212 protein-coding genes, 4 tRNA genes, 3 pseudogenes and 3 riboswitches (1 of these 222 only partly in view) are annotated in these 228,447 nt (G+C 68.2%); of the genes and pseudogenes, 108 read left to right on the top strand and 111 right to left on the bottom strand.

Going from position 1 to position 228,447, the window contains the following annotated elements; translation table 11 throughout:
• The first annotated feature begins 56 nt into the window (after positions 1 to 56).
• Entirely contained in the window at positions 57 to 1,166 is a 1,110-nt protein-coding gene (locus QM806_RS18460; protein WP_043790586.1) for an NAD(P)-binding domain-containing protein, read from the top strand.
• On the opposite strand, the gene QM806_RS18455 is transcribed toward QM806_RS18460, so the two are convergent.
• Positions 1,159 to 2,259 carry a lipase family protein gene (locus tag QM806_RS18455; protein ID WP_120659646.1) on the bottom strand — a complete coding sequence of 367 codons (1,101 nt, stop codon included), beginning with the start codon at positions 2,257 to 2,259 and terminating at the stop codon, positions 1,159 to 1,161. The genes QM806_RS18460 and QM806_RS18455 overlap by 8 nt on opposite strands.
• Before the next feature lie 115 nt (positions 2,260 to 2,374).
• On the opposite strand from QM806_RS18455, the gene QM806_RS18450 reads away from it, so the two are divergent.
• Positions 2,375 to 3,865, top strand: a complete 1,491-nt coding sequence (locus QM806_RS18450) for a phospholipase D-like domain-containing protein (protein WP_005568489.1) — start codon at positions 2,375 to 2,377, stop codon at positions 3,863 to 3,865.
• Here QM806_RS18450 and QM806_RS18445 read toward each other — a convergent pair.
• Complete coding sequence (locus tag QM806_RS18445) at positions 3,838 to 4,512, bottom strand: hemerythrin domain-containing protein (protein WP_283292320.1); 675 nt, start codon at positions 4,510 to 4,512, stop codon at positions 3,838 to 3,840. The genes QM806_RS18450 and QM806_RS18445 overlap by 28 nt on opposite strands.
• A gap of 67 nt (positions 4,513 to 4,579) precedes the next feature.
• Here QM806_RS18445 and QM806_RS18440 point away from each other — a divergent pair, with 67 nt between their 5' ends.
• Both QM806_RS18440 and QM806_RS18435 read left to right on the top strand, forming a co-directional pair.
• Positions 4,580 to 7,864, top strand: coding sequence for an ATP-binding protein (locus tag QM806_RS18440; protein ID WP_283292318.1), 3,285 nt, complete (start codon positions 4,580 to 4,582; stop codon positions 7,862 to 7,864).
• Between the two features lie 62 nt (positions 7,865 to 7,926).
• Positions 7,927 to 10,032 carry an MMPL family transporter gene (locus tag QM806_RS18435; RefSeq protein ID WP_283292316.1) on the top strand — a complete coding sequence of 702 codons (2,106 nt, stop codon included), beginning with the start codon at positions 7,927 to 7,929 and terminating at the stop codon, positions 10,030 to 10,032.
• Here the strand turns inward: QM806_RS18435 and QM806_RS18430 are convergent.
• Positions 9,992 to 10,363 carry a hypothetical protein gene (locus tag QM806_RS18430; RefSeq protein ID WP_005260537.1) on the bottom strand — a complete coding sequence of 124 codons (372 nt, stop codon included), beginning with the start codon at positions 10,361 to 10,363 and terminating at the stop codon, positions 9,992 to 9,994. The genes QM806_RS18435 and QM806_RS18430 overlap by 41 nt on opposite strands.
• Before the next feature lie 4 nt (positions 10,364 to 10,367).
• On the bottom strand, positions 10,368 to 10,496 hold the full coding sequence (locus QM806_RS18425; RefSeq protein WP_009478066.1) for a hypothetical protein: 129 nt from the start codon (positions 10,494 to 10,496) through the stop codon (positions 10,368 to 10,370).
• A gap of 152 nt (positions 10,497 to 10,648) precedes the next feature.
• Between QM806_RS18425 and QM806_RS18420 the strand changes: the two genes are divergently transcribed.
• Positions 10,649 to 11,089 (top strand): cupin domain-containing protein, encoded by a 441-nt coding sequence (locus tag QM806_RS18420; protein WP_283292314.1) that lies wholly within the window; start codon positions 10,649 to 10,651, stop codon positions 11,087 to 11,089.
• Positions 11,090 to 11,157: 68 nt separating this feature from the next.
• Here QM806_RS18420 and QM806_RS18415 read toward each other — a convergent pair whose 3' ends face one another.
• Positions 11,158 to 12,006 carry an aldo/keto reductase gene (locus tag QM806_RS18415; protein ID WP_005260539.1) on the bottom strand — a complete coding sequence of 283 codons (849 nt, stop codon included), beginning with the start codon at positions 12,004 to 12,006 and terminating at the stop codon, positions 11,158 to 11,160.
• 137 nt (positions 12,007 to 12,143) lie between these two features.
• On the opposite strand from QM806_RS18415, the gene QM806_RS18410 reads away from it, so the two are divergent.
• Both QM806_RS18410 and QM806_RS18405 read left to right on the top strand, forming a co-directional pair.
• Positions 12,144 to 12,737 (top strand): class I SAM-dependent methyltransferase, encoded by a 594-nt coding sequence (locus tag QM806_RS18410; RefSeq protein ID WP_005260540.1) that lies wholly within the window; start codon positions 12,144 to 12,146, stop codon positions 12,735 to 12,737.
• Positions 12,738 to 12,752: 15 nt separating this feature from the next.
• Positions 12,753 to 14,393, top strand: a complete 1,641-nt coding sequence (locus QM806_RS18405; protein WP_005568337.1) for an ABC-F family ATP-binding cassette domain-containing protein — start codon at positions 12,753 to 12,755, stop codon at positions 14,391 to 14,393.
• Here QM806_RS18405 and fdxA read toward each other — a convergent pair whose 3' ends face one another.
• Positions 14,394 to 14,720 (bottom strand): ferredoxin, encoded by a 327-nt coding sequence (gene fdxA / locus QM806_RS18400; protein WP_005244047.1) that lies wholly within the window; start codon positions 14,718 to 14,720, stop codon positions 14,394 to 14,396.
• A 144-nt stretch (positions 14,721 to 14,864) separates the two neighbouring features.
• On the opposite strand from fdxA, the gene QM806_RS18395 reads away from it, so the two are divergent.
• From QM806_RS18395 to QM806_RS18375, 5 genes are all read left to right on the top strand, one after another.
• A complete protein-coding gene (locus tag QM806_RS18395; protein WP_037205025.1) occupies positions 14,865 to 15,170 on the top strand; it encodes a helix-turn-helix transcriptional regulator in 306 nt (101 codons plus the stop codon).
• Positions 15,163 to 15,702 (top strand): hypothetical protein, encoded by a 540-nt coding sequence (locus QM806_RS18390; RefSeq protein WP_005260543.1) that lies wholly within the window; start codon positions 15,163 to 15,165, stop codon positions 15,700 to 15,702. Before QM806_RS18395 ends, QM806_RS18390 begins: the two co-directional genes overlap by 8 nt.
• 31 nt (positions 15,703 to 15,733) lie before the next feature.
• The gene (locus QM806_RS18385; RefSeq protein ID WP_005260544.1) at positions 15,734 to 16,630 is read left to right on the top strand and encodes an ABC transporter ATP-binding protein; all 897 of its coding nucleotides are present in this window, start codon (positions 15,734 to 15,736) and stop codon (positions 16,628 to 16,630) included.
• Positions 16,627 to 17,820: an ABC transporter permease gene (locus tag QM806_RS18380; protein ID WP_005568341.1), complete on the top strand. Its 1,194-nt coding sequence runs from the start codon at positions 16,627 to 16,629 to the stop codon at positions 17,818 to 17,820. The genes QM806_RS18385 and QM806_RS18380 overlap by 4 nt, the downstream gene beginning before the upstream one ends.
• A 90-nt stretch (positions 17,821 to 17,910) precedes the next feature.
• Positions 17,911 to 21,090 (top strand): multicopper oxidase family protein, encoded by a 3,180-nt coding sequence (locus tag QM806_RS18375; RefSeq protein ID WP_283292309.1) that lies wholly within the window; start codon positions 17,911 to 17,913, stop codon positions 21,088 to 21,090.
• Positions 21,091 to 21,100: 10 nt separating this feature from the next.
• Here the strand turns inward: QM806_RS18375 and QM806_RS18370 are convergent, their stop codons facing one another.
• From QM806_RS18370 to QM806_RS18355, 4 genes are read right to left on the bottom strand one after another with little or no spacing between them, the layout of a single operon-like run.
• Positions 21,101 to 21,568: an SRPBCC family protein gene (locus QM806_RS18370; protein ID WP_005568345.1), complete on the bottom strand. Its 468-nt coding sequence runs from the start codon at positions 21,566 to 21,568 to the stop codon at positions 21,101 to 21,103.
• A gap of 21 nt (positions 21,569 to 21,589) precedes the next feature.
• On the bottom strand, positions 21,590 to 22,573 hold the full coding sequence (locus tag QM806_RS18365) for an antibiotic biosynthesis monooxygenase (RefSeq protein ID WP_133986152.1): 984 nt from the start codon (positions 22,571 to 22,573) through the stop codon (positions 21,590 to 21,592).
• Between the two features lie 17 nt (positions 22,574 to 22,590).
• The gene (locus tag QM806_RS18360) at positions 22,591 to 25,308 is read right to left on the bottom strand and encodes a molybdopterin-dependent oxidoreductase (RefSeq protein ID WP_283292306.1); all 2,718 of its coding nucleotides are present in this window, start codon (positions 25,306 to 25,308) and stop codon (positions 22,591 to 22,593) included.
• The gene (locus QM806_RS18355; RefSeq protein WP_005568350.1) at positions 25,305 to 26,132 is read right to left on the bottom strand and encodes an FAD binding domain-containing protein; all 828 of its coding nucleotides are present in this window, start codon (positions 26,130 to 26,132) and stop codon (positions 25,305 to 25,307) included. Before QM806_RS18355 ends, QM806_RS18360 begins: the two co-directional genes overlap by 4 nt.
• A gap of 216 nt (positions 26,133 to 26,348) precedes the next feature.
• On the opposite strand from QM806_RS18355, the gene QM806_RS18350 reads away from it, so the two are divergent.
• Entirely contained in the window at positions 26,349 to 27,845 is a 1,497-nt protein-coding gene (locus QM806_RS18350) for an acetyl-coenzyme A carboxylase carboxyl transferase subunits beta/alpha (protein ID WP_005568351.1), read from the top strand.
• Here the strand turns inward: QM806_RS18350 and asnB are convergent.
• From asnB to QM806_RS18335, 3 genes and pseudogenes are all read right to left on the bottom strand, one after another.
• Positions 27,842 to 29,683: pseudogene (gene asnB, locus QM806_RS18345) on the bottom strand (asparagine synthase (glutamine-hydrolyzing)). The gene QM806_RS18350 and the pseudogene asnB overlap by 4 nt on opposite strands.
• A gap of 173 nt (positions 29,684 to 29,856) precedes the next feature.
• Positions 29,857 to 31,317 (bottom strand): HNH endonuclease signature motif containing protein, encoded by a 1,461-nt coding sequence (locus QM806_RS18340; protein WP_168442937.1) that lies wholly within the window; start codon positions 31,315 to 31,317, stop codon positions 29,857 to 29,859.
• An 86-nt stretch (positions 31,318 to 31,403) separates the two neighbouring features.
• Positions 31,404 to 32,078 (bottom strand): GOLPH3/VPS74 family protein, encoded by a 675-nt coding sequence (locus QM806_RS18335; RefSeq protein WP_283292302.1) that lies wholly within the window; start codon positions 32,076 to 32,078, stop codon positions 31,404 to 31,406.
• Between the two features lie 146 nt (positions 32,079 to 32,224).
• On the opposite strand from QM806_RS18335, the gene QM806_RS18330 reads away from it, so the two are divergent.
• Positions 32,225 to 33,262, top strand: a complete 1,038-nt coding sequence (locus QM806_RS18330) for an alpha/beta hydrolase (protein ID WP_005263328.1) — start codon at positions 32,225 to 32,227, stop codon at positions 33,260 to 33,262.
• 141 nt (positions 33,263 to 33,403) lie between these two features.
• Positions 33,404 to 35,338, top strand: coding sequence for a propionyl-CoA synthetase (locus QM806_RS18325; RefSeq protein ID WP_133986148.1), 1,935 nt, complete (start codon positions 33,404 to 33,406; stop codon positions 35,336 to 35,338).
• A gap of 4 nt (positions 35,339 to 35,342) precedes the next feature.
• On the opposite strand, the gene QM806_RS18320 is transcribed toward QM806_RS18325, so the two are convergent.
• Positions 35,343 to 35,918 (bottom strand): TetR/AcrR family transcriptional regulator, encoded by a 576-nt coding sequence (locus QM806_RS18320; RefSeq protein ID WP_065489413.1) that lies wholly within the window; start codon positions 35,916 to 35,918, stop codon positions 35,343 to 35,345.
• A 98-nt stretch (positions 35,919 to 36,016) separates the two neighbouring features.
• Here QM806_RS18320 and QM806_RS18315 point away from each other — a divergent pair, with 98 nt between their 5' ends.
• A complete protein-coding gene (locus QM806_RS18315; RefSeq protein WP_283292298.1) occupies positions 36,017 to 37,240 on the top strand; it encodes an MFS transporter in 1,224 nt (407 codons plus the stop codon).
• A 21-nt stretch (positions 37,241 to 37,261) separates the two neighbouring features.
• On the opposite strand, the gene QM806_RS18310 is transcribed toward QM806_RS18315, so the two are convergent.
• Together QM806_RS18310 and QM806_RS18305 are read right to left on the bottom strand one after the other, a co-directional pair.
• Complete coding sequence (locus QM806_RS18310) at positions 37,262 to 38,602, bottom strand: cryptochrome/photolyase family protein (protein ID WP_054248254.1); 1,341 nt, start codon at positions 38,600 to 38,602, stop codon at positions 37,262 to 37,264.
• Between the two features lie 30 nt (positions 38,603 to 38,632).
• On the bottom strand, positions 38,633 to 39,550 hold the full coding sequence (locus QM806_RS18305) for a mechanosensitive ion channel family protein (protein WP_054248255.1): 918 nt from the start codon (positions 39,548 to 39,550) through the stop codon (positions 38,633 to 38,635).
• A gap of 82 nt (positions 39,551 to 39,632) precedes the next feature.
• Between QM806_RS18305 and QM806_RS18300 the strand changes: the two genes are divergently transcribed.
• Positions 39,633 to 40,349, top strand: a complete 717-nt coding sequence (locus QM806_RS18300; protein ID WP_005567348.1) for a response regulator transcription factor — start codon at positions 39,633 to 39,635, stop codon at positions 40,347 to 40,349.
• On the top strand, positions 40,346 to 41,710 hold the full coding sequence (locus tag QM806_RS18295) for a sensor histidine kinase (protein ID WP_005567347.1): 1,365 nt from the start codon (positions 40,346 to 40,348) through the stop codon (positions 41,708 to 41,710). Before QM806_RS18300 ends, QM806_RS18295 begins: the two co-directional genes overlap by 4 nt.
• 30 nt (positions 41,711 to 41,740) lie before the next feature.
• Here QM806_RS18295 and QM806_RS18290 read toward each other — a convergent pair whose 3' ends face one another.
• The 5 genes from QM806_RS18290 to pdxH all read right to left on the bottom strand — a co-directional run bounded on the left by QM806_RS18290 (position 41,741) and on the right by pdxH (position 46,887).
• A complete protein-coding gene (locus QM806_RS18290) occupies positions 41,741 to 42,103 on the bottom strand; it encodes an FKBP-type peptidyl-prolyl cis-trans isomerase (RefSeq protein WP_005244090.1) in 363 nt (120 codons plus the stop codon).
• Positions 42,104 to 42,150: 47 nt separating this feature from the next.
• On the bottom strand, positions 42,151 to 43,446 hold the full coding sequence (locus tag QM806_RS18285; protein ID WP_005263314.1) for a citrate synthase: 1,296 nt from the start codon (positions 43,444 to 43,446) through the stop codon (positions 42,151 to 42,153).
• Positions 43,447 to 43,874: 428 nt separating this feature from the next.
• Entirely contained in the window at positions 43,875 to 44,834 is a 960-nt protein-coding gene (locus QM806_RS18280; RefSeq protein WP_005567346.1) for an aldose 1-epimerase family protein, read from the bottom strand.
• A 52-nt stretch (positions 44,835 to 44,886) separates the two neighbouring features.
• Positions 44,887 to 46,173: an MFS transporter gene (locus QM806_RS18275; protein WP_005567345.1), complete on the bottom strand. Its 1,287-nt coding sequence runs from the start codon at positions 46,171 to 46,173 to the stop codon at positions 44,887 to 44,889.
• A 42-nt stretch (positions 46,174 to 46,215) separates the two neighbouring features.
• Positions 46,216 to 46,887, bottom strand: coding sequence for a pyridoxamine 5'-phosphate oxidase (pdxH, locus tag QM806_RS18270; RefSeq protein ID WP_005263311.1), 672 nt, complete (start codon positions 46,885 to 46,887; stop codon positions 46,216 to 46,218).
• A gap of 270 nt (positions 46,888 to 47,157) precedes the next feature.
• Here pdxH and QM806_RS18265 point away from each other — a divergent pair, with 270 nt between their 5' ends.
• Both QM806_RS18265 and serC read left to right on the top strand, forming a co-directional pair.
• Positions 47,158 to 48,288 (top strand): citrate synthase 2, encoded by a 1,131-nt coding sequence (locus QM806_RS18265; protein WP_133986146.1) that lies wholly within the window; start codon positions 47,158 to 47,160, stop codon positions 48,286 to 48,288.
• Positions 48,289 to 48,329: 41 nt separating this feature from the next.
• Positions 48,330 to 49,451 carry a phosphoserine transaminase gene (gene serC / locus QM806_RS18260; RefSeq protein ID WP_005255313.1) on the top strand — a complete coding sequence of 374 codons (1,122 nt, stop codon included), beginning with the start codon at positions 48,330 to 48,332 and terminating at the stop codon, positions 49,449 to 49,451.
• A gap of 64 nt (positions 49,452 to 49,515) precedes the next feature.
• Here serC and QM806_RS18255 read toward each other — a convergent pair whose 3' ends face one another.
• From QM806_RS18255 to QM806_RS18230, 6 genes are read right to left on the bottom strand one after another with little or no spacing between them, the layout of a single operon-like run.
• Positions 49,516 to 50,001, bottom strand: coding sequence for a nucleoside deaminase (locus tag QM806_RS18255; RefSeq protein ID WP_005255312.1), 486 nt, complete (start codon positions 49,999 to 50,001; stop codon positions 49,516 to 49,518).
• Positions 49,998 to 50,978, bottom strand: coding sequence for an ornithine cyclodeaminase family protein (locus tag QM806_RS18250; protein ID WP_064080925.1), 981 nt, complete (start codon positions 50,976 to 50,978; stop codon positions 49,998 to 50,000). Before QM806_RS18250 ends, QM806_RS18255 begins: the two co-directional genes overlap by 4 nt.
• A gap of 23 nt (positions 50,979 to 51,001) precedes the next feature.
• Positions 51,002 to 51,925: an ABC transporter permease gene (locus tag QM806_RS18245; RefSeq protein ID WP_054248648.1), complete on the bottom strand. Its 924-nt coding sequence runs from the start codon at positions 51,923 to 51,925 to the stop codon at positions 51,002 to 51,004.
• Positions 51,922 to 53,040, bottom strand: a complete 1,119-nt coding sequence (locus QM806_RS18240; RefSeq protein ID WP_120659657.1) for an ABC transporter permease — start codon at positions 53,038 to 53,040, stop codon at positions 51,922 to 51,924. Before QM806_RS18240 ends, QM806_RS18245 begins: the two co-directional genes overlap by 4 nt.
• Positions 53,037 to 54,584, bottom strand: a complete 1,548-nt coding sequence (locus QM806_RS18235) for an ABC transporter ATP-binding protein (protein WP_005571895.1) — start codon at positions 54,582 to 54,584, stop codon at positions 53,037 to 53,039. The genes QM806_RS18240 and QM806_RS18235 overlap by 4 nt, the downstream gene beginning before the upstream one ends.
• 1 nt (position 54,585) lies before the next feature.
• Entirely contained in the window at positions 54,586 to 55,602 is a 1,017-nt protein-coding gene (locus QM806_RS18230; RefSeq protein ID WP_005571896.1) for a BMP family protein, read from the bottom strand.
• A gap of 176 nt (positions 55,603 to 55,778) precedes the next feature.
• Between QM806_RS18230 and QM806_RS18225 the strand changes: the two genes are divergently transcribed.
• The 3 genes from QM806_RS18225 to QM806_RS18215 all read left to right on the top strand — a co-directional run bounded on the left by QM806_RS18225 (position 55,779) and on the right by QM806_RS18215 (position 58,349).
• Positions 55,779 to 56,525 (top strand): GntR family transcriptional regulator, encoded by a 747-nt coding sequence (locus QM806_RS18225; RefSeq protein WP_133986142.1) that lies wholly within the window; start codon positions 55,779 to 55,781, stop codon positions 56,523 to 56,525.
• 117 nt (positions 56,526 to 56,642) lie between these two features.
• Positions 56,643 to 57,500: a septation protein SepH gene (gene sepH, locus QM806_RS18220; RefSeq protein WP_043792786.1), complete on the top strand. Its 858-nt coding sequence runs from the start codon at positions 56,643 to 56,645 to the stop codon at positions 57,498 to 57,500.
• A 72-nt stretch (positions 57,501 to 57,572) separates the two neighbouring features.
• Complete coding sequence (locus QM806_RS18215; protein WP_133986141.1) at positions 57,573 to 58,349, top strand: DUF6928 family protein; 777 nt, start codon at positions 57,573 to 57,575, stop codon at positions 58,347 to 58,349.
• A gap of 15 nt (positions 58,350 to 58,364) precedes the next feature.
• On the opposite strand, the gene QM806_RS18210 is transcribed toward QM806_RS18215, so the two are convergent.
• Together QM806_RS18210 and QM806_RS18205 are read right to left on the bottom strand one after the other, a co-directional pair.
• Entirely contained in the window at positions 58,365 to 58,655 is a 291-nt protein-coding gene (locus QM806_RS18210; protein ID WP_039952940.1) for a DUF2537 domain-containing protein, read from the bottom strand.
• Between the two features lie 2 nt (positions 58,656 to 58,657).
• On the bottom strand, positions 58,658 to 59,464 hold the full coding sequence (locus tag QM806_RS18205; protein ID WP_005255302.1) for a TrmH family RNA methyltransferase: 807 nt from the start codon (positions 59,462 to 59,464) through the stop codon (positions 58,658 to 58,660).
• Positions 59,465 to 59,534: 70 nt separating this feature from the next.
• Between QM806_RS18205 and QM806_RS18200 the strand changes: the two genes are divergently transcribed.
• From QM806_RS18200 to QM806_RS18175, 6 genes are all read left to right on the top strand, one after another.
• Entirely contained in the window at positions 59,535 to 60,374 is an 840-nt protein-coding gene (locus QM806_RS18200) for an SDR family NAD(P)-dependent oxidoreductase (RefSeq protein WP_005571901.1), read from the top strand.
• Between the two features lie 61 nt (positions 60,375 to 60,435).
• Positions 60,436 to 61,329, top strand: coding sequence for an AAA family ATPase (locus tag QM806_RS18195; RefSeq protein ID WP_005255298.1), 894 nt, complete (start codon positions 60,436 to 60,438; stop codon positions 61,327 to 61,329).
• A 5-nt stretch (positions 61,330 to 61,334) separates the two neighbouring features.
• Entirely contained in the window at positions 61,335 to 62,450 is a 1,116-nt protein-coding gene (locus tag QM806_RS18190; RefSeq protein WP_283292286.1) for a vWA domain-containing protein, read from the top strand.
• Between the two features lie 96 nt (positions 62,451 to 62,546).
• The gene (locus QM806_RS18185; protein WP_005570244.1) at positions 62,547 to 63,077 is read left to right on the top strand and encodes a (2Fe-2S)-binding protein; all 531 of its coding nucleotides are present in this window, start codon (positions 62,547 to 62,549) and stop codon (positions 63,075 to 63,077) included.
• The gene (locus tag QM806_RS18180) at positions 63,074 to 65,449 is read left to right on the top strand and encodes a xanthine dehydrogenase family protein molybdopterin-binding subunit (RefSeq protein WP_007301144.1); all 2,376 of its coding nucleotides are present in this window, start codon (positions 63,074 to 63,076) and stop codon (positions 65,447 to 65,449) included. Before QM806_RS18185 ends, QM806_RS18180 begins: the two co-directional genes overlap by 4 nt.
• Positions 65,446 to 66,300 carry an FAD binding domain-containing protein gene (locus tag QM806_RS18175; protein WP_265147048.1) on the top strand — a complete coding sequence of 285 codons (855 nt, stop codon included), beginning with the start codon at positions 65,446 to 65,448 and terminating at the stop codon, positions 66,298 to 66,300. The genes QM806_RS18180 and QM806_RS18175 overlap by 4 nt, the downstream gene beginning before the upstream one ends.
• A 16-nt stretch (positions 66,301 to 66,316) precedes the next feature.
• Here QM806_RS18175 and QM806_RS18170 read toward each other — a convergent pair whose 3' ends face one another.
• The 3 genes from QM806_RS18170 to QM806_RS18160 all read right to left on the bottom strand — a co-directional run bounded on the left by QM806_RS18170 (position 66,317) and on the right by QM806_RS18160 (position 69,787).
• Positions 66,317 to 67,648, bottom strand: coding sequence for an MFS transporter (locus QM806_RS18170; protein ID WP_210461479.1), 1,332 nt, complete (start codon positions 67,646 to 67,648; stop codon positions 66,317 to 66,319).
• Positions 67,649 to 67,867: 219 nt separating this feature from the next.
• Complete coding sequence (locus QM806_RS18165; RefSeq protein WP_005244136.1) at positions 67,868 to 68,299, bottom strand: Rv0880 family HTH-type transcriptional regulator; 432 nt, start codon at positions 68,297 to 68,299, stop codon at positions 67,868 to 67,870.
• Between the two features lie 33 nt (positions 68,300 to 68,332).
• Positions 68,333 to 69,787, bottom strand: coding sequence for an NCS2 family permease (locus tag QM806_RS18160; protein WP_005255290.1), 1,455 nt, complete (start codon positions 69,785 to 69,787; stop codon positions 68,333 to 68,335).
• A 76-nt stretch (positions 69,788 to 69,863) separates the two neighbouring features.
• Here QM806_RS18160 and QM806_RS18155 point away from each other — a divergent pair, with 76 nt between their 5' ends.
• Positions 69,864 to 70,112, top strand: a complete 249-nt coding sequence (locus QM806_RS18155) for a DUF2530 domain-containing protein (RefSeq protein WP_005244138.1) — start codon at positions 69,864 to 69,866, stop codon at positions 70,110 to 70,112.
• Here the strand turns inward: QM806_RS18155 and QM806_RS18150 are convergent.
• From QM806_RS18150 to QM806_RS18140, 3 genes are read right to left on the bottom strand one after another with little or no spacing between them, the layout of a single operon-like run.
• Positions 70,109 to 70,663 carry a phosphatase PAP2 family protein gene (locus QM806_RS18150; RefSeq protein WP_005561570.1) on the bottom strand — a complete coding sequence of 185 codons (555 nt, stop codon included), beginning with the start codon at positions 70,661 to 70,663 and terminating at the stop codon, positions 70,109 to 70,111. The genes QM806_RS18155 and QM806_RS18150 overlap by 4 nt on opposite strands.
• A complete protein-coding gene (locus tag QM806_RS18145; protein WP_051055221.1) occupies positions 70,653 to 73,373 on the bottom strand; it encodes a sacsin N-terminal ATP-binding-like domain-containing protein in 2,721 nt (906 codons plus the stop codon). Before QM806_RS18145 ends, QM806_RS18150 begins: the two co-directional genes overlap by 11 nt.
• Before the next feature lie 23 nt (positions 73,374 to 73,396).
• Positions 73,397 to 74,266, bottom strand: coding sequence for a DUF3027 domain-containing protein (locus tag QM806_RS18140; protein ID WP_039952938.1), 870 nt, complete (start codon positions 74,264 to 74,266; stop codon positions 73,397 to 73,399).
• Between the two features lie 38 nt (positions 74,267 to 74,304).
• Between QM806_RS18140 and QM806_RS18135 the strand changes: the two genes are divergently transcribed.
• The 3 genes from QM806_RS18135 (at position 74,305) to QM806_RS18125 (ending at position 77,333) form a co-directional block, all read left to right on the top strand.
• Positions 74,305 to 75,099 carry a glutaminyl-peptide cyclotransferase gene (locus tag QM806_RS18135; RefSeq protein WP_283292283.1) on the top strand — a complete coding sequence of 265 codons (795 nt, stop codon included), beginning with the start codon at positions 74,305 to 74,307 and terminating at the stop codon, positions 75,097 to 75,099.
• 71 nt (positions 75,100 to 75,170) lie between these two features.
• The gene (locus QM806_RS18130) at positions 75,171 to 76,841 is read left to right on the top strand and encodes an MFS transporter (protein ID WP_043793363.1); all 1,671 of its coding nucleotides are present in this window, start codon (positions 75,171 to 75,173) and stop codon (positions 76,839 to 76,841) included.
• Positions 76,842 to 76,847: 6 nt separating this feature from the next.
• Positions 76,848 to 77,333 (top strand): DUF2771 domain-containing protein, encoded by a 486-nt coding sequence (locus tag QM806_RS18125; RefSeq protein WP_005572753.1) that lies wholly within the window; start codon positions 76,848 to 76,850, stop codon positions 77,331 to 77,333.
• A 68-nt stretch (positions 77,334 to 77,401) separates the two neighbouring features.
• Here QM806_RS18125 and QM806_RS18120 read toward each other — a convergent pair whose 3' ends face one another.
• Positions 77,402 to 77,812, bottom strand: coding sequence for a cold-shock protein (locus QM806_RS18120; protein WP_005255275.1), 411 nt, complete (start codon positions 77,810 to 77,812; stop codon positions 77,402 to 77,404).
• Between the two features lie 153 nt (positions 77,813 to 77,965).
• Between QM806_RS18120 and QM806_RS18115 the strand changes: the two genes are divergently transcribed.
• The 3 genes from QM806_RS18115 to QM806_RS18105 all read left to right on the top strand — a co-directional run bounded on the left by QM806_RS18115 (position 77,966) and on the right by QM806_RS18105 (position 79,651).
• On the top strand, positions 77,966 to 78,205 hold the full coding sequence (locus QM806_RS18115; RefSeq protein WP_005255274.1) for a hypothetical protein: 240 nt from the start codon (positions 77,966 to 77,968) through the stop codon (positions 78,203 to 78,205).
• A gap of 30 nt (positions 78,206 to 78,235) precedes the next feature.
• On the top strand, positions 78,236 to 78,613 hold the full coding sequence (locus tag QM806_RS18110; RefSeq protein ID WP_005244158.1) for a YccF domain-containing protein: 378 nt from the start codon (positions 78,236 to 78,238) through the stop codon (positions 78,611 to 78,613).
• A gap of 234 nt (positions 78,614 to 78,847) precedes the next feature.
• Positions 78,848 to 79,061: riboswitch (cyclic di-AMP (ydaO/yuaA leader) on the top strand.
• A gap of 8 nt (positions 79,062 to 79,069) precedes the next feature.
• Positions 79,070 to 79,651, top strand: coding sequence for a transglycosylase family protein (locus QM806_RS18105; protein WP_005570332.1), 582 nt, complete (start codon positions 79,070 to 79,072; stop codon positions 79,649 to 79,651).
• Between the two features lie 67 nt (positions 79,652 to 79,718).
• Here QM806_RS18105 and QM806_RS18100 read toward each other — a convergent pair whose 3' ends face one another.
• Complete coding sequence (locus tag QM806_RS18100; RefSeq protein WP_025431899.1) at positions 79,719 to 79,907, bottom strand: hypothetical protein; 189 nt, start codon at positions 79,905 to 79,907, stop codon at positions 79,719 to 79,721.
• Between the two features lie 60 nt (positions 79,908 to 79,967).
• Between QM806_RS18100 and QM806_RS18095 the strand changes: the two genes are divergently transcribed.
• Positions 79,968 to 82,286: a helicase-associated domain-containing protein gene (locus tag QM806_RS18095; protein WP_064080133.1), complete on the top strand. Its 2,319-nt coding sequence runs from the start codon at positions 79,968 to 79,970 to the stop codon at positions 82,284 to 82,286.
• A 146-nt stretch (positions 82,287 to 82,432) separates the two neighbouring features.
• Entirely contained in the window at positions 82,433 to 83,416 is a 984-nt protein-coding gene (locus QM806_RS18090; RefSeq protein ID WP_240482885.1) for an alpha/beta hydrolase, read from the top strand.
• A gap of 92 nt (positions 83,417 to 83,508) precedes the next feature.
• Here QM806_RS18090 and QM806_RS18085 read toward each other — a convergent pair whose 3' ends face one another.
• The 5 genes and pseudogenes from QM806_RS18085 to QM806_RS18065 form a co-directional block, all read right to left on the bottom strand.
• Positions 83,509 to 83,724, bottom strand: a complete 216-nt coding sequence (locus tag QM806_RS18085) for an ATP-binding cassette domain-containing protein (protein ID WP_005572437.1) — start codon at positions 83,722 to 83,724, stop codon at positions 83,509 to 83,511.
• 67 nt (positions 83,725 to 83,791) lie between these two features.
• A pseudogene (locus QM806_RS18080) lies at positions 83,792 to 84,148 on the bottom strand (ATP-binding cassette domain-containing protein); the annotation flags it as partial.
• Positions 84,149 to 84,258: 110 nt separating this feature from the next.
• A complete protein-coding gene (locus QM806_RS18075) occupies positions 84,259 to 84,498 on the bottom strand; it encodes a hypothetical protein (RefSeq protein WP_005561579.1) in 240 nt (79 codons plus the stop codon).
• A gap of 292 nt (positions 84,499 to 84,790) precedes the next feature.
• The gene (locus QM806_RS18070; RefSeq protein ID WP_242323359.1) at positions 84,791 to 86,002 is read right to left on the bottom strand and encodes an ROK family transcriptional regulator; all 1,212 of its coding nucleotides are present in this window, start codon (positions 86,000 to 86,002) and stop codon (positions 84,791 to 84,793) included.
• A gap of 148 nt (positions 86,003 to 86,150) precedes the next feature.
• Positions 86,151 to 86,912, bottom strand: coding sequence for an LppU/SCO3897 family protein (locus tag QM806_RS18065; RefSeq protein ID WP_005564378.1), 762 nt, complete (start codon positions 86,910 to 86,912; stop codon positions 86,151 to 86,153).
• A gap of 174 nt (positions 86,913 to 87,086) precedes the next feature.
• Between QM806_RS18065 and QM806_RS18060 the strand changes: the two genes are divergently transcribed.
• Both QM806_RS18060 and QM806_RS18055 read left to right on the top strand, forming a co-directional pair.
• Positions 87,087 to 88,766 (top strand): DNA repair helicase XPB, encoded by a 1,680-nt coding sequence (locus QM806_RS18060; RefSeq protein WP_005244182.1) that lies wholly within the window; start codon positions 87,087 to 87,089, stop codon positions 88,764 to 88,766.
• A gap of 37 nt (positions 88,767 to 88,803) precedes the next feature.
• The gene (locus QM806_RS18055) at positions 88,804 to 89,472 is read left to right on the top strand and encodes a DUF3239 domain-containing protein (RefSeq protein WP_005564035.1); all 669 of its coding nucleotides are present in this window, start codon (positions 88,804 to 88,806) and stop codon (positions 89,470 to 89,472) included.
• A gap of 7 nt (positions 89,473 to 89,479) precedes the next feature.
• On the opposite strand, the gene QM806_RS18050 is transcribed toward QM806_RS18055, so the two are convergent.
• The 8 genes from QM806_RS18050 to QM806_RS18015 are packed head-to-tail and all read right to left on the bottom strand — an operon-like array spanning position 89,480 to position 97,567.
• Entirely contained in the window at positions 89,480 to 90,043 is a 564-nt protein-coding gene (locus QM806_RS18050) for a GNAT family N-acetyltransferase (protein ID WP_005564036.1), read from the bottom strand.
• A gap of 36 nt (positions 90,044 to 90,079) precedes the next feature.
• Positions 90,080 to 91,069 carry an LLM class F420-dependent oxidoreductase gene (locus QM806_RS18045; RefSeq protein ID WP_005564039.1) on the bottom strand — a complete coding sequence of 330 codons (990 nt, stop codon included), beginning with the start codon at positions 91,067 to 91,069 and terminating at the stop codon, positions 90,080 to 90,082.
• A gap of 13 nt (positions 91,070 to 91,082) precedes the next feature.
• Positions 91,083 to 92,309 carry an MFS transporter gene (locus tag QM806_RS18040; RefSeq protein ID WP_054247114.1) on the bottom strand — a complete coding sequence of 409 codons (1,227 nt, stop codon included), beginning with the start codon at positions 92,307 to 92,309 and terminating at the stop codon, positions 91,083 to 91,085.
• Positions 92,306 to 93,649 (bottom strand): LLM class flavin-dependent oxidoreductase, encoded by a 1,344-nt coding sequence (locus QM806_RS18035; RefSeq protein ID WP_283292273.1) that lies wholly within the window; start codon positions 93,647 to 93,649, stop codon positions 92,306 to 92,308. The genes QM806_RS18040 and QM806_RS18035 overlap by 4 nt, the downstream gene beginning before the upstream one ends.
• Positions 93,650 to 93,674: 25 nt before the next feature.
• Positions 93,675 to 94,550: an ABC transporter permease gene (locus tag QM806_RS18030; RefSeq protein WP_005561797.1), complete on the bottom strand. Its 876-nt coding sequence runs from the start codon at positions 94,548 to 94,550 to the stop codon at positions 93,675 to 93,677.
• Positions 94,543 to 95,379: an ABC transporter ATP-binding protein gene (locus tag QM806_RS18025; protein ID WP_005244194.1), complete on the bottom strand. Its 837-nt coding sequence runs from the start codon at positions 95,377 to 95,379 to the stop codon at positions 94,543 to 94,545. The genes QM806_RS18030 and QM806_RS18025 overlap by 8 nt, the downstream gene beginning before the upstream one ends.
• Positions 95,376 to 96,464, bottom strand: coding sequence for an ABC transporter substrate-binding protein (locus QM806_RS18020; RefSeq protein WP_054247111.1), 1,089 nt, complete (start codon positions 96,462 to 96,464; stop codon positions 95,376 to 95,378). Before QM806_RS18020 ends, QM806_RS18025 begins: the two co-directional genes overlap by 4 nt.
• Before the next feature lie 32 nt (positions 96,465 to 96,496).
• Positions 96,497 to 97,567, bottom strand: a complete 1,071-nt coding sequence (locus tag QM806_RS18015; protein WP_005561795.1) for an ABC transporter substrate-binding protein — start codon at positions 97,565 to 97,567, stop codon at positions 96,497 to 96,499.
• Positions 97,568 to 97,846: 279 nt separating this feature from the next.
• Between QM806_RS18015 and QM806_RS18010 the strand changes: the two genes are divergently transcribed.
• The gene (locus tag QM806_RS18010; protein ID WP_005561794.1) at positions 97,847 to 98,767 is read left to right on the top strand and encodes a sigma-70 family RNA polymerase sigma factor; all 921 of its coding nucleotides are present in this window, start codon (positions 97,847 to 97,849) and stop codon (positions 98,765 to 98,767) included.
• Here the strand turns inward: QM806_RS18010 and QM806_RS18005 are convergent.
• The gene (locus QM806_RS18005) at positions 98,742 to 99,341 is read right to left on the bottom strand and encodes a carboxymuconolactone decarboxylase family protein (RefSeq protein WP_005244202.1); all 600 of its coding nucleotides are present in this window, start codon (positions 99,339 to 99,341) and stop codon (positions 98,742 to 98,744) included. The two genes, QM806_RS18010 and QM806_RS18005, sit on opposite strands and share 26 nt — an antisense overlap.
• A gap of 120 nt (positions 99,342 to 99,461) precedes the next feature.
• Between QM806_RS18005 and QM806_RS18000 the strand changes: the two genes are divergently transcribed.
• The gene (locus tag QM806_RS18000; RefSeq protein ID WP_120659668.1) at positions 99,462 to 100,649 is read left to right on the top strand and encodes a pyridoxal phosphate-dependent aminotransferase; all 1,188 of its coding nucleotides are present in this window, start codon (positions 99,462 to 99,464) and stop codon (positions 100,647 to 100,649) included.
• Entirely contained in the window at positions 100,646 to 101,683 is a 1,038-nt protein-coding gene (locus QM806_RS17995) for an AraC family transcriptional regulator (RefSeq protein ID WP_120659669.1), read from the top strand. Before QM806_RS18000 ends, QM806_RS17995 begins: the two co-directional genes overlap by 4 nt.
• 7 nt (positions 101,684 to 101,690) lie before the next feature.
• Here the strand turns inward: QM806_RS17995 and QM806_RS17990 are convergent, their stop codons facing one another.
• The 3 genes from QM806_RS17990 to QM806_RS17980 form a co-directional block, all read right to left on the bottom strand.
• Entirely contained in the window at positions 101,691 to 102,116 is a 426-nt protein-coding gene (locus QM806_RS17990; protein WP_005255234.1) for a VOC family protein, read from the bottom strand.
• 63 nt (positions 102,117 to 102,179) lie between these two features.
• Positions 102,180 to 103,223 (bottom strand): zinc-binding dehydrogenase, encoded by a 1,044-nt coding sequence (locus tag QM806_RS17985; protein ID WP_005571812.1) that lies wholly within the window; start codon positions 103,221 to 103,223, stop codon positions 102,180 to 102,182.
• Positions 103,224 to 103,302: 79 nt separating this feature from the next.
• Positions 103,303 to 103,950, bottom strand: a complete 648-nt coding sequence (locus tag QM806_RS17980; RefSeq protein ID WP_005255230.1) for a LysE family translocator — start codon at positions 103,948 to 103,950, stop codon at positions 103,303 to 103,305.
• A gap of 145 nt (positions 103,951 to 104,095) precedes the next feature.
• On the opposite strand from QM806_RS17980, the gene thpD reads away from it, so the two are divergent.
• From thpD to QM806_RS17965, 3 genes are all read left to right on the top strand, one after another.
• On the top strand, positions 104,096 to 105,007 hold the full coding sequence (gene thpD, locus QM806_RS17975) for an ectoine hydroxylase (protein ID WP_120659670.1): 912 nt from the start codon (positions 104,096 to 104,098) through the stop codon (positions 105,005 to 105,007).
• Positions 105,008 to 105,176: 169 nt separating this feature from the next.
• Positions 105,177 to 107,327: an MMPL family transporter gene (locus tag QM806_RS17970; RefSeq protein ID WP_005571807.1), complete on the top strand. Its 2,151-nt coding sequence runs from the start codon at positions 105,177 to 105,179 to the stop codon at positions 107,325 to 107,327.
• Between the two features lie 171 nt (positions 107,328 to 107,498).
• Entirely contained in the window at positions 107,499 to 108,146 is a 648-nt protein-coding gene (locus QM806_RS17965; RefSeq protein WP_005255223.1) for an alpha-ketoglutarate-dependent dioxygenase AlkB, read from the top strand.
• Here QM806_RS17965 and QM806_RS17960 read toward each other — a convergent pair whose 3' ends face one another.
• Positions 108,147 to 109,235 carry a 3-deoxy-7-phosphoheptulonate synthase gene (locus QM806_RS17960; RefSeq protein WP_005255221.1) on the bottom strand — a complete coding sequence of 363 codons (1,089 nt, stop codon included), beginning with the start codon at positions 109,233 to 109,235 and terminating at the stop codon, positions 108,147 to 108,149.
• A gap of 281 nt (positions 109,236 to 109,516) precedes the next feature.
• Here QM806_RS17960 and QM806_RS17955 point away from each other — a divergent pair, with 281 nt between their 5' ends.
• The 5 genes from QM806_RS17955 (at position 109,517) to metE (ending at position 115,710) form a co-directional block, all read left to right on the top strand.
• Positions 109,517 to 110,464 carry an ABC transporter ATP-binding protein gene (locus QM806_RS17955; protein WP_269591330.1) on the top strand — a complete coding sequence of 316 codons (948 nt, stop codon included), beginning with the start codon at positions 109,517 to 109,519 and terminating at the stop codon, positions 110,462 to 110,464.
• A complete protein-coding gene (locus QM806_RS17950; RefSeq protein ID WP_283292263.1) occupies positions 110,464 to 111,249 on the top strand; it encodes an ABC transporter permease in 786 nt (261 codons plus the stop codon). The genes QM806_RS17955 and QM806_RS17950 overlap by 1 nt, the downstream gene beginning before the upstream one ends.
• Before the next feature lie 10 nt (positions 111,250 to 111,259).
• Positions 111,260 to 112,384 (top strand): sensor histidine kinase, encoded by a 1,125-nt coding sequence (locus QM806_RS17945; RefSeq protein WP_005571802.1) that lies wholly within the window; start codon positions 111,260 to 111,262, stop codon positions 112,382 to 112,384.
• The gene (locus tag QM806_RS17940) at positions 112,381 to 112,989 is read left to right on the top strand and encodes a response regulator transcription factor (RefSeq protein WP_005255215.1); all 609 of its coding nucleotides are present in this window, start codon (positions 112,381 to 112,383) and stop codon (positions 112,987 to 112,989) included. Before QM806_RS17945 ends, QM806_RS17940 begins: the two co-directional genes overlap by 4 nt.
• A gap of 124 nt (positions 112,990 to 113,113) precedes the next feature.
• A riboswitch (cobalamin riboswitch) is annotated at positions 113,114 to 113,321 on the top strand.
• 127 nt (positions 113,322 to 113,448) lie between these two features.
• Positions 113,449 to 115,710 (top strand): 5-methyltetrahydropteroyltriglutamate--homocysteine S-methyltransferase, encoded by a 2,262-nt coding sequence (gene metE, locus QM806_RS17935; protein WP_005571801.1) that lies wholly within the window; start codon positions 113,449 to 113,451, stop codon positions 115,708 to 115,710.
• Positions 115,711 to 115,753: 43 nt separating this feature from the next.
• On the opposite strand, the gene QM806_RS17930 is transcribed toward metE, so the two are convergent.
• Positions 115,754 to 116,761, bottom strand: a complete 1,008-nt coding sequence (locus QM806_RS17930) for a helix-turn-helix transcriptional regulator (protein ID WP_005571800.1) — start codon at positions 116,759 to 116,761, stop codon at positions 115,754 to 115,756.
• 122 nt (positions 116,762 to 116,883) lie between these two features.
• Between QM806_RS17930 and QM806_RS17925 the strand changes: the two genes are divergently transcribed.
• Genes QM806_RS17925 through QM806_RS17905 form a run of 5 tightly spaced genes read left to right on the top strand, consistent with a single transcriptional unit; the run spans position 116,884 to position 122,518 of the window.
• A complete protein-coding gene (locus QM806_RS17925) occupies positions 116,884 to 118,323 on the top strand; it encodes a GntP family permease (RefSeq protein WP_005571798.1) in 1,440 nt (479 codons plus the stop codon).
• Between the two features lie 25 nt (positions 118,324 to 118,348).
• Positions 118,349 to 119,602, top strand: a complete 1,254-nt coding sequence (locus QM806_RS17920; RefSeq protein ID WP_005255202.1) for a CaiB/BaiF CoA transferase family protein — start codon at positions 118,349 to 118,351, stop codon at positions 119,600 to 119,602.
• Positions 119,599 to 120,537, top strand: coding sequence for a hydroxymethylglutaryl-CoA lyase-like TIM-barrel protein (locus tag QM806_RS17915; protein ID WP_005255200.1), 939 nt, complete (start codon positions 119,599 to 119,601; stop codon positions 120,535 to 120,537). The genes QM806_RS17920 and QM806_RS17915 overlap by 4 nt, the downstream gene beginning before the upstream one ends.
• Complete coding sequence (locus QM806_RS17910) at positions 120,534 to 121,529, top strand: 2-hydroxyacid dehydrogenase (RefSeq protein ID WP_005255198.1); 996 nt, start codon at positions 120,534 to 120,536, stop codon at positions 121,527 to 121,529. Before QM806_RS17915 ends, QM806_RS17910 begins: the two co-directional genes overlap by 4 nt.
• A complete protein-coding gene (locus QM806_RS17905; RefSeq protein WP_169692726.1) occupies positions 121,526 to 122,518 on the top strand; it encodes a glycerate kinase in 993 nt (330 codons plus the stop codon). The genes QM806_RS17910 and QM806_RS17905 overlap by 4 nt, the downstream gene beginning before the upstream one ends.
• Here QM806_RS17905 and QM806_RS17900 read toward each other — a convergent pair.
• On the bottom strand, positions 122,484 to 123,269 hold the full coding sequence (locus QM806_RS17900) for an IclR family transcriptional regulator (RefSeq protein WP_349307600.1): 786 nt from the start codon (positions 123,267 to 123,269) through the stop codon (positions 122,484 to 122,486). The two genes, QM806_RS17905 and QM806_RS17900, sit on opposite strands and share 35 nt — an antisense overlap.
• A 323-nt stretch (positions 123,270 to 123,592) precedes the next feature.
• Here QM806_RS17900 and QM806_RS17895 point away from each other — a divergent pair, with 323 nt between their 5' ends.
• Positions 123,593 to 124,060: a DIP1984 family protein gene (locus tag QM806_RS17895; protein ID WP_005571792.1), complete on the top strand. Its 468-nt coding sequence runs from the start codon at positions 123,593 to 123,595 to the stop codon at positions 124,058 to 124,060.
• A gap of 263 nt (positions 124,061 to 124,323) precedes the next feature.
• Here the strand turns inward: QM806_RS17895 and QM806_RS17890 are convergent, their stop codons facing one another.
• The 3 genes from QM806_RS17890 to QM806_RS17880 all read right to left on the bottom strand — a co-directional run bounded on the left by QM806_RS17890 (position 124,324) and on the right by QM806_RS17880 (position 127,365).
• Positions 124,324 to 126,750, bottom strand: coding sequence for an ATP-dependent Clp protease ATP-binding subunit (locus tag QM806_RS17890; RefSeq protein ID WP_283292255.1), 2,427 nt, complete (start codon positions 126,748 to 126,750; stop codon positions 124,324 to 124,326).
• 151 nt (positions 126,751 to 126,901) lie between these two features.
• The gene (locus QM806_RS17885; RefSeq protein ID WP_242323361.1) at positions 126,902 to 127,078 is read right to left on the bottom strand and encodes a hypothetical protein; all 177 of its coding nucleotides are present in this window, start codon (positions 127,076 to 127,078) and stop codon (positions 126,902 to 126,904) included.
• The gene (locus tag QM806_RS17880; protein ID WP_283292251.1) at positions 127,075 to 127,365 is read right to left on the bottom strand and encodes an arginase family protein; all 291 of its coding nucleotides are present in this window, start codon (positions 127,363 to 127,365) and stop codon (positions 127,075 to 127,077) included. Before QM806_RS17880 ends, QM806_RS17885 begins: the two co-directional genes overlap by 4 nt.
• Before the next feature lie 319 nt (positions 127,366 to 127,684).
• On the opposite strand from QM806_RS17880, the gene QM806_RS17875 reads away from it, so the two are divergent.
• On the top strand, positions 127,685 to 129,709 hold the full coding sequence (locus QM806_RS17875) for an APC family permease (RefSeq protein WP_043792744.1): 2,025 nt from the start codon (positions 127,685 to 127,687) through the stop codon (positions 129,707 to 129,709).
• Here QM806_RS17875 and QM806_RS17870 read toward each other — a convergent pair.
• Positions 129,678 to 131,294, bottom strand: coding sequence for an FAD-dependent monooxygenase (locus QM806_RS17870; RefSeq protein ID WP_242323367.1), 1,617 nt, complete (start codon positions 131,292 to 131,294; stop codon positions 129,678 to 129,680). The genes QM806_RS17875 and QM806_RS17870 overlap by 32 nt on opposite strands.
• 91 nt (positions 131,295 to 131,385) lie before the next feature.
• Positions 131,386 to 132,150 (bottom strand): ABC transporter permease, encoded by a 765-nt coding sequence (locus QM806_RS17865; RefSeq protein WP_054247326.1) that lies wholly within the window; start codon positions 132,148 to 132,150, stop codon positions 131,386 to 131,388.
• 136 nt (positions 132,151 to 132,286) lie between these two features.
• Here QM806_RS17865 and QM806_RS17860 point away from each other — a divergent pair, with 136 nt between their 5' ends.
• Complete coding sequence (locus QM806_RS17860; RefSeq protein WP_054247327.1) at positions 132,287 to 134,608, top strand: ATP-binding cassette domain-containing protein; 2,322 nt, start codon at positions 132,287 to 132,289, stop codon at positions 134,606 to 134,608.
• An 18-nt stretch (positions 134,609 to 134,626) separates the two neighbouring features.
• Here the strand turns inward: QM806_RS17860 and QM806_RS17855 are convergent, their stop codons facing one another.
• The gene (locus tag QM806_RS17855) at positions 134,627 to 135,214 is read right to left on the bottom strand and encodes a carboxymuconolactone decarboxylase family protein (RefSeq protein WP_054247328.1); all 588 of its coding nucleotides are present in this window, start codon (positions 135,212 to 135,214) and stop codon (positions 134,627 to 134,629) included.
• Between the two features lie 243 nt (positions 135,215 to 135,457).
• Here QM806_RS17855 and QM806_RS17850 point away from each other — a divergent pair, with 243 nt between their 5' ends.
• Together QM806_RS17850 and QM806_RS17845 are read left to right on the top strand one after the other, a co-directional pair.
• Entirely contained in the window at positions 135,458 to 136,393 is a 936-nt protein-coding gene (locus QM806_RS17850; RefSeq protein WP_065489330.1) for an alpha/beta hydrolase, read from the top strand.
• Between the two features lie 6 nt (positions 136,394 to 136,399).
• Complete coding sequence (locus QM806_RS17845) at positions 136,400 to 137,899, top strand: FAD-dependent oxidoreductase (protein WP_242323371.1); 1,500 nt, start codon at positions 136,400 to 136,402, stop codon at positions 137,897 to 137,899.
• A gap of 21 nt (positions 137,900 to 137,920) precedes the next feature.
• On the opposite strand, the gene QM806_RS17840 is transcribed toward QM806_RS17845, so the two are convergent.
• Positions 137,921 to 138,844: a LysR family transcriptional regulator gene (locus QM806_RS17840; RefSeq protein ID WP_005572706.1), complete on the bottom strand. Its 924-nt coding sequence runs from the start codon at positions 138,842 to 138,844 to the stop codon at positions 137,921 to 137,923.
• Positions 138,845 to 138,937: 93 nt separating this feature from the next.
• On the opposite strand from QM806_RS17840, the gene QM806_RS17835 reads away from it, so the two are divergent.
• The 4 genes from QM806_RS17835 to QM806_RS17820 all read left to right on the top strand — a co-directional run bounded on the left by QM806_RS17835 (position 138,938) and on the right by QM806_RS17820 (position 143,564).
• Positions 138,938 to 140,302 (top strand): amidohydrolase family protein, encoded by a 1,365-nt coding sequence (locus QM806_RS17835; protein ID WP_054247331.1) that lies wholly within the window; start codon positions 138,938 to 138,940, stop codon positions 140,300 to 140,302.
• A gap of 146 nt (positions 140,303 to 140,448) precedes the next feature.
• Positions 140,449 to 141,705 carry an MFS transporter gene (locus QM806_RS17830; protein ID WP_005572708.1) on the top strand — a complete coding sequence of 419 codons (1,257 nt, stop codon included), beginning with the start codon at positions 140,449 to 140,451 and terminating at the stop codon, positions 141,703 to 141,705.
• A gap of 38 nt (positions 141,706 to 141,743) precedes the next feature.
• Entirely contained in the window at positions 141,744 to 142,625 is an 882-nt protein-coding gene (locus tag QM806_RS17825) for a fumarylacetoacetate hydrolase family protein (RefSeq protein ID WP_005572709.1), read from the top strand.
• 12 nt (positions 142,626 to 142,637) lie between these two features.
• On the top strand, positions 142,638 to 143,564 hold the full coding sequence (locus QM806_RS17820) for a VOC family protein (protein WP_065489326.1): 927 nt from the start codon (positions 142,638 to 142,640) through the stop codon (positions 143,562 to 143,564).
• A gap of 27 nt (positions 143,565 to 143,591) precedes the next feature.
• Here QM806_RS17820 and QM806_RS17815 read toward each other — a convergent pair whose 3' ends face one another.
• Positions 143,592 to 143,813 carry a hypothetical protein gene (locus tag QM806_RS17815; RefSeq protein WP_005255171.1) on the bottom strand — a complete coding sequence of 74 codons (222 nt, stop codon included), beginning with the start codon at positions 143,811 to 143,813 and terminating at the stop codon, positions 143,592 to 143,594.
• Between the two features lie 282 nt (positions 143,814 to 144,095).
• Here QM806_RS17815 and QM806_RS17810 point away from each other — a divergent pair, with 282 nt between their 5' ends.
• Positions 144,096 to 144,500, top strand: a complete 405-nt coding sequence (locus tag QM806_RS17810) for a C40 family peptidase (RefSeq protein WP_005572711.1) — start codon at positions 144,096 to 144,098, stop codon at positions 144,498 to 144,500.
• A 71-nt stretch (positions 144,501 to 144,571) separates the two neighbouring features.
• On the opposite strand, the gene QM806_RS17805 is transcribed toward QM806_RS17810, so the two are convergent.
• Positions 144,572 to 144,913 (bottom strand): histone-like nucleoid-structuring protein Lsr2, encoded by a 342-nt coding sequence (locus tag QM806_RS17805; protein ID WP_005255167.1) that lies wholly within the window; start codon positions 144,911 to 144,913, stop codon positions 144,572 to 144,574.
• 140 nt (positions 144,914 to 145,053) lie between these two features.
• Between QM806_RS17805 and QM806_RS17800 the strand changes: the two genes are divergently transcribed.
• Positions 145,054 to 145,245: a hypothetical protein gene (locus QM806_RS17800; protein ID WP_242323372.1), complete on the top strand. Its 192-nt coding sequence runs from the start codon at positions 145,054 to 145,056 to the stop codon at positions 145,243 to 145,245.
• 1 nt (position 145,246) lies between these two features.
• On the opposite strand, the gene QM806_RS17795 is transcribed toward QM806_RS17800, so the two are convergent.
• From QM806_RS17795 to QM806_RS17785, 3 genes are all read right to left on the bottom strand, one after another.
• Positions 145,247 to 146,662, bottom strand: a complete 1,416-nt coding sequence (locus QM806_RS17795; RefSeq protein ID WP_065489320.1) for a CitMHS family transporter — start codon at positions 146,660 to 146,662, stop codon at positions 145,247 to 145,249.
• A gap of 120 nt (positions 146,663 to 146,782) precedes the next feature.
• The gene (locus tag QM806_RS17790; protein ID WP_005572713.1) at positions 146,783 to 148,078 is read right to left on the bottom strand and encodes an LLM class flavin-dependent oxidoreductase; all 1,296 of its coding nucleotides are present in this window, start codon (positions 148,076 to 148,078) and stop codon (positions 146,783 to 146,785) included.
• A 1-nt stretch (position 148,079) separates the two neighbouring features.
• Complete coding sequence (locus QM806_RS17785) at positions 148,080 to 148,844, bottom strand: 3-oxoacyl-ACP reductase (protein ID WP_283292238.1); 765 nt, start codon at positions 148,842 to 148,844, stop codon at positions 148,080 to 148,082.
• Positions 148,845 to 148,892: 48 nt separating this feature from the next.
• A riboswitch (TPP riboswitch) is annotated at positions 148,893 to 148,997 on the bottom strand.
• A gap of 72 nt (positions 148,998 to 149,069) precedes the next feature.
• Here QM806_RS17785 and QM806_RS17780 point away from each other — a divergent pair.
• The gene (locus tag QM806_RS17780) at positions 149,070 to 149,522 is read left to right on the top strand and encodes a MarR family winged helix-turn-helix transcriptional regulator (RefSeq protein WP_007301081.1); all 453 of its coding nucleotides are present in this window, start codon (positions 149,070 to 149,072) and stop codon (positions 149,520 to 149,522) included.
• Positions 149,523 to 149,524: 2 nt separating this feature from the next.
• Positions 149,525 to 149,947, top strand: a complete 423-nt coding sequence (locus QM806_RS17775; protein WP_005255157.1) for an organic hydroperoxide resistance protein — start codon at positions 149,525 to 149,527, stop codon at positions 149,945 to 149,947.
• Between the two features lie 21 nt (positions 149,948 to 149,968).
• On the opposite strand, the gene QM806_RS17770 is transcribed toward QM806_RS17775, so the two are convergent.
• Entirely contained in the window at positions 149,969 to 150,847 is an 879-nt protein-coding gene (locus tag QM806_RS17770) for an oxidoreductase (RefSeq protein WP_054247336.1), read from the bottom strand.
• A 40-nt stretch (positions 150,848 to 150,887) separates the two neighbouring features.
• On the bottom strand, positions 150,888 to 152,930 hold the full coding sequence (locus tag QM806_RS17765; protein WP_269591362.1) for a CocE/NonD family hydrolase: 2,043 nt from the start codon (positions 152,928 to 152,930) through the stop codon (positions 150,888 to 150,890).
• Between the two features lie 84 nt (positions 152,931 to 153,014).
• Here QM806_RS17765 and QM806_RS17760 point away from each other — a divergent pair, with 84 nt between their 5' ends.
• The 3 genes from QM806_RS17760 to QM806_RS17750 are packed head-to-tail and all read left to right on the top strand — an operon-like array spanning position 153,015 to position 156,485.
• Positions 153,015 to 153,971, top strand: coding sequence for a pseudouridine synthase (locus tag QM806_RS17760; RefSeq protein WP_005572723.1), 957 nt, complete (start codon positions 153,015 to 153,017; stop codon positions 153,969 to 153,971).
• A gap of 45 nt (positions 153,972 to 154,016) precedes the next feature.
• Positions 154,017 to 155,552, top strand: coding sequence for a CYTH and CHAD domain-containing protein (locus QM806_RS17755; protein WP_005572724.1), 1,536 nt, complete (start codon positions 154,017 to 154,019; stop codon positions 155,550 to 155,552).
• A 48-nt stretch (positions 155,553 to 155,600) separates the two neighbouring features.
• A complete protein-coding gene (locus QM806_RS17750; protein ID WP_005572725.1) occupies positions 155,601 to 156,485 on the top strand; it encodes a universal stress protein in 885 nt (294 codons plus the stop codon).
• A 13-nt stretch (positions 156,486 to 156,498) separates the two neighbouring features.
• On the opposite strand, the gene QM806_RS17745 is transcribed toward QM806_RS17750, so the two are convergent.
• A complete protein-coding gene (locus tag QM806_RS17745; RefSeq protein ID WP_005572726.1) occupies positions 156,499 to 157,236 on the bottom strand; it encodes a VIT1/CCC1 transporter family protein in 738 nt (245 codons plus the stop codon).
• 139 nt (positions 157,237 to 157,375) lie between these two features.
• Here QM806_RS17745 and QM806_RS17740 point away from each other — a divergent pair, with 139 nt between their 5' ends.
• The 3 genes from QM806_RS17740 to QM806_RS17730 all read left to right on the top strand — a co-directional run bounded on the left by QM806_RS17740 (position 157,376) and on the right by QM806_RS17730 (position 160,133).
• Entirely contained in the window at positions 157,376 to 158,158 is a 783-nt protein-coding gene (locus QM806_RS17740; RefSeq protein WP_005572727.1) for an SDR family NAD(P)-dependent oxidoreductase, read from the top strand.
• 26 nt (positions 158,159 to 158,184) lie between these two features.
• The gene (locus QM806_RS17735; RefSeq protein ID WP_283292233.1) at positions 158,185 to 159,246 is read left to right on the top strand and encodes a lysylphosphatidylglycerol synthase transmembrane domain-containing protein; all 1,062 of its coding nucleotides are present in this window, start codon (positions 158,185 to 158,187) and stop codon (positions 159,244 to 159,246) included.
• Positions 159,247 to 159,308: 62 nt separating this feature from the next.
• Positions 159,309 to 160,133 (top strand): SDR family oxidoreductase, encoded by an 825-nt coding sequence (locus tag QM806_RS17730; RefSeq protein WP_005563178.1) that lies wholly within the window; start codon positions 159,309 to 159,311, stop codon positions 160,131 to 160,133.
• Positions 160,134 to 160,142: 9 nt separating this feature from the next.
• Here the strand turns inward: QM806_RS17730 and QM806_RS17725 are convergent, their stop codons facing one another.
• Positions 160,143 to 160,796, bottom strand: coding sequence for a TetR family transcriptional regulator (locus QM806_RS17725; RefSeq protein WP_005244320.1), 654 nt, complete (start codon positions 160,794 to 160,796; stop codon positions 160,143 to 160,145).
• Between the two features lie 156 nt (positions 160,797 to 160,952).
• Between QM806_RS17725 and QM806_RS17720 the strand changes: the two genes are divergently transcribed.
• Positions 160,953 to 161,804, top strand: coding sequence for an alpha/beta fold hydrolase (locus QM806_RS17720; RefSeq protein ID WP_005563182.1), 852 nt, complete (start codon positions 160,953 to 160,955; stop codon positions 161,802 to 161,804).
• On the opposite strand, the gene QM806_RS17715 is transcribed toward QM806_RS17720, so the two are convergent.
• On the bottom strand, positions 161,801 to 162,514 hold the full coding sequence (locus tag QM806_RS17715; RefSeq protein ID WP_242323376.1) for a TetR/AcrR family transcriptional regulator: 714 nt from the start codon (positions 162,512 to 162,514) through the stop codon (positions 161,801 to 161,803). The genes QM806_RS17720 and QM806_RS17715 overlap by 4 nt on opposite strands.
• An 83-nt stretch (positions 162,515 to 162,597) precedes the next feature.
• On the opposite strand from QM806_RS17715, the gene QM806_RS17710 reads away from it, so the two are divergent.
• Positions 162,598 to 162,933: a nuclear transport factor 2 family protein gene (locus QM806_RS17710; RefSeq protein WP_005563186.1), complete on the top strand. Its 336-nt coding sequence runs from the start codon at positions 162,598 to 162,600 to the stop codon at positions 162,931 to 162,933.
• A 62-nt stretch (positions 162,934 to 162,995) separates the two neighbouring features.
• On the opposite strand, the gene QM806_RS17705 is transcribed toward QM806_RS17710, so the two are convergent.
• From QM806_RS17705 to QM806_RS17690, 4 genes are all read right to left on the bottom strand, one after another.
• Positions 162,996 to 163,072: transfer RNA gene (locus QM806_RS17705), tRNA-Phe, on the bottom strand.
• A 66-nt stretch (positions 163,073 to 163,138) separates the two neighbouring features.
• Positions 163,139 to 163,212: transfer RNA gene (locus tag QM806_RS17700), tRNA-Asp, on the bottom strand.
• Positions 163,213 to 163,308: 96 nt separating this feature from the next.
• Positions 163,309 to 163,381, bottom strand: a tRNA-Glu gene (locus QM806_RS17695).
• Positions 163,382 to 163,479: 98 nt separating this feature from the next.
• Positions 163,480 to 164,136, bottom strand: coding sequence for a TetR family transcriptional regulator (locus QM806_RS17690; RefSeq protein WP_005254790.1), 657 nt, complete (start codon positions 164,134 to 164,136; stop codon positions 163,480 to 163,482).
• Between the two features lie 327 nt (positions 164,137 to 164,463).
• Here QM806_RS17690 and QM806_RS17685 point away from each other — a divergent pair.
• A tRNA-Lys gene (locus tag QM806_RS17685) sits at positions 164,464 to 164,536 on the top strand.
• Between the two features lie 44 nt (positions 164,537 to 164,580).
• On the opposite strand, the gene QM806_RS17680 is transcribed toward QM806_RS17685, so the two are convergent.
• The gene (locus QM806_RS17680) at positions 164,581 to 165,183 is read right to left on the bottom strand and encodes a TetR/AcrR family transcriptional regulator (protein WP_005254791.1); all 603 of its coding nucleotides are present in this window, start codon (positions 165,181 to 165,183) and stop codon (positions 164,581 to 164,583) included.
• 111 nt (positions 165,184 to 165,294) lie between these two features.
• Here QM806_RS17680 and QM806_RS17675 point away from each other — a divergent pair, with 111 nt between their 5' ends.
• Entirely contained in the window at positions 165,295 to 165,768 is a 474-nt protein-coding gene (locus QM806_RS17675; protein WP_054247752.1) for a DUF4334 domain-containing protein, read from the top strand.
• A gap of 6 nt (positions 165,769 to 165,774) precedes the next feature.
• Positions 165,775 to 166,863, top strand: a complete 1,089-nt coding sequence (locus tag QM806_RS17670) for an NAD(P)-dependent alcohol dehydrogenase (protein WP_005566651.1) — start codon at positions 165,775 to 165,777, stop codon at positions 166,861 to 166,863.
• A 6-nt stretch (positions 166,864 to 166,869) separates the two neighbouring features.
• On the opposite strand, the gene QM806_RS17665 is transcribed toward QM806_RS17670, so the two are convergent.
• Positions 166,870 to 167,472, bottom strand: coding sequence for a hypothetical protein (locus QM806_RS17665; protein ID WP_005566652.1), 603 nt, complete (start codon positions 167,470 to 167,472; stop codon positions 166,870 to 166,872).
• Complete coding sequence (locus QM806_RS17660) at positions 167,469 to 167,909, bottom strand: MmcQ/YjbR family DNA-binding protein (RefSeq protein WP_005244335.1); 441 nt, start codon at positions 167,907 to 167,909, stop codon at positions 167,469 to 167,471. Before QM806_RS17660 ends, QM806_RS17665 begins: the two co-directional genes overlap by 4 nt.
• 494 nt (positions 167,910 to 168,403) lie before the next feature.
• Between QM806_RS17660 and QM806_RS17655 the strand changes: the two genes are divergently transcribed.
• From QM806_RS17655 to phoU, 4 genes are all read left to right on the top strand, one after another.
• Positions 168,404 to 169,360 (top strand): acyl-ACP desaturase, encoded by a 957-nt coding sequence (locus QM806_RS17655; protein WP_005254796.1) that lies wholly within the window; start codon positions 168,404 to 168,406, stop codon positions 169,358 to 169,360.
• 80 nt (positions 169,361 to 169,440) lie between these two features.
• Positions 169,441 to 170,583, top strand: a complete 1,143-nt coding sequence (gene dusB, locus QM806_RS17650) for a tRNA dihydrouridine synthase DusB (protein WP_283292227.1) — start codon at positions 169,441 to 169,443, stop codon at positions 170,581 to 170,583.
• A 119-nt stretch (positions 170,584 to 170,702) separates the two neighbouring features.
• Complete coding sequence (locus QM806_RS17645) at positions 170,703 to 172,736, top strand: LCP family protein (protein ID WP_054247754.1); 2,034 nt, start codon at positions 170,703 to 170,705, stop codon at positions 172,734 to 172,736.
• An 82-nt stretch (positions 172,737 to 172,818) separates the two neighbouring features.
• Positions 172,819 to 173,517, top strand: a complete 699-nt coding sequence (gene phoU, locus QM806_RS17640) for a phosphate signaling complex protein PhoU (RefSeq protein ID WP_005254798.1) — start codon at positions 172,819 to 172,821, stop codon at positions 173,515 to 173,517.
• 140 nt (positions 173,518 to 173,657) lie between these two features.
• Here phoU and pstB read toward each other — a convergent pair whose 3' ends face one another.
• The 6 genes from pstB to QM806_RS17610 all read right to left on the bottom strand — a co-directional run bounded on the left by pstB (position 173,658) and on the right by QM806_RS17610 (position 179,536).
• Positions 173,658 to 174,434: a phosphate ABC transporter ATP-binding protein PstB gene (gene pstB, locus QM806_RS17635; protein ID WP_005244341.1), complete on the bottom strand. Its 777-nt coding sequence runs from the start codon at positions 174,432 to 174,434 to the stop codon at positions 173,658 to 173,660.
• Between the two features lie 43 nt (positions 174,435 to 174,477).
• Positions 174,478 to 175,386: a phosphate ABC transporter permease PstA gene (gene pstA, locus QM806_RS17630; protein ID WP_005573179.1), complete on the bottom strand. Its 909-nt coding sequence runs from the start codon at positions 175,384 to 175,386 to the stop codon at positions 174,478 to 174,480.
• Between the two features lie 3 nt (positions 175,387 to 175,389).
• Positions 175,390 to 176,463 carry a phosphate ABC transporter permease subunit PstC gene (pstC, locus tag QM806_RS17625; RefSeq protein WP_283292225.1) on the bottom strand — a complete coding sequence of 358 codons (1,074 nt, stop codon included), beginning with the start codon at positions 176,461 to 176,463 and terminating at the stop codon, positions 175,390 to 175,392.
• Between the two features lie 67 nt (positions 176,464 to 176,530).
• Positions 176,531 to 177,649 carry a phosphate ABC transporter substrate-binding protein PstS gene (gene pstS / locus QM806_RS17620; protein ID WP_054247755.1) on the bottom strand — a complete coding sequence of 373 codons (1,119 nt, stop codon included), beginning with the start codon at positions 177,647 to 177,649 and terminating at the stop codon, positions 176,531 to 176,533.
• 214 nt (positions 177,650 to 177,863) lie between these two features.
• Complete coding sequence (mshD, locus tag QM806_RS17615) at positions 177,864 to 178,781, bottom strand: mycothiol synthase (RefSeq protein ID WP_283292223.1); 918 nt, start codon at positions 178,779 to 178,781, stop codon at positions 177,864 to 177,866.
• Positions 178,778 to 179,536, bottom strand: coding sequence for a winged helix-turn-helix transcriptional regulator (locus tag QM806_RS17610; protein WP_005254803.1), 759 nt, complete (start codon positions 179,534 to 179,536; stop codon positions 178,778 to 178,780). The genes mshD and QM806_RS17610 overlap by 4 nt, the downstream gene beginning before the upstream one ends.
• Before the next feature lie 207 nt (positions 179,537 to 179,743).
• Between QM806_RS17610 and QM806_RS17605 the strand changes: the two genes are divergently transcribed.
• From QM806_RS17605 to QM806_RS17585, 5 genes are all read left to right on the top strand, one after another.
• Positions 179,744 to 180,523, top strand: coding sequence for an LmeA family phospholipid-binding protein (locus QM806_RS17605; protein ID WP_005573170.1), 780 nt, complete (start codon positions 179,744 to 179,746; stop codon positions 180,521 to 180,523).
• Positions 180,520 to 180,996, top strand: a complete 477-nt coding sequence (locus QM806_RS17600; protein ID WP_005254805.1) for a thioredoxin family protein — start codon at positions 180,520 to 180,522, stop codon at positions 180,994 to 180,996. The genes QM806_RS17605 and QM806_RS17600 overlap by 4 nt, the downstream gene beginning before the upstream one ends.
• A gap of 237 nt (positions 180,997 to 181,233) precedes the next feature.
• Positions 181,234 to 181,686, top strand: a complete 453-nt coding sequence (locus QM806_RS17595; protein ID WP_005573169.1) for a DUF4395 domain-containing protein — start codon at positions 181,234 to 181,236, stop codon at positions 181,684 to 181,686.
• 67 nt (positions 181,687 to 181,753) lie between these two features.
• Positions 181,754 to 182,590 carry a sulfurtransferase gene (locus QM806_RS17590; protein WP_005254807.1) on the top strand — a complete coding sequence of 279 codons (837 nt, stop codon included), beginning with the start codon at positions 181,754 to 181,756 and terminating at the stop codon, positions 182,588 to 182,590.
• 3 nt (positions 182,591 to 182,593) lie between these two features.
• Positions 182,594 to 182,899 carry a DUF1416 domain-containing protein gene (locus QM806_RS17585; RefSeq protein WP_005244353.1) on the top strand — a complete coding sequence of 102 codons (306 nt, stop codon included), beginning with the start codon at positions 182,594 to 182,596 and terminating at the stop codon, positions 182,897 to 182,899.
• 67 nt (positions 182,900 to 182,966) lie between these two features.
• Here QM806_RS17585 and QM806_RS17580 read toward each other — a convergent pair whose 3' ends face one another.
• Positions 182,967 to 184,274: a cutinase family protein gene (locus QM806_RS17580; RefSeq protein ID WP_043793435.1), complete on the bottom strand. Its 1,308-nt coding sequence runs from the start codon at positions 184,272 to 184,274 to the stop codon at positions 182,967 to 182,969.
• Between the two features lie 323 nt (positions 184,275 to 184,597).
• On the opposite strand from QM806_RS17580, the gene QM806_RS17575 reads away from it, so the two are divergent.
• Both QM806_RS17575 and QM806_RS17570 read left to right on the top strand, forming a co-directional pair.
• Positions 184,598 to 185,239, top strand: coding sequence for a heme-binding beta-barrel domain-containing protein (locus QM806_RS17575; RefSeq protein WP_005254810.1), 642 nt, complete (start codon positions 184,598 to 184,600; stop codon positions 185,237 to 185,239).
• A gap of 86 nt (positions 185,240 to 185,325) precedes the next feature.
• Positions 185,326 to 186,435 (top strand): type IV toxin-antitoxin system AbiEi family antitoxin domain-containing protein, encoded by a 1,110-nt coding sequence (locus tag QM806_RS17570; RefSeq protein ID WP_283292196.1) that lies wholly within the window; start codon positions 185,326 to 185,328, stop codon positions 186,433 to 186,435.
• Between the two features lie 242 nt (positions 186,436 to 186,677).
• Here QM806_RS17570 and cydC read toward each other — a convergent pair whose 3' ends face one another.
• The 5 genes from cydC to QM806_RS17545 all read right to left on the bottom strand — a co-directional run bounded on the left by cydC (position 186,678) and on the right by QM806_RS17545 (position 193,604).
• Positions 186,678 to 188,357 carry a thiol reductant ABC exporter subunit CydC gene (cydC, locus tag QM806_RS17565; RefSeq protein ID WP_169693829.1) on the bottom strand — a complete coding sequence of 560 codons (1,680 nt, stop codon included), beginning with the start codon at positions 188,355 to 188,357 and terminating at the stop codon, positions 186,678 to 186,680.
• On the bottom strand, positions 188,347 to 190,056 hold the full coding sequence (gene cydD, locus QM806_RS17560) for a thiol reductant ABC exporter subunit CydD (RefSeq protein WP_283292192.1): 1,710 nt from the start codon (positions 190,054 to 190,056) through the stop codon (positions 188,347 to 188,349). Before cydD ends, cydC begins: the two co-directional genes overlap by 11 nt.
• Positions 190,053 to 191,090 (bottom strand): cytochrome d ubiquinol oxidase subunit II, encoded by a 1,038-nt coding sequence (gene cydB, locus QM806_RS17555; RefSeq protein ID WP_043790099.1) that lies wholly within the window; start codon positions 191,088 to 191,090, stop codon positions 190,053 to 190,055. Before cydB ends, cydD begins: the two co-directional genes overlap by 4 nt.
• 11 nt (positions 191,091 to 191,101) lie before the next feature.
• Complete coding sequence (locus QM806_RS17550; protein WP_005567213.1) at positions 191,102 to 192,598, bottom strand: cytochrome ubiquinol oxidase subunit I; 1,497 nt, start codon at positions 192,596 to 192,598, stop codon at positions 191,102 to 191,104.
• Positions 192,599 to 192,731: 133 nt separating this feature from the next.
• Positions 192,732 to 193,604 carry an aminodeoxychorismate lyase gene (locus tag QM806_RS17545; protein ID WP_054248926.1) on the bottom strand — a complete coding sequence of 291 codons (873 nt, stop codon included), beginning with the start codon at positions 193,602 to 193,604 and terminating at the stop codon, positions 192,732 to 192,734.
• Positions 193,605 to 193,666: 62 nt separating this feature from the next.
• Between QM806_RS17545 and ygfZ the strand changes: the two genes are divergently transcribed.
• The 4 genes from ygfZ to QM806_RS17525 all read left to right on the top strand — a co-directional run bounded on the left by ygfZ (position 193,667) and on the right by QM806_RS17525 (position 196,785).
• Positions 193,667 to 194,788: a CAF17-like 4Fe-4S cluster assembly/insertion protein YgfZ gene (gene ygfZ / locus QM806_RS17540; RefSeq protein ID WP_133986111.1), complete on the top strand. Its 1,122-nt coding sequence runs from the start codon at positions 193,667 to 193,669 to the stop codon at positions 194,786 to 194,788.
• Positions 194,785 to 195,453 (top strand): MOSC domain-containing protein, encoded by a 669-nt coding sequence (locus QM806_RS17535; RefSeq protein WP_064080086.1) that lies wholly within the window; start codon positions 194,785 to 194,787, stop codon positions 195,451 to 195,453. Before ygfZ ends, QM806_RS17535 begins: the two co-directional genes overlap by 4 nt.
• A complete protein-coding gene (locus tag QM806_RS17530; RefSeq protein WP_005561133.1) occupies positions 195,450 to 196,403 on the top strand; it encodes an asparaginase in 954 nt (317 codons plus the stop codon). Before QM806_RS17535 ends, QM806_RS17530 begins: the two co-directional genes overlap by 4 nt.
• 181 nt (positions 196,404 to 196,584) lie before the next feature.
• Positions 196,585 to 196,785, top strand: coding sequence for a DUF3073 domain-containing protein (locus QM806_RS17525; protein ID WP_005244376.1), 201 nt, complete (start codon positions 196,585 to 196,587; stop codon positions 196,783 to 196,785).
• Between the two features lie 111 nt (positions 196,786 to 196,896).
• On the opposite strand, the gene purM is transcribed toward QM806_RS17525, so the two are convergent.
• Positions 196,897 to 197,976 carry a phosphoribosylformylglycinamidine cyclo-ligase gene (gene purM, locus QM806_RS17520; protein ID WP_005244377.1) on the bottom strand — a complete coding sequence of 360 codons (1,080 nt, stop codon included), beginning with the start codon at positions 197,974 to 197,976 and terminating at the stop codon, positions 196,897 to 196,899.
• A 120-nt stretch (positions 197,977 to 198,096) separates the two neighbouring features.
• The gene (gene purF, locus QM806_RS17515; RefSeq protein WP_005254820.1) at positions 198,097 to 199,680 is read right to left on the bottom strand and encodes an amidophosphoribosyltransferase; all 1,584 of its coding nucleotides are present in this window, start codon (positions 199,678 to 199,680) and stop codon (positions 198,097 to 198,099) included.
• Positions 199,681 to 199,853: 173 nt separating this feature from the next.
• Between purF and QM806_RS17510 the strand changes: the two are divergent.
• Positions 199,854 to 200,809 (top strand): annotated as a pseudogene (locus QM806_RS17510) (class I SAM-dependent methyltransferase).
• Here the strand turns inward: QM806_RS17510 and QM806_RS17505 are convergent.
• The 7 genes from QM806_RS17505 to QM806_RS17475 form a co-directional block, all read right to left on the bottom strand.
• Positions 200,810 to 201,196 carry a sterol carrier family protein gene (locus QM806_RS17505; protein WP_005244380.1) on the bottom strand — a complete coding sequence of 129 codons (387 nt, stop codon included), beginning with the start codon at positions 201,194 to 201,196 and terminating at the stop codon, positions 200,810 to 200,812. It lies immediately after the preceding pseudogene.
• A gap of 4 nt (positions 201,197 to 201,200) precedes the next feature.
• Entirely contained in the window at positions 201,201 to 201,845 is a 645-nt protein-coding gene (locus tag QM806_RS17500) for a CPBP family intramembrane glutamic endopeptidase (RefSeq protein WP_283292183.1), read from the bottom strand.
• Entirely contained in the window at positions 201,842 to 203,611 is a 1,770-nt protein-coding gene (locus tag QM806_RS17495) for an alpha/beta hydrolase (RefSeq protein WP_283292180.1), read from the bottom strand. Before QM806_RS17495 ends, QM806_RS17500 begins: the two co-directional genes overlap by 4 nt.
• A 3-nt stretch (positions 203,612 to 203,614) precedes the next feature.
• Entirely contained in the window at positions 203,615 to 205,936 is a 2,322-nt protein-coding gene (gene purL / locus QM806_RS17490) for a phosphoribosylformylglycinamidine synthase subunit PurL (protein ID WP_005561128.1), read from the bottom strand.
• A 143-nt stretch (positions 205,937 to 206,079) separates the two neighbouring features.
• Positions 206,080 to 207,363 carry a M18 family aminopeptidase gene (locus QM806_RS17485; RefSeq protein ID WP_052023898.1) on the bottom strand — a complete coding sequence of 428 codons (1,284 nt, stop codon included), beginning with the start codon at positions 207,361 to 207,363 and terminating at the stop codon, positions 206,080 to 206,082.
• Positions 207,364 to 207,388: 25 nt separating this feature from the next.
• Positions 207,389 to 207,742 (bottom strand): VOC family protein, encoded by a 354-nt coding sequence (locus tag QM806_RS17480; protein WP_005561124.1) that lies wholly within the window; start codon positions 207,740 to 207,742, stop codon positions 207,389 to 207,391.
• A 40-nt stretch (positions 207,743 to 207,782) separates the two neighbouring features.
• Positions 207,783 to 208,982 carry a macrolide family glycosyltransferase gene (locus tag QM806_RS17475; protein ID WP_169693825.1) on the bottom strand — a complete coding sequence of 400 codons (1,200 nt, stop codon included), beginning with the start codon at positions 208,980 to 208,982 and terminating at the stop codon, positions 207,783 to 207,785.
• Between the two features lie 99 nt (positions 208,983 to 209,081).
• Here QM806_RS17475 and QM806_RS17470 point away from each other — a divergent pair, with 99 nt between their 5' ends.
• Positions 209,082 to 209,672 (top strand): TetR/AcrR family transcriptional regulator, encoded by a 591-nt coding sequence (locus tag QM806_RS17470; protein WP_005561120.1) that lies wholly within the window; start codon positions 209,082 to 209,084, stop codon positions 209,670 to 209,672.
• 9 nt (positions 209,673 to 209,681) lie between these two features.
• Here QM806_RS17470 and malQ read toward each other — a convergent pair whose 3' ends face one another.
• Entirely contained in the window at positions 209,682 to 211,787 is a 2,106-nt protein-coding gene (gene malQ / locus QM806_RS17465) for a 4-alpha-glucanotransferase (protein WP_283292173.1), read from the bottom strand.
• A gap of 196 nt (positions 211,788 to 211,983) precedes the next feature.
• On the opposite strand from malQ, the gene QM806_RS17460 reads away from it, so the two are divergent.
• Together QM806_RS17460 and QM806_RS17455 are read left to right on the top strand one after the other, a co-directional pair.
• The gene (locus QM806_RS17460) at positions 211,984 to 212,631 is read left to right on the top strand and encodes a HemK2/MTQ2 family protein methyltransferase (protein ID WP_283292170.1); all 648 of its coding nucleotides are present in this window, start codon (positions 211,984 to 211,986) and stop codon (positions 212,629 to 212,631) included.
• Between the two features lie 58 nt (positions 212,632 to 212,689).
• Positions 212,690 to 212,983, top strand: a complete 294-nt coding sequence (locus tag QM806_RS17455; protein WP_007301037.1) for a WhiB family transcriptional regulator — start codon at positions 212,690 to 212,692, stop codon at positions 212,981 to 212,983.
• A gap of 44 nt (positions 212,984 to 213,027) precedes the next feature.
• Here QM806_RS17455 and purQ read toward each other — a convergent pair whose 3' ends face one another.
• Positions 213,028 to 213,705: a phosphoribosylformylglycinamidine synthase subunit PurQ gene (purQ, locus tag QM806_RS17450; protein ID WP_005254831.1), complete on the bottom strand. Its 678-nt coding sequence runs from the start codon at positions 213,703 to 213,705 to the stop codon at positions 213,028 to 213,030.
• Positions 213,702 to 213,941 carry a phosphoribosylformylglycinamidine synthase subunit PurS gene (gene purS / locus QM806_RS17445; RefSeq protein WP_005244409.1) on the bottom strand — a complete coding sequence of 80 codons (240 nt, stop codon included), beginning with the start codon at positions 213,939 to 213,941 and terminating at the stop codon, positions 213,702 to 213,704. Before purS ends, purQ begins: the two co-directional genes overlap by 4 nt.
• Before the next feature lie 131 nt (positions 213,942 to 214,072).
• Between purS and QM806_RS17440 the strand changes: the two genes are divergently transcribed.
• Positions 214,073 to 214,720 (top strand): MBL fold metallo-hydrolase, encoded by a 648-nt coding sequence (locus QM806_RS17440; RefSeq protein WP_005244410.1) that lies wholly within the window; start codon positions 214,073 to 214,075, stop codon positions 214,718 to 214,720.
• A 50-nt stretch (positions 214,721 to 214,770) separates the two neighbouring features.
• On the opposite strand, the gene QM806_RS17435 is transcribed toward QM806_RS17440, so the two are convergent.
• The 3 genes from QM806_RS17435 to QM806_RS17425 form a co-directional block, all read right to left on the bottom strand.
• Positions 214,771 to 215,475, bottom strand: a complete 705-nt coding sequence (locus QM806_RS17435) for a DUF2334 domain-containing protein (RefSeq protein WP_005254832.1) — start codon at positions 215,473 to 215,475, stop codon at positions 214,771 to 214,773.
• Between the two features lie 98 nt (positions 215,476 to 215,573).
• Positions 215,574 to 216,068, bottom strand: a complete 495-nt coding sequence (locus QM806_RS17430; RefSeq protein WP_005254833.1) for a glutathione peroxidase — start codon at positions 216,066 to 216,068, stop codon at positions 215,574 to 215,576.
• Between the two features lie 82 nt (positions 216,069 to 216,150).
• Positions 216,151 to 217,536 carry a C4-dicarboxylate transporter DctA gene (locus QM806_RS17425; protein ID WP_005254834.1) on the bottom strand — a complete coding sequence of 462 codons (1,386 nt, stop codon included), beginning with the start codon at positions 217,534 to 217,536 and terminating at the stop codon, positions 216,151 to 216,153.
• Between the two features lie 160 nt (positions 217,537 to 217,696).
• On the opposite strand from QM806_RS17425, the gene QM806_RS17420 reads away from it, so the two are divergent.
• The 4 genes from QM806_RS17420 (at position 217,697) to QM806_RS17405 (ending at position 220,924) form a co-directional block, all read left to right on the top strand.
• Entirely contained in the window at positions 217,697 to 219,262 is a 1,566-nt protein-coding gene (locus tag QM806_RS17420) for a sensor histidine kinase (RefSeq protein WP_054245734.1), read from the top strand.
• The gene (locus QM806_RS17415) at positions 219,259 to 219,948 is read left to right on the top strand and encodes a response regulator (RefSeq protein WP_005254836.1); all 690 of its coding nucleotides are present in this window, start codon (positions 219,259 to 219,261) and stop codon (positions 219,946 to 219,948) included. Before QM806_RS17420 ends, QM806_RS17415 begins: the two co-directional genes overlap by 4 nt.
• 82 nt (positions 219,949 to 220,030) lie before the next feature.
• Complete coding sequence (locus QM806_RS17410) at positions 220,031 to 220,582, top strand: LppP/LprE family lipoprotein (RefSeq protein WP_064080081.1); 552 nt, start codon at positions 220,031 to 220,033, stop codon at positions 220,580 to 220,582.
• A 162-nt stretch (positions 220,583 to 220,744) separates the two neighbouring features.
• A complete protein-coding gene (locus tag QM806_RS17405) occupies positions 220,745 to 220,924 on the top strand; it encodes a hypothetical protein (RefSeq protein WP_005244417.1) in 180 nt (59 codons plus the stop codon).
• 104 nt (positions 220,925 to 221,028) lie between these two features.
• Here the strand turns inward: QM806_RS17405 and QM806_RS17400 are convergent, their stop codons facing one another.
• On the bottom strand, positions 221,029 to 223,158 hold the full coding sequence (locus QM806_RS17400) for a S9 family peptidase (RefSeq protein ID WP_064080080.1): 2,130 nt from the start codon (positions 223,156 to 223,158) through the stop codon (positions 221,029 to 221,031).
• Positions 223,159 to 223,161: 3 nt separating this feature from the next.
• The gene (locus QM806_RS17395; protein ID WP_007301033.1) at positions 223,162 to 224,046 is read right to left on the bottom strand and encodes a phosphoribosylaminoimidazolesuccinocarboxamide synthase; all 885 of its coding nucleotides are present in this window, start codon (positions 224,044 to 224,046) and stop codon (positions 223,162 to 223,164) included.
• Between the two features lie 388 nt (positions 224,047 to 224,434).
• On the opposite strand from QM806_RS17395, the gene QM806_RS17390 reads away from it, so the two are divergent.
• From QM806_RS17390 to QM806_RS17375, 4 genes are read left to right on the top strand one after another with little or no spacing between them, the layout of a single operon-like run.
• Entirely contained in the window at positions 224,435 to 225,892 is a 1,458-nt protein-coding gene (locus QM806_RS17390; protein WP_005254841.1) for an MDR family MFS transporter, read from the top strand.
• Positions 225,889 to 226,929 carry a D-2-hydroxyacid dehydrogenase gene (locus tag QM806_RS17385; protein ID WP_005566430.1) on the top strand — a complete coding sequence of 347 codons (1,041 nt, stop codon included), beginning with the start codon at positions 225,889 to 225,891 and terminating at the stop codon, positions 226,927 to 226,929. Before QM806_RS17390 ends, QM806_RS17385 begins: the two co-directional genes overlap by 4 nt.
• Before the next feature lie 40 nt (positions 226,930 to 226,969).
• Entirely contained in the window at positions 226,970 to 227,713 is a 744-nt protein-coding gene (locus QM806_RS17380; RefSeq protein ID WP_054245765.1) for a hypothetical protein, read from the top strand.
• Positions 227,714 to 227,769: 56 nt separating this feature from the next.
• Positions 227,770 to 228,366, top strand: coding sequence for a DUF1129 domain-containing protein (locus QM806_RS17375; protein WP_240482695.1), 597 nt, complete (start codon positions 227,770 to 227,772; stop codon positions 228,364 to 228,366).
• A gap of 63 nt (positions 228,367 to 228,429) precedes the next feature.
• Here QM806_RS17375 and QM806_RS17370 read toward each other — a convergent pair whose 3' ends face one another.
• Positions 228,430 to 228,447, bottom strand: partial view of a DUF2252 domain-containing protein gene (locus QM806_RS17370; RefSeq protein ID WP_054245739.1) — the final stretch only. 1,395 nt of this gene lie beyond the right edge of the window; the window shows 18 of its 1,413 coding nt (coding positions 1,396–1,413); its start codon lies off the right edge, out of view; it ends in the stop codon at positions 228,430 to 228,432.

Genomic DNA, 228,447 nt, shown 5'->3' with positions numbered 1-228,447 from the left:
TCGGCCGGAACACACGAGGCTCTCCGGTAGTTGTGAGGGTGGAGGTGAGGACCGACATGAACAGCGATGTGGACGTGGCCGTGATCGGCGCGGGGCAGGCGGGGCTGTCTGCCGCCTACTATCTGCGCAGGTTCGGGGTGGAACCGGAGTCCGGTTTCGTGGTGCTCGATCACGCCCCGGGGCCCGGCGGCGCGTGGCAGTTCCGGTGGCCGTCATTGACACTGAGCACCGTCAACGGTGTTCACGACCTTCCCGGGCTCGGCTTCGCCGACACGATCGGCGTGTACCCGAACGACCCGGAGGCCGCGCTGGTGCATGCGGCGGCCGCGGTTCCCCAGTACTTCGCTACATACGAGAAACAGTTCGAGTTGCCGGTGCACCGTCCCGTGCACACGCGGGTGGTGTGTGCGCGCGGCGAGCGTCTGCGGATCGAGACCGACCGCGGCGTCGTGTCGGCCCGCGGTCTGATCAACGCGACGGGTACGTGGGAACGCCCGTTCATTCCCCGCTACCCCGGCGCCGAGTCGTTCACCGGCCGCCAGGTGCACACCAAGGACTACGCCTCGGCGCAGGACTTCGCGGGACAGCACGTGCTCGTCGTGGGCGGTGGCATCTCGGCGGTGCAGTTGCTGGACGAGATCTCCCGCGTCACGACCACCACGTGGGTGACGCGCCGCCCACCGGAGTTCCGGGACGAGCCGTTCACGCCCGAGATCGGCCGTGCCGCCGTCGCTCTCGTCGAGGACCGGGTCCGGCGCGGGCTGCCGCCGGGTTCGGTGGTGTCGGTGACGGGACTGCCCGTGACGCCTGCGATCCGCGCCGCCCGCGAACGCGGGGTGCTGGCGCGGCAACCGATGTTCAGTGAGATCACCGCGGACGGGGTCCGGTGGTCGGACGGCCGCGAGCTGAAGGTCGATGTGATCCTGTGGTGCACCGGTTTTCGCAGTTCCCTCGATCACCTCGCGCCGCTGCGGTTGCGCGGGCCGGGCGGCGGGATCACGATGACGGGGCGCCTGGCCACCCAAGTGGCGTCGGATCCGCGGATTCACCTCGTGGGCTACGGCCCGTCGTCGTCGACGATCGGTGCGAACCGGGCGGGGCAGGCCGCGGCCCGCGAACTCACCCGGCACCTCGGCGTGCCGGCCGGATCCGAACGCCCTACCTGATCAGCGAGGCGACGAACGCCGCCTGGTCGGGGCCGGCCTGGTACATGCTGTCGAAGTGACCGCCCGAATACACGCGGTAGTCGAGATCGGTTCCTGCACTGTGCATCTCGGCGACAAGCTTCTCCGTCAGCGGGATCGGCACCGACGCGTCGGTGACCCCCTGGACGAGCAGCAGCGGTCGGTCGTAACCCGCGACCGGGACCTCGAGATATTCGCGCAACGCGTCCTGCAGCGCCGGGACGTCGAGTGCCCGCGACAGCATCTGCGCCACCGACACGTTGCGGGTCATGGCCGCGAAATGCCGGAACGGCACTTCGGGAGCGGCGTCCACGAACTGCTTCCCGACCGGGGTCAGGTAGCTGTCGATGTCCAGTTCGGGATACGCGTCACGGACCCCGGCGATCAGGTACGAGATGTACACGGTGAGACCGGCGAGGCCCTGAGGCGGAAACGACGGACCACTCCAGTTCGCCACCATCTCGATGTTCGACGGCACCCCGTTCGCGACTGCCCCGCGGTAGTCGAGTTCCGGCGCGTACGTCGTGGCAGCGTGTGCGGCGAACACCGCGGCCTGCCCGCCCTGGGACAGTCCGACCGCCATCCATGTGGCGGAGAGATCGGCATCGATCGCCCTGGCGGCGCGCACGGAGTCCACGACGCTGCGCCCGGCGACCTTCCCGTCGAGGTAGGGCGGCACCCCGGGGGTGCCCAGGCCCACGTAGTCGGTGGCGGCCACGGCGTAACCGAGTTGCAGCCAGCTGCTCACGTAGTCGGAGGATTCCCTGTCGACCCCGGTCACGGACGGTGCGTCGGCGTCGGAGTCCCCGACCGTTCCGTGCGCCCACGCGATGACGGGCCAGCCCCCGGCGGGCGGTGAACCGGGCGGCACGAACACCATCCCGGTGCACGGGGTGATGCCGTGCCGGTCGGTGGTCAGGTATGTCATCCGGTAGGCACTGCCGGTTCCGCGGAGCCAGAGTTCCGCCGGCAATTCGGACGAGGCGACGACCGTGCCGGGGCTCGAACCGGCCCGCAACGGAACCGCACCGACAGTTGGTGCCCACAGCACGCTGACCAGTGCGAGCAACGCCACGATGCGCCACCACCTCCGCACCTCTCAACGGTAGCTGCGCGGGGGTGGCGCAGTACTGTGAATCGTCCACCCGCAGGGGAGGGGTGGACGAACGAACCGGGAGAGCGGAAAACACATGAGCGACGACGGCACGATCCTGACTCCCGGTGACACGTGCTGGCAGGTTGCCCACGCCGATCGTCTCGCGTGCATCGTCGATGCGGCGGACTACTTCCGCCATGCCAAGTCCGCGATGCTGCAGGCTCGCAGGCGCATCATCCTCATCGGCTGGGACTTCGACACGAGGATCAAGTTCGAGCCGGACGAGAAGACGCTCGACGGCCCCAACCAGCTCGGCCGGTTCCTGGCCTGGCTGACGCGGGAACGCCCCGATCTCGACATCTACCTGCTCAAATGGAACATCGGGGCCTTTACCGCAATCGGGCGCGGCATGACGCCGATCTTCGTGGTCAACTGGGTGACCGACCGCCGCCTGCACTTCGAACTCGACGCCGCCCACCCCGTCGGCTCGGCGCACCACCAGAAGATCGTCGTCATCGACGACGCGCTCGCGTTCTGCGGCGGCATCGACATGACCGTGGACCGGTGGGACACCCCGGAACATCGGGACCGCAACCATTACCGGACGCAGCCGAACGGCAAGCGGTACGGGCCGTGGCACGACGCGACAACCGCCGTCGACGGGGACGCGGCGAAGGCCATCGGCGAGCTCGCCCGCACCCGGTGGAAGGCGGCAACGGGGCAGGATCTGGCGCCCGTCGACGAGATCGCGGGGAGGACTCCGTGGCCGGAGGGGCTGAAGCCGGCGATGCGCTCCGTCGACGTGGGCATCGCGCGCACGCTGCCGGAGCTCGCCGATCGGGACGAGGTCCGGGAGATCGAGGCCCTGTATCTGGCTGCGATCGCGGGCGCCGAGCGGACGCTGTACATCGAGAGTCAGTACCTGGCCTCCCGCACCCTCGCCGAGGCGATCGCCGCGCGACTACAGGAACCGGACGGACCGGAGATCGTGCTGGTGCTGCCGCGCAATGCCGACGGCTGGCTCGAGCAGAAGGCCATGGACGGCGCCCGCCGCCGGTTGCTGCACCTGCTCTGGCAGGCCGATACCGGGAACCGGCTGGGCGTCTACTACCCCGTCACGCCGGGCGGTGAGCCGATCTACGTCCACGCCAAGGTGCTGGTGATGGACGACCGGCTCCTGCGCGTGGGTTCGTCGAACCTCAACAACCGGTCGATGGGGTTCGACACCGAGTGTGATCTGGCGGTCGAGGTCACCGCGGACACAGCGAACGGTGAGGAGCTGCGGCAGACCATTCTCGGAATTCGCCGTCAGCTCGTCTGCGAGCACCTCGGTGTCCCGGCCGGGCTGTTCGAGGACACGCTGACCGAGACGTCGTTCCTGGGCACCGTGGAGGCACTGCGCGGCGGCGGCCGGACCCTCGAGAAGTTCGAGCCGGAGACGGTCGAGGACGAAGACAGTCCGCTGGCCGAGAACGAACTGATGGATCCCGAGCGCACACCACCCAGCCTCTGGGAGCGCACCAGCCGGGGCCGGCTGCGGCGCAGGGTGATCCGGCGTCAGAAGGCGGCCGGTTCGGTGCCGTAGATCCGCCGGTAGTCCTTGCGGAATGCCCGACGCCCCAGGATCGACCACGCCATCCTGGCCGCGAAGGGCATCTCCGACAGGAACATTCGACGCTCCTCGGGGGACGCCCCATGAAGGATGAAGCCGAGGAACACCAGCAGCCGGTCCTTGGGGATCGACGCTCGGCCACGATCGCCAATCTCCTGCCATTCGGCGAGCGTCATGAACTGCTCCGCCATCGGGAGGATCCGCTGCTCCTCCTCGCCGAGGTGCTCGTCGAGCGCGGCGGACAGCGCGGTCAGCGTCTTCGCCAGCGGTTCGCCGTCCACCGCGTCCGCCGTGAACGCGGCACCCTGCGACTGCGCCCGCGACAGCAGCTCGGAGATGCGTTCGTGCTGTTCCTCCATCCGCAGCACCAGCGCCGCGTCGGTGGGCGCGCGGTCGAGCAGCTTCGGCCACAGCAGGTCGTCCTCACTCGTGTGATGGTGGTGCAGGGCGGTGGCGAGTTCCGCGAAGAACGTCACCACCTCCCCGGCCCGGGCGGTGTCGCCGGCGGGAACACCCCGGACGAGTGCGGGCAGCGCGGCGAACTGCCGACGGAAGCAGTCGTGGACCACCACCATCTCGCGGGTGTCGGGGCGGACGGTGTGAGCAGTTGACGTAGTCATGCATTCAGGGTCGGTTCGGCGTCTTGGAGAGGACTTGGAGGCCACTAGTGCTTACGCTTGCTGAACGATGCTGCGTATTCGAGTACTCGGGACGCTCGAGGCGGAGGACGAATCGGGGGCGGTGGACCTCGGCGGCCCCCGCCAGCGCGCCGTGCTCGCGTTGCTGCTCGTCGCGCGCGGCGAGGTGGTGCCGGTGGATCGGCTGATCGACGATCTCTGGCACGGCGCTCCCCCACCGCGGGCTGTCGGCGCGCTTCAGGCCTACATTTCGAACCTGCGCCGGGCGCTGGAGCCGCACCGCGCGCCCCGGGCGGACTCCACCGTCCTGGTGAGCCGGGCCCCGGGTTACGCGCTCACCCTGCCCCCGTCCGGTGTCGACGCGTGGGAGTTCGAGAACCTGGTCCGGTCTACCGCCGACACCGGGCGAGCCGATCTCGAGCGCGCACTGAGCCTGTGGCGGGGGCCTGCGTTCGCCGAGGTGGCCGGCGAGCACTGGGCTCTCGCCGAGATCGCCCGGCTCGAGGAACTGCGGGTGGTCGCGCGCGAACGTCTGGTGGCGTCCGCCCTCGCGAGCGGCGATGCGGCCGGCGCCGTGCTCGACGCGCAGACCCTCACCCGGGAACACCCGCTCCGGGAGGAGGGATGGCGGTTGCTCGCTCTGGCCCTGCACCGCAGCGGGAGACAGGCGGACGCCCTGGCCGCGTTACGCGAGGCCCGCGGCCGGCTGGCGAACGAACTCGGCCTCGACCCCGGTCCCGCCCTGACGGAACTCGAACGCCAGATCCTCACCGGCACCGTCCCGGCCGCACCCGCACCCGCCCTCGCCGCCGGGCCCGTCGACACCACCCCGGACCCCTGGTTCCTCGGCCGCAGCGAGGAAATGGCGACCCTGACCGATCTGATGGCCGACCCCGGCACCCCCGTGGTCCTCCTGGGCGGCGACGCCGGATCCGGGAAGTCGTCGCTGCTGCGCCGGTTCCGTCGAACGTTGCACGCCGCCGGGTGGCAGGTGGCGGTGGGTCGCTGCCCCGAAGTGGACGGCGCCCCGCCCGCGTGGGCGTGGGTGGAGATCCTGCGCGCACTGGCCGAGAAAGTCGACCCCGGCACCGAGACGGCCGCGCTGGCACCCCTGCTCTCCGACGACCGTTCGCACGCGGCGCGGCCGGACGCTCCGAGCGGACGGTTCCTGCTGCACCGTGCCGTCGCCGACTACATCGGGACCGTCCGCGAGCACGGTCCTCTCGCCGTCGTCCTCGACGACGTCCACCGCGCCGACGAGGACACCCTGGCGATCCTCGTGCGGCTCGCGCAGCAGCGGTCGCCGATCCTGCTGATCCTCGCGTTCCGCCCGGACGAGGTGGACCCGAACCTGGAGAACTGCTTCGCCGATCTCGCGTCACTGCAGCCGACACGCATCCGCCTGGGCGGACTCGGACCCGAGGATTCGGCCGAGCTGATCCGGCACGTGGCGGGTCGCGACCCCGATCCCGACACCCTCCGCGCACTCGCCGACCGCACCGGCGGAAACCCGTTCTACTTGCAGGAGAGCGCCCGGCTCCTGGCCAGTGAGGGTGAACTGGTGGCCACGTCGGAGGTGCCTGAGGGGGTGCGGGACGTCCTGCGCCGGCGGATCGCCCGTCTCCCTGAACTCACCGTGTCCGTTCTCCGGCTGGCCGCGGTCGTGGGCCGCGAATCCGACATCGACGTTCTCACCCGTGCCGCCGAAATCGACGAGGACGCCGTGTTCGACGCACTCGAATCGGGCGTGATCGCCGGACTTCTCGGCGAGCCGCGCGCCGGGACCGTCCGGTTCACGCACGCCCTCGTCCGCGACACGCTCTACTCCGACCTCACCCGGCTGCGCAGGAGCCGCTGGCACGCGCGGGTCGGGACGGCACTCGAGGAGCTGCGGCCGCACGACGTCGCGGCTCTCGCCCACCATTTCACGGAGGCGCTGTCTGCTGCCACCGCGCGGCAGGCACTCGACCACAATGTCGCGGCCGCGGCGCAGGCCGCCGATCGCTACGCCCACGACGCGGAGATCGGCTTCCTCGACAACGCCCTTCGAGCGGCCGACCGGTTGCCGCCGGACGCAGTGGCGTCCGTGGACGAGCGCGTCGAACTCCTCACCGAACTGAGCCGCACGCAACTCGCCGCCGGCAGCGGACTGGCGGGATCCCGTTCGCGGAGGCGGGCTCTCGCGCTCGCCCGGGACGCGGGCCGCACCGACCTGGCGATCCGGGTGCTCGCGTTCGTCGACACCCCGACGCCGTGGATCAATCGGCGATACGGCGAAGTGGACACGGCCGTCGTCGATCAGCTCGAGGCGTTGCTGCGGCACGAGCAACTGGAACCGGCGGTGCGGTGCCGGCTGCTGGTGACACTCGTCCACGAGATCGGGGCGGAGGATCACGAGCGCACCGGTTCCGCGGTCCGGGAGGCCGAGACTCTCGCCCGCGACCTGGACGACCCGGTGCTGCTCGGGCTGGTGCTCTGCGCCGTCCACGCCGGCACCGGCTCCCCGACGAGCACGCTCGGCGACCACGTCATCGGCCACGAGCTGCTCCGGATCGGCGACCGGACGCAGCTTCCCGTGTTCACCATGCTGGGCCACCACCTGCTGGCCGAGATCGCCTCCGGCAACGGTGACATCCCGGCGATCGAACACCACATGGGCATCCAGTCGGAGCTGGCGGACCGGTATCAGTTCCAGCAGGCGCAGGCGACCCGGGAGATGAGCCGCGCGATGGTCGCTCACCTCACCGGCGATCTGGCCGCGGCGGAACGACACTACGGGCGCGGCCACGAGTTGATGACCCGGGCGGGTCTCGACGCCGACAGCGTCTTCGCCCTCGCACAGTTCACGCTCCGGCTGACCGAGGGACGCGCCGGGGAACTGGAGGCGGTGATCGAGACCGTCGACAGTGCCGCGACGGACGTGATCGCCGATCTGCACGCCCTCGCGCTACTCGGCAACGGCAAACCGGACCGGGCGCGTGAGGTCCGGCGTCACCTGCGCCCGGTCCGCCGCGACTTCTTCCACTCCCTGATGATGTCGCTGCGGGGCATCGTCGTCGCGCAGCTGGGTGAACGGGACGAGGCGGCCGCCGTGCACGCGGAGCTGAGCCCGTACAGCGGCCGGATCGGCGGCGGCGACACGGCGGCGTTCGCGGTCGGCCCCGTCGACACGATCCTCGGCGACCTCGAGGTGCTCCTCGACCGGCCCGAGGACGCCCGCACCCACTACGCGGCGGCGCTCGAACTGGCCGAACGTTGCGGCTGCCCGGCCTGGGTGGAGGCCGCGCGCACCCGGGTGACCACCCACCCAAGCGAGTTCCAAGTGGGCCACTAGCCGCCGGGCGCACAGTCGGAGGCGACAGAACCAACCGGCTTTCCTGGAGGCTCCCCCCCCCCATGAGTTCCCTGCTCGCGCGCCTCGGCTCGGCCGCCGCTGCCCACCCCTGGCGGGTGATCGCCACGTGGCTGACGCTGCTCGTCCTGGTGTTCGCCGCCGCGTCCGCGTTCGGTGGCACCAACCACGACGACTACAACGTGCCCGGTCTGCCGTCGCAGCGGGGGACGAATCTGCTGAGTGAACGATTCCCGGAGATGTCGGGAGCGGACGCCCGGGTGGTCGTGCACTCCGACAGCGGTCCGCTCGACCCCGCGGTCCTCACCGATCTCGGCACCAGGCTGGCCGACGTGAACGGTGTGAGCTCCGTGTCGCCGCCCCGCCTGTCCCAGGATTCCGACACGGCCGTGATCAGCCTCAACTACCGCATCCCGGTCACCGACTTCCACGGCAGCGAGGGAGTCGACGCCCTCGACGCCGCGGTGGCCGACACTCAGGCGCAGGGGCTGCAGGTGGAACTGGGCGGGCAGGTGCCGGAGAACATCTCCACGCCGTCGGGCACCGCCGAGGCGGTCGGCATGATCCTGGCGCTGATCATCCTGGTGTTCGCGTTCGGTTCCGTGGTGGCAGCCGGACTGCCCCTGGCAGTCGCACTCGTCGGCGTCGGCATCGGGTCGGGGCTCATCACGATCATGGCCGGGTTCACCAGCATCAGCACCATCGCCCCGACCATCGCCACGATGGTCGGCATCGGCGTCGGGATCGACTACGCGCTGCTGCTCGTCACCCGGTACACGGAGGGACTGCGGGCCGGCATGTCGGTGCGGGACGCCGTCGCGGCCGCCAACTCCACGGCCGGGACGTCGGTGATCTTCGCCGGCACCACCGTCCTCGTCTCCCTCTTCGGGCTGCGACTGTCCGGGCTGCCGATGTACGCGTCGTTCGGCTACGCCACATTCGCGATGGTCGGCATCGTGATGCTCACCTCGGTCACGCTGGTTCCCGCACTGTGCGGGCTGGCGGGCACGCGGGTGCTGGGCAAGCGGTCCCGTGCCCGGGCCGAACGTCGCACGACGTCGCCGCTGACGGAACGGTGGGCGATCCGGGTGAGCCGCCGCCCGTGGCTGTGGGCCCTGACGGCGCTCGGGGTGCTGCTCCTCCTGGCCGCGCCGGTTCTGGGCATGCGGACGTGGCCGCAGGACGCGGGCAGCGCGCCGGCCGCCAACACGATCCGTCAGGCGTACGACCTGATCGACTCCGAGTTCGGGCCCGGCGCCAACGGACCCCTGATGGTCGCGGTCGACCTGAACAAAGTTCCGGCAGCAGAGCTTCCGGCCCTCGCGCGCGAACTGGCAGCCGAACCCGGGGTGGCCTCGGTGACGCCCGTACTGATGAACGCCGACTCGACGGCCGCGCTGATCTCGGTGCAGCCGACCACCGGCCCCAGCGACCCCCGCAGCACCGAACTGCTGGAGCGGATCCGGTCCGACGCGGCCGACGGCGTCCACGCCACCGGACTCACCGCGACGTTCGCCGACATCTCCGCCCGCCTCGCCGAACGGCTGTGGCTGGTGATCGCGTTCGTCGTCGCACTGTCGGTGGTGCTGCTCACGTTCGTGTTCCGCGCGCCGGTGGTCGCGGTGAAGGCGGCCGTGATGAACCAGCTGTCGGTGGCCGCCGCCTACGGCGTGATGGTGATGGTGTTCCAATGGGGTTGGGGCGCGCAGCTACTCGGACTTCCGCACGCGCTTCCCGTGTCGAGTTGGGTGCCGATCCTGATGTTCACCATCCTGTTCGGACTGTCGATGGACTACGAGGTGTTCCTGCTCTCCCGGATACGTGAGCGCTGGCTCGACACGGGCGACTCGCATCGGAGCGTCGTCGAGGGACTGGCGTCGACGGGCCGGGTGATCACGAGCGCCGCGGCAATCATGGTGGCGGTGTTCGCCGGGTTCGCGCTCGACGGGGACGTGACCGTGAAGATGATGGGCGTCGGCCTCGCGACCGCGGTCCTCATCGACGCGACGATCGTGCGGATGGTGCTGGTGCCTGCCACGATGTACCTGCTGGGCAACGCCAACTGGTGGCGGCCGGGCGGACGCCGGGACGCAAAACCGGACTCGGACGCTACCTCCGCAGGCGTTCCACTTCCGCTTCGAGCGCGATGACGCGCCGGTACAGGGCCTGGATGCTCGCCATGCACACCCCGTTCGCGTCGACCATCGCGATGCGGCGGTCGTTGGAACCGAGACCGAATGCGGTGGCGAAATCCTGTGCCATCGGGCCCAGGTGCCGCACCGATTCGTGATCGAAACCGTAGGTCCAGACGCTGAGCGGCATGTCGACGAGACGTTCGAGCACCTCACCGGCACTGGCGGGCGGCGTCTGGACGGCAACACCGCGTTTGCGGGTCAGGATCGAGTGAAACCACGCCAGCGGGTGGCGGGTCCGGGCCGCTGTTCGCGCCCGGACCCGCCCCCGACGGGTGTCGACCCACATGGAGTCAGTCGGGGAGTTCGCCGACATCGTGCTTGATCGTCGCGTCGCTGAGAAGGAGTCCGACCCCGAGGGCCATGACGCCGATTCCGAGTCCGATTGCGGCTCCGCCGAGTCCGAGCATGATTCCGAGCATGGTGTCTCCTGTTCGTCGCTGGTGTGCGGGATTTCGTGCCCCCGCTTTCTGAACACCTACGACTCTCGCGGCTCCGGCCGTCCGAGATAAGACACCCCAGGGGTGGTGCGAGCACACCCCAGGGCGCGGTGCCGGGCGGCAGAATGGCGGCCATGACGGAATTACCGGAATGGGCCCGAACGCTCGACCTCGCCCCGCACCCCGAAGGCGGCTGGTACCGCGAGACGTGGCGCAGCGACGTCACGATCCCGGAGGAAAGCCTGCCCGGCGACTACCCCGGGCCGAGGGCAGCCGGTACCGCAATCCTGTTCCTCCTCATGCCCGGACAGCAGTCGGACTGGCACAGCGTGCGCAGCGCCGAGATCTGGCTGTACCACCGGGGCAGCCCCCTGCGGCTCGAACTCGGCGGGGACGGGAGCGAACCCGCGGCTCCGGACGCGCAGGTCCTCGGCGCAGACGTCGCGGCGGGCCAGCAACCACAGCTGCTGGTCCCGCCGCGACATTGGCAGCGAGCGAAGCCCGAGGGCGACGAACCGACTCTCGTCAGTTGCGTCGTCACCCCGGGCTTCGACTTCGCGGACTTCCGGCTCTAGGCCCTCCGGGCCCGTGCGCCTTTTTGGTAGCTGCAGCAACCAGAAAGGCGCACGGGCGGCGGAGCCGCCTACGCGCCCAGCGTTGCCGGGTCGGGGCCGATGCGCCCGTCGGCCCGGGTCAGCGAACCGACGGTGTTGATCTCGTCGGGGGTCAACTCGAAGTCGAAGACGTCGAAGTTGGCGGCGATGCGCTCCGGCGTCACCGACTTGGGGATGACCACGTTGCCGATCTGCAGGTGCCAGCGGATGATCACCTGCGCGGTCGTCTTACCGTGCGCTGCAGCGATCTTCGCGATGGACTCGTCCTCGAGGACGGTGCCCTGCCCGAGCGGGCTCCATGCCTCGGTCGCGATGCCCTTGCCGGTGTGGAAGGCGCGCAGGTCGGCCTGGTTGAACCGCGGGTGCAGCTCGACCTGGTTGATCGCGGGCACCTCGCCCGTCTCGGCGATCAGACGGTCGAGGGTCTCCGGGGTGAAGTTGGAGACACCGATCGACCGCGCACGCCCGTCGGCCTTGATCTTCTGGAAGGCCTTGAACGTGTCCACGTAGCGGTCCGCGGACGGGACCGGCCAGTGGATGAGGTAGAGGTCGACGTAGTCGAGCCCGAGGCGGTTCAGGCTGTCGTCGAACGCGCGGAGCGTGGAGTCGTACCCCTGGTCGTCGTTCCACAGCTTGGTGGTGACGAACAGCTCGTCACGGGCAATTCCGGAGTCCGCGAGCGCGCGGCCCACTCCGGTTTCGTTCTCGTAGATCTTGGCGGTGTCGATGCTGCGGTACCCGGCCTTCAGCGCTTCGGTGACCGCGGCGTGGCTCTCGTCGTCCGCCACCTGCCACACGCCGAAGCCGAGGGCAGGAATGCTGTTCCCGTCGTTGAGCGTGACAGTAGGTACAGGACTCTGTGCATTGTTGAAACCCATGGGACTGTCCAACCGGGCTCCCGGACCAGATGTTCCCGCCGTCTCAGAATGTGGACTTTCGCGTGTCGTTTCGGTACGACCGGGTAATCCGACGGCATCGGCGTCAGGTGGTGACGCGCCCGGTGGAAGGGGCGGACATGGGCCTCGGATACACATTGGCCTATCGGTTCAAGATCACGCCCTGGGTGAAAGCGGGCCGCGTCTTCGGAAGCCAGATCGAGACGTTGCTCGATCCCTTCGACGCACCACCGGGAGAGGTCCTCGACATCGGATGCGGCACCGGTGACCATGCCATCGAGATGGCCCGGCGGGGGTGGCAGGTGACGGGGATCGACACCGTCCAGCTGGCCCTCGACAAGGCGCGGTCCAAGGCGCGGAAGGCGGGCGTCGACGTGCGTTTCATGCACGCGGACGCCACTGACCTCGAGCACGCCGTCGGCCGGGGGTATCACCTGATCCTGGATGTGGGGTGCTACCACGGGCTCAGCGACCACGACCGGGTCGCATACGCCGAGAACGTCACGACCGTGAGCGAACCGCACGCCACCCTGCTGATGTTCGCGTTCGGGCCGGGGCATCGCGGCCCGCTGCCGCGTGGGGTCTCCCGCTCCGACGTGGAGCGGACGTTCGAGAAGTGGAAACTCGTGTCGGACGTCGACGCGGACACGACCGGTATGCCGGGGCCGCTCAAGAAGGCCGACCCCCGCTGGTTCCGCCTCGTCAAGCGCTGAGTGGATAATCGCCGGGTGACTGCAACACTGCACATCAGCGGACTGTCGGCTTCGCGCGGTGAGCGCACCCTCTTCTCCGGCCTCGACCTGACCGTCGCCCCGGGCGACGTGACCGGCCTCGTGGGGGCGAACGGCGCCGGCAAGTCGACGCTGCTGACGGCCCTGGCCGGGGTCGGCTCGGCGGACGTCGAGGGCAGTATCGTGCTGAGCCCACCCGACGCCGCCGTCGGCTACCTCGCCCAGGAACCCGACCGCATCGTCGGCGAGACGGTGCTCGACTTCCTCGGTCGCAGGACCGGCGTCACCGAGGCCGAGCACACCATGAACGCGGCCGCCGAAACGCTCGGCGAGTCGGAGGAGGATCTCTACTCCCCCGCCCTCGAACGGTGGCTGGCGCTGGGCGGCGCCGACCTCGCCGAGCGCGCGGAGAAGGTCGTGAGCGAACTCGGGCTGGGAGTGTCGCTCGACGCGCACATGACGTCGCTGTCCGGCGGACAGGCCGCGCGTGCCGGATTGGCGTCGCTGCTGCTGTCCCGGTACGACGTACTGCTGCTCGACGAGCCGACCAACGACCTCGACCTCGTGGGGCTCGAGCAGCTCGAACGTTTCGTCGCCGAGAGCCGGGCGGCCGTGGTGGTGGTGAGTCACGATCGAGAATTCTTGGCGCGCACCGTGACCGGCATCGTGGAACTCGACCTCGTACAGCAGCAGATCGCGGTCTACGACGGCAGCTACGACTCGTATCTCGCCGAACGGGAGATCGCGCGCAGGCACGCCCGGGAGGCGTACGAGGAGTATGCCGGGACCCGTTCGGACCTCGAGGACCGCGCACAGATGCAGCGGAACTGGATGGAGCACGGTGTCCGGAACGCGCGTCGCAAGGCGAAGGACAACGACAAGATCGGCAAGGGTCTGCGCACCGAGTCCACCGAGAAGCAGGCCGCGAAGGCCCGGCAGACGCAACGCCGGATCGAGCGGCTCGAGGTGGTCGAGGAACCGCGGAAGGAGTGGGAACTGCGGATGGAGATCGCCGCCGCCCCCCGCAGCGGATCGGTCGTGGCGACGGCGAACGGCGCCACCGTCGCGTGGGGCGGGGACCGCGAGTTCACGTTCGGTCCGGTCACCACTCAGGTGGACTGGGGTGACCGGATCCTCATCACCGGCGCCAACGGTTCCGGCAAGACGACCCTGCTGAAGGTGCTGCTGGGCAAGATCGCCCTGGACGCGGGCACCGCGTCACTCGGTTCGGGTGTGGCGATCGGCGAGATCGATCAGGCCCGCGGCCTGTTCGAGGGCGGCGAGAAGGTGGCCGACGCGTTCGCGGCGCAGATCCCGGACTGGCCGGACGCCGACGTGCGGACACTGCTCGCGAAGTTCGGGCTCAAGGGACACCACGTGCTGCGGCCGGCGGCGTCGCTGTCACCCGGGGAACGCACCCGCGCCGCCCTCGCCCTGCTGCAGGCGCGGGGGGTCAACCTGCTGGTGCTCGACGAGCCCACCAACCACCTGGACCTCCCCGCGATCGAACAGCTCGAGCAGGCCATGGATAACTTCGACGGCACGCTGCTGCTGGTCACCCACGACCGGCGGATGCTGGATTCGACGCGCAGCACCCGCCGGTGGCGAATGGACGGCGGCCGGCTGTCCGAGGAGTAGTCAGTCGCCCTCGGCCATGGGCGGCAACGCCTTGACGAACGGCGGGTCGTAGTCGACCTTGCCCAGCTTCGCCGCGCCGCCGGGGGAACCGAGGTCGTCGAAGAAGTCGGCGTTCGCCTTGGTGTACTCCACCCATTGGTCCGGGACGTCGTCCTCGTAGAAGATCGCCTCGACGGGGCAGACCGGCTCACAGGCGCCGCAGTCGACGCATTCGTCGGGGTGGATGTAGAGCATCCGACCGCCCTCGTAAATGCAGTCGACGGGACATTCTTCGATGCATGCCTTGTCCAGAACGTCGACACAGGGCTCAGCGATGGTGTAGGTCACGTCAGTAATCCTGTCCTTTCCTGCCGTCCCGCGCGAATCGCCTCCACTCTGCCACGCAATTTCCCTGGGTCAACCTGTCATTTTGACGCCCGTTGCCGTTGTACACCATTGACAAACTGTTGGGTTTTCACAACACTTTGTTGCATGAGCCCAGTACGGCGTGGGGACGCCCTCCCCATCTACAACCGCATCGGCGTTCTTCGCGCCGAGCGTGGGATGAGCCGGGCTCAGCTGGCGGGGCTCATCGACGTCAATCCCCAGACCGTCGGCGCGCTCGAACGGGGCGACCACTACCCCAGCCTCGACCTGGCGTTCCGTATCTCGTGGGTGTTCGAACTGCCGGTGGAAGCCATCTTCTCCCGCACCGAGTTCGGACCCCTGTCCACCGAGCTGTACCGCACCGACCGACCGCCGTCCACGACAGGAAACGGGGAGAGTTCCCATGCCTGAGACCAATCTGATCGAGCGGTACCAGGGGTTCCGGACGCGCAGATTCCTCCAGAACGAACGCCGTTACCGGACGTGGCTACCGGCGTGGCGGACACGCAACCGCAGACGAATCCTGGTGGTCGCCCTCGCGGTCACGTTCGTGTTCATGACCGCCGTCGGCATCGTGTGCCATTTCGACATGGTCGTCGGGCCGCTGCTGTGGCTGCCCGCGTGCCTGTTGTTCTTCCCGCTGTGGACGATGCTCCAGATCGTGTCCGGGCGGCAGGGGGACGCTCCGCGCGACGCGCTCGACGAGTGGGAGATCCAGCAGCGCAACAGTGCCCGGTCGATCGGGCTCACGGTCACCCAGCTACTGACGCTCGTTCCCGCGCTGTACCTGATCTTCGTCGGCGCGCTGGACGGCGATCACGGCAACGTGCCGTACGCCGCGGGACTGCTCGTCGTCACCGCACTGATGGTCGGGGGGTGCACGCCCGCCATGATCCTCGGCTGGACGCAACCCGATCCCGACCCCGACGACCTCGCTTCGTAGGAACACCCGCACTCCAGAACGGGAAGGACCCATGTCACACACCCTCACGATCGACGGCATCTCCAAACGGTACGGCGAGGTCGTCGCACTCGACGACCTGTCCTTCGAGGTCCGCCCCGGTGAGATCTTCGGTTTCGTCGGCAGCAACGGTGCCGGCAAGACCACCACCATGCGCATCGCGCTGGGCGTCCTGTCCGCCGATTCCGGCGAGGTTCGGCTCGGCGGCAAGCCGGTGGACCTGGATGTGCGGCGCACCATCGGGTACATGCCGGAGGAACGCGGGCTGTACCCGAAGATGAAGGTGGGCAAGCAACTCGAATACCTCGCCGAGCTGCACGGAATTTCCCGCTCGGCGGCGCGGGAGGCGGTCGCCCGCTGGACCGAACGCCTCGGCATCGCGGACCGTGTCGGCGACACCGTCGACGCACTCTCGCTCGGCAATCAGCAACGCGTCCAGCTGGCCGCTGCGCTCGTCCACGATCCGGCGGTGCTGGTTCTCGACGAACCCTTCTCCGGACTCGACCCCGTCGCGGTGGACGTCATGAGCGCCGTGCTGGTGGAGAAGGCGAACACCGGAGTGCCGGTGATCTTCTCGAGCCATCAGCTCGAACTCGTCCAGCGCCTGTGCCACCGCGTCGGCATCATCAGCCACGGCCGGATGCGTGCCGTCGGCACCGTCGACGAACTGCGCGGCCGCGGCAACGCCCAACTCGAAGTCCACGCGCCGGAAGCGCCGGTCGGCTGGGCGCACCATCTCGAGGGCGTCACCACGATCAGTCACCTCGACGGCCGGACCCTGCTGTCGCTCGACACCGGGGTGGACGACCAGCTCATCCTGCACACCGCCCTGAAGACCGGGCCGGTGCACGAATTCTCGCTGCACCGGCCCACCCTGACCGATCTGTTCCGAGAGGTGGTCACGGCATGAGTGCCCCACTGAGCCCCGCCCGCGCGATCGGCCTCGTGGCCCGCCGCGAATTCCTGACACAGGTGGCGAAGAAGAGCTTCGTCATCAGCAACGTGATCATCCTGCTGGCCATCGTGGGCGGCATCGTCGCGTACTCGCTGTTCTCGGGCGGTGACGACGAACGCGCCACCATCGGACTCGTCGGCGACCAGTCGCTCGCGCCGGCTCTCGTCGCCACCGGTGACGCGGTCGGGACGCCGGTCGACGTCGTCCCGGCCACGGACGAACAGGCCGCGCGCGACGAGGTGGGGAACGGTGACCTCGACGTCGCCCTGATTCCCGGCACCGACGGGTCCGTCACGGCCGTCACCGAATCCGAGATCGGCTCCGGGCTTCGCACCGTGATCGACGCCGCCGTGGTGCAGCAGGCTCAGGCCGGCGCGCTCGCCGCACAGGGCGTGGACCCCGCGCAACTTGCCGAAGCGACCGGCCGGGCAGTCGTCACCGTCGACGCACTCGATCCGCCCGACCCGGAGAAGGGCCAGCGCGTGGCCCTCTCCATCGCCGTGGTCGTCCTGCTGTACATGCAGATCATGATGTTCGGCATGTACGTGGCGATGGGTGTGGTCGAGGAGAAGTCGAGCCGCGTCGTGGAACTGCTCCTGTCGACCCTCCGTCCGCTGCAGCTGCTCTGGGGCAAGGTGATCGGCATCGGCGCGGTCGGTCTCGTCCAGTTGACCGCCTACGGTGTGGTGGGTGTCGCCGCCGGACTCGCGACGGGCGTGCTCACCGTGACGGGGACGGCGATCGGGGTGCTGGCCGGAACGCTCGGCTGGTTCGTGCTCGGATTCGCGTTCTTCGCGGTCCTCTACGCCGCGGCCGGGTCGATGGTGTCGCGGCAGGAGGACGTCAACGCCACCGCGTCACCGCTGATGGTGCTGATCGTCATCATGTTCTTCAGCGCCTTCTCCTCGGTGAGCAACCCGGACGGCACCCTCAGCAATGTCCTCAGCTGGATTCCGCCGTTCTCGGCGATCCTGATGCCGCTGCGCATCGCCGCCGGCGTGGCGTCCCCGGTCCAGGTGGTCGTCACGGTCGCTCTGATGCTCGCGGTGACCGCCGCACTCAGCGTGCTGGCCGCGAAGATCTACCAGCGCTCGATCCTGCGGATCGGCAAGGTCGTGTCGTGGAAGGAGGCGCTCGGCAGGTAGCGAATTCCCAGCGCACGGCCAAGTTCCCTGTGTAGTCTTCGAATCGTCGATCGATGCTGCTCAGCTGCCGTCGTGGAACGGGGAACACCCATGGTCGTCCGTCGCGGGAAGCCGATCGTCGCCCTCGCCGTCGCGGTGGTCGCGTCCATGACGTTGATGCTGACGGCATGCACGTCCGACGAGCCGACCACTGCGGGCGGTGGCAACGCCGGCCCCGACGGCACCCCGGTCGCCTACCAGGAGCCGGTCAAGCTGTCGAGCGAGAACGGGGTGCTCGAGGTTCGACTGTCGGCCCATCAGGGCACGGTCGACCTCGACACCGTCTCGGAACCGGTGTCGGGCTTCCTGGTCTTCGGTTACGAGGTTCTGCAGGGCACGAGTTCGGACGGCTCGACCACGGGCGACGACGTCTACCCGGCACCGACGTTGCGCGTCGATCCGGGTGAGCGCCTGATCATCCACTACGACAACGATCTCCGGAACCTGACGATCGAGGACTTCTACGACCCCGCGTTCACGCCCGCGGGCGGGGAGGTCCCGATCTATCCCCCGGCCCTCGAATCGGCGCCGCTGAACCTGCACACCCACGGTGTGCACGTGAGCCCGGACGGCAACGCCGACAACGTGCTGCTCGACATTCCCGCCGGAATGGGCAACGTCTACGACTACGCGGTACCGAAGGACATGCCGAACGGCCTGTACTGGTACCACAGCCACCGCCACACGATGACCGCGCAACAGACGTACGCGGGGCTCGCGGGACTGCTGGAGATCGGCAGGCCCGACGGCAACCTTCCCCTGGTGACGCAGGACGACGTACCCATCCGCGACATGGCGCTGCAGTACAACTTCGTCTTCGACCGTAAAGGCAACGGCCACCAGCTGAACGACCCGAACTGGCCACAGTTCGTGAGCACACTGACGCCGCCGGAGGGGACGCAGCTCGCCGACGGAACGTACGAGCCGAGCCTGGCGCCCGTGAACTTCTCGGAAACCACGGAGGGCTCCCAGTACGTCACCAACTGGTACTCCGGGCCGCTGTCGCCGGCGAACCATCGCGGGCAGAACCAGTTCGTGCCGGGCAATCTCCAGAGTTTCAGCAATGATTCGACGAACATTCCCGCCGACCCGTCGCTGCCGGACAACGAACGCGACGTGCAGTACACGGTCAACGGGCAGTTCCAGCCGGAACTGAAACTGAAGCCGGGCCAGACGGAGATCTGGTCGCTGGCGAACATCAGCGACTTCGCCTACATGCCACTCAGACTCACCGAGACCGCGACAGGCAACCACCCGAAGTTCGCCATCGTCGGCCAGGACGGAAACCCCCTCACCCAGGTGCAGCTGCCCGTCGGAGGTGACGGCACCCGGCTCGTCATCCCGCCCGGGTCGCGGTACGCGATCGCCGTGACCATGCCGGACACCGGCGATCTGGTGCTCGACATGCCACCGCTGGACGGGGCGAAGCCCGTCACCAACCCCGGCGTGCTCTACACGAACAACGGCACCGACAACCCCCCGGCCGAGCTGGGCACGGTGACCGTCGACCCGTCGGTCATCAGTTACGCCGACGGCTTCTTCACCTTCCCCACCCAGACCCTCCTCCACGTCACACCCGACAGCGGCGAAGGGCGGACCACTCCGTTCGAGCCCGGCCAGAACCTCGACGCGTACACGTCTTTCGTGGACACGTCGGTGATGACGCCCGACGTCAAACGCACTCTCACGGTCTCGGGCGGGTTCGGCAACGAGAAGGCCAGCAACAGCGACCCGAAGGCCTTCACGTACGAGTTCGCCGACAACACGTTCCCGAACATCCCGCTGATCCAGCCGCGCCTCAATTCGGTCGAGGAATGGTTGATCACGAACCTCAACAACGACGAGCACCCGATGCACATCCACGTCAACGACTTCCAGGTGATGGAGATCGTCGACCCGATCGCGGGCACCCGGACCGGGGTGCAACCGTGGGGCGAGGACAACGTGAACGTGCCGGCGCCCGTCACCGATGCGAACGAGAACCCGCTCGTGCCCGCATCGGTGACGCTGCGCACGAAGTTCACGGAGTACACGGGCACTTTCGTGATCCACTGCCATCGCCTCAACCACGAGGACAACGGACTGATGGCCACCGTCAACGTCATCCCCGAGGTGTCGACGTACGCGGTGGCGGTGCCGGGTTCGGCGGGCACCCCCGCGACCGTGCAGGTCCACGACGGCAACGGCGACAAGGTGATCGCCGCGGTCACACCGTTCCCGTCGTTCGAGGGCACCCCGACGGTGGCGATGGCCGACGTCGACGGCGACATGATCCTCGACCTCGTCGCCGGGACCGGTGCGGGTGTGTCGCCGGAGGTCGTCGCGTACGACGGCAACGATGTCGGCTCCGGCCCGTTCACCGCCGAGCTGACCCGGTTCGCCCCGTTCGACGACGGCTTCCGCGGAGGCGTCACCGTCGCGGGTGCGGACATCGACGGAAACGCGCTGGCCGACAACATCATCGCCGGCACAGGCCCCGGCACCGAATCGCAGGTGAAGGTGTTCTCGTCCACCCTGCCCACGGAGAAAGGCGCGGCACCCGAGGTCTTCTCGAGCTTCACCCCCTACCCCGGGTCGCAGTCCGGGGTCACCGTCGCGACGGGCCTGGTCGACGCCGCCTCGGGCCGGGCAAGCATCGTCACCGCCCCGGGGCCGGGAGAAGCGCCTCGCGTGAAGACGTTCCGCTACGACCTGTTCGAGCCGACGGCCGCCGCGACTGCCGACGGCACAGCGGACGAGCACGCCGGCCACACCGGCGGACCACGGATGACGTCGGAGTTCCTCGCTTTCGACGAGAGCTACCTCGGCGGTGTCTCACTCTCGACGGGGTGGGTGGCCGGCGCCGAGGGCGGAGCGAAGAGCGTCGTGACGGGCATGCTGGGCGGCGACGGCACTGTTCGGGTGTGGTCGAGTGGGTCACGCCTCGACGGTGAACCGGACATGTATCTCGAGAGCCCGAACCACCACTCCGGCGACGTCGTGTTCACGCAGATCGCGTCGTTCGCTCCGTTCGCCGGCGGCCCTCCCGGCAGCGGGGTTCAGGTGGCCACCACCAGCACCACCACCGGCGCCGACCTGCTCGTCAGCGGCCCCGGGCCGGGCGGCACGGAGGTGCGCAAGTTCGGACTGGGCCGCGCCGAACCCCAATCCACCACGCTGGTGCCGCTGCCGTTGGGCGCCCTCCCCGCGCTCCCCGCGGCGCAAGGGTCCGTGCCTCTCGGCGGGCGGTAGGTGCAGGGGGTCAGCCGGCCCGCTTCCCGGCGGCGTCGGCGATGTCGTCGAGATCGCGCCGGATCGCCTTGGTGGTGGCCTTCAGGGCGAAGGAGCCGAACACCTTCATCATGAACTTCGATACTGCGCCGAGCCCAGTTGCTTCCGCTGAGAAGTGGAAGGTCAGGGTGGTGCCGTCACCGGCAGGCTCCAGGGTGAACACCGTCGTGTAGTCCGCGCCGTGGGACGACGCCTTCACGACGGTGCGCTTCTCCGGGTCGATCTCCGTGACCCACATTTCCTCGGTCGACGACTTGCCGAACAGCACCCGGGTCTCGCGCCACCGCGTGCCGACTTCGTATTTCGTCGAGTCCAGCCTCTCGAGCTTCTCCACACCGCTCAGCACCGATTCCGCGTTGTCCAGATCGGTGATGACCGCCCAGACCGCGCCGACGGGCGCATCGATCGTTCGGCTCACGCGGATTTCCGAGGCGGACATGAGGCACCCATTTCTTCCTTCTCAGGGCAGGGTCCAGAACTGGCGGGTCACCAGGTAGAAGACGATGACCCAGAACACCATGACCCCCACGACGATCGCGATCCCTCGACGGTTCGTTGTCGCCTCCGGAACGTCGGAGGGCGGCCGCAGCCAGCGCCCCAGCACCCGGTTCACGTAGTACGGCATCGTCACGAAGCTCATGATGAAGCTGGACAGCAGGTTTCCGACGAGCAGTCCGAGCCACAGCGGCATCTTCAGCGGCGACAACGCGAGGGTGAGAACCACGACGGTGGGATACAGACCGACCCACACCGCGATCGACGTCTTGGTTTCGGACGGCGGCGGCGCCTCGTTGCCGTTCTCGTCGAACGCGAACCAGCTCCCGAAGGAGTTGTCGATGGTGCGCAATTCGAAGTCGTGGAACTTCTCCCCCTCCGCGAGAAGCTCCTGACGCTTCGCCGAGGTGAGCCACCTGTCGAGGTCGGCGGCGTTGTCGTAGCGGTACAGCGCGGTCCACTCGTCCTGGACTCCCTCGATGGGCCGGAAGAGTTCGCTCCCGCGGAATCCGTCGAACTTGCTCTCTTCCAATCGCAGTCGATCCTGCCACGCGAGGAAATCGTCGACGTGCTCCGGGCCGACACGGTGCGTCACGACGACCGTCACGAGCGGATCCGACTCGCGTGCGCCCCCGCTGATGACCTGCTGGGTGGCGGGGCCGTCGAAGTACTGCTGCCCCTCGTCCAGCCGGTGCTGCCGGGTGGCGCTGTTGATCCAGGCCTGCACGTGGGCCACGGAATCGAAGCGGTAGACCACGACCCAGTCGGGTTGCACGGCGGTGGGTGCCGAGATCTCGGCGCCCAGAAACCCCGGGTAGTGGGACGCGGCGCTGTTCATGTCCTGCTGCCAGGCTTCGAAGGCCTCCTCGGATCCGGCACGTACCTTCTGGCCGATGATGACCGTCGCGGCGTTGCCGGTGGACTTCTCGGTGGGCTTCTCGGTGTCCATCGCCCTCTCCTCACGGCTCAGGTCGTCGGAACCGATCGGTTCTCGCCGATTCGGTGGTAGATCCGCTCGGGGGTGAACGGCAACTCACGAAAACGCACACCCGTCGCGTTCTCCAGCGCGTTGGCCAGCGCAGGTGCCACCGGGTTGATGCAGCACTCCGCCATTCCCTTCGCACGCATCGGTCCGACGGAATCCGTCGAATCGACCAGCAGCACTTCGGTACGGGGAATGTCGGCGTAGGTGGGGATGCGGTAGTTGCGCAGGTTGGGGTTGATCATCACACCGTTGCCGTCGACGTGAAAGTTCTCGGTCAGCGCGAATCCGATGCCCTGGGCGACGCCGCCTTCGATCTGGCCGCGGACCTGCACCGGGTTGATGATTACCCCGGCGTCCGTGGCGTGGACGCTGTAGAGGATGCGGATCTCGCCCGTCACCCGGTGGACGGCGATGCGGAAACCGTGGGTGTTGGAGACGACGCTGCGCGGCGACCCGTACGCCTTGCGCGCCTCGGTGAACCGGATGCCGCGCCGACGGGCGGCGTCGAGGAGTTCGGTCAGCGGCACGCGCGTGCCGTCGCAGAGCACCCCGTCGTCGTCCATCGAGCAGGACGCGACGTCGACCCCGGTGTGCGCGGCGGCGAACGCCAGGATGCGGTCGCGCAGGGCCTCCGACGCCCGCGACACGGCGTTGCCCGCGACGAAGAGGCCGGCGCTGGCGAACGCCCCCGTGTCGAATCCCGTACGGTCGGTGTCGGACTGCACGAGACGCACCCGCGACGGGGTGGTGCCGAGGTGGGTGGCCGCGATCTGCACGTGTGCGGTCGACGTTCCCTCACCGAATTCGACGGTGCCGACGGCGAGTTCGTACACGCCGTCGTCGCCGAGCGTCGCCCACGCCTCGGAGATGTGTTCGGTCGGGGGCGCCGTCTCGTGCAGCGAGCTCGCGGTGCCCTCGCCGACGAGCCAGTCGTCGCCCAGCACCTGCCCGTTCCCGGTCCGCCTCAGTGCGGCGTCGACGAGGTCGATGCACTGCCCGAGCCCGTCCTCCGCGAACACGACGTCGTCGGGACCGTCGTCGATCGCGACGAGTGAGTCACCGGGGCGGACGATGTTGCGGCGCCGCAACTCGAGCGGGTCGATGTCGAGCGCGACCGCCAGCTCGTGCATGGCGGACTCCACCGCAAAGGCGGGCTGGGTCATGCCGTACCCGCGCAGCGCTCCGCTGGGCACGCTGTTCGTGTAGACGGAGTACCCATCGAATTTCTTGTTGGGACACCGGTACGCCGAGATGGCGGCACCGGCGGCGAACAACGTCTCGCCGCCGTGGTTGCCGTACGCGCCCGTGTTCGACACGTTGCGCACCTGGAACGCCGTGAGTGTGCCGTCAGCCCGGGCGCCGAGCGTGATCGTCAGCTTCATCGGGTGCCGCGGCGACGCCGTCGTGAACTCTTCCTCCCGGGTGAACTCGAAGCAGACGGGCCGGCCCGTGTCGAGGGTGGCGAGCGCGACCAGATCCTCCGAGATCACCTCCTGTTTGCCGCCGAAACCGCCCCCGACGCGCATACAGAACACGCGCAATTGGTCGGGGCGCAGGTCGAACAGGTGAGCCAGCTTGACCTTCGCGATCGACGGCGACTGCGAACTCGTGCGCACGTGCAGGCGGCCGTCCTCCATCCAGGCGATCGACCCGTGCGTCTCGAGATGCGCGTGCTGCACGCGCGGGGTGAAGTAGGTGCCCTCGTGGATCACGTCGGCCTCGGCGAACCCCGCCTCGACGTCGCCCACCTCCCCGTGGAGCTCGAGCAGGATGTTGTGCACGGGATCCCGCACGAACGGGTCGTCCGATCCGTGCAACTGCGGTGCACCGTCGGCCATCGCCTCCTCCGGGTCGAACACCGCGGGCAGCACGTCGTATTCGACGACCACCCTGCGACACCCCTCCTCCGCGGCGCCGACCGTGTCGGCCAGCACCGCGACCACCCGCTGACCGGCGAAGCGGACCGTGTCGTCGAGGATGTACGTGTCGTCGGGGTCGACGAGGTGATCGGTGTGAATCGCGGTCGTGAACAGCTTCCGGGGCACGTCCTTCCATGTGTACACGCGGTGCACACCGGGGAGGGCGAGCGCCGCCGTCGTGTCGATCGAGACGATGCGGGCGTGGGCGTGCGGGGAATGCAGCACCACGAGGTGCAGCATGCCCTCGATCTCGGTGTCCATGGTGAACTCGGCACGGCCGGTGACCACATCGGTGGCCGCGGGTGCCCCGACGCTGGTGCCGACCGCGCGACCCGGCTCGGCGACCTCCACCGCGGCGACACCGTTGACGGCGTCCTCGATCGCTCGATAGCCGGTGCAGCGGCAGAGATTACCCTTCAGCGCGCGTGGCAGGTCTTCCTTCTGCGCGTCCGTGAACGTCGCCGACGTCATGATCATGCCCGCGGTGCAGAATCCGCACTGGAACCCGGGGGCGTCACGGAACTGCCGCTGCAGCGGATGCAGGTCGTCCGGCGAACCGAGGCCCTCGATGGTGGTCACCTCCCGCCCCTCCGCACGGAACGCCGGCGTGATGCAACTGTGCACGGGATCGCCGTCGAGCCACACCGTGCAGGCTCCGCAATCGCCTGCGTCGCAACCCTTCTTGACGCCGTGATGACCGAGCGACCGCACGAACGTGCGCAGACACTGCCCGGGATTCGGTTCCTCGTCGAACGTCCTGCCGTTCACGGTGTACGTCATTGCCGGTCTCCTGCGGTGAACTCGGTCCGGATCTCCTCGGCGAAGTGCTTCGTCAGATGGCGACGGTGGTCAGGGGTGCCGTTGGGATCGTCGAACCACACGTCGTCGGGTATCGCGTCGATGCTCTGCCGGAGCGAGTCGGCGTCAGGTACGGCGTCGAAGGCCAGACGGATCGGACGGGTGGTGCCCGCCGTGATCGTGAGCAGCAGGTCGTCGCCGCCGGGCGCCTGGGTGCCGATCATGAACACCGTCGAACGGCCGAGGCGTGTGAGGGTGAAGCGGCGATGCGTGTGACGCTTGCGGAGGGCACGGACCGGGATGTCGATGCGGCGCAGGATCTCACCCGGTGTGAGCACGTTCTCGCGGTTGCCCGTCACGAAGTCGGCGGCGGCGACGGCGCGCTCGGACCCGTCGGTGGACCACAGCGTGTACGTCGCCTCGAGCGCGACCGCCAGAGTGATCATCGGACCCGCGGGAAGCGACATGCAGATATTGCCGCCCACCGTCGCCGAATTCCAGACCTTGAACGATGCCAGAAAGGCCTCGCAACTCGTCCCGAACAGCGAGGCGGCTCTCCAGTCGTCCGGCGGCGCAAGCGCATACAGCTCACGGATCGTGCACGTCGCTCCGATCTCGAGGCCCGCGTCGCTCGGCACGAGGGTGTCCCAGGCGAGCGTCGTGAGATCGACGAGACGGCGCAGGTCGGGCTGCTGCTCGGAGAACAGCCACGTTCCGCCGGCCAGCCACGCGTCGCCTTCCCGCCACGCCGCACCCGGCCGGTCGGGTGGACGCCGAACGACATCGGTGATGGTGTTGAGGTCCATATGACTGCTCCACTCGGGAAATGTGTCGTCGTTCTCGTACCCGGCCTGCGTCAACCCATCTGACTTTAGACACCGCGACGGCGGTCTCGGTGTTAATTGCCGGGTTCCACCCGGGCGCTGTTTGCCGTGTTCCGGCCGCGCGGGCGACCGTGTGGGCGCCCGTCACCCGCCGTAGCAGACATTCGCCGCCCCGGACCGACCGCTACTCTCAGGGCCATGGCCGCCAAGATCTCCGCCCACGACGTGCTCGAGCTGGTACTGGACGCAGGCAGCTTCGTCTCCTGGGACACCGCGCCCGTCGATGCGCGGCCGAACGAGAAGTACCGCGCCGACCTGCGGAAGGCCGCCGAGAAGTCGGGTGTCGACGAATCGGTGATCACCGGCGTCGGCACCGTCCGCGGTCGCCCGGTCGCGGTGATCGCGTGCGAGTTCGCTTTCCTGGCCGGTTCGATCGGTGTTGCCGCGGCCGAGCGGATCGTCTCCGCCATCGAACGCGCCACCCGTGAGGGTCTCCCCCTGCTCGCTTCGCCCACGTCGGGGGGCACACGCATGCAGGAGGGCACCGTCGCCTTCGTGCAGATGGTGAAGATCGCGGCGGCCGTCGCCACCCACAAGGCCGCCCATCTCCCCTACCTGGTGTATCTGCGGAACCCGACCACCGGCGGCGTGTTCGCGTCCTGGGGTTCGCTCGGGCACATCACGGTGGCCGAACCCGGTGCACTCGTCGGGTTCCTCGGGCCCCGCGTCTACGAGGCGCTGTACGGCGAGAAATTCCCCGAGGGCGTGCAGACATCCGAGAACCTGTACCGCAACGGCGTCATCGACGGCGTCGTCCCTGCCACGCGCCTGCGCCGGCTCGTCCATCGGGCATTGCGGGTGCTGATCGATCCGCCGACGTCGACCGCCCTCACCGAACCGGCGCCGCCGGCCGTCGACATCCCCGACGTGCCCGCGTGGCAGTCGGTGATGTTGTCGCGGCGCGCCGACCGGCCCGGAATCCGCCACCTCCTGCGGCACGCAGCAACCGAGCAGGTGCCCCTCAGCGGCACCGGCCAGGGTGAAACCGAGGGGACGGTGCTGCTGTCGCTGGCACGTTTCCGCGGCGCACCGTGCGTGTTGCTGGGCCAGGACCGCGCCGGACAGTCGGCGCTGAACACGATGGGTCCCGCCGCCCTCCGCGAGGCACGCCGCGGCATGCGGTTGGCCGAGGAGTTGCAGATCCCCCTGGTCCTGGTGATCGACACCCTCGGTGCAGCACTGTCTCAGGAGGCGGAGGAACGCGGCCTGGCCCCCGAGATCGCACGTTGCATCTCCGACCTCGTGACGTTGAAGACGCCGACCGTGTCCGTTCTGCTCGGCCAGGGCACGGGCGGCGGCGCGCTCGCCTTCCTCCCCGCCGATCGCGTGCTCGCCGCGCAGAACGGGTGGCTCGCCCCGCTTCCCCCCGAAGGCGCCAGCGCCATCGTCCACCGCGACACCTCACACGCCCCCGAGATGGCGGCCGCGCAGGGCATCCGTTCGCTCGACCTGCTGCGCGACGGCGTCATCGACGCCATCATCCCCGAGCATCCGGACGCCGCCGACGAGGCCGTCGACTTCTCCAAGCGGGTCGGCGAGGCCATCTCCCGGGAACTCCGTGCCCTGACCGGGGTTCCCGAGAGCGAGCGCTTCGCGGCCCGGCTCGCCCGCTACCGGAACCTCGGCCTGAGCTAAGACAGTTTGATCGTCGGGTTGTACATGTCCATCCACAGCGCGAGGTCGAGCGTGCGCTCGAGTCCGCGACGCGATACCTGACTGATCTGCGGGGTGTCGACGGACACCGCCCGGGACAACCAGTCCGCGCTGACCAGGCCGAACACCGGGTGCGAAGGGTCGCCGAGCAGGTCCTTGCCGTGCTCCTGCAACGCCACCGCGTACTTCGGGTCCTGGGTGGACGGGTACGGCGACTTGACCCGGTCGATCACCGACTGCGGCAGCACATCCCTGGTCGCCGCCCGCAGCAACGATTTCTCCTTGCCGTCGAACGTCTTCAGCGACCACGGCGTGTTGTAGACGTACTCGACCAGCCGGTGATCGCAGAACGGCACCCGGACCTCGAGTCCGACGGCCATGCTCGCGCGGTCCTTGCGGTCGAGCAGGACGCGGACGAAACGCGTCAGATGCAGGTAGCAGATCTTCCGCATCCGCCATTCGAAGTCGGATTCGCCGTCCAGCCGATCGATCCCGGACACCGCTGCGTCGTACGAGTCCTGCACGTAGTCGTCCATGTTCAGCCCCGCCGTCACCTCCGGGGTGAAGATGTTGCTCTCGTCGCCGAAGTGCTCGGCGAACTGCACGAGCCACGGGAAGGTGTTCGCCTGCTGCGCCTTCGGGTCGAAGAACTACTTGTACCCGCCGAACACCTCGTCGGCCGACTCACCGGACAGCGCCACCGTGGAGTGCTGACGGATCGCCTTGAACAGCAGATACAGCGACGCGTCCATGTCGCCGAGGCCCATGGGAATGTCCCGGGCCCGGATGACCTTCGCGCGCACGGCGGGGTCGGCCAGTGCGTCGGAGTCGAGGACGATGTCCTGGTGCGCGGTCCCGGATCGCCGGGCCACGTCGTGCACGTACGGAGTATCCGGGGTGCCCCGCAGTTCGTCCGCGACGAAATGTTCGGTCTGACCGACGAAGTCGACGGCGAACGTGCGGACCGTCTCGCCCACCTCGGCGAGCTGCTCGGCGGCGATACCGGTCATCGCGGACGAGTCGAGACCACCGGACAGCAGGGTGCAGCGCGGCACGTCGGCGACCAGTTGCCTGCGCACGATGTCGTCGAGGAGTTCGCGGACATGGGTGACGGAGGTGTCCCGGTCGTCGGTGTGCGGACGGGTCTGCAGGGTCCAGTACCGGTGCGTCCGCAGTCCGGTGCGCGAGACGGTGACCACTGTGCCCGGCTCCACCTCACGCATGCCGTCCCACACCGCGTGTCCTGGTGTCTTGACGAACGCGAACAGCTCCCGGATCCCGTCCATCGTGACAGTCGACTCGGCGATCGGATTGGCAAGGATCGCTTTAGGTTCCGAACCGAACAGGACGCCGTCTCGGGTCTCGTGGTAGTAGAACGGCTTGATGCCCATCCGGTCGCGGATCATCACGAGTGCGTCGATCCGCGAATCCCAGATGGCGAACGCGTACATGCCGTTGAGCCGCTCCGCGACGGCCTCTCCCCACTCCAGATATCCGTGGAGCACCACCTCGGTGTCGGAGTCCGTGGCGAACCGGTGACCGCGCCCGTACAGCTCCTCGCGCAGTTCACCGAAGTTGTACACCTCGCCGGAGTAGACCATCGCAACGGTCCCGCCGGGGGTGTTCACGCTCATCGGCTGGTGCCCACCCGGCAGATCGATGATGGCGAGCCTTCGATGCGCGAGCGCGGCGTGTTCGACGACCCACGTACCGCGATCGTCCGGCCCCCGGCAGTTCATCGTCTCGGCCATGGCATCCACGGTGGACTGCTCGACGCGTAGATCGCGTTCGAACGAGATCCATCCGGCGATTCCGCACATGTGTTCCTCCCGCTGTCGCTGGCGCTCTTCCTTCAGCGCGTGGTCGGTTGCGAGGCGGCGAACCGAGTCCGAACCGTAGCAATCACATTGACAGTTCTTTACTCTTGCTAACCACCTATATTCCACGGTAACTTTTTTCGGCGCGCAGGCGGTGGGCCGGGGAAAGCCGCCTGTCAGAACGGCGAGGGTTCGTCGGCCGGGCAGGCGCCGGACGCTTGCGCGCCGGGCGACCGGCGCCGCACTGCATCCAGGTGCGCCCGCCGTCGGCGGCGCTCCGCCCGGATCCGCGCAGCAGTGTTCTGCGCACGGGCGCGGTGACGGGCCGCGGGGTTGGCGACATGGTCGCTTCCAGCAGCAGCGTCTCGTCCGACACCCAGGAGCCCCGACGACCGCGTTCGGTATCGGTGACCGGTGGGCGCGACCAACTCGATTCCACCGTCAGCGGTCACCCACCAGCGACCGGAATGCTTGAGCCTGTGATGATTTCGACAGTAGGCGGTCATGTTCCCGGCCACCGTCGGACCTCCGGCCGCGGGATCGGAATGATCGAACAGCCGATGATGATCGAGGTCGGTGTTCCAGGCCGCCACATCGCAGTGCAACCACTCGCACCCGCCGGCCAGCACCCGCATCCAGGTGTCGAGCACGGTGCCGGGACGGTACGTGGTCGGGACGACAGAACTCGGTGCCCGCACCGATTCGACATCCGCGTCGGCGGCGATCTCGCGTGCGTGCGCCGCGTCGACGATTCCGTAGCCGTCGAGGTAGGCCGGTTCGTCGCCGCCCGCGAGTGTGGCGTCGAGCATGATGAGGTGCACGAGAGGCTTGCGCGCGGTCGTCGCGATGCGGGAGCGCTGGCCGCAATCGACCCGCCCGCATTCACACTGCACGAACCCGGCCCCGTCGATGAGCGCGGACAATCCGTCGGCCCGCCTCTGTTCGTATGTTCGAAGGTCTTTCGCACACACGGTGTTTGCCAGTTCGCGCAATCGCGCGTCGAATGCACGGCCCTGCGCCGCGGGAACGGAACCGAGGATTCGGCACATGCCGTCCTCTGCAGCACAGACTCCGACGAACCTGTCCGCCTGAGCCTTCTCCCGCTTGGCGCGCACCCCTGCCGGGTCGAGCCTCGCGATGATGCGGTTGGCGGCGTTCGTGAGCCTGCGGCCGGTCAACCCGGTTCCACCGGAGCGCGGCGGGGCCAGAACCTGTTCGAGGAGTTGATGTTCGACCTCGCCGATCCAGTCGTCGCTCACGTTTGCCGTCGCGTCCTCGATCAGCCGAACCCGGTACATGTCGAGATCACCACGTGCCATGGCCTCGCGCGTGGCGTGCAACCGGGTACGTAGCGACATGCCCAGACCGATCAGCCGACCCGCCGCCGCTCGCCCCATGGTGAGCGCGGCACCGATCTCGGCCTCGACCACTTCGTGCGCGGTCGACGTCCACGCCCCGTCGGACTCGACCTCGGCAGTGCGGCGCACGAAGAGCTCGGCGATCGCCGCCAGCTTCCGTTCGGCCACCACCGACTCACTGCGATGGAGGTCGGTCATCAACTCGACCAGACCCACATCGGATTCCCCGTCGACGAGACAGCAGACCGTCTCCCGAATCCCCCGATCGAATACCCCCATATAGAACATGTGTTCTCAGTAGCGAAAGTTGTTGCGCTCCACAAGACCCCACAACCCCCGCTACGCCTCGCAGAACCGCACGCCGCCTAGCCACTCCCCGCGACGATGGCGGGCACGGTGGCGGCGACGACGATCGCGGCGTTGACGGCCTCGACGGATTTGCGCACGGCCTTGCCTGCCCAGTCGCCTTCGGCGATCTCCCTCGCCCGTTTCTTCACGGCGCGACGATCGGCGTCCGGGAACAGCTTCGGGGCCGCGTCGACCGCGGACAGGAGCGAGACGAGCGCGGCGGTGCGGGGAGTGGGGGTGACCCCGTCGAGGAGCGCGGCGCTCAGTTCGGACCGCAGCGCGCGTTCGTGGCTGCCGTCGACCTCCGGCCACCGCGTGGTGGGGAAGATGCCCAGCACCTTGCCCCTCTCCTCGCGGACCCATCCCGCGTCGACGATGCGTTTCGCGAGTTCGTCGCGCAGGTTCTTGGTGAGCTTCTCGATGGCTGCTTCCGGTTTCATCGGCTTGGACGTACCGATGAGGTCGACGGCCCGCGCGAGCAGCGGATCCTGCGTTCGCGCTCCGTCCCGGACGACGAGCCGCCCCTTCTTCACGTCGTCGCCGGGTTCGGCCGGGGTGACGACGTCCCCCAGGGCCAGTTCCAGAAGAACGGCGCCGGCGAGGACACGCGGCATCCGGGTCCCGTCGACGACGGGCTTCCCCGAAGTGTCGTCGAGCAGCAGCAACAGCAGATCTTCGGCGAGCAGCGTCATGCTTCCACGATAGGGCGGACGTCGCGGCGAAGTCCGGTGTCCGTTCAGCCGCCCCGGGGAATGTTTGCCGGTTACCGTGAAGGGGCAATGTTCTGAGTATTCACCAGACGGTTGTCGGGCACCGCAGTCAAGCACGAGGAGCGGCTATGAGCGCGATCGGACACTGTCGGGCACTCCTGGCGGTCGCCGTCGTTGCGTCGTCGGCCATGTTCGGTCAGGTGGCAGCGGCGTCGGCGGACGAGTGGCGAGCACTTCCCGCCGACAAGCCGGCTTCGGCAGACGGATCCGTCCTCGACCACATCGAGGAGATCGACGACCGTCAACTGAACATGTACGTCTACTCGGCGGCGATGGAGAAGGTGATTCTCCTCGAAGTGATCCGCCCCGCCGACACGAGCGTGCCGCGGCCGACCCTGTACCTGCTCAACGGCGCCGGTGGCGGCGAGGATTCGGCAACCTGGCAGGCGAGGACCGACGTCGTCGACTTCTTCGCCGACAAGAACGTCAACGTCGTCACTCCCGTCGGCGGGGCGTACAGCTACTACACCGACTGGGAAAAGCCCGATCCCGTCCTCGGCGTGAACAAGTGGACCACCTTCCTCACCGAGGAACTTCCCCCGATCGTCGACGCCACACTCGGAACAGACGGTGCGAATGCCATCGCGGGTCTGTCGATGTCGGGCACATCCGTCCTCAGCCTGGCCGAAGCGGCCCCGTCGCTGTATCGCGCCGTCGGCGCGTTCAGCGGATGCGCCGAGACGAGCACCAAACCCGGCCGGGACTACGTCACCTTCGTCGTCAGCTTCCGAGGCGGCGACGTCGAGAACATGTGGGGACCGCCCGACGACCCCGCGTGGGTGGCCAACGACCCCGTCGTCAACGCCGAGAAGCTCCGTGGCATCGACTTGTACATCAGCAATGCCACCGGGCTGCCCGGCGTCCACGAGAACCTCAACGGCCCGGATATCAACGGAGATGTGGGCACGCTGGCCAACCAGGTGATCGTCGGCGGCATCATCGAGGCGGGAACCAACGAGTGCACCCATCGGCTGGCCGACCGGCTGAACGCCCTGGGGATCCCGGCCACGTACGACTTCCGGCCCGCCGGCACCCACTCGTGGGGTTACTGGCAGGACGACCTGCACAACTCCTGGCCGATGATCGCCGGTTCCCTCGGTCTCTGACCGGTTCACCGCAACTCCACTGGGCGACGAAAACCCGCCGCCCAGCGCAGGCCTGCGTCCCGGCCGTCCGGACGGTGTCGCCGGACACCGACGTCACATAGGGTGTTTCAGGTCACAAGGACGACGAGAGGACGTGCATCGATGAGCTCCCCGGGGACTCCGCCTCCGAGCGACAACCATGGCCAGAGCTACGCCGAGGTGTACTTACGGAGCACCGACAGTCCCGAGGACTTCTGGCTCGCCGCCGCCGAGGCCGTGGAGTGGGTGACGCCGCCGACGCAGGCGCTCGACGATTCCGCCGCCCCGATGTACCGGTGGTTCCCGGATGCGTCGCTGAACACCTGCTTCAACGCTCTCGACCGGCACGTGCGGGACGGCAACGGGGATCGGGCGGCGTTGATCTACGACTCGGCGATGGCCCCCGCTGCATCCCGCACCTACACCTACGCAGAACTTCTCGACGAGGTGTCCCGGTTCGCCGGCGTCCTGAAGGACCAGGGTGTGGTGGCCGGTGACCGGGTGATCGTCTACATGCCGATGATCCCCGAAGCGGCGATCGCGATGCTGGCCTGCGCCCGCATCGGTGCCGTGCACTCGGTGGTGTTCGGCGGCTTCGCCGCGAAGGAACTCGCGACCCGCATCGACGACGCCGGACCGGTGGTGCTGGTGACGGCGTCGGGTGGCCTCGAGCCGGGACGCACCGTCGACTACCTGCCGATGGTGGCGAAGGCGCTGGAGCTGTCCGGAACCCCGCCGCACACGGTGATCGTCAAGGACCGGGAGCAGATCCCCGGTTCGGCCGCCGACTACCAGGGCGCCGGGGCGGCGTGGTTCGACTGGGATGCGCTGATGGCGGATGCGGCACCCGCGGAGCCGGTTCCGGTGGTCGCGACGGACCCGCTGTACATCCTCTACACGTCCGGCACCACCGGGAAGCCGAAGGGCGTGATCCGCGACAACGGTGGGCACGCCGTCGCGCTCACGTGGTCGATGCGCAACATCTACGACATCGGCCCGGGCGACGTGTGGTGGACTGCGTCCGACGTGGGCTGGGTGGTCGGGCACTCGTACATCGTCTACGGGCCGCTCCTGGCCGGTGCCACGTCCGTGCTCTACGAGGGCAAGCCCGTCGGGACCCCGGATGCGGGCGCATTCTGGCGGGTGATCTCCGATCACGGTGTGTCGGCACTGTTCACCGCCCCGACCGCGATCCGCGCCGTCCGCAAGGCCGATCCCGACGCGAAGGAGATCGAGAAGTACGACATCTCCTCCCTGAAGACGCTGTTCGCGGCGGGCGAGCGCCTCGACCCCGACACGTACGCGTGGGCGACCCGCGTCCTCGGCCGTCCCGTCGTCGACCACTGGTGGCAGACCGAGACCGGCTGGGCGATCTGCGCCAACCTGCGCGGGCTCGAACCGATGCCGCTGAAGGCGGGCTCCCCCACTGTTCCGGTGCCCGGGTACCGGGTCGAGGTGGTCGACGCCGAAGGGAACACGGTTCCCGCCGGGGCCGAGGGCAACATCGTGATCGGGCTGCCGCTGCCTCCGGGCACCCTGGCCGGGTTGTGGCGCGACCCGGAGCGGTACGTGCGGTCGTACCTCGCCACGTTCGAGGGCTACTACCTGACCGGCGACTCCGGTTACATCGACGAGGACGGGTACGTGTACGTCCTCGGCCGCAGCGACGACGTCATCAACGTTGCCGGACATCGGCTTTCGACGGGCAGCATGGAGGCGGTGGTCGCGGGACACCCCGCGGTGGCCGAGTGCGCGGTGGTCGGCATCCGCGACGAACTCAAGGGCCAGAAGCCCAGCGGCTACGTCGTGCTCAAGGCCGGGGTCGAGATCGACCCGGAGACCCTCCGCAACGAACTGGTCGCGATGGTGCGCGAGCAGATCGGCGCCGTCGCCACGTTCCGTGACGTGACGGTCGTGCAGGCGCTGCCCAAGACCCGCTCGGGCAAGATCCTGCGTAAGACGATGCGGCAGATCGCCGACCACGAGGAGTACACGGTGCCCTCCACCATCGAGGACGTCGCCGTCCTCGACGCGCTGAAGAAGCAGCTGGGCGGCTGACCCCTCAGACCCGGACGGCCGCGTCGAGTGCGTGATCCACCAGTTCCCCGACGCGGTCCGCTTCGAGAGGGTCGAGGTCGAACAGGATGCGGTAGATGATCGGCGCCACGACATGGTCGATCACGTGCTCGACCACGCCCTGCACGGGTTCGCCCCGTCGGAGGATTGTTTCGATCTGGGTGCGGCAGAACGTCGCGCACCTGAACTGATTGGTGCCGTCCTCCGACCTGACGGTGTCGGCACTCATCACGACGTCGCGCAGTGCCGCCCGCCCCACCGGTGAGGACATCTCCTCGAGGTAGTCCTGCGCCCAGGCAACGAGGTCGCCTCGCACACTGCCGGTTTCACGCGGGGGCGCGTCGGGATGCAGACGCTCGAGCGCGACGTCCGCGAACAATTCGGTGATGTCCCCCCAGCGCCGGTAGATGGTCGACGGGGTGACCCCGGCGTCGGCGGCGATCATGGGGACGGTGATGTCCGCTCGGTCGCGCTCGTCGAGAAGTTTGCGCGTGGACGCATGCACCGCCTGCTGGATGCGGGCGCTGCGACCACCGGGGCGCGGGCCTGGAGCCGGACTCATGCCCCCATGCTAACGCAAAGACGTTGCATTAAGAACGGTGGCGGCGTAGCGTCCATTAACGCAAACCCTTTGCATTAATGTTCTCCGGGGAGTACGCCATGACGACGCTTGCCGCGCCCGAAGCACCACCGACGTCTCGACCCGCACTGCGCCGAGGAGCCGCCTTCACGCTCGTCGCGGTCGTGATCGCCACCCTGCTCGGCGCGTCTGCCGCACCCACACCGCTGTACGAGGTGTACCAGTCGAACTGGGGCTTCTCGTCGCTGCAATCGACGCTGATCTTCGGCATCTACGCCGTGAGCCTGCTGCTGGCGCTGCTCACCGTCGGTTCGCTCTCGGACTACGTCGGCCGCCGGCCCGTGCTGATCACGGCACTCGTGTTCGAAGCCGCCTCGATGATCATGTTCGCGACAGCCGAGGGCATCGGCCTCCTGCTGATCGCCCGAGTCGTGCAGGGTTTCGCCACCGGCGCCGCGATCAGCGCGCTCGGTTCCACCCTCCTCGACCTCGAACGCACACCCGGACGCGGCGCCACCGTCAACAGCATCGCGCCCACCGTCGGCCTCGCACTCGGCGCCATCGGATCGAGCCTGATCAGCGAGCACCTTCCCCGGCCCACCAGCACCGTGTTCCTGGTGTTCTGCGCGCTGTTCGTCGTCGAGATCCTCGGCATCTGGGCCGCACCCGAGACAGCGGTCCGGCAGAAGGGGGCTCTGGCATCGATGCGTCCGACGCTGGCGGTCCCGTCCACCGCACTGGGAATGCTCGTCCTCACCGGACCCTGCCTGGTGGCAGTGTGGGCGCTGGGCGGCTTCTACCTGTCCCTCGGACCTTCGCTCGCCCGTAACGCGCTCGACGTCCACACGTCGCTGATCGGCGCCATCATGGTCGCGACGCTCACCGGGACCGGCGCATTCGCGGTGTTCCTGCTGCGCAACGTGGCAGCACGACGCATCCTGTACGTCGGAGCGTCCGCCCTCGTCGTCGGAGTCGCCATCACCCTGGTCGGCGCCGAAACGTCGTCGGCGCTGTGGATTCTCGCAGGAACCGCGGTGGCGGGCATCGGGTTCGGCGCCGGCTTCCAGGGCACCATCCGCACCGTCATGCCGCTCGCCGAACCGCACGAGCGCGCGGGACTGCTGTCGAGCATCTACGTGATCGCCTACCTCGCCAACAGCGTTCCCGCGCTGATCGCCGGATACCTCGTCGGAAAGGTCGGGCTCGTCGACACCACCCGCGTCTACGGCGGACTCGTCATCGTCCTCGCCGCGGCGGCGTTCCTCGGGCTCCTCATGCGCAAAGCGCCCGTGAGTACTTATTAACCGCCCGCGGTTAATAAGTACTCACGGGGCCTTGATCTCGCCGTAGCGGGCGAGTGCCTCCTGCCGCTCGTGGGCATGGTCGACGATCGGCGGCGGATAGTCCTCGGGGCGACCGTCTTTCAAAGCATGAACAGCCTTGCCGGAGATGCCACGCAGTTCAGGCACCCACCGCCGCACGTACTCGCCGTCGGGGTCGAACTTCTCCCCCTGCGTCGTCGGGTTGAACACCCGGAAGTACGGCGACGCGTCCGTCCCCGATCCCGCGGTCCACTGCCAGCCGTGCTGATTGTTCGCCAGATCCCCGTCGACGAGCCGGTTCATGAAGTAGCGGGCACCCCACCACCACGGCAGGTGCAGATCCTTGACGAAGAACGACGCGACGATCATCCGCACCCGATTGTGCATCCAGGCTTCGGCTTTCAGCTGACGCATCCCGGCGTCGACGATCGGGAACCCCGTCCGGCCCTCGCACCACGCCGAGTACGCCTCCTCGGCGTCAGGCCCGCTGTCGTAGCGGATGCGGTCGAAGCGACGGTCGTAGTTTTCCCGCGCGCTGTCGGGACGCTGGAAGAGGATGTCGGCGTAGAAGTCCCGCCACGCGAGCTGCCGCCGGTACTGTTCGGCGCTCTTGCTGCGACGGCGCGCGAGATCGCGGAGCATCGTCCGCGGATGAATGTTGCCGTATTTCAGGTACACCGACATCCGGCTGGTCGCGTCGAGACCGGGACGATCCCGCGCGTCCTCGTACCCGGCGAGGTCGTCCTCGCAGAACTCCGCCCACCGCTGCAGCGCCGCCGCCTCCCCGGCGGGGCACCCGTCGGATTCCGGTTCGGGGATCTGCACCCGCCGCGCCTTGACGTCGTCCGGGTCCAGCCACTCCACCGTCGCACGCCCGGTATCGATCGGCGCGCGCCACCCGTGTTCGAGCCACTGCCGGAAATACGGGGTGAACACCCGGTACGGCTCCCCGCCCGTCTTCGTCACCCGGCCGGGCGCCACAGCGTACGGCGAACCGGTGGCCACCAGATCGACGTGCTCGGCGACGGCGGCATCACGCTCGCGACCGTACGGCCCGTAATCGGCGCTCACGTGGACTTCTTCGGCCGATACCTTCTTCGCGACCGTCGGAACCACGTCGACGGGATCGCCCTTCACCACCAGCAACCGGCCGTCGAGTTGGTCGTCCAGTGCGGCGAGACTGCGGAACAGGAAGTCCCGGCGAGCACCGCCCGATGTTTTCAGCAGCCGATCGTCGAGGACGAACAGCCCGAGTGCACGCGCCCCCGACTCCGCCACCGTGTGGAGCGTCGGCAGATCACCGAGCCGGAGGTCGCGCCGGAACCAGACGAGTGCGGTGTCCATACCTGCCACGGTAACGAAGCGCGGGGCCGATCAGTTGGTGGAGCGAGCCGACGACAGCACCGACAGGTACGGCGCGTCGATGTCGTAGTGCTCGAACGCCGACAGCGCCGCGCGGGCGAACGTCCGCTGCACCGCCCACTGCCTGCCCGGCTTGGTCCGCGCGGTGATCCGCAGCGTGACCGATTCCGCGGTCACCGAGTTGACGCCCAGCAGTTCCGGGGGTTCGAGTACGTCGACCGCGATCGCGTCGCTCTTGGCCGCCTCGGTGACTGCCTCGAGTGCCACCTCGCACGCCCGTTGCACGTTGGCGGCGTGCGCGATCGGCAGATCGACCACCGCGACCGCGTAACCCTGGCTCATGTTGCCGACACGGACGATCTCACCGTTGCGGCAGTACCAGAGGGTGCCGTTGACGTCGCGGATCGTGGTGACCCGCAGACCCACCGTCTCGACCGTTCCCACGGCCTCGCCGAGGTCCACGACGTCCCCGACACCGTACTGATCCTCGAGCAGCATGAAGATGCCCGACAGGAAATCCCGGACGAGGTTCTGCGCACCGAAACCGAGTGCGACACCGATCACACCGGCCGACGCGATGAACGGCGCCACATTGACGCCGAGGACCGCGAGAACCTGGAGCACCACCCAGATGAGCACCACGATCGACACCGTCGATTTGAGCACCGACCCGATCGTCCGGGCGCGTTGCGCGCGACGCTCGTTGACCATCGCCTCCTTGACGCCCCGCGGGGCGCGTTCCCGGAGGGGACGGAGCATGGCCGGTTTGTCGGAAGGCTCCCGGGGCCGCGTCATCCGGTCGATCATGCGGTGCAACGCGAAACGCAGCACGAGCGCCAGGACGACGTAGGTCGCGATCTCGGCCGGGCGGTGAATCAGCCAGTCACGGTTGGTTTCGGTCAGTTCGAATGCCTGCAGCGAAGAAAACATCTCCAACGAGTGTACGGACGAGACACGCTCCCACAACTGCCATCCGCACGCTCAGTGGTCGCGCCCACGGCACAATGCAGGAGTGACCGTCACCGACTCAGCCAGTGTCCTCGTGGTCGACGACGACGAGGACGTGCGGACGTCCCTCGAACGCGGCCTGCGCCTGTCCGGATTCACCGTCCTCACGGCCGTCGACGGCGCCGACGCGCTCCGGGTGGTCAGCGAACGACGTCCGGACGCGATGGTGCTCGACATGAACATGCCGGTCATCGACGGCACCGGCGTCGTGACCGCGCTCCGCGCGATGAACAACGACATCCCGATCTGCGTGCTCAGCGCACGCGACACCGTCGACGACCGCATCTCCGGCCTCGAGTCGGGCGCCGACGACTACCTGGTCAAGCCGTTCGTCCTCGCCGAACTGATCGCCCGCATCCGGGCGATGCTGCGGCGGCACGGAACGACGGCCGCCGCCCCCGCCGACTCGCCCGCGACCCCACCGATCCGCGTCGGTGCGCTGGAGATCCGGACGTCCGCACGCAGGGTCTTCATGGCGGGCGAGGAGGTCATTCTGACCAAACGGGAATTCGAACTCCTCGAGGTGCTCGCCCGCAACGTCGGCATCGTCCTGAGCCGTGAGCGGCTCCTCGAACTGGTGTGGGGGTACGACTTCGTCGCCGACACCAACGTGGTGGACGTGTTCGTCGGCTACCTGCGTCGCAAGTTCGAGGTCGGTGGTCAGCCGCGCATCCTGCACACGGTGCGCGGAGTCGGATTCGTGCTCCGGGAACCGTCGTGAAACGGTCGTTCTCCCTCCGAACCCGCGTGGCCGCCGCGACCGCGCTGGGGGCGACGATCATCGTCGTGGCGCTCGGCATCCTGGTGTCGCTGGCGATCAACCGGAACAACCTGTCGCAACTCGACCGGCGACTGGAGACGGCGTCGGACGTTCTGGTTCCCAACGCCGCCACCGCCGGTCTGTTCCTCGGGGCACTCGGCGACAAGGGTGCGTTCGCCATCACGATCCGTTCGGCCGACGGCGACACCGTGCTCGTCAGTACCCCCACCCAGCTGCCCGAACTCGACCCAGGCCAGCAGACCGTCGAGGTGGGTGACACGAAGTACCGGGCGTACACCGCGACCGTGCCGCTCCTCGGCACCCGGATCTCCCTGGCCGTGCCGTACGCCGAAGCCCAGGACGTGACGTCGGAGCAGCAACGTCAGGTCCTGCTCGTCGGAGTGCTCGCCATCGCCGCGGCCAGCGGTCTCGGCTGGTTGTTCGGCGGTCGTGCCGTGCGCCCGCTGGTCGACTTGACCGGCCGCATCGTGCGCCGCGAACCGAAGTTGACGCCCACGACATCCGGTGTCCGGGAGGCGGACGAACTGGCGTCCGCCGCGGAGTCGATGCTGCGCGACGTCGCGGAGGCGCAGGACGCGACCACCGCCGCGCTCGCCACCGCACGCGACTTCGCCGCAGTCTCGGCACACGAACTCCGGACCCCGCTCACCGCGATGCGCACCGACCTCGAGGTCCTCACCACTCTCGACCTGACGCCGGAACAGCAGCACGAGATCCTCCGCGACGTCGCCCGCTCACAGGACCGGGTGGAATCGACGCTGTCCGACCTCGAGCGGCTCGCCCGCGGCGAACTGTCCACCGACAAGGACTTCGTGGACTGCGACCTCGTCGACATCAGCGACCTCGCCGCCGAGGAGGCGATGCGCCACAATCCGGGGCTGCAGGTGACCGTCGACGCAACCCCGGTGACGGTCCGGGGCATGCCCGGTGGACTGCGCCTCACTTTGGACAACGCCATCAAGAACGCGGTCCGGCACGGCGGCGCGACCGCGGTGACGATCACGCTGAGAGCGGCCGACGGCATCACCACCGTCGTCGTCGACGACAACGGCTCGGGGGTGCCCGAGGCCGAACGGGCGGTGGTCTTCGAACGGTTCCACCGCGGGTCCAACGCGACGAAGAGCGGGTCGGGCCTCGGCCTCGCGCTCGTCGCGCAGCAGGCGGCACTGCACAACGGCAGCGCACGTTTCGAGGTCAGCCCGCTCGGCGGCGCACGGCTCGTCGTCGAACTCCACACGGACACGACACACGAGCCACCTAGACCGGAGACATGGAGAGCAGAAAGCCCCGCCTCACCTTGAGGTGATGCGGGGCTTTTCGTGCTGCGGAGACTATTCCTTCACGTCCAGCAGGTCGATCATGAAGACCAGCGTCTTGCCGGACAGCTGGTGTCCGGCGCCGGCGGGACCGTAGGCCAGCTCCGGCGGGATCGTGAGCTGACGACGTCCGCCCACCTTCATGCCGGGGATGCCGTCCTGCCAGCCCTTGATGAGACCGCGCAGCGGGAACTGGATGGACTCGCCGCGGCTCCAGGAGGAGTCGAACTCCTCGCCGGACTCGAACTCGACGCCGACGTAGTGCACCTCGACGGTGCCCCCGGGGACGGCCTCTGCGCCGTCTCCGACCACCACGTCCTTGATGACCAGGTCGGTCGGGGCGGGTCCGTCTTGGAACTCGATCTCGGGCTTGGTCATATGTCCTCCTCGGTGAGGGCTCTATGGTTCGGCACAGGTATTCGCGATCAGCGACCTGTGACGTCCTTGTAGTCACGCTCGGTGTAACCGGTGTAGATCTGGCGCGGACGGCCGATCTTCGTAGCGGGATCTTCGTGCATCTCGCGCCAGTGTGCAATCCACCCGGGCAAGCGGCCCATGGCGAACAGAACGGTGAACATGCGCGTGGGGAAGCCCATCGCGCGGTAGATCAGACCCGTGTAGAAGTCGACGTTCGGGTACAGCTTGCGCTCGACGAAGTAGTCGTCGGTGAGCGCCGCCTCTTCGAGCGCCATCGCGATGTCGAGCAGCTCGTCGTCGCCGCCGAGCTTCTCGAGGATGGTGTGCGCCGTCTTCTTGACGATCGCCGCGCGCGGGTCGTAGTTGCGGTAGACGCGGTGCCCGAAGCCCATGAGCTTCACACCGTCTTCCTTGTTCTTGACCTTGCGGACGAAGTCGTCCGCGTTGCTGCCGCTGGCCTTGATCTCGTCGAGCATCTCCAGCACGGCCTGGTTGGCGCCGCCGTGCAGCGGGCCCCAGAGTGCGTTGATGCCACCGGAGATCGAGGTGAACAGGTTGGCGTCGGACGAGCCGACCAGCCGCACCGTCGACGTCGAGCAGTTCTGCTCGTGGTCGGCGTGCAGGATCAGCAGCATGTCGAGAGCCTTGGCGATCTCGGGATCGATCTCGTAGGGCTCCGCGGGGAAGCCGAACGTCATCCGGAGGAAGTTCTCGACCAGGTTCAGGGAGTTGTCCGGGTACAGGAACGGCTGCCCGACGGACTTCTTGTAGGCGTAGGCCGCGATGGTCGGCAGCTTCGCGAGAAGGCGGATGGTCGACAGCTCGACCTGTTCCGGGTCGGCCGGGTCCAGGGAGTCCTGGTAGTACGCGGACAGCGCGTTGACTGCGCTGGACAGGACCGGCATCGGGTGTGCGTTCCGCGGGAATCCGTCGAAGAACCTCTTGAGGTCCTCGTGCAGCAGCGTGTGGCGCCGGATCCGGTCGGTGAACGACTCGAGCTGCGCCGTGGTGGGCAGCTCACCGTAGATCAGCAGATAGCTGACCTCGATGAAAGTCGACTTCTCGGCCAGCTGTTCGATCGGGTACCCGCGGTAGCGGAGAATCCCGTGCTCACCGTCGATGTAGGTGATCGCGGAGCTGGTGGAGGCGGTATTGACGAAACCCGGGTCCAGGGTGGTGTACCCGGTGCTGGCGAGCAGCTTGCCCAGTTCGATACCGTCATTGCCCTCGGTTGCCCTGGCAATGGACATCGTGTGCTCACCACCAGGGTAGGTAAGCGTGGGCTTTGTGTCATTGTCAGGCACGAAGCATCCCTCTCAAGCTCAAACCAATGAGTAACAACTTCATTCAGGTAGAAACTAGTCCCACTCTGGCCTGCGTGCCGAAGGCGGGTCCGCTCAGAGCCCGTGATCCGGGTCCGCCGCGGGATGCGCGGCGACCACCGAGAAGGGTCGCCGAACGGGATCGGCGAGTGTCCGATTTGCCCGCACGGCACGGGAGTGGAATCGGTGAGGGCCAGTTACCCGAGACTGGACTGGCCGCGTTACCTGCACAGATGCCGAAGACGGCGGAGAACGCACACCGCGATGCGCGACGCGGTGAGGGAAGGACAGAGGGTGACACAAAGTGCCGCAGCCGCGACAGACGAACCCCCGCCCGACGTATCGGCCGGACCGCGACCGGTGTTACACCGTCTCACCAAGTGGGCACTCGATGCTCGAAAGTTGAACCGCTACGCCACCGCGGACATGCCCCACACACCCGTCCACTGCTGCCCCGGAGCGAGCACCAACTGATCGATCCCGGAGTTGAACGCGTCCGGCGGGCACGTCATCGGTTCGAGCGCCAGCGCCCGCCCGCGTCCCGGATACGACTTCCCGGCCTCGGGATCCGCGACGAACGCCTGCAGCCAGCCGAACTCACGAGCCGCCCACAGGATCGTTCCGGTGCCGTCCGGCGCCCGCAATTCGTGCCGCGACCTGCCGTCCGCGTCGACGTCCAGTGCGCTGAACGGGGTGTCGAGCGCGACGCCCGCCAGCATGCGCGGGCTGGTGAAGTCGTATTCGGTGCCTGCCACGGGCCGCGAACCCCCACTCGGCAGCATGCGCTCGTCGAGAGGCAGCCGGGTGCCGGCGGACAGTCGCAGCGTGCACTCGTCGAGCGGGAAGTCGCCGGCGCGGACGTAGGAGTGGAAGCCCATCCCGAACGGTGCCGGGATGGCTCCCGTGTTGGTGGCGGTGTGCGTCACGGTCAGGCCGTCGTCGTCCACGACGTAGGCGACGGTGAGCCGCAGCGGGTACGGCCACCCCTTGTGGAGGCCGACGTCGATCGACAACTCGATGCGGTCGTCGGCGTGATTCACGACACGCCAGTCCCGGCGGCGGACGAATCCGTGACTGGCATTGCCGAATGTCGGCTCCGTGATCTCGAGTTGATGGTCGATGCCGTCGAAGACGAACTGGCCGTCGCGGATCCGGTTGGGCCACGGCGCGAGGATCAACCCTGCCGACAACGGTGGCCGGGTTCCGATGTCCCACGTCTCGGTGAGCGCCATCGGCCCGTCCGGACCGTCCCATTCGAGTAGCCGTAGTCCGGCGCCGGTAGCCGCGATGCCGGCCCGGTAGCCGCCTCCCCGGATCTCGAATCCGGCCGTGGCAGGCCTGTCCGTCTTCGAAGACTGCGGTTCACCCATGCACTTCAGTGTGCCCGAGATGGGCGCGAGATATGTGATGGCGCACAGGAACCTAGCGGGTGACCTTGTAACGCACCAGTGCCGGGAACACGAGCGCGGCGATCACCACACCGACGACGACGAGGACGCCACCGCCCGCGGCCGCCACGCTCGTCCCGACCGCCGCGGCGGCCGCGCCGTGCACGACGTCACCGATCCGCGGGCCCCCGGCCACGACGACGATGAAGACGCCCTGGAGTCGTCCGCGCATCTCGTCCGTGGCGACCTGCTGGAGCATGGTGCTGCGGAACGCGGCGGAGACCATGTCGACGGCGCCGCCGAATGCGAGGAACGCGAGAGCAATCCACAACAGGACCGGACTGTCGCCGGGTGAGGCGATCCCCACCACCACGCCGAAGCCCACCATCGCGAGACCCCACAACACGATGCACACGATCACGGCGAGGCCCTGGCGCCGGACCCTCGGCAGCCAACCGGAGAACACCCCACCGGCCACCGCGCCGAAGGACATCGCCGCGAACAGCAGTCCGAGCGCCACACCGCCCGACGCCGGGTCGCCGAACGTGTCGTGCGCGATCTGCGGGAACAACGCCCGCGGCATGCCGAACACCATGGCGATGATGTCGACGACGAACGACGCGAGCAGCACCTTCTGCGTCGCGAGGTAGGCGAACCCGTCGAACACCTCGCGCAGCCCGGCCCGGCGCGACTCCCCCGTCGGCGGGATGGCGGGCAGCCGCAGCACCGCCCACAGTGTGGCCAGGAGGGCGATCGAATCGACGAGATACAGCGTCGACAGCCCCACTGTCGGAATCATCACGCCGGCGAGCAGCGGTCCGGCGATGGCGCCGAACTGCATGACCGTCATGTTGAGCGAGTTGGCGGCGGCCAGCTGTTCCGCGGGGATGAGCCGCGGGATGATCGCGCTGCGGGTGGGCTGGTTGACCGCGAAGAACGCCTGTTGCAACCCCAGCAGTCCGAGTACCAGCCACACGTTGTCCAGTCCCAGCGCCGCCTGCACCCAGAACAGCACCGACGTCACACCGAGTCCGACGGTGGTGATCGTCAGCAGTTTCCGCCGGTCCATGACGTCGGCCAGCGCGCCGCCCCACAAACCGAACACGATCAGCGGTACCAGCGCGAAGACACCGGTCAGACCCACGTACGCCGAGCTGCGGGTGATCTCGTACACCTGCTGCGGCACGGCGACGACACTGAGCTGCCCGCCGATCACCGTCACGATCCCGGCCGCCCACAGGCGGCGGTAGTCCCGGTTCTGCAGCGGCGCCGTGTCGGCGAGCAGCCGCCGCTTCTTCTTCTCGGTGACGGTGTCGGTCATTCTTCCCTTAGCTCGTTTCCCATGCTCACTATTCCCCGGCCGTCACGGCTGCAGTCGCTCCACCGTCCACGAGCCGTCGGCCAGCGACGTCCGGATGCGGTTGTGCATCCGGTTGGCGCGGCCCTGCCAGAACTCCACGACCGCAGGGCGGATCAGGATTCCGCCCCAGTCCGGCCGGACCGGGATGTCGACGTCGACGGGGAAGCGCTCCGCCGCGTGCAGCAGCGCGGCGTCCAGTTCGGCCCGCGAACCGATTGGCTTCGACTGTTCGGACGCCCACGCCCCCAGCCGGGATCCGCGGGGCCTGCTGTGCCAGTACTCGTCCGTGACCTCGGCACTCACGCGCTCGACTGGACCGCGGACGGTGATCTGCCGGGCGACGGGCACCCAGGTGAACGTCACCGACGCGTAGGGCACCGCCTCCAGCTGGCGGCCCTTGTCCGAGTCGTAGTTGGTGAAGAACAGCACACCGTCGGCACTCAATCCCTTGCAGAGGACGGTGCGGGTGCACGGATGTCCGTGCTCGTCGACGGTTCCGAGTGTCATCGCGTTGGGTTCGGGAACCCCGGCCTCCACGGCGTCCTCGAGCCACAGGCGCATCAGGGGAAGCCAGCCGTCGCTCAGCTGGTCGGCGTCCAGATCGGAGTCGACGTACCGTCCGTCAGCGCCCTGGTGTGCGTAACCGACGCGCATGGCCGCGAGGTCCTTGTTCACCGGTTTCGGCTGTTCTGCATCTGGAGACACAGCCGAGAACGCTACTCCCGGGTATGCACTGATCAACTCTCCGGTGACACCGGCTAAAGTTTTGGGGACCGAACCCGTCCCCTCGGATTGCAGCCGCGATCGTGCGATGCCCGGGGAAGGGAAGTCGATTGCGCGGACGAGGGTGCCTGCCCATCCCGCATGCACGCCCAGCGCAATTGTCGAACGCCGAGACAGTGCCGCTCTGACCGGGGGCACTCGAACGAGGAGAGTCCACGAGCTATGTCAGCTAGCGCGGCAATACCGGACGATTTCGTCAGCGGACTGGAAGGCGTGGTCGCGTTCACCAGCGACATCGCCGAACCCGACAAGGACGGCGGCGCCCTGCGCTACCGCGGCGTCGACATCGAAGAACTCGTCTCCAAGCACGTCACGTTCGGCAACGTGTGGGCCCTGCTCGTCGACGGCCGCTTCGGCCCCGGACTACCCCCGGCCGAACCGTTCCCCCTGCCCGTGCACACCGGCGACGTCCGCGTCGACGTCCAGGCCGGCCTCGCCATGCTCGCCCCCATCTGGGGATACCAGCCCCTCCTCGACATCGACGACGACACCGCCCGCGAACAACTCGCCCGCGCCTCCGTCATGGCCCTGTCCTACGTCGCCCAGTCCGCCCGCGGCATCTACCGGCCCGCCGTCCCGCAGAGACGCATCGACGAAGCCGCAACCGTCACCGAACGGTTCATGGTCCGCTGGAAGGGCGACCCCGACCCCGCCCACGTCGCCGCCATCGACGCCTACTGGGTCTCCGCCGCCGAACACGGCATGAACGCCTCCACCTTCACCGCCCGCGTCATCGCCTCCACCGGCGCCGACGTCGCCGCCTCCCTGTCCGGGGCGATCGGCGCGATGTCCGGCCCGCTGCACGGCGGCGCCCCCGCCCGCGTCCTGCCGATGATCGAGGACACCGAGAAGTCCGGCGACGCCCGCGCCCTGGTCAAGGGCATCCTCGACCGCAAGGAAAAGCTGATGGGCTTCGGGCACCGCGTCTATCGCGCCGAAGACCCCCGCGCCCGGGTGCTGCGCGCCACCGCGAAACGCCTGAACGCCCCCCGCTACGAGGCCGCCGCCGCCCTCGAGCAGGCCGCCCTCGCCGAACTGCGCGAACGCCGCCCCGACCGGGCCATCGAAACCAACGTCGAATTCTGGGCCGCGGTCATCCTCGACTTCGCCGAGGTCCCCGCACACATGATGCCCGCGATGTTCACCTGCGGCCGCACCGCCGGCTGGTGCGCCCACATCCTCGAACAGAAGCGTCTCGGCAAACTCGTCCGCCCCGCCGCCATCTACACCGGACCCGCACCCCGCACCCCCGAATCCGTCGAGGGCTGGGACCAGATCGCCCACACCAGCTGACCGTCTCCCCCGCCAGAACCAGTAAGGAACAGAAAGTAGCGATGACCTCCACACCGATCATCCCCGCAGACCTCCTGCCCGCCGATGGACGTTTCGGCTGCGGACCGTCGAAGGTTCGCCCCGAACAGCTGCAGTCGCTGGTCGAGGTGGGCTCCTCGGTGTTCGGCACCAGCCACCGCCAGAAGCCTGTCAAGGACGTCGTCGCCAGCGTGCGGTCCGGCCTCGCCGATCTGTTCTCCCTGCCCGAGGGCTACGAGGTGGTGCTCGGCAACGGTGGCACCACAGCGTTCTGGGATGCGGCCGCGTTCGGCCTGATCCGGGAGAAGTCGCTGCACCTCACGAACGGTGAGTTCAGCTCCAAGTTCGCGTCGGTCGCGAAGAACAACCCGTTCATCGGCGACCCGATCGTCGTCTCCGCCGACCCGGGCAGTGCTCCCGAGCCGGTCTCGGATCCGTCCGTCGACCTCATCGGCTGGGCGCACAACGAGACGTCCACCGGTGTCGCGATTCCCGTCTCGCGTCCCGCGGGCTCGGAGAATGCGCTCATCGCCATCGACGCCACGTCCGGCGCCGGCGGCCTGCCGGTGAACGTCGCCGACGCCGACGTGTACTACTTCGCCCCGCAGAAGTGCTTCGCCGCCGACGGCGGACTGTGGATCGCGCTGATGAGCCCGAAGGCGCTCGAGCGCGTCGCGGAGATCAAGGAGTCGGGTCGCTGGACCCCCGACTTCCTGTCGCTGCCCATCGCCGTGGACAACAGCTCCAAGGACCAGACGTACAACACCCCGGCGGTCGCGACGCTGCTGCTGCTCGCCAACCAGATCGACTGGCTGAACGGCAAGGGTGGCCTCGACTGGGCCACCTCGCGTACCGCCGATTCGTCCTCGCGCCTGTACCAGTGGGCCGAGGCCAGCGACTACGCCACCCCGTTCGTCACCGATCCCGCTCACCGCTCGCAGGTGGTCGGCACCATCGACTTCGACGACAAGATCGACGCGGCTCAGGTGGCGAAGATCCTGCGCGCCAACGGCGTCGTCGACACGGAGCCGTACCGCAAGCTGGGCCGCAACCAGCTGCGTGTCGGCATGTTCCCGGCGATCGATCCCGAGGACGTCTCGCAGCTCACGAAGAGCATCGACTGGGTCGTCTCGCAGCTCGGCTGAGTCCCGGCACCCACGTCCGTCAGCCCCCGCCACCTCGGTGCCGGGGGCTGACGGCGTTCGGGGGTCAGTCCGTGTCGAGGAAACGGTGGAACGGTGCGAGCGCCTCGTCGCCGAGATGCGGTCCGCTGACCTCGATCTCGACGCTCGCGGACTCGAGCACGTCGGAGCAGCCCAGCGTGAACCGGGGGCCGTCCGGGAGAATCCGGGAGAAGTCCGCGGACGACGCCGCGTAGACAACCCGCGTGATGCCGGCCCACACCATCGCCGCACTGCACATCGGGCACGGCTCACCGCTGGCATACATGGTGGCGCCGACGAGGTCGCCGGTGCGTCCCTCACCGCAGGCGGTGGTGATCGCGTCGAGTTCCGCGTGCTCGGTGACATCGGCGGACGTCGCGACGGAGTTGGCGCCCTCGCTGATCACATGACCGTCCGCCCCCACCGCCACCGCACCGAACGGTCTGTTGCCCGCGTCGCCCGTCTCGTCGGCGAGTTCGATGGCTCGCCGCAGGTGCGCAAGGTCCACGTCGTCGACATCGCTCTGGCTCATCGACTCAGATCCACTTCTGTTCCGACGCCCCGTTCCCGGGCTCTGTCGATCAGTATGCGCGCCGCGGCGAGGTCCTGGAGGCCGATCCCGACGGAGTTGTACAGCGTGATGTCCCGATCGGAGGTGCGGGCGACGGTGCGGCCCACGATCACGTCGCCCAACTCCACGGCGACGTCGCCCTCGCTGATCGCTCCCTCGGCGAGCGCCAGCAGCGTCTCTCCCGATTTGGTCATGGTGGTGGCCACCGAGTCGACGACCACCCGGGCCCGTCGCATTCCCTCGCCGTCGATCTCCCGGTGGTCCGCGCGCGGGGGCGCACCGACGGCGTTGACGTGCAAGCCTTCGCCGAACCAGGCGCCCCGCACGATCGGGTCCCTCGACGGCGTGAGCGTGCAGAGGACGTCGGAAGACCGGGTGACCGCCTCGGGCGAGTCCATCGGCTTGACCGAGATGCCGAGATCCTCTGTTCGGCTGCGGAATTCCTCGACCGTCGCGTCCGAGCGCGACCACACCAGCACCGTCTCGACGTCCGACACCCGGGTGATCGCCCGGGCGTGTTCGACGGCGAGGGTCCCGGCGCCCACCAGCCCCAGCACCCGGCTGCCTCGGTGGGCGAGGTGTTTCGTGGCCACGGCGCTGGCGGCGGCGGTGCGCACGGCAGTGATCAGGCGGCCGTCGAGCAGGGCCTCGCACTCACCGGTGTCCGCGGACGCGACCAGTACGGCCGAGCGTTGGACGGGCAGACCGCGGGAGGCGTTGCCGGGAAGATCGACCAGCATCTTCACCGCGGCCGCGCCGGCCGACTGAGCCGCCGCGACCATCGGGACGAAGGCCGCGGACTGCAGGGTCATGGCGGGTGGGGCGGGTGCGGATGCCGTCCCGGCGGCCAGGTCGGCGTGCGCCCGTTCCACCGCGGCGAACACCTCGGCGCGGTCGATGAGGCCGGCCACGTCGGAATGGGAAAGGATCAGTGTCACAAGAGTTTCCTCGCTGAGATCGATCAGGACGCGCGCGCGAACGCGACGGTCAGGTTTGCGGGTGAGCGGCTGTTGCGGATGAATCCACTGACCGCGGCGATCGCGATCACGTAGGGCAGCATGACGAGCAGGGCGAACGGGACGCTGACACCGAGCGCGGGCAACGCGAACTGGAGCGCCTGCGCGATCCCGAAGAACACGGACGCCCAGATCACGCCGAGCGCGCGCCACCTGCCCGCGATCACCGCCACGACGGCGAGGTACCCGATTCCGGCGGTCATGTTGTCGCTGAACGAGCGCACCTCGGACAGCGCGAGCTGCGCGCCGGCCAGTCCCGCCGTCAGTCCCGCGACGAGCACGCACAGGTAACGGATCTTCCGCACCGGCAGTCCGCTCCAGTCTGCCGCCTTCGCGTCCTCCCCGACCGCGTCGACGACGAGACCTGCCCGGGTCCGGCGGGACAGGGTGACGGCCAGCAGCCCGACCACCGCGAAGCAGAAGTAGCCGAGGGCCGTCTGCGAGAAGAGTGCCGGTCCGAGGATCGGGATCCGGTGCAGCAGCGGGATCTCGACGACCGCGAAACCCGGGGCATTCTGCCCCTTGCCGTCCGCGAGGAGCAGCCGGGCGCCGTAGGTGGTGGCGCCGAGGGCGAGGGCGTTGCTCGCGATGCCCACCACGATCTGGTCGGCGCGCAGCGTGACGCTCAGCAGTGCCTGCAGCAGTCCGAACAGCACCCCGGCCGCCAATCCGGCCGCGAGGCCGCCCACCGCGGATCCGGTGGTGACGGCGCCGAGCACGCTGGCGAATGCCCCGGTCAGCATCATGCCCTCGAGGCTGAGGTTCAGTACGCCCGCCCGCTCGCTCACCAGTTCCCCGCTCGCGGCCACCAGGATCGGGAGTGCGAATCCCACGCCGCTGACGGCGATGTCCGACACCGTGTTCATCATTGCTTCGCTCCAGCCAGGTCGGGGACGTCGTGGGTCTTCGCCGTCGTCGCGGCCGCGGATCTCGATCTCCGGCCGGTCGCGGTCCACAGCACCGCTCCCGCGATCAGGATGATCATGAGCGATTCCACGATCGACACGGTCGATGCCGGAACACCGGCTGCGAGTTGAAGATTGATTCCGCCGGACACGAGGAAGCCGAGCAGCAGCGACACGGCGCCGACGGCCAGCATGGAACCGCGCGCCAGGAGTCCGACGACCAGCCCGGAGAACCCATAGCCGGAGGAGAATCCTTCGACAAGCACGAACGGTGCCGTCGCGACGAGGATCCCGCCCGCGAGCCCGGAAAACGCGCCAGCGCAGGACAGGCTGAGAAATCGCAGCTGTCCGACCGGCAGTCCCAGCCGCGCCGACGCATCCGGGTTCAGGCCGACGGAGCGCAGCCGGGCGCCGACCGCCGTCCGGCGCAGGACAACGCCGACGATCAGCGCCGCGACCAGCGCGATCCACAGCGCGATCGTCCCCGGCGAGCGTTCGATCCCCAGCAGCGGTAGGTGCGCGGTCTCGATCAGCGGCGCGGACTGCGGCAGCGTCTCCGACGACGTGACGGGCTGGCGGAGGAGGCTGGGCTCGTGCACCATCAGCAGCACCAGCGCGAGGCCGACGAAGTTCAGCAGCAGCGTCGTGATGATCTCGCTCGTGCCCCGGCGGACCCGCAGGTACGCGGCGATCACGGCCCACGACCACCCGGTACCGGCCGCGGCGAGGAGTACCGCGGTGACGGCGATCGGGGCGGGGGTGTCCTCCCCGAGAGCGGTGCCGACCGCGGTCGCGGCGATGCCGCCGACACACAGCTGGCCCTCGCCACCGACGTTCACCAGTCCGGCCCGGTGTGCGACGGTGAACCCGGCCGCGACGAGAGCCAGCACCGCGGCTGTGTTGAGCGAGACTCCGATCGCGTAGCTGCTGCCGAACATCCCCTCGGACAGAGCCTCGACGGTCTCGGGCACGGTGGCACCCGCGGCCGCGGCGAGGAGCAGTCCGACGAGTCCCGCGACCGCGATCGCGGCGACCGCCACGGGAAGTGGGTGGTGCACCCGGATTCGAAGTCGAGTCATGCCGCCGTTCCCGTCATCAGTTCACCGATGCGCTGCCCCGCAGTGGCCGCCGACGTGTCGACGGGCCCGAGCAGGGCCCCGCGGTAGCTGACGAAGATGCGGTCGCAGAGCGCGAGCAGTTCGGGGATCTCGCTGGACACGACCAGGACTCCGTTTCCCGCGGACGCGCAGCCGCGGAGTTGGTTCAGAACGAATTCGACCGCCCCGACGTCGAGTCCGCGGGTGGGCTGCGCCGCGACCAGACACTGCAGGTTCTCCGTCGAGAGTTCGCGGGCCAGGACGACCTTCTGCTGATTGCCGCCCGACAGCGAACCCATGGATGTTCCCGGCCCGGGTGTCCGCACAGAGAACTGCTCGATCAGGTCCCCGGCCGCGGCGTCCATCCGGCGGCGGTCGAGCAGACCCATCCTGCGGAAGCGGTGCAGGCGGCCGAGGAAGAGGTTCTCCGACAGGGACAGTTCCGCCACCATCGCCTCTCGGTGGCGGTCCTCCGGCACCACCCCGAGACCGAGCCGGGTGCGTTGGGCCGGGGACGCCGACGTGATGTCGGCGTCACCGAGCGTGACCGTGCCGGACTCGGGTCGGGTCGCCCCGGACAGCACGGCCACCAGTTCGCTCTGCCCGTTCCCCTCGACGCCCGCGATCCCGACGATCTCACCGGCCCGCACCTCGAGCCCCACGCCGGACAGGGCGACACTGCCGTCCGCCCGGGTGGCGCGGACGCCGCGGATCCCGAGGACGACGGGGCCGGTCGCCCACCGTTCGGGCGTCGCGCCGACATCGCTCTCCGCGCCGACTCCCGCCGCGAGCACCGGACTGAGTTCCGACACCGGTCTTCCGACCATCGCCGTCGTCAGCTGGGGGATCGTCAACTCCGACATGCGGCCCCCGCCTGCCACCTCGCCTCCCCGCAATACGGTCGCGGCGTCCGCGACGCGGGCCACCTCGCCGAGTTTGTGGGTGACGAGGACTACCGCCTTGCCCGCCGCCGCGACGGCCTGGCACGTCTCGATCAGGGCGTCGATCTCGCCGGGGTCGAGCACCCCGGTCGGCTCGTCCAGCAGGATCAACGAGGGGTCGGTGAGGAGGGCCTTCACGATCTCGACCTTCTGCCGCGCACCGATCGGCATGGCCGAGACCAGCGCGTCCGAATCGATCCGCAGGTGATAGTCGTCGGCGAGCCGATCGAGGCGGGTCCGCAGTTCCGCGCGGCGCAGTCGCAGCCCCCGTCCGGTGAGCAGCAGGTTCTCGGCCACGGTCATCGTGCCGATGAGACTGAAGTGCTGATGCACCATCGCCACGCCGTCCGCCATCGCAGCCGCGGGCGAAGCGGGCGCGTACCTGCGACCGGAGAGGGTCATCGTTCCGGTGTCCGGTCGCAGACCGCCGTAGACGACGTTGCAGAGCGTCGACTTCCCGGCCCCGTTCTCCCCGAGGATGCAGTGCACCGTTCCGGGTTGCACCGACAGGTCGACACCGTGGAGGGCCCGGACGTCGCCGAAGCTCTTCCCGATTCCCGTGAGTTGGAGTGCTGGTGTGCTCATGTCAGCCCGCTCGGTAGGGCTCGACGGCGCCGGTGGACAGGGCGGTCTTCGCCTTGTCGAGTGCGTCGGCGACGGCGGGGTCGGCGCCGCAGAGCAGGAAGTCGGTGCCGCCGTTCGGTGACGTGAGGCCGAAGGCCACGTTCTCGGCCTTCCACGTCCCGTCCAGGGTGGACCGGACGGCGTACTCCACTTCCTTACCGATGTCGGTGTGCACGTACCCGATGTAGGCGGGGTTCGAGCAGTCGCCGGGAATCGGGCCGCCCACCATCAGGGCGCCCGACTGTGTGGCGGCCTGTTCCAGACCGGACTTGCCGAGGTTCACGATCTGCCCCACCGCGCCCGCGCCGGCGCCGTAGTTGGCGAGCGCGGCCTGCTTCGCCTTGGCCGGGTCGTTGAAGTCGCCCAGGTACTGCGGGGTGAGCACCTGGGTGCCGGGCCGCGCGAACTCGGCGCCGTTGCCGAAGGCCTTCGCGGCGTTCACGATGGCGGGCAGTTCGACACCGCCGACGAACGACACGGACGGGGTCTCGGACGCCGTCGCCGCGACCGCTCCGCTGAGGAACTCGGCCTCCGCCTGCTGCGGGTCGTAATAGGCGAGATTCGGCAGCGGGGACGCGTCGGCGGGTCCGCCGATCTCGACGAACTTCACGTCGGGGAACTGGGGTGCGACCTTGCGGACGTCGGCGTCCGTCTGGCCGCCGAGCGAGACGACTAGGTCGTTCGCGGTCGCGAACCGTACCAGGGCCTGCTGATAGTCGGCGGCGGCGACCTGCTCGACGTAACTCAGCTCCAGCCGGTCACCGAGGGTTTCCTCGAGACGCTGGTAGCCGAGATACCCCGATTCCATGAAGCCCGTGTCGGAGACGGAGCCGGGGAAGAACACCCCGACGCGGAGGGTGTCGCCGGAGGCGGTGCCTGCGTCCGTCGACCCGCAGGCCGTCAGGGTCGCCGCGAGAGTCGCGGCCGCGCACAGCGCGGGGACGAGGGTTCGGGCTCGGGCGGAGAGGGTCGTGTTCACGCGCTGGACTCCTTGACTCAGGAACCGCCACAGTTAGCGGTATACCGTTATTTGAATCTTGGGGGCGCGGCATTTCCGCCGTGTTACACAGACGTAAGGACCCGCATCCACCCGAGGGCGGCGCACGGACGCGTTCTACGGTGGCGGACGTGGCCACCACGACGACAGGAGACCGGGTGAACGGTGCAACCGACACGTCGGCGCCGAAGTCGCTGCGCGAGACCGCGTACGAAGAACTGCGTAGTCGCATCGTCAACCTGCTGCTCGCGCCGGGCCAGCGCCTGATCGAACGCGACCTCGCCGCAGAACTGCAGGTGTCCCGGATCCCGCTGCGCGAGGCCCTGCAACAGCTCCAGACCGACGGACTCGTCGTGATCGTCCCGCGTCGCGGGGCGATCGTCGCCCCGTTCGGCGTCGACGAGGTCCGTGACCTCTTCGACGTCCGCGAAAGCCTCGAGGTGCTCGCGGCCCGGCTCGCGGCGCAGCGAGCGGACGACTCCCATCTCACGGCGCTGCGCGACCAACTCACCGCGGCGCGTACGGCCACCGTTCGCGATGACAAGCCCGCCATCGCCGCCGCGAACGCCGCATTCCACGCCGTCATCGTGGAGATGTCCGGCAGTCCCCTGCTGCAGTCGATGCTGCAACCGCTCGCGACGCGCGTGCAGTGGTTGTTCCACCTCACCAAGGAACGCGATCCCGGACAGCAATGTGACGAGCACGCCGAGTTGTACGACGCGATCGCGGCGGGCGACGTCGACCGCGCCGCGGAGATCGCGTACCGGCACGTCGCCTCCGGCCGCGAACCCAGCCTCGAGCTGGCCGAACACTGGTCTGCACCAGCGATCGACCCGGTCGAGGCCACCCGCACAAGGCAGCGCACACCCCGCAGGAAGGACCGATCACGAAAGGACGAAGCCTAGCGCGCACGCGACGCCGGGACGGGATTTACCCGCGCGTGTCCTGCCGCGCGGGCTGTCACGAATGAATTACAGTTGCCCAGGTGCAAAGTCGCGAGCCGGCGCGATAAGGAGGTCAACGTGCGAGAGCTTCGAGTGATCGGTCTCGAGCCTGATGGATCGCACGTCGTGTGCGCAGATGCCAGTACCGGCGAAAAATTCCGGCTTCCCGCCGATGACAAACTCCGCGCCGCATCCCGCGGGGACATCGCTCGACTCGGCCAGATTGAGATCGAAATGGACAGTCAGCTCAGGCCCCGCGAAATCCAGGCCCGCATCCGTGCCGGCGCCTCCGTCGAACAGGTGGCCGACGAGGCCGGTATCCCCCTGGCGAAGGTGGAGCGGTTCGCGTATCCGGTCCTGCTCGAACGTTCCCGTGCGGCCGAGATGGCGCAGGGCGGACACCCGGTCCGCGACAACGGCCCCGCCGTTCCCACTCTCGCCGAGATCGTCACGCAGGCGTTCCGCGCGCGGGGGCACAACATCGACGACGCCACGTGGGATGCGTGGCGCGACGAGGACAATCACTGGGTCGCCCAGCTGCAGTGGCAGGCCGGTCGGACCACCAACGCGGCGCACTGGCGGTATCAGCCGGACGCGCACGGTGGCACCATCGTCGCGCTCGACGACACCGCGTTCGACCTGATCGATCCCGACTTCGGCCGTCCGCTCCGCGGATTGGCGCCGGTGGCGTCCGACGAGCCGGAGCAGCTCGAACTCGCCGAGTTCCCCACCGAGGTGGAGGTGCCGACGATCGAGCCCGAGGAGATCATCGAGGCCGACGTCACCGAGGAGCTCTCGGACGAGCCCGCCCCGTCCGAGGAACCCGCCGCACCCAAGATCGCCCCGCACCAGACGAACAACAAGGACAAGCGCGGCAAACCCGCCCTCCCGTCCTGGGACGACGTCCTGCTCGGTGTCCGCAGCAGCGGACGGTGACCGTCTGCGCGGTGAGCAGGCCGGGAACACGGTCGGGGTCGTACTCTTTCAGGAAGACACCGGAAGAGAGGGATGACCGTGGGGGCCAAGGTATCAACGATCTGGTACGTCGACGTCCCCGACCCTGCGGCTGTGCTGCACGGCCACCCGGATCCTGATCCGGGCGCGGCGCAGCAGCTCGCCTCCCGCCTCTATCCCGATCTGGTGGCCACCCCCACCGGTCCGGTTCCGCTGGTCGAGGCCGCGCGGCTCGATGCCGCCGGGACCGTGCACATCGGTTCCTACCCCGGTGTCACCGTCGTGTGCGGGCCCGACCTGGCCGTCCCCCGACCGTCGACTCTGCCCGAAACACGCATCCGGCCCACCGAATTCGCGAAGACGTATTATGTGGCGTCCAAGCCCGACATCGCGTGGGGCTCGTTCGCGATGTGGGAGGACGGGCACCTGACGCGGTCGTTCAGCGCGACACCGGTCCACATCCACGAGGACCTCGGTATCCCCCTGGTGTGGGAGAGGCCGTTCTGGGCGGGCGACTTTCCGCTGAAACACCCGGCGGGTGTCCTGCCCGACCCGCAGTCGCTGCCGTTCCACCCGCAGCAGTTCGCCGAGGGCGCCAACCGGGAATGGCTGGGCTTCCGGTACACGGGCGACCCCGAGGGCACCGAGATCGACCCGAAGACGCTCACCGTGCTCGGTTTCACCGTTCACCCGCCCGGCGAGGGGCCCGAGATCGAGCCTGCCGTCGAGGCGGAACAACCCGCCCCCGCCCCCGCTCCCGGCCCGGTGCCGGCGCCCGCTCCGCCACCGGCTCACAAGGGCGGACTCCTCCGCCGTTACTTCGGTTTCTGACGACTCCGGCCGGAGTCAGGCGGCGCCGACGAGCAGCGCCGTCCAGCCGGCGACAACCCCGGCCGCGGCCCCGTACACCAGCCACCGCCAGACCGATGCCCGGCGTAGTCGCCACACCGACGGTGCGACCCCGGCCACCACGACGAGTTCGAGGATCACCGCCAGGGCGGGGTTGATCCGCGCGAGCTGCGAGCCGAAGGCCATGACCGCGACCGCCACCACGACCGCGGCGAAGCCCGCCACGAGGAGTCCGGTCGACCACGGTGTCCCCGTCGGCGGCGGAGACGGGGAATGAGGGTGCAGCATTGTCACCGGCCCGTGCGGACGCGCTCGTAGAACGCCATCGCCGCCGCCGTCGCGACATTGAGCGAGTCCGTGCCGGGTGCCATCGGAATGCGGGCACGAATGTCCGTGGCCCGCATGGCGTGTTCGGTGAGGCCGGGGCCTTCCGCGCCGAGCAGCAACGCCACCTTCTCCCCCGTCATCGCCTCGGCCAACGTCACCGCCTCGGGGTTCGGGGTCAACGAGATAAGCTGGAAACCCCGCTCCCGCAACGCGTCCAGGTCGTGCGGCCACTTCGTCACGTGCGCGAACGGAACCCGGAGAACGTGCCCCATCGACACCCGGACCGCCCGGCGGTACAGCGGGTCGGCGCAGCCCTTGCCGAACACCACGGCGTCGACGCCGAGCCCTGCCGCGTTGCGGAACATCGAGCCCAGGTTCTCGTGATCGTTGACGCCCTCGAGCACCGCGACCGTCCGGGCATGCTCGAGCACGTCCGGCAGTTCGAGCGGCGTGGGGCGGCGCGCCGCCGCGAGCACACCCCGGTTGAGGTGGAACCCGACGACCTCGGCCATCACGTCCGCCGTCGTCCGATAGAACGGCACGTCCACGTCCGCGAGGTCGTCCGTGAGTTCCTCCAGCCGCCGATCGACGCCGAGCAGCGCGATCGGGTCGAACCGGGACGTGAGCAGGCGCTGCGCCACCAGCACGCCTTCCGCGATCACCAGACCCTTGCCCTCGGGGAGGTCGGGACGGCGGTCCGAGGAATTGAGATCGCGGAAGTCGTCCAGCCTGGTGTCGGCCGGATCTGTTATGTCGATGACGTGAACCACCGGTCCATCGTGCCGTATGCGGGGCGTCACAGCGTTGACTCCCCTCCACCGAGCGCGAAAGCTCGGAGGAATGAAGCAACTGCAGGGACGCACGGCTCTGGTGACCGGCGCCTCCGGCGGTCTCGGCCGCGTCGTCGCCCGGGCCCTTGCGAGGGAGGGCGTCGCCGTCGCGGTATCCGGCCGGCGTGCGGACCGCCTCGCGGACATCGTCGGAGAACTGCGTGCGCTGGGTGTGCGTGCCGAGGCCGTGCCCGCGGACCTGGACCGGCTCGGTCAGCTCGATTCGCTGATCGACCGCGCCGAGGCGGCGGTCGGCCCCCTCGACCTGCTGGTGAACAACGCCGGCGTGGAGAACGTCTCGGCCTTCACCCGACTCGACCCCGGCGAGCTCACCGCCATGGTCGACGTGAATCTCACCGCGCCACTACTTCTCACGCGCCGTGTGGTGCCCGGGATGCTGGGCCGCGGTCGCGGTCACGTGGTGTTCATCTCGTCGCTGGCCGCGAAGATCGGTCCGGCGTACTGCGCGCCGTACGCCGCGACGAAGGCCGGATTGATCGGTCTCACCCAGTCGCTGCGCGCGGAGTACGCAGGCTCGCCCGTCGGTTTCTCCGTCGTGTGCCCCGGCTTCATCGCCGGCGACGGCATGTACCAGCGGATGACGGAACGCGGAATCAGGGCCGGCCGGATCACGGGCGAGACCAGCACCGACAAGGTCGCCGCCGCCGTGATCCGGGCGATTCGGCGTGACCGGCCCGAGATCGTCGAGAGCGGAGCGCCGATCCGCCCGCTGCTCGCCCTGTCACAGATCGCGCCGGGACTGGTCGAACGGGCGGCCGCGAGGTTCGGCGCCACCGCGATGTTCCGGCGGTTGAGCGAGGACCGCGGCAGGGTGGAGCCGGACGGTTGACCGCCGACGGGGTTGTCCGAGTCGCGTATCCGGGGGCCGGCACTCACCTAGGCTCGCGGGCGTGAGTGATTCCACGCCGACGATCGGTTCGCCAGCGGAACTGGCGCGGGCGCTCGACGCCACCGGCTACCTCGCCGACGACGGCGTCGCGATGGCCGCGTTCCTCGCCATCCGTATGGGACGTCCGCTCTTTTGCGAGGGCGAACCCGGCACCGGCAAGACGTCGCTCGCGGCCGCGTTGTCGGAGGCGTTCGGTCTGCCGCTGATCCGCCTGCAATGCCATGAGGGCATCGACGCCGCGCAGGCGCTCTACGACTGGGACTTCCCGCGGCAGTTGCTGCACCTGCGGACGCTGGAGGCGGCGAGCGACGGCACGCTCGAGGCCGACACGGTCGAACGCTCGCTGTACACCGAGCGGTTCCTGCTGGCGCGCCCCTTGCTGCGGGCCCTCACCGAAGCGCCGTGCGTGCTGCTCGTCGACGAGATCGACCGCGCCGACGACGAGTTCGAGGCATTCCTGCTGCAGGTCCTCGACGAGAATGCCGTCACCATCCCCGAACTGGGCGAGGTGCGGGCGGCGACACCACCGCTGGTGGTGCTCACCTCCAACCGCACCCGCGAGGTGCACGACGCCCTCAAACGCCGCTGCCTCTACCACTGGCTCGAACACCCCGATCTGGCGCGGGAGGTCGCGATCCTGCGCCGCCGCATCCCCGGAATCGGGGCCGAACTCGCCGGCCAGGTCGCCCGGGCCGTCCACTCCCTGCGCGAGATGGAACTGCTCAAGCCGCCGGGGGTGGCCGAGTCGCTGGACTGGGCGCGCGCACTGCGGGAACTCGATCGGGACGTGCTGGACGCGGAGACCGCCGCCGCGACGCTCGGCGCGGTCCTCAAGTACCGCGAGGACCTCGAACGGGTGGCCCGGGTCGGACTAGACCGGCTCCTGGCGGGGTGAGAGGCGTGTCCACGACCCCGGACAGCGGCGACCCGCTGGTGGGCATCGCCGGGTTCGCGCACGCCCTCGCGGCGGCGGGACTGTCGGTCGCGTCGGACGCCGTCGCCGCGTTCACGCGAGCCCTCGGCCAGGTGGATGTGGGCGATCCGAGCCAGGTGTACTGGGCGGGTCGCGCGACGCTGTGCCGCGGTCCCGACGACATCCCGCGGTACGACTCGGCGTTCTCGGCCTGGTTCGGCGGTACCGTCCCGGCTCGCACGCCGCGGTCCGGGGAGCAGCCTCGCCGCGCCAGTATCGCGGCTCTGACCACGACGGAGGGCGGCGACACCGGTGGCGACGCGCCGCATCTGCGGGTCGCCGCGGACGACACCGAGGTGTTGCGCCACCGCGACATCGCCGACCTCACTGCGGCCGAGCGCGCGCACCTCGCCGAGCTGATCGCCGCCCTGCGCCCGCGGCCCCCGACCCGCCCGGCCATCCGTATGCGCCCGGCCCGCCGGGGCACCGTGGACCCGCGGCGCACCGTGCGGGGCATGCTCGCGGCGGGCGGCGAACCGGTGCGGCCGAGCCACCACCGCAAGGCAACCCGGTCGCGCCGGATGGTGCTGCTGATCGACGTGTCCGGATCGATGAGCCCGTACGCCGATGCGCTGCTGCGCTTCGCGCACGTCGTCGCCCGCGGCAACCCCGCAGGAACCGAGGTGTTCTCGCTGGGCACTCGGCTGACGCGGCTCTCGCGGGCACTGCGGGTCCGCGACCCGGAAGTGGCGCTCGCCGCCGCGGGCCGGGCCGTGCCCGACTGGGCGGGCGGCACCCGTCTCGGCGAGACGCTGCGCGCGTTCCTGGACCGCTGGGGCAGGCGGGGCGTGGCGCGCGGCGCCGTCGTGGTGATCTTCTCCGACGGCTGGGAGCGCGGTGACCCGACCCTGCTCGCGGAGCAGATGGCTCAGCTGCGCCGGCTCGCCCGCACCGTGCTGTGGGTGAATCCGCACGCCGGCGCGGACGGGTACGAGCCGGTGCAGTCCGGGATCGCGGCCGCGCTGCCGTACGTCGATCGTCTGCTCGCCGGCCACAGTCTCGCGACATTGCAGGAACTGCTCGAGGTCGCGCGCCGAACGTGACCGATCCGGAACCGGTTCCACGATTTCGGGTGTTGGTCGCGCTCCGTCGGCGCAGAGTAGGACGTATCACCTGAGGCTCCCGGCTTTGGAGGCGCGATGCGCATCACTGTCACCGTCGACGGAACTACATACACGGACGAGGTGGAACCGCGACTACTCCTCGTCCACTATCTACGGGATCGGCTCGGCAAGGTCGGCACCGTCATCGGCTGCGACACCGGAAACTGCGGGGCGTGCACCGTTCATCTGAACGGTCACAGCGTCAAGTCCTGCTCGGTGCTCGCCGTGCAGGCCGACGGCGGCGACGTCCTCACCGTCGAAGGCCTGTCCCGGAACGGGACGTTGCACCCCGTGCAGCAGGCGTTCCGCGACAATCATGCCCTGCAGTGCGGCTACTGCACCCCCGGCATGATCATGCAGACCCTCGACCTGCTCGCCGAGGAACCCGACCCGGACGAGCGGACGGTGCGGCTGGGGTTGGAAGGCAACCTGTGCCGCTGCACCGGGTATCAGAACATCGTCAGCGCGGTGCAGGATGCGGCGCAGCGGTTGCGCGGCGGCGGCACCACCGAAGCACCGACGGCGGATGCACCGAAGACCGACACCGCGCAGGGAGGTGTGCGATGACCGCCACCGCGGAACCGGAGATCGGGAAGGCCCGCACACGCAAGGAAGACGAACATCTGGTCACGGGCCGCACCCGCTGGACCGACAACCTCGTCCTGCCCGGCATGCAGCACCTGGCGATTCTGCGCAGCCCGTTCGCGCACGCCCGCATCACCGGTGTCGACGCCTCCGCCGCCCGCGAGATGCCCGGGGTCGTCGCGGTCCTCACCGGCGCCGATCTCGCCGACGAGCAGGGCAGCCTGCCGTGTGCCTGGCCGATCACACCGGACATGAAGTCGCCGCCCGCCCCGTCCCTCGCGGTCGACGGCGTCAACTTCGCCGGCGAGGCCGTCGCGGTCGTGGTGGCGCGCAGCGCGTACGAGGCGCACGACGCACTCGAGGTGATCGACGTCGAGTACGACGAACTGCCGGTCGTGCTCGATCTCGCGGGCGCGGCCGCCGACGGCGCCGACCTCGTGCACCCGGATCTCGGGACGAACGTCAGCGCCACCTGGACCTTCGACTCCGCGGAGGCCGGCACGGGCGGCGACGTCGAGCAGGCCATCCGCGACGCGGAGGTACTCGTCGAGCGCACGTTCCGGCAGCAGCGGCTGATCCCGGCGTTCATGGAACCCCGCTCGGTGGTGGTCGACCCGACCGGCGCCCAGATCACCATGTGGTCGGCCACGCAGATTCCCCACATCCTGCGGCTGATGCTGGCGATGACGCTCGACATACCGGAGCACAAACTGCGCGTGGTCGCCCCGGACGTCGGCGGCGGTTTCGGCGGCAAGCTTCAGGTGACGCCGGAGGAAGTCATCGCGCTGCTCGTCGCGCGGCGACTCGGCAAGCCCGTCAAGTACACCGAGTCGCGTAGCGAATCGATGGTCGCGGCGCATCACGGGCGCGACCAGATCCAGAAACTGACACTGGCCGCCCGCCGCGACGGCACCGTCACCGGAATGAAGGTCGAACTGCTCGCCGACATGGGCGGGTACCTGCGCCTGGTCACCTCGGGGGTGCCGATCCTGGGCGCGTTCATGTTCAACGGCATCTACAAGTTCCCGGCGTATCACTTCACGTGCACCAACGTCTTCACCAACAAGGTGCCCACCGACGCGTACCGCGGGGCGGGCCGCCCGGAGGCGACGTTCGCGATCGAGCGGATGATGGACGAACTCGCGACCGAGTTGTCGATGGATCCGCTGGAATTGCGGGCGAAGAACTGGATCACCCACGAGGAGTTCCCGTTCGACACCGTCGCGGGCCTGACGTACGACTCCGGTAACTACGAGGCCGCCACCGCGCACGCGCGGGAGTTGTTCGACTACGACGGGCTCCGGCGCGAACAGGCTGAGCGCCGCGAGCGGAAGGATCCGGTGCAACTCGGCATCGGGGTGTCCACGTTCACCGAAATGTGCGGGCTGGCACCGTCGCGCACCCTCGGCGCGCTGGCCTACGGGGCCGGCGGGTGGGAGCACGCGGCGATCCGGATGCTGCCCACCGGCAAGGTCGAGGTGGTCACCGGTTCGTCGGCGCACGGCCAGGGTCACGAGACCGCGTGGAGCCAGGTGGTCGCGGATCAGCTGGGGGTTCCGTTCGAGGACGTCGAGGTGCTGCACGGCGACACCCAGACCTCGCCGCGTGGCATGGACACGTACGGTTCCCGGTCTTTGGCGGTCGGCGCGATCGCCGTAGTGAAGGCCGCCGAGAAGGTGATCGCGAAGGCCAGGCCCATCGCGGCGCACCTGATGGAGTGCGCCGAGGACGATCTCGAGTTCACCGAGGGCCGGTTCCGGGTGAAGGGCACCGAGAAAGCTGTCGGCATCGCCGATGTCGCGCTCGCCGTGTTCGCCGCGCACGACCTGCCCGAGGGTGTGGAACCGAATCTGGATTCCGAGGCCGCGTACGACCCGGAGAACTTCTCGTTCCCGCACGGCACGCACCTGTGCGCGGTGGAGGTGGACACCGAGACCGGGAAGGTCGGCATCCGCTCCTACGTGTGCGTCGACGACATCGGGCACGTGGTCAACCCGCTGATCGTGGAGGGTCAGGTGCACGGCGGACTCGCCCAGGGCATCGCGCAGGCTCTGTACGAGGAGGCGGTGTACGACGAGTCCGGCACCCTCCTGTCGGGTTCGTTCGCCGAATATCACGTGCCGTCGGCGGCGGATCTGCCGACGTTCACCACGGGCCGCACCGAGACACCCGCCACCGGTAATCCGCTCGGCGTCAAGGGGGTCGGTGAAGCGGGGACGATCGCGTCCACCCCGGCCGTCGTCAATGCCGTCCTCGACGCCGTCCGCCAGTTCGGGGTGCGCGACGTCGAGATGCCGTGTACGCCGATGCGGGTCTGGAACGCCATCCACACCGCTCAGGGAGGTGCCCGATGATTCCGTCAAGCTTCGACTACGTGTCCCCGACCTCCGTCGATCAGGCGGTGGCCGCGCTCGCCGAGGCCGGGGAGGACGCCAAGATACTCGCGGGCGGCCAGAGCCTGCTACCGGTGCTGCGGCTGCGGTTGTCTTCGCCGAGCACCCTCGTCGACCTGGGCCGGATCGGTGAGTTGCGCGGCGTCCGCGACGACGGAGACAGCCTCGTGATCGGTGCGATGACCACGTACTACGACCTGATCCGCGACCCGCTCGTTCACGAGCACGCGCTGCTGCTCGTCGAGGCCACCCGCACCGTCGCCGATCCGCAGATCCGGCATCGCGGCACGCTGGGTGGCGCTCTGGCGCATGCCGATCCGGCGGGCGACCTCTGCGCCCCCGCACTGGCACTCGACGCCACCCTGACCGCCGTGGGTACCGCGGGCAGGCGGAGCATCCCGGTCGCGGACTTCTTCGAGGGCTACTACACCACCACGCTGCGACCGGACGAGATCCTCGTGGACGTGCGGGTTCCCAAGCACACCGGCTGGGAGGCACGGTACGAGAAGTTCAACACGGTCGCGGAGGCATGGTCGATCGTGGCGGTGGCCGCGACGATCCAGGTCGACGGCGGCACGATCCGGCAGGCCCGGGTGGCGCTGACCAACATGGGGGCAGTGCCGGTGCGGGCTCGCGGTGTCGAGGACGCGCTCGTCGGCAATGCCGCCGATCCGGAACTGATCCGGGCGGCGGCCGAACACGCCGCCGAGGGCACCGACCCGATCACCGACGGCAACGCCGACGCCGAGTACCGCAGCCACCTCGCGAGAGTGCTGACCCGGAGGGCGGTGGCGACGGCGGTCGGCGTCTGAACGGTTGCGGCAGCCGTCAGGACCGCGGGTCGCGGCTCGCTTCCATGGCCTGCTCGGTGGCGTCGCAGACCACCACGGGGTGTGGTTCGAGAACGTTGTGCAGTTCGAACACCGGAAGGTAGCGGCCCGCATCCGGTCTGCGTACTTTCAGTCGCACTCGTTGGTGCCGCATCAGGTAGAGCGCTGCGCCGATGCCGCTCACCAGGGAGATCGCACCTCCGATCACGAGCGGGGCGCGGGGGTCCAGGACGTCGGCCAGCCAGCCCAGAACCGGACTGCCCAGCGGGGTGCCGCCGAGGAAACACAGCATGTAGATGCCCATCACCCGGCCGCGCATCTCGGACGGCACGGACATCTGCAGGATGTTCATCGCCGCCGTCGTGAACGTCAGCGTCAACGCGCCGGTCGGGACGAGCATGATCGCGACCAGCACGTAGGTGGGCATGAGTCCCACCAGGATCTCGAACGCCCCGAACGCGGCCGCGGCGCCGAGGAACGTGCGCAGGCGCGGCGGGGTCTTGCGTTTCGCGGCGATCGTGGCGCCGGCCAGCGTGCCCACGGCGAGGGTGGTCGACAGCAGTCCGTAGGCGTCCGCGCCGCGCTCGAACGTGTTGCGGGCGAGAACGGCGAGACTGATCGGGAAGTTCAGCCCGAACGTCGACACCATGAACACCGCCACCATCAGCACCCGCAGGTCGGTGCGACCCCACACGTAACGGAAACCCTCGCGGACCTGCCCCTTTCCTCGTTCCGCCTGGGGTGCCGTAAACAGTTCGCGGGCGTTCATCATCAGCAGGGCGATCAGCACACCGGTGAACGTGCCCACGTTGAGCAGGAACACCCACCCCGTGCCGATGAGGGTGATCAGCACACCGGAGATCGCCGGGCCGATGATGCGAGCGGTGTTGAACGTCATCGAGTTCAGGGCGATGGCATTGGGCAGCGACTCCTTGCCGACCATCTCGATCGTGAACGACTGCCGCGCCGGCGCGTCGATCGCCGACGCGCAACCCAGCAGAAACGCGATGAGGTAGACGTGCCACAGGGCCACCAGCCCGCCGACGTCCAGCAACCCGAGCACCAGTGCGCACAACGCCATCGACACCTGCGTCGCGATCAGGATGCGCCGCTTGTCGTACCGGTCGGCGAGCACGCCGCCCCAGACGGACAGGAACAGGGTCGGACCGAACTGCAGTGCCATCACGATGCCGACCGCGAGTGCATTGCCGTTCGACAACGTCAGGACGAGCCAGTCCTGCGCCACCCGCTGCATCCAGGTTCCGACGAGGGAGACGATCTGCCCCGACGCCCACAGCCGGTAGTTCCGGGTGCGGAGAGCGACGAACATGCCGGTCTTCGGCTGGGCTGAGGCAGTGGACTCGGATTCGGGCGGCACACATCCATCTTGCTCCCGGGCCCCGCGCGCCATCGACCGGCCCTGGGGGACATCGGCGGCCGGATTACTCCGGATGCCGGCTACGTTCTCCGGCAAGGGGTTTCCCCGCGCCGCGGGGTTCGGGCAGGCGAATGCCGTTGTACGGGTGGGGACTGCAGGCGGCCGTTCGGACTACTCCGAGTCGGCGACGATGGACGTGATGATGCCGACGGCGTCGCGGAGGGTCTTCAGCTGAGCCTCGTCGAGCCCGGACAGCCGCTCGTTCATCCATGCCTCGCGGGCGTGGGTCTCGTCGGCGATCAGCGCGTGACCGGCATCCGACAGCGTGACGATGATCTGCCGTCCGTCGGTGGGATGCGGTGCCCGCTCGACCAGCCCCAGTTCGACCAGCGACGCGATGACCCGGGTCATCGACGGTGGCTGCACCTTCTCACGAGCCGCGAGATTGCCCGGCGTCATGGCGCCGTCGCGGGCAAGGGTGGCCAGAGCCGACAGCTGGGTCAGCGATACCTGGGCGTCGACGCGGCGCCCACGCAGGTGACGCGTGAGGCGCACGACAGCCAGGGAGAGGTCGCTGGCGAGTGCTCGCGTATCCGTGGTCACGGGAATGACAATACGGGACCGATCGGCCGCCGTTTACGTTACTGCGTCGGTGATCGGACCGACCGCGAAGTAGGCCACGAAGAGAAGCGCCACCACCCACATCAACGGGTGAATCTTCTTGATACCACCGCTCGCAGCATTGAGCACGACCCACGACACGAATCCGACGCCGATGCCGTTGGCGATCGAGTACGTGAACGGCATGACGGCGATGGTGAGGAACGCGGGCAACGCGATCGAGAACTGGGTGAAATCGATGTCGCGGACCTGACCGATCATCATCGCGCCCACCACGACCAGTGCCGGCGCGGCGGCCTCGATCGGCACCACCGAATACAGCGGGGTCAGGAACATCGCGGCCAGGAACAGCAGTCCCGTCACCACATTCGCGAGTCCGGTGCGGGCGCCCTCGGCAATACCCGAGGCGGATTCCACGAACACGGTGTTGGACGACGCCGACGCGCCGCCACCGACGATGGCACCGGTGCCCTCGACGACCAGGGCCCGTCCGATGTTGGGCAGGTTGCCGTCCTCGTCGGTGAGGCCCGCCTCCTTGCCGAGCCCGGTCATCGTGCCCATGGCGTCGAAGAAGTTGGCGAGCACCAGCGTGAACACCAGCAGGCTGGCCGCGAGTACGCCGATGCGGGTGAACGCGCCGAAGATGCTGACGTCTCCGACGAGGCTGAGATCCGGAAGTTCCGCCAGCACATCGGGTGCGGCCGGGACACTGAGGTTCCAGCCGTAAGGGTTCACGCCCAGCGACGGTCCGACACCGGCGACGGCCTCGATGATCGCGGCCAGCACGGTGGTGACGACGATGCCGATGAGCAGACCGCCGCGCACCTTGCGCACCACCAGGACACCCATCAGCAGCACACCGAATACGAACGTCACGGTCGGCCAGGAGGAGATCGATCCGTTGATGCCCAGGCCGACGGGGACGGTGGTGCCGGCGGCGTCCGGGATGCGCCGCACGAACCCGGCGTCGACGAGACCGATGAACGCGATGAACATGCCGATACCGGCGGCGATGGCGGATTTGAGCTCGGCCGGAATGGCATTGAAGACGGCCGTCCGGAATCCGGTGAGCGCCAACACGACGATGATGACACCGTCGATCACCACGAGGCCCATCGCCTCGGGCCAGGTGACCTGCGGTGCGATGGTGACGGCGAGAAGACTGTTGATGCCGAGGCCCGCCGCGATCGCGAAGGGATAGTTCGCGACGACCCCGAACACGATGCTCATCAGTCCCGCCACCAGGGCCGTGACCGCGGCCACCTGGTTGACGGGGAGGATGTTGCCGAGGACGTCGGTCTTCGCGACGGCGTCGTCGGCCGAGAAACTACCGAGGATGAGCGGGTTCAGCACCACGATGTATGCCATCGCGACGAACGTCACCACTCCGCCGCGGACCTCCGCTCCTACCGTCGAACCACGCTCGGTGATCTTGAAGTAGTTGTCGAGCAGTTTCGGAGCAGCACCCATTGTTCAGTCCCCATCGCCAGAAGTCGCGCGTCGCCCTTGGAGATTAGGGCACCACGGCGAGGGTAGCGTTCATTCGGTGAACGAATCCGCAGATCGCCCACCCCTCACTCAGCGCCTCGCCGACCCGCGACCTGCGCTGATACTGGGAACGCTGGCGTGGGCGGTCGCGGCCGTCGTGGTGATCGTCACGGGCGATCGGTGGTCGGATGCGCTTCCGACGTGTATAGCGGGGGTCGTCGTCGGATTCCTCGGCTACGGATTGTTCGCGTTGCAGCGGCGGGCGGCCCGGCGCGGCAGCCGCGGGGCACAGCAGGGACTGCTCTAGATCTCGCTCGAGGTCAGGGTTCGGCGGGGCCGGGTGCGGGTCAGCAGGATCCAGAAGGCCGCCCAGAACGCGCCGAACGCCCACCCGGCGAGGACGTCGGTCATCCAGTGCGCGGCGAGGTAGACGCGCGACAGCCCCACCGCCAGCGTGTACAGCACCAGCAGCACGACCAGCGCGATTCGGACGTACCCCACCAGCACCACCCGGAGGGTCACGGCGACGAGAACGCTCGCGAGGATCGCGGTCATCATCGCGTGCCCGGACGGGAACGAGAACGTCGAGATCTCCACCAGCCGATCCGGCAGTGGCGGGCGGTGCCGCTCGAACAGGTTCTTGAGCGTGGTCATCACGGCCAGGCCCGACAGCATCGCGCCGGCCACGAGGACGGCTTCGCGCCGACGGTCCCGGAGCAGGAGGGCGATCGTCAGGACGGTGGACACGATCCAGGCCGCGACCGTTCCGCCGCTGTGCGTGACGACGGTGACGACGTCGATCAACCACGGTGCGCGCTCTCCGACGGCACTGTCGAGCACGCTCTGGTCAAACGACACCGGCGGCGCCCCACGTGCCTTCGGCCCACGACTCGGAGCAATGGGGGGTTCCCTGCTCGTCCACCCACCACGGGACCGCGATCTCGGTGTCGACCGCGCCCGTGAGCTTCACCGTGAGCCGGGGATGGACGACGACGGGACCGTGCGGCAGGTCGCGGCCGAGTGCGGCGAAGGCGAGCACGGCGGCGGGTTCGCGGTCCCATGAGGATTCACGGCCGGAACCGGTGACGGTGCCGCGGATCGCCGCGGACGCGAGGGGGAGGTCCAGCAGATCGGCGAGAGCCTCGGCGGTGTCCAGGCTTCCCACCACCAGGCGCTCGCGCGGCACCGCGGCGGCCAGCCACGGTGCGTCCAGCACCAGGGCGTCGCCGGGGTCGACGAGTGCGCCCGTCAGGCCGCGCACGTGTTCGGGCAGGTGAAGTTCCTCGAGGTCGAGAAGATGGGCGGCCGCGGCGGCCGCGAGCAGGCTGTGCGCCCGCGCGATCACCGCCGGGCTCGGTTCGCGGTCCGGATCGGCCAGTCGATCCAGGAGTAGCTGCGCGAGTTCGGGAGAGTCGACCGTCGACGGCGCCAGGGCCGCCGCGAACACGGCGGATTCCGGGTGCTCGACGGGGTCGAGCAGTCCGGCGAACGTCTCGTCGGTGGGATCGCGGAGCAGACCGAGCACCTGACGGTCCAACTCCGCGTTGTGACGCAGCCACCAGGCCGTGTACCCGGCGCGGTCGGCGAGCAGCGGACGCGTCGACGGGTCCCGGGCGAGCATCGTCAGCGCCTGCGGCCAGCGGTCCTCGTCCACCAGGTCCAGGTCGCGCACCGCCCCGATCTCGTCGGGGTCGTCGTCGAGCGTGTCCCACCAGCGGTCCTCGTCGTCGAGGTCGTGATCGGGGCCGGTGGGGAGTTCGGTGCGCAGCACGGTGAAACCCCAGCCGACACCCACGGCGCGGAGGGCGTCCTCCCCCACCCGCTCGGCGAACGCGGCGTCGACGCACGTGAACGGTGAGTCGTCCACCAGGACGTCGGCGAGAGGCGCACCGGGCAACAGCAATTCGTCCGCACCGCGCAACTCCCCGTCGACATCCGGCAGGGGCAGCTGGCCGAGCCACGACGGCAGGGTGCCGGGGTCGACGCGCCCGGCGAGTGCGAGCACCGCGGTCGACAGTTCTTCTGCCGCCGCCGCGTCGTCGGGGTCGAGGTCCTCGATCTCGGCCCGCAACGCCGGATCCGAGAGCAGGTCGACGGCCGTGGCGGTCTTCGCGCCGAGCCGCGACAGTAGCGGGTGCGCGGCATCCGGGTGGACGAGCCGCGTCCAGTCGACCCCCAGGACGCCGTCGATGTCGTGCCCCAGCAACACCGTTCGCGGACCGGTCACCGTGCGGCCGTCGGACAGCGGAACCGGGATCGACGCCAGTTCCTCCGCCGCGAGGGCGTCGACGGCCAGCGGTTCGAGCGCCGCGTACAGGCGCTGCCACCAGGATGGTGTCCGCTCGATGCCACTGAGAAGTTCGGTGAGGCGCGCCAGGCCGAGGCGGTGGGCGTCGACGGCGGCCAGCGCGGGCGCCCAGCGCGGCCCGGACAGATCCGGGACGACGAGGCCGTCGACGATCTCGGTGAGGAGTTCGGCGAGTTCCTCGGTGAGCCCGGGGACCACGGACGCCCGAACCGGGGCCTTGTTCGTACCACCGACAGTCGGCAGCCAGGGCTGCTCCCGCAGTTCGGTGACGAGATGGTCCCGCAACGCCGAGTCCACCTCGCTGCGTGCGAACGCGGGAACGGGAACCAGCGACAGTCGCTGCTCGGGCGGCACCGCGGCCACGAACTCGGCGTATCCGGACGCCAACTCGGCGGTCGACGCGCCGGGCAGGATGCGCCTGCGGTCGGGTTGCATGGCGATGTCCGCGACGAGGATCGCGGGTATCGACAGTTCCTCGTCCGACCGTGTGGGGGCGCGCAGGACGTCCTCCGTCACGGGTGAGACGACGCCGTCGCGCACCGGGACGAGCCAGCGTGCCCGCCCGGACTCGTACTGCCACCAGCGGTCGTCGCCGATCGCGACCTCGGTCAACCCGGAATCGAGTGGTCGTTCGCGTCTACGGAACTGCTTGTCGCCCACGGTGATCGAGACGAGTGCCGGGAGTTCGAGCAGGAGGTCGGGTGCCTCGCGGGCCATGTAGGCGAGCAGCGACTCACCGTCCACGTCCTCGCGCAGCGTCAATACGACTTCCGAGGCCGCGCCTGCGGCCGGGCGGTTCTCCGTCGGCCACGCCAGCCGCAGGGCAGGCACGTCCGCTCCCGGGTCCGCACCGTCGAGTTCCCGGAGTTCCGACCTCGTCCGTTCCCCGGAGAACAGCACCGAACCGGACGTCGACCGCAGTTCGACCTCGTCGCTCACCGACAGCACCGCCGTGAAGCCGACGCCGTAGCGGCCGACGGTCGTCCCGGACTTGTTCGACGCCCGCAACGCGACCAGCGCCTGGACTCCGGGCTCGTCCAGCGGGGTGCCCGTGTTGGACACGCTCAGGACGCGGCCGTCGAGTTGCACGGACAGCTCACCGGGTACTTCGGCGCGGGCGGCGGCGTCGGCGGCGTTCTGCGCGAGCTCGGTGAGGAGCCGGTCGCGGTAGCCGGCGCGCGCCAGATCGGATTCGGCCGCCGCGTCCTCCCGCAGACGGGTCGGGGACGTTCGCCACGCCAGAAGCGTCGAATCCCTCAGGGCGGCGGTGCCGAAAGGATCGGCTAGCTGGTCGATGCGGATTCCTCGGCCTCGGTGACCTCGGCAACGGCTTCGGGCTCGGGCCGCGACTCGGATTCGGCCTCGGTGTCCGTCTCGGCGACGGCCCGCTCGACGACCTCGACGGCGCCGTCGTCGTAGGCGTCGAATTGCGGCGAACCGGCACCCGAAGGCAGCAGGGTGTCGGAGTGGGCACCGCAACCGTAGGTCGCGTCGACCACGTGCCCGTCGGCGGCCATCTCGTTGCCGCACACCCCGAACGACGCGTGCAGCGAACCGGCGAGCGGGAGGTAGAAGCCGCACAGCCCGCACGTCGACGGCGCGGCCTTGGCCATCTCGGAATCGGGGCCGTAGTCGCCGTCGTGCCAGCGTTCGGCAGCGTCGACGCGGCCTTCGAGGCTCATCACCTGCTTGCGGCCCAGGCCGAGTTCGAGGGCGGTCTCGTCGATCTCGGGGTCACCCGTCGCCATATAGCCCGGGACCAGGCGGGGGTCACCGGCCGGCGGTGCCAGCAGATCGCCCGCGGACAGGTCGCCGGGGCGGATGCGCTGGTCCCACGGGATCCATTCGGGTGCGACCAGCGCATCGGGTCCGGGGAGGAGGGCGAGTTCGCTGACGGTGGCATGGTCCGCTTCGGGATCGGCAGCCACCACCACCGCCCACTGCCAGCCCCGGTAGCCCGGAAGGTCCGCAACGAAACGGTGAGTCGCGGCGCACGCGTCCTCGGACGTGACGCCCAGGTAGTCGCCGACTCCCCCTTCCTGCAGTTCGACCAAGGCGGTTCGGGCGAGCTCGACGGCGTCGGTCAGTACGGGACGCGCCACTGCGCGCTCGTCGGAAGAAGCAACACTCACACCACCAGTTTGCCGCACCACCGCAAGTGCGTGCCCACCTGGGCTGTCATGCTGGTCCGATGACCGGCCGGAGGCACCTCGTCCCAGCCCTGCTCGCGGTGGCGTGGATGGTCACCGCGTGCTCCCCGGAGAGTCCCGTGGCGGCGGACGCGTCCGACGCGGACCTTCACGTGGAGATCGTCCGCACCCTCGACCACGACCCGAATGCGTTCACCCAGGGACTCGAGATCGACGGCATCGAGTTGCTCGAGGGCACCGGCCGGCCCGGCGAGTCCTGGGTGCAGGCCACCGACCTCGACAGCGGCACCGTCCGGATGCGTGCCGAATTGCCGTCTCCCCTGTTCGGCGAGGGCATCACGGTGAGCGGCGACACGATCTGGCAGCTGACGTGGCGTGACGGGGTGGCCGTCGCCCGGGATCGCGCGACACTCGCCGAACAGCGGCGTGTCCCGTTCGACGGCGAAGGGTGGGGCATCTGCGCAGTGCCCGACGCGCTCGTCACCAGTGACGGCTCACCCACCCTCACGTTCCGCGACCCGGTCACGTTCGAACCCCGGCGCACCGTGCAGGCGGTGCAGGACGGAAGCCCGCTGGCCGGCCTCAACGAACTCGAATGCGCGGACGACGGTACGATCTACGCGAACATCTGGACCACCGACACCCTCGTCCGCATCCATCCCTCGGACGGGCGGGTCACCGCGGAGATCGACGCCTCCGCCGTCCGCGACGCCCTTCCGCCCGGCCCGCGGGACGTCGACGTCCTCAACGGCATCGCCCAGATCCCGGGAACGGACCGCTTCCTCGTCACCGGAAAGTACTGGCCGCGCATGTTCGAGGTGCGGTTCGTTCCCTGACAGGCCGATCTGACCAGCATTGGCCGGGGTTGCTGTGGTCGCATGTCTCCCGACTAGGACAGAATTAGGGAGTGACCGGACCGCGCGAACCCTACGAGCCTGACGGCGGTCGGGCTCCTGACGAGAATTCCGGGCCCCCCGTTCATCCCGGCTACGACAAATACCCGCCCGCCGCACGTTCGGGAGGTCGACGCACACCGCTCCCACCCCTCCATCCGGTCGGCGGCGGGCAGCGTCCCCGTTCCGACGAGGAGCGGGCCGACGCCCCCAAGGCGCCGCCGATGCCGCGCAAACTCACCGTCACCCGGGTCGCGGCAATGCGCAGCCGGGAACTCACCAACAAGGGCATCGCGACGTTCCATCGCGCGGCCAAGGCGGACGGTGCGGACAAGTCGGGGCTCACCGCGCTCACCTACGCGGTGATGGCCAACAACGCGACCGACGCGGCCATTGCCGTCGCCCTGGCGAACACACTGTTCTTCTCGGCCGCGACGGGCGAAGACAAGACGAAGGTCGCGCTGTACCTTCTGATCACCATCGCCCCGTTCGCCGTCATCGCTCCACTGATCGGTCCGATGCTCGACCGGCTTCAGCACGGCCGTCGCGTCGCACTGGCCACGTCGTTCGGTCTCCGGACGATCCTGGCGATCGTCCTCGTCTTCAACTTCGACAGCTGGGTGCTGTATCCGGCCGCGCTCGGAATGATGGTGCTCAGCAAGTCCTTCTCGGTGCTCAAGAGCGCGGTCACACCACGTGTGCTGCCACCGGAGATCGACCTGGTGCGAGTCAACTCCCGGCTCACCGTGTTCGGACTGCTCGGCGGAACCATCGGTGCCGGCGCCCTCGCGGGTGGTCTCGCCATGGCCACCGGATCCGTCGGCGCGCTGTGGCTGGCGGCGGTCATCACCGCCCTCGGCGCGTACCTCAGCATGCGGATCCCGTCGTGGGTGGAGGTCACCGAGGGCGAGGTCCCCGCCACCCTCACGTATCATGGCGACGAGCACCCCACCGAGGTGCTGGGACGCACCCGCGTGCTGCAACCCGAGGCCGCGGCCACGGCGAAATCCGGTAAACGCAGGCAACCGCTGGGCCGCGCGGTCATCACCGGGTTGTGGGGCAACAGCACCATCCGCGTGCTCACCGGGTTCCTCACGCTGTACATCGCGTTCGTCGCGAAGTCGAGGACCGACCACGAGCCGCTGGTGCAGGCCGCGATGCTCGGTCTGGTCGGCGCCGCCGCCGGCATCGGCAACTTCACCGGCAACGCCGCGGGTGCCCGGATCAAGCTCGGCCGTCCCGCCCTCATCGTGCTGCGCTGCACGGGTGCCGTGTGGGTCATCGCCGTCCTCGCCGCGATCACCGACAACCTGCTGACCGCCGCCCTGGCCACCCTCGTCGCGTCGGCGGCCAGCGCCCTGGCCAAGGTGTCGCTGGACGCGTCGTTGCAGCACGACCTGCCCGAGGAATCGATCGCGTCCGGATTCGGTAGATCGGAGACGGTTCTACAGCTGAGCTGGGTCGTGGGTGGCGCGCTGGGCGTCCTGCTGCCCACTGAATACTGGATCGGGTTCTCCGTCGTCTCTGCCGTCATGACCATCGGCCTCGTCCAGACCGTCCTCACGTACCGCGGGAGCACCCTCCTGCCCGGGCTCGGCGGAAAACGTCCCGACCTGGCCGAACAAGAAGTGTCCGAGCCCCACTCGACCCACCGGGCCGACCGATCGACAGGAAATGTGAAGTAAGTGAGAATGCAGGCGCGAACCAAGAAGATCCTGGCACTGATTGCGGTGGGCCTGATGGTGGTCCTGGTGGCCTTCGTCGGAGTCATGTACGCGCTCATCCGCAATTCCTCGCCCCGCCTGCCCGAGATCACCGCCTTCGCGCACAACCGGGCCGAGCAGATCCCCCCGCTGGCGTACTGCAACCTGTATCTCGAGGACTGCACGACCGGCGACCTCGCCGAACTCGACGTGCCCCCCGGCTCCTCGCTGCAGCTGTCGCTGCCGCAGGAGATCGTCGATGCACCGTGGCGCATGCTCGTCGTGTACCAGGACGCATCGGGGCAGGTCGTCGTCCAGCAACAGGCTCACCGTGCCGGTGAGACCCGCGCCGTGACCGTGCCGTCGTCGGAGGACCTGCAGCTGGCAGGCGTCGAGATCCAGTTGCCGTCCGCCGTCATCGACGAGCAGGGGCTCACGCAGGCGCGGGCCGCCTGGTCGATCAAGACGGCCTGACCGAGCCGCTCACACGAGAAGGGCCTCCGCGCACCGATGCGCGGAGGCCCTTCTCGTCGTTCGTCGAATCAGCTGTCGAGCTCGCGCGCGACGGCGCGGACCACCTCGGAGATGCGCTGGGCGGTCTTGCGGTCCGGGTACTTGCCCTTGCGCAGGTCGGGCTGGACCTTCGCCTCGAGCAGCGTGATCATGTCCTCGACCATGCCGTGGAGTTCGTCCGGCGTGTGCTTCTTGGCGGACGGCTCCTTGCGCGCGGCGTTCTGACGCAGCGACGGCGCCGGGTCGAGCACCTTCAGGCTCAGAGCCTGGGGGCCGCGTCGACCGGCGGCCATGCCGAACTCGACACGCTGGCCGGCCTTGAGGCCCTCGACGCCCTCGGGAAGAGCGGACGAACGCACATAGACGTCCTCCCCTTCTTCCTGCGACAGAAAGCCGAAGCCCTTTTCGACGTCGTACCACTTCACCTTGCCGGTCGGCACCGCGTTCACCCGCTCATCACTTGGAGTGCAGTTGGTTGCACTTGGTATGCAAAACAGCGCGCCCCACCTCTGGTGCGGGACGCGCAGTGCCCACAGTCTACCTTGGACAGACCCCCTCCGGCATCCGGGTTTCCAGGCACTATCGTTGCTGGTGTGGCCCACGAACCGACTCCTTCGAGCACTCCTCAGACACCCCGGAGGGGCGACGGACTCCTGCGCGTCGCACTCGCCCTCTTCGCGATCGGCTTCGTCGCGATCGTGGCGATCTTCCTGACCCCGGTGCTCTCCGATTCCGAACCGGGCCTCGTTCTCTATCTCATCGCCCTGGCGTGCCCGATCGGCTTCCTTCTCGGAATCGTCGCGGCACTGAGGCAGGGCCGACGCTCGCGCTGACACATCCGACCACCGACCGATGGGACGATCATGAGAATTCTGCTCAACATCATCTGGCTGATCTTCGGCGGTCTGTGGCTGGCGCTGGGGTACTTCGTCGCCGGAATCCTCTGCTGCATCCTGATCATTACGATCCCGTTCGGCATCGCGTCGTTCCGGGTCGGCGTCTACGCACTGTGGCCGTTCGGCAAGACGGTGGTCGACAAGCCGACGGCCGGTGTGGCCTCGCTGATCGGCAACGTCATCTGGTTCGTCATCGCTGGTCTGTGGCTCGCGATCGGGCACGTCGTGACGGCAATCGCCATGGCGATCACGATCATCGGTATCCCGCTCGCGGTCGCAAATCTCAAGATGATCCCCATCTCGCTCATGCCCCTCGGCAAGGACATCGTCGACGCTCCCCAGTGATGTGAGCTTCCTCACATAACGGCTCGGTAACGGAAGGGCAACGGCTCGGCGATACGGACGTCTTGTCGCCACTAGCTGGGAAGAGTCCCTGCGCGCCCAATGAGGCCCCGCAACAGGCGAAGACACTCCGCGTTATCAAATGGTGACACTGCGGCCTCGGACCGTTACCGTCGTCACCGGCCGAGGAAACATCGGCCACATCCGGCCCGCCGCGCCAAGCCTCGTCCCGCGGGTACCGGAGTCCCGACGAAGCATTCCAGGGACGAGGACGGGGGACCCAAAGTCCTCCAGGGAACGCAAGTTCTCAGACGGACACCGATCCGAATGTGCCTCGCACACTCGGATCTTGGGGTGAAGCCAGACCCTCTCCAGCCAGGAGAGGCGAGGCCGGGCGACCTCTCAGCCCGAACCCGACAGCTGACCTCGCAGGCGCGTGTGGAGAGGATCTCGACCACTATGAGCGGACGCCATCGCAAGCCCACCACCACCGGCCGCACCGTCGCCAAGGTCGCCGTCACCGGCGCCATCATGGGCGTCGCCGGAGCAGCCTTCTCGGGCACCGCGAACGCGGCACCCGACTCCGACTGGGACCGCCTCGCGCAGTGCGAGTCCGGCGGAAACTGGGGAATCAACACCGGAAACGGCTTCCAGGGCGGACTCCAGTTCTCCCCGAGCACGTGGAACGCACACGGTGGAACCCAGTACGCGGCCACCGCCAACCAGGCCTCGCGTGAAGAGCAGATCGTCGTCGCCGAGAAGGTCCTCGACTCCCAGGGCTGGGGCGCTTGGCCGTCCTGCTCCTCGAGCCTCGGCCTGAGCAGCGCACCCACCCAGCGCACCGCCCCCGCAACCGTGCCCGAGGCCCCCGCGGCGCCGGCACTCCCCGACCTCACGGGCGGCGTCCCCAGCACCAACGGCACCTCGCAGTACGCCGGTGCCGTCGACAGCGCGATCGAGGCCGTCAAGGCTCAGGGCATCGCGATCGATCCCCAGATCCTGCAGCTCATCGACGCGAACAAGGGACTGCTCCCGCAGTAATCCCCCGCAATTCACAGAAGAGGGGCCCTGCACCGATCCGGTGCAGGGCCCCTCTTCTGTCGTCGGGTCAGCGGTTGATCACGGTGTGCGGATGCGCGTACGGCAGTGAGTCCGCCGGCAGCGGGAACTCGGTGTCCTCGCCGAACGGGGACAATCCGCCCGCACGGCTCGACGACAGTTCGGTCACGGCGCTATCTCCATCGGCGGTTTCGGGCCACCCTGGATCCACGTACTGCTTCTTCGAATTGTTAGCCACGGTGCCATTTTGACAGGAGCATTCGGCGACGTACAGCCCAGGTCTCTAATCTGATAGTCGATGACCGACACCGACGACACCACCGCGAGCACCAACGGCACCGCAGCCTCGTCCCGCGGCGCCGCGACCCTCGCGGACTGGCTGGCCGCGCGCAGCGACGCCGAACTGACGGATCTGCTTCGCAAACGCCCCGACCTGGCGGTTCCACCGCCGGCCACGATCGTCGTCCTCGCCGGCCGCGCCGAACAGCGGGCATCGGTGGCCCGCGCGGCCGACAACCTGACGTCCCTGGACTTCGGCATCCTCGAGCTCCTGGCGCTCGAACGGGCCGACGAAGTCGCCGTGCCGCGGGCCACCCTGCAGGACGCGGTGGGCTCGCGGGCGACGAAGAAGACCGTCGACGCGACGCTGGACGGCCTGCGGTCCGTGGGGATCGTCTGGGGGGACAAGACGTCGCTGCGTATCGTTCCCGCCGTCGTGGCCACCATCCCGTGGCGGGTCGGGCGCAGCGCCGAGCCTGTCGAGACGCTCGACGAACCCGGGATCACGGCCGCGCTGGCCGGACTGCAGAGCGTCGAGCGGGACATCCTCGAGACCCTGTCGAAGTCGAGTTCGATCGGACGGACGCGTGACGCGGCTCCCGGAACACCCCCCGACCGTCCCGTCCAGCGGCTCCTCGCCGCCGGGCTGCTGCGGTGGATCGACGACGAAACCGTCGAACTGCCCTACCAGGTGCGGCAGGTCCTGCGCGGGGAGGCCGTCTTCGACCCCACGTCGCTGGCAGCGCCCACCGTGACCGGCCGCAAGCACAAGCCGGCCGACATCAACGCCGCCGCGGCAGGTGAGGCGCTCGAACTGGTTCGTCACTGCGAGGACGTCGTCAAGGCTCTCGGCGAGGTGCCGGCGCCTGCGCTGCGGGCAGGTGGTCTCGGTGTCCGCGAACTGCGGCGGATCGCCAAGACGTCCGGCATCGACGAGAACCGGCTGAGCCTACTCGTCGAGCTGCTCTCGGCCGCGGGACTGATCGCGAGCGGCACCCCGGACCCGGCCCCGACGTCCGACAGCGGGGAGAACTACTGGGCTCCGACCACCGCGGTCGACAACTGGCTCACTGCGCCGGTCGCCCGGCGGTGGCACGCCCTGGCCGCCGCGTGGCTGGAACTGCCGCGCATGGCGTGGTTCATCGGCATGCGCGATGCCAACGACAAACCGGTCGCCGCCCTGTCCGAGGAAGTGCGCGCGCCGTCCGCGCCGCGCGACCGGCAGGCGATCCTCGGGCTGCTGGCGGAGTTGGGCAGCGGCCACTCGGCGGATCCCGCGGAGGTCAGCCGGCTGCTGGCGTGGCGTCGCCCCCGCTGGGGTGCCCGGCTGCGGGTCCACGCGGTGGAACGCACCCTCGACGAGGCCGCGACGCTCGGACTCGTCGCCCGCGGCGCGCTCAGTTCCCCCGGACGCGCACTGCTCCACGGCGGCGACGCCGAGGCCGAGATGCACGCGTCGCTGCCCGAACCCGTCGACCACGTCCTCGTCCAGGCCGACCTGACGGTCGTCGCCCCCGGCCCGCTGACCCCCGATCTTCTGGAGCAGATCACACTGGTCGCGGACATCGAGTCCGCCGGGGCGGCGTCGATGTACCGGATCAGCGAAGACAGCGTCCGCCGCGCCCTCGACGTCGGGATGACGGCAGCCGAACTGCACAGCCTCTTCGCGACCCGGTCACGCACACCCGTCCCGCAGTCGCTGTCGTATCTGATCGACGACGTCGCGAGACGGCACGGCCGGCTCCGGGCGGGCGTCGCGGCGTCGTTCGTCCGCTGCGAGGACCCCACACTGCTCGCGGAGGTCCTGGCGTCGCCGGTGGCTTCATCTCTGGCCCTGCGCGCGTTGGCACCGACGGTGGCGGTGTCGCAGGCACCGCTCCGGGAAGTGCTGGGCGAACTGCGGGCGGCCGGTTTCGCGCCCGCAGGCGAGGACTCGTCCGGCGCCCTGGTCGACCTGCGCCCCCGCGGCGCCCGGGTCCTGACCCGGCGCAAGGCTCCCGCGGGCCGCACCCCGGCTGTCGCCACGGACGCCCAGCTCGACGCGGTCGTCCGGACCCTCCGCGCCGGTGACCTGGCGGCGTCGGCCAAGGGGTCCGGCAGCGTCCGGTCCGACGGGTCGCGGGCCAGCAGCGCCGCGACCATCGCCCTGCTCAACGCCGCGGCGCGGGAACGCACGAGCGTAACGATCGGTTACGTCGACGCGCAGGGCGTGGCGACGCACCGCATCGTCGATCCCGTGAGTGTCGGCGGCGGTCAGCTCGACGCGTTCGATCCGGCGAGCGGCGCGGTCCGGCGATTCACCCTCCACCGCATCACGTCCGTCGCCCGCGTCGTCTGACCCGTGAGTACTTGTCAACCACGGGCGGTTAACAAGTACTCACGGGTCAGATAACGATTCTGCGCAAACGCCCAGGAATTCCGGGGCGCGCAATACCGTGATGCTGGTATGTACCTGGCCGGGGACGACTACCAGGAGGCAGAACCGTGATTTGCACAGCAACGAAGCCGTCACATGGCTGGTTACGAGGCGTCGTCCGGCTCATGGTTGCCGTGGTGATCCTGCCGCTGGCGTTCGTCCTCGTCGGCGGCGGAACGGCCTCCGCCGACCCGTACAGCCGTCTGCGCGAGCACTGGGTCGACGCCCCCGGCGGGGTCGGGCAGATCAAGGTGCGGATGTGGCTCGCGAACAACGGCAGCAACAAGGCCCTCTATTTGCTCGACGGCCTCCGCGCGACCAACGACGTCAGCGGGTGGGAACACGAGACCAACGCCGCGTGGCTGTCCGACCACGGGATCACGGTCGTCGAGCCGGTCGGCGGACAGTCCAGCTTCTACACGGACTGGTACGCGCCCAGCAACACCAACGGTCAGCCGTACACGTACAAGTGGGAGTCGTTCCTCACGCAGAACCTGCCCGACTTCCTGGCGAACAATTACGGCATCAGCCGTACCAGCAACGCCATCGCCGGGCTGTCGATGGGCGGCAACGCGGCGTTGATCCTCGCCGCCTACCACCGCGACCAGTTCACGTTCGCGGGCTCGATGTCGGGGTATCTGAACCTGTCGGCGCCGGGCATGCGTGAGGCGATCCGGTTGGCGATGCTCGACTCCGGTGGCTACAACTCCGACTGCATGTGGGGCCCGCCGTGGGATCCGGCGTGGCTCCGCAACGACCCGTTCGTCGCGGCGCCCCTCATGCGCGGGCTGCCGATGTGGATCTCGGCGGGCGCTGGCCTCCCCGGCCCGCACGATCAGCCGCAATCCGCCATCGACGTGTTCAACGTCGGAACCGGCATGGGCCTCGAGGCCATCGCGCTGGCCCAGAACCGTGCCTTCCAGGTGCGGCTCGACACCCTCGGCATCCCCGCGCACTACGACTTTCCGGCGACGGGAACCCACAGCTGGGGCTACTGGCAGGACCAGCTGTGGGCCATGTTGCCGATGATGAAGGCGTCGATCGGCGCCTGACCATGGCCTCCGGCCCCGTGAGTACTTGTTAACGTCCCGCGGTTAATAAGTACTCACGGGCGGCGAAGCCGCATAGGCTCGCGCCGCGGTGCTCAACCGGTGCGCCGCCGGGACAGGTTCTCGGTTGCGAGCCGGACGCGTTCCTCCGTGGCCAGGTCCAGTGATGCCGTGGCCTCGTCCAGCAGCAGGATGTCGGGGTCCACCAATTCGGCGCGGGCGAGGGCCAGCAACTGACGTTGCCCGGCCGACAGGTTGCGCCCGTGCTCCCCGATCGGCTGCAGGTAGCCGAGGGCGAGCCGGGACACCATCTGGGGGGGCCCCGACCGCTCGGCTGGCGGCCTCGACCTCCGCGTCGGTCGCGTCCGGGCGCCCGTAGGCGACGGCGTCGCGGACGGTGGCGCCGAACAGGTGCGGCTCCTGCGGAACGACACCGAGTCGCTGCCGGAACGACGCGAGGTCCAGTGACCGGGTGTCGATACCGTCGATCCGCACCGCGCCGTCGGTGGGGTCGTAGAACCGGGCGAGCAACTTGAGCACCGTCGACTTGCCCGCGCCGGTCTGGCCGACGAGGGCGACCGTCTCGCCCGGTTCGATGCGAAGCGCCACCCCTCGCAGCGCCTCTCCCTTGCCGGATTCGTACGCGAAATGGACGTCGTCGAACACGATGCCGCCCTGGAGGCGGTCGAGGACGATCGGCTCGCCCGCCTGCGGCGTGGTGGTCGGTGTCCGCATCAGACCCCGCAGTCGGCCGAGTCCGATCACCGCCTGCTGGTAGCCGTCGAACACCTGCGAAAGCTGTTGCACGGGAGCGAAGAACAGTTCGACGTAGAGCACGAAGGCAATCAGGGTGCCGACGGTGAGGGTTCCGCGAGCTGATCGGTCGCCTCGAGCTGAAGCCGGGTGGTCTTGATCGACACGCTGAGCGAGGTTCCCTCCGGAACCTGATCGGGCACAGCGTCATCGAGAGCCAGCCCGCCGGAGGAACCGGAGGTGCAGGACGCGAGCCCGAGCGCCACGACGCCGGCGAAGGCGGTGCGTGTGAGGCGGCGATACCCGGCGGAAGACACGAGTGAACTGGACATGAATGATCCTTCGAAGGATGTGATCTCCGGTCGGGCACACCGGACGTGGTCGGTCGAGTGCCACAATGGAGCGAGAAAGGAAGAACAGAAAGGTATTTCGAGCGTCCGCCGAGGTCAGCGCGGAGACGTCAGATGCGACCCGGTCGCGAGCGGCGACAACAGGACTCGGAGCAACACGAGGATGTACGCACGCTGTCCGCCATGGTGGTGTTCACACCAATATCCTTGCGATCCAGTGCAATCGACGTCAACATAGCTTCCCACCGAATTAACTCCGGACCTGTGATACACGTCACGATATGCCGGCCAACGGCCGCACGAAGCTGGTGAGAGGCGCCCGGTAGAGCTCCGCGAGGATCACGGAGCCGGCGGATAACGGCAGTGCCCGCCGGGGAAAACTGGTGGACAACACGGACCGTGAGGGGTCGTCACACGTCGCCGACGACTCCCCGACTGCTCGCCGAACCGTGTCGAGAGAACCCGGAATCCGGCTCACGCCTTGGTCGCAGACGATCAGGACCTCCGGATTGAACAGGTCGAGCAGACGCGCTGCGACCACCCCCACGGAGTGCGCCCGTTCCTCGAACAGTGCCAGTGCCGCCGGCTGCCGACGTCGACCCGCGTCGAGAAGGTCGCCGAAGATCGGCCGCTCGATGATGCCGAGTTGCATCGCCCTGCGCACCAGCACCCGATCCGACAGGGTGGCCTGCACGCATCCGGTACGTCCGCAGGTGCACTCCTCGACACTGTTCTCGACGGGCACGTGCGCCACCGCGCCTGCCGCCGCGCGAGGACCGTGGTGGACCACGCCTCCGGTCGCGAATGCGGCGTCCACCACGTTCCCGACGAAGAGCTGCACCACGCTGTCCCGCGCCCGCGGCTCCCCGAACAACACCTCCGCGTCGATGAGGGCGCGCGCGTGCGAATCCATCCGGACGTCCAGACCGGTGCGGTGCTCGAGATCCGCCCTGACCGGGTACCCGTTCCATCCCGGGATCGGATGCTCAGGCACCACACCCGATTCCGAGTCGATCCAGCCGCCGGCCGCGAAACCGACGCCGATCGGGACGGATACGTCGCCGTGTCGGGCGGCCAGCGCCTCGAGGGTCGTCACCGCGTTCCGCAGGATCTCGGCCGGTCCCAGCCCGAGGTGCGGATCACGGGATCGCGCCAGCACCTGCCCGCGCAGGTCGAGCAACGCTGTGGTCACGTGGGTCATCGCCAGATGGATGCCGTAGACGACGAAACGGCTGTCGTCGAGGTCCACCGGGACGTGTGGCCGTCCCAGACCGGTGGGTCCCGAGATCTCCGGCAGTTCCCGCAGTAGACCGCGTTCGACGAGCTGTGCGCTGGCGGTGGTCACCGTCGCGGGTGAGAGCCCGGTGACCCGTGCGATCGTGCTGCGCGCGACCGGCCCGCGGTCGAGGACGGTGCGCAGCACCGTGCCCGCGCTGGCGCCGGAAGGGCCGGCACCACGCCGGGTGTCGGGCTGGGTTCGCGCCATCGTTCCCACCTTCCCCGTGCGCAGTGATCTCGGTAGATCTCGAACGCTAACGAAGGGGAACGTGCAGTTCAACGGACTCGATTCCCGTGAATTTAACTCCCTGTGAGTACTTACTAACGTCCCGCGGTTAACAAGTACTCACGCGGCGCTAGCCACCCAGATTGACCTCGATGCAGTACGTGCGCTCGGGTTCGGAGAACGCGATGGGGAATGCGGTGTCGAACTCGTTGCACAGGGTTTCGTCGTTCTCGCCGTCCGCGCGTCTGACGACCTTGACGGTCTGCGTGTCGGTGCAGTCGGACGGCACGATCCGGCCGTCGTCCTCGAGCAGGTAGCAGGACCCCTCGATCATGTTCGGAACGAGGCAGAGCGTGGTCTGCACGCCCTCGTCCTCGCTCACGAGGGTGTAGGAGAAGTAGTCTTCCGCGCACTGGACGTCGCCGTCGTTCTTCTGCGCCACCTCGTACGTGGCCTCGCTGTCGGAGCAGTCCCGCTTCTCGTGTGAGGTGTCGGCCGCGGTCGTCGACGCGGATTCGAAGAACAGGCAGTCGCCGACGTCGAGAGCGTTCTTGTCGGCGCTCCTCACGGCGAACACACCGAACGCGGCGATGGCGGCGAGAATCACGACGGCGACGACACCGAGAGTGATGAACAACCCCTTCCGCGATTTCTTCGGCGGCGGCGGGTACTGGCCGGGCGGATACTGGCCGGGCTGCTGCCCGTACCGGCCCGGCGGGTACTGACCGGGCTGCTGCCCGTACTGCCCCTGCGGGTACGGCTGCTGCGGGTACTGCCCCTGCTGGTAGGGCTGCTGCGGCCCACCTTGCGGGTACGGTTGCTGCGGGTTGTTCGGCGGTTCGCCGGGGACGTTCGGATCGGGACGGTTGGGGTCGTCGGGGGGCTGGGTCATCGCGAGCCTCGTCTCTGGGTCGATCCATCCGGCTGCACCTCAATTTAGGCCCCGACCGCCGCGGATGTGCAGGTATCGCGCCGCGTCGGAGGCTGCGACGTGGCGCGGTGTCGCTCAGATCAGGACAATGGACAGGCTGGCTACATCCGGCACCGCATTTTCGAGGAGGCTTCCGTGACCGACGGACCGTTGATCGTCCAATCCGACAAGACCCTGCTGTTGGAGGTCGATCACGAACGCGCGAACGACGCCCGCCAGGCGATCGCGCCGTTCGCGGAACTCGAGCGCGCGCCCGAACACGTCCACACCTACCGGATCACCCCGCTGGCCTTGTGGAACGCGCGCGCCGCCGGACACGACGCCGAGCAGGTGGTCGATGCGCTGGTCAACTTCTCCCGGTACGCGGTGCCCCAGCCGCTGCTGGTCGACATCGTCGACACGATGGCCCGGTACGGGCGGCTGCAGCTGGTGAAGAACCCGGCCCACGGTCTGACGCTGGTCAGCCTGGACCGCGCGGTCCTCACCGAGGTGACCCGGCACAAGAAGATCGCCCCGATGCTCGGTGCCCGGGTCGACGACGACACGGTCGTGGTCCACCCGAGCGAGCGCGGCCGTCTCAAGCAGTTGCTGCTCAAGGTCGGCTGGCCGGCGGAGGATCTTGCCGGGTACGTCGACGGCGAGGCGCACGCCATCGACCTGGACTTCGACGGCACGTCCCCCGGGTCCGCGGACGGCCAGTGGCACCTGCGCGACTATCAGGAGATGGCCGCCGACTCGTTCTGGGCGGGCGGGTCCGGCGTCGTCGTCCTGCCCTGTGGTGCGGGTAAGACGATGGTCGGTGCGGCGGCGATGGCCAAGGCGAAGGCCACCACGTTGATCCTGGTGACGAACACGGTCGCGGGACGGCAGTGGAAGCGCGAGCTGATCGCGCGCACGTCGCTCACCGAGGAGGAGATCGGCGAGTACTCGGGCGAGCGCAAGGAGATCCGTCCGGTCACGATCGCCACGTACCAGGTGATCACCCGGCGCACCAAGGGCGAATACAAGCATCTGGAACTGTTCGATTCCCGCGACTGGGGTCTCGTGATCTACGACGAGGTGCACCTCCTGCCCGCACCGGTGTTCCGCATGACCGCCGACCTGCAGTCCCGTCGACGCCTCGGCCTCACCGCCACCCTGGTGCGCGAGGACGGCCGTGAGGGCGACGTGTTCTCGCTGATCGGACCCAAGCGGTACGACGCGCCGTGGAAGGACATCGAGGCGCAGGGGTGGATCGCGCCCGCCGACTGCGTGGAGGTGCGGGTGACGCTGACGGACGCCGAACGGATGTCGTACGCGGTCGCCGAACCCGATGAGCGGTACAAGCTGTGTTCCACCGCGCACACCAAGATCGCGGTGGTGAAGTCGATCCTGGAACGGCACACCGACGCACCGACGTTGATCATCGGCGCGTACCTCGACCAGCTCGACGAACTGGGTGAGGCGTTGAACGCCCCGGTCATCAAGGGGTCGACCAAGAACAAGGAGCGGGAGGAACTGTTCGACCGTTTCCGGGCGGGCGAGATCCAGACGCTGGTCGTCAGCAAGGTCGCGAACTTCTCGATCGACCTGCCGGAAGCGTCTGTCGCCGTTCAGGTTTCGGGTACGTTCGGTTCTCGCCAGGAGGAGGCTCAGCGTCTGGGCCGCCTGCTGCGACCCAAGCACGACGGCGGCCAGGCCCACTTCTACTCGGTGGTGGCACGCGACACGCTCGACGCCGAGTACGCCGCCCACCGGCAGCGCTTCCTCGCCGAGCAGGGGTACGCGTACCGGATCACCGACGCGGACGACCTGCTGGGCCCGGCCATCGGGTGACCGCCTGCCACCGGACCGGGGCCTCTAAGCTGGGGCCGTGCGACATTTCGAGTTCACCGTCGACCGGCCCTACGCGAAGTCTGTCAACCAGACGTTCGCCGACATGCGACGCCTGCAGGTGTCGGCGATCGTGGTGGCGCTGCTGTTCGCGGCCGCCGCTGCCGGTCTGATCCTGCTCGCCCACCCCTGGTCGATCATCCTCGGTGTCGTCGTGGCGATCGCCGCGCTGACGTCCGTGTGGGTGGCGTTCTGGGTGCCGAAGAAGGTCGGCAGCATCGAGGAGTTGTACGCGAAGAGCCCGCTGGTGCCTGCGGTCGTCTCGGAGGTCCATCCCCGCGCGGTCACCCTGCTGTCGCTGATCGACGTCGCGAAGCCCTCGGCGGGCCGGGCGTCGTACGCCCTCGTCACTCGCAACGTTCCGATCCGGACCGGTCAGAAGCAGCGGGTGGGCGACAGGGTGCCGTCCGTCGCACTCCTGAACGACCGCAGCACCCGCAACGACGCCGACACGTGGGAGATGGTCAGCCCGATGCCGATCGCGTGGGGCACCCGCGACGCGGCCGTGCGTTCCCGCGCGGAGGACGCCATCGATCAGGTCGAATGGGATTTCCTGCAGAGCCGGATCCCCGAGTCCGAGCAGATCCGGACCAGCCCCGAGCAGCGAGTCGCGGTGTCCGAGCACGACCTTCCGGAGGGCCTGCGCTGATCGGCCGCTAGTCGGGCCAGCCTTCGGCCGGTTGCCGCGGGTCGCCTGCGAGCAGGGCGGCCACCCACGAATCGCGCCGGACGCCGCGCTGCACGAGCCCGGCGCGCTGGATGCCCTCGAACCGGAAGCCCACCCGGCGGGCGACCGCCGCCGAGTCGAGATTGCCGACGAACGCGCGCCATTCGATGCGTTCTAGCCCCAGGCTGTCCGGCCGGAACGCGAAATCGCACACCAGGTTCACCGCGGTCGTCATGAGACCCCGCGACCGTGCCGCCGGCGACAGCCAGTATCCGATCTCCGCCGCCGTCACGTCCCGAGCCATCAGTCCGATCATCCCCAGCACGGGACCGTCCTCGCGTTCGCGCAGCGCCCAGGTGGGACTGCGGTCGGCCCAGCCGGACGGCACCGTCTGCCGCACGAACTGCTCGGCGTCCGAGCGGCCGTACGGCGCGGGCATCGTCGTCCACTCGGCTATCGACGCGTCGCTGCATGCCGCGCAGATCTCGTCGACGTCGGTGACGACCGGCGGGCTCAGCCACACGTTGTCGGCGGCGAGGGTGACGACGAACATGCCCGCCACTCTATGCCCGGTAACGCGGTCCGCTGATCAACGCAGCGCGGGCAGCACTTCGTTCTCGAACAGTTCGATGCCCGAGGTGTCGTACGCGGCTTCGGGGAAGTAGAAGATGCCGTAGGACATGCCCTGCTCCTTCAGCACCGACAGCTTCTCGACGATCTGCTCCGGCGTTCCCACGCCGGGCATTCCGCGGAAGGCTCCCAGCGCACCCTCGGCGGCCTCGGCGCCGACGTGGGGGGTGAGCCGGTCCTTCAGGGTGAGCAACCGCTGCTCGACCTCCGCCTCGGTGGTGCCGATCGCGACGTTGTAGTTGGCCGAGCGGGTGATGGCGTCGAAGTCGGTGCCGACGGTGTCGCAGTGCTTCCGCAGGATCTCGGATTTCTGCGCGAAGCCCTCGGGTGTGCCGTCGAAGTTGGTGTACTGCGCGTACTTTGCCGCGATCTTCAACGTCACCTTCTCGCCGCCGCCGGCGATCCACAGTGGAATGCCGCCTTCCTGCAACGGAAGTGGGCGGACGATGGCTCCGTCGACCTGGTAGTGCTTGCCTTCGAGGGTCGCGGTGCCGTTGGTCCAGGCCTGACGCATGATCTGCACGCCCTCGTCGAGTCGGCCGAGACGCACACCGGCGGAGGGGAATCCGTATCCGTACGCTTTCCACTCGTGCTCGTACCAGCCGCCGCCGATGCCCATCTCGACGCGTCCGCCCGAGATGAGGTCGGTGGTGGCGGCGACCTTCGCGAGGTAGGCGGGGTTGCGGTAGCTCATCGCCGTACACATCTGGCCGAGACGCACCCGCGAGGTGACCGCCGCGAACGCGGACATGAGGGTCCACGCCTCGTGCGTGGCCTCCTCCGTCGGTGCCGGGACGGTATGGAAGTGGTCGTAGACCCACAGCGAATCCCAGGACGAACCCTGATCGGCGCGCAACGCGAAGTCGCGCATCACCGACCACTGATCCGAGGGATCGATTCCGACGAGATCCAGTCGCCAACCTTGAGGAACGAACAATCCGAAGCGCATGAAACGAATGTACCTATGCTTCCTGTTTTTCGAGCGGTGAGGAACCGGGCTCCGACGCGGTCGGCGGTGGCCACGGGGAATAGACCGGGATGAACCGGAACAGGAGTCCGGCGCCGACCAGCGCCGCTGCCCCGATCGCGGCGACGGCAGCCCCGAGCGGAACCACCGCGGCGAGCGTGCCGACGCCGAAGGGTCCGGCGAACATGCCGGTGTCGTGGGTGAGCCGCCAGGCGGCGAGGAATTCGGCGCGCGTCGCCGGTGGGGAGATGTCGGCGCCGAGCGTCATGATCACGCCGTTGCCGAGCCCGTTGCCGATTCCCATCAGGACAGCGACGACACCGATCGACAGGAGGTCGTGCGAAAACGGCAACGCCAGGCAGGACGCCCCGATCACCAGAAGCGACGGCACCGCGATGAACCGGCGGCCGTACCGGTCCATGAAGTGTCCGGCCGGATACGAGCACAGCAGATCGACCGCCGCTCCGACTCCGAAGACGAGACTGACCTGGGCGGCATCGAGTCCGAGATGGGCAGCCCACAGTGGCAGCACCGCCTCCCGCGAGGCGCGGGCCGCCCCCATCAGGAGCGACCCGGCGCCGAGCGTGGCCAGCAACTTCCGGTGCCGGCGCACAATCGACGGCAGCGTCGCGTGGGTACCGGCGGTGCCTGCGGGGCGCCTCGGCGGGTCGGGGACTCTCGACATCAGCCATCCGGACAGCACGACGCCGACGAACTGCACCATGAATCCGCCCCGGGCGCCGACCACAAGGATCACGGCGGCACCGAGCAGCGGTCCCACGAAGAAGCCGAGCCGCCACATCGCCGCGAACGACGACATCGCCCGGGCGCGCAGCCCGATCGGCACGGCGTCGGCCAGGTAGCTCTGGCGGGCCAGCCCCCACACGGCGTTGGCGAGCCCGGTCAGCAGTGCGCCCACACCCAGCATCCACGGTGTCTGCGCGAGCAGACAGACCAGCACTCCGGCGGCGCCGACGGTACTGCCGCCGATGATGGACCGCCGCTCCCCGAACCTGGCGACGATCCGGCCCGCGGGCAGGTCGCCCAGGACGGCGCCGAGCCCGACGACCGCGACGATCAGCCCGGACACGGCCACGGACGCACCCAGTTCGCGGGCCGTCAGTGCCATAACCGGGGCGGCGGCCCCCTGGCCGATGCCGAAGATCGCGGCGGGGACGAAGACGGTGGTGACGAGAGGTTTCAGACCGGTCTCGCCGCTCATGCGCTCGCTTCGTCGACCGCGCCCGCGAACCGGTTACCGACGTCCGTGAGACCGTAGTGACCGCGCAGGGTGGTCGCGGTGTACTCCGTCCGGAACAGTCCGCGCTGCTGCAGGATCGGGACGACACGGTCGACGAAGTCGTCCAGTCCGCCGGGCAGGTAGGGCGGCATGATGTTGAAACCGTCGGCCGCGCCCTGCTCGAACCACGTCTGCAGTTCGTCGGCCACCTGTTCGGGCGTGCCGGCGAACGTGCGGTGCCCGCGTCCGCCACCGAGCAGCCCGATCAGCTGCCGGACGGTGAGCGAACCGTCCGCGGCGAGATCCTTCACCAGCTGGTAGCGGCTCTTGTTGCCATGGATCTCGTCCAGCGGCGGAAGCGGCGGAAGCGGGGCGTCGAGGGAATGCTTCGTGAGGTCGACACCGAGCATCGTGGACAGCTGCCGCAGCGAGTACTCGGGCGAGATCAGGTCGGTGAACGACTGCTCGAGCGCCTTCGCCTCCTCCTCGGTGTCCGCGATGAACGGCACGATGCCGGGGAGCACCTTCAGGTCGCCGGCATTGCGGCCGTGCTTGACGACACGCGCCTCGAGGTCGCGGTAGAACTCCTGACCCTGCTCCAGGGTGCGCTGTGCGGTGAAGACGGCCTCGGCGTACCGCGCGGCGAACTCCTTGCCGCTCTCGGACGAGCCGGCCTGCACCAGCAGCGGCCGCCCCTGGGCGGACCTCGGCGAGTTGAGCGGCCCCTTGACCCGGAACCGCGGCCCGTCGTGGTCGATGGTGTGGACCTTGCCGGGGTCGGCGAACACGCCGGTCTCCGGGTCGAGCACCACCGCGCCGTCCTCCCAGCTGTCCCACAGGGCGAGCGTGACGTCGACGAATTCCTCTGCGCGCTCGTACCGTCCGCTGTGGGCGGGGATGCCGTCGACGCCGAAGTTCGCCGCCTCGTCCGCACCGGCCGAAGTCACGATGTTCCACCCTGCCCGGCCGCCGCTGATGTGGTCGAGCGACGTGAACTTGCGTGCCAGGTTGTACGGGTCGGAGTAGCTCGTGGAGGCCGTGGCGATCAGTCCCACGTGTTCGGTGGCGACGGCGATCGCCGACAGCAACGTGACGGGCTCGAAGATCGCCTGCGTGTTGTGCTTGATCCGCGGTCCGACGGCGAGACCGTCCGCGAAGAACACGGAATCGAGCTTGCCCCGCTCCGCGATCCGGCCGAGTTCCTGGAAGTGTGCGACGTCCAGAACGCGGTGCGCCTCGGTGCGGGGATGGCGCCACGCCGCCTCGTGATGTCCCACACCCATGAGAAAGGCGTTGAGGTGGAACTGGGAATCCTGTGACATGTGGAGTTTCTTTTCCGGTAAGTGACTAGACCCGCCAGCGGGACAGCCTGCGTTCGATCAGTACGAGAACGGCGTTGAGCGTCAGCCCGAGAACAGAGATCGCGACGATGCCCGCATACATGTTGGGGATCTGGAAGTTGAACTGGGAGGCGGTGATCAGGTAGCCGAGGCCTGCCTTGGCCCCGACCATCTCGGCGGCGATCAGCACGAGGATCGACGACGCCGCCGCCATGCGGATTCCGGTGAAGATGGTGGGAACGGCGGCGGGCAGCACGACCTTCTGGAACAGGCGCACGGGCGACAGTCCCAGCGAGGACGCCGACTTGATCAGCAACGGGTCGACGGTGCGCACACCGGAGATCGTGTTCAGCAGGATCGGGAAGGTGCACGCGTAGATCACCAGGGCGATCTTGGACTCCTCACCGATGCCGAGGATCAGGATGAACACGGGGAGCAACGCCAGCGCCGCCGTGTTGCGGAACAGCTCCAGGATCGGGTTCAGGAAGTCCGACACCGGGCGGTACCAGGCGATCGCGATGCCCAGCGGGATCGCGATCACGACCGCCACGAAGAATCCGATCAGGGCGCGGGAGAGGCTGGCGGACACGTGCTGCCACAGCTCACCGCTCTTGAGCAGATCGAAGAATGCCTCGACCACCGTGGTGAACGGGGGAAGGAACACCTCGTCGACGAGACCGACCCGCGGAGCGATCTCCCACAGTGCCAGGAAGGCGACGATCGCGACGGACGGCTTGAGGATCCGCCAGGCGATCGGACGCAGTGCCGCACCGGCACGCTGGACAGCACCCGGCTGCGGCGGGGTGGAAGCGGGCGACGGAGCCGAGGTCCCGGGTCGATCGATTGCGACGGGAGCTTCCGGTGACGCGAGTGCGCTAGACATGTGCTTCCTCCTTCTCGATTACCTGTGCACGCTCCACTTCGCCGTGCAGCAGCGTCCAGATGCGGTGGCGGTAGTGCCGGAACTGCTCGTTGGACCGGACGTCCTCGCCGCTGCGGTCGATGTCGATATCCACGAACGTCTTCACCCGGCCGGGCCGCGACGTCAGGACGGCGACCCGCTGCCCGAGGTAGATGGCCTCGTCGATGCCGTGCGTGATGAACAGGATGGTCTTGCCGGTGGCCTTCCAGATGCGTAGCAGTTCGTCCTGCAGCGACTCACGGGTCTGCGCGTCGAGCGCCGCGAACGGCTCGTCCATCAGCAGCACCTCGGGATCGAACGCGAGGCTGCGGGCGATCGCGACGCGCTGCTTCATGCCGCCCGACAGCTCGTGCGGGTACCGGTCGCCGAAGCCCTTCAAGCCGACGAGCTCGAGGTAGTGCTCGGCCAGTTCGCGCCGTTCCTTCTTGGGCAGTCCCTTGGCCTCGAGCCCGAATTCGATGTTGTGCCGGGCCGTCCGCCACGGCAGGAGTGCGTACTGCTGGAAGACGATTCCGCGGTCGAGACCGGGCCCGGTCACCGGCTGCCCGTCGAGCAGGATCCGGCCCGACGTGGGGGTGCTGAGTCCGCCGAGCAGGTCGAGCAGCGTGGACTTCCCGCAACCACTCGGCCCGACGAGGACGAGGAATTCGCCGTCTGCGAGATCGATGTCGATGTCCTCGATCGCGGTGAACTTGTCCTTGGACCCTCGCACGTCGAACTGTTTGGTGACGTGCTCGAGGCGGAGCTTGGGCGTCTGAACCCGATCGGGGTTCGAGGCGGTGGTGCTCATTTCTGTCCTTCCAGTACTTCTCCGTCGGGCCCGCTCTCGGGCTGGAACGTGCCGTTGGCGTACGGGTTGAATTCGTTGGTGTAGAGGTCGGTTGCGGTCAACTTGCCCTCGTCGAGCTCACCGTTGCGGACGAGCCAGTCGATCCAGGTCTGCAGTTCCTTCTCCTGGATCACGGCCCCGGCGACAGGAATCCCGGAGCTGCGCCAGTAGTCGATGGCCTCGTCGCTCTCGTTGCGGCCACGCTTGTCGATGATGCTCTTGAACCGTGCGACGACCTCCTCACGCGGAGTCACCTGGGTCCATCGGATGGCCCGGGCCGTGCCCTGCACGAAGTCCGCAACGGCGTCCTTGTTCTTCGCCAGGAAGTCGTCGCGCACCACGTAGGTTCCGTAGCTGAATGCGCCGAACAGATCCCGGTCCGTGAACAGCGGCCGGATACCCCCACGCTCCTGGGCTGTTTCGCGGAAGATGCCGTTGATGGCGGCCACGTCGATCTGACCTTCGCGCAGGGCCGTTTCGTTGTTCACCGGCGGAACCACGGTCAGCTCCACCTGTTTGATCTCGTCCTGGGTCAACCCCTGCTGGGCCAGCCACTCCCGGACCAGGAACTCGTGGTGCGCACCGAGCGTGTTCATCCCGACCTTCTTGCCGATCAGGTCGCGCGCCGAGCGAATGGGGCTGCCGTCCAGCACGAAGTATCCCGTGTACTCGCCGGCGTCCGCGCCGTAGGAACTCAGCACCGACGTGATCGGTGCCCCGGCGGCATTGAGTTTGACGACGGCTCCGTTGAACGCCGAGCCGAACTCGATGTCACCGGTGGCCGCCGACTGGATGTCCTGCGGGCCGCTGGTGGTGTCGCCGACCCATTCGAGCGTGATCTTGTCGTAATACCCTAGGTCCTCGGCGAGCTCGTGGAATCCCACGTCCCCGGCCCACCCCTGGTAACGCAGGACCGTCCTCCCGTCCTCGATGGTGGCGGTCTCCGACGAGCCGGCGCACCCCGCCACTCCCGAGGCCAGCGTGAACAGTGCTGCGGTTGCCGCGAGGGCGCGCACGGCGCCGCGCCGGAAGTGGGACATCGACATCACTTTCTTCTCGTGGGGATCTGGGGTGGAGTTCACTTGGCGGCCAGCGCTTGTCCGTCGGGGCCGCTGTCGGCGGGGTACGTGCCGTTGGCGTACGGGTTGTACTCGTTGGTGTAGACGTCGGCGGGCGTGAGCTTGCCGTCCTCGAGTTCCCCGTTGCGGACCAGCCAGTCGATCCAGGTCTGAATCTCCTTGTCGGTGATCACGCCACCGGGACCCGCCACACCCGGCGTCTTCCAGTAGTCGACGAGGTCGGTGGTCTCGTTGCGGCCGCGCTTGGTGATGATGTCCTTGTACTTCGCGATCACGTCGTCGCGCGGAGTCGTCTGGGTCCAGCGGATCGCGCGTGCCGTGCCCTGCACGAAGTCCGCGACGGCGTCCTTGTTCTTCGCGATGAAGTCGTCGCGGAACAGCAGCGAACCGTAGGTGAAGGAACCGAAGATGGATTCGTCGGTGAACAGCGGGCGGATGCCGCCGCGTTCGACCGCCTTGTCGCGGAACACGCTTCCGAGCGTGCCGACGTCGATCTGACCCTGCCGCAGCGCCTGTTCGGTGTTCACCGGCGGAACGACGGTCAACTCGACCTGCTTGATCTCGTCGGGGGTCAGGCCCTCCCGCGCCAGCCACTCACGCACGAGGAACTCGTGGTGCGCGCCGAGCGTGTTCATCCCGACCTTCTTGCCGATCAGGTCACGTGCCGACGTGATCGGGCTTCCGTCGAGCACGTAGTACCCGTTGAACGTCTCCTTGTCGGAGCCGTAGTAGCCGATGACGGACGTGATCGGCGAATCGGCCGCGGCCAGCTTCAACACCGCACCGTTGAACGCGCCACCGAAGTCGGTCTGCCCCGTGGCGGCATTCTGGATGCTCTGCGGCCCACTGGTGGTGTCGCCGATCCAGTTCAGTTCGACCTTCTGGTAGTAGCCCAGGTCGGCCGCGAGTTCCGGGAACGAGACCTGTCCCGTGGTCCCCTCGTAGCGCAACACCGTCTTTCCGTCGGCTGTCGTGGTGGTCTCGGAACCGGAGCACGCGACAGCAAGGCTGGTGAATGTGAGAAGGGCGGCCGCTGCGGCCAGAGTCCGCGCGAAACGTGGACGAATCATCGAAGGTCTTCCTAGTGTGTGATGCCCGCCCACGACGAAGCGGCGGGTCCTGCGAGCGCACTCCCGAACCCGCCCGGCGGACGCCGGACGGGTGAGCAGGACGTGCAGAAGAAAAAGGGGTGCGAAAAAGCCAGGTCAGCTACGACAGCCGAAACACTGGAACATGGCAGACTCCCTGGACGTGGTGTGGTCGCCACACCATACGTCCGGACCCACCACCAGGGTCAACGGTTACGCACACGACGGATTTTATGTCTGGACCGCACGTAGGATATCGGCATGCCCACTGCGACGCTGGTAGACGAATTCGAGTCCCACCGGCCGCATCTGCTCTCCGTAGCGTACCGGCTGACGGGAAGCGTCAGCGACGCGGAGGACGCCGTGCAGGAGTCGTGGCTACGACTCGACGACGCGGACGCCGCGAACATCCGCGACCTCCGGCCGTGGCTCACGACGGTGGTCGGGCGGATCTGCCTCGACCGGTTGCGGTCGGCCGCGGTGCGGAGGGAACAGTATGTCGGCCAATGGCTTCCGGAACCCATCGTCACCGGACTGTCGCCGTCAGCCGAGCCGGACCCGCTGGAAGCGGTCGTCCGGGACGAGGACAACCGCCTCGCCGCGCTGATCGTGCTCGACACGCTCACCCCTGCGCAACGGGTTGCGTTCGTGCTGCACGACGGTTTCGGGGTGCCGTTCGACGAGGTAGCCGGGATTCTCGGAATCGAGACGCCCGCGGCGCGTCAGCTCGCGTCGCGGGCCCGCAAGGCCGCTGCCGCAACCACACCCGCCGTTCCCGACGAGGAGCATGCGCTCGCCGTGCAGCGACTGCTCGAGGCACTCGCCGCCGGCGACCTCGACGCGGTGGTCGCGGCGCTGCACCCGGATGCCCTCGTCATCGGCGACGCCAACGGCACCACGAGCACCGCCGTCAACGTCATCCGCGGCGCGGACAAGTTCGCCCGCTTCTTCCTCGGTCTCATCGAACGGTACGGGCCGGCGGTGTTCACCGTCATGCAGCCGGTCCTGGTCAACGGCCAGCTGGGCTTCTTCAGTGCCGCACTCACCGGCGACGAGGCCCACCGCAGCTCGCCGCCGCGAGTGGGTGGGTTCACCGTCCGGGACGGACTCGTCTACGCGGCGTACGACATCGCCAATCCGGAGAAGTTCGGCGGGATCAGGCTCCCGGGCCTTCCTTCGTGACCGCGGCGTCGTCGGCCCACGGCACCCGGCACGAATCGGTGCCGAAACCCTGCTCCGTGATGCCCAGCGCCGAGTACATCCGGGCGCGCATGTTCTCGATGCCGATCTGGTAGGACAGTTCGACGACACCGGCCCGGCCGAACCGGCGCTCGAGGTCTGCCACCTGTTCGTCGGTGACCGTGGTGGGCGTCGCCGTCATCGCGTCGGCGTATGCGATGGCCGCGCGCTCGTCCTCGCTGTACGCGGGCGAGTCGGCGTAATCGGCGATGTGCTGGAGCCGCTCCACGTCGAGGCCGTCGAGGCGTTGCAGCATCGTGCCGAAGTCCACGCACCACGAGCAGCCGATCGTCCACGCCACGCGGTAGACGGCGATCTCCCGCACGTTCGCGGGAAGCACGGTCGACGCCTTCTGCACCGCCAGCTCGTGCCGGGCCGACGCGACGAACAGCTTGCGGTGATGGGCGAGCACGGTGAACGGCTCGGGCACCTCGTCGAACTTGTGGGCAGCATATTTGTAGGCGACCTTCACCAGCGGGCTCGCGTCCGCCGGGGCCACTGCGGGAATGCGGGGCATTGCGTCCTCCATCGTCACCGGGCGCCCTTCGCGCGCCGTCTACAGAGAAGACGAGACAGCCCCGCAGAACGTGACGCGGCCCTGTGCAACCCTCGCCGCCACACCGACTACGCTGCAGTAATGCCCGCAACGCCGCGCAACCGCACCGTCCAGCGCTTGCAGCCGTTCGCGTCCACCATCTTTGCCGAGATGACGGCGCTCGCCGTGCGCCACGACGCCATCAACCTCGGCCAGGGTTTCCCCGACACCGACGGTCCCGCGTCCATGCTCGACACCGCGCGCCGAGCCATCGCGGACGGGCTCAACCAGTACCCACCCGGCCCCGGCATGCCCGTGCTCCGACACGCTGTCGCGGCCGACCGCCTGGCCCGGTACGGGCTCGACCACGACCCCGACTCGGAGGTGCTGGTCACCGTCGGCGCCACCGAGGCCATCAGCGCCGCCATTCTGGGGCTGGTCGAACCGGGTGAAGAAGTGGTGCTGATCGAGCCGTACTACGACTCCTACGCAGCGTCGGTCGCGCTGGCGGGAGCGGTGCGACGCAGCGTGCCGCTCGCCCGCTCCGGCACGAAGTTCCTCGTCGACCTCGACGCTCTGCGAGCCGCGATCACACCGAAGACCCGGATGCTGGTGATCAACACCCCGCACAATCCGACCGGCACCGTGTTCACCCCGGAGGAGATCGCCGCCGTCGCGGAGCTGGCCTGCGAGCACGACCTGCTGGTTCTCAGCGACGAGGTGTACGAACACCTGGTCTTCGACGGCCGAACGCACACCGCCCTGGCCACTCTGCCGGGAATGTACGAACGGACCGTCTCGGTGTCGAGCGCCGCCAAGACGTTCAACGTCACCGGGTGGAAGATCGGCTGGGCGTGCGGTCCGGCGGAACTGATCGACGCCGTCCGGACCGCGAAGCAGTACATGTCCTTCGTCGGCGGCGGACCGTTCCAACCCGCGGTGGCGCATGCGCTGAGCCACGAGCAGCAGTGGGTGAAAGAGCTGCGGGACAGTCTGCAGGCCAAGCGGGACGTGCTCTACGACGCGCTCGTCGCGTCCGGTCTGGAGGTCCATTCGGGCGGCGGCACGTACTACCTGTGCGCCGACATCACCGCGATCGGCGAACGCGACGGCATCGACTTCTGCCGCAGGCTCCCGGAGCGCATCGGCGTGGCCGCGGTGCCGGTCAGTGTGTTCACCGACCATCCGCAGCCGTGGAACCCGCTGGTGCGGTTCGCGTTCTGCAAGCAGGACCACGTGCTCGAGGAGGCGGCGCGGCGGCTCCGGACCCTCGGGGAGCCCGGATCGTGACTGCCCGCACCATCCCCGCCGACTTCGTCCGGCGATCGCTCGAGCTGTCGGCGCGCAGTGGGGTCGATCTCTCCCCCGCGCTGTCGGCGGCGGGAATCACGACGGCGTCGCTGGAGGATCCGCTGGCCCGGTTGACGCCGACCCAGGTCACCGCGTTCACCCAGGCGGTCTGGCAGATCACGGGCGACGAATTGTTCGGGCTCGGGCCGGCCCCGGTCCCCCGCGGCACGTTTCGGCTCGTCTGCCTCGCGCTGATCCACACCGCGGATCTGTCCGCCGCTCTCGAGCGGATGGCCGACATCCTGCGCGCCCTGCCGTCGCTGCCCGCGCTGCACATCGGTCCCGGTGTCAACGGCGGAACCCGGATGACCATCGACATCCGCCCGGCCGCGGCCGAACGGTCCACCGAGGACGTGCAGTCGTCGCTCGAGGCGACGCGGGTGACCACCGATTTCCTGCTGATCCTGCTTCATCGTTTCGCGGCGTGGCTCGTGGGCAAGAGGGTCCGGTTGCTGGCAGTGGAACTGCCGTATCCGGCGCCGCTGCCGCACCTCGCCGAGAACTACGATCACATCTTCGGTGTCCCCGTGACATTCGATTCCGACCTTCCCGCAGTCGAATTCGACAACGCCGTCATGCGGGCGCCCATCATCCAGACCGAGGAGACGCTCGAGGACTACCTCCGAGAGTCACCGACGCTGCTGATGTCGGAGCGTGACTACGACAGCACGGCGTCGGCGCAGGTGCGCCGGGTCCTCGAGCTGGGCATGAAAGGCCGGACGTCGACGGCCGAGGACATCGCGGAGATGCTGTCGATCAGCGTCCCCCACCTGCGCCGCCTGCTCCGGCAGGAGGGGACGTCGCTGAATCAGCTGCGCGAGGAAGTGCTCCGCGACGCCGCCGTGGCCGGGCTCCGACGAGGCGAGACCGTGGAGGACCTGTCGGCGCGACTCGGCTTCTCCGAGCCCAGCGCGTTCCGTCGCGCCTTCAAACGCTGGACCGGCAGCACCCCGAGTTCCTACCGCGGAGCGTGACAGCGCGTCAGCTGACGCAGAACTCGTTGCCCTCGGGGTCTGCCATCGTGACCCACTCGCTCGGTCCCTGGCGGCCGCGGTGCAGCACGGTGGCGCCGGACTGCTCCAGCTTCTCGGCGACCTCGTAGCGGGCGTCGCCGACCCTGATGTCCAGGTGGAGCCGGTTCTTCACCGTCTTCCGTTCGGGAACCAGCTGGAACAGCACGCGCGGGCGCTCCGGGTGCTCCGGATCGCGGATGGCCTGGCCCTCCCGCCAGACCAGGACACCCTCGAACTCCATGGTGTCGGACTCCTGCGCGTGGCCGGCCTGGACGAGCCCGCGGATGAACTCCTCGTTGCTCGGCTCCACCTCCCAGCCGAGCGTCTGCGCCCACCATTTGGCCAGGGTATGCGGGTTCTCCGAGTCCACTGTGACTTGAAATTCATATCCCATGGCCCGACGGTACAGCGGGGCACCGACAGGTCCCAGTGAGCCGAATCCCGGCACCTGCCGGTGTCAGGGTTTGACGAGGATCCGGATGGGGTCTCCCTCGTGGTTCGCGAGCTTCTCGATGCCCTTTGCGACGTCCTCGAGCGGGATGATCTCGCTGATCGACCGTGACAGGTCGAGGCGGCCACGGGACACCAGTTCGGCGAGGGTTTCGATGTCCACGTTCTTGTAGCCGAGGTGGCCGAGTACCTGCTTCTGGGACAGTCCGAACTGCGCGGTGGTGCCCACCGAGGCCTCCTGGGCGCTCAGCCCGACCGCCACGAGTCGGCCTCCCACCGTCAGGCAGTCGAGTGCCTGCTCGAACGTCACTGTCAGTCCGGCCGCGTCGAACGCGACGTCGAGCATCCGGCCGCCCGTCGCGTCGGCGACCTTCTCCTTCAGGTTCTCGTCCCGGGAGTCGAATGCGTAATCGGCCCCGAGCTCCAGGGCACGTTCCCGCACAGCGGGATTGATGTCGAACGCGATCACGGGGACAGCTCCGACCAGGCGCGCCAGCTGCACGATGTGGGTGCCGACTCCACCCACGCCCCACACGCCGACGGTCTCCCCGACCACCACCTTGCCGGTGCGCACGACCGCGCCGAACGGCGTCGACACCGCGTCGGCGAGGATGGCCGCCTGCTCGAACGGAACGTTGTCCGGGATGCGGGTCAGTCCCCCCGCCTGCGCCACCGTGTATTCGGCCCACGCGCCGTCGTAGGCGAACGCCATCAGCTGGATGCTCAGACAGTTCGTGAGGTCCCCGCGGCGGCAGTTGCGGCACGCAAAGCAGGGCCGGCCCGCGGACGGCACGACGCGGTCTCCCTCGGACCAGCCGGTCACTCCGGCACCGAGTTTCGCGATGGTGCCCGACGCCTCGTGGCCCTGCGTCACCTCGGGCAGGAGCGCGGGGAACGTGCCGTCGATCAGGCTCAGGTCGGAATGACAGATGCCGCAGAACTCCACTTTGACGAGCACTTCACCGGGTCCGGGTTCCGGAATCGGAACATCTTCGACCGCAATGCTTTTCGTGTCGGCATGGAATCGCTGCGCCCGCATGGTCTCGGCCATCTCTCACCCTTCGTCGTCGTCGCTTCCGACGGTACCCGCGAAACATGCTCATGCGTGCATAATTCAGGCCACTGCCGGTTCAGACCGTCGCGGGCCGCGTCCGGTCGAGAGCGAGGTGAACGGCGAGGCCGCCGAGGACGCTTCCCATCACGAACTTCTGCGCACGCAGCCACACCGGGCGTCCGGACAGGAACGCCGCGACAGTTCCTGCGACGCAGACGATCAGCGCGTTCACGGTGAGCGCGACCACGATCTGCACGGTGCCCAGCAGCAGGCTCTGCAACCACACCGGCCCAGCGCCGGGGTGGACGAACTGCGGGATCAGCGCCAGGTACATCACCGCGATCTTCGGATTGAGCAGGTTGGTCGTGAGCCCCATCAGGAACAGCCGGGCGGACGAATCCCGGGGCAGCCCGCGGGCAGGCGCGAACGGCGCGTGCCCGCCGGGCCGCAACGCCTGCCACGCCAGCCAGCCCAGGTAGCACGCGCCCGCCAGCTTCAGCGCGGTGTACGCCTGCGGGACGGCGGAGAACACCGCCGAAATGCCCAGTGTCGCAGCAGCCAGATAGCACAGGAATCCGAGAGCGACCCCGGCCAGCGAGACCAGCCCCGCCGCCCTGCCCTGAGTGATGCTGCGCGAGACCAGATACACCATGTTCGGTCCCGGTGTGAGAACCATGCCGAGGGCGATCGCCGCCACTCCGAGTACCGCCGCCGAATCGATCATGCCCGTGACGATCCCACCGCGGCGACGCGCCGTCGCGGTCCAGTCCGGCCTCGGTGGACCTGTGTCCGGGTTGCATTCGTCGACGACCAGTGGGAACGTCGGAAGAGTAAAGCGTTGTCCAATCCGAAAGGGTGAAACACGAGTTATGCGTACGGCCGTAGCCGACAACTACCCCACGAGGGACCGCAACGAGTGCACGATGACCGTCCGCCAGGACCCGGTCACCTGGTCGGACCAGAAACGGGGTGATTCCCGCTCCGGTCCGCTCACCGCGAATCAGATTGCCGTCTACGACAAACGCGGATATCACTCCGCCGAGTCGATCATCCCACCACGCGACGTGTTCAACCTGGTCGACGAGATGACCCGCCTCGCCGGGACCGATACGCTGCGCGGCGACGGCCGGGTCGTGCGGGAGAACGGCGACGGCGCCGTCCGTTCCGTGTTCGACGTCCACCGTCTCAGCGACGTCGTCGACGAGATCATCCGCCGCCCCGAGGTGGTGGGTATCGCCCGGCAGATCCTCGGTTCGGACGTCTACGTCCACCAGTCGCGACTCAATTTCAAGCCCGGTTTCTCCGGCGGCCCGTTCTACTGGCACTCCGACTTCGAGACCTGGCACGCCGAGGACGGCATGCCCACTCCTCGCGCCGCGAGTATCTCGATCGCGCTCACCGAGAACTACGGGCACAACGGCGGGCTGATGATCATGCCCGGATCTCACCGCGCGTTCGTGTCGTGCGCCGGCGAGACCCCCGAGGACTACTACAAGGAATCGCTGGTCAGCTACGTTCCACCCACGGGTTCGCCCGATCAGCCGACGCTCACCCGGATGGCGAACGAGTACGGCATCGACATGATGACCGGACCGGCCGGCTCCGCCACCGTGTTCGATTCCAACTGCATGCACGGTTCGAACGGCAACATCACGCCGTTCGCGCGTTCCAACCTCTTCATCGTGTTCAACAGTGTCGAGAACACCCTGACGGATCCGTTCTCGGCGCCCGCACCGCGCCCCGACTACCTCGGTAGCCGGGATTTCACCCCCTTGCGGTAACGAGCACCATGACGTACCGCGGCCCCGCTCCCTGACGTCGGAGCGGGGCCGCGGTCTGTCGATGCCGCGAAACCCGTAGCCTTCGCGCCGTCCTGCATGCGACGATGACTGGGCACGGTTCGACCGCCCGGCCGGGCGCCGGCCGAACCTTCATCTCCCGGAACGGGGAATGATGTTTGCCTACATCGCGCGCACTGTCGTCGCACACCCGTGGCAGGTCATCGCGACCTGGGTGGTCGCGGCAATAGCCGTCATCCTGTTCGCACCGAGTCTCGACGACTACACCACCGGCAACCAGCAGACGTTCCTGCCCAGTTCATTCGAGTCCTCCGAGGCGCAGGCCGTCGGAAACGAATACTTCCCGAGCCTGTCGGGCGCCACCGGCAGCCTGGTGGTGGTCCGCGCCGACGCCGCCCCGCTGTCACCCGCCGACCAGCAGACGGCGCTGAATCTCGCGACCACGCTTCAGAATTCGGCGATCCCGGGAGTCGTGAGCGTGCAGGGGTCGCCTGCGTCGCTGTCCGCCGACGGGAAGGCCGCCGCACTGCAGGTGGTGTTCGACGGACAACCCGGCGACGACCAGGTCAACGACGCCGTGCCGGTCATCCGGGGCGACGCCGAGCAGCAACTGAACGGCACCGGCCTGGTGAGCGGGCTGACCGGGAACGCGGCCATTCAGGTCGACACCACCGCCGCCTACGACAACGCCGACAAGGTCATCACGATCGCCACGGTGATCGTCATCCTCACCCTGCTCGGCCTGATCTTCCGCAGCCCCGTCATCGCCGTGCTGCCGGTTGTCGTGATCGGTGTGGTGCTGTCGGTGGTCACCGGACTGACCGCCGTGCTCGCCGATCTGTTCGACTTTCAGGTCAGCACGTCGCTGCAATCCATACTCGTGGTCGTCCTCTTTGGTGTCGGCACCGACTACATCGTCTTCCTGCTGTTCCGCTATCGCGAACGTCTCCGGCAGCAGGCCGCGGCGGGGTCCACCACCGACACCCATCGAGAGGCCCTCGTGTTCTCCACCGACGTCGTCGGGCGCGTCGTCGCGTCGTCGGCGCTCACGGTCATCGTCGCGTTCGCCGCCCTGCTACTGGCGAAACTCGGCTCGCTCACCACGCTCGCGCCGGGACTCATCGTCGCCGTGGCCGTCATGCTGGTGACGGCGTTGACGCTCATCCCCGCCGTGTTCACCGTGCTGGGCCGCCACCTGTTCTGGCCGCTCGGACCGGGGCACGACAGCCCCCACACCCCGTTCGCCTCGATCGGCGCCGCGATCGGGCGCCGGCCAGCCGTGTTCGCCGTCGCGATCGGCGTCGTGTTGATCGCGCTCGCCTCCTTCGCGTCCGGCTACAAGTCGACGTACAACACGCTGGGGGAACTGCCCTCCGACACGCCGTCACAGCAGGCCTTCGACACCCTCGATCAATCCTTTCCCGCGGGTGCGCTGAGCCCGACCCAGGTGTACGTCGTGGCTCCCGGACCGCTGGATCCCGCGTCGCTGACCCCGCTCGTCACCGCTCTCACGCAGGTGCCGGGCGTGTCCTCGGTCGCCCCGCCGCGACCCAGTCAGGACGGTCGAGCCGCGCTCGTCAACGTCGTACTCGCCGACGACCCCTACTCGAACGCGTCCCTCGACCTCGTCGAGGGACCGATCCGCGACGCCGCCCACGGAGCGGTCCCCGGCTCGGAAGTCGTTGTGGGAGGGCAGACATCCACGTTCGTCGACGTCCGCGCGCAACTCGCGGCGGATACGCGCCTCGTGTTCCCCGTCGCCGCAGTCGCCATCGCGCTGATTCTCGCCCTGCTCCTGCTCGCCGTGCTCGCCCCGCTCAACCTGCTGGTGTGCGTCGCACTCACGTTCGTCGCCACCCTCGGCGCCGTGGTGATCCTGTTTCTGCACGGCCTCGGCTACGACGGGATCGACTTCTCGATTCCGATCGTGCTGTACCTGTTCGTCGTCGCGATCGGCACCGACTACAACATCCTGCTGGCCTCGCGACTGCGCGAGGAATTCCGCAACGGGTACACCCCGCGTGAGTCCGCGCGGATCGCCGTCTCCAACGACGCCCCCACGGTGGCCGCCGCCGGCCTGATCCTGGCGCTGACCTTCGCTTCCCTGACCCTCACCGGACTGGCAAACCTCGCCGAACTCGGCTTCGGTGTCGCGATCGGTGTCGCCATCGCCGCCTTCGCGATGGCCCCGATGCTGGTACCGAGCCTGGCGGCACTCGAACGTCGCGCCTTCTGGTGGCCGAGCAGGCAGAAGGCGACCGTCGACACCGGCGACGACCGCGAGCCTGCGGTGCCGCGGTGACAACCGCCGCCGTTCCCCGGGCTTCCGTGCAGACGCACCACTTCTCCGCAGCCGCACTCCTTCCAGGGCCCGAAAAGTAGTGCGCGAACCAAGAAGGGGTGCGTCTGAGCGGCGACTGCCGCCTCGGAAGACAGTGGGAACATACGTTCGAATATCGGGTAGCATGGCGGCATGACTTCCGCGGATGCGCGGTATGCGCACCAGGCCTCACTGTTCGACGACGCGTCGTTCGGTGTCGAACTGGGCGCGCTCGGGTCGACAGTGCAGCGTCGCATGCTCACGGCGGGAGCGTGGGTCGACGTGCGGCCGGGGTGGCTGACCGGTTCCGACGAGCTGTTCACCACGCTCGCGGAGACGGTGCCGTGGAAGGCGGAGCGGCGCCAGATGTACGACCGGGTGGTCGACGTCCCACGCCTCGTCCGGTTCTACCCGGAGGGTGAGCCGCTCCCCGACCTGCTGCTGGTCGCGGCACGCGACGCCCTGAGCACGCATTACCTGCCCGAACTGGGCGAGAAGTTCGCCACTTCCGGACTCTGCTTCTACCGCGACGGCTCCGACAGCGTCGCCTGGCACGGCGACGACACCGGCCGGAGCCGCACCGAAGACACCATGGTCGCCATCCTCTCGCTCGGCGCCGCGCGTCCGCTGCTGCTGCGTCCGCGCGGCGGCGGGCACTCGATCCGGTACTCGCTCGGCCACGGTGACCTGCTGGTGATGGGTGGTTCCTGCCAGCGCACCTGGGAGCATTGCGTACCGAAGAGCACCCGCCCGCTCGGACCGCGGATCAGCGTGCAGTTCCGCACGAGAGGCGTGCGGTGATCACTTCCGACGTGCGGCCACTGCCTGCGCGAGACGGTCCAGCTGCGCCGCCGTCGTGTTCCAGTCGATGCACGCGTCGGTGATGGACTGGCCGTACGTGAGGTCCTCGGCCTTTCCGAGCGTGAGGTCCTGACGACCGGCTTCGATGAAGCTCTCCACCATCACACCGACGATCCCCTTCTCGCCCTCCTCGAGCCGCACCGCGATGTCGTTCAGCACGTCGACCTGCCTCTCGTGGTTCTTGCTGCTGTTGCCGTGGCTGGCATCGATGACGACCCGCTCCGGCAGACCGCCCTTGCGCAGCCGGGCGAGCGTGTCCGCCACCGTCTCCGCGTCGTAGTTCGGTCCGTCGCTGCCCCCGCGGAGGATGACGTGGCAGTCGGGGTTACCGACCGTGCGGATCAGCGCGGCCTGCCCGTCGAGGTCGGTGCCGGGGAACACGTGGCTCGCCGCGGCGGCGCGGGTGCCGTCGACCGCCACCTGCACGTCCCCCTCCGTCGAGTTCTTGATCCCGACCGGCATCGACAGCGCGCTGCACAGCTGGCGGTGCACCTGGCTGGCGGCGGTGCGGGCACCGATCGCGCCGTACGTGACGAGGTCCGCGATGTACTGCGGCATGATCGGGTCGAGGAACTCGCAGCCGACCGGCAGGCCGAGCGAGGACACGTCGAGCAGCAGCTTGCGGCCCATGCGGATCCCGGTGTCGATGTCGAACGTGCCGTCCAGGTGCGGGTCGTTGAGCAGACCCTTCCAGCCGAGGGTGGTGCGCGGCTTCTCGAAGTAGACCCGCATCACGATGTGCAGGTCGTCGCGCAATTCCTCGGCCTTCGCGGCGAGTCGGCGGGCGTAGTCCATGGCGGCGTCCGGGTCGTGCACCGAGCACGGGCCCACCACGACGAGCAGTCGATCATCGTCGCCGTTCAGCACGTTCACCGTGTCGGCGCGGCCGGAGCGCACGGTCGCGGACGCGACGTCGTCAGGGGCGTGTTCGCGGCGCACGACCGACGGGGCCACCAGCGGGCTGATGCTCACGGTGCGCTGGTCGTCCAGCCGATCAGCGCTGGTAGTGGTGTCGAGAGTGACAGTCATGGGTTCGGGTTCCTGTTCTCAGGCCGGCCCTCGAAGACTGTGGAGATTCCCGCGAGCCGGTCTGTAATCCGGCTCTGGGGTGGAAGAAGTCAGCGCGTGGTTACGCCGACCGGCCCACCCGGGGCCGGCCTGCTAAACCAGAAATATGCGCGCTGCATGGCGCCCACAGTAACGGCTGCCCCCGATCGGCGCCACACCTACCCCGGCCCCTGACATTTGTCACGGTGAGGTCGTGACGGACGTGTGGGGGTCGGCGGCCGTCGGGATCGCACGCTGATTGCATGACATCGACAGCGCTCCACACCTCCACGAAGGCCTCCGCGTCGCCGGCTCCGGCAGTCAGCCTGCGAGGCGTCCACAAGTACTTCGGTGACGTTCACGCCGTCCGGGGCCTGGACCTCGAGATCCGGCCCGGCGAGATCGTCGCGTTCCTCGGCCCCAACGGCGCCGGCAAGACCACCACTGTTGACATGGTCCTCGGATTGTCCCGCCCCACAGCCGGTGAGGTGTCCGTCTTCGGCACCGATCCGCGCACCGCGATCGCGCAGGGTCTGGTCTCGGCGGTCATGCAGACGGGCGGCCTGCTGAAGGAACTGACCGTCGAGGAGACCGTCCGGCTCACCGCGAGCCTGTTCGCCGACACGCGGCCGGTCGACGAGGTCCTCACCCGGGCCGGCATCGCCGATCTCGCAAACCGGTTGGTGGGCAAGTGTTCCGGAGGTCAGCAGCAGCGACTGCGGTTCGCGATGGCACTGCTCTCCGATCCCGAACTGCTGATCCTCGACGAGCCGACCACGGGCATGGACGTCGAGGGCAGGCGGGACTTCTGGTCGGCGATCCGCGCCGACGCGGACAGCGGCCGGACCGTCGTCTTCGCGACGCACTATCTCGAGGAGGCCGACGCCCACGCCGACCGGATCGTGCTGGTGCGCAAGGGAAAAGTGGTGGCCGACGGCACCGCTGCCGAGGTGAAGGCATTGGCCGCGGGACGCACGGTGCGCGCCCACTTCCCGGGCGCCGACAGGGAACAGCTGTTCGCGATTCCCGGCGCCGACAGCATCGAGGTGCGCGGTGACAGCGTCCTCGTCCACTCGACGGACACCGACGCCGTGGCCCGCCACCTCCTCACGCAGACGCCTGCCTGCGACCTCGAAATCGTCTCCCGAGGACTCGAAGACGCGTTCATCACGCTCACCTCCGACGACTCCGCCACGGAAGGATCGAACTGATGACCACCCTCGCCGTACCCCGCCGCGTTCCCCCGCTCGGCGGCCTCAACGCCACCCTCCTCGGACTCGAACTGCGCCGGCTGCTGCGCAATCGGCGCACGATGATCATCACTCTCGTCATGCCGGTCGTCTTCTTCCTCATCTTCGGCCTGAACCCCAGCTACTCGGGTGAGAGCGCGGGCAACGGGAACGTCTCGGCGTACGTGATGATCAGCATGGCGCTGTACGGCGCGATGATCGCGACGACGAGCGGCGGCGCGATGGTGTCGGTGGTGTCGGTGGAACGGGCGTCGGGATGGAGCCGGCAGTTGCGGCTCACCCCCTTGTCCCCCGGGGTCTACATCTTCGTCAAGGTGCTCGTCGCGATGATGCTCGGGCTCGGGGCCGTCGGCGTCGTCTACCTCGTGGGCGCGTTCACGTCCGTCCGGATGGACACGTCCCTGTGGTTCGCGACGGCCCTGATCACCTGGCTCGGATCCGCAGTGTTCGCCGCGTTCGGCCTGTTCATGGGGTACCTGCTGCCGAGCGAGAACGTCATGCAGATCCTCGGCCCCGGGCTCGCCGTGCTCGGCTTCGCGGGCGGGCTGTTCATGCCGCTTCAGGACGGTTCGGTGTGGGCGTCGATCGCGCAGTTCATGCCCACGTACGGGCTGAGTCAGCTGGTGCACGCACCGCTCACCGGTGAGGCGATGCAGTGGACGTGGCTCCTCAACGTCGCGGTGTGGCTGGCGATCTTCGTCGGCGGTGCGGCGTGGCGTTTCCAGCGCGACACCGAGCGAGTGTGACGGCGGTATCGTGACTGCCGTGACCACCCCCGACGGCCCCGTCGTGACCAGGCGATGGGGCCGTTTCGGATTCATTTTCGCCGCCGCGTGGACGGTCTTCCTGTTCCAGCCGTTCCTCGACGGGTGGGCCGCCCGCGATCAGGTCCGGGGCTGGATCGGGATGATCGCCACGCTGGCATTCGCGGTGACGTACCTTGCGATGTTCCGGTGGTCGCATACCCGGCGCGCGCACAACGAGTTTCGGCCACCGCTGAACCAGGCGGTACCGCTCGTGTTGGCGTTGTTCGGGCTCGCAGCCGTCATGGTGGTCGCCGTCGGGTCGTCGGGGCTGTCCGCCGGCGTCTTCCTCGCCGTCTCCGCGGTCATGCTGTTCCCCGCGTGGCTCGGCGGGCTCACCGCGCTGACCGTCGCAGTTCTCGTGGAAGTGATCTCCACGGTGATGGACTGGGGGTCGGGCACCGGGCTCTCGCTAGGCGTGTGCGCGGCAGCATTCGCGATGTTCGGGGTGACCAAGCTGATCAACCGCAACATCGAATTGGTCCGGGAACGGGAAGCGAGCGAACGACTCGCGGTGCAGGAGGAACGCACCCGGATGGCCCGCGACCTCCACGACATCCTGGGGCACTCCCTCACCGTCATCACCGTCAAGGCCGAACTCGTGGGCCGGCTCCTCGACATCGACATCGACCGGGCCCGCACGGAAGTGGCAGACCTGGAACGCCTTTCCCGCGACGCGCTCGCGGACGTCCGGCAGGCCGTGCAGGGAATCCGGGGGCTGTCGCTTCCGGTGGAGATCGCCCGGGCCGGGGAAGCGTTGCGGTCGGCCGGAATCGAGGCCGAGCTGCCCAACAGCACCGAGTCGGTGCCCACCGGCCTGCGCGAGTTGTTCGCGTGGACGGTCCGCGAGGGTGTCACCAACGTGGTCCGGCACAGCGGCGCGACGCACTGCTCGGTCACGGTGGGCGAACGCGAGGTCACCGTCGTCGACGACGGCGCCGGCTGCGCCGAATCCGTGCACGGGAACGGGCTGGTGGGCCTGCGGGAGCGCGCCGCGGCCGCCGGAGCCCGGGTCGTCATCACCCATCCGCAACCGGGCGGGTTCTCGTTGCACGTGCTGAAGGAAGAGGTCCCGTGACGATCCGGCTGCTGCTCGCCGACGATCAGGCACTCGTCCGCGGTGCCCTCGCCGCCCTGCTCGACCTGGAGGCGGACCTGACGGTCGTCGCGGAGGTCGGGCGCGGCGACGAGGTCGTCGCGGCGGCGCGCGAGCACTCCCCCGACGTCGCGCTCCTCGACGTCGAAATGCCCGGCCTGGACGGGATCGCCGCGGCCACGGCACTGCGGACCGAGATGCCGCAGACCCGCGTCCTGATCGTGACGACGTTCGGTCGTCCCGGGTACCTGCGCAAGGCACTGCAGGCCGGTGCATCGGGGTTCGTCGTGAAGGACACCCCGGCCCGGCAGCTCGCCGACGCCGTCCGGCGCGTCCATGCCGGACTGCGCGTCGTCGACCCGGCTCTCGCCGCCGACAGTCTCGTCAGCGGGGAATCACCGCTCACCGACCGGGAGACCGACGTGCTGCGGGCGGCGCGGGACGGTGCGCCGGTCGCCTCGATCGCTGCCGCACTGTTCCTGTCGGCAGGCACGGTACGCAATCACCTGTCTTCGGCGATCGGCAAGACCGGCGCCAGCACCCGCGCCGAGGCCGTCCGCGCCGCGGAGTCGAACGGCTGGCTGTAGGCCCTCCGGGCTCGTGCGCCTTTTTGGTAGTTGGGGCTACCAAAAAGGCGCACGGGCCGAAGGCCTATGCTGGCCGGTGCAGCTGGTTCGCCCGGCACGGTCGTGAGGAGCCCCGAAGACCGCACCTGGCGTCGAAGCACGTCGGCCTCCCCGGAGTCCGCGTGTGAGAGGGAACCCGGTGATAATCCGGGACTGTCCCGCAGCGGTGAGCAGGAACGACCGCCGTCACCATGCACTGGGCAACCGCCTGGGAAGCGACGGCCACTAGGTCCGGTGTGATGTCACACCGGCTGCCTGCAAGTCCGAAGACCTGCCGACTGTGTCGGGCACGCCGTGCCCGACGGTTACCGCCTCGTGGATTGGGCGTGTAGACCTTCTCGCGCTGCAGCACGTCCCTGGGCTCGAGAGGTGTACCCGTTTGCCGGCGGTAGCCGTACCGCGTACGCAACTGGAGATACCGTGACATTTTCTTTCACCGCGACCGTGCTGGGCTCACCTCGCATCGGTCCGAATCGCGAACTGAAGAAGGCCGTCGAGTCGTACTGGGCAGGCCGCCTCGACGCCGAAGCGCTCGACGCGCTCGCCCGGGATCTGCGCCGTCAGACCTGGACGAGCCTGCGCGACGCCGGCCTCGACTCCGTGCCCGTCAACACGTTCTCGTACTACGACCATGTGCTGGACACCGCGGCGATGCTCGGCGCACTGCCCGACCGTGTCGCCGGCATCGAGAGCGACCTCGACCGCTACTTCGCCGCCGCCCGCGGCAACGACACGGTCGCCCCGCTCGAGATGACCAAATGGTTCGACACCAACTACCACTACCTGGTGCCGGAGATCTCCCCGACGACGACGTTCGCCCTCGACCCGTCGAAGGTGCTCCGCGAACTCGAAGAGGCACGTGCCCTGGACATTCCGGCCCGCCCGGTGGTGGTGGGTCCGGTCACGTTCCTGCTGCTGTCGAAGGCTGTCGGCTCGGACGCACCCCTCCTCGACCGCCTCGACGAACTCGTCCCGCTGTATGCGGACCTGCTCGGTCGGCTCGCCGACGCGGGCGCCGACTGGGTGCAGATCGACGAACCCGCGCTCGTCGCCGACCGCACACCGGAGGAGATCGCGGCGGCCAAGCGGGCCTACGACCGGTTGTCCGCGCTGGAGTCGCGACCGGCGATCCTCCTCGCGTCGTACTTCGGCAGTCTCGGTGACGCACTCCCCGCCATCGCCTCGACCGGTGTCGAGGGAATTGCGATCGACCTGGTCGCCGGATCCGACACTCTCGCCACCGTTCCCGATCTGACCCGCAAGCACGTCGTCGCCGGCGTCGTCGACGGACGCAACATCTGGCGCACCGACCTGGACGCGGCACTGGCGTCGCTCGGCACCCTGCTGGGCAGCACCGGTTCGCTCGCCGTCTCGACGTCGTGCTCGCTGCTGCACGTCCCGTACACGCTCGACGCGGAGACCGGACTCGGCAAGGCGCTGCGGTCGTGGCTGGCGTTCGGTACCGAGAAGGTCCGCGAGGTCGTCACCCTCGGCACCGCACTGACCAGCGGTCGTGAATCCGTCGAGGACGAGTTCGCGCTCGCCCGCGCGGCGGCGTCCACCCGCAGCACCGACAGGCGTCTGCACGACGCCACGGTCCGTGCCCGGCTGGACGCGCTCACCGCGTCCGATCCGGGGCGCAGTCCCGCCGCGGAACGTCGGGAAGCCCAGTCGGCGCTGTCGCTTCCGGTGCTGCCGACCACCACCATCGGCTCCTACCCGCAGACGACGCAGATCCGGGTCGCGCGCGCGGCGCGGCGCAAGGGTGAGATCGACGAGTCCGAGTACCTGAACCGGATGCGCGCCGAGGTCGCCGATGTGGTTGCGCTGCAGGAGAAGCTGGACCTCGACGTGCTGGTGCACGGCGAACCGGAACGCAACGACATGGTGCAGTACTTCGCCGAACAGTTGGACGGGTTCTTCGCGACGGACAACGGCTGGGTGCAGTCGTACGGCAGCCGCTGCGTCCGCCCGCCGATCCTGTACGGCGACGTGCGACGCAGCAACCCGATGACCGTCGAATGGATCACGTACGCGCAGTCACTCACGCAGCGTCCGGTGAAGGGCATGCTCACCGGTCCGGTGACGATCCTGGCGTGGTCGTTCGTGCGCGACGACCAGCCGTTGGCCGACTCGGCCAACCAGGTGGCGCTGGCCATCCGCGACGAAACGGTGGACCTGCAGGGCGCGGGCATCCGGATCGTCCAGGTGGACGAGCCCGCGCTGCGCGAACTGCTGCCCCTGCGGGCCGCGGATCAGCCGGCGTACCTCGACTGGTCGGTCGGGGCGTTCCGTCTCGCGACGTCCGGGGTCTCGGACTCGACGCAGATCCACACCCACCTCTGCTATTCGGAGTTCGGTGAGGTCATCGAGGCCATCGCGAGGCTCGACGCCGACGTCACCTCCATCGAGGCCGCGCGCTCGCACATGGAGGTCCTCGACGACCTCAACGCCGTCGGCTTCGATCTCGGCGTCGGCCCGGGCGTGTACGACATCCACTCGCCGCGGGTGCCCGGTGTCGAGGAGATCGCGGCGTCGCTGCGGGAGGCGCTGAAGGCGGTGCCGGTGGAACGGCTGTGGGTCAACCCCGACTGCGGTCTGAAGACCCGTGGTCCCGCCGAGGTCGAGGCGTCGCTGCGCAACCTCGTCGACGCGGCGAAGCTGGTCCGCGCGGAGCTGTAGGCGGCTCCGCCGCCCGTGAGTGGTTGAGGAGTCTCTGGACTCGTCAACCACTCACGGGGCCGAAGGCCCTGCTCTGCGACGGATTCTCACCGAACCGGCGACGGTAGGCGGCCGCGAAGAGGCCGAGGTTGACGTATCCCCACGCGCCGGCGATCGAGGCGACGGTCTCGCCCGGCGATGCGGTGAGCAGTTCCTCCCGGATGCCCTGGAGGCGCTGCTCACGCACGTACTCGGCCGGGGTGGTGTTCAGGTATTTCCGGAACGACCCGGACAGGGTGCGGACGCTGACACCCACCGCGTCGGCGATGTCGGAAGCGGTCGGCAGTTCGCGGGCGTACTCCCGGATGTATTGGACGGCGTGCCGCACATAGCCGGGCGCCGCCGGGCCGGTGGACCTGTCCGGGTCCACTCCGGCGCGAGCCGCCCATTCGGTGAGCAGGTGCCCGACCAGCAACTCCTGCAGGTTGAGTCCGATGCGCCCCTCGGTGGCGTGCCCCGGTAGCTCTCCCGTCGTCCGCATCGCGTAAGCGAGCAGCGCCTGCCAGCCGGATCCGCCGCCCCCGATGGCGCATTTGCGTTGCCATAGAAGATCTCCGGGGTCGAATCCCCACCAGCGCACAGCCGTGTCCGTGAGCAACGCATGGGGAACGGTGAGATTGAGCTGGACGTGGTCGGGCGAGAACTCGACGAGGTAGTCGACGCGACTGCAATCGGCGACGAACGTGTCACCTGCCGGTGTGTCCGCGGTGGCGTCGTGGTCGAGGTGGTGCCGGGCGTTGCCCCGGATGGTCGTGAGAACGAGCGCGTTTCCTGCGTCGGACGAGAAGTCGCCGACCGAGACGGGGATTCCGTAGGAGAACCGGGTGACGGTGATGTCGCCGATCTTCGTGGAGTACATGCTCGACCGGGGTGACAGCCCGACACCGAGCGGACGCACGACGTAGGGCATGTACACGCGGTCGGACCAGAGTTGGATCTCGCTCCAGTCCTCCGACGCTCTGCGCTCGGCGGCCGTCGGCCGTCCCACCGCAAACGGATCCAGCACGACCATGCGTCGAGTATTCCACCCGCACGAGGCCGAAGGCCCATTGCTTATATCGTGAGTGTGTGCTCATAATATGGGTGTACCTGTGACGCCAGTCACTACCCCGCCTCCTCGATAAGGACGCGCACATGTCAGACGTAGCAATCCTGATCAACACCACGGTCGCCGTCGCGGCGGTCGTTCTGATGATCGTGCGTTTCAAGTTCAACCCAGTGGTGTCACTGGTCGTCGGATCCGCCTACCTCGGACTCACGACGGGACTCGGCACGGCCGAAACGGTGGAAGTCATCAGCACCGGTTTCGGCGACATCATGGCCGAAGTGGGACTTCTGATCGCCTTCGGCGTCCTGGTGGGCGCCATGTTGAAAGAAATGGGCGCGATCCAGCGCCTGGTCGGAACACTTCTGCGGGTGTTCGGGCCGAAACGAATGCCCTATGCGATGTCGCTGACGATCGCGACGTTGCTGCAGTCCATCTTCCTCGACGTCCTGCTCGTCATCTCCGCCCCGCTCGCCCGCAACCTCGCACCGAAGGTCGGCCGGGTCGGGACCGCACGCATGGCCACCGCCCTCGCCATCGGCCTGGAGTGCGGCATCGTGCTGATGGTTCCCGGTGTCGGCGCCCTCGCCCTCGCCGGACTTCTCGGTGTGCCGCTCGGCAAGATGCTGATCTTCGGCTTGATCCTGGTGATCCCGACCGTGGCGATCTCCGTCGCGATCATGTCGTTCCTGTTCACCCGCGGTTGGTGGAACCCGGAGAAGGACGAGGAGCACTTCCATCAGACGGTCGTCGACGACGAAGAGGACCAGTGGACCGACGGCGGCAGCGGCGGGACCACCCCTCGGCCCGATGCCGGCGGACGCGTCGCCCAGGCGCAACGCACCGCGACCGTCACCGAGGTCACGGCCGAGCGCGCGGCGCACGACCGCCCCCTGATCCTGCTCCTCGCTCCGCTGCTCGTCTCCCTCCTGCTCATCGCGACCGGCGCGATCCTGGACATCGCCGAGATCAGCAATCCGGTCGTGTCGTTCGTGTCCGAGCCGCTCATCGCGCTGCTGATCGGACTGATCGGCACCAGCTTCGTCGGACGGCTCAGCATCGGCCAGCACCGCGTCCAGAAGGCGATCGCCAGCGGTTTCAGCGAGAGCGGCCAGATCCTCATCCTCACCGGCGTCGGTGGGTCCCTCGCCGCGACCATCGCCGCGGCCGGTCTCGGCGACATCCTCGGCAAGTACTTCACCGCCAATCACGCCGCTCCGCTGCTGATGGTGTGGGTGATCGCCGCCGTCCTGCACGTCGCCGTCGGCTCGGTGACCATCTCCGCGATCACCGCCGCGGGCGTCCTCGCCCCCATCGCACCGACCCTCGGCCTCGACCCCGTCCTCATCGCCCTCGCCGCCGGCGCCGGCTCCCTGTTCGCGGTGCATGTCACCAGCAACACGTTCTGGCTGCTGCAGTCCTTGATGGGTCAGACCACACGAGGCACGCTGAAGACGTGTTCGGTGGGAGTATCGGTGGCATCGGTCGTCGCAATACTGCTCGTCCTGCCCATGAGCCTCGTTCTCTGAGCGTCACTATCAGTTAAGGATCACCATGTTCTCCGACAACACCATTCGGCCCCTCGACGGGGTTCGGGTACTCGAGCTGGGCAACTACATCGCCGCCCCGACCGCGGGCCGGATGCTTGCCGACTTCGGGGCCGAGGTCATCAAGGTGGAGCGCCCGAAGACCGGCGACGAACTGCGCAACTGGCGGCTCTACTCCGGCGACACCTCGATGCTGTACCGCACGATCAACCGCAACAAGAAGTCGATCGTGCTGGACCTGCGCACCGAGGAAGGCAGGCAGCTCGTCCTGGACCTCGCCGCCAAGTGCGACATCCTGCTGGAGAACTTCCGGCCCGGCACCCTGGAGAAGTGGGGCATCGGACCGGACGCGTTGAACGCGGCCAATCCGGACCTGGTGATCACCCGCATCTCGGCGTTCGGGCAGACCGGGCCGATGTCGCAGCGCCCGGGGTTCGCCGCGGTCGCGGAGGCCGCGGGCGGATTCCGTGAACTCGTCGGCGACCCGGACCGGCCACCGGTGCGGGTGGGGGTGTCGATCGGTGACTCGATCGCCGGCCTCTACGCGGCGTTCGGGGCGGTGATGGCCCTGTTCCAGCGTGAGGCCGCGAAGGTCGCCGGAACCCAGGGTCCGTCCCTGCCGCATCGGATCATCGACGTCGCACTCAACGAATCGATCCTGTCGATGATGGAATCGCTGATTCCCGACTACCTCGCGTACGGCATCAAACGCGAACGCGTCGGCGGCCGGATGGAGGGTATAGCCCCGTCGAACGCGTACATCTGCAGCGACGGCGACAGCATCATCATCGCCGGCAACAGTGACGCCATCTTCCAGCGCTACATGGACACCATTGGCCGCCCCGACCTCGGCGCCGACCCGGATCTGTCCACCAACGCCGGACGGTGGGCGCGCCGCGACGAACTGGACGCGGCGATCGGTGAGTGGACGATCCAGCACTCGCGCGAGGAGGCGCTGAAGGTCCTCGATGCGGCGGGGGTGCCGTCGGGTCCGATCAACACCGCCGCCGACATCTGCAGCGACGAGCAGTACGCGGCCCGCAACATGATTCAGCAGTTCACCGTCGACACCGGTGAGGCCGAGCCGAAGCAGGTCGGATTCCCCGGCATCGTCCCGGTGATCGGCGGCAAGTCACTGCCCATCCGCAGTGTCGGACCGGACCTCGGCGAGCACACCCGCGAGGTCCTCGAAACAGTGCTCGGCAAGACCCCGGAACAGATCGACTCCATCGTCAACGACACAGTAGGTGGCCTCTCATGACGCAGTCCTTCGAATCACGCGCCCTGCTCCGCGACGTCACCCTGCGCGACGGATTGCAGTTGACGGGCAAGATGCTGTCCACCGCCCGGAAGCTCGAGATCGCCCGGCGGCTCCTCGAACTCGGCGTGCCCGCGCTCGAGATCGGGTCGATGGCCCGTCCCGACCTCGTCCCGCCGATGGCGAACACCGTCGAGGTGATCTCGGAGCTGACTGCGGAGGAACTGGACCACTGCTGGGTGTGGGTGGCGACGCCCCGGCACGTGGAGAAGGCCGCCGCCGCAGGCGCACGCCATTTCCAGTACTGCTTCTCCGCCTCCGATTCCCACAACCAGGCGAACATCGGACGTTCCACCGAGGACAGCCTCGCCGCGATGCCCGCCGCGATCGAACTCGCGCAGGAGGTCGGCGGCAGCATCCAACTGTGCATCGCGACGTCGTTCACCTGCCCGTTCGAGGGCCGGGTGCCGGAGCAGCGGGTGATCGACATCGCCAACGATCCGCGCGCCCACGGCGCCGTCGACGTCGTCGTCTGCGACACCCTCGGCCAGGCCGTTCCCGCCGAGGTGTACTCGCTCGTCTCCCGGGTACGGCTCGAAACCCCGCAGCGGGGCATCGTCTTCCACGGCCACGACACCTGGGGGCTGGGGGTCGCGAACAGTCTCGCCGCGGTCGCGGCCGGCGCCATGACCGTCGACGGCGCCCTCGGCGGACTCGGCGGCTGCCCGTTCGCACCCGGCGCCAGCGGCAACACCGCCAGCGAGGATCTGCTGTTCGCCACCCGCCCGGACTGGCTGAACCCCACCACATTCGGATCGCTCGTGGAACTGTCCGAGAAGACGCTAGCCGAACTCGGCGAAGCCAACCGGTCCAAGGCCGCGCAGGGCGCACGCTCCAATGCCACCGCGTTCGAGTGGGTCATCGGCGGCGGCCGATGAGCGGCGCCCGGTTCTACGTCACCACTCCGATCCCCGAACCCGCTCTCACGCTGCTGCGCGCTGCGGGCAGCGTCGATGTCCCCGACGAGCTTCCGGACGCTGCCCGGCTGCGGGAGGTCTGCGTGTCCGGCGACTACGACGTGGTGGTGTCCCAGCTTCGCGACACGTTCGACGCCGACCTCCTGGCCGTCGCGAAGATCCGCGGGATCTCCAACTACGCGGTCGGGTTCAACAACGTCGACATCGGTGCGGCCACCGCGAACTCGATACTCGTCGGCAACACACCCGGTGTGCTCACCGACGCCACCGCCGACGTCGCGATGCTGCTGATCATGGCCACTGCCCGCCGCGCCGTGGAGGCCGACACGTTCGTTCGCGCCGGGCGGTTCACCGGATGGGAACCGAACCTGCTCCTCGGCCAGGATGTTTCGGGACGCACGCTCGGTCTCGCCGGGTTCGGGCGGATCGCGCGGGCGACCGCGAAACGGGCACTGGCCTTCGGCATGCAGGTGCAGTTCTGCCCCCGGCCTCCCGGCGACCGGCCGGTGACGGACGAGGAGCTCGGGGAGTTCGCCGGACTCGTCACCCACACCGACTGGAACTCCCTCGTCGCCACCAGCGACTACCTGTCGCTGCACGTCCCCCTCAACGCGCAGACCCGCCACCTGGTCGATGCGGGCGTGCTGACGGCGATGAAACCCTCCGCGATCCTGATCAACACGGCCCGCGGTCCCGTCGTCGACGAAACCGCCCTCGTCGCCGCCCTGAAGTCCGGGGAGATCGCCGGGGCCGGGCTGGACGTCTACGAGGACGAACCCGCGCTCGCCCCGGGACTCGCGGAACAGTCGAACACGGTGCTGCTCCCCCACCTCGGCAGTGCCACGGTGTCGGTGCGCGCCGAGATGGCGAGGCTGTGCGCCGAGAACGCTGTGGCCATGGCGCAGAACCGGATTCCCCCGCATCCGGTCAACCCGGAAGCGTGGAACTCATGACGGTTCTGATCGCCCCCGACAGTTTCAAGGGCACCTACACCGCAGGCGAGGTCGCCGACGCCGTCGCCGGCGGGGTCGAGTCGTCCGGCGGTGCCCCGATCAGGCTGCCGGTCGCCGACGGCGGCGAGGGCACCCTCGACGTTCTCACCGTCCCCCTCGGACTGCGTCCGGTCACCACCCGCGCCCGCAACCCCTGGGGCAGCCCGTGCCGGCCGACGTACGGACTGTCCGACGACGGGACCGCGGTCATCGAGATCGCCGCAGCCTCCGGGATCACCACGCCACACGACGGCCCCCGCGACCCGATCACCGCCACCACCTACGGCACCGGGATGCTCGTCGCCGATGCCGCCCGGCGCGGTGCCCGGCACATCGTCGTCGCGGCCGGCGGGTCCGCCACCACGGACGGCGGCACCGGGGCCATCGCCGCCATCGAGGCGGGCGGCGGACTCCGGGGCGCCGCCGTCACCGTGCTGACCGACGTCACCACCCGGTACGTCGACGCCGCCCGAGTGTTCGGACCGCAGAAGGGCGCCGACGCGGGCGCCGTGCAGGTCCTCACGCGGCAACTCGAGGCGAAGGCGCGGGCTCTGCCCCGCGACCCGTCGAGTGTCGACGGGACCGGTGCGGCAGGCGGGTTCTCCGGCGGGATGTGGGCGCGGTACGGCGCCGAACTACGCTCGGGCGCCGAGTACATCCTCGACGTGACCGGCTTCGACACCCTGGCCGCGGACGCGTTGGCGATCGTCGTCGGCGAGGGCAGGCTCGACGGGCAGACGAAGGCGGGCAAGATCATCTCCGTGATCCTCGCCCGCGCGGGCACCACCCCGGTGTACGCCGTCGTCGGCTCCGTCGGCGACGATCTCGGCGACTACCGGTCCCGGTTCGCCGGCGTCCTCGTCGCCACGGACGCCGTGGCCATGCACGAAGCCGGCCGCGCGATCGCGGCGCAGCTCATGACGGGTAGCGGCCACCCAGCGTCCGGGTGACCTGCTCGGCGCTGCCGACGAGCAGATCCACCCATTTCTCGCACTGCTCGCGTGGCATGCGCAGTGTCGGCCCGCTGATCGCCAAGGCACCGATCACGTCGGCGGACGAATCGAACACGGGCGCAGCCAATCCCGAGGCGCTGTCCTCCCGCTCCCCCGCGGTGATGGCGTACCCGTCGGCCTTGGCCTGGTGGATCAGTTCGCGCAGCACCGCGGTGTCGGTGACGGTGCCCCCGGTCATCGGCTCGATCGGGCCGGCGAGGACCTGTTCGGTGAGGTCCGGGTTCCAGGCGAGCAACACCCGGCCCGCCGAACCCGCGGGCAGGGGGACGATCTTCCCGACGTATATGTTCCGGCGCAGCGCGTGCTCGGTCTCCGCGATGGCCACACACACGCGGTAGCCCTGCTCGACCCGGAAGAAGCTGGCGGTCTCGCCGGTGGCGTCGCGGATCTCCTTCAGCACCGGCGTCACGACAGTCAGCACGTCGAGTCCCTTGGTGGCCGTCGCGGCCCAGAACGCCATCTTCACGCCGATCCGGATCTGGTCGCCGGTCCGGTCGAGGAATTCCTGCGCCACCAGGTTGCTGACCAGCCGTTGGACCGTCGACGTCGGCAGACCCGTCGCCTGATGGATCTCGCCCAGCGTCATCGACGGCCGCGACAGGCTGAACGCATCGAGGATCTCCGTGATCTTGCTCAGCACCAGCAACGGTTGATGCTTGGAGGTCAATTCGCCGTCTTCCGCTCGCATGCCCTCGACGATAGTCGCCCTCACCAGCACGTGAGTGCCAACGAACGGCGGAACACACTTCGGCACTCACCTGGGGCGAATTGACTGTCGCCACACGGGCGGGGATGTGGTACCTATTGAAGATGCTCGAATTCGACTCGACGAAAGGCGCATGAGCGCCCACCGAGACATCTCTCCGGCACAACGGTTCGGGGAATTCACCCGCGCGTTCGACGCGCCTCGCTCGGCATCCCGGCGGTGCCGCGACCCCTCTACCCCCGGACGGGCACTTCGTGGTCCCCTATTTGTGATGCCCTACAACGACTTCGAGAAAGGAGGTAACCGTGAAGTTGGCTGAGGCACTGGCCGAACGTGGCGATCTGACGCGTCGGGTGGAGCACCTCAAGTCGCGCATCCTCACGAATGCGCGTCATCAGGAGGGCGAGTCGCCGGCGGAGGACGCCGCGGCGCTCCTCGTCGAACTCGAGAAGGTCCTGGACCGCCTGGAGGTCCTCGTCCGAAGAATCAATCGAACGAATACCGCTGCGCCACTGGGCGACGCGAGCATCACGGACGCACTGGCCCGCCGGGACATGCTGCGCATCCGGCACCGGGTGGTGTCCGCCGCCGCGGATGCCGCCTCCGGTCGTGAGCAGGATCGATACGGTAGGCAACTCCGCTCCGAACTCGTCTTCGTCGCGGCATTGCCCGTCCGGGATCTCCGGCGGACGGCAGACGATCTCGCCCGGCAGATCCGGGAAATCGATCTGCAAGTGCAGAAGGAGAATTGGGAAGTCGAGTTGCTCGACTGAACAGGCTGGGTAGTAGGTAACCGCCTCGGAAGCGAGCACACACCGCGAGTCGACGGTAATTCGGCTCTTCTCCGGCGTGGAGGGCAAACGCTCCGGGCACACACCCGGATCACACTGCAGCCCTGCACACCGCACAGGTGACAGTGCACGACGCACAGCTCATCACCGGGTGCTGATCCGAGACGGCGAGGGCGGGCAAGGGGCTACCCACACACGTGAGTGGCAGAGCGTGCCGAAGCACACTCTGCCACTCACGTCGGGGATCAGCCGACTACGAGGTCCAACTCGTCGTCGGACACTCCGACCGCGATGCTGCCACCCTCGACGAGGACGTCGTCGAGCAGCAGATCGGCGATCCGGTCGTCGACAGCCCGTTGGATCGACCGGCGCAACGGTCGCGCCCCGAACTCGGGCTGGTGTCCGTGCTCGGCAATCCAGTCAACCGCGTCCTCGCTGAACGAGATCTCGATGCCCTTGGACTGCAGCCGCTTCCGGCTGTCGTCCAGCAGCAGGTCGGTGATCCGGTGCAGCTGCTCGGTGTCGAGCTTGCGGAAGATCACGATCTCGTCGATCCGGTTCAGGAACTCCGGACGCATCGACTCGCGCAGCCGGCCCATCACCCGATCCCGCAGCGGCTTCTCCGAAGCCTCGGCGTCACCGGTGCTGAAGCCCAGCGCACCCGACTTGCTGGAGATGATGTCGGATCCCAGGTTGCTGGTCATGATCAGAACGGTGTTCTTGAAATCCACCGTCCGGCCCTGACCGTCCGTGAGCCGACCGTCGTCGAGCACCTGCAGCAGCGTGTTGAACACGTCGGGGTGTGCCTTCTCGATCTCGTCGAGCAGGATCACCGAGTACGGGTTCCGGCGGACCTGCTCGGTGAGCTGTCCCGCCTCCCCGTATCCGACGTAGCCGGGAGGGGCACCGACGAGCCGGCTGACCGTGTGACGTTCACCGAACTCGCTCATGTCGAGTCGAAGCATCTTGTTCTCGTCACCGAACAGCGTGGCGGCCAGCGCCTTCGCCAGTTCGGTCTTGCCGACACCGGTCGGTCCGAGGAACAGGAAGCTACCCACGGGGCGATCCGGATCGTTCATGCCGGTGCGGCTGCGGCGCACCGCCCGGGCGATGGCCCGCACGGCGTCGTCCTGGCCGATGACACGACGATGCAGTTCGTCCTCGAGCCGGCGGAGGCGTTCCTTCTCCTCCTCGGTCATCTGGCTGGCCGGGATTCCGGTGGCCCGCGACACGACCTCGGCGATCTGCTCGGCAGTCACCTCGGGCGTCACGTCGTTCGTGCCGACCGCCTTCCCCTCGATCCGGGCCTGGACCTCCATCGTCTCGTCCCGCAGTCGCGAAGCCATCTCGTACTGCTCGTCGGCGACGGCCTGTTCCTTGGCCTGCTCGAGTTCCGCGAGCTTCGCCCGCAGAGCCTCGACATCGACGCTCGGCATCCGCAGCCGCAACCGGGCTCCGGCCTGATCGATCAGGTCGATCGCCTTGTCCGGCAGGAAGCGGTCACCGATGTAGCGGGCCGACAGCTCGACGGCCGCCGTGATCGCCTCGTCCGTGTAGCGGACGCCGTGATGCTCCTCGTACCGGTCACGCAGACCGGACAGGATCGCCACCGCATCGTCGACACTCGGCTCCGCCACCGTCACCGGCTGGAAACGGCGTTCGAGCGCCGGGTCCTTCTCGATGTGCTTGCGGTACTCGTCGAGCGTCGTCGCACCGACGATGTGCAGCTCGCCGCGGGCGAGCTTCGGCTTGAGGATGTTGCCCGCATCCATCGCGCCGTCGGCGCCGCCACCGGCACCGGCGATGGAGTGGACCTCGTCGATGAAGACGATCAGCTCGTCCGAGTGGGCCGAGATCTCGTCGATCACCTTGTTAAGGCGTTCCTCGAAGTCGCCGCGGTACCGGGTGCCCGACACCATGCTCGACAGGTCGAGCTGGACGATGCGCTTGCCCGTCAGGCGGTCGGGGACGTCGCCGTCGACGATGCGCTGGGCCAGGCCCTCGACGACCGCCGTCTTGCCGACGCCGGCCTCACCGACCAGCACGGGGTTGTTCTTGGTGCGGCGCGACAGGATTTCGATTGTCTGCTCGATCTCGTCGGCGCGCCCGATCACCGGGTCGACTCCGCCGCCGCGTGCGCGTTCGGTGAGGTCGAAGCCGTACTTGTCGAGTGTGGGGGTCCCCGAGTTCGAGGACTCCTCCTCCACCGATCCACCCTGCACGGCGGTCTGCAGGCGCTCCGGGGTGATTCCCTCGGACGCGAGCAGGCGTCCGGCGGCGTGGTCCTGATCCGCGGCGAGCGCCAGGAAGAGGTGCTCGGGATCGATGTAGGTGGACCCGAGGGCGCGCGCGAGTTGGTGCGCCTCGAGCAGCGCCGTCTTCAGCGCGCCGCTCAGTGCGGGTGTTGCAAAGCCTGACGTGTCACGGCTCTGAGGCAGACGCAGTTCGACGGCATCGGCTACGGCCGACGTGTCGGCGCCTGCGCGGCGCATCAGAGAAGTGACGGGTTCGTGTTCTGTCATGACGCGCAGAACGTGGAGTGCATCGAGTTCCGCATCGCCACGACCTGCGGCGAAACGGGCAGCAGCAGCCATGAGCTCCTGGGTGGAGCGACTCATGAGCCGACTGATATCGATGCGACCTGGGCCCTCCGGCCCGAAGAATGCTGGCATTCCTCAGCCTCCTATAAGTTGAGCGTTACTCACTCAACTAACGTGCCAACCCTGCGATCAATTCCCAAGTGGGATGGATGTGAGCTCGATCACGAAAGTCTGTGGCGGTGCCGACCCAGTCCAACGACGACAGGAACCCGGATCTTCCCGCTCACGGCAGGGTGCGTCCGAGAAGGTCGAGCACTCGGGTCGCCTGGTCGCCGGTGGGATCGGGATCGGGGCGGAAGTCGGCGACGCTGACTCCCACGAGTCGAGGCGACCGCGCCAGTGGCGCGACCACGTCGGCGAGTTGATCCCAGTCGAGGCCTCCCGGCTGGGGGTACGTCACCGCATTGAGCGACTCGGGGTCCAGCACATCAGGTCGAGGTGCAACCAGACCCCGGTGCCTCTGCCGGCCAGCCATGCGGCAGCCTGCCGACCTGCGGCGACGGCGTCACGCACGACGGCCGGCGCGTCGATGCGGCGCAAGTCGGATGGCAACCGGACCAGTCCGGCGGCGGACGCCGCGTCCAGGCCCTCGGTGCGATGACCGATCAGAACGGTGTCGCTCGCCCCCACCATCGGGGGCGTCCCGGCCAGCGTGATCAATGCCTCGGCGCCGACTCCGGTGAGCACCGCAAGCTCCGCCGCCGACCACCAGCGGTCGCCGGCCCGGCAGGTCCGTCATCGCGACCGCCAGATCGTCCGCCAACGCGTGAGCGGCCCGCACCGTCTCGGACAGTGCGATCACGCCCGTCCGTTCGTCCCGGTCGGTGCGGTCGATCACGGTCGCGGCGTCGCCGACATCCCGGCCGGAGCAATCCCACGGTGCACCCAGCATGAACCAGCCGGCAGCGTCCATTCCGCCATGCGCTCCGCACCCGTGCGCCTTTTCGGTAGCGGGAACAACCGGAAAGGCGCACGGGCGCGAAGCGCCTGGTTCTACGCTGAACTGGTGGTGGCTCTCGTTCGAGCGGTCCGGCGGCTGGCTCTGGGACGCCCGCTGCGCAGCGACGACCTCGGCGAGCAGTTACTGACCAAGCGACTGGCGCTGCCGATCTTCGCCTCCGACCCTCTGTCGTCCGTGGCGTACGCGACGCAGGAGATCCTGCTGATCCTGTCCCTGGGCGGTCTCGCGTACTTCTACCTGACGCCGTATCTGGCGATCGGGGTCGTCGTACTTCTCGCCGTGGTCGCCCTGTCCTACCGCCAGGTGGTGTACGCCTATCCCAGTGGGGGCGGCTCGTACGAGGTGGCCACCAAGAACCTCGGTCCGTCCGCGGGGCTGACGGTGGCATCGGCACTGCTCATCGACTACGTCATGACGGTGGCGGTGTCGGTGTCGGCCGGCGTCGACAATCTCATCTCCGCCGTGCCCGCGCTGAACACGCACCGGGTGGCGCTGGCCGTGGCGTTCGTCGTGCTGCTGACTGTGATGAACCTGCGCGGGATCCGCGAATCCGGGACGACGTTCGCCTTCCCGACGTACGGGTTCATCGCCGGGGTGATGATCCTGATCGTGACGGGATTCGTCCGCGTCGCGGCCGGCTCGACACCCGTCGCCGAAAGTGCCGGGTACACCATCGAACCGGAACTGTCCGGGCTGACCGGTCTGGCCCTCGTGTTCTTCGCGCTGCGCGCGTTCTCGTCCGGATGTACCGCGCTGACGGGTGTCGAGGCGATCTCCAACGGGGTGCCTGCGTTCCGTAAACCCAAGAGCGCCAACGCCGCAAAGACACTCATGGCGATGGCGGCGACGGCCATCGTGATGTTCGCGGGAATCACGGCGCTGGCCATCGTCACCAAGGTGCACGTCGCGGTGAACCCTTGCGATCTGATCGGGTTCGCCGGAAACTGCGAGACCGATCCGCAGCGCACCGTCATCGCCCAGATCGCGGCGGCCGTGTTCGGCGGCACCACCAACATCGGCTTCTTCTATGTCCAGGCCACGACCGTGCTGATCCTCGTCCTCGCCGCGAACACCGCCTACAACGGTTTCCCGCTGCTCGCCTCGGTGCTCGGCCGCGACCGCTACCTCCCCGTCCAGCTGAACACTCGCGGCGACCGGCTGGCGTTCAGCAACGGCATCGTGCTTCTCGCCGTCACGGCGGGTGGATTGATCGTCCTGTTCGACGCGTCCGTCACCCACCTCATCCAGCTGTACATCCTCGGCGTGTTCACGTCCTTCACTCTCAGCCAGGCGGGCATGGTCCGGCACTGGAACAGTGTGCTGGCAACCGAATCCGACGCCCGCGAACGTCGTCGCATCCACGGCCGGCGGGCCCTCAACGGCACCGGCGCCGTCCTCACCGGCACCGTTCTGATCATCGTCACGATCACGAAGTTCACCCAGGGTGCCTATCTCGTAGTCATCGCCATGCCGATCCTGTTCTTCCTGATGCGCGGGGTGCGGCGGCACTACGACCGGATCGCGGCGCTTCTCGTCGTCGACGAGGACAGCTTCACCCTGCCCTCCCAGGTGCACACCATCGTGCTGGTGTCGGTGCTCAACAAACCCACCGCGCGGGCCCTGGCCTACGCCCGCGCCACCCATCCGACGACGCTCGAGGCGGTCACCGTGCTCAGCGCCAACACCGGAGAACTGCAGCGGGACTGGGAGAAGTACGAGGTTCCGGTGCCGCTGAAAGTCCTCGAATCGCCCTACCGTGAAGTCACCACCCCCATCGTGGGGTACGTGAAATCCGTCCGGAAGCGGATCCCGGACGGCGTGGTCACCATCTTCATCCCCGAGTACGTGGTGGGCCACTGGTGGGAACACCTGCTGCACAACCAGAGTGCGCTGCGCCTCAAGGGGAGGTTGCTGTTCACGTCCGGGGTGATGGTCACGAGCGTGCCGTGGCTGCTGGATTCGGCCACCCGGGCCGGATCGCCGCTCGGCAAGCCGGCGCCGGGCGACATCCGGCGTGGGCTCCCGCCCGCCGCCGAGCTCAGCGGAAAGTCGACTTCAGGTACTCCGTGAGACCGTCGACCGCGACCGGACTCTGCCGGAATCCCAGATAGCCGTCCGGACGGACGACGAACGCGGCGGAACCCTCCGCGCCGTACGCGTGCGCGAACTCGCCGTCGCGGTCCCGGACGAGGGGAAGCACCGTTTCCCCGACATCGGCGGAAGGCGACGCGACGAGGTACGTGTCGACGAGTCCCTGGGTCGCCGCCTCCACGGACGTCGCCGCGGCCTCGAGCAGTTCCAGCCCGCGCGCGTCGACCGATTCGTCGGCGTACAGCAGCAACGTGTGGTTCCGTCCTGCGAGGAGAGTGAACAGCCGGAGGGGAAACGCGACCGCGGCACGGGTCAGCCCACGGGCGTCCGGTGCGCGGCTGCCGGGCGTGAGCGCCGCATTCGACTCCGGCTGGGCGACGATCGGACTGTCCGCGTAGCTGATGAGGAGTTGAGCTTCGCGTCGGATCACGTAGTCGGGATCCGACGACCCCGCCCCAATTCCCTCCCGGGCGCTCCGCACGGTGCGTCCCACCACCTCCTCGCCGACGGGCCGCCGTTCTGCGTCGTAACTGTCCAGCAGATCGGAGGCCGCGGCACCGGACACGGCCAGCGCGACCTTCCACGCCAGGTTGTGGGCGTCCTGGATGCCGGTGTTCATGCCCTGCGCGCCGGTCGGCGGATGAATGTGGGCGGCGTCGCCCGCGACGAACACCCTTCCGCGCCCGTACGAGTCGACGATGCGGTGGCTGATCCGGAAGACGGAGGACCAGCGGAGGTTCGACGCCCGCGTCGGTTCGGGCGACAGGCGGTCGAGCACGGCCTGGATGTGGCTCAGCTCCGGTTTCGGTCCCGCTTCGAAGCCGTGCGCGATCTTGTCGGCCGCCAGGGTGCCGGTGCCGGCGAGGTCGCTGGGCACCAGCATCGACATCCGGTAGCGCCGGCGCCCGGGTAGCGGAATGCACACGAGCAGATCGTCGGTCTCGCCGTCCGTCTGATGCATCGACCGGATTCCGTAGCCACGTGGCATGGACCAGTCGACCTCGACGTCGCCGAGCATGTACTGCTCGACGAACGCACCGCCTTCGAAGGTGAGGCCGAGGCCCTTGCGGACGACGCTGTGGGCGCCGTCGCAGCCGAGAAGATACTGGGTTCGAACGGTGTCGTCGCCGTCCGCGCCGGTGACCGTGGCGACGACGCCGTCGTCGTCCTGCTCGAACGCCGTCAGTTTCGTACCTCGTTCGATCGTGGTTCCGAACGTGGCCAGGTATTCGGTGAGGATGCGTTCGGTCTCGTACTGGGGCAGACCGATGAATCCGAACGGGACGTCGCCCGGTAACGACAACTCCAGACGGGCGACCTCGTCGCCGTTGACGTACACGATCTGCCCGCGCATCTGGATCGCCGCGTCCAGGATGTGCCGCAACAGGCCCATGCTCTCGAAAACCTCGAGGGTGCGCGGTTGGATTCCCACCGCCTTCGCGTACTGCGGTGGCTCGAGCAGGGGATCGATGATGCGGCAGGCGACACCTCGCCTGCGCAGTTCGATCGCCGCCGTCAGACCGACCGGACCAGCTCCGACCACCAATACCTCGGGATGCACCACAAGACACCGCCTCGTCAGCAGGGACCGACCACCGACCAGTATGCGGGACCGACGATGCACTTGACCGGTGTTCGGGCCAGACCCCGATCCTTCACTCTCGCGCGGTGTGGAGTCTCGGCCGGTGAACGGCTTCCCGGGCCACCAGTTCGATCGTGACGGCCACCGCACACGTCTGCGCGAGCAGCAGTCCTACGAGGACGAGGATCTGGACCGCCCCGGCCTGGACGGCGGAACCGCTCGCGAGAAGCACCCCGACGAACGCCCCCGGCAAGGTGACCAGCCCGACGGTCCGGGTCTGATCGAGTCCCGGGAGCAACGCGTCCGAGGCCGCGGACCGGACCACTTCCATGCGGGCATCGCGGACGCCGAGTCCGAGACTGAGCCCCGCCTCGACCTCACCCCACCGTTGTTCGACCGCATCGAGCGCGCGTCGCGCGGCGAGGGAGGTGGCCGTCATCGCACCGCCGAGCACGATTCCGCCGACGGGAACGATTGCGACACCTTCGAGCGGAACCACCCGGCTGACCAGCATCAACGGCACGACGATACCCACACCCGCAGCGAGGGACAGCGCCAGCCACGCGGCCGACCGCCCGGCTCTCGCGCGCCGAGCGGACGTTCCCACCGCCGCCGCGAACATCACGGCCAACACGAGGATCGAGGACCACAGATGCGCGAGAGCCGCGGCCAGGATGAGGGACACCGCGGCGAGCTGGGCAGCGCCGCGAATCGCCGCGGCCGGCACGACGAGTGGGCTGCCGAGGTTAGTGACGCGGTAGACCACCGCCGCGCACACGACCATCACGGTGCACAGCACAGCCAGTCCGACACCGGGATTCGCCAAGGACGTACTCACCCGGCTCAGTGTTCCTCACTTCCTGGTCGCGGGAATACCGAGAGTGACCGTTATGCCGACGAATCCCGGGCCGTGCATGCGACCATGGATGGAGTCGACGCTCTACGCCCGATGACGCTGACCGGAGGCCGTGGCGATGGACGACCGGGCGAACACAGCGCACCCGCGGGTCGTGGTCGAGACCGAACACGGCCGGACGAGCTACGGCGCGGGCAAGGCCGTCCGCATCGGCCGGGATCCGCAGCTGGAGATCACGATCGTCGATCCGGTGGTGTCGCGCGAGCATGCACGGCTCACCTGGGACGAGGGATGGCAGCTGGTCGACTCCGGCAGCAAGAACGGAATCTACGTCGACGGTGCGCGTCGAGAAAAGGTCTCCGTCACGAACCCCGTCGTCGTCCGCCTGGGTGACGCGGCCGAGGGGCCGGTCGTGCGGATCTCGGTCGAGGACCCGGACGCCACGCGACAGGACGTGGGCGCTCGATGGGACGAATCGACGATCGGCGTAGGCGCCCCGAGCGCTCCGCCCCCGACCCCGCACGAGGCGGTCCCGAAAGGATCCCTCACGGTGGGACGGTCGCCCGACAACGACATCGTCGTCCGGGACGTGCTGGCCTCACGCCATCACGCCATCGTCCACAACGTGACGTCCGGCCTCGAGATCGACGACCTGGGGAGCGTCAACGGAACGTTCGTCGGAGGCATCCGGGTGTCGCGCGCGCAGCTGACCGACGGCGACGTCGTCACGATCGGCAACACCGATTTCAGCGTGCAGGAAGGCAGGCTCGTTCCACGGCAGGCGGTGGCTCCGACCGCAGGCGGACTGCGGGTGGACGGCGTCGGACTCACCATCGAAGGCGGGCGTCGGCTGCTCGAGGACGTCACGTTCACTGCCCAGCCCGGCAGTCTCACCGCGGTGATCGGCCCCTCCGGCGCGGGAAAGACCACGGTGGCCACCATCATCTCCGGTTCGGAACGCCCCACGGAAGGTGTGGTCGAGTTCGAGGGCCGCAGCGTGCACGCCGAATACCAGGTGCTGCGCTCCCGCATCGGAATGGTTCCCCAGGACGACGTCGTGCACCGGCAGTTGACGATCCGGCAGGCGCTCGGCTACGCCGCGGAGCTGAGGCTGCCGCCGGACACCAGCCGGACCGACCGCGAGGAGGTGATAGAGACCGTGCTCGACGAGCTGCAGCTGTCCGAACACGCCGACACAAGGGTCGATCGGCTGTCCGGCGGACAGCGCAAACGCGCGTCCGTCGCGATGGAGTTGCTCACCGGCCCGTCCCTGCTCATCCTCGACGAACCGACGTCGGGCCTCGACCCTGCGCTCGACCGGCAAATCATGGCGACGTTGCGCCGCCTCGCCGATTCGGGCCGCGTCGTCGTCATCGTCACACATTCGCTGTCGTACCTCGAGATGTGCGATCAGGTCCTGCTCCTCGCACCGGGCGGCAAGACCGCCTACGTGGGCCCACCGGACAAGGTCGGGGCCGCGCTGGGCAGCACCGATTGGGCCGACATCTTCGCCCGCGTCGCGGCCGACCCCGACGGGGTGTTCGCCGAGTACCGCGCCACCCGCCCCGCCGTAGAGGTGCCACCACCGAGCCCGCCCGGACCTCTCGGCAGTCCCGCGCACACGTCGCGGCGCAAGCAGCTGAGCACCGTCGTCCGCCGGCAGGCGCGGCTGATCCGCGCCGACCGGGGGTACCTGATCTTCCTGTCCCTTCTCCCGTTCGTGCTCGGCGGCCTGGCCGTGCTCGTGCCCGGCGACACCGGATTCGGTCCGTCGGGCCTCGACGAATCCGGTGAACTCACCCAGATCCTGGTCGTGCTGATCCTCGGCGCCGCCTTCATGGGTTGCTCACTGACCATCCGCGATCTGGTCGGTGAGCGCATGATCTATCACCGCGAACGCGCCGCCGGGCTTCTGCCGTCCGCCTACCTGACGGCGAAGATCGTCGTCTTCTGCGCCGCCGCGATCGTGCAGTCGGTGATCATGGTGATGATCGTGTTCGTGGGCAAGGGCTTTCCGGGCCGGGGCAGCGTGATCCCCTCCGGTTCCGTCGAATTGATCGTGGACATCGCCGTCACCACCTGCTCCTGCGTCCTCGTCGGATTGGCGTTGTCGTCGGTGGCACGCTCGAACGAGCAGGTGATGCCGATGCTGGTGGTCACGATCATGGTGCAGTTGGTGATGTGCGGAGGATTGATCACGATCACCGGACGCGCCGTGCTCGAACAGGTGTCGTGGCTCTTCCCGTCCCGCTGGGGGTTCGCGGCCGCCGCCTCGACAGTGGACCTGCGCACGAACGCCACGGGCACCGAACCCGACACGCTCTGGCAGCACACCGCATCGTGGTGGCTGCTCAACATCGCCATGCTGGTGCTCATCAGTTGCGTGCTCGCGGTCGTCACCTACAGCCGGCTCCGGCTGCGCCGTCCCCGCCGGCGCTGAAACAGATGCTGCGGTGTTCTACTCGTCTTCGAGACCCGCCGGTGCGCCGACGCCGAACACATTCATCATCTGAGACAGGGTCCGGTAATAGCCGACCAGGACCACGAGTTCGAGCAATGCCGAGTGACCGAGGCCGGCTTCGAAACGACGAAAGTCCTCGTCTCCGAGGGTGTCGGCGCCCGCGAGCAGACGACGGCACACGTCGTACGCAGCCTGTTCGGTGGTGTCTTCGGAACGGAACTCGCCGCTCCGAAGTGCCGTCGTCTCTTCGGCGCTCAACCCGACGGCGTGTCCGACCCGTTCGTGGGCATAGCGTTCGAATTCGCTCTCCGTTGCGGCAGCGACCGTGAGTATCGCGATTTCTCTGATCCGGGCGGTCATCGCCGTCCGATAGCGCACCGCACTCCCGAGTTCCTGCAGCGCAGAACCGAGTCCGGGCACGTGCAACATCAACCCGAAGGGGCCGTTGAGCCTGCCCTCGTCATCCTGAAGCGCGAACAGCTGGGGCCCCTGTGCGCGCGGACCCGTCACGATGCTGTCGTACAACGCCTTCTGCTCGACGTCCAACTCGGCCGGTCTCAGGGTTTTGATCCGTGAATCTGCCATGGAATTACCATCTTTCAAGAAGAGTAGGCCTGTGAGGGGCGATGATGAGACAGAGTATCCCCGCGCCGGGGGCCCCGTAGTTCTCCGCCGACCCCGAATCACACCCCGAACTGACGCTATTCGTCCGATGGATCTCCCCCATACAGAACAGCCGATTCCCGAATACTGCCTGATCCGCCACCCTTGAGCCACGGGCCACCCCGATGAGTGGATCCCGCGACCAGACGAAGAGGTGACGGCAACGTGACAACCCCGGTCGGGCAGTCCGCCCGATACGAGATCCAATCCTGTCCCGACATCGAGTTCGGGCGTCCCGACGGGCACATCCTCCGGCTCGATCTGTCTCTGCCGATCGGCGTTGCCGCCCCCGCCGTCGTCCTCTACCTGCACGGCGGTGGTTGGATGATCGGATCTCGCAAGAGTCATGCCGCACGGGCGGAGCGGCTCGCGCGGCACGGATTTGCTGTCGCGAGCATCGACTACCGCCCCTCCACTGTGGCTCCCTTCCCCGCCCAGATCCTCGACATCGTGACCGCGATCGAGTGGCTGAACGGTCCCGGACAAGCCTTCGGTATCGACGCGAATCGTGTCGCGCTCTGGGGCGCATCGGCAGGTGCCCACCTCGCGCTTCTGGCCACCGCCGCTCCGGCGATTCGGCGGGCACCGCACGACGTGCCGGGTCCACCCGTGCAGGCCGCTGTCGGCTACTTCGGATGTTACGACCTCACCTCCCGCGGCGACCTCGACCGCCCGGACACCGGCTCGCCGATACCTCGGGAGATCCTCGAGCAGGACTGGCCGTCAGGTGTCCCCGCACCGCCGTCATCTCGCTACCTGAGGGCCCGATTACTGGGCGTCGACGAATCGGCGATGAGCGATCGTGACCTCGCCGCCATCAGCCCGTTCGCGAGGGCGCACGACATCCACGTGCCGGTCTTCCTGCTCCACGGAACACGCGACTCGGTCACGTCGGTGCAGCAGAGCCTGCGGATGGCACAGGAACTTCGACGCCGCGGGGAGACGGTGCGCCTGCGCCTTCTCGAGGGCGCCAACCACGAGGACTCCGCGTTCGACACGGACGCCACGATCGCCGACGTCGCCGCGTTCCTGCACGAACACCTCGGCGGGCCCTGCCACACACCCCCGCTTCCCCACAATGCCGTACAACAAGGAGAGTGATTCGAAATGACCGCTCGAGTAATAGTCGTCGGCGGCGGACCGTCGGGTCTGACGGTCGCGACCGAACTGGCCCGGGCCGGAGTCGAAGTTGTCGTCCTCGAACGTCGAACGCAGCCGGTGCAGTCGCGGGCCGGAACCGTTCTGCCGAGGGTTCTCGAGCTTCTCGATTCTCGGGGCCTGGCGCAGAAGTTCATCGACCGCGCCGCGACCATTCGGTCCAATCCGCTGATTCCCGTGCATATCTGGGCGGGAATGCAACACGTGGAATGGCGTCACCTCGAATCGAGGTTCGGGTTTCGGCTGGTTCTGCCCCAGAACCACACCGAGGAACTATTGCTCGAGGAAGCGCTCCGTCTCGGTGTCGTGGTCAGGCACGGGGTGACTGTCGAATCCGTCGTCCAGCAGTCGACCGCCGTGACCGTGACCGCGGCGGCCGAGGGCGGACCCGTGAGGCTGTCAGCCGATTATCTGGTCGGCGCGGACGGCGGGCGGAGTATCGTGCGGTCGCAGCTCGGTCTCGGTTTCGAGGGCCACGGGCCGACATTCACCGGAATCGTGGCAGACCTGAGGATGGATCGGCCCTGGCCCGAAGCACGGCGGATGATCGACAACGACAAGGGCTGGGTCACCTCGTTTCCGTTCGGTGAGAACGAGTCCATCACCCGGTTCAACATCGTGCACGCCGAGCGCAGGCACGCTCCTGCGTCGGAGCCGGTCACGGCCGACGAGGTTCGCCGATGCCTCACCGATGTTCTGGAGAAGGACCTGCCGTTCGACGATCTGGTGTGGGCGTCCCGTTTCACCGATTCGCTCAGAATCGCAACGAAATTCCAGCAGGGTCGAGTGTTCCTCGTCGGCGAATCGGCGCGCATCCACTATCCCGCCAGCGGCGTCGGGATGAACTTCTGCATCCAGGATGCGTTCAACCTCGGGTGGAAGCTTGCCGCGGTCATCAATGAACACGCAGGACCGGCGCTCCTTACAACGTACGAGGCCGAACGCCGCCCGGTGGCGGAAGCACTGTTGCGCAGTGTCGCGGCGCAGTGTTCGGTCCAGTTCGACTTCACACCGGAGGGCGTGGCGTTCAAGCGGATGTTCGAACGCGATCTGTTGCCCATTCCGGAGGTCAATCGCCGAATCGGACTCGAACTCAACGGATTGTCGTTCCCCTACTCTGCTGAGTCGCACCAACACCTGATGGTCGGATACCGCTGTCCCGACCTGGATCTCGTCACCGCGACCGGTCCGATGAGGATGGGTGAAATGCTGCGCGATTCCGCTGTCGTCCTCGTCGACGCCACCGGGGCGGGCACCTACGCGGACCTCGATCTGCAGGGCGCGCCGGTTCGCACACACACCGGACACATCGTGCTGGCACCCGCCGGGCTGGGCGACGTCAAGAGCCTGCTGGTCAGGCCGGACGGATACATCGCCTGGGCCAGCGCCGACGCCCCCGCACGCGAGGACGCACAGCTGGCGATCAAGCGGTGCCTCGCCGTCGAATGACATGCCGGGAGGGTCCGGCACTCACTCGAGTGACTTCACGAGTTGCGCTCTGAGCCAGCGGTGTTCGGGATCCGCGTTGTACATCGGGTGCCACCACAGCGCATGGTTCAGTGGGGCGAGATTCAACGGGAAGTCGACCGACCGAATTCCCATTCCGCCGCTCATCCGGGCCGCCAATCGCTCCGGCAGAAGGGCGATACGATCGGTGTGGGCGACGAAATACGGCAGAGCCAGGTAGTTCTCGCCGACAACCTGCACGTACGGTTCGACTCCCTGAGCCCTGACCTGATGCAGCGGTGTCGTCGCGGCGTGGGGATGCGTCTGAAACACAGCCCACGGGTATTCGGTGAGCTGGTCCAGCCGTATTGCGTCCCCGACGTGCTCGTTGTCCTCGGCCACCACGCAGACCCACCGGTCGGAGAAGAGGTCGACCGAGGGCAGGTCGCTGACGAAGCCACGGGGTACGACCAGGGCATCGGCGGTACGGAGACTGTCCGATGCGCGGTCGACGATCTCCGGTCGCAACTGGACGAAGTTGATGCGCAGGTGCGGAGCCTGCGCCAGCAGATCGCGGGTGATGGTGTCGCCGACGGCGGCGAGCATGTAGTCGGACATGATCAGGGTGAACTCGCGGCTGGACCGTTCGATCTCGATGCCCGGCTCGGCGTCGAGCACTCGATCGACTGCGGAGATCGCCACCGTCGTGCGCTCGACCAGGCTGCGGGCGAGCGGCGTGAGTTGATACGAGTTGCCGACCCGCGCCAGTAGGGGATCCCCGAAGTACCTCCGAAGCCGTGCGAGCGCCGCACTCATTGCCGGCTGGCTCAGGCCGACCTCGATCGCCGCGCGGCTCACACTCCGCTCGCGCAGGAGCGCGTCCAAAGACACGATGAGGTTGAGGTCCAGCTTGGCGCGATGACCGGAGATCCGCTGTATCGAGCTCATGGATACAAACTATAGGCAACCCGGCGTTCCCAAATAACCGCGGGAAAATGAGACTGAGGACAGTCAATCTGCCTCTCTCCGAACAGGACACTCATGGACCCGAGTCATGCCCGCCCACGCCGCACACTCCTCCGCGGAGCAACGGTCGTCAGCGTCGATCCGGCCATCGGAAACGTCGACCGAGCCGACATCCTGATCAGCGACGATCTGATCGCCGGAATCGACGCGAGGATCGACGTCGAACCGGGCGTCGAGGTCGTCGACGTCGACGGCATGATCGCGCTTCCCGGCTTCGTCGACACTCACCGTCACACCTGGCAGAGCGTCATGCGGCACGGGTACGCCGAACTCGATCCCCTCCAGTACTTCGACGAAATGCTCAGGGGAATCGGGGCGGCGTACGAGCCCGAGGACGTCAGGGTCGGTAACCTCCTCGGCGCGGTCTCGGCGCTGAGTGCAGGCACGACCACCCTCTTCGACTGGTCCCACATCCAGAACTCGCCCGAGCATTCCGACGCTGCCGTCGCCGGTCTGCGCGAGTCGGGTATCCGTGCCGTCTTCGGCCACGGATGGCCCCTGCAGGGCGACGGCCGGTGGACCGAGAACAGCACGCTCACCCACCCGGCCGACATCGAACGGCTGCAGAAGGAGCACTTCGCCGACCCCGGCGGACTCGTGACGTTGGCGATGGCGGCCAGAGGCCCCGAGATGGCAGCGCCCGGGGTATGGCAGGCCGACCTCGCCCTCGCGCGCGACCTGGGCATCCGCACGTCGGTGCATGCCGGTGCGTACGCGCACAACGAACCGGTCCACGCCGTGGCGCAGTACGACAACGCGGGCCTTCTCGCCGACGACCTGACGTTCGTGCACTGCTGCCGCTCCTCCGACGCCGAACTCGCGATGATCGCCGACGCCGGTGCCACCGTGTCGATCGGCGTGCACTGCGAGCTCAACTCACAAGGCATCGGCGACATCCCCCTCGACCGCATGCTCGCCGCCGGTGTACGACCGAGCCTCAGCGGGGATACCGAAACCAAATGCAGCGGAGACATGTTCACGCAGATGCGAATGCTCTTCGGCTACCACCGTTCGTGGATGGGCGGTGGGCACAGCTCCGTCACCGCCGATCGGGCGCAGCTGTTCCTGCACGATGTGCTGGCATTCGCCACCATCGAGGGGGCGAGAGCGGTCGGGCAGGGCGATCGCATCGGCTCGCTCACTCCCGGCAAGCAGGCCGACATCATCCTGGTGCGTGCAACCGACCTGAACCTGGTGCCCGTACTCGATCCGGTGGCGTCCGTGGTCCTCGCCGCTCATGAAGGCAATGTCGAGTCGGTGCTCATCGGCGGGCGATTCGTCAAGCGCGGCGGAGTCGTGCTCGGGTGTGATCCGTCCGCTCTCGTGAGCGCGGCGGAGGCATCGCAACGACGGATCCTGGGAAGACGCGCCGGCCGCTAGCACTCGTGTGCGCGTGACCCCCCCGTCCGAACAGGGTGTATTCACCGCACGAATTCCCTCCATCAGGTGTTGCCGCTTCCCGGATAACCCGAGAACAGGAACAGTGATGGTCATCACCACCGCAACAAAGGAGCAAGGCATTGACCATGTCACGCGGGGACGAATTCCGGCGCGGGTGGCCGACTCTGTCAGCGGCCGCCGTGGGTGTCGGCACCGGGGTATCCGGGCTCGCCATCTACTCGGCGGGTCTGTTCACCGGCGATCTCGGTAGGGAGATCGGCCTCAGCGCCGCAATGTACGGGCTGTCCATCACCTTGCTGACCTTCGGGATGGCACTCGCCGCCCCCGTCGTCGGCTACGCCGTCGACAAGTTCGGAGTCAAGGCCCCGACGATTGCCGGAGCACTGTGCCTGGCAACCGGATTCACCGCACTGGGAACGGTCGTGCACTCGGTGCCGGCCTACATGACAGCGATGGCGTTGATCGGATTCTTCGGTGCAAGTTCCGGACCGATTGCCTTCACTCGGGCGGTGAGCAGCTGGTTCGACCGCGCCAGGGGCCTCGCGCTCGGCATCACGATGATGGGAATGGGACTCTCCGGCGCCATCATTCCGGTCGCCATCGGACGCGTCATCGAACTCGAAGGATGGCGGCTCGGCTACCTCACGTTGGCCTGCATTGCGCTCGCCGGGACCCTTCCCACCGTCTTCCTCCTGAAGGTCGCACCCCGAAGCGTAAGTACGCCGGGCACGGCCGGACGGTCGGCCGACGACGGTGACGACTTCGCCACCATCCGTCGGAACCCGCTCTACTGGCGGCTGATTCTCACATTCGGCCTGATGTCGGTCGCCTTCACCGGCCTCGTCCCCTACCTGGTCCCTATGCTTCGGCAGTACGGGATGAGCGTCGGCGGTGCGGCATCGATCGCATCGATCATGGGACTCGCGGTCATCCTGAGCCGACTGGTGATCGGACTGCTCATCGACATCCTCCGGCCTACCGCGGTCGCGGCCTCGCTCTGCCTGCTGTGCGCCACCGGCGTCGTGCTGTTCGCAGTCGGCGGAGTCGGATTCGCCCCCGTCCTGGCCTTTACGCTGGGGTGCATGCTCGGCGCCGAGCTGGACATGGTGGGCTACTTCACGTCGCGGTACTTCGGACTCGCCGCCTTCGGAAAGGCCTATGCAGGCCCCTATATGGCGTTCGTCCTCGGAGGCGGTATCGCGCCCCTGTGGGTCGGTGCCGTGGTGGACCGAACAGGAAGCTACACCGCAGTCCTCTACGTCGTCGCCGCGCTGACGGTGCTGTGCGCCGTCGCCTTCCTGGCCCTGCCGTCCCCGCGCCGGGTCACCCCCGCCCCTTCCGATACGAGGCCGACACCCGCCTCCGTCAACGCAGATCTCTGACCACACATAACAGACACCGCTCCAGGAGAACCACTTTCATGCGTATCGCCAACATCGACGACCGTGCCGCCCTCGTCATCGGAGCCGAGGGGGCCGAGCGGGGCGTCGACCTCGCTCACGCCTCCCGTGGCCGGTTCGGCCCCGACCTGCCCGCCGTCTATCAGGCTTGGGACGATGTCACCGCCTGGGCCACCGACCAGGACCTCTCGGCCCTGGCCGACGACAGCTTCCCGATCGACCGGTCCCTGCTGGGTGCACCGTCACCGGCTCCCCGGCAGGTGTTCGCGGTCGGGCTGAACTACCACGCGCACGCCGCCGAATCCGGTTTCGAATCCCCCACCCATGTGCCGCCGGTGTTCACCAAGTACTCCTCCAGCTTCACCGGCCCCGACACCGACGTCGTGGTTCCCGCCGGCGGCAACGTCGACTGGGAGATCGAACTCGTCGCCGTCATCGGCCGCGACACCACCAACATCGACGAGGCCGACGCCTGGTCCCACGTCGCCGGCCTCACCGCCGGACAGGACATCTCCGAACGGATCACCCAGACCCGTGGTCCCGCACCGCAATTCGGGCTCGGAAAATCGTTCGCCGGTTTCTCTCCGCAAGGTCCGTGGCTGGTCACCTCGGACGAGTTCACCGACCCCGACGACCTCGAACTCGGCTGCACCATCGACGGTGAACAAGTGCAGAAGGGCCGCACCCGCGACCTGATCTTCCCGGTCTCGAAGCTGATCGCCACCCTCTCCCGCACCGTGACCCTCTATCCGGGTGATGTCATCTTCACCGGCACCCCCGCCGGCGTCGGCGTCGGCCGCGACCCGCAACGGTTCCTGCAGGCCGGCGAGAAACTCGACAGCTGGATCGACGGCATCGGCACACTTCATCAGCGTTTCGTCGCCGACCCCGACGCGAAGTAGAGGACACCGATCATGGCACTGCACGGACTGGGCAAGGTCACCGTCGGCGTCCCCAACGTCGACGACACCATCGCCTACTACATCGAATTCGGCCTCGAGCACCGCGGGAACGGGGTGTTCGCCACCCGCAACGGCGGCGAACAACTCCACATCGTGCACGCCCCGACCCGGCGGCTGGTCGAATTGACCGTCGCCGCCGACGACCCGGACGACATCACCGCCATCACTTCACGGCTGACCGGGCTCGGTGTGGCGATCGAGCAGAACGGCACGTCCGTCAGTGCCGTCGAACCGGTCACCGGCACGATCGTCAGGGTGGCGGTCCGGCCCCGGATCGTCATCGAGCCCGCGGTGTTGCCGACGCCGTACAACGGGCCTGGGCGCATCGACCGCTGGGGGCGGGCCCCGTTCCTCACCCGCACCGAGCCGGTGCGCCCCCGCAAACTCGGGCACGCGGTGATCGGGTCCACCGACCTCCAGACCACGATGCAATTCTTCACCGAGGGTCTCGGATTCAAGGTCAGCGACTACATGGGCGACAAGGCCGCGTTCCTGCGCTGCTCCGCCGAGCACCACAACGTGCTCGTCATGGCCGCACCGGTGAACTTCCTGCATCACACCAGCTGGCAGGTCGACGACATCGACGAGGTCGGCCGCGGCGCCCACGCGATGCTCGAGAACAACCCCGAACGCCACATCTGGGGTCTCGGACGGCACTATGCCGGCGCGAACTTCTTCTGGTACCTCAAGGACCCGGCGGGGAACTTCTCCGAGTACTACTCCGACATGGACACCGTCCCCGAGGACGAACTCTGGTCACCGGAAGTGCTCCACGGCCTGCAAGGTCTGTACGCCTGGGGGCCACCGCCGCCCCCGTCGTTCCTCGAACCGGACGACCTCGCCGCCTTGATGACCGGAGCACACTCCACCACGGGGTGACGAGCGGGTAGAACGATTCGGTGTCGGCTAGATCAGTTCGACGACGGTCCCCAGGTCGTGCACATGCTCGCTGTCCGCCGGCCCGGCGGCCGGCGTGATGTCACCACGTGCCGTGAGTGCCATCGATCTCGCCTCGCCCGCGGCGAAGGCGACCGGTACCGCCACGGCAACGGACAGGAGGGCAGCTCCCGCGTCGAACACCAAGCGTGCGACACCGAAAGCACAGTTCGCCGATTCTCGGATCGTCATCGTCCGCCTTCCTTCATCCCAGTCCACAGGACGTAGCGGACCACTCCCTTTGACCTGACAATTACCCGATCGACGTTACGAGGGGCCCGCACTACTCGCGAGTACCAAACCGACCAGATCGAATGGTTTACCCGGCGGCCGTCGAATCCGGCGACGGAGGCAGAGAAGACAGGCACGTATCCGGGTAATTCGGCCGATGCGCCCGGATCGCGCCGGGAACACCCTGTAATCGGACGTCTCGACGACGCGACACCACACCGAGCGCACTGGAGTAACGACGGCATGAACCCACACACCGGGAATCACGGATATCACCTGGTTCACACGCTCCGCCGGCCTCCGGTGCGGCCGGGACGCCACGCACTGCATGCCGCCGCATCCAGAATCGGAATCCCGTGCATCCGCGGCGCCGGCGACCACCGCGCCTTCGACAGCTCCGGGCTCGTTCAATGGGCGTACAAACAGGCCGGTGTAGCCGTTCCGCGCACCACCTACGAGCAACTACGACACGGGACCGCCGTGGACGAGAGCGACCTGCAACCCGGTGACGTCGTCCTCTTCTACGGGGGCGGCCACGCGGGGATCTATGCAGGGAACGACACAGTCGTCCACGCACCCGCTCCGGGACGGCCGGTCACGCGAGTAGCCATGAACTCCATGTCATTTCACGCAGCGCGCCGATACTGACGACCGATTACAGCCTCCAGCCGACCTGAACAGGGCGGCTGGAGGCGCCGACCATCCGCGACACCGTTGACTCAGTGAGCGGCGTTGTACGCTTCCTCGATCTCGGCAGGAATACGTCCACGCGTGGACAACTCATACCCCTGCGACGTCGCCCATTCTCGAATTTCCTTTGCCTGGCTCCGTCCCTGCGACGGTGCCACTGCAGGAGTCGACCGACGCTTTCTTCCACCGACCCGAGTTGCATGCTCGATGTAGTAGTCGAGAGTCTTGTGGAATTCCCTGGCGTTCTTGACCTTCAGATCGATCTCGTAGTCGACGCCGTCGACAGAGAACGGAATGGTCTCCCCCTTACCGTTCTTGATCGGAGTTCCGTCGATGTCGTCGATGCGTTCGACAACAACTTTGCGCGCCACAGTCCCACTCCTTCATCGTCGATAACCCGGGGAACACTACGTCGAAGTATTGTTCACCTGCCAATCCCCGACGGAGTTTTCGAATTGCAGACCCGGGTCCGTCTGATTGGAGAACCCTGCCGGCGGGGTATTCGTCGGACATGACACCGAAGGACGCATCCGGACCGAAGACCACGACCACCGACAGCGGCGCCCCGGGCGCGGACAAGGACGTGATGTCCGATCCGGCCGAGGACGACAAGAGTTCGGGCGCCGACTGGAGCGGCGAAGGTGGCGCGACCCCTGAGGGCCCCGCCACCGACACCGACACCGACACCGACACCGAGGACTAGGTCACCAGGGGATCTGGCCGAGGACCACACCGATCACCAGCATCGACAGCGACACCAGCGCCGCGCGCCACAGCACCTTCTTGTGATGGTCCGCCAGCGGGACACCCGCCAGGGTCACGAGCAGGAGGATGGCCGGGACGAGGGGGCTCTGCATGTGGAACGTCTGGCCGGTGATGGATGCGCGGGCCATCTCGACCGGCTCGATGCCGTACGTGGCCGCCGTCTCGGCGAGCACGGGCATGATACCGAAGTAGAAGGCGTCGTTGCTCATGAAGAACGTGAACGGCAGGCTCAGGATGCCCGTGATGACGGCCAGGTGCGGTCCGAGCGAGGCCGGGATGATTTCGAGCAGCCACTGCGCCATGGCCTCGACCATTCCGGTGCCCTGGAATACGCCGGTGAGCACGGCCGCGGCGAACACCATCGCGACCACGGAGACGATGCTCGACGAGTGGCGGGTGATCGCTTCCTGCTGTTCCTTGACCCGCGGGAAGTTCACCGTCAGCGCGATCGATGCGGCCACCATGAACAGGACCGGAATCGGCAGTACGTCCATCACGAGCACGACGAGGAGCGCCACCGTCACGAGCGCGTTGAACCACAGCAGCTTCGGCCGCAGCGTGGGCCGCTGGGGGTCGAGACCGTCGACGAAGCCCTGGCCGTCGTCCGATCCGGCGTCGCCGGAGCCGCCACCCGTTCGGGGTGCGTCACCATTGCCCCCGGATCCGGATCCGGATCCGGTCACGGACCGCCGGAGGCCGGAGCCTGCGGAGACGAGGAGGCGCTCGTCGGTGAGTTCGAGCGTTCCGATGCGGCGGCGTTCGCTGTAGCCCAGCTGCACGGCGAACAGCAGCACGACGAGCAGTCCGACCACCAGCGACGGGATCATCGGCACGAACACGTCCGACGGTGAGATTCCCAGCGCCGCGGCTGCCCGGACCGTCGGTCCACCCCACGGGACGATGTTCATCGCGCCGTTCGCGAGGCCGGCGACCACCGTCAGAACCACGGGGCTGACCTTCAGCTTCATGTACAGCGGCAGCAGTGCGGACGTCACGATGATGAACGTCGTGGATCCGTCACCGTCCAGCGACACCACCATCGCGAGCACCGCGGTGCCGACGACGAGCCGCATGGGGTCGTTGCGGACGAGCCGGAGGATGAGTTTCACCAGCGGGTCGAACAGGCCGACGTCGATCATGATCCCGAAGAAGATGATCGCGAAGAACAGCAAGGCGGCCGTCGGTGCCAGCGCCTTGATCCCGTCGGTGATCATGTCGCCGATGCCGAGGCCGGCCCCGGCCGCGATCCCGAATGCGACCGGGACGGCGATCAACCCGACCACGGGAGTGGCCCGTTTGGACATGATCAAGAACATGAACACGGCCACCATCAGAAAGCCGAGTGCTACCAGCATTGCCACTCCTCGTCCGAACTCGCGTCGTGGTGTGATCGCGATAACAGCCAGTGTCGGGGGGAGGGACGCTCACAGTCACTGTTGCGTACTTAGAGAAGGTTGTGTTCTTTGTGGTGGCAACTACGGGCGCCCCCGGAGATGGTCGCGCAGAGTGTCTGTCTCATACTCCGCGCGGAACAGTCCACGCTTCTGCAGGACGGGGATCACCTCGTCGACGAAGTCGGCGAGGCCGTTCGGGTAGAGCGGCGGCATCAGGTTGAAGCCGTCGGCCCCGCCGCGGCGGAACCACACCTCGATCTCGTCGGCGATCGATTCCGGGGTTCCGATCATGGTGCAGTGGCCGCCACCGGCCGCCAACGTGCCCAGCAGCGACCGCACGGTGGGACGGTCCTTGTCGATGATCCGCAGGATCGTGTCGTACCGGCCCTGCGGCCCGGTGAACTCCGACAGCGGCGGCAGCGCGGGAACCGGTGCGTCCAATTCCCAGGCACTGCAGTCCTGCTGGACGAACATCGACAACTGCGCCAGCGACTGTTCGACGGGCAGGAGCGCGTCGAGTTCCGCCTTCTTCCGCCGGGCCTCCGCACCGGTCGAGCCGACATAGGTCACGAGACCGGGCATCACGACCACCGCGTCGGCGTCGCGGCCCGCCGCACGGATGCGCCGCTTCACGTCGCCGTAGTAGCTCTGCGCGGCCGTGAGGTCGTAGGCGACGGCGTAGATGCCCTCGGCGCACCGGGCGGCCAGGTCGCGGCCCTGATCGGACGCGCCGGCCTGGAACAGCACGGGACGACCCTGCGGCGAGTGCGGCACGTTCAGCGGACCGTCCACGAGGAAATGCTTTCCCCGATGCTCGACCGGCTTCACCTTGGCCGGGTCCGCGAAGATGCCCTCACGGTCGAGCACGAGCGCGTCGGGCTCCCACGAATCCCACAGAGCAAGTGCCACGTCGACGAACTCCGCGGCGCGCGAATAGCGTTCGTCGTGCGGCGGCATCGCCTCGAGTCCGTGGTTGCGCGCTTCGGCGTCGAACATGGACGTCACCACGTTCCAGCCGGCACGGCCGCCGCTGATGTGGTCGAGCGACGCCAGCATCCGGGCGGCGTGGAACGGTGTGTAGAACGTGGTGGACACCGTCGTCACGAGTCCGACCCGCTCCGTCGCCCGCGCCATCGCGGACAGCGCGGTGAGCGGTTCGAGGAACCACATGCCTCCGGATGCGGGGTCGCGCACCGAATGCCCGTCCGCGAAGAACACCGCGTCGAGGCATCCGCGCTCCGCGGTCTGCGCCAACTCCTCGTAGTAGGCGATGTCGCAGAGGCGCTCCACCTGGGACGAGGGGTGCCGCCACGCGGCGCCGTGGTGCCCGCAGCTGTAGAGGAACGCGTTGAAGTGCAGTTGCCGGGCGTCGCTCATGTCAGTCCTTGACCAGTCCGCCGTCGACGACGAGGTTCTGGCCGGTCACCGCACGCGACCACGGGGACGCGAAGAACAGCACCGCGTCGGCGAACTCGTCCGGCGTGGTGACCCGCTGCAGCGGGGTGCTCGCCGCGATGAGGTCGAACACCTCGTCGGGAGTGGCGACGCTCGCGTCGGTGGTGCGGAGCAGCCCGCCCGACACCATGTTGACGGTGATGCCGTCGGGACCGAGGTCGGCCGCGAGCGTGCGGGTCAGCGACAACGCCGCGGCCTTGGCGGCCGTGTAGTCGTGGTACGGGACGACGGGGTTCTGGAACAGGTTGGTTCCGATGTTCACGATCCGGCCGAACCCGAGCGAACGCATGCCCGGCAGCGCGGCCTGCGTCGTGTGCAGGGTCGCCTTCACGCTGCCACGCAGCTGCGAGTCGAAGGCATCCCACGTGATGACGTCCGCCTTGTCGCGTGCGTCGCCGTTGAAGGAGAAGTCGGCGAGCGCGTTGTTGATCACCGTGGTCACCGGTGAGCCGAAGTGTTCTTCCGCCGCGGAGAACAGCGCCGCCACCTGTCCGGCGTCCGTGACGTCGGCCCGGAGCGCGACCGCACGGTCCGCGCCCAGGGAGGTCGCGAGTTCTTCGGCCGCCTCCCGGCTGTTCCGGTAGTTCACGATCACCCGCGCGTTCTGCGCCGCGAACGACCGCACGATGGCGGCGCCGAGGCCCCGCCCACCGCCGGTCACCAGGACGATCTGCTTGTCGAGCTGCATGCTGTCACCTTCCGTTCGGTCGGCGACGAGACATCGGATGAGCGCATACGGCCGTCTCCGCGACATCCCTTCGCCGGCATTACCCAGTTCAGGTTCGACGGGTCTGTTCTCAGCCGTCCGGCTCGTCGCCGGGCAGCACCCCGTGTCACTGGCCAACAGTGTAAGCGCAATCACCGATTCCAGTTCTTGGTTGTGCACAACCTAGTTGTGTGCAACTATTCAGGGGTGACCGACAACCTCACCCTCGACCGCCAGGTGTGCTTCGCCCTGTACTCGGCTTCCCGGGCCATGACGGCGAGATACCGGTCGATGCTCGACTCGTTGGGAGTGACCTACCCGCAGTACCTCGTGCTGTTGGTGCTCTGGGAACGGGACGGCCGCGGAGTACGTGAGATCTGCGACGCCCTCGACCTCGACACCGGCACGCTGTCGCCACTGCTCAAGCGGCTCGAAACCCTGGGCCTGGTCGAACGCCGGCGCTCCTCGGCCGACGAGCGCCGGGTCGGGATCCACCTCACCGAGAAGGGTGCGGCCCTCCGCGCCGCCGCGGAGGGCATCCCCGCCGAACTCGCCGACTCGACGGGAATGGAGATCGACGAACTCGTCGCCCTCCGGGACACACTGTCGCGTCTCACCGAATCACTCCACAGCTTCACCACCCCTACAGGAGAGAAGTAACCATGAAGATCGTCTACACCGCCGAAGCCCTCGCGACCGGAGAAGGCCGCAACGGCCACGCCCGCACGTCCGACGGCAAGCTCGACCTGAACCTCGCGATCCCCACCGAGATGGGCGGGTCCGGCGACGGCACCAACCCCGAGCAGTTGTTCGCCGCCGGATACGCGGCATGCTTCCACTCCGCGCTCCAGCTGGTCGGCCGTCAGGCGAAGGCGAACGTCGCCGACTCGGCCGTCGGCGCCCGCGTCGGCATCGGCCCGACGGACAGCGGCGGATTCGGTCTCGCCGTCACCCTCGAGGTTTCCCTGCCCCACCTGCCGCGCGCCGAGGCGCTCGAGCTGACCGAGAAGGCACACCAGGTGTGCCCCTACTCCAACGCCACCCGCGGCAACATCGACGTCACCCTCGAGGTCACCGAAGACTGAGCAACCCTGACGGGCGTCGCGTCACCCGAACTTGAACTCGACGCCCGTCAGGTCCTCCGACAGCGCCCACAGCGCCCGCGCGGTGTGCTCGTCCCGCGACTTCTTGTTGGAGCCCACCACCTTCGGATGGCCACGCTGCTCGAACAGGCCGTCCGGCCCGATGTAGCTGCCACCGATCACATCGGGTGCCGTTGCCGCGTACAGCATCGGCAGCGCCCCCATCTCCGCCGACTGCGCGAAGATCCGGTTGCCGACGGCCATCAGCTTGTCCTGCACCGACTCGGTGTGGGCCTGCAGATTGGTCGACGCGTAACCGGGGTGCGCGGCCACCGCTTTCACGGGTGACCCCGCCGCCGACAGCCTGCGCTGCAACTCGTATGTGAACAGCAGATTCGCGAGTTTCGACTGCCCGTACGCGCTCCAGCGGTTGTACTTGCGGCGCTCCCAGTTGAGGTCGTCGAGGTGAATCGTTCCCGCCTGATGTGCCGCACTCGACATCGTGGCGACCCGATCGGTGATCTTGTCGAGCAGCAGGCCGGTCAATGCGAAGTGCCCGAGATGATTTGTGCCGATCTGCATTTCGAATCCGTCGGCGGTCTTGCGCTGCGGAACCGCCATCACGCCCGCGTTGTTCACGAGAACGTCGACGGACTCGACGCCGGCGGCGAACTCGCGCACCGAGGCGAGGTCGGACAGATCGAGGCGGCGCACCTCGGCGTTGTCACCGATCGACCGTGCGACGACCTCCCCCTTGTGGGTGTTGCGGCAGGCCAGCACGACGTGCGCCCCCGCCTTGCCCAGGGCCCGCGCGGCCACCTCCCCCAGACCACTGTTGGCGCCCGTGACGACGAACGTGCGGCCGCTCTGATCGACGATGTCCGAAGCTGTCCACTTGGTCATGGCGTCAACCCTACGGATCTCGGGACGTGGCGTGCACCTTTCACCACGCCTGCGCTCCGACCAGCGGCAGATTGACGAAACTCGGCCGATCCGGGGACAACGCGACGTGCTGCGGCTTCAGTTGACTGTCGGCCAGAATCGGTCCGAGCGGCAGGTACCGGGGGACGCTGCCCGCGTACACGTCGACGCGCAGCCGGTGCCCCGGCGCGAGGACGGCGTCGGTGGGCACGAAGTTGATGTCCACCGGTGTCACTTCTCCCGGCACCAGCGGCTGACGTGCGTCCACCCTCAGATAGTGGTGCGGTTCGGTGTAGTCGCCGTTCGCCGACTTGGTGCTCTTCGAATCGTCCACGGCCCGCATGGAAGCGGTGAGCGCACCATTGGTGAGCGGGGTCGTCGTGCCGTCCGGTGCGACGTCGTTCAGTGTCACCGCCCAGAATCCGTCCGGGGCGTCGAGCACGGTTTCGAGGTGCAGATTGACCGGACCCGACAGCTCGGTCGGCTGTGTGACGGGGGCGCTGGTGAACGTCAGCCCCTCGGCCTCGGCGAACCGGGAGTCCTTGCTGCACACCGATCCGAAGACGACGGCCGCTCCTGCGGTGCCCTGTGCGCCGTCGCGGGAACAGAGCCCGCGGAGGCCGGGTGCGACGGTGAGTCGTGCTGCGTCGCCGGGTTTCGCCGACACCAGGCTGCCGTCGTGGGCGGCGTGCCCGGCGGTGCCACTGGGGGCACCCGACAGGTACATCCGCTGGTAGTCGACACCGGCCCGCGGGAACTGATCGGTGGTGGTCCAGCCGTTGCCCTGCTGGTACAGCGTGACCGGGCCGTACTCGTCGATGCCGTTGTCGATGCCCTTCAGCCACTTGTCGAACCAGGCGCGTTCGAGGACGTCGAGTCGTGGCGGCGCACCCTGTTCGCCGAAGCCGCCACCGAACGAGATGTGGTAGGCGTCGCTCATGATCAGCTGCTTCTCACCGGCAGGCAGCGGGATGTCGTTGTAGACCCGCGGCTCGCTGTTCGCGAAGATGTCGTGCCACGCGCCGTAGAGCATCGTCGGCACCTCGATGTTCGCGGCCTGCGCCTTCCGCTCCTCGTAGAACTGGCCGTCCTGCGCCACCCGCAGCGTGCCGGGGTCGAGACCGTTGATGTCCGGCGCGGTCATGGCCTCGATCAGTGCGGGGAACAGCGTCAGCGGATCCCGCAACCGATCCTGCAGCCACCGCTGGTCGAAGCGCCCCTGCGCAAGGGCCTGGATGTCGGGAACGAACTTGAGACCGTTGACCAGTGACAGCCACAGCGGCATGAATCCCACGCCGAGACCACCGCCCGTTCCGACGATGTCGCGGAGCAGATCGTTGCCCGGTTCGGTCGGGAAGATCGCCTTCAACGCCGGCGGCTGATGCCCCGCGGCCTGCAGCGAATTGATTCCCGAGTACGACACCCCCGCCATGCCGACCTTGCCGTCGGACCATCCCTGCTTGCTCATCCAGTCGATGATCTCGACGGAGTCCTGCTGCTCGAGCGGACCGAGTGCCTGCCATTCCCCTTGAGAGAAGCCGGTGCCCCGCGCATCGACGACCACCTGGGTGTACCCGTTCCGGACGAGGTCGCGGTTGATGCCGAAGACGCGCATGCCGCCACCGGTGAGCACCTTGGCCGCTTCCCCGACGCCGTCGAACGGTGTTCCGGCGAGATCGAAGGAGTTCACCAGGTCGACGACGGTGTCCTCGAGCCCCGGCACCGCGAACACGGAATCGACGAGGTTGCCGACCAGCTTCGTGTACGGCGTGACGTTGAGGACCGACGGCATCCTGGTGTCGATCGGGTTGCCGGAGGCGTCCGCGGGGCGATAGACGTTGGCCTTCAGCACCGTTCCGTCGCTCATGGTGATGGGGACGTCCCAGTCGATCGCGATCACCGGGTACTCGGGCGGCGCGTCGACCGCGGCGTTCCACGCGGCCCCCGCCGCCCCGCCCGTCGGATCCGCCGACGCCGTCACCGTGGGCACCACCGCGAGCCCCACCCCCACCGCCAGAGCGACTGCCACCACACCCGGTCGAAACGCCCATCGACGCACGATCACCACGAACCCCCGTGAAATCCTCCGATGACGCGCCTCAGCGACCAGTCAGGGTGGCCCGCGTCACAAACTTACCGGATAGTAACCATGAGTCCCCCCGCGGTCAACGGCGGATTTCCGCAGCCTGTCGTCTACCGTGACGGGGTGCCCGACGCCCCACTTCCCGTCCGCGACGGCCTCAACCCGACGCGGCTGAGGATGCCGGACGACGGCTCGTGGCCCACCGTGCTCGAGTACCTGGTCGCGCGTTTCCCGCACGACGAGACGCGCCTCCGCGAGAAGGTGGCCACCGCGGAAGTCGTCGACGAGCGCGGGCAGCCGATCACCGACTCCACCCCGTTCGCACCCCGAAGATTCGTGTACCTGTACCGGGATCCGCCAGTCGAGACACGGGTGCCGTTCGAGATCGAGATCCTCCACCGCGACGAGAACCTCCTCGTCGTGGACAAACCCCACTTCCTGGCCAGCACCCCACGCGGCGCGTACATCGCCGAGTCGGCGCTGGTCCGGTTGCGCAGAGACCTCGACCTCCCGGAACTGACACCCGCGCACCGGCTCGACCGGTTGACCGCCGGGGTGCTGATCTTCACGGTGCGGCGTGAGGTCCGGCGCGACTACCAGTCGCTGTTCGACCAGCGCCGGGTGGTCAAGGAGTACGAGGCGGTCGCGCGTTACGACCCCGATCTCCCGCTACCCGCCACCGTCCGCAGTCGAATCGTCAAGGAGCGAGGCGTCCTGAAGGCGTACGAGGTGGACGGTCCCGCCAACAGCGAGAGCCGCATCGAACTCCTCGAGGTCCACGGCGACGCGGCCCGGTACCGGCTGCTGCCGCACACCGGCAAGACGCACCAGTTGCGGCTGCACATGAGTTCGCTGGGCATCCCGATCCACGGCGACAACTTCTATCCCGACTTCTACGACGTTGCCGCCGACGACTATTCGACGCCGCTGCGGCTGCTGGCCCGGTCCGTCGAATTCGTCGACCCCCACTCCGGCGTCACGCGACGCTTCGCGAGCGTCCGGAGCCTCGACTGGCCGAAGTGACCTCGGCTTCTTTCCCCCGGGCCGGTCAGACGGAAGGATGGGGACATGAGTACCGCGACGTCCGTCTCCGAAGTGGAACGCAAGTACGAGGCCGGTTCGGAGCAGCAGATACCCAGCCTCTCGGGATTGCCCGGTGTGGACGGTGAACCGCGGCGCGACACCGTTCAGCTGTCCGCCCTGTACTACGACACCGGCGAACTTCTGCTGCTGCGCGCCGGAATCACCCTCCGCCGCCGGGAAGGCGGCGACGACGCCGGCTGGCATCTGAAGATCCCGGCAGGCGCGGACGAGCGAACCGAGTTGCAGTTGGCGCCCGACGCCGAGCTCCCCGAGACGGAAGTGCCCCGGGAATTCGCGGAACTGCTCACTGCCGTCACCCGCGGCGCCGCCCTGAACCCGGTCGCTCTCATCAGCACCGATCGCGAACGGCAGCGGCTCGTGGACGCGGCGGGGACGACGCTCGCCGAGGTCGTCTCGGACGTCGTGATCGCCGCCGTCCCCGAGAAGGGCACCGGATCCGACGAGCGGGTGTGGCGCGAGATCGAAGTGGAGCTCGCGGCCGGAGACCGAAACCTGTTCGACGCCATCGACTCCCGGCTGACGGACGCCGGGATAGCTCGGTCGGACGCGCCGTCGAAGTTGCGGCGGGCGCTCGGCGACGCGGTGACCGGCACCCCGCGCCCCGCGCGCAGGACGAAGGGGTCCACTCCCCGGACACTGCTGCTGGAGTATCTGGCGGCGCAGAAGGATTCTCTCGTGACGGCCGACCTCGGCGTGCGGCGCGACCTCGAGGAGTCCGTCCACGACCTCCGGGTCTCGGCCCGGCGCATCCGGAGTGTCCTCCAGGTGTACGGGTCCAGCCTGCGCGATCAGGAAACCGTCGACGAGTTGATCGTCGAACTCCGCTGGGTCGGTCAGGCCCTCGGCTCGGCGCGGGACACCGAGGTGCAGTGGAGCCGGCTCGTGGACCGGCTGGGTGGCGCCGAGGAAATACCCGACCGCGAGGTCGTGCGTGCGCGCCTCGACGAGTACTTCTCGGGACTCGCCGCGACGGCCCGGCCCGCAGCACTGGCCGCCCTGAACTCCCGGCGCTACCTCGACCTGCTCGCCGGACTCGATACGTTCCTGGTCGCCGTCGAGGCGTCCGGGGACGGTGGCCCGTCGAAGAAGGCCGTGGCGAAATCCCTGCGCACCTTGTCGAAGTCCGTCCACAAGCGCGTGCGGAAGGCGGCGTCCGCGACCACCCGGGCCGAGCGCGACGCACGGACACACCGGGCGCGCAAGCGCGCCAAGCGAATGCGCTATGCGATCGAGGCGACGCGGTCGCTGACACCGAAGGCGTCCGACCGCGCTCAGACGAAATTCAAGGGCTTTCAGGACGTGCTCGGCGAGTACCAGGACGCCGTCGTCGCACGGGACCACATCCTCGCGATGGTCGCGGAGGATCAGCACTCCGCCGAGTCGAGCCTGGGCCTCGGAATGCTCTTGCAGCGTGAGCTCGATCGCGGCGATACCCTGACGCCGCTCGTGAAACCCGAGTGGAAGACCGCGAGGAAGGCGGCCCGAAAAGTCTGGAAGTAGGGCACAGTCGGGGAGTACCCCCAACAGCGTGAGCGAAGGGAGCCAGACGTGAGCACACCCGCCAGTCATTCCGTCGTCGTCGGCCTGGACGGATCCGACGCCTCCACCGCCGCCGCCCTGTGGGGCGCCGCAGTCGCGTCGAAGTGGGGTGCCACGCTGTCGCTCGTGCACGCACTGCCGCAGGACGGCCCGCTGTACAGCCCCGCTGCGATCATGCTGGAGTCGCAGTTCCTCAGTCAGCTGCGCGAGGACGGCGAGGCCATCATCGGGACGGCGAAGCGGCTACTGGGACCGAAGTTCCCCGGTCTGGAGATCGAGACGACCATCAGTCCCGGTCCCGCGGGCACCGCACTGCTCGAGGCCGCCGACTGGGCGCGGTTGATCGTGCTCGGATCCACGGGAACGGGAGCGATCCGTTCGGTGCTGCTCGGCTCGACGGCGCTGCACGTCGTCAACCGCGCACCCTGCCCGGTGACCGTTCTCCGGGGTGAAGTCACCACACCCGACCAGCGTCCGGTGGTGGTCGGGGTCGACGGAAGCGACCTCAGCCGCGACGCCGTGGCCCACGCATTCGAATTCGCGTCGTTCTTCGAGGCGCCGCTGACCGCCGTCCACACGTGGCAGGGCTCCCCCACGCTCGGCGCGGGCGGCACCGGCATGCTCGTCGACTGGGACGCCGTGAAGCAGGAAGAGGAGGCGCTGCTGTCCGAGGGCCTCGCGGGCGAGTCGGAACGATACCCGGACGTGTCCGTGACGAGGGTGGCCGAGCAGGGTGCCGCAGCCGACGTCATCCTGCGGCATGCAGGGGACGCCCAGCTCATCGTCGTCGGCAGCCACGGCCGGGGACCGTGGCTCGGCGCGCTGATGGGCTCGACGAGCCAGAATCTGCTCCACCACGCGAAATGTCCGGTCATGATCTGCCGGAGCGAGTGACTGTCGCCCGAAGCTAGGCGATGCCCGTTCCCACCAGCTGGCCGATGCCGTACGTGACGATCATCGCGAGTGCCCCGCCCAGCACGACGCGGAGCACTGCCCGGGTGCGCTGTGCGCCGCCGAGAGCCGCGCTGACGGTGCCCGTGAGGGCCAGCGCGACCAGCACGGCGAAGAACGCCACCGGAATGCGCAGGTGCACAGGCGGTACGAGGATCGCCAGCAGCGGGACGAGGGCGCCGAGCGTGAAGGACAGCGCCGAGGATCCCGCAGCCTGCCAGGGGTTGGTCAGGTCGTCCGGGTCGATGCCCAGTTCGATGTCCACGTGGGCGGCGAACGCATCGTGGTCGGTGAGTTCGCGCGCGACCGTCCGGGCGGTGTCGCCACTCAGCCCCTTGGCCTCGTACATCGCGACGAGTTCCTCGAACTCGACGTCGGGGGTTTCGGTGAGTTCGCGGCGTTCCTTCGACAAAAGAGCGCGTTCGGTGTCGCGCTGGGTGCTCACCGAGACGTACTCGCCCAGGGCCATCGACACCGCCCCGGCCGCGAGACCCGCGAATCCGGCGGTGAAGATCGCCGATCGTTCGGTGGTGGCCGCGGCCACCCCGACCACCAGGCCGGCGGTCGACACGATGCCGTCGTTGGCGCCGAGAACGCCGGCCCGCAACCAGTTGAGGCGGCTCGCCAGACTCGGTGCGTGCGGCTCGTCGGGATGCCGCGAGGGCTCGGCCCGCTCGGCGTTCTCTGCTGACATGCGTTCAGGCTAAGACGAAAAGGCCTGGTCGGATAGCCAGGCTAGGCTGCGCTCGGCCGGGGTGAACTGTTCCCCACCCACCGAAACCAAGCAGTTGCTAGGTTAGGGGCGCTCGTTCCTCACACGCTTGGAGTTCCTCATGGCGACACCCGCCACCAGCACCCCCCGACGTCGCTGCGCCGCACTGGTCACGGGCGGCACCGGCGGCATCGGCTCGGCCATCGCACGGCAACTCGCGACCCTCGGCCACGACGTGGCCATCACCTACCGATCCAACGCCGACGTCGCCGCGGACCTCGTCGGCGAACTGGAAAGCCGCGGCGTCGGAGCGCAGGCGTTCTCCGCCGACCTCACCGACCAGCCCCGCGTCGCGAGTGTCGTGACACAGACCATCGAACACTTCGGCGGCCTCGGCGTCCTCGTTCACGCCGCGGGACCGCACATTCCGATGATCCACCTGTCCGAGATCGCTCCCCGGGACTACGCCGAGCACCTCGAACAGGAAGCGGTGGCCTTCTTCACCGTCGTCAAGGCCGCCCTCCCCGCGCTGCGGGAAGCGTCCGGTTCCGTCGTCGCGGTCACGACCGCGGCCACCAGCCGATATCCGGTGCGCGACGGACTGTCGCCGGGCACCAAGGGTGCGATCGAACAGCTGGTCAAGGGATTCGCCGCCGAGGAGGGCCGCTACGGCGTCCGCTTCAATTCGGTGGGCCCGGGAATGCTCACCGACGGCATGGCCGAGCGGCTGATCAACTCCGAAGAACTCGATCAGCGCGCACTCGACGCCGCCATGAGCCGGATACCGCTACGCCGGTTCGGCACCGCCGCGGACGTCGCCGAGGCGGTCTGCTTCCTCGCGAGCGACCGGGCGGGTTTCGTCACCGGACAGAAACTCGACGTCGACGGCGGATACACGGTGTGATCACCGGCCATGTGTAATGGACGCGTATGACTGACGCCCAAGACACCCGCCCGACGCCCCGCAGGCGTCGAGTCGAATGGGTGATCGGCGGCCTGCTCGTCGTCGTGCTCGCGGTGGAAATCGTCCTCATCTGGCCGGACCTCTCCGAGAGCGTCCAGAACCTCGGCGACCTCCGATGGGGATGGGTGGCCGCGGCCGTCGTGGCGTCGCTGGCGTCGATGTCGAGTTTCGCCCGGGTCCAGCGCTGCCTGCTGGGGGTCGCGGACGTGCACATCAGACAGCGGCAGTCCCTCGCGGTGACGTTCGCCTCCAATTCGATGAGCGTGACGCTGCCGGGCGGCCCGGTTCTGGCAACGACGTTCAGGTACCGGCAGACACGCCTCTGGGGTGCCTCACCGGTGGTCGCGACGTGGCAACTGGTGATGGCCGGCGCCCTCCAGGCCATCGGCCTGGCGCTCGTCGGACTGGCGGGCGCACTGCTCGTCGGGGCCGAGACCAACCCGTTCTCGCTGATCTTCACGTTCGGCGGCCTGTGCGCCTTCCTGGTGGTGGCTCAGTACGCCGCCTCGCGGCCCGACGCCCTCGAAGGTGTCGGCATCACCGCGCTACGCGGATTCAACGCGCTTCGAAAGAAGTCTCCGCTGACCGGTGTTCGCCGATGGAAGCACATCGTGAACCAGATGAGCGCCGTCCGGATGGATCGCCGCGACACCGCCCGCGCGTTCGGGTGGTCGCTGTTCAACTGGATCGCCGACGCCGCATGCCTCGCCTTCGCGTGCTACGCGGTCGGCGCACATCCCGGGTTCGCCGGACTGGCCGTCGCGTACGCGGCGGGCAACGCCGCCCGTTCGGCCATCCCACTTCTGCCCGCCGGGCTCGGTGTCATGGATGCCGTGCTCGTCCCCGCACTGACCGCCAGCGGAATGACCGGCGCCGAGGCGGTGTCCGCGATCGTCGTCTACCGCCTGGTCAGCTTCCTGCTCATGGCCACCATCGGCTGGATCGTCTTCGCGGCACGCTTCCGGGGTACGCAGCAGCAGGGCGAGGAGGGCCCGGACCTCGCACCACTGTGGCGTCCCGGCACGTGAATATGTCCCGCTGAGAGAGAAACCCGGGCCGAGGCGGCCGACGACGGTCCTACGGTCGAGCCGTGACGGAACCGGAAACACAGGAAAAGCAGGTTGTCGTCGTCACCGGCGCGGCCTCGGGAATCGGGGCGGGGATAGCCCGGCACGCGCACGCTCGCGGTATGGCAGTGCTCCTCGCCGACATCGATACGGCCGCGCTGGATCGTCTGGCCGCAGATCTGGGCGGAGCCGCCCTCACGTGCGCAACCGACGTCGCGGACTCCGGGTCCGTCCACGCCCTGGCCGATCTCGCGTACGACTCGTTCGGCCGGGTGGACCTTCTCTTCAACAACGCCGGAATCATGCGGGCCGGATTCCTCTGGCAACTCGGCGAATCCGACTGGGACGCCGCCCTCGGTGTCAACGTCACGGGTGTCGTCAACGGGATCCGGGCGTTCGTTCCGCGCATGATCGACCAGGGCGGCGGACGCGTCGTCAACACGGCCTCGGTCGGTGGATTCGCGCCCGGTCCGATGATGTCGCCGTACAGCGCATCGAAGTTCGCGGTCGTCGCGATCACCGAGTGCCTGCAGATGGAGTTGACCATGGTAGGCGCCCCGGTGTCCGCGAGCGTGCTCGCGCCGGGGCCCGTCGTCACGTCCGTCTTCGACAACCCGTTCGGGGCGGTCTCCCATCCGGCCGTCGATCGGATGGTCGCGCAGATGCGCGAACTGCTCGGCACCCACGGTCTCGACGCAGACACTTTCGCGGAATTGGTCTTCGCAGGCATCGACCGGGGCGACTTCTGGCTCGCACCGCAGGGTGAGCACCTCGACAGCATGGTGCGCCAGCACACCGCCACCATCCTCGAGCGGCGAGAACCGGTAATCCGGCAGTCGTTTCGCTGAGCGCGCGAACTAGCCGCCGAGGCGCCGGAACACGAGACGGACCGCGAGCCCGAGGTGAGCCATCACCTCGTCCACCGAGATGCGGCCGGCCACCCAGGACACCAGGCTCGACATCCAGACGTCACCGATCACCCGGATGGCGTTCAACTGGTCGTCGGAGATGTGCTCGACACCGATGGTCTTGGCGAACATTTCGGTCATCAGCGCGCCGAACGCATCCAGTTCGGCCGAGGCCGACGCGTCCGCGAACATGAACGCGCGCACCAGGGCCTCGTAGCGCGGCCGGTCCTTCTCGAGGACTTCCGTGTTCTTCCGGAGGACGAACAGGATCCGCTCCGACGGCGTGTCCCCCGGGATCGCGACGTCCTCGAACCGGGACCGCATTCCCTCGAACACCATCAACAGGCCCATCACCAGCATGTGGTTCTTCGACGGGAAGTAGCGGTACACGGTGCCCAGCGCGACGCCCGCCCGATCGGCGATGGCCCGCATCTGCACGGCGTCGTACCCGCCCTCCGAGGCGAGTTCCATCGCTGCGGCGACGATCCGCTGATAACGCTCCCGCTGGGGGGCTTTGGCCCCACGCGAGGGCAGCTGCCCGTTGCGAAGCAACGACAGTAGCCCGTCGCGGCCCGCCGTCAGCGGCTCTTCAGCACTGCTCATGGACGTCAGCCTAGCGACAGTCACCTCGGTGCCGTCCGGCGACGGCACCGGTTCCGGTCGTCACGATGTCCGGATTGCGTGGGCCACCCCCGGATAGACTCGCCTCGACCGCCGGAGGTTCCCGTGCCCAGAGTTCATGTCGGACCCGAGGATCGTGTGATCCGGCTGCCCGACGGACGCCTGATGGGTTTCGCGGAGTACGGCGACCCCCGCGGATTCACCGTCGTGAACGCCCACGGCGGGCTCGCCGGCCGTCTCGACGTCGCGGCCGCCGACCGGAGTGCTCGCGACGCGGGCATCCGGCTCCTGTCCCCCGACCGTCCGGGGATCGGACTGTCGGATCCGCAGCCGGGCAGGACGGTCCTCGACTGGGCCCGGGACGTCGAAGACCTCGTGAATCGCCTCGGCGTCGGCCGTTTCGGTGTCCTGGGGTGGTCGATGGGCGGGCAGTACGCGCTCGCGGTGGGCTCCGGCGTGGCGTCGCGCGTGACAAGTGTCGCGGTGATCGCCGGGGCCCTGCCCCTCACCGAACCCGGGGTGTTCGCCCAGCTTCCCGCCGGGGACCGCGTGTTCACCCGGCTGTCCCAGCACGCCCCGCTGGTGGCGCGGAGCTGCTTTCGCGTCATGGGCGCCGTCGCGCTGCGTGCTCCGCGCCTGTTCCGGCGACTCGGCGCCCGCGACCTCGGCGCCGCGGACGCAGCCGTTCTCCGCTCCGAACCCGTCCGGAACTTCTCGCTCATGTCCGGTGAGGCTCTCCGGACGGCGCCCGGGATGGTGGAGGACTACTGCGCGTGGATGCGGCCGTGGGGGTTCGCGCCGGAGGATCTGACCGTGCCGGTCGACGTCTGGGGTGGAACCGAGGACGAACTCGTGCCCACGACCTGGCCGCCCGAGCTCGCCCGCCGGATTCCCGGCGCCAGGCTGAATATCCGCACCGGTGGTCATTTCATGGCTCACCTGCACTACCGCGAGATCTTCGACACCCTGCGGCGGCGCTCGGAGTCCTAGGTCGCTGCCGTTAGTTTGTCGAGCCACTCCCGCATCACGAGGAGTTCGCCGGCACTCAACCCGGCCCGGCCCGCGTCGGCGTCGAGGGCGCGCGCGAGCGCGTCCGCCTTCTCGACCACCTCCCTCGAGGTCTCCGACAGCACAGTGGGCGCCGGCCGGATCAGCCCGGCGATCACGTTGTCGCGCAGTTCCCGTGACAGGGAGAGGTCGACGCGGCCCTCCGGCTGCGCGATGAGGTGCAGGGTCATGCCGACGTTCGCCGCCACGAATTGCCCGGCGGCGGCCGCAGGCGTCACGCGCAGGCGTCCCTGCTGCGCGATCTCGGTCAGCAACTGGAGGAGCCTCGTCTCGGCGACGGAGGTCACCGCACACGGCTTGCCTGGAGCGACCTGCCCGTACAGCAGGACGTAGAACGAGGGATTGTCGAGCCCGTAGCGGACGTGATCGTCCCAGCCGTGCCGCAGGTCGTCGACCGGGTCGTCCCCGCGCCGATTCGTGGCCCGGACGTACTGGCCGAAACCGTACTCCACGACCGCGTCGAACAGGCCCTGCTTGCTGCCGAAGTGGTGGTACAGCGTCGGGGCCTGCACGCCGGCGAGGTCGCAGACGGCGCGGGTGGACACGGGCTTGCCCTTGGCCTCGTCGAGTAGTTGGGCCGCCGCCTTCAGCAGACGGTCGCGGGCGTCACCGGCCACACTCTTCTTTGTCACACCGCTATGCTACTTCTATAGCGTTGCTATACGCACGGACTGCCGGGCCGGCAGGGACAACGCACAGGGACAGGGAGATCACCATGAGCACCACCACGACACCCGAGATCGTCACGCGCTACTTTCGGGCAGCCGACGCAGGAGACCTCGATGCACTCACAGCATGCTTCACCGACAACGCGGCCGTGACCGACGAAGGCCGGACCGTCCGCGGGCGCGACGGCATCCGGCAATGGCGCAGGGACCTCGAATCGAAGTACACCTACACGGTCGAGGTGACCGGAACGGAAACGGCCGCCGACGACACTTACGTGATCACCACCACGGTGAAAGGAAATTTCCCCGGGAGCCCGGTGGAACTGAAGTACGAGTTCGTTCTCAGCGACGGCCTCGTCGACACACTGCGGATCGCACCCTAGCGACACGGACAACGAAAAAACTCCGCTGTCGACGTTCTCGACAACGGAGCTTCGGTGAATCGTGGTGGCCAGGGCCGGGATCGAACCGGCGACCTTCCGCTTTTCAGGCGGACGCTCGTACCAACTGAGCTACCTGGCCGGACGGCACCCGAACCGAATGCCTATCGCATTGTGTTGCCGATACTCGGTATCGGCAACACACTTGCGACCCTGACGGGACTCGAACCCGCGACCTCCGCCGTGACAGGGCGGCGCGCTAACCAACTGCGCCACAGGGCCTTGCTTGTCCTGCTGTTGCTTTACCAGTGTAAAGCGTTACTGCGTGTCACTTTTACTGCCGTCGAACCATACCGCATGCTCGACACCGGTCAAACGTACCCCCTACGGGATTCGAACCCGCGCTACCGCCTTGAAAGGGCGGCGTCCTAGGCCGCTAGACGAAGGGGGCCCGCCGGATTTCTCCGAACCAGTACCTCAACGGCGTTCCGTTGGGAGCTTGGATAGCTTAGGACACGGATCGAGAATTTCCCAAATCGCCAGGTCAGACTACGAATCGGGAAGTTCCGAACCGGAATCCGGCCAGCCTTCCCTCGCAAACTTCTCCAACCATTCGGGTGAAGCCATCGCTTCGAGGATCACTTCGAGCGATTCCGCGAACCGCTCGCCGAGGTCACCCTCCAGCGCCGTCATGTCGGACATGTACCGCTGGCCGGCGAGGGACGCCGCCAGGACCCTGGTGAACTTCTCGGGATCGGCGTCGGCGCGCAGCAGTCCGTCGCGCTGAGCGCGGATCGCGAACTCGTGCGCGGCGCGCCCCCACACCTGCGAGCCGCCGGACTGTACGTCCGGATAGAACTCGGGTTCGACGATCAACCGGAACTCGGCCCGCACGATGACGCTCGAATGGAACAGCTTCGCCAGATCGATCACGAAACCGTGGAGGGCTTCGAACGGCCCGATGTCCGTGCGACTCGTCCACCTGTCGGTCAGCGCGGTGAATTGCTCGACTCCGGACTGAAGAACGGCACGGGCAAGTTCTTCCTTCGACTGAAAGTGGAAGTACATCGCCCCCTTGGTGGCGTTCGAGCCCTCGAGGATCGTGTTGACGGACGCCGCCGCATAGCCGCGCTTGGCGAACTCGATGGCGGCCGACTCCACCAGCGCAGCGCGAGTGCGTCGCGCACGTTCCTGTTGACGTGCCATGACGGTAAATCCCTCTCCGAGATGCAGTAGCCCTCTTTCCGCCCTACTGGGACGAGCATGGAGCCATACATAACAGTATCCCCGTTTTGAAAGAACCGACAGAGCAGTCTGTAAATCATGGAAACTTCCCAGAAACCAACCCAAAGACCTTTATGGAGCTGAAACCGGACTGCTGCCGAAAACACACCAAGTGGTATAATTTGGGTCGGCTCGGGTGCGCTGCAGGGGGTGCGCACCCGAGCCGACCCTTTTCACCCCCCGCGCGGCGCGCCGTGCCGGGGGTCCTGTTTTCTCGGTCACGGTCTGCGCACTAGACTCTGGCCCCGCGCCCCTATAGCTCAGTTGGTAGAGCTACGGACTTTTAATCCGCAGGTCGTAGGTTCGAGCCCTACTGGGGGCACTCTCCCCTTACTCGGCACCATGCCGGGTAAGGGGCACGAGCACTCATTCGCGGCCCGGCGCTTCCGCCGCCGCAGGCGTCCCGATCAGACGACGAACCGCCTCGACAGTGGCCTGCCGCCGCTGCGCCACCGTGCGCTCCCCCGACTTTGCCCCCGCCTGCTTGCGGCCGCCGCGGGCGGTGGCCAGTGACAAGGCGATGTCGGTGATCACGAGCAGCAGCTCGCCCGCGTTCCACGACGGATCGACGAACCCCTCCTGCTGCCCACGCCGAATCTCGGCGATCTTGGGGCGCAGCGTGAGGATCCGCGCATCGTCGGCGATCTGCTCGCGCACCTCCAGGTCGGCCCACTTCTGCAGCCTCGCGTTCTCGGGGTGCGCCACGTAGTCGTCGAACAACCGGCCCGCGTAGCCCGGCAGATCGTCGCCCCGCAACGCCGTCTGTTCCGTCGTCTCGGCGATCCATTGCGTGATGACGGCGTCGAACAGCGTTTCCTTGCTGTCGAAGTACGCGTACAGACGGTCCTTGCTTGCCCGGGCCGCCTCCGCGATGCGGTTGATCCGGGCTCCGGCGACTCCGTGGCGGGCGAACTCCGCCTTGGCCGCGGCGAGGATCCGTTCTCGCGTGGCTTCTCCCGCTGTTCGCATTCCGACATCCTAAATTGCCCGTTGCCGAACCATCTGGTTCGGCGTAGCGTGCGCAGTTGACGAACAGTTTGGTTCGTAAACCTCGCGCCCCTCACCCCAAGGACCGTTTTCATGGACATCGATCAGGCCCGCAGCACGTTCCACGAGCTCCGGGGGCGCGAGAGCGGCGTCTCGCCCGACGAACTCGACGCCGTGTGGGCGGCGCTCGACACCGTCAGGGCCGAAGACATCCTCGGCAGCTGGAAGGGCGACGACTTCGCCACCGGACACCGCCTCCACGAGAAGCTGTTCGCGAGCCGCTGGCACGGAAAGACGTTCCACTCCCTCGAGGACGCGAAGCCGTTGATCTGCCGGGACGTGGACGGCAACCTCTATTCCGACATCAAGGGCGGCAACGGCGAAGCCAGCCTGTGGAACATCGAGTTCCGGGGTGAGGTCACCGCGACCATGGTGTACGACGGCGCACCCATCTTCGACCACTTCAAGAAGGTGGACGACTCCACCCTCATGGGCATCATGAACGGCAAGTCCGCACTGGTCCTCGACGACGGTTGGCACTACTACTTCCTGCTCGAAAGAGACTGAGCTCCAATGCAGGTCACAGCAGCGGTCTCACGCGGACCCGATTCTCCGTTCACGCTGGAGACGGTCGAACTCGACGAGCCCCGCGCGGACGAGGTACTGGTGCGCATCGTCGCCACCGGCCTGTGCCACACGGACCTCTTCACCAAGGCGGCCCTCCCCCGCGCCGCCGGCCCCGCCGTCCTCGGGCACGAAGGTGCCGGGATCGTTGTCGACGTCGGGTCACGCGTGAGCGGGGTGGCGCCCGGTGATCACGTGATTCTCAGTTACCGCCACTGCGGCGATTGCGACCAGTGCCGAAGCGCGGGTCCGGCGTACTGCGTCGACGCGCACCGGCTGAACAGTTCGGGCCGACGCGCGGACGGTTCGGCCACCGTCACCCAGAACGGCGAGTCCGTGCGCGCCGCGTTCTTCGGCCAGTCCAGTTTCGCCGAGCACGTCCTCGCAACCGCCGACAACGTCGTCGTCGTCGACAAGTCCGTCGACCTGGCCGCCGCGGCGCCGCTCGGCTGCGGGTTCCAGACGGGTGCCGGTGCGGTACTGAACGTGCTCCGGCCGGGCCGCGATTCGAGTGTGGTCGTCTTCGGCGCGGGCAGTGTCGGGTTCGCCGCGCTGCTCGCGGCCCGATCAGCCGGCGTCGCAACGCTTCTCGCCGTCGATCCGGTACCCGCGCGACGTGCGCTCGCGGAGGAGTTCGGCGCGGTCGCGCTCGATCCCGGGTCACAGGACGCGGTCGCATCGATCCGTGCGGCGACGGGCGGCGGCGCCACCCACGCCCTGGACACGACGGGGATCCCCGCCGTCATCGGCCAGGCATTGTCGTGCCTGCGCGCGCGGGGCAGCGCGGTGGTCGTCGGCCTCGGCGCACCCGAAGTGGTGGTGAACATTCAGGATCTGATGCTGAGCGGCAAGACCCTCCGCGGCTGCGTCGAGGGCGATTCTTCGGTACAGCAGTTCATTCCGCAGTTGCTGGCGCTGCACGCGGACGGGAAATTCCCGTTCGACCGTCTCGTCACCGAGTATCGATTCGACGACATCAACCGCGCCGTCGCCGATCAGGCCGCGGGCACGGTGATCAAGCCCGTGCTCGTGTGGTGAATTCGCTCAGGGCGTGGCAGGTGACGGTCCGACCGGCGGCCCGTCGCCCACCTGTCCGTCCTTCGCTTTCGAATCTCTTCGCATCTCGGCGAGATCCTCGCCGCGCTTGCGGTACGTGAAGCTGACTCCGGCGACGCCGAGGAACAGCACCACTCCGATGATGGCGCCGGCGAGCGATGCGCCGCGGAATCCGGGCGCGTCGACGTCCATGATCCGTTCGCCCGCGTGCGCTGCGCTGTTGCCGCCGAGCACCACACTGAGCGTCAGCAGGTTGGGCAGCACCACCAGGACACCGAGGATCAGCAACACGATCTGCACCGGCTTGAACCGGCGCCGGCGGAACAGCCGCCACGCTCCGCGGACCAGCAGCAGCGGCAGGAGGGTGCACAGGGTGCCGAACAACAGTCCCCACAGGATGCCGCCGCCGAAGCTGCCGTTCGCCAGTCCACCCACGTTCTGGGCCCACGCCCGCGGGAGGTAGGCCGCGAGGATGAAGTAGGCGATGACCAGCACCACCAGGAGGACTGCGATGCCGATGGCCTTCTTGGCCCACGCAGGCAGGCCCGATTTCGCCGGTGTGGAAGTGGATGCGCTGTCCTCGGTCGTCATGACTGGTCTCCCTGCGTCGGCAACGGTTCTTCGTCCAGCACCTGCTCGGCCAGTCGCTTCGGGGCGACGAGCGTGTACGACGTCCTGATCCACTCACGCAGCTGTTCCCACCGAGGCTCGTCCGCGTCCGCGACGTCCAGTGCGATCCAGCCGTGTCTACCGAGACCGTATCCCGCGGGCTCGGCCCCTGGTTCCGTTGCGACGACCGCTTCGGCCTCGTCGACGGTGAGCTTCACCGTCAACCGGGTGGCCTCCACGTCACTGAACACGAAGTTCTTCCCCCGCACCCGGAACGTCGGGTGTCCATCCCATTGGGCGACGTCCACGCGCACGGCTTCGGGCAACTCGGCGACGATCTGTTCCAGGCGGCTCATGTTGTTGCCCATGTGACGATTGTCGGCAGCGCCCAGACCGACCGCAACCGGCATAACGGACATACGCGGGATTTCCCGCCGCCGAGACCGCGGTGAAGTCGGCGCTGCCGAGGCTCGTCGGCGGGCTCGACGGGGTCCTGGGTGGCCTGCTCGGAAAGGGTGCGGGCGGCGGACTGGGCCCGGGTGGCGATATTCACACCTGGGGTGGATCGAATTCCCAGGAGACCGACAACCCGGACGAACGGGTTCCGCGCAACCGCCGACACGGCTCGAGTTACGACAGGGAATCTGTGGAGACCGACAAATCTGTAATCGTCCACAACTGTCCGCGCGTCGCTGTGATGATCTCTCCCTGCGATGATTACGCTGGTCACCGCGTACGCACGCTCATCAGTACACTGTCATGTAACGGTTCGCCGCGTGGCGGCGACACATCCCGGAAGATCCATTACGGATCGGTAACTTGGACGGTTCCCGGGCCGCCGACGGCGTTTACCAACCTACTTACGGTGCCGTAGGCTGAACAAAGTCAAATTGAGCTACTGGAGGCATTACACATGGCGAGGGATCTGACCCAACTCGAACTGCTGCAGGAGTTGTCGCCGGTTGCAGAAGAGAACGTCAACCGCCACATCTCCATGGCCAAGGAATGGCATCCCCACGACTACGTTCCGTGGGACGAAGGACGCAACTTCGCCGCGATGGGCGGCATCGACTGGGATCCCGAGCAGTCGCAGCTCGACGAGGTCGCCAAGGCTGCGATGATCACGAACCTCCTCACCGAGGACAACCTGCCGTCGTACCACCGCGAGATCGCCGAGAACTTCTCGCAGGACGGCGCGTGGGGAACGTGGGTCGGTCGCTGGACCGCCGAGGAGAACCGTCACGGCATCGTGATGCGCGATTACCTCGTCGTGACCCGCGCCGTCGACCCCGTCCAGCTCGAGCGTTTCCGCATGGAGCACATGACGAACGGCTTCGCCTCCCCCGCCGACGTCGACGCCGGCTTCCTCCACTCCGTCGCGTACGTGACGTTCCAGGAACTCGCCACCCGCGTCAGCCACCGCAACACCGGTAAGGCGTGCAAGGACCCGATCGCCGACAAGATGCTGCAGCGCATCGCCGCCGACGAGAACCTGCACATGATCTTCTACCGCAACATGTGCGGTGCTGCCCTCGACCTCGCGCCCGATCAGGCGCTCGAGGCCATCAACATGATCGTCCAGAACTTCCAGATGCCGGGCGCCGGCATGCCGAACTTCCGGCGCAACGGTGTGCTCATGGCCAAGCACGGCATCTACGACCTGCGTCAGCACCTCGAAGAGGTCTTGATGCCCGTCCTGCGCAAGTGGAACATCTTCGAGCGGACCGATTTCACCGCCCGCGGCGAAGAGGTCCGCGAGAGCCTCGGCAAGTTCCTCGAGAACCTCGAGGGCCAGGCCACCAAGTTCGAGGAGCAGCGCGACCGCATGCTGGCCCGCGAGGCCAAGAAGCGCGAGCAGAAGGCTTCGTGACGTAAACAGTTATCCTGTGCCCGGTACCGGATTCGGTACCGGGCACAGTTTTTGTTCCAGCACTTTCCCAGAGGTCGTCAATGTCATCCCTTCGTATCGGATCGCTCGAGCTGCGCAGTCCGGTGGTTCTGGCCCCCATGGCCGGGATCACCAACGTCGCGTTCCGCACGCTGTGTCGTGAGCTCGAGACGGAGCGCGCGGGCAGCACGTCCGGCCTGTACGTCTGTGAGATGGTGACCGCGCGTGCGCTGGTGGAACGACAGCCCGCGACCCTGCACATGACGACGTTCGGCCCGACCGAGACCCCGCGGTCGCTGCAGCTGTACACCGTCGACCCCGACACCACGTACGCCGCGGCCAAGATGATCGTGGACGAGAACATGGCCGACCACATCGACATGAACTTCGGCTGCCCGGTTCCCAAGGTGACCCGCAAGGGTGGTGGCGCGGCGCTGCCGTACAAGCGCACCCTGTTCGGCCGGATCGTCGCGGCGGCCGTGAAGGCGACCGAGGGGACCGACGTCCCGGTGACCGTCAAGTTCCGCGTCGGCATCGACGCCGAGCACCACACGCATCTCGACGCCGGCCGGATCGCCGCCGGCGAAGGCGCCGCCGCGGTCGCACTGCACGCGCGTACCGCCTCGCAGCGGTACTCCGGCACGGCCGATTGGAACGAGATCGCCCGGCTCAAGGAACACGTCACGGACGTGCCCGTACTCGGGAACGGCGACATCTTCGCCGCCGAGGACGCGGCCCGCATGATGGAACAGACAGGGTGCGACGGCGTCGTCGTCGGGCGCGGATGCCTCGGGCGCCCATGGCTGTTCGCGGAGCTGAGCGCCGCACTGAACGGAAACCCGCAGCCCACTCCGCCCAATCTCGGCGAGGTGGCCACGATCATCCGCCGGCACGCGGAGCTCCTTGCCGATCACCACGGCGAGGACAAGGGCCTCCGTGAACTGCGCAAGCACGTGTCCTGGTACCTGCGGGGCTTCCCCGCCGGGTCCGAACTGCGGGTCGCGATGGCCCTCGTGAGCACCCTCACCGAACTCGACGACCTCTTGGTTCAGCTCGATCCGACCATCCCGTTCCCCAAGGACGCCGAGGGACCACGGGGACGTCAGGGGTCACCCGGGACGGTCGCGCTCCCCGAGGGATGGCTCGACGACCCCGACGACTGCCTGGTACCCGCCGGCGCCGACCTCATCCATTCTGGTGGTTAGCAGCACGAACGCGCGTCACCTCGCTACATGTGTGGAGCCCCGACGTTCGATAAGTACTATGGCTGGAATCCGTCGAGGCCGACGGAGGTCGGAGTCGGCGGAGAGGTCAGGTTGCATCGGTGGGTGATGATCACAGCTCGGACTCACCGACTCCCGAATCCCGCGCCCCCTGGGAGCGTCCTCTCGCGGATCCCAGCTACCGAGAAGCCCAGTCGGGACGGCCGCGGCGACTCCCGCCGCGGCAGCCACCACCCGAGCGGACCGCGCCACCCGAACGGACCGCGCCACCCGAGCGCCGTGCGCAGGTAGAGCGCACCGAACCGTCCCGCCACGACAGTGGCCGGATCGGCCGCCGGGCCGCGGGTGGACCCACCGAAGCGCTCTCCGTCGCAGACCTGGTGAAGAAGGTTTCCGGGGAAGAACCGAGCGAGCCGGACGATCCGGACAAGACGGAGATCATTCCCCCGATCGACGAGCGGCAGCCGCCGCCTCCCGGGATTCCGCCGCGGGAGACCCCTGCCGCGCCTCCGCCGCCGGATCCGGAACCCCCGCAGAGCACGCCCGAACCCGAATGGGTCGCGGATTCCGCCGAGACCACTGCGGTACCGCAGGTGGTCGGCAACCCGGGCACCACCCGCCTGGCCCTCAACAAGACCCGTAAACGCAAGCGTCTGCGTGCAGCAGGACGGGCCGTCGTCGCGCTCGTGGCGGTGGTCGCACTCGCCGGAACCGGCATCGTCTGGGGTTACCTCCGCTCCACCGAAGGCAAGTTCGACCAGATCGCGGCACTCGACACGGAGTCGACCGACATCGTCGACGCCGTCGGGCAGACCGGTGACGAGACCTATCTCATCGTCGGCAGCGACACCCGCGCCGGCGCGAGCGGCGAAGTGGGTGCCGGAACCATCGACGACGCCGAGGGATCCCGCGCCGACACGGTGATGCTCGTCAACATCCCCGCCGACCGAAGCCGGGTGGTCGCGGTGTCGTTCCCCCGCGACCTCGACGTCGAGCGGCCCGTCTGCCAGGGCTGGGACAACGCCAGCGGCACCTACACCGAGGAGACCTTCCCCGCCGCCGACGGCGACAAACTCAACGCCACCTACGCGCTCGGCGGACCGAAGTGCCTGGTGAAGGTGATCCAGAAGATGTCGGGTCTGAAGATCGGCCACTTCGTCGGCATGGACTTCGCCGGCTTCGAGTCGATGGTCAACGAGATCGGTGGGGTCAAGGTCTGTACCACCCAGCCGCTCGAGGACGGCGTCCTCGGCACCGTTCTGCCGGAGGCGGGCACTCAGATGCTCGACGGCAAGACCGCACTGAACTTCGTCCGCGCCAGACATGTCGAGGCGGAGGGCAACGGCGACTACGGCCGCATCAACCGTCAGCAGAGATTCCTGTCCGCCCTGCTGCGGGGCGCCCTGTCCAGTCAGGTGCTGCTCAATCCCGGCAAACTGAACGGCTTCATCAACGCGTTCACCCGCGACACGTTCGTCGAGAACATCGACACGAAGTCGCTGGTCACGCTCGGACGCTCACTGCAGAACGTCGATGCGGGCGCGGTCACGTTCCTGACGGTGCCCACCGCAGGCACCACCGAGTGGGGTAACGAGATTCCCCGCACCGACGACATCAAGGCCATCTTCCGCGCCATCATCGACGACGAGGCGCTGCCCGGCGAGAAGCGTGCGGAACCCCTGCCCTCCGCCCCCGAACCGCAGGCCGCGCCGGCGCCGCTGTCGGTCCAGGCCGTCGACCCGTCCAGCGTGACCGTGCAGGTGTCGAACGCATCGGGTGAGTCGGGACTGGCCGCGACCGTGGCCGACTCGCTGGCCGCCGAGGGGTTCCAGATCTACAACGTCGGCAACTACACGGGAACCAGCGGCGAGACCGTCGTCCGGTTCTCGCCGGGCCACGAAGCCGAGGCGGCGACCCTGGCGTCGTCGTTCCCGGGTGCGGTGCTCGAGTCGACCACCGGACTGGGGACGGTCGTCGAGGTCGCGCTCGGTTCGAACTTCTCCGGGACCGTCCAGACACCGAGCCCGATCGACACACCGCTCAGTATGTCGGACGTGCGAATCGGCCAGCCCGAGGACGTGGAAATCCCCGCGGACCTTGCGGTTGTGAACGCAGGCGACACGTCCTGCGAATGAGCGCCCGCCGGGTTGCGTCGTTCACCCCGCGTTCACCGTGTGATCGTGACTTGGTTTCCCGTGCACCGTAGGCTGTGAACTCATGCGCGTGGCTTACAACGAACAGATGACCGAGCTTGCCGACTTGCTCGGTGAGATGGCGGGGCTTGCGGGGGTCGCCATGGAGCGCGCCACCCAGTCGCTGCTCCAGGCAGATCTTTCCCTCGCCGAGCAGGTGATCGGCGAGCACGACAAGATCACCGAGCTCAGCACCATCTGCGAGGAGCGGGCGTTCGCCCTCCTCGCCCTGCAGGCACCGGTCGCCGGCGACCTCCGCTCGGTCGTCAGCGGGATCCAGATCGTCGCCGACATCGACCGCATGGGTGCGTTGGCTCTCCACGTCGCCAAGATCGCGCGCCGCCGACATCCCAACCACGTGCTTCCCGAAGAGGTCAACGGTTACTTCGCCGAGATGGGACGCATCGCCGTCTCCATCGGCGCCGCTGCCCGCGAGGTTCTCGAGACGCGTGACCCCGAGAGGGCCGCCCGCTTGCGTGAAGAGGACGAGGCGATGGACGACCTGCACCGTCACCTGTTCACCGTGCTCATGGACCGCGAGTGGAAGCACGGCGTGGCCGCTGCGGTCGACGTCACCCTGCTCGGCCGCTTCTACGAGCGTTTCGCCGACCACGCAGTCGAGGTGGGCCGCCGAGTGATCTTCCTCGTCACCGGCAAGCTGCCCGACGACACCGAGACCGCCGTAGCCGACGCCGACAGCCTCACCTCGTACCCGGAACTGTAGAACTCCGCCAACACTTTTCGCGCGAACGGGACGCTCGTACGGTCTGACCGTACGAGCGTCCCGTTCGTCCGATGCCGCCGTCCCCGGACACGAGAACGCCCCGGCCGGATCTCCGGTCGGGGCGTCCTCGTGTGCTCGGTCTATCCGAAGCGGCCCGAGATGTAGTCCTCGGTGGCCTTCTGCGTCGGGTTGGAGAAGATCTTCTCGGTGTCGTCGATCTCGACGAGACGGCCCGGCTTGCCGGTGGCCTCGAGGTTGAAGAACGCGGTCTGGTCACTCACACGCGCCGCCTGCTGCATGTTGTGGGTGACGATCACGATCGTGAAGTCCTTCTTCAGCTCCGTGATCAGGTCCTCGATCGCGAGGGTCGAGATGGGGTCGAGCGCCGAGCAGGGCTCGTCCATCAGCAGGACGTCGGGCGAGACCGCGATGGCCCGGGCGATGCACAGACGCTGCTGCTGACCGCCGGACAGTCCGCCGCCCGGCTTGTCGAGACGGTCCTTGACCTCGGTCCACAGGTTGGCGCCGCGCAGCGACCGCTCGGCCACCTCGTCGAGACGCTTCTTGTTGCGCTCGCCCTGCAGCTTCAGCCCGGCCACCACGTTGTCCTTGATGGACATCGTCGGGAATGGGTTGGGACGCTGGAACACCATGCCGATCGTCTTGCGCACGCCGACCGGATCGATGCCGGAACCGTAGATGTCCTCACCGTCGAGCAGGATCGAACCCTCAACGCGCGCACCGGGAGTCACCTCGTGCATGCGGTTCAGCGAACGCAGCACCGTCGACTTGCCGCAGCCGGAGGGGCCGATGAAGGCGGTCACGTTCCGCGGGGGGACGGACAGCCCGACATCGGCGACGGCGTGGAATTTGCCGTAGTAGATGTTGACGTCCTTGAGATCCAGACGCTTGGCCATTACCGGCTCCCTACTGATTGGTGTTCGAAATCGAGTGTATGTGTCACTTGCTGCGGACCTGCGAGAAGTGGCCGATGACCTTGGCCAGGATGTTGAGGACGGCGATGAGGAGAATCAACGTCAGCGCCGCACCCCAGATGCGGTTCGTACCGGCATCGGTCGGGTTGTTCATCTCGGCGACCATGACGCCGGGCAGCGTGCCCATCTCGCCACCGAACAGGTTGAAGTTGATGAAGGGTGCGTACCCCACGAGGATCAGCAGCGGCGCAGTCTCACCCATCACCCGGGCCAGCGCCAGCATGACGCCCGTGATGATGCCGGGCAGTGCGGTGGGCAGCACGATCTTGGCGATCGTCTTCCACTTCGGAACGCCCAGCGCGTACGACGCCTCCCGCAGGTCCTGCGGAACGATGCGGAGCATCTCCTCCGTGCTGCGGACGACGACGGGGACCATCAGCAGCACCAGAGCGAGTGCTACCGCGAAGCCGGACTTGGGGAAACCGAACGTCGCGATCCACAGGGCGTAGATGAACAGGGCGGCCACGATCGACGGGACACCGCTGAGGATGTCGACCATGAACGTGGTCAGCTTCGCCAGCCGCGACTTCCGGTCGGCGTACTCGACGAGATAGATCGCGACGAACAGTCCGAGAGGAATGGACAGCACCGCGCAGACGATTCCCTGCAGAATCGTGCCGATCAGCGCGTGATAGATGCCGCCGCCCGCCGCCGAGGACGTCAGTCCGCTGAGCGAGTGGGTGAACCAGGTGGCCGACGTCAGGGCAGGGATTCCCTTGATGACGGCGGTGATCAGGACCCACACCAGCGGGACCAGCGCCACGAGCACTGCCAGCGTCACGAGGACGGTGGCGGTCAGATCGATGATGCGTCGGCGGACACCGACCCCCTGGAAGGTGGGGGCCTTGACCGGCTTGTCGAGTGTCGCGGTCATGGGTCAGTCCTTCTTTCCTGCGATCACGGCGCGGGCCGCGGCGTTCACGACGAAGGTGAGAACGAAGAGCACCAGACCTGCGGCGATGTAGGCGCCGGCCTGAATGTTGTTGTTGAACTCCGCGTAGCCGAGAGCGATCTTCGAGGCGATGGTGGCGCCGCCGTCGAACAGCGACCACCCGAAGGGCTGCGACGTGGTGCGCAGGATCAGGTAGAGCGCCATGGTCTCGCCGAGGGCGCGACCCAGGCCGAGCATCGATCCGCTGATGTAGCCCGACTTGCCGAACGGAATGATCGTGGTTCGCACCACTTCCCACCGGGTGGCGCCCAGTGCGAGCGCAGCCTCGATGTGGGACGTCGGTGTCTGCACGAACACCTCGCGGGTGACCGCGGTGATGACGGGAAGGATCATGACGGCGAGGACGATGCCTGCGGTGAAGATGGTGCCACCGCCGGTGATGGAACCGCTTCCGGTCGCGAACAGTGGGAACCAGCCGAGTTTTTCGTTGAGCCACACGGCAAGCGGCTTGATCGCGGGAGCGAACACGAGCAGACCCCACAGGCCGTAGACGATCGACGGCACGGCGGCCAGCAGGTCGATCACGTACGCCAGTGGCCGTTTGAGCCAGTTCGGCGAGTACTCGGTGAGGAAGATCGCGATGCCGAGGGCGACGGGCATCGCGAGGATCAGAGCGAACAGCGAGACGAGGACGGTCACCTGGAAGAGGTCGAGGACACCGAACGCCATGGCGTTGATGTTCTGGGTGACCCACTCGCGGCTGGTGAGGAAGTTGACCTGATTCCGGCTCAGTGCGGGAACTGCGCGCCAGACCAGGAAGATGCCGATCGCGGCGATCAGGATGGAGATGAAGATGGCGGAGGTGGTCGCGAGCGACTTGAAGATCCGGTCCCCCGGCCTGGCGGCGGCCTGGCCGCGGGGTGCACCTGTCGGAGTCGGGATTTCGGCCTTGGTGGTACTCAACTCGGCCTCCGGGGTGCCGTTCGGACCGCCCACCCCGACTCCGCCGGAAGCGGAGCCGGAGGCGCGAGGTGCTGATTCGATGTGCGCTTCACTCATCTGCGCTCGCAATCTTTCCTGGTCAGAATATCGAGTCATGGGCGGGTCCGAACGATTAATGGTGCGATCAGCCGATTGCGGCGACCGATGCGTTCAGCTTCTCCTTCATGGAGTCCGGCAGCGGCACGTAACCCTGCTCTGCCAGGTTGCCCTGCCCCTCGTTGGCAGCGCTGGTCAGGAACGACTTGACCGCGGCCGACGTGTCGGCGTCGTAACCCTTCGAGCACACGATCTCGTAGGTGGCGAGCACCAGCGGGTACGCGCCCGCTTCCTTGGTACCGAAGATCGAGCCGAGGTCGAGGGTCAGATCGCCCACACCCTGACCCTTGAACTGCGCACCCTCGATGGCCTTCGATGCCGACTCGTCGGACAGCGCGACGGGGCCGGAGCCGGTGTCGATCTGTGCGGTAGCAAGCTTGTTCTGGTCGGCGTAGGACTTCTCGACGTAGGTGATCGAGCCCGGGGCGGAGGCCACTGCCTGAGCGACACCGGCCGAACCCTTGGCGCCCTCACCGATTCCGCCGGTGAAGTCGGAACCGGCACCGGTGGTCCAGGCGCCGTTGGAGGACGCCGTCAGGTACTGCTGGAAGTTGTCGGTGGTTCCCGACGAATCCGAGCGGATGATGGCGGTGACGTCCTGGTCCGGGAGGGTGGCGCCGGGGTTGAGCGCGGCGATGGCCGGGTCGTTCCACTTCTTGATGGTGCCGTTGAAGATCTTGGCGGTCACCTCGCCGTTCAGCACCAGGTCCTCGACGCCGTCGAGGTTGTAGGCGATCGCAACGGGTCCGAAGACCAGCGGCAGGTTCCAGGCCTCGCCGCCGACGCACCGGGCCTTGGCCTGCTCGGCCTGCTCGGCCTTGATCGCCGAGTCGGAGCCGGCGAAGTCGATCTGGCCCGCGATGAACTGGGTCCGTCCGTCGCCGGAACCGCTGGGGTTGTACGCCAGGTTGACGGTCTTACCCTTTTCCTGGCAGACGGAGATGTAGGTGGAGACGAACTGGTCCATGGCGTTCTTCTGGGCCGAGGAACCGGCCGCGGAGAGGTTGGCCTTGCCCTCGCACGTCGCGTTGGACGACGATGCGTCGACGCCGCTCGACGCCGCGTTGTTGTCGCTGCCACACGCGGCCAAGGTCATGGCACCCAGGGCCACTGCACCGAGCAGGGCGCCATTGCGCTTGAGATTCACCTAGTCCTCCGGAAATACCGTCTCGCCCGCGATCGGGCGGCGACATGAGGTGCGCTTCGTTGAAATCTGCACCAGGCAACACGGCGCTGCCCACGGAGAAACCTAGGGGTAGCTAATGTCCAGTTGGACCACGATCGGTGAACGGAAGGTGAACAGACCGAGCATTTGTCCACATTTCCGAGACGAACAACCGGTGCGGAAGTAGAGGAGCGCCTCAGGCGCGCGCGTACGCGACGTCGGTATAGAACCGCTCGAACCCGAGCCGGTCGTAGGTGTGCAGCGCCGACGCGTTGTCGCCTTCGACGTAGAGCAGCACCTCACCGAGCCCGCGGTCACGCAGGTAGTGCAGTCCGGCGAGCGTCAGCAACCGGCCGAGACCACGTCCCTGGGCGTCGGGGCCGATCGCCACCACGTAGACCTCTCCGATGGCCGGCTCGTCGCCCTGCTTCGGGTGCACCTTGGTCCAGTGGAATCCGAGCAGTCTCTGCTCGTCCGAAGCGGCGAACGCCATGAACAGTCCGGACGGATCGAACCAGGCCTCCGAACGACGCTCGGCCAATTCACGTTCGGTCCACGACCCCTGCTCGGGATGCCAGGCGAAGGCAGCGGCATTGACCCGCAGCAGCTCGGGATCGTCCTCGACGCCGCGGTACTCGCGGAGTGAAATATCTTCCGGCACAACAAGTTCTGGGAGTTCCACATCGGCGAGCGGACGCCGGAGCTGCAGAAGTTCGCGCGCACCGGTCAACCCGAGGCGCTGCGCTACCGCCTGCGCCGCAGGCAGGTTTCCGTGCGCCCACACCCGGGCGTCCGGACCACCCTCGGACAGGACCTCGGTGACCAGCCGGCCACCGATCCCACGGCCACGCGCCTCGGGGTCGACGGCGAGTTCAGCCATCGCGGGATGATCCCCGCGCCCCGGCTGCAGCTGCGCGTACCCGACGATCCGATCGGCGTCGGTCTCCACCAGATGACGGACAGCGGCGCTACCGGCGCCGGACACGGCGTGCACGCCCTGCTCCGACACCGGCGCGGTTCCGTCCGCTGCCGCCGCGCGTTCGAGTAGAGCGGACACGTCCGCGGCCTGCTTGCCGTCGAGTCGATCAGTCCAGGACTGCACCGGATCACTCACTGGATCGCCGGCCCTTCCGCGGATTCGAAGTCCGCATCGTCGGCGTCGAGGTCGTCGACGGGCGGCACCGGCGCACCCGACTTGCTGCGGGTGGGACGGACGGCCTTGTAGCCGACATTGCGGACTGTACCGATCAAGGATTCGTACTCGCTGCCCAGCTTGGCGCGCAGACGACGCACGTGAACGTCGACGGTGCGGGTACCACCGAAGAAGTCGTATCCCCAGACCTCCTGCAGCAACTGCGCGCGGGTGAAGACGCGACCCGCGTGCTGTGCCAGGTATTTGAGGAGTTCGAACTCCTTGTAGGTGAGGTCGAGTGGGCGTCCGCGCAGACGCGCCGTGTACGTGCCCTCGTCGATGACCAGTTCGCCCAGCGTGATCTTGCCGGAGGCCTCCGGACTGGCGACCCCGCCGGAGCGTCCGACCAGCAGTCGGAGACGGGCGTCCACCTCGGCCGGGCCGGTGCCCGGGAGCAGGATGTCGTCGAGGCCCCAGTCGGAATTGACCGCCACCAGACCGCCCTCGGTGAGGACCGCCACCACGGGAACCGCGGAACCCGTGCTGCCCAGCAGCCGGCAGAGGCCGCGAGCCGCCGCGAGATCGGTGCGCGCATCCACCAGGGCGATGTCGGCGGAGCTCGCTTCCAGGAGAGAGGACACCTCCGTCGGGGCAGGCCGCACCGAATGCGCCAGCAGGGCGAGGGCAGGCAGCACTGCCTCGGGGTTGGGGTCGGAGGTAAGAAGCAGTAGCTCCACACAGCCTCCCATCTCGTCGCCGTCGTACCCGGCCGGCCGACGGATGGTTCATCCGCCGGTCCAGGTAGATCGACACTGAAGGTATCGACACTTTTGTCGGTGACAGAGTAGCGCGCCGTCGTCGGCGTTCGTTGCACCGAACCCCCCGGCAACGGGCGCGGAGGTCGCACCGACACTCCCCCGACCGGCGTCCGTCACAATGGGGCCGTGCGGAAACTCATCATCGGAATCGTCGTCCTCGTGGCTCTCGGTCTCGTCGTCGACTTCGGTTCGGCGGCCTACGCGGAGTACCGGGTGTCGCGGGAACTGCGGGCAGGCGCGTCGCTCACCGCGGATCCTGAGGTGACGGTTCACGGTTTTCCGTTCCTCACCCAGGCGTGGGACGGAAAGTACGAGAACATCGAGATCCGCGCCCAGGGAGTACAGAGTGACGTCGTGGGTGAGGTGACGATCGAGTCCACCCTCCTGGGTGTCTCCGCGCCGCTGTCCAACCTCGTCGACGGCTCGGTGAAGACCCTCCCGGTCGATCACCTCTCCGGCCGCATGCTCATCGACGCCACCGACCTGGGTCGCTTCCTCGACATCCCCGACCTGCAGGTTTCGGCCCCGCCTGCCAGCAAGTCGGACGGCACCGGAGGCTCCGGCGGCTCGGGGATGCCGACCGCGGGCGGCGTCGTCCTCACCGGCACCGTCCCCGTCGGGCCCATCGAGACCACCGTCAGCGTGCAGGCCGACCTGGTACTCGACGGCGGTCAGGTCAAGATCGTCGCCAGCGACTTCTACTTCGGGCCCGAAGGCCACGCCGACTTCACCATCCCCGAGCCCCTCGCCCCCGCGATCCTCGGCCTCTTCACCCGGACGATCGACCCCCGGGAACTCCCGTTCGGCGTCCAGCCGACGGAGGTCTATGCGGAAGGCTCGCAGATCGTCATCGAGGGCGTCGGCAACAACGTCACGATCGACCTGAACGAACTGCAGAGCCGATGACCGGAATCACACTGTTACTGATCGCACTGTTCGCCGCCGTCGTGTTCGGGCTCGTCTGGCAACGCCGCCAGGGGACGGTCCGGAGCACCGGCGAGGCTTCCGCGGTCGTGACCGACCAACGACGGCTACTTCTCGAGGCGGCGGGTGTCGGGCCGGGGTCGCCGGAGCATCCTCGACGGGCCACCGTTCTCCACTTCTCCGCCGACTGGTGCGGACCCTGCGCTGCGGTGCGCAGGGTGGTGGGACAGGTCGTCGAGGACCTCGCCGGCGAGCCGGAGCCGCCCGTCGAAGTGGAGGTCGACATCGACGAGTATCCCTCTCTCGCCAAGGAACTCGGCGTTCTGTCGCTGCCGACGACCTTCATTCTCGACGCCGACCTGCAGCAACGCTTCCGGGTGTCCGGAGTGCCCGCCGCGACCGACCTGCGGGCCGCGCTGGGACCCCTCACCCGGCCCCCGGCTTCAAATTCCTGAAGAACCGGGTAAACTCGTCGTCGTGCAATCCAGCCACGAGCTCATGCTCACCCGTCGCCGCACAGTAGACCTGTGCCGCCTCGGGGCTTGTTGCTGTACCTGTTGCTGATCACCAGGGCTGTCGCTTTCTGCTGACACCGCGGATTCCGCGCACGTGATCGAACCCCCGATGACGACGTCTTCCGTCGCCGTTCGGCGCCAGGCAAGCATTCAGGACTCAACGCAGGAGCACTTCTCATGTCCACAACACTCGAGCTCGAGCAGGTCGACGTTCGTGGCCCCCGGTTCGCCGCCTGGGTCACCACCGCAGTCCTCGTCGCCGTGCTCGTCGTGTCGACGTTCTCGCTGGTCGCAGCAGGGATTCTGCTGGCGCTGCAAGCGGTCGTCTTCGCGGCAGGCGCAGCCACCGGACCGCGCCGCAGCCCGTACGGCCGGATCTTCGGCACCCTCGTCGCGCCGCGACTCGCTCCGGGGAGTGAACGCGAACCGGTCGCACCGCTCCGCTTCGCGCAGCTCGTCGGCTTCGTCTTCGCCGCCGTCGGCACCGTCGGCTTCTTCGCCGGCTCCGGCGTCATCGGGGCCGTGGCCACCGCATTCGCCCTGTTCGCGGCGTTCCTCAACGCTGCGTTCGGTATCTGCCTCGGCTGCCAGATCTATCCACTCGTCGTACGCTTCCGCACCGCGGCCTGAAAATTTCACACCGAGAACCACTGCACGATCCACCCGACACAAGTAAGTACACACCGAAAGGAACACCATGGCTCGCTCCGATGTCCTAGTCTCCGCCGACTGGGCTGAGCAGAACCTCAACGCCCCCAAGACCGTTTTCGTCGAGGTGGATGAGGACACCAGCGCATACGACGGCGGCCACATCGAAGGCGCCATCCGCCTCGACTGGCGCAAGGACCTGCAGGACGGCGTCCGTCGTGACTTCCTGAACCAGCAGCAGTTCTCCGATCTTCTGTCCGCCAAGGGCGTCGCCAACGACGACACCATCGTTCTCTACGGCGGCAACAACAACTGGTTCGCGGCGTACGCGTACTGGTACTTCAAGCTCTACGGCCACCAGGACGTCAAGCTGATCGACGGCGGCCGCAAGAAGTGGGAGCTCGACGGGCGTCCCCTCTCCAAGGAGACCGTCACCCGCGAGGCCACCCAGTACAAGGCCGAGGCCCCCGACCTGTCGATCCGCGCGTTCCGCGACGAGGTCATCGACGCCATCGGCAGCAAGAACCTCGTCGACGTGCGTTCGCCCGACGAGTTCTCCGGCAAGATCCTCGCTCCCGCTCACCTGCCGCAGGAGCAGGCGCAGCAGCGTGGACACGTCCCCACGGCCATCAACATCCCGTGGAGCACCACCGCAAACGAGGACGGCACGTTCAAGTCGGACGACGACCTGGAGAAGCTGTACTCGGAGAAGGGCTACGACGAGTCCAAGCCCACCATCGCGTACTGCCGTATCGGCGAGCGCTCCAGCCACACCTGGTTCGTGCTCAAGGAGATCCTCGGCAAGTCCGATGTCAAGAACTACGACGGCAGCTGGGTCGAATACGGCTCACTCGTCGGCGCACCCATCGAGTTGGAGGTTCACTGAGCCATGTGTGGAGCACCTGTACAGACCCAGACCCTGCCCGCGGGCGTCGACGTCGAGAAGGAAACGGTCATCACCGGCCGCGTTCTCGCCGCTGACGGACAGCCGATCGGTGGAGCGTTCGTGCGTCTCCTCGACGGCGGCGGAGAGTTCACCGCCGAGGTCGTCGCCTCGGGCACCGGAGACTTCCGCTTCTTCGCCGCTCCCGGCGAGTGGACCGTGCGTGCACTGTCCAGCTCCGGCAACGGCACCTCGACGGTGAGCCCGTCGAGCGCAGGCGTGCACAACGTCGACGTCACGGTCGGCGAGTAGTCACCAGCCGACGACACCAGAAGGGCCCCGCTCCGATCCGGAGCGGGGCCCTTCTGTCGTGCCGGATCTACTTGCCCGGCGCGGCTGGAATGGTCTCGCCGTCCTTCTCCGACTGCGCGAGCGCGGTGATCCAGTCGACGACCTTCTCGCTCTCCCAGTACCAGGGGTCGTTCGGATTGTTGTTCCAGTAGAACAGGTGCTGGATGAAGCCCAGGAAGATGTACGGCTTGATCACCAGTTCGAAGACGTCCCTGTTGTCCTCGACGAACCCCGGGCCCTCGTCCGCGAGCTTCGCCTTCACGACCTCCGAACCGGGACCCATCGCCCAGTTGAGCGCCTCGACGATCTGCTCCTGAGACACCTGCATGTTCCGGTCCGGGCCGTCGGGGTCGTAGGTCCGGTCGGCGACCTTGCGGAGAACGTCCAGGAAGGACTCGTCGGAGGCAAACCAGTCTTCGTGGGTGACGATGTGCACGATCGACCGCGCCGCCATGTTCGTCACCGCATTCGCGAAGTCGGAGACCGTCTGGCCCGGGTTCAGCAGGGTGAAGTGCATCTGTCCCAGCACCCCGAGCGCCAGTTCGAGGACGGCGATCTCCTGCGGCGCGTCGCACGCGATGTCGTAGGGGCGGCAGGCGTAGGTGATCTTGCCGTCGAGAGCGCCGTAATCGGCCGGCTCCGACGACATGAATCCGCCTCCGGGCGGGCCGGGTTCGCCCATCGAGGGGGTGCCCGCGGGACGGTACGGGTCGCCGATCAACGCGACGCCGGCGATGTCGTCGGCGGTAACCAGAGCATTGCTGTCGCGGTGGCCGAGTTCGCGCGACACCCTTTCGACCACCTCGGCGCCGACGCTGTATCCGAGCAGCACGTACTTGGTGGCGTCGCCGCACTTCGCCTTGTTCTCGTCGAGGATCCTGTTCGTCGACGCGACACCCGCCGCCATCGAATCCTGGTATGTCGGAACGGGTTGCAGCAGACCCAGGCCGTACGTGGACGGGTAGGGCACGTACATCCACCCCACCGTCCCCGGATCGTCCTTGTTGGCCTCGCCGGTCGGCACCGTCACGTTGCCCACCCAGTTCGACCAGAGCTGACGGTTCTCGTCTGCCAGAGGGTTGCGGTCCTCCGTCGAGTCGGTGGCGCCGGACACGGCGACGATCATCACGTCGGGGCAGTCGGCGGCGTAGTTGTTCGGATCGACACGGTCCGTGTCGGTACTCCCCGAATCGGCACTTCCCGAGCCCGCGCTCCCGGTGTCGGGCGCGGCGACGGCAAAGCCGGGAGCACCGAACGCGGTGGCGGTCAGCAGCAGCACCGTCGCCGCGAGCGCGGCCCGCACCGGACCGGTGACGGCAGTACTCGATCGAAGCATGGGACCTCCGGGAGGGACGGGAGACGAGACGACCGCATGAGAATGTTCGGAACCGACCGGGTGGTCGCCTTCGAGAAACCGTAGCCGCAGTGACGGTAAGCCGCCTCCCGTTTCGACCGTTCGACGGGTTCGGTTTAGGATGTCCCCGTGGTTATCTTCTTCGAGGTACTTCTTGTCCTTGCCGCCGTGTTGATCACGTGGTTCTCGCTCTACACGATCTACCGCCTGGTCACCGACGAGTCGTGAGTCAGAACCCGGACGCAGGCGCAGATCCGCCTTCCGAGCACCCGACTACGAGCGCGCCCGCTGGGGACACCCCCACCGTGCGTCGTGGTAGCGGTGACGCAGCTGTCGCGGACGCCATCGAGCGTTCCAAGACGACGGCGTCGCGGAACATCCCGCAGCTTCCGGACCTTCCGCTGCCCGAGGACACCGCAAATCTGCGGCTCGGCCCGGATCTGAACAACGAACTCCTCGCAGTACTGCCCCTCGTGGGTGTGTGGCGCGGTGAAGGGGAAGGCCACGACCCCGACACAGGCGACTACCCCTTCGGGCAGCAGATCATCGTCTCCCACAACGGTGGCAACTACCTCAAGTGGGAATCCCAGACCTGGGTTCTCGACGCCGACGGCGAATACGTGCGCCCCGACCTCCACGAGACCGGCTTCTGGCGGATCAGCGGAGACGGCATTCCCGGCAGCACCGACGAGGAAGTCGTCGAACTCCTCCTCGCCCACAGCTCCGGCATCGTCGAACTGTTCTATGGCCAGGCCCTCACCCAGTCGTCGTGGGAACTCGCGACCGACGTCGTGATCCGCAGCACCTCCGGTGTTCTCGTCGGCGGCGCCAAGCGCCTCTACGGCATCGTCGAGGGCGGCGACCTCGCCTACGTCGAGGAACGCATCATCGCCGACGGTGAGCTGCGTCCCCACCTCTCCGCGCGGCTGTCCCGCTACGTTGGCTAGCGCCCGTGAGTACTTATTAACCGCGGGCGGTTAACAAGTACTCACGGCTCGGGTTATCCACAACCTGAGGTTCATCCACAGGGCAGTTGAGATCGGCCTGTTTCGGCCGAATCCTGTCGGTCGGCTTCCGCACCGTCGCGTCCATGACGACTGCGACGATCGACTTCCGGCCCGAATTCCAAACAGTCCTCGACTATCAGCACGGCCTCGTCACGGCCCGGCAACTTCGCGGACTGGGCATCTCGACCCGGCAAATTCAGCACATGGTGGAGTCCGGCCAGTGGTCGGCGGTTCTGCACGGCGTCTACGCCGTCACGAACGGTCCGCTCGACCGGCCGATGAGGCTGTGGGCGGCGCTGCTGTTCGGCGGTCCCCGAGCGATCCTCAGTCATCGGACTGCGGCCGAGGAGTGGGGGCTGATGCCCGTCGACCCTGACGGGCCGATTCACGTCACCGTGCCCTACGGATTGTCTGCGGAGCCGCAGGAACCGACGTATCGGAAGGTCGGCCGGCGATCCGACCGTCCCGTTCCCCGCGAGGGCGATCTCCTCCACCCCGGGGTCGTGGTGCACCGGTCCCGGGCGCACGCCCACATCCTCGTCCCGACGCTTCCGCCTCGAACGTCCCGGGCCGACACCGTCGTCGATCTCGCCGTCGCGGAGCCGTCGGCGGTGGCGGCCGCACGGGTCCTGGTCTCAGCGGTCACCGGCAGCGACATTCCGGTCCACGAGTTGCTCCGACGGATCGAGCAGCGTCCACCGCGCAGATACCGCAGGGCTCTCACCGATGCGCTGACGTTCGTCTCCGGCGGGGTCCAGTCGATTCTCGAGCACCGGTACGCCGTCGACGTCGAACTCGCGCACGGACTACCGGCCGCCCGACGACAGTCGCCGGTTCTCGTCGACGGAAGAACCCTCTACGAGGACGTGGACTACTCGGACAGCGGCGTTCCGCTCTTCGTGCGCCTGGACGGACTGCGGTACCACTCGTCGCGGTCGGTGGCGCTGCGCGACCGTCGTCGCGGCAACGCGGCGGAACTCGCCGGCAAGGCGACGCTGGTCTACGGCTGGGATGAGGTGTCGCGGCGCTCGTGCGAGGTCGCGGCCGAGGTGCGGACGGTGCTCGAGCGGGGCGGCTGGAGTGGGCCGAACCCGTGCCCGCGCTGCCGTGAGTACTTGTTAACGTCGGGCGGTTGATAAGTACTCACGGGCGCGGAGCGCACAACGGCCCCCGAGCCTTCCGGTGCGTGTGCACCGGGTCCGATCTGGACCAGACCGGGGGCTCGGGGGCCGGGTAGCTGCCTGGGATTCGCTCGCCGCTCGCGCGGTCAGTGAATTCCGTCAGCGGTAGCGGCTAGCTGGCAGCCACCTCACGTGTCCGTCTGTCATTCAATTTCAGACCACCTCCTTCCTCGTGTACTGAAGAAAGTACGCCGCACTCACGGAGTCGGCAACGCATTTTCTCTCTCAACTTTCTCCACTCGTATCACCAGGTCAGCGCTGGTATCCTCCGGAAGCTGGTGGGTGACCACCACGACGGTGCGCTGCGCAGACACCAGTCCGCCGTCGCGCGCGAGCAGTCGCCGGAGCAGGTCGGCGCCCGCGTCGGCGTCGAGGTGTTCGGTCGGTTCGTCCAGCAACAGCACCCGCGCGGGCGAGAGCAGCGCCCGGGCGAGGAGCAGCCGGCGACGCTGTCCACCGGACACCGCCCTGGCACCGCCGGCGAGGGTCGTGTGCACGCCCTCCGGCAGCCCCGACACCCATCCGCCGAGCCCGACGGACTCCAGGACGGTCAGCGCCTCCGCGTCCTGGAGGTCGCCGCGCGCCACCCGCAGATTCTCGAGGACGGACGTGTCGAAGAGGTGTGCGTCCTCCGCGAAGAATCCGACGTTCCGGCGGAGAGCCTCGGACCTGATGCTGTGCAGGTCGAGTCCGTCGACCCGCACCGACCCCGATACCGGCGGGAGCAACCCGGCCAGGGTCATCAGGGTGGTCGTCTTCCCGGACCCGCTGCCGCCGACGATCGCGACCCGGAAGCCGGGCCGCAGGTCGAGGTCGAGCGGGGCGGTGACCTGCCCTCCGGGCCAGCCGCACCGCAGGTCCTTCGCGACGACCTCGGCGGGCCCGTCCAGTTCCCGGTCGCCGGGGTGCGGATCCGCGACGGCGGCGTCGAGCACGGCGAGTATGCGGCGCGACGCGATCCGGGCCCGGGTCAGCGCGACGGCCGCGGCGGGCAGCGCGACCGTGGCCTCGAACGCGGACAGCGGCAGGAGCACGAGGATGCCGAGCGCCATCGGGCTCATGGTCCCCGACGAGTACAGGCCCATCCCGATGAGCAGTGACGCGATCACACTCACGCCCACCGCGAGTGGTGTGGCGGCGTCCGCGAACGCGCTGGGTGCGGCGGCGCGGTCGGTGGCCGCGACCGCGGCGTGTTCGGAGCGGACCGCCCGCGACACGGTCCGGTCGAGGCGACCCGCGACGCGGAGTTCCGCGGCGTGATCGAGCGCCGTGACGGCGTCCTCGCTGAACCGGGCACGCGCGTCGGCGCCGGACGTCTCGGCCAGGCGGGCGGCCCGCGCGGACAACCAGGGCGCCGCGACCCCCGACACCGCGAGCGCCACCGCGAGCACGAGTGCCGAGGCGGGCGAGATCACCGCGAGGATGCCGACGGCGGCCACGGCCAGGACGACGGACACGGCGATGGGGACGAGCGCGCGGACGACGACGTCACCGAGGGTGTCGACGTCGGCACCGGTGCGGGTGAGCAGTTCGCCGCGGCGCAGGCCGGCAGCGGCCGCGGGGTCGCCGTCGGCCAGCCGCTGGTACAGCTGGGTGCGGGCGGACGTGGTCCCGCGCAGCGCGGTGTCGTGGGTGGCCAGCCGCTCGAGGTAGCGGAAGACGCCGCGGGAGATGCCCAGCGCCCGCACCGCCACGACGGCGACGCTGAGGTCCAGGACGGGCGGCATCTGCCACGCCCTCGTGATCAACCACGCCGACAGCGCCGCGAGTGCGAGCGCACTGCCCAGCGTGGCGACGCCGGCGGTGACGGCCCGCACTACCCGTCCCGGTTGCAGGTCGAGGAGCGGCAATGCCCGGATCAGCGGGTCACGCGACATCGGCGCTCACCTCGATCACCCGGTCGGCGGCCGCGAGCACGGTCGGCCGGTGCCCCACCACCACGACGGTGCGGCCGGCGGCGGCCAGGCTCCGCAGCGAATCGAGCACGGTCCGCTCCGAGGCGTCGTCGAGGTGTGCGGTGGGTTCGTCGAGTACCAGGACGGGACGCCGGGTGGCCAGCACGCGAGTGAGTGCGAGCCGCTGCCGCTGGCCGAGCGACAGTCCCGTTCCGCCGGATCCGACGCGCGTGGTCCAGCCGTCCGGGAGTTCGGCGAGAACCTCGCCGAAACCCGTCGCCGCACAGGCCTGTTCGAGGTCGACGACCTCGCCGATGAGCCGAAGGTTCTCGTCCAGGGTGCCGGGAACGAGGACGGGGTGCTGCGGAAGCCACGCCACCTGCGCCCACCATGCGGACCGGTCGAGCGCACTCACGGCGGCGCCTGCCACCCGCACCTCGCCGTGCTCGGGTTCGACGAGGCCGAGAAGTGCCTGCACCGCAGTCGACTTCCCGGAACCGTTGGGTCCGGTCAGCACGGTCACCGCACCGGGTTCGAGGGTCCCGGTCAGTCCGTGCGGTGCCAGGCCGCGCCGGGACCGGACGTCGAGTTCGTCGAATTCGATCCGCGCCCCGGCCGCGTCGACCACGACCGCACCGTCGGCGGCGTCGTCGTCGGGACGATCGGTATCGATGACGGCGAAGGCGCGGCTCGCCGCGGCCATTCCGTCCTCGGCGGCGTGGAACTGGGTTCCGACCATCCGCAGCGGAAGGTACACCTCGGGCGCGAGGATCAGCGCCACGATTCCCGCCTCGAGTTCCATCCCCCCGTACACCAGCCGCAGTCCGATGCTCACGGCGACGAGTGCGACGCAGAGCGTGGCCAGCAGTTCCAGCACCATCGACGACAGGAACGCCACCCGCAACGCCGACATCGTGGTGCGGCGGTGGGCGTCGCCGAGTTCACGCACCCGCGTCGCCGGCCCCTGTTCGCGACCCAGCGCGCGGAGTGTGGGCAGGCCGGCCAGGAGGTCGAGCAGCTGGGACGACAGTGTGGTCATCGCGGTCAGCGTCTTGGCGGCCTTGCCCCTGGTGAGCAGGCCGATGAGGATCATGAAGACCGGGATGAGCGGCAGCGTGACGAAGATGATCGCCGCCGACGTCAGATCCTGAAACGTGATGACCGCCAGCGTCGCCGGTGTGAGCGTCGCCGCGAGGACCAGGGCCGGCAGATACCCGGTGAGATACGGCGCGAGACCGTCGATTCCGCGGGTGAGCACGGTCGCGATCTCGTCCCGCCGCGGGTCGAGCTCGCGCGGTCGCAGGCGGGTGGCGACACCGAGGACCTCCCCCTTCAGCTCCGCCACCACCCGGGTGGCGGACCGGTGCGCGAACCGGGACTGCAGCCAGGTGCCGAGCACTCGCACCCCCACCGCACCGGCGAGCACCACCAGTTCGGTGGACCACCGCCCGAGGTCGGTGGCGTCGTCGACGATGATTCCACCGAGCACGCGGCCGATCATGAGCGCCGACACGATGACCATCGCGACGTTGACGATCGACAGCCCGACCGTGAGGACGAGATACCCGCGCGCCGCCGCGGAGTAGCGCCACAGGCGGGGATCGACGGGGCGCCGGGCTCCTCGCGCCCCGCCGGGACGTTCGTCGGCTGGGCGGGGTGCGTCGCCTACCGCTGTGCTCATCTGCGCTCGAGCGGGAGACCGATCGACGGCGGGATGTGCTTGGTCGAGATCCGTTGGCGGAACACCCAGTACGTCCAGCCCTGGTAGATCAGCACCACCGGGGTGAGGAACGCGGCGGCCCACGTCATCACCTTCAGCGTGTACGGACTCGACGACGCGTTGTCGATGGTCAGGTTGTACGCGGCGTCCAGCGTGGACGGCATGACGTTGGGGAACAGCGAGCCGAACAGCAGGGCCACGGTGGCGACGACCGCGATCGACGTGAGCAGGAACGCCCAGCCCTCACGCTCGGCGCGGGTGAACGCGACCACCCCGAGGAGTGCGGCGGCGGCGATCGCGACGAGGATCCACGTCCAGCCCTTGCCGTGCGCCAGCTGCGTCCACAGCACGAACGCGCCTGCCACCGGGACGGCCGGGATCGCCAGCTTGGACGCCAGTTCGACGGCATCCGTGCGTACTTCGTCGGCCGTCTTCAGGGCGAGGAACACCGCGCCGTGCAGGGCGAACACGAGTGCGGTCGTCAGACCACCCAGCAACGCATAGGGATTGAGCAGATCGAAGAGGCTCGAGGTGACCTGCTTGTCGGCGTCGATGTCGACGCCCCGCACGATGTTCGCGAACGCGACACCCCACAGCACGGCAGGCACCCAGGACCCGAAGACGATGCCCCAGTCGCACCGCCTGCGCCAGGTGTCGTCGTCGATCTTGCCGCGGTACTCGATGGCGCAGATCCGGACGATGAGCGCGACGAGAATGATCAGCAGCGGCAGATAGAAGCCGGAGAACAAGGTGGCGTACCACTCCGGGAACGCGGCGAACAACGCGCCGCCACCGGTGATGAGCCATACCTCGTTGCCGTCCCACACGGGCCCGATGGTGTTGAGCACGACCCGCCGCCGCGTGTCCCCGTTCGGGTCCTTGCGCCTGCCCAGCACCGGCATCAGCATGCCGACACCGAAATCGAATCCCTCGAGGACGAAGTACCCGATGAAGAGCACCGCGATCAGGATGAACCACACTTCTTGAAGTCCCATGACCGTCTCCCCTAGTACGCGAACGAGAGTTGCTCGGGCTTGCCCGGTTCTTCGGGCTCGTCGTGGTCGTCACCCGGTGGATGCGCGTCGTGTTCGAGTGGTCCCTCGACCGTGTAGCGGCGGATCAGCGTGAACCACACGACGGCCAGCGCCCCGTAGACCACCGTGAACGTGATGAGCGAGACCCAGACGGTCCACGGGGAGTGATTCGAGACGCCCTGGTCGACAGTCAGTCTGATCATGTCGACACCGGTCGGGTTGGGTGCCACGACCCACGGTTGGCGGCCCATCTCGGTGAAGACCCAGCCCGCGCTGTTCCCGAGGAACGGTGTCGGGATGACGGCGATCGACAACCAGCCGAACCACTTCTTGTCCGGGACACGGCCGCCGCGGGTCATCCACAGACCGACCACGGCGAGCAGCGCCGACCCGGCGGCCCAGCCGATCATCGCGCGGAACGTCCAGTAGGTGACGAACAGGTTGGGCTTGTAGTTGCCGGGCCCGTACATCTCCTCGTAGCGGGCCTGGATCTCGGTGACGCCCTCGATGGTGGAGTCGAACGTGCCGTCCGCCAGGAACGAGGTGAGCCCGGGGATCTTGATGAGCTGGGTGATGCTCTCACAGTTGTTCTGGGTGCCGACGGTGAGGATCGAGAAGTCGGCACCGGTTTCGGTGTGGCACAGTGATTCGGCCGATGCCATCTTCATGGGTTGCTGTTCGAACATCAGCTTGCCCTGGATGTCGCCGGTGATCGCGAGTCCGATGCCCGAGGCGACCATCACCCACAGGGCGAGGATGGTGACCGGACGGAACATCGTCCGGGCGGTCTCCTCGTGCTTCTTCGCCACTTCGGGTTCGGTGGCTTCCTTCGATTTGCGCATGCTGCGCACCATCCACCAGCCGCCGACGCCGGCCACGAACGTGCCTGCCGTGAGGAACGCTCCGGCCACGACGTGCGGGAAGGCCGCCAGCGCTGTGTTGTTGGTGAGCAGTTCCCAGATGCTGGTGAGTTCCGCGCGCCCGGTCTCGGGGTTGTACACGGCCCCGACCGGGTGCTGCATGAACGAGTTGGCGGTGATGATGAAGTACGCGGACGCGTTCACACCGATCGCGACGAGCCAGATGGTGGCGAGGTGGACGAGCTTGGGCAGCCGTCCCCAGCCGAAGATCCAGAGGCCCAGGAACGTCGACTCGAGGAAGAAGGCGACCAGTCCCTCGAGGGCGAGGGGTGCGCCGAACACGTCACCGACGAAGCGTGAGTACTCGCTCCAGTTCATCCCGAACTGGAATTCCTGCACGATGCCGGTGGCGACGCCGAGCGCGAAGTTGATCAGAAAGAGCTTCCCGAAGAACTTGGTGAGCCGGTACCAGTGGTCCTTTCCGGTGACCACCCACATCGTCTGCATGACGGCGATCAGCGGGGCGAGCCCGATCGTCAGCGGAACGAGGATGAAGTGATAGACGGTGGTTATGCCGAACTGCCACCGGGAGACATCCAAGGCATCCATGGCTACTCCGAAACTGGGCCCGTAGGACAGGCTTCAGGGCCGGAGCGTGGGCTTCCGCCCGACCCTTGAAAACAACGTACTGCGAGGTCGTTTCCCCCGCAGGACTTTGCTACTACGAAATGTAGTAGACCTGTCAAGCCTCCGCGGACTCGGCACCCGCCGTCTCGACCGCGAGGTCGACCAGCTCGACGATCTCGTCGGCGAGCGGTGCGTCGGGCAGGGCAAGGCCGTCGATCTTGCGCACGCGCGCGGCCATGGTGACGCTGGAGATGAGCCAAACACCTTCCGCCGTAATGAGATCCGCCGGACGCAGCGCCGCGTACTCACAGCGAAACCCCTTGCCGGACGCCACCTCGTACAGCGCCTGCTGCGTCGTTCCGGGCAGGATTCCGTGCTCCGGCGGCGGCGTGAGGAGGTGCCTGTCGCGGGCGATGACCACCGTGGAACGTGGCCCTTCCAACACATTGCCCTCACTGCTGACGAAGATCACATCGTCGGCGCCGAGTGTCGCCGCATACCGCAGCGCCGCCATGTTCGTCGCATACGACAAGGTCTTCGCCCCGAGCAGCTGCCACGGCGCACTCGCCGACAGATCCACCGAATAGCCGCGGGCCAGTGTGAGTACCGACACCCCGTCGCGTCGTGCCTCCCGAATCCGCTCGGACACCGGCCCGACGGTGACGAAGGCGGTCGCGTCGCCACCGGACTCCCGGCCGCGGCTGAGCACGAGTCGCATCGCGCCCTCCCGCTCGGACCCCCACTCCTCGACGGCCAGCTCGAGGGCCAGGCGCCACTCGTCCAGGTCCTGAATGGGCAATCCGAGGGCGCGCGCCGACGCGACGAGACGGGCGAGGTGGGGCTCGACCTTCAGGGCGCGACCGCCGCGCACCAACAGGGTCTCGAAGACACCGTCGCCGCGCACCACCGCCAGATCGTCCGCGTGCAGCAGCGGGGCATCCGCGTCCCGCACCTCGTGGTCCAGTGTCACCAGCACTCGATCAGACATGACACCCAGCCTATCGACCCTGCTGACCGCCACCTGTGGTCCATGGTCCCTAGACTGGGTTCGTGGTCGACAAACTGCCCGTCTCACCCAGTCCACTCCTCACGGCCCCGGGCGCGGTCCCTGCGCCCGAAGGCTCTCCCGACGCCGGCGTCGCCTGGCATCACGGCGATCCACTCGGCGAACAACGCAATGCCGAACGTTCCGCGGTGGTCGTCGACCGTTCCCACCGGTTCGTCATCGCGATCAGCGGACCCGAACGACTCACCTGGCTGCACACCATCTCGAGCCAGCACGTCGCCGCGCTCCCCGACGGCGGGAGCGCCGAGAACCTCAGCCTCGACGTCAACGGCCGCGTCGAGCACCACTTCGTCCAGACCGATCTGGACGGCGTCACCTGGATCGACACCGAGGCCGACCGCGGACCCGACCTCCTGTCGTTCCTCACCAAGATGGTGTTCTGGTCCAAGGCCGAGCCCCGCGAGGGCAACGAGCTCGCGGTCCTCAGTGTGATCGGCCCCGACGCCGTGACGGTCCTCGACGCAGCCGGTGTCGTGGCACCCGCCGAGCCGTATGCCGCCGCCGCGGTGCCCGGGGGCGGGTTCGTCCGCCGCATGCCGTGGCCGACCGCCGAGTCCTTCGACCTGCTGATCCCGCGGGAAGGACTCGCGACGTGGTGGGGCCGGCTCACCGCCGCCGGCGCCGCTCCCGCGGGAACGTGGGCGTTCGAGGCACTCCGGGTGGCCGCCGCACGGCCCCGGATCGGACTCGACACCGACGACCGCACCATCCCGCACGAGGTCCGCTGGATCGGCGGTCCCGCCGAGCACGGCGCCGTCCACCTGGAGAAGGGCTGCTACCGCGGCCAGGAGACGGTGGCCCGCGTCCACAATCTCGGCAAACCGCCCCGTCACCTCGTCCTGCTGCACCTCGACGGCAGCGCCGAGGGCAGGCCCGAACCGGGCGACCCGGTGACGGCGGGAGGCCGTGCGGTCGGACGGATCGGCACCGTGATCGACCATCACGAGCTCGGACCCATCGCGCTGGCCCTCGTCAAACGGTCCATCCCCACCGACACCGAATTGGTGGTCGGCTCGTGCGCCGCGTCGATCGACCCCGACTCCGTGCCCGCGGACGACACGGTCCAGGCGGGCCGCGCCGCCGTCGACCGGCTCCGGGGCCGATGAGCGAGGCGACCGCGACGGCAGGCGAGGTGCTGGCCGTCTGCGTGCTGCACACCGAGCGGGACAGCGGCACCCGGCGGGTCACCCGGACGGCGATCGACAAGCGGCCGGTCGACGGCCCCGTGCGCGTCACGACCGCCGGACTGGTCGGCGACCACGTCTGCGACACCGAATACCACGGCGGCCCGTTCAAGGCCGTCTACGCCTACCAGGAGGACGAGGCGCAGCGCTGGGCGTCGGAGCTCGGCCGCGAACTGCCCCCGGGATGGTTCGGCGAGAACCTCCGGCTCGACGGGATCGCCGCGACCGACGCCGTGATCGGCGAGCGGTGGCGGATCGGCACCACCGAACTGGAGGTAACCAGCCCGCGGACGCCGTGCGGCACGTTCGGCGTCTGGGCCGCCGAGCCCCGGTGGGTCAAGCGGTTCTCCGAACGCGCCGACACGGGCGCGTACCTGCGGGTGGTGACGGAGGGGTCGGTCACCGCCGGCGACACCGTCCAGCGCATCCACGTGCCCGGCCACGGCGTCACCGTGCGCGATCTGTTCACCGGCCGCGACCCGGAACGGTTCGTGGCGCTGCTCGAACAGCAGGAGAACCTCTCTCCGACCGTCGCGGACAAGGCCCGCCGACGGATCGCCGGACTGGAAGTGCAGGTCACGTATTGAGCATCGAACTGGTCGAGGTCGTACGTTCCGGATTCCGTGAGTGCGTCCACCGCGGTTCCGCGGTGATCCTCCGCGCGGACGGCGAGATCGCGCTCACCCTCGGTGAGGTGCACACGCCGATCTATCCGAGGTCGTCGAACAAGCCGTGGCAGGCCGTGACGATGCTGCGGAACGGCTTCGAACCGTCCAGTTCCGAAGAGCTCGCGATCGCGACCGCATCCCACGAGGGTGAGTCGGACCACATCGAACTCGTCGAGCGGCTGCTCGCCCGGTACGGCCTCGACGAGGACCAGCTCCGCTGTCCCGCCGATCTGCCCTCCAACGAACTCGCCCGGGCCGAACTGCTGGCCGCCGGTGAGCTCCCCCGCCCGGTGTACATGAACTGCTCCGGCAAGCACGCCGCGATGCTCGCCACGTGCCTGGCCAACGACTGGCCGTTGGACAGTTACCTCGAGCCGACGCATCCGCTGCAACTCGCGGTCGTCGAGACGCTCGGGTCGATCAGCGGCGACGTCGACGCCGAGCTCGGCATCGACGGATGCGGGCTGCCGATCGTCCCGCTGTCGCTGACGCATCTGGCTCGGGCGTTCGCCCGGCTCGTCACCGCCGAGCCCGACTCCCCCGAGCTCGCCGTCGCCGACGCCGTCCGCGAGCACCCCTACCTCGTCTCGGGCACCGGCAAGGACGACGCGCGCCTGATGCCGGTCGTGCCCGGGCTGATGACGAAGGCCGGAGCCGACGGTGTCTACGCCGGCGCGCTTCCCGACGGCTCGGCGTTCGCACTGAAGATCGACGACGGCCACGAACGGGCCCGGTTACCCCTCGCCGCAGCACTTCTCCACAGGATGGGCGCCGAGTGGACCGAGGATCTGGCGGCCCTCGCATCGCAACCCGTGCTCGGCGGCGGCGTCCGAGTGGGGACGGTCCGGGCAATTCCGGGAGTCTTCTGAAGGCGAAATACCGGCATCGGGGCAGCTCGCGAGCCCGGTGAGACTAAACCGACACCGCTTCGGGGTGTGGATGGAAGCGCGAGGGACTTTTCCACGCTAGAGTGTGGGGCAGGAACTTACACACTCAAACGGGGCCGCCAAATTCCCCAGGCCGCCCCGCGAAAGCGCGAGGGGGTCAGCCATGGGCCGCGGCCGGGCTAAGGCAAAGCAGACCAAGGTTGCACGCGAGCTGAAGTACAGCGTACCGACCACGGATTTTGACAGCCTGCAACGAGAGCTCTCAGGTGGGTCGTCCAACTCGCATCGGGACGAGGTCTTCGCTGACCAGCGTGCCGACAGGGAGGGTCACTCCCGGGAGGACGACGACGACTGGCGGCGCTGAGATCTGAAGACAACGAAATGAGGGGGAGCCGACACCGGCTCCCCCTCATTTCCACATCTTCAGCCGGTCGGGGCCACTAGCTCGCCCCGTTCCGACAGACGGCGACCGACCCTAGAACCTCGGGTGATCGCCGGCGAGAATTGCGCGCTCGGCCGACACGTCGTGCGACTTCTTGATGCTGCCCAGCGTCCAGCAGTCGATGTGGCGCGCCGTCAGGACGGCCAGGGCACGATCGACGTCCTCGGGCGCCACGATCGCGACCATGCCGACGCCCATGTTGAACGTCTGCTCCATCTCGGCCCGCTCCACGCGTCCGCGCTGCGCGATCATCGCGAAGATCGGAGCGGGGCTCCAGGTACCGCGGTCGAGTTCGGCGACCAGGCCCTTCGGCATGACCCGGGCGAGGTTGTTGGCCAGTCCACCGCCGGTGACGTGGCAGAACGTGCGCACGTCCGTCTCGGCGGCGAGGGCCAGGCAGTCCTTGGCGTAGATCTTCGTGGGCTCGAGCATCTCCTCGCCCAAGGTGCGGCCGAACTCGTCGACGTGCGCCGTCAGGCTCATGTGGTCGATCTCGAGCAGGACCTTGCGGGCCAGCGAGTAACCGTTGGAATGCAGTCCGGACGAACCCATGGCGATCACGACGTCGCCGGGACGGACCCGGTCGGGCCCCAGCACCTGGTCGGCTTCGACCACACCGACGCCGGTCGCGGACAAGTCGTAGTCGCCGTCCGCCATCACACCGGGGTGCTCCGCCGTCTCGCCACCGAGCAGCGCGCACCCGGCCTGGATGCAGCCTTCGGCGATACCGCTGACGAGTTCGGCGACACGCTCCGGGACGACTCGCCCGACGGCGATGTAGTCCTGCAGGAACAGTGGCTCGGCACCGCAGACGACGAGGTCGTCGACGACCATCGCGACCAGGTCGAGGCCCACGGTGTCGTGCTTGTCGAGTGCCTGAGCGACGGCGAGCTTGGTGCCCACACCGTCCGTGGACGCCGCGAGCAGCGGTTCCTTGTAGTCACCCTTGAGCGAGAACAGACCCGCGAATCCACCGAGACCACCGAGAACCTCGGGACGGCTGGCGCGCTTGGCCAAGGGAGCGAAGAGTTCCACCGCCCGATCGCCTGCGGCGATGTCCACTCCTGCGGCGGCGTAGGACGCGCCAGGGCGACTTGTCGGATCCTCGGTCATGTGGTTGTTACTCCAGCCTTCTGTTGCTCGTCAAAATCGTGTCGGTCGGGCAATCGAGTGCTGTGATTGCGTCCTTACGGTACCGGAGTACGTTCTCCGGCCGGATCCCGATGTACCGGCCTACGGCCGACTGAGGGCGTTCGCGTTGTCGTTCTCCCGCGTCGCGGGACCGCCTGCCGCGCTCTCGAGCATTCCCTCGAGAACGTTCTTTCCGATCGACGTCTCCGTGGGGAGCGCGATGGGGTACGTGCCGTCGAAGCAGGCCGCGCACAGTCGCGTCGCAGGCTGCTCGGTGGCGGCGATCATGCCTTCGGTGGAGATGTAGCCGAGGGTGTCGGCGCCGATGGAACGGCGCACCCCTTCGAGCATCTCGTCGAAGCTGCCGGGCTCGCCACCGCCGCCCGCACCGTTGGCGATCAGCTCGGCCGGCGAGGCGAAGTCGATGCCGTAGAAGCAGGGCCACTTGACCGGCGGCGACGCGATGCGGACATGGATCTCCAGTGCGCCGGCCTCGCGGAGCATCCGGATGAGCGCGCGCTGGGTGTTGCCGCGGACGATCGAATCGTCCACCACCACGAGGCGCTTGCCGCGGATGACTTCCTTGAGCGGGTTGAGCTTGAGGCGGATACCGAGCTGGCGGATCGTCTGCGACGGCTGGATGAAGGTGCGGCCCACGTAGGCGTTCTTCATCAGACCCTGGCCGTACGGAATGCCCGACCCCTGCGCGTAACCGACCGCGGCCGGAGTGCCCGATTCGGGGACCGGGATGACGAGGTCGCCCTCGGCGGGGTGTTCGGTGGCGAGGCGGCGGCCGATCTCGACGCGGGTGGAGTGCACCGAACGTCCGGCGATGACACTGTCCGGACGAGCCAGGTACACGTACTCGAACACGCAGCCCTTGGGCTCGGGGTTCGCGAAGCGGGAGGAGCGGACGCCGTCGGCGTCGATGGCGAGCAGTTCGCCGGGCTCGATGTCGCGGACGAAGGACGCGCCGACGATGTCGAGTGCGGCCGTCTCGCTGGCGACGACCCAGCCGCGGTCCAGGCGTCCGAGGCACAGCGGGCGGATCCCGTGCGGGTCGCGGGCCGCGTAGAGCGTGTGCTCGTCCATGAAGGTGAGGCAGAACGCGCCGCGCAGTGTCGGCAGGAGCTTCATGGCCGCCTGCTCGATGGTGCTGTCGGCGGCGGCGTGCGCGAGGAGGGCGCCGACGACGTCCGAGTCGGACGTGGCGCCGCCGGGACGTTTGTCGTTGACCAGTCCGGCTTCACGGGCGCGCTGCGCCAGCTCCGCCGTGTTGACGAGGTTGCCGTTGTGCCCGAGGGCGATGCCGCTGCCCGCGGCGGTGGTCCGGAAGATCGGCTGCGCGTTCTCCCACGTGGTCGATCCGGTGGTGGAGTAGCGACAGTGGCCGACGGCAACGTGGCCCGGCATCGCTGCCAGGGTCTGCTCGTCGAACACCTGGCTGACCAACCCGAGATCCTTGAAGACCAGCACCTGTGAACCGTCGGCGACGGCGATGCCCGCCGCTTCCTGCCCACGGTGCTGCAGAGCATAAAGTCCGTAGTAGGTGAGTTTCGCCACATCCTCTCCCGGCGCCCAGACGCCGAAGACTCCGCATTCCTCGCGGGGCTCGTTCTCGTCCTCGTCGGACGGGTTCGAAGAGAGAAGATTAGGACTGTGGACCGACAGATCGGCTCTGGTCACCGGGGTGCTCCCTGGGGATGGGCGTGTGAGGGGCAAGGTCAGTCTACGTGCCCTGCGCCCTCGCTTCCCCCACGGTGCCGATCGAACCGGCCCGACTCCCGGACGGACAGCCGGAAATAGGTTGGTTTCGGTATCGATCAGCATCCTCGAACCACAGAGCGGGGGCTTTTCCGATGGACGTCCGCAGCCCGGCCCCGACCGCCGCAGAACGCCTGCTGAGCGCGTTCGAAGGTGCGATGGGCATCCCCATTCCCGTGCACGTTCGCTGCTGGGACGGCTCGGAGGCCGGCCCCGACTCGGACGTCACCACCGTCTTCCGCAACCGCCGGGCCATCCGGCGGGTGCTGTGGTCGCCGAACGAACTCGGTCTCGTCCGCGCCTACGTGTCCGGTGACCTCGAGATCGAGGGCGACGTCTTCCGGCTGCTGACGCTTCCGGATCTCGTCGACCGGCTGGGGTCACTCGGCGTCCGCGGATCCGACCGCGGCACCATCCTGAAGTCGCTGTCGACGTTCGTCCGGCTCGGGGGCCTCGGTCTCCGTCCGGCACCGACGTCGGTGGAGGTGGCCCGGCGCCGCGGTCCCAAGCACAGCAAGGCGCGCGACGCGTCCTCGGTCTCACATCACTACGACGTCGGCAACGATTTCTACCGCCTGTTCCTCGGGCCGACGATGGTCTACTCCTGCGGGTACTGGGACCAGCGATCCGGCGACCCCGGTGCGATCGGGAGCTCAACCACGCCATCGCCTCGGTCCGGTCGCTGACCGGCACCGGCAACTCGTCGGGGTTGATCGAGAACTACATCTTCCCGGACGGCGAGGTGCTGCCGCTGAGCAGAACGATCGACGCGTTCCAGCGCGCCGGACTCGAGGTGCGCGACGTCGAGGCCCTCCGGGAGCACTACGTACTCACGCTGCGGGCGTGGGTGGGCAGACTGCGCGACTCCTGGGACGACGCGATCCGGCTCGCCGGCGCGGAGCGGACCCGCACCTGGTTGCTGTACCTCGCGGCCAGCGCCCTGGGGTTCGAGGAGAAGGGCCGGCTGACGATCCATCAGGTACTGGCCGTGCGCCCGTCCGACGACGGGTCGAGCGGCCTGCCGCGCACCCGCTCGTTGTGGCTGGGCTAGCTATACGCGTAGCAGCGGCAGCCAATGGGCGATCTCGCCGGCGCGACTTCCCGACACCGACACTCCGCCGTCGGCGGTCGCGCTGTCGAACTCCAGCAGTCCCGTCACCAGCAGCAGCCACGTCCGGGGGTCGGTCTCCACGACGTTGGGCGGGGTGCCGCGGGTATGCCGCGGGCCCTCGATGCACTGGACCGCGACGAACGGCGGAACCCGCACCTCCACGCTCGAACCGGGCGCGACCTGCTCGAGCGTCCGCGCGCTGAGCCGGACCGCCGCGGCCAGCTGGGTGCGGGACGGTTTCTCCTCCGAATCGCCGCGCAGCCACGGACCGACCTCGAGTACGGCGGCCCTCAGTTCGGCGGGATCTACGGCTCGGCGCGACGGCATACGCTCAATCTACTGTGCGGGCCCGCGCGACCTCGGCGGCCACCGCCCCACCGACATTGACCGAAAGGTGCAGCAGTGCAGGGGCTACGACGCTGCCGCTGCGTCGACGCAACCACTCGAACAGCCACGCGGCGGACCCGGTGAGCAGAACGCTCGCGGTGACGCCGTCACCGGCGATCCGGGCAGCGCGCACGTGCCACAGCCCGAACGTTGCGGCGTGCAGAACGTAGGCCGTCGGGGGCGGCCAGGCCCGTCGCAGCATCGCGGACAGGACGCTGCGGAACAGCAGTTCCTCGTGCGCCACGGTCCCCACCGGGATCCGGAACCCCACCCAGCCGGCGAAATCGGTGACGCCGTCGCCCGCCGGCACACGCCTGCGCAGTGTGGGCACGCTCAGCGTGATCGTGTATCCGGCGAGCGGGACCACCGACGCCAGGGCGCCGTATCGCAGCCCGGACCGGGCCTTCGACGCGGACAGGCCGAGTTCGTCGACGCCGTACCCCGCGGCGCGCGCTGCTCCCACGACCGACAGTCCGAGCGCACCTCCCGCGACGGCCCGCCCGTACGGGCCGAGCCCCGAACCGGGCAACACCACGTTGTTCCACAGCACGGCCGCCGCCGCACCGGCAACGGAGGCGAGCCTGCTCACTTCTCCGGACCCTCTGTCCCGGTAAGGGATTCGAGAGTGGACCGGGCGCGTTCGGTGTCGACGGGCGTCCACCCCTCGGGCTGGGCGACCGTGATCCAGCCGTCGAGGACGAGTGTCCCGTAATTGTGGCCGTGCCCGTCCGGCACGCCTGCGGCGTTGGTGAGGTCGGCGGACACCTGCCAGAACGTCACGAACGGGAACCACTTCATGGACGGCGAACGATCCTCGCCCGGTGGTTCCTTCAACCAGTCGGGCCGGGTGAACGCGAGGTCGGGCGACCACCACACGACGGGATCCGACGGGTGCTGGACGTACAGGATGCGCGGCGACAACCACTCGCCGGTGTCGTCGACCATGTCGGCGGAGTCGTCGGCGAACCGCACCACTAGACCTGCCGAGTACTCGGGGTCGACCTCGGGAGTGCCGGGATCGCGACGCTGGATCAGCTGCCCCCACAGGCGGTTCGAGTTGGGCGGTCCGACCCACAACACGCCGTCGACGGTCTGCCGGATGTCGCTCAGCGTGCCGAAGGCACCCTCCCCCGCCTGGGTGCCGAGACTTTCGCCGTAGACGAGCAGCTTGGGGCGCGTCGCCTCGGGTTCCTGCAACCACCGCTCGTGCACGTGGTCGATCAGTTTCTTCCCCGCCTCCGCGGCCTTCTCACGGTCGGCGAGGAACGAGATCCAACTCGGCAGGAACGAGTACTGGCTGGCGACCAACGCCGTGTCACCGTTGTGGACCAACTCGATCGCTTGCGCCGCAGTCGGATTGACCCAACCGGTGCCGGTGGTGGGGATGACGACGAGGACCTTTCGCTGGAACGCGCCGGTCCGCTCGAGTTCGTCGATGACGACGTCCATGCGCGCGTCCGGGTCCTCGGCGGTCTCGAGTCCGGCGTAGACCCGGATGGGGTCCTTGGCCGGTGTGCCGTTGGCCGCCGTGAGTTCGTCGGCGTCGAGCCCTCGGGACACGAAGTTCCGGCCCTCGTACCCGAGGGTGTCCCAGGGTGCCAGCGACTCGGGGCTGCCCGACTTCTCCGGGTCGAGTGGTTGCTCGACGCTGTCGCGGGTGGTCGAATTCTGCAGGCTGAACGCCGCATTCGTGGCGGCGTAGACGCCGCGCATCAGAACACCGTCGACGAGCAGGAAGAACAGCACCGTCACGATGAGGATGCCGACGGTGGTGGCGGTCGGGATCGCGAGGTGCCACCGCCGGATGAGTCGTCCCGCGATCCACCGCACCAGTTCGCGCAGCAGCCGCCACACCGAGATGATCGCGGCGCCCACGAGCAGACTCAGACCGCCCGTGCGGATGTAGCCGGTGGTGGTGGTGCCCTCCGCCCCCATCAGCGCGGCGAGCTCACGCTGCCATGCCGCGGAGTACGCGAGCATCACGAGGCTCACGACCACGCACGTCACCGTCACGACGACGCGCAGACCGGTGGACCACGGTTCCGGCAACGGCCACCACGACCGGTGCCGCAGGAAGTATCGACGCACCAGCCAGCCGATCGCCGTTCCCACCGTGTAACCGATCGCGGCGTTGATGCCGCCGATCAGCCCCTGGAACAGCCAGTCGCGGGGCAGCAGCGACGGCGTCAGCGACCAGCAGAAGAACAGCGTCGCGAACGCGATGCCGGTGAAGTCGAGCCGAAGGAAACGCCAGGTCCGGTCGAGTCGGGGACCGTGGAGGAGTGCAGGATCAACCAGCCGCGAGAGTTCCCGCGGCCCCCTGTCAACCCTCTCCAATGCCCCCGATTCGACCATTCATCACCCGAACAATGCCGGCAGAGTTCCCTCGAACGTCGTGCGCAGCTCGGCCAGCGAGACCGAGAACTGGCCCTGGACCTCGACGGAATCGGACCCCTCGTCCACCACACCGATGCGCACCCACGGGAGATTACGGGCCGTGCACATACCGGTGAAGCGAGTTTCCTCGGTGCGCGGGACCGCGACGAGCACGCGGCCCGACGACTCGGAGAACAGGGTGACGAACGGGTCGGCGTCGTCGGGAAGCAGGATGCGGCAGCCCGTCTCGCCGGCCAGCGCGGCCTCGACGACGGTCTGCGCGAGACCACCTTCGGACAGGTCGTGCGCCGCGGACACCAGTCCGTCGCGGGACGCCGCGAGGAGGATGTCGGCGAGCAACTGCTCCCGTTCGAGGTCGACCTTCGGCGGCACACCGCCGAGGTGACCGTGCTCGACCTGCGACCAGATGGACCCGTCGAACTCGTCGCGGGTGTCGCCGAGCAGGATCAGCGTTTCACCCGGTTCCAGTCCGAGACCGGTGGGGATGCGACGGTGCACGTCGTCGATGACGCCGAGCACGGCCACCACCGGGGTGGGCAGGATCGGGGTCGAGCCGGTCTGGTTGTAAAAGCTGACGTTGCCGCCGGTGACGGGGATGCCGAGCTTCGCGCAGCCGTCCGCCAGGCCGCGGACGGCCTGCTGGAACTGCCACATGACGCCGGGATCCTCGGGGGACCCGAAGTTCAGGCAGTTGCTGACGGCCTTGGGGGTGGCGCCGGTGACGGCGACGTTGCGGAAGGCCTCGGCGAGCGCGAGCTGCGCGCCGGCGTACGGGTCGAGCGCGGTGTAGCGGCCGGACGCGTCGGTGGCGAGGGCGATGCCGCGTCCCGTCTTCTCGTCGACTCGGATCACGCCCGAGTCGGCGTTCTCGGCCAGGACCGTGTTGCCGCGCACGTAGCGGTCGTACTGCTCGGTGATCCACTTGCGGCTGCACAGCGCCGGGGACGCGAGCATCTTCAGCAGGGTGGCCTTCAGTTCGTCGGCCGACTCGGGACGCTTCAGTCCGGCGGTGGTGTTCGCGACGAGGGCGTCCTGGCTCGCGGGACGCTGCACGGGGCGCTCGTACACCGGGCCCTCGTGGGCGACGGTGCGCGGCGGCACGTCGACTACGGTCTCGCCGTGCCAGGAGATGGTGAGCCGCTCGCCGTCGGTGACCTCACCGATGACGGTGGCGAGGACGTCCCACTTCTTGCAGACCTCCATGAACGCGTCGACGTTGTCGGGGGTGACGACGGCGCACATGCGTTCCTGGGACTCGCTGGACAGCACCTCGGCCGCGGTCATGCCGGTGGCCCGCATCGGGACCTGCTCGAGGTTGATGTGCATGCCGCCGTCGCCGGCCGCGGCGAGCTCGGACGTGGCGCAGGACAGGCCGGCGCCGCCGAGGTCCTGGATACCGACCACGAGCTTCGCGGCGTACAGCTCGAGACAGCACTCGATGAGCACCTTCTCGGTGAACGGGTCACCCACCTGCACCGCCGGGAGCTTCTTCCGGCTTTTCGATGCTCCAGCTCCGCCTTCGGCTTCGTGTTCGTCCCCGCTCTCGTCGCCGTCGAACGTCTCCGACGCGAGCACGGACACGCCGCCGATGCCGTCGAGGCCGGTGCGCGCACCGAACAGGATGATCTTGTTGCCGGCACCGGAGGCGAACGCGAGGTGCAGGTCCTCGACGCGCATCGCGCCGGCGCACAGGGCGTTGACCAGGGGGTTACCGGCGTACGACGCGTCGAACACGGTCTCGCCGCCGACGTTGGGGAGGCCGAGCGAGTTGCCGTAGCCGCCGACTCCGCGCACCACACCGTCGACGACGCGTCGGGTGTCGGGGGCGTCCGCCGCACCGAAGCGCAGCTGGTCCATGACCGCGATGGGCCGTGCACCCATGGCCATGATGTCGCGGACGATGCCGCCGACGCCGGTGGCCGCACCCTGGTAGGGCTCGACGTAGGAGGGATGGTTGTGGCTCTCGACCTTGAACGTGACGGCCCAGCCGTCGCCGATGTCGACGACGCCGGCGTTCTCGCCGATGCCCGCGAGCATCGAGGAACGCATCTCGTCGGTCGTGGTCTCACCGAAGTACTTCAGGTGCACCTTGGACGACTTGTAGGAGCAGTGCTCGCTCCACATCACCGAGTACATCGCGAGCTCGGCCTCGGTGGGGCGGCGGCCCAGGATCTCCTTGATGCGGGCGTACTCGTCGTCCTTCAGCCCCAGTTCCTTGAAGGGCTGTGCGACGTCGGGGGTCGCGGTGGCGGCGGTGACGGTGTCGACCGGGTGTGCTGACACTGGAGGTGGGGTCCCTTCCCTACGGGAGTCAAGAGAGGCAAGCCGGGAGTCACGGTCGGCGCAAGCCGGGTGGCGACGAGCCGTACGTCAGTCTATCCGGCGGCTCCTTCCGGTACCGACCTGGCGCTCCTCGCCCCGCTTCCTCACGCCGTCGGTGTGAGGAAGGCCGCAAGGGCGTCGGAGTAGGCCCGCACGTCACGGGCGCCCATCAGCTCCCGCGACGAATGCATTCCGAGCTGCGCGGCGCCCACGTCGACGGTGCTCAGCCCGGTCCTGGACGCGGTGATCGGGCCGATGGTCGAACCGCACGGCAGATCGGCCCGGTGCACGTACCGCTGCAGCGGCACGCCGGCCTGGTCGCAGGCGAGGGCGAACGCCCCGGCTCCGGCCGCGTCGGTGGCGTAGCGCAGGTTCTGGTTGACCTTGAGCACCGGTCCGCCGTTGACGGCGATGTGATGGGCGGGCTCGTGCCGCTCCGGGTAGTTGGGGTGCGTCGCGTGCGCCATGTCTCCGGACGCGCAGATCGATCCGGCCATCGCCTGCAGGAATTCTTCGCGACCGCCGCCGCGGCCGAGGACGATGCGCTCGAGCACGGTGCTCAGGAGATCGGAGAACGCGCCCCGATCGGACATGCTCCCCACCTCCTCGTGGTCGAACAGCGCGAGCACCGGCACCCGGTCCCCGGGGTTCTCGGCCGCCGCCAGCAACGCCTGGGTGCCCGCGTAGCAGGTGCCCTGGTTGTCGAGCCGCGGCGCACTGACGAGGTCCTGTTCGGTTCCGACGAGCGCGCTGGGCGCGAGATCGTGGGTCATCAGTTCCCACCCGAGCACCGCGTCGGCAGGCACCTCCGCCCGGTCGGCCACGAAGTCGATGAACGAGCGGCGTTCGGACCCCACACCCCACACCCCGTTGAGGTGGCGCTGCGGATCGAGGTGGACGCCCTTGCGGTCCTCGGACAGGTGGATCGCCAGCTGCGGGACGCGCAGGATCGGCTCGTCGACGCGGACGAGCCTCTCCTCGACCGTGTTGCCGGCCCGCACACTCAGCCGCCCGGAGATGCCCAGGTCGCGGTCGAGCCACGAGTTGAGCCACGCACCGCCGTACGGTTCGAGACCCACCAGCTGCCACCCTGCCGACGACAGGTCGGGGTGCTGTTTGACGCGCAGGTTCGGGCTGTCGGTGTGCCCGCCGACGATGCGGAACGGCGCCGTCCGGCCCAGCCCTTCGGTACTCCACGCGATGAGGGATCCGCCGCGCACCAGGAAGTACCGGCCGGGCTCGCCGGGCCACGAGTCGGCCTCGTGCAACTCGGTGAAACCGTTGCCGGTCAGCAACATCGACACCGTCGCGCACACATGGAACGGCGACGGTGATGCATCGACGAAGGTGCAGAGTCCCTGGGCGTCGGCCCACGTAGTGGAAGGCATGGGGTCAATCATGCAGGACCCGCTGTCAGGGGTGGGGACCCGAGACGCAGAACTGGTTGCCGTCGGGATCGGCGAGCGTGACCCACCGGAGGTCGCCCATCTCGTGCCGCGCGACCTCCGTGGCGCCCTCGGCACTGAGCCTGCCCACCTCGCCGTCGAGGTCGTCGGACGCCAGGTCGAGGTGGATACGGTTCTTCCCCGGAGTGGGGTCGCCGACCTTCTGGAACGCCAGCTTCTGCGCGGAATCCGGGAGGGCGACGACGTAGAACCAGCCGTCGTTCTCCTGCTCGATCGTGCCCGCCGTCTGCTTTGCCCACCACTTCGCGAGCGGCCCCGGGTCCGTGGTGTCGAACGTGATCATGCCGAGTGTGAGTGCCATGCCCGCAGAGTAGACGTGACCACCGACACGTTTCGCGGCTTCACAGGAACTCCTCGATCACCCGGACGGCGGCGTCCACTCCACCCGCAGAACGTAACTCGGCGGCGAGCTCCGCGCTGCGGCGCCGGACCGGCTCGGCGTCGACGTGCGCGAGCGCGTCCCGCAACTCGGCTGCCGACACCTCCGAACTGTCCACTCGCACCGCGACTCCCGCGGCGACGAGCGCGTCGGCGTTCTCGAACTGGTCGGTGGCCTGCGGCGCGGCGATCATCGGCGTTCCCGTGAACATTCCCTCACTGGACCCGCCCATGCCGGCGTGGGTGACGAACGCGTCGGCCTGCCCGAGGATGTCGAACTGGGGCACCCACCGGTGGACCTCGACGTTGCCGGGCACGGTTCCGAGTTCGGCGACGTCGACGTGCTGCCCGATCTGCAGAACGACGTGCCAGCCGTCGAGGTCGCCGAATGCGTCGATGCAGCGCCGGTAGAAGTCGGCGTGATCGGTGAACGCGGTGCCGAGCGAGATGAGCAGCACCTTTCCCGCGTCTGCCGGACGCTGCCACCGGCCGTCGGCGGGCCGCCGGGTGGTCAGTGCCGGTCCGACGAACGTGTAGACGTCCTCGTCGACGCGGTCGGCGTTGGGCTGCATCGATTTCGCGATCAGCACGACCGCCCGGGCCGGGTGCCCGTAGAACTCGTCCGGGTCCGTCTCGACACCGTTGTCCCGCAGCAGCTTCCCTTGCCGCTCGTACAGCGCGGCGCCGCGCGGGTCCGCCCGCATCGTGTCCACGAACGACTTCATGTCGTCTTCGTAGCCTTCCCACGCCACGTACGTCGGCGACAACTGCACGATCGGGACGCCCCATTCCTCGGCGAGGACGCGTGCGGGACCTCCCGCGATGTCGTAGAGGAACAGGTCGGGGCGGTCGTCCTCGTACAGCGCCCGCAGTTGGGGCAGCATCGACTCGTACTCGGCCTGAAAAAGCGTGAGCTGATCGATGGTGTCGCCCTCCCAGGACTTCTCGGACTCCTCCGTCGCACCTGCGGTGTTCACGCGCGGCAACGTCGAGGCGTATTCCTTGAATTCCGCTCCGGTGCTCTCGACGACGTCCTTCACGGCGGCGTCGTTGGCGTACGTCACGCGGTGCCCGCGCGTGACGAGTTCGCGGAGAATCTCCAGGCTCGGGTTGACATGCCCGGGCGCTGGAATGCTGACCATGGCGATGTGTGAGCGGGTCATCTTCATCCTTCCGATACGGAACGGTCCGTCTCGGTCCAGAGTGACACGTGCGAACAGCCGAGTCAAGACGATACGTCTCGTCTGGTCTACGATCCGTTCATGCCGTCCGCCGACAATCCCCGCCGTTCCGAACGGTCCCGCGCCGCGATACTGCAGGCCACGCAGGAACTGATCCGCGAACAGCCCTACGCGAAGATCAGCATCGAAGGCATCGCCGCGCGCGCCAAGGTCGGGAAACAGACCATCTACCGATGGTGGCGATCGAAGGGCGCGCTCGTCGTGGACGCCCTGCACGAACAGAACGCGGCCGGCGCCCAGCAGACCATGGCACTGCCGGACACCGGCAACCTCGCCGCCGACATGCGGCTGGTCCTGCGGGCCACGGTCGACGAGTTCACCTCACCCGATTTCGAACCGCTGTTCCGGGCGCTGGCCATCGAATCCCTGCAGGATCCCGCACTGCAGGAACAGATCGTCGAGCGGATCTACCGGCCGCAGTTCGAGTTCGTCGCGGCGCGGTTCCGCTCCGCGCAGGAAGCGGGGCAGGTGCGGCCCGACGTCGACCTCGCCCTCGCGTTCGAGTTGTTCATGGCGCCGTTGTTCTACCGCTGGCAGAGCGGAGCGCATCCCCTCACCCACGACCACGCGGACGCCGTCGTCGACCTGGCGATGCGCGCCCTCGCACCCTGACGGCCGGGATCAGCGGGCGTCGTCGACGAATCCGAAATCGCCGTCCGCCAGGTCTTCGAGGTGGACGGCACGCCCCGACGCGTCGGCGAGGGGAATCTTCCAGTTCGAGTACTGGGTCTCGTCGGTGCCCGGCTGATTCTGCACGCGGTACTCCCCCACCAGGTCGGCGAGCGCGACACCCGTCAGCAACGACGGGCTCCGGTCGATCAGCCGGTACAACGCCTTCACGGTGTCGGGTATCGACGCGTCGGCGGCCAGCAGTCCGCGGTCGCGCGCCAATTGCAGCACGGCCTCGCGCTGCCGGGCGTCGTGTTCCTTCTCGAGTTCGAGGTCGCGTTCGAGGAGCCCGAGCCGCGAGCGCAATTCGATGTGTTCGCCGGCCAGGTATCCGGCGGTCGGCGGAAGATCGTGCGTGGTAACGGATGTCAGGCACAGAGTCCGGTACTGCTCCGGTGGTGTCGGCCGCTCGCCGTCGTGCTCGAACCACAGGATCGACGTCCCCAGGATCCCGCGCTCGGCGAGGTAGTCCTGGACCGCGGGTTCGAAAACCCCGAGGTCCTCGCCGATCACCACGGCGCCTGCCCGTTCGGCCTCGAGCGCGAGGATCCCGACGAGAGCCTCGTGGTCGTAGGAGACGTACGTTCCGTCCGCAGGCGACTCCGCGTCGGCGGGGATCCACCACAGCCGGAACAGCCCCAGGATGTGATCGACCCGCAGCCCACCCGCGTGCTTCAGCACGGTGCGCAGCATGTCGCGGTACGGGGCGTACCCCAGTTCGGCCAGCCGATCAGGACGCCACGGCGGCTGATTCCATTGCTGACCCTGCTGATTGAAGTCGTCGGGAGGAGCGCCGACGGTAATGCCCTCAGCCAGAGCCGTTCCCAGCGACCACGCGTCCGCACCCCCGCGCTGGACCCCGACCGCGAGATCGTGCACGATCCCGATGTCCATGCCTGCCGCGCGCGCCGCGTCCTGTGCGTCGGAAAGCTGCTCGTCGCATACCCATTGCAGCCACGAGTAGAACTCGATTCGCGGCGCGAGCTTGCGCCGCTGCGCCTGCACCCAGTCGCTGTCGGGCGCACCGGCCTTCGTCGTCCATCGCGGGTCGTCCGGCGACAGTTTCTCGGTGAGCGCACACCAGGTCGCGAAGTCCCGCAGTCCGTCCCCCTCGTCGCGGCAGAACTGCTCGAACGCGTGCTGCCTGCTCGGGCTGCGCTCGATCCGGAAGACCCGTTCGAGCACTCGGAGTTTGGCCCGGTACGACGGGTTGCGGTCGATCCGGTCGGACCGGTCGTTCGCCCGCTCGAATCGCGCTGCGGCGTCGCGCATCCGCGCATGACGTCGCGTCGAGAGGTACGCCGTCTCCGGGATGTTCTCGACACGGATGTACATCGGGTTGACGTAGCGGCGGGTGGTCGGCAGGTACGGCGACGCCTCGATCGGTGGGCGGGGCTGCGCGGCGTGCAGTGGGTTGACCAGCACGTAGTCGGCGCCGTGGACGGAACCGAAGATCGATGCGAGATCCGCGAGGTCGCCGAAGTCCCCGACACCCCAGGAACGACGTGACCGGATCGAGTACAGCTGCGTGAGCACACCCCAGCGCCGGCGGTCGCGCAGCGCGTCGGACGTCGACAATCGTGCCGGTGTCACGACGAGCGTGCACGATGAGGACGTGTGCGAGGTGGACGCCCGCACCGTGTGCCACCCGCAGGGGACGTCGGCGGGGACGACGAACGTCGCCCGGCCGACCAGGGCGCCGTCGACCTGCCGCGGATCGACCCACACCTGGAGCTGGCGTGCCGGAACCGTTCCGCCCGACTCCGTGTCGATCGTGACGTCCACCGCCTCACCGTGTGGAACGTGGACCGCGAAACGGGTCTCGAACCCTTCCCTGCCGACGACGACGGGCGGCAGCATTCGTCGCCACGGTGCTACGTCGCATTCAGAGAGGGCGTGTCGCACCTCGTCCCCAGTTCCGGCGGGAATGTCCAGGGCCGAGAGGACGCTGCGGAGCGTGTCGTCACGCACGTCGTGGCGCTGCTGATCCCAACCCCGGTACGACGTCGCGACCCCGTGCCGGGCCGCGAGGTCACGCAACTGCTCGGTGTACGTCACCCCACCGATCGTGCCAGGTCACCTCGGAATCTGCGCGGCTAACGGCCGGTGCCACGGCGGTCGGTGCGTCACGGCGTGATTGGCCCTGCGCCCGGCTGGGTAACTGTGGAGTAATCAGACGCACGGCGTCCACGGTGAGCTCGCGAGGGAATGCCGTGGACGCACCACGATGCGACCGGCGACCGAGGAGTCTTCGATGCTGCTACGTCTTCCCGGAGTCTATCGCCCGCAACATGATACGCAGTTGCTGGCCGACGTCTTGGCGGCGGAGCACCTCGGTCCCGAATCCCGGGTGCTCGATCTCTGTGCGGGGACCGGCGCGCTGAGCATGCGCGCCGCCGCCGCAGGTGCAGGCCGGGTGACCGCGGTGGACGTGTCGTGGCGAGCGGCGATCAGCGTCAGACTCAATGCCCTTGTCGGAGGGCACCGGATCCGGGTGATCCACGGGGATCTCATCGAGCAGGTTCGCGAGGAACGGTTCGACGTCGTCGTATCCAACCCGCCGTACGTTCCGGCACTGGTCGACTCCGTACCCGACCGCGGTCCGGCGCGGGCCTGGGACGCAGGGAAGAACGGTCGCGCGCTTCTCGATCGGATCTGCTGCCAGGCCCCCGACGTTCTCGTCGCCGGTGGGGTTCTGCTGCTGGCGCAGTCCAGCCTGAGCGGAGTCGAGAAGACACTGACGACGCTCGAGGAACAGAACATGCGGGTCGACATCGCCGCGACCGCCGAGATCCCCTTCGGACCGGTCCTCGTCGAACGCAGAGGCATGCTCGAGCGGAGAGGGCTCATCGAGGTCGGTCAGACCCACGAAGAGATCGTGGTGGTCCGCGCCGTCAAGTAGACATCGAGTTCTGTGCCACAACACTTTTCAGTGCCGACGACACTCCGAGGGAGCCGACATGCCGTCATCCACTCGCCTTCCCAGCCCCAATACCGAGGCCTGGGACTGGCAGATCCACGCCCTGTGCCGGGGCATCGAATCGTCCGTGTTCTTTCATCCCGACGGCGAACGGGGTAACGCCCGCAGCAACCGCGAACGTCGCGCGAAAGCGATCTGCCGGCGCTGCCCCGTTCTCGTCGAATGCCGGGACCACGCCCTGAGCGTGACCGAACCGTTCGGAATCTGGGGCGGGCTCACCGCGTCCGAACGCCGCGGCATCGCGCAGCAAAGCGAGGGAACCGTCGCCGTCTGACCCGGCACCGTGCAGGCCCTCGGCCACACACGGTGCCGATCGGCTCAGGCGGAGATGACGCTGTCGAGGACGGAGTAGAACATGCCGAGTCCGTCGTCGCTGGGGCCGGTGAGGGCCTCGGTGGCGTGCTCGGGGTGCGGCATGAGGCCCACGACGCGGCCGTTGGCCGAGGAGATGCCTGCGATGCCGCGCTGCGAACCGTTCGGGTTGTCGCCGACATAGCGGAACACGACGCGGCCCTCACCCTCGAGTTCGTCGAGGACGTTCTGCGACGCCTGGTAGCGGCCCTCGCCGGACTTGAGCGGGACGAGAATCTCGGCACCCGACTCGTAGCGCGACGTCCACGCCGTCGACGTGGCCTCGACCTTCAGCCACTCGTCGCGACAGATGAAGTGCAGGCCCTCGTTCCGGGTGAGCGCGCCGGGCAGGAGCCCCGCTTCACACAGAACCTGGAAGCCGTTGCAGATACCGAGGACGGGCATGCCACCCTGCGCGGCCTGCACGACCTTGCCCATGACGGGCGCGAACCGTGCGATGGCGCCGCACCGCAGGTAGTCGCCGTAGGAGAAGCCACCGGGGACGATGACGGCGTCGACACCCTTGAGGTCGGCGTCGCCGTGCCACAGGCTCACGGCCTCGCCGCCGGCGAGGGTCACCGCGCGGGCGGCGTCGACGTCGTCGAGGGTGCCGGGGAAAGTGATGACTCCGACGCGGGCGCTCATGCTTCGACGCGCCTCACGGTCCAGTCCTCGATCACCGTGTTGGCCAGCAGGGCCTCGGCGATCTTCTCGAGCTGAGCGTCGTCGACACTGCCGTCGACCTCGAGCTCGAACCGCTTGCCCTGACGGACATCGGAAACTCCAGCGAAGCCGAGCCGCGGCAGCGCTCCGACAATGGCCTGCCCCTGGGGGTCGAGAATCTCGGCCTTGGGCATGACTTCGACGACGACACGGGCCACGTGCTGCTCCTTGTAGTAGTGCGCGAGCCCAGAGTGGAACACCGGGCACCCGGAAGTTTACCGGGCTACCTGCCTGCGGTTCGCATCGGACGAACGGGACGAGCCATGCATGCAGGCGCATACTCGAATTCATGCGACTGACTCACTTCGGCCACAGCTGCGTCCTCGTCGAGTTGAACGGTTCCACCATCCTCTTCGATCCGGGCAACTTCTCCCACGGATTCGAGGGCATCACCGGACTGGACGCGATCCTGGTGACCCATCAGCACCCCGACCACGTCGACCAGCAACGACTGCCCGCCCTCGTCGAGGCGAACCCCGGCGCGGCCCTGTACTCGGACCCGCAGACCGCGGCCCAGCTCGGCGGCGCGTGGACGGGGGTGCACGCCGGCGACGAATTCGACATCGGCGACGTGCACGTCACCGGCACCGGCGGCAGGCACGCGGTGATCCACCCCGACATCCCGGTGATCGACAACACGGCGTTCCTGCTCGGCGATGCCGGCAACCCCGCCCGACTGATGCACCCGGGCGACTCGTTGTTCGTTCCGGAGCAGAAGGTCGACGTGCTGGCGCTGCCCGCCGCGGCGCCGTGGCTGAAGATCTCCGAGGCCATCGACTACCTGCGCGCAGTCGCACCGCGGGTCGCGGTGCCCATCCACCAGGCGATCATCGCGAACGAGGCCACCGGCATCTTCTACGGCCGCTACTCGGACATGGCTCCCGAGGGCACCGAGTTCCGCACGATGCCGAGCGAGTCGAGCGTCGAGGTGGCCTGACGGCCCCGTGAGTACTTGTCAACCGCCCGCGGTTAACAAGTACTCACGGGTCAGGCGGCACCGATCTGCGGGATCCGCGGCTCCCAGCGGTACACCTGCGGCCGCGCGTGGTGGTAGAGCGCGAGGTCGACGGCGTCGAGCATCGCCTGCCGAGGTCCCGACGTGCCCAACTGCTTCGCGGTGACGGCGAGGCGCACCACGCCCCCACGCCTGGCGGTCCGTCCGGAGCCGAGGACGAGCGCCCGGCACCACCACGGTTCGGCACGGAAACCCTCACCGATCCCCAGCACCCGCGACCGCACCGACGTCTCGCGTTCGAGGTCGTGGACGGCGGTCATCACGGCCAGCAGCCGGAAGCCGGCGGACGGCAGAGCCGCGACGGCACCCTGCGACGCCAGCCAGCGGGGAGGAGCGAACAATCTGGTGCGCAATCCGGTCTGCTCCATCACCCGGTCCGCCGCGAGCAGCCGCAACCGCGCCTCGTGCTCGGGAAGCGAGGCGAACTCGGCCCGGCGACGCTTGGTCGCGGCCTGGTCGTATCCGTGCAGGACGACGGCGTCGCCGCGGGATCGGCGCGCGCGGACCCAGTCCTGCGTCGCGGGGTCGTTGACCAGTCGATACTTGTCTTTCAGGCGCGGGGCGACGAGCAGCGACAGCGGTACGCCGCGCGCATCCATCTCCTCGGCGAACGCGGCCGCGAAGTCGCGCGTCTCGTCCTTGATTCCTGACACCGACACGATCAGCTGTCCGGTCATGACCCCAGCGTGACAGGTGAACGTGAACAGCGAGCAAAGCTCGTGCGCCTTTCCGGTAGTGGGAGCTACCGAAAAGGCGCACGAGCGCGGAGCGCCTACTACTTGGGCAGGGCTGCCTCGATGGCCTCGACGACCTCGGGGGCGTCGGGTTCGGTGCGGGGACGGAACCGGTTCACGACGGTGCCGTCGGGTGCGACGAGGAACTTCTCGAAGTTCCACTGGATGTCGCCCGCGGTGCCCTCGGCGTCGGCGGCCTTGGTCAGTTCTTCGTAGAGCGGGTGCCGGTTCTCACCGTTCACCTCGATCTTCTCCAGCAACGGGAACGTGACGCCGTAGGTGGTGGAACAGAAGGTCTCGATCTCTTCGGCGGTGCCGGGCTCTTGACCCATGAACTGGTTGCACGGGACGCCGATCACGGTCAGTCCGCGGTCGGCGTAGTCGGTGGCGAGCTTCTCGAGGCCCTTGTACTGCGGGGTCAGTCCACACTTCGAGGCGACGTTCACCACGAGGACGGCGCGACCGTCGTATTCGCCGAGTGAGGTCGGCGTGCCGCCGAGTGTGTTGATGCCGATGTTCTGAACAGGTGTCGTCATGCGAACCAACGTAGCCAACAAACCTCTGTGCGCCCAGGCTTCGAATCGCGCGGGCGCACAGAGGTTTACTTCGGAGTGGGCATCAGCTCTTCACGAGAACCCGCGGCTCGTCGGCGGCAGGGGTCTCGGTGACCTGCTCTTCGACGACCTCGCCGTGGCCGTCGTCGACCATCGTCGACTCGTCGAACGGGAGCTTGCCGTCGAGGACGGTGCGGACGCGATCGTTGTCGATCGTGTTGGTCCAGGAACCGACGAGCAGGGTGGCGACAGCGTTGCCGGAGAAGTTCGTGACCGCGCGGGCCTCGGACATGAACCGGTCGATACCGACGATGAGGCCGACGCCGTCGAGCAGTTCGGGACGGTGGCTCTGCAGGCCGCCCGCGAGGGTGGCGAGCCCGGCGCCGCTGACTCCGGCAGCACCCTTGGACGCGATGATCATGAACACCAGCAGCGACAGCTGCTCGGGGAAGGACAGCGGCTGGCCCATTGCGTCGGCGATGAAGATCGACGCCATGGTCAGGTAGATGGCAGTGCCGTCGAGGTTGAACGAGTAGCCGGTGGGGACGACGACACCGACGGTGGTGCGCTCGACGCCGACGTGTTCCATCTTCGCGATCAGGCGGGGCAGTGCGGACTCGGACGAGGACGTGGCGAAGATCAGCAGGTACTCACGGGCCAGGTACCGGACCAGCTTGAAGATGGAGACGCCCGCGACGACGCGGAGCACGGATCCGAGGACACCGAACACGAAGATCAGGCAGGTCAGGTAGAAGCCGAGCATGAGCGTGGCGAGCTGGACGACGGCGCCGAGACCGGTCTGGCCGACGACGTTCGCGATGGCACCGAAGGCACCGATCGGTGCGAGCCACAGGATCATCGACAGGATCTTGAAGACGAGCTTCTGCACGGAGCCGACAGCGCGCAGGATCGGCTCACCCTGCTTGCCCAGGGCCTGCAGTCCGAAGCCGACGAGCAGCGCGACGAACAGGGTCTGCAGCACGCTTCCCTCGGTCAACGCCGACATCAGCGACGTGGGGATGATCGACTGGAGGAAGTCCATGGTGCCGCCGGCGCCGTGGGCCTTCTCGGCGAGCGCCGCTCCGGTTCCCGCGGTGTCGGCGCTGATGTTCAGGCCGGATCCCGGGTTGAGCAGGTTGCCCACCAGCAGGCCGATGCCGAGCGCGACCGTCGACATGCCGATGAAGTAGGTGAGGGCGAGTCCGCCGACCTTGCCGACCTTGGCGGCGGCCTTCACCGATCCGATGCCGAGGACGATCGTGCAGAAGATGACCGGGCTGATCATCATCTTGATGAGGTCGACGAACATCGTGCCGAGCACGCCGAGCGACTTGCCGACTCCCGGAGCCAGCCATCCGACGAGGACGCCCGCGACGACGGCGACGATGACCCCCATGTACAACCAGTGTGTCCGGTCGCGCTTCTTGGTCTTCCCTGTCGCAGTACTCATGGGATTGTCCTCCAATTCGAGTGGCAAGCTGATCGGTGAGGCCGGTTAGTGACCGCGATCACGTCTTGGAAGAATCTTCTAAGCGATCGCTTGGCTGGAGAAGTTTGTGTTCATTACGTTCAGGAGAAATGCATTGCCGCACCATCCGCCGAGACGGCCCATGAGCGTCGCGAGGCAGCTCTTCCTCCTGCAGCTCGTCGTGTTGGTGCTGGTCATCGGGGCCGGGACCGCGCTGGCCATCGTCGACCAGCGTCGCGACAGCGACGAGACCACCCGACGCGCCGTCACGGCCGTCGCCACCACGCTCGCGATGTCGGACGGCACCGTCGAGGCATTGCGGTCTCCTGACCCGACGGCGGTTCTCCAGCCCCAGACCGAGCAGATCCGTGCCGCGACCGGCACCGATTTCATCGTCGTGATGACGCCCGCCGGTATCCGCTTCACCCACACCAACCCGGAGCTGATCGGTGGTGTGTTCTCCGGGAACATCGACCGCGCCCTCCGCGGGGAGACGTTCACGGAGACGTATGCCGGTTCGCTCGGACCGTCGATCCGGGCCGTGGCCCCGGTGTACGACGGCGACCGGATCGCGGGTCTCGTGTCCGTCGGCGTCACACGCGAGAAGATCGGCGACCAGTTCGCCGCGAGCCTTCCGACCATCTTCGCGGTCGCCGCGATCGGTCTGGCGGTGTCGGCGGCCGGATCGTTCCTGCTGAGCCGGCGCCTGCGCCGTCAGACGCTGGGGATGGCACCGGACGAGCTGCGGCAGATGTACGAGCATCACGACGCCGTCCTGCACTCGATCGGCGAGGGCCTGGTGGTGCTCGGCCGCGACAGCGGTGACACCGCGAGGGCCGAAGTGGTGAACGACGAAGCACGCCGCCTCCTCGATCTCCCGGAGGGGCCCGTCCCGGTGGCCGCGCTGCCGGAGTCGTTGCGGCAGTCGCAGGACGACGATTCCCGGGACGAGGTGCACGTGACCCCCGACCGCGTGCTGCTCGTCAGCCGGGAGCCCGTGACGTGGGAGGGACGGCGTCTCGGGACGGTGCTGACCCTGCGCGATCGCACCGAATTGCAAAGCGTCATGGGCGAACTCGACTCCGTGCGCGGATTCGCGGAATCGCTGCGGTCGCAGGCCCACGAATCGGCGAATCGTCTGCACACGATCATCACGATGGTCGAATTGGGCCGCTACGACGACGCGATCGCGTTCGCCACCGAGGATCTACGGTTGTCGCAGGAATTGATCGACCGCCTGATGACGGCGGTGCACGAACCCGCCCTGGCCGCACTGCTGCTCGGCAAGGTGGGTGTGGCCGCCGAACGGGGAGTCGACCTGACCGTCACCGAAGACACCGCCCTCGGACCCGTCGCGCCGCTCAGTGCGCGTGAACTCGTCACGCTGGTGGGTAATCTCGTGGACAACGCGATCGACGCCGCCCGCGGTGCGACGGAATCCCCGGGAGAGGATGCGTGGGTGGAAGTGACCGTCCGTCAGGAGAATTCGATGATGGTGGTGCGGGTGGCCGACAGCGGCCCCGGTATTCCCGCCGACGAACTCGACAAGGCGGTCACGCGCGGCTATTCCACCAAGTCGGGTCAGCGCGGGCTCGGGCTGGCGTTGGTGGCCCAGGTGGTGGCGCGGCACGGCGGGACGATCCACACGGAGCCGTCGCTCGGATCGATGATCGTCGTCGAGATCCCGATCGAGGGGGCCGCCCCGTGATCCGCGTGATGATCGTCGAGGACGAACCACTCATCGCCGAGGCGCATCGCGCGTACGTGGAACGCATTCCGGGCTTTTCGGTCCACACCGTCGTTCACGACGGCAGCAGCGCCATGCGCGCGGTCGCCGCCGCGAACGGCAGCGACGACCCCATCGACCTCGTCCTCCTCGACATCGGCCTGCCGGATGCCAGCGGACTCGACGTGGCGGCGGCACTGAGCGGCGTGCGACCGAGTCCCGACGTGATCGCGGTGACCTCGGCCCGCGACCTCGAGATGGTCCGCACCGCCGTGGCGCGCGGTATCGCGTTGTATCTGCTGAAGCCGTTCACGTTCGCGGCGTTCCGCGACAAACTCGAGCGGTACCGGGAATTCCGCGACGCGCTGCCCGCCGGAAGCAACGCGCTGAGTCAGCACGACATCGATCGGGCGATGTCCGCGCTGCGCACCTCCGACGAGCGTGCGGCGTCCCCGAAAGGCGTTGCACCTCAGACACTCGACCACGTCTCCGCGTGCATCCGTGACGCTGCCGGACCGCTGACGGCGGCCGAGGTGGCAGCCGACATCGGTGTCTCCCGGGTCACGGCCTGGCGGTATCTCGAACGCCTCGCCGACGACGGGGTGCTCACCCGGCACACCGAGTACGGCCGGGCGGGGCGCCCGCAGATTCGGTACGCGCTGCGCTGACCCCCGTAACGAACCGGCGGCGCCACGCGAGACAGTGAGTGGGGCGAAGTAATTCCTGTCGGGGACGATGCAGGGAGAACACATGAAGACTCACGTGGCGGCATTTCTGACCGTTGCGGCTGCGACCGCACTCACTGGGTGCACTGGAAGCGACAACGCGGCAGAATCCGCCGCCTCCCCGGTCCCACAGGCCGCTTCTGCCGCAGAAGTACACAGCGGGCCGTGTCTCGACCTCGATTCCGCACTGGTCAGCGACGCGTTCGCGACGCTCGGCAATGCACCGGGTGGCGATCCGTGGGTACCCGGAACCGCGTCCGATGCCGCCGGCGAGGACTGCCCCACGCTGCTGTGGGCCACGGCGGAGACACCCATGGGAACGGTGAGTTCGCCGACCCAGGTGCTGTTCTTCCACGACGGCACGTATCTGGGCACCGCGACAGCCGAATCGTTTGCCTACACCGACGTGGTCGGATCCACCGACGCCTCCGTCTCGGTGCAGTACAGGTGGCTCGGCGAGCAGGACGCCAATTGCTGCCCGTCGGGCGGACCTGCGGTCGTCACCTACTCCTGGGACGGGTCCAGGGTCGTCATGGAGCAGCCGTTACCGCAGGAGATGCTCGACTCGTACAAGTGACATCCGACTATCACTGCGGCGCAACAGCATTGACATGGCACGGGAGGGACTACCGGAGAGGGTCGAGAAAAGCTCCGCCAGAGGTTGTGGCCTGCATCACATCGGTGGACGATTGGAGAGGAGTCACCTCCGGCTCGCAGTAACTCAGTCAAGGACCTTCACATGTCTAGCAGAATTGCCACCACACTCGCCGCAATCGCAATGACCCTGTCACTCGGCGCTCTCGCCGCCCCCGCAGCTGTCGCCGCACCGCTCGCTCCCGCACCGACCCCGGCAGTCGGTTCGATCGCCGTCTGCCTCAACTTGCCACTGGGGTCGGCCAGCATCAGCTTCTGCATCTGAGCCGTGAGAGGCGGAAAGCCCCCTCACACTCCGATTTCCGCCTCGCCCGCCGATGCTTTTCACACGCCGAGATATCGCATCCTCGGCGCGGGTGCCGCCCGTACCTACTCGCCGATCGTGTCGAGCACCCAGGCGAATTCGAACGCTACTTCTTTCCACTTCTCGTAGCGTCCGCTGACACCGCCGTGCCCGGCGCTCATCTCCGTCTTGAGGAGGAGCGGCGAGTCGCCGGTCTTGGTGGCGCGCAGTTTGGCGACCCACTTCGCCGGTTCGACGTAGAGCACCCTGGTGTCGTTGATGCTGGTGATCGCGAGGATCGCCGGGTAGTCCTTGGCCTCGACGTTCTCGTACGGGCTGTACGAGCGCATGTATTCGTAGACCTCGGGGTTCTCGAGCGGGTTGCCCCACTCGTCCCATTCGATGACGGTCAGCGGCAGTGAGGGGTCGAGGATCGACGTCAGCGGGTCCACGAAGGGCACGTTGGCGAGGATTCCGGCGAACAGTTCGGGTGCCAGGTTGGCCACCGCACCCATCAGCAGGCCGCCTGCGCTGCCGCCGTCGGCGATCATCTGCTGCGGCGTGGTGCGTCCGGTGTCGATCAAATGCTGTGCGCTCGAGACGAAGTCGGTGAAGGTGTTCTTCTTCGTGAGCGTCTTGCCGGTCTCGTACCAGTGCCGGCCCATCTCGCCGCCGCCACGCACGTGCGCGACCACGAACACCACTCCGCGGTCGAGCAGGGACAGCCGCGCGACGGAGAACGCGGGATCCATGCTGGCCTCGTACGATCCGTACCCGTAGAGGAGGGTCGGGGCGGGGTCGTCGACGCCGTTCGTCTTGCGCCGGACGATCGAGAGCGGGATGCGCGTCCCGTCCTCGGCGACGGCCCAGTCGCGTTGCTGCTCGTAGTTTCCGGCATCGAATTCGCCGAGCACGGGTTGCGACTTGCGCAGGGCGAGTTCACCCGTCGACAGCACGTAGTCGTAGACCTGGCCGGGCGTGATGAACGACGTGAACGCCATCCGCAGTGTCGGCTGCCGCCATTCCGGGTTGGCGCCGAGCCCGACGCTGAAGAGTTCCTCGTCGAATTCGATCTCCGTGAACTCGCCGTAGCCGTCCTCACCGAGCGGCCAGATAGCCAGCCGGGTCAACGCTTCGCGGCGGTAACCGAGCACGAGGTGGTCGGCGAACGCGTCGACCTCCTCCAACCGCACGTCGGAGCGGTGCGGAATGAGGATGGTCTGCGACGTCGGGTCGGACACCGGCGCGTCGGCGAGCACGAAGTTCTCGGCCTTCTCACCGTCGACGACGTCGTTGTGCATGATCAGGAAGCGGTCTTCCCCCGCGACGACCGCGTGCTCGACGCCGTACTCGACGCCCTCGCGTCGCGGCAGCACCACCCGGAACTCGCCCTCGGGGTTCTCCGATTCGAGCACCCAGCCTTCGCTGGTGATCTTCGACCCCACCCAGATCATGAGGTACTTCTCGCTCCGGGTGGACCCGACCGACACCCAGAACCGCTCGTCCGGCTCGTGGAACACGGTGACGTCCTGCGCACGGTCGGTGCCGAGCTTGTGCCGCCACACCGTGTCGGGACGCCAGGAGTCGTCGACGGTGAGATAGAAGACGTGACTGTGGTCGATGGCCCAGGTGGCGCCGGGCGCGGTCTCGGGGATTTCGTCGGGCAGCAGTTCGCCGGTCACGAGGTTCTTGAAGCGCAGCGTGTACCGCTCGTCGCCGACCACGTCGACCGAGTACGCGAGGAGCGTGCCGTCGTGACTGAGGGAGAAGGCGCCGATGGAGAAGAAGTCGTGACCCTCGGCCTCGGCGTTGCCGTCGAGTAGCACCTGCTCACCGGGGAGTTCGACACCCGGAGCCAGTTCCGGCGGGGTCCAGTCGTCGGGGCCGTCGATCGGTGCCCGGCACTGGACGCCGTACTGCTTGCCCTCGATGGTGCGGGCGTAGTACCACCAGTCGCCCATGCGGGTGGGAACCGACATATCGGTTTCCTGCGTACGGGACTTGATCTCCTGGAAGATCTGGTCCCGCAGCGGCGCGAGATGCGCGGTCTGCTGCTCGGTGTACGCGTTCTCGGCCTCGAGGTACGCGACGACTTCGGCGTCTTCCTTGTCGCGCAGCCACTCGTACTCGTCGACGAACGTGTGACCGTGGTGGACGCGTTCGGTGGGAACCTTCTTCGCGACCGGCGGGGTGAGTTTCGCGCCTTCGGAGGTCATGTCTCAGCCCACCCAGTCCGCGAACGACAGACCCGAGATCCGCTCGTACGCTTCGATGTACCGCTCGCGGGTCGCCTCGACGATCTCCGCGGGCAGCGGCGGCGGCGGAGTGTCGGACGCGCGGTCCCAGCCGGATTCGGGGCCGGTGAGCCAGTTGCGGACGAACTGCTTGTCGAAGCTCGGCTGCACCTTCCCGGCCTCGTACCCGTCGGCCGGCCAGTACCGGGACGAGTCGGGGGTGAGGACCTCGTCGGCGAGAATCAGGTTGCCCTGCGGGTCCAGTCCGAACTCGAGCTTGGTGTCGGCGAGGATGATGCCCCGGTCCGCGGCGAAGTTGGACGCCCGGCCGTAGATGTCGAGGGTGTCGTCGCGCAGCTTCACGGCCAGGTCCTGGCCCACCTTCTCGACCACGGCCTCGAAACTGATGTTCTCGTCGTGCTCGCCCAGCTCGGCCTTGCTGGCGGGCGTGAAGATCGGGTCGGGAAGCTGGCTCGCCTCCACCAGCCCCTCGGGCAGTGCGACGCCGCACACCGCGCCGGTCTCGTTGTAGTCGATCAGCCCCGACCCCGTGAGGTAGCCGCGGGCCACGCACTCGACGGGGACCATGTCCAGCTTCCGGACCACCAGCGCGCGGCCGAGAACCTCTTCGGGGATCCGGCTGTCGTCGGGTTCACCGGCCAGATGGTTGTTGCCACCGAGGACGCCGAAGAAGAAGACGCTCATCGCGGTGAGCACCCGCCCCTTGTCCGGGATCGGGGTGCTGAGGACGTGGTCGTAGGCGGAGATCCGGTCGCTCGCGACCAACAGAAGGTGCTCGTCGTCGATCGTGTAGAGGTCGCGGACCTTGCCACCGGCCAGATGGGCGTATGAATCGAGTGAGGGGCGCACGGTGACCCAGCCTATCGGTCGGGCACCGACCGGCGGCCGCTGACCTTCGAGCTGGGGAGACATCCCGCCGTCGACTTCCCCGTCATCTCGTCGCGCTCGACGAGGACATCGAACTGCAAGTGGAGGCGCAGCGGCTTGGTGATGGACTGCGCCAGGTGAGCCGGTTCCCGTCGAGCGCCGGGTCGGTGAGCGGGACTTCCTCAGCGGCCCCACGACACCGGTTCAAGCGCGTCGTCGGGACCAGCCCCCACTCCTACCGCGCGGCGTCCGCGGATCCTCGGCGACCGTGTAGCGGCGTCGCGGGCACAGCCGCGGAACACTTCGTCTCCCGTTGTCGTTACCGTTGGTCAGGAACTCTTGTGAGCGCGGTAACCGGAGAAGGTGGGTAATGGCGACGGACACGACCCCGGTCGACGTCGGGTTCCGTTCGGAACGCGGACCGATTCTCGTGTCACTGATGCTCACGACGTCGCTCGTCGCGCTTGATGCGACCATCATCTCCACCGCCGTCTTCACCATCGTCGGGGACCTCGGCGGTTTCTCCCAGTTCCCGTGGCTGTTCTCGATCTACCTGCTCACGCAGGCCGTGTCGGTGCCGATCTACGGCAAGCTGGCCGACATCTTCGGCCGGAGGCCGGTGATGCTCCTGGGCATCGCATTGTTCGGCGTCGGCTCGGTGCTGTGCGGGATCGCGTGGAGCATGCCCGCTCTCATCGCGTTCCGCGCGGTGCAGGGTCTCGGCGCCGGGGCCGTCCAGCCGATGAGCATGACCATCGCCGGAGACATCTACACCCTCGCCGAACGTGCCAAGGCCCAGGGCTATCTGGCCAGCGTGTGGGGCATGTCGGCGGTGATCGGCCCGACCCTCGGCGGGGTGTTCTCCGAGTACCTGTCGTGGCGGTGGATCTTCTTCGTCAACATTCCTCTCTGCCTGCTCGCGGCGGTGATGCTGATCCGCAACTTCGACGAGAAGCGGGCGCGCACCCAGCGGTCCATCGACTACGCCGGCGCCGGAATCCTGGCAGTCGGGGCGACACTGCTCATCCTCGGACTCCTCGAAGGCGGGCAGGCCTGGGCGTGGAGTTCCCCGATCAGCCTCGGCATCTTCGCGGCGGGTGTCGTGTTCCTCATCGTCTTCGTCCTCGTGGAACGGCGCGCCGCCGAACCGGTGCTGCCGCTGTGGGTGTTCACCCGGCGGGTTCTCGCGGCGAGCAGTCTTGTCTCACTGCTGGTCGGGGCCATCGTCCTGGGCCTGACCACTTACGTGCCGACCTTCACCCAGGGCGTCCTCGGGACGGGCGCCCTGGTGGCCGGGTTCGCGCTGGCCACCCTGACCATCGGCTGGCCGATCGCCGCGTCGCAGTCCGGGCGCGTGTACCTGCGCTTCGGCTTCCGGGTCACGGCCACCGCGGGCAGCCTGCTGGTCGTGGCGGGCACCGCTCTCACGTTGAGCCTGTCCATCGACTCGGCGGTGTGGCAGGTGGCGATCTGCTGCTTCGTCATCGGCGGCGGCATGGGTCTCGTCGCGAGCCCCACCCTCATCGCGGCGCAGTCGAGCGTCGACTGGTCGGAGCGCGGCGTCGTCACCTCGACCAACATGTTCGCCCGGTCCATCGGCAGCGCCGTGGGGGTCGCCCTGTTCGGCGCCCTCGTCAACGCGCGACTGGGCGGCGCCGACAACCCCGCCCCGGCCGACCTGGCCGGCGCCCTGCATCTGGTGTTCGTGGCCGCCCTCGGCGCGGCCGTCGTACTCGTCGTCGCCGCGGCGGCGATGCCGAAGTCTGCCGCCGCGCCGGAGGCCGAGCCGAGCGCACCGACGTCCGAACCGCCGGCGGTGAAGGAGTGACCGTGCCCGACCCGTGCGTCGACGTGCTCGTCGCGTCGTATCTCGAGCAGGACCTGGTCGACAGGATCGCTGACAGCGACCCTCGGGTCCGGGTGTCGTACGCACCCGACCTGCTCCCCCGGCCTCGATGGCACAGCGATCACGTCGGGGTGCCGCGTGATCTGACGGCCGTCGAGCACGACCGGTGGTCGTCGATGTTGCGGACCGCGGACGTGATGTTCGACTTCGACTGGCGGCACCCCGAACGCACCCTCGAACAGTCGCCGAATCTGCGATGGATTCAGGCGACGTCCGCGGGCGCCGGGCAACTGATCGAGAAATTCGGGCTGTCGCGCGCTCCGCTGACGGTGACGACCGCCGCGGGAGTCCACGCCGAACCGCTGGCGGAGTTCGCACTCGCCGGCATTCTGCATTTCGCACGCGGCCTCCCCCGGCTGATCGCCGACCGGCAGACCCGGACCTGGCGCAAACAGGAAACGACCGAGCTCGCGGGACGCCACGCGCTGATCGTCGGCGCCGGCAAGATCGGCTCGCGCACAGCGGAACTCCTCCGGTGCTTCTCCGTCACCGCAAGCGGGGTGGCCCGCACCCCGCGCCCCGCAGGCGCCCCTTTCGACAGCATGACCACCACGGACCGGATCGCCGAGCACCTGCCCGCCGCGGACATCCTCGTGATCTCCTGCGCCCTCACCGACGACACTCGTGGACTGATCGGACGCCGGGAACTCGCCGCCCTCCCCGACGGCGCACTGGTCGTCAATCTCGGACGGGGACCGATCATCGACGAAGACGCTCTCGCAGAAGCACTGTCGACGGGACGGCTGGGCGGGGCGGTCCTGGACGTCACCACCACCGAACCCCTCCGAGACGATTCGCCGTTGTGGACGGCCGACAACGTCATCCTCAGCCCGCACAGCGCCGCCAACGTGCCGTCCGAGAACGCGAAGATCGTCGATCTGTTCGTCGAGAACCTCGGACGCTACCTGTCGGGTGACGCCACGCTGATCAACGAGTTCGACTTCGACGCGGGATACTGACCGCACAGAGCGGCCGAAGCCGCTACCGTGGGTATCCACCATGACCGACCGTGACCTCGTCGACCGGATCGACCGGCTCGTACACGACCAACTCGCGAACCACGACCACCGATCCGGGCACGACTCGAACGTGAACCAGGACCCGTGCCCGCACTGCGGACGCGAATGGCACGGGCTCGCGATCACCGTGCGCGTGCAGCAGATGCGGCACGCCCGGGCTCTCGACCCGAAGTACAGCCACGCCCACGACCACAGCCGGGTGCTGTGCGCGGGTTCCCCGTTCATCGGCCCGATGCCCGAAGAGGTGCTGATGCTCGGGGGTTTCGACGTGCACGCCGCCTGGCGGGACATGGTTGCAGCGGCACGGCAGGCGCCCGATCGGATCGAGCAGCCCGACCCGTTCGACGCGTATCGCACCGTCGGTCCGCCCGGAGACGAACCACCGGCCGTCGGCCTCGCCGGCGGATGCGACCGCGCGTCGTGGCACTGCCCGCAGTGCGGCGACCGAGCGCATTTCCTCGACGCCGGCCGCGAACCCAACGCCTTCGCGGTCGCGCTGCGCGCCTACGCCGCGCACATCGCTTCGGCGCACGACCCATCCGTGGACGACGGGGACGACGCGTCCGCGTTCTCCAGCCGGTGGGCCCTCCCCACCCGCGGGGTGCTCTGGGACAGCCGACACACCGTGATCGGACGATTCGGGCCCGGCGGCAGCACTTTCGAACCCGGCACCACCGCCCGCGACCTCCGCGGCTTCGGCGGTCCACCGCCCACCCGAGCCTGACGGGAGGTCACCGACCTGACCACCTCTCGGAGAGCGCCGGCGAACGGAGACCCCTGATGGACGCCCGCGACGCACAGTCGACGCAACGCACTGCGCGCCGCCGGACGGACACGCCGCGGTGGTGGCGGTCGGCGACCGGAATCGTCCTCACCGCCCTCGTCGCGTTCGTCTGCGCTGCGACGCTGGTGATCACGATTCCGATCGACCCGGTCTTCCCGTACGTCGTGCTGGCTGGTTTCGCCCTGCTCATTCTCGGTGCCGTGTGGCTGATCCTCGCCGGCGTGCAGCTGGGGCGGTACCGGTGGGATCGACGCATCTGCCTTGCGCCGGCCATGGTGGCTCTGACCGCGACCCTCGTATTCTTCGGTGTGCCTTCTGACCTCGGGTGGCGGCTGTCGGTGGGCGAACTGACCGCATACGCGCAGGCGTGCACACCGTCGTCCGACGACCAGCGGATCGGCCTGTACGACACCTGGCGCGTCGAGCCGCTCGACACCGGGTGCCACTTCTACCTCGAAGGCGGCCTGGTCAATCTTGTCGGAGTCGCTCAGCTGCCGGGCGGCACCGACAAGATCGGCCCACCCGAGCGTGACGGTGAGATCGGATATCAGCACATCGAATCCGACTGGTACCGCTTCGTCCAGATCTTCTGAACCGTGCCGGTCCACCGGTCGTGTGGGCGGGCGTACGACCGGACGGTCCCGGGACGTCTCTGTTCAGAATCCGGTAGCCGC

The organism is Rhodococcus sp. IEGM 1351 (genome assembly GCF_030056875.1).
In the GTDB taxonomy this organism is placed as follows: Bacteria; Actinomycetota; Actinomycetes; order Mycobacteriales; family Mycobacteriaceae; genus Rhodococcus_F; species Rhodococcus_F opacus.
Note: the sequence above shows the minus strand (reverse complement) of the source record. Positions and strands in the feature narration are given on the sequence as shown.

Bases quoted from the DNA above. Each gene is read 5' to 3' on its own strand.
- QM806_RS18415 (WP_005260539.1), bottom strand. From the start codon at position 12,006: ATGGGTTTCAACAATGCACAGAGTCCTGTACCTACTGTCACGCTCAAC.
- QM806_RS17790 (WP_005572713.1), bottom strand. From the start codon at position 148,078: ATGAGCGACGCCCGGCAACTGCACTTCAACGCGTTCCTCTACAGCTGC.
- QM806_RS17535 (WP_064080086.1), top strand. From the start codon at position 194,785: ATGAGCGAGGCGACCGCGACGGCAGGCGAGGTGCTGGCCGTCTGCGTG.
- QM806_RS18375 (WP_283292309.1), top strand. From the start codon at position 17,911: ATGGTCGTCCGTCGCGGGAAGCCGATCGTCGCCCTCGCCGTCGCGGTG.
- QM806_RS18065 (WP_005564378.1), bottom strand. From the start codon at position 86,912: ATGACCCAGCCCCCCGACGACCCCAACCGTCCCGATCCGAACGTCCCC.
- QM806_RS17475 (WP_169693825.1), bottom strand. From the start codon at position 208,982: ATGACCCGCTCACACATCGCCATGGTCAGCATTCCAGCGCCCGGGCAT.
- QM806_RS18215 (WP_133986141.1), top strand. From the start codon at position 57,573: ATGACCGTGGGGGCCAAGGTATCAACGATCTGGTACGTCGACGTCCCC.
- QM806_RS17740 (WP_005572727.1), top strand. From the start codon at position 157,376: ATGGCGACACCCGCCACCAGCACCCCCCGACGTCGCTGCGCCGCACTG.
- dusB (WP_283292227.1), top strand. From the start codon at position 169,441: ATGTCATCCCTTCGTATCGGATCGCTCGAGCTGCGCAGTCCGGTGGTT.
- QM806_RS18040 (WP_054247114.1), bottom strand. From the start codon at position 92,309: ATGAGCGGCGAGACCGGTCTGAAACCTCTCGTCACCACCGTCTTCGTC.
- QM806_RS17580 (WP_043793435.1), bottom strand. From the start codon at position 184,274: ATGCTTCGATCGAGTACTGCCGTCACCGGTCCGGTGCGGGCCGCGCTC.
- QM806_RS18350 (WP_005568351.1), top strand. From the start codon at position 26,349: ATGGCCGCCAAGATCTCCGCCCACGACGTGCTCGAGCTGGTACTGGAC.
- QM806_RS17985 (WP_005571812.1), bottom strand. From the start codon at position 103,223: ATGGCCGAGACCATGCGGGCGCAGCGATTCCATGCCGACACGAAAAGC.
- QM806_RS18035 (WP_283292273.1), bottom strand. From the start codon at position 93,649: ATGTCACAGGATTCCCAGTTCCACCTCAACGCCTTTCTCATGGGTGTG.
- QM806_RS17745 (WP_005572726.1), bottom strand. From the start codon at position 157,236: ATGTCAGCAGAGAACGCCGAGCGGGCCGAGCCCTCGCGGCATCCCGAC.
- serC (WP_005255313.1), top strand. From the start codon at position 48,330: ATGACCTCCACACCGATCATCCCCGCAGACCTCCTGCCCGCCGATGGA.
- QM806_RS18440 (WP_283292318.1), top strand. From the start codon at position 4,580: ATGCTGCGTATTCGAGTACTCGGGACGCTCGAGGCGGAGGACGAATCG.
- QM806_RS17845 (WP_242323371.1), top strand. From the start codon at position 136,400: ATGACCGCTCGAGTAATAGTCGTCGGCGGCGGACCGTCGGGTCTGACG.
- QM806_RS18170 (WP_210461479.1), bottom strand. From the start codon at position 67,648: ATGTTCGTCGCTCTCCGCACCCGGAACTACCGGCTGTGGGCGTCGGGG.
- pstA (WP_005573179.1), bottom strand. From the start codon at position 175,386: ATGACCGCGACACTCGACAAGCCGGTCAAGGCCCCCACCTTCCAGGGG.
- QM806_RS17725 (WP_005244320.1), bottom strand. From the start codon at position 160,796: ATGAGCAGTGCTGAAGAGCCGCTGACGGCGGGCCGCGACGGGCTACTG.
- QM806_RS18460 (WP_043790586.1), top strand. From the start codon at position 57: ATGAACAGCGATGTGGACGTGGCCGTGATCGGCGCGGGGCAGGCGGGG.
- QM806_RS17690 (WP_005254790.1), bottom strand. From the start codon at position 164,136: ATGGCACGTCAACAGGAACGTGCGCGACGCACTCGCGCTGCGCTGGTG.
- QM806_RS18185 (WP_005570244.1), top strand. From the start codon at position 62,547: ATGCGCATCACTGTCACCGTCGACGGAACTACATACACGGACGAGGTG.
- QM806_RS18075 (WP_005561579.1), bottom strand. From the start codon at position 84,498: ATGTCCAGTTCACTCGTGTCTTCCGCCGGGTATCGCCGCCTCACACGC.
- QM806_RS18335 (WP_283292302.1), bottom strand. From the start codon at position 32,078: ATGACGCTGCTCGCCGAAGATCTGCTGTTGCTGCTGCTCGACGACACT.
- QM806_RS17400 (WP_064080080.1), bottom strand. From the start codon at position 223,158: ATGACCTCCGAAGGCGCGAAACTCACCCCGCCGGTCGCGAAGAAGGTT.
- QM806_RS17950 (WP_283292263.1), top strand. From the start codon at position 110,464: ATGACCACCCTCGCCGTACCCCGCCGCGTTCCCCCGCTCGGCGGCCTC.
- QM806_RS17910 (WP_005255198.1), top strand. From the start codon at position 120,534: ATGAGCGGCGCCCGGTTCTACGTCACCACTCCGATCCCCGAACCCGCT.
- QM806_RS18160 (WP_005255290.1), bottom strand. From the start codon at position 69,787: ATGGGTGCTGCTCCGAAACTGCTCGACAACTACTTCAAGATCACCGAG.
- QM806_RS17440 (WP_005244410.1), top strand. From the start codon at position 214,073: ATGCGACTGACTCACTTCGGCCACAGCTGCGTCCTCGTCGAGTTGAAC.
- QM806_RS17470 (WP_005561120.1), top strand. From the start codon at position 209,082: ATGCCGTCCGCCGACAATCCCCGCCGTTCCGAACGGTCCCGCGCCGCG.
- QM806_RS17550 (WP_005567213.1), bottom strand. From the start codon at position 192,598: ATGGATGCCTTGGATGTCTCCCGGTGGCAGTTCGGCATAACCACCGTC.
- QM806_RS17775 (WP_005255157.1), top strand. From the start codon at position 149,525: ATGAAGATCGTCTACACCGCCGAAGCCCTCGCGACCGGAGAAGGCCGC.
- QM806_RS17380 (WP_054245765.1), top strand. From the start codon at position 226,970: ATGACCGACCGTGACCTCGTCGACCGGATCGACCGGCTCGTACACGAC.
- cydB (WP_043790099.1), bottom strand. From the start codon at position 191,090: ATGGGACTTCAAGAAGTGTGGTTCATCCTGATCGCGGTGCTCTTCATC.
- QM806_RS18110 (WP_005244158.1), top strand. From the start codon at position 78,236: ATGAGAATTCTGCTCAACATCATCTGGCTGATCTTCGGCGGTCTGTGG.
- QM806_RS17595 (WP_005573169.1), top strand. From the start codon at position 181,234: ATGTCCACAACACTCGAGCTCGAGCAGGTCGACGTTCGTGGCCCCCGG.
- QM806_RS18245 (WP_054248648.1), bottom strand. From the start codon at position 51,925: ATGATGAACACGGTGTCGGACATCGCCGTCAGCGGCGTGGGATTCGCA.
- QM806_RS18435 (WP_283292316.1), top strand. From the start codon at position 7,927: ATGAGTTCCCTGCTCGCGCGCCTCGGCTCGGCCGCCGCTGCCCACCCC.
- QM806_RS17890 (WP_283292255.1), bottom strand. From the start codon at position 126,750: ATGCCAGCATTCTTCGGGCCGGAGGGCCCAGGTCGCATCGATATCAGT.
- QM806_RS18125 (WP_005572753.1), top strand. From the start codon at position 76,848: ATGCAGGCGCGAACCAAGAAGATCCTGGCACTGATTGCGGTGGGCCTG.
- QM806_RS17735 (WP_283292233.1), top strand. From the start codon at position 158,185: ATGACTGACGCCCAAGACACCCGCCCGACGCCCCGCAGGCGTCGAGTC.
- QM806_RS17390 (WP_005254841.1), top strand. From the start codon at position 224,435: ATGGCGACGGACACGACCCCGGTCGACGTCGGGTTCCGTTCGGAACGC.
- QM806_RS18315 (WP_283292298.1), top strand. From the start codon at position 36,017: ATGACGACGCTTGCCGCGCCCGAAGCACCACCGACGTCTCGACCCGCA.
- QM806_RS17820 (WP_065489326.1), top strand. From the start codon at position 142,638: ATGGCACTGCACGGACTGGGCAAGGTCACCGTCGGCGTCCCCAACGTC.
- QM806_RS17545 (WP_054248926.1), bottom strand. From the start codon at position 193,604: ATGTCTGATCGAGTGCTGGTGACACTGGACCACGAGGTGCGGGACGCG.
- QM806_RS17675 (WP_054247752.1), top strand. From the start codon at position 165,295: ATGGACATCGATCAGGCCCGCAGCACGTTCCACGAGCTCCGGGGGCGC.
- QM806_RS18000 (WP_120659668.1), top strand. From the start codon at position 99,462: ATGCCCGCAACGCCGCGCAACCGCACCGTCCAGCGCTTGCAGCCGTTC.
- QM806_RS17420 (WP_054245734.1), top strand. From the start codon at position 217,697: ATGAGCGTCGCGAGGCAGCTCTTCCTCCTGCAGCTCGTCGTGTTGGTG.
- QM806_RS17795 (WP_065489320.1), bottom strand. From the start codon at position 146,662: ATGCTGGTAGCACTCGGCTTTCTGATGGTGGCCGTGTTCATGTTCTTG.
- QM806_RS18025 (WP_005244194.1), bottom strand. From the start codon at position 95,379: ATGAGCACCACCGCCTCGAACCCCGATCGGGTTCAGACGCCCAAGCTC.
- pstC (WP_283292225.1), bottom strand. From the start codon at position 176,463: ATGAGTGAAGCGCACATCGAATCAGCACCTCGCGCCTCCGGCTCCGCT.
- cydC (WP_169693829.1), bottom strand. From the start codon at position 188,357: ATGTCGCGTGACCCGCTGATCCGGGCATTGCCGCTCCTCGACCTGCAA.
- thpD (WP_120659670.1), top strand. From the start codon at position 104,096: ATGCGTACGGCCGTAGCCGACAACTACCCCACGAGGGACCGCAACGAG.
- QM806_RS17785 (WP_283292238.1), bottom strand. From the start codon at position 148,844: ATGCAGCTCGACAAGCAGATCGTCCTGGTGACCGGCGGTGGGCGGGGC.
- QM806_RS18235 (WP_005571895.1), bottom strand. From the start codon at position 54,584: ATGAGCACACCAGCACTCCAACTCACGGGAATCGGGAAGAGCTTCGGC.
- QM806_RS18445 (WP_283292320.1), bottom strand. From the start codon at position 4,512: ATGACTACGTCAACTGCTCACACCGTCCGCCCCGACACCCGCGAGATG.
- QM806_RS18135 (WP_283292283.1), top strand. From the start codon at position 74,305: ATGACCGGCCGGAGGCACCTCGTCCCAGCCCTGCTCGCGGTGGCGTGG.
- QM806_RS17920 (WP_005255202.1), top strand. From the start codon at position 118,349: ATGTTCTCCGACAACACCATTCGGCCCCTCGACGGGGTTCGGGTACTC.
- QM806_RS18010 (WP_005561794.1), top strand. From the start codon at position 97,847: ATGCCCACTGCGACGCTGGTAGACGAATTCGAGTCCCACCGGCCGCAT.
- QM806_RS17435 (WP_005254832.1), bottom strand. From the start codon at position 215,475: ATGACCGGACAGCTGATCGTGTCGGTGTCAGGAATCAAGGACGAGACG.
- QM806_RS18355 (WP_005568350.1), bottom strand. From the start codon at position 26,132: ATGGACCTCAACACCATCACCGATGTCGTTCGGCGTCCACCCGACCGG.
- QM806_RS17925 (WP_005571798.1), top strand. From the start codon at position 116,884: ATGTCAGACGTAGCAATCCTGATCAACACCACGGTCGCCGTCGCGGCG.
- QM806_RS17460 (WP_283292170.1), top strand. From the start codon at position 211,984: ATGCTGCTACGTCTTCCCGGAGTCTATCGCCCGCAACATGATACGCAG.
- QM806_RS17815 (WP_005255171.1), bottom strand. From the start codon at position 143,813: ATGACGATCCGAGAATCGGCGAACTGTGCTTTCGGTGTCGCACGCTTG.
- QM806_RS17900 (WP_349307600.1), bottom strand. From the start codon at position 123,269: ATGCGAGCGGAAGACGGCGAATTGACCTCCAAGCATCAACCGTTGCTG.
- phoU (WP_005254798.1), top strand. From the start codon at position 172,819: ATGCGCGTGGCTTACAACGAACAGATGACCGAGCTTGCCGACTTGCTC.
- QM806_RS18005 (WP_005244202.1), bottom strand. From the start codon at position 99,341: ATGCCCCGCATTCCCGCAGTGGCCCCGGCGGACGCGAGCCCGCTGGTG.
- QM806_RS18050 (WP_005564036.1), bottom strand. From the start codon at position 90,043: ATGTTCGTCGTCACCCTCGCCGCCGACAACGTGTGGCTGAGCCCGCCG.
- QM806_RS18320 (WP_065489413.1), bottom strand. From the start codon at position 35,918: ATGAGTCCGGCTCCAGGCCCGCGCCCCGGTGGTCGCAGCGCCCGCATC.
- QM806_RS17960 (WP_005255221.1), bottom strand. From the start codon at position 109,235: ATGACTGTCACTCTCGACACCACTACCAGCGCTGATCGGCTGGACGAC.
- QM806_RS17680 (WP_005254791.1), bottom strand. From the start codon at position 165,183: ATGCGAACAGCGGGAGAAGCCACGCGAGAACGGATCCTCGCCGCGGCC.
- QM806_RS17770 (WP_054247336.1), bottom strand. From the start codon at position 150,847: ATGACCAAGTGGACAGCTTCGGACATCGTCGATCAGAGCGGCCGCACG.
- QM806_RS17955 (WP_269591330.1), top strand. From the start codon at position 109,517: ATGACATCGACAGCGCTCCACACCTCCACGAAGGCCTCCGCGTCGCCG.
- QM806_RS18385 (WP_005260544.1), top strand. From the start codon at position 15,734: ATGTCACACACCCTCACGATCGACGGCATCTCCAAACGGTACGGCGAG.
- QM806_RS18430 (WP_005260537.1), bottom strand. From the start codon at position 10,363: ATGTGGGTCGACACCCGTCGGGGGCGGGTCCGGGCGCGAACAGCGGCC.
- QM806_RS17965 (WP_005255223.1), top strand. From the start codon at position 107,499: ATGACTTCCGCGGATGCGCGGTATGCGCACCAGGCCTCACTGTTCGAC.
- QM806_RS18390 (WP_005260543.1), top strand. From the start codon at position 15,163: ATGCCTGAGACCAATCTGATCGAGCGGTACCAGGGGTTCCGGACGCGC.
- QM806_RS18360 (WP_283292306.1), bottom strand. From the start codon at position 25,308: ATGACGTACACCGTGAACGGCAGGACGTTCGACGAGGAACCGAATCCC.
- QM806_RS17665 (WP_005566652.1), bottom strand. From the start codon at position 167,472: ATGACGACCGAGGACAGCGCATCCACTTCCACACCGGCGAAATCGGGC.
- QM806_RS18420 (WP_283292314.1), top strand. From the start codon at position 10,649: ATGACGGAATTACCGGAATGGGCCCGAACGCTCGACCTCGCCCCGCAC.
- QM806_RS17970 (WP_005571807.1), top strand. From the start codon at position 105,177: ATGATGTTTGCCTACATCGCGCGCACTGTCGTCGCACACCCGTGGCAG.
- QM806_RS18030 (WP_005561797.1), bottom strand. From the start codon at position 94,550: ATGTCTAGCGCACTCGCGTCACCGGAAGCTCCCGTCGCAATCGATCGA.
- QM806_RS18305 (WP_054248255.1), bottom strand. From the start codon at position 39,550: ATGTTTTCTTCGCTGCAGGCATTCGAACTGACCGAAACCAACCGTGAC.
- QM806_RS18265 (WP_133986146.1), top strand. From the start codon at position 47,158: ATGTCAGCTAGCGCGGCAATACCGGACGATTTCGTCAGCGGACTGGAA.
- QM806_RS17655 (WP_005254796.1), top strand. From the start codon at position 168,404: ATGGCGAGGGATCTGACCCAACTCGAACTGCTGCAGGAGTTGTCGCCG.
- QM806_RS18070 (WP_242323359.1), bottom strand. From the start codon at position 86,002: ATGGCGCGAACCCAGCCCGACACCCGGCGTGGTGCCGGCCCTTCCGGC.
- QM806_RS18015 (WP_005561795.1), bottom strand. From the start codon at position 97,567: ATGATTCGTCCACGTTTCGCGCGGACTCTGGCCGCAGCGGCCGCCCTT.
- QM806_RS17855 (WP_054247328.1), bottom strand. From the start codon at position 135,214: ATGGCAGATTCACGGATCAAAACCCTGAGACCGGCCGAGTTGGACGTC.
- QM806_RS17425 (WP_005254834.1), bottom strand. From the start codon at position 217,536: ATGAGTACTGCGACAGGGAAGACCAAGAAGCGCGACCGGACACACTGG.
- QM806_RS18085 (WP_005572437.1), bottom strand. From the start codon at position 83,724: ATGGTGTCCCGGCTCGCCCTCGGCTACCTGCAGCCGATCGGGGAGCAC.
- QM806_RS18365 (WP_133986152.1), bottom strand. From the start codon at position 22,573: ATGGACACCGAGAAGCCCACCGAGAAGTCCACCGGCAACGCCGCGACG.
- QM806_RS18280 (WP_005567346.1), bottom strand. From the start codon at position 44,834: ATGGGTGAACCGCAGTCTTCGAAGACGGACAGGCCTGCCACGGCCGGA.
- QM806_RS17835 (WP_054247331.1), top strand. From the start codon at position 138,938: ATGGACCCGAGTCATGCCCGCCCACGCCGCACACTCCTCCGCGGAGCA.
- QM806_RS18105 (WP_005570332.1), top strand. From the start codon at position 79,070: ATGAGCGGACGCCATCGCAAGCCCACCACCACCGGCCGCACCGTCGCC.
- QM806_RS17525 (WP_005244376.1), top strand. From the start codon at position 196,585: ATGGGCCGCGGCCGGGCTAAGGCAAAGCAGACCAAGGTTGCACGCGAG.
- QM806_RS18045 (WP_005564039.1), bottom strand. From the start codon at position 91,069: ATGCGCTTCGGATTGTTCGTTCCTCAAGGTTGGCGACTGGATCTCGTC.
- QM806_RS17800 (WP_242323372.1), top strand. From the start codon at position 145,054: ATGACACCGAAGGACGCATCCGGACCGAAGACCACGACCACCGACAGC.
- QM806_RS17585 (WP_005244353.1), top strand. From the start codon at position 182,594: ATGTGTGGAGCACCTGTACAGACCCAGACCCTGCCCGCGGGCGTCGAC.
- QM806_RS17810 (WP_005572711.1), top strand. From the start codon at position 144,096: ATGAACCCACACACCGGGAATCACGGATATCACCTGGTTCACACGCTC.
- QM806_RS18425 (WP_009478066.1), bottom strand. From the start codon at position 10,496: ATGCTCGGAATCATGCTCGGACTCGGCGGAGCCGCAATCGGACTCGGA.
- QM806_RS17495 (WP_283292180.1), bottom strand. From the start codon at position 203,611: ATGGTCGAATCGGGGGCATTGGAGAGGGTTGACAGGGGGCCGCGGGAA.
- QM806_RS18255 (WP_005255312.1), bottom strand. From the start codon at position 50,001: ATGAGCCAGAGCGATGTCGACGACGTGGACCTTGCGCACCTGCGGCGA.
- QM806_RS18410 (WP_005260540.1), top strand. From the start codon at position 12,144: ATGGGCCTCGGATACACATTGGCCTATCGGTTCAAGATCACGCCCTGG.
- QM806_RS18395 (WP_037205025.1), top strand. From the start codon at position 14,865: ATGAGCCCAGTACGGCGTGGGGACGCCCTCCCCATCTACAACCGCATC.
- QM806_RS17660 (WP_005244335.1), bottom strand. From the start codon at position 167,909: ATGTCCGTTATGCCGGTTGCGGTCGGTCTGGGCGCTGCCGACAATCGT.
- QM806_RS17485 (WP_052023898.1), bottom strand. From the start codon at position 207,363: ATGCCTTCCACTACGTGGGCCGACGCCCAGGGACTCTGCACCTTCGTC.
- QM806_RS17905 (WP_169692726.1), top strand. From the start codon at position 121,526: ATGACGGTTCTGATCGCCCCCGACAGTTTCAAGGGCACCTACACCGCA.
- QM806_RS17860 (WP_054247327.1), top strand. From the start codon at position 132,287: ATGGACGACCGGGCGAACACAGCGCACCCGCGGGTCGTGGTCGAGACC.
- QM806_RS18175 (WP_265147048.1), top strand. From the start codon at position 65,446: ATGATTCCGTCAAGCTTCGACTACGTGTCCCCGACCTCCGTCGATCAG.
- QM806_RS17840 (WP_005572706.1), bottom strand. From the start codon at position 138,844: ATGAGCTCGATACAGCGGATCTCCGGTCATCGCGCCAAGCTGGACCTC.
- QM806_RS18340 (WP_168442937.1), bottom strand. From the start codon at position 31,317: ATGGGGGTATTCGATCGGGGGATTCGGGAGACGGTCTGCTGTCTCGTC.
- QM806_RS17505 (WP_005244380.1), bottom strand. From the start codon at position 201,196: ATGCCGTCGCGCCGAGCCGTAGATCCCGCCGAACTGAGGGCCGCCGTA.
- QM806_RS17670 (WP_005566651.1), top strand. From the start codon at position 165,775: ATGCAGGTCACAGCAGCGGTCTCACGCGGACCCGATTCTCCGTTCACG.
- QM806_RS17825 (WP_005572709.1), top strand. From the start codon at position 141,744: ATGCGTATCGCCAACATCGACGACCGTGCCGCCCTCGTCATCGGAGCC.
- QM806_RS18275 (WP_005567345.1), bottom strand. From the start codon at position 46,173: ATGACCGACACCGTCACCGAGAAGAAGAAGCGGCGGCTGCTCGCCGAC.
- QM806_RS18310 (WP_054248254.1), bottom strand. From the start codon at position 38,602: ATGGACACCGCACTCGTCTGGTTCCGGCGCGACCTCCGGCTCGGTGAT.
- QM806_RS17755 (WP_005572724.1), top strand. From the start codon at position 154,017: ATGAGTACCGCGACGTCCGTCTCCGAAGTGGAACGCAAGTACGAGGCC.
- QM806_RS18200 (WP_005571901.1), top strand. From the start codon at position 59,535: ATGAAGCAACTGCAGGGACGCACGGCTCTGGTGACCGGCGCCTCCGGC.
- QM806_RS17915 (WP_005255200.1), top strand. From the start codon at position 119,599: ATGACGCAGTCCTTCGAATCACGCGCCCTGCTCCGCGACGTCACCCTG.
- QM806_RS18240 (WP_120659657.1), bottom strand. From the start codon at position 53,040: ATGACTCGACTTCGAATCCGGGTGCACCACCCACTTCCCGTGGCGGTC.
- QM806_RS17990 (WP_005255234.1), bottom strand. From the start codon at position 102,116: ATGGGATATGAATTTCAAGTCACAGTGGACTCGGAGAACCCGCATACC.
- purM (WP_005244377.1), bottom strand. From the start codon at position 197,976: ATGACCGAGGATCCGACAAGTCGCCCTGGCGCGTCCTACGCCGCCGCA.
- QM806_RS17480 (WP_005561124.1), bottom strand. From the start codon at position 207,742: ATGGCACTCACACTCGGCATGATCACGTTCGACACCACGGACCCGGGG.
- cydD (WP_283292192.1), bottom strand. From the start codon at position 190,056: ATGAGCACAGCGGTAGGCGACGCACCCCGCCCAGCCGACGAACGTCCC.
- QM806_RS18210 (WP_039952940.1), bottom strand. From the start codon at position 58,655: ATGCTGCACCCTCATTCCCCGTCTCCGCCGCCGACGGGGACACCGTGG.
- QM806_RS17710 (WP_005563186.1), top strand. From the start codon at position 162,598: ATGAGCACCACCACGACACCCGAGATCGTCACGCGCTACTTTCGGGCA.
- QM806_RS17375 (WP_240482695.1), top strand. From the start codon at position 227,770: ATGGACGCCCGCGACGCACAGTCGACGCAACGCACTGCGCGCCGCCGG.
- QM806_RS17430 (WP_005254833.1), bottom strand. From the start codon at position 216,068: ATGACGACACCTGTTCAGAACATCGGCATCAACACACTCGGCGGCACG.
- QM806_RS17590 (WP_005254807.1), top strand. From the start codon at position 181,754: ATGGCTCGCTCCGATGTCCTAGTCTCCGCCGACTGGGCTGAGCAGAAC.
- QM806_RS18380 (WP_005568341.1), top strand. From the start codon at position 16,627: ATGAGTGCCCCACTGAGCCCCGCCCGCGCGATCGGCCTCGTGGCCCGC.
- QM806_RS18325 (WP_133986148.1), top strand. From the start codon at position 33,404: ATGAGCTCCCCGGGGACTCCGCCTCCGAGCGACAACCATGGCCAGAGC.
- QM806_RS18370 (WP_005568345.1), bottom strand. From the start codon at position 21,568: ATGTCCGCCTCGGAAATCCGCGTGAGCCGAACGATCGATGCGCCCGTC.
- QM806_RS17980 (WP_005255230.1), bottom strand. From the start codon at position 103,950: ATGATCGATTCGGCGGCGGTACTCGGAGTGGCGGCGATCGCCCTCGGC.
- QM806_RS18330 (WP_005263328.1), top strand. From the start codon at position 32,225: ATGAGCGCGATCGGACACTGTCGGGCACTCCTGGCGGTCGCCGTCGTT.
- purQ (WP_005254831.1), bottom strand. From the start codon at position 213,705: ATGAGCGCCCGCGTCGGAGTCATCACTTTCCCCGGCACCCTCGACGAC.
- QM806_RS17930 (WP_005571800.1), bottom strand. From the start codon at position 116,761: ATGGTCGTGCTGGATCCGTTTGCGGTGGGACGGCCGACGGCCGCCGAG.
- QM806_RS17760 (WP_005572723.1), top strand. From the start codon at position 153,015: ATGAGTCCCCCCGCGGTCAACGGCGGATTTCCGCAGCCTGTCGTCTAC.
- QM806_RS17830 (WP_005572708.1), top strand. From the start codon at position 140,449: ATGTCACGCGGGGACGAATTCCGGCGCGGGTGGCCGACTCTGTCAGCG.
- QM806_RS17600 (WP_005254805.1), top strand. From the start codon at position 180,520: ATGACCGGAATCACACTGTTACTGATCGCACTGTTCGCCGCCGTCGTG.
- QM806_RS18020 (WP_054247111.1), bottom strand. From the start codon at position 96,464: ATGTCGATGTCCCACTTCCGGCGCGGCGCCGTGCGCGCCCTCGCGGCA.
- QM806_RS18450 (WP_005568489.1), top strand. From the start codon at position 2,375: ATGAGCGACGACGGCACGATCCTGACTCCCGGTGACACGTGCTGGCAG.
- QM806_RS17405 (WP_005244417.1), top strand. From the start codon at position 220,745: ATGTCTAGCAGAATTGCCACCACACTCGCCGCAATCGCAATGACCCTG.
- QM806_RS18290 (WP_005244090.1), bottom strand. From the start codon at position 42,103: ATGACCAAGCCCGAGATCGAGTTCCAAGACGGACCCGCCCCGACCGAC.
- QM806_RS17455 (WP_007301037.1), top strand. From the start codon at position 212,690: ATGCCGTCATCCACTCGCCTTCCCAGCCCCAATACCGAGGCCTGGGAC.
- QM806_RS17410 (WP_064080081.1), top strand. From the start codon at position 220,031: ATGAAGACTCACGTGGCGGCATTTCTGACCGTTGCGGCTGCGACCGCA.
- QM806_RS18095 (WP_064080133.1), top strand. From the start codon at position 79,968: ATGACCGACACCGACGACACCACCGCGAGCACCAACGGCACCGCAGCC.
- pstB (WP_005244341.1), bottom strand. From the start codon at position 174,434: ATGGCCAAGCGTCTGGATCTCAAGGACGTCAACATCTACTACGGCAAA.
- QM806_RS18180 (WP_007301144.1), top strand. From the start codon at position 63,074: ATGACCGCCACCGCGGAACCGGAGATCGGGAAGGCCCGCACACGCAAG.